This is a genomic window from Nostoc sp. UIC 10607 (assembly GCF_047228265.1).
GTDB lineage: Bacteria > Cyanobacteriota > Cyanobacteriia > Cyanobacteriales > Nostocaceae > Nostoc > Nostoc foliaceum_A.
Window position 1 is genome coordinate 1 of the sequence record NZ_JBIQNW010000008.1, and the last position, 223,723, is coordinate 223,723.

General features: G+C 40.5%; 191 protein-coding genes, 5 tRNA genes, 1 other RNA gene and 4 pseudogenes. 129 read left to right on the plus strand and 72 right to left on the minus strand.

Annotated elements, in window-relative coordinates; all coding sequences use genetic code 11:
• The coding region (locus ACEYW6_RS09710) for an IS66 family transposase (RefSeq protein WP_412979536.1) at positions 1–309 on the plus strand (309 nt) is incomplete at its 5' end.
• Between the two features lie 317 nt (positions 310–626).
• Here the strand turns inward: ACEYW6_RS09710 and ACEYW6_RS09715 are convergent.
• Entirely contained in the window at positions 627–1,286 is a 660-nt protein-coding gene (locus ACEYW6_RS09715) for a hypothetical protein (RefSeq protein ID WP_412979537.1), read from the minus strand.
• 225 nt (positions 1,287–1,511) lie between these two features.
• Between ACEYW6_RS09715 and ACEYW6_RS09720 the strand changes: the two genes are divergently transcribed.
• From ACEYW6_RS09720 to ACEYW6_RS09730, 3 genes are all read left to right on the plus strand, one after another.
• The gene (locus tag ACEYW6_RS09720) at positions 1,512–2,186 is read left to right on the plus strand and encodes a response regulator transcription factor (protein WP_190894928.1); all 675 of its coding nucleotides are present in this window, start codon (positions 1,512–1,514) and stop codon (positions 2,184–2,186) included.
• Positions 2,187–2,252: 66 nt separating this feature from the next.
• Positions 2,253–3,515 (plus strand): sensor histidine kinase, encoded by a 1,263-nt coding sequence (locus ACEYW6_RS09725; protein ID WP_412979538.1) that lies wholly within the window; start codon positions 2,253–2,255, stop codon positions 3,513–3,515.
• 153 nt (positions 3,516–3,668) lie between these two features.
• Positions 3,669–4,205, plus strand: a complete 537-nt coding sequence (locus ACEYW6_RS09730; protein ID WP_412979539.1) for a hypothetical protein — start codon at positions 3,669–3,671, stop codon at positions 4,203–4,205.
• A 1-nt stretch (position 4,206) separates the two neighbouring features.
• Here the strand turns inward: ACEYW6_RS09730 and ACEYW6_RS09735 are convergent, their stop codons facing one another.
• Entirely contained in the window at positions 4,207–6,945 is a 2,739-nt protein-coding gene (locus tag ACEYW6_RS09735; protein WP_412979540.1) for a cation-transporting P-type ATPase, read from the minus strand.
• 270 nt (positions 6,946–7,215) lie between these two features.
• On the opposite strand from ACEYW6_RS09735, the gene ACEYW6_RS09740 reads away from it, so the two are divergent.
• The 4 genes from ACEYW6_RS09740 (at position 7,216) to ACEYW6_RS09755 (ending at position 10,654) form a co-directional block, all read left to right on the plus strand.
• Complete coding sequence (locus ACEYW6_RS09740) at positions 7,216–7,512, plus strand: hypothetical protein (protein ID WP_412979541.1); 297 nt, start codon at positions 7,216–7,218, stop codon at positions 7,510–7,512.
• Complete coding sequence (locus ACEYW6_RS09745) at positions 7,509–8,528, plus strand: AI-2E family transporter (protein ID WP_412979542.1); 1,020 nt, start codon at positions 7,509–7,511, stop codon at positions 8,526–8,528. The genes ACEYW6_RS09740 and ACEYW6_RS09745 overlap by 4 nt, the downstream gene beginning before the upstream one ends.
• A gap of 103 nt (positions 8,529–8,631) precedes the next feature.
• The gene (locus ACEYW6_RS09750) at positions 8,632–9,621 is read left to right on the plus strand and encodes a zinc-dependent alcohol dehydrogenase family protein (RefSeq protein ID WP_412979543.1); all 990 of its coding nucleotides are present in this window, start codon (positions 8,632–8,634) and stop codon (positions 9,619–9,621) included.
• 205 nt (positions 9,622–9,826) lie between these two features.
• Positions 9,827–10,654 (plus strand): GNAT family N-acetyltransferase, encoded by an 828-nt coding sequence (locus tag ACEYW6_RS09755; protein WP_412979544.1) that lies wholly within the window; start codon positions 9,827–9,829, stop codon positions 10,652–10,654.
• A gap of 204 nt (positions 10,655–10,858) precedes the next feature.
• On the opposite strand, the gene ACEYW6_RS09760 is transcribed toward ACEYW6_RS09755, so the two are convergent.
• Both ACEYW6_RS09760 and ACEYW6_RS09765 read right to left on the minus strand, forming a co-directional pair.
• On the minus strand, positions 10,859–11,431 hold the full coding sequence (locus tag ACEYW6_RS09760) for a DUF4386 domain-containing protein (RefSeq protein ID WP_412979545.1): 573 nt from the start codon (positions 11,429–11,431) through the stop codon (positions 10,859–10,861).
• Between the two features lie 76 nt (positions 11,432–11,507).
• Positions 11,508–12,107 carry a cupin domain-containing protein gene (locus tag ACEYW6_RS09765; RefSeq protein WP_412979546.1) on the minus strand — a complete coding sequence of 200 codons (600 nt, stop codon included), beginning with the start codon at positions 12,105–12,107 and terminating at the stop codon, positions 11,508–11,510.
• 125 nt (positions 12,108–12,232) lie between these two features.
• On the opposite strand from ACEYW6_RS09765, the gene ACEYW6_RS09770 reads away from it, so the two are divergent.
• Positions 12,233–13,243 carry an AraC family transcriptional regulator gene (locus tag ACEYW6_RS09770; RefSeq protein ID WP_412979547.1) on the plus strand — a complete coding sequence of 337 codons (1,011 nt, stop codon included), beginning with the start codon at positions 12,233–12,235 and terminating at the stop codon, positions 13,241–13,243.
• A 30-nt stretch (positions 13,244–13,273) separates the two neighbouring features.
• On the opposite strand, the gene ACEYW6_RS09775 is transcribed toward ACEYW6_RS09770, so the two are convergent.
• A complete protein-coding gene (locus ACEYW6_RS09775; protein ID WP_190894938.1) occupies positions 13,274–13,576 on the minus strand; it encodes an acylphosphatase in 303 nt (100 codons plus the stop codon).
• A gap of 84 nt (positions 13,577–13,660) precedes the next feature.
• On the minus strand, positions 13,661–13,900 hold the full coding sequence (locus tag ACEYW6_RS09780) for a polyribonucleotide nucleotidyltransferase (RefSeq protein WP_412979548.1): 240 nt from the start codon (positions 13,898–13,900) through the stop codon (positions 13,661–13,663).
• A gap of 223 nt (positions 13,901–14,123) precedes the next feature.
• Here ACEYW6_RS09780 and ACEYW6_RS09785 point away from each other — a divergent pair, with 223 nt between their 5' ends.
• From ACEYW6_RS09785 to ACEYW6_RS09795, 3 genes are all read left to right on the plus strand, one after another.
• Positions 14,124–14,501: a DUF1823 family protein gene (locus ACEYW6_RS09785; protein ID WP_412979549.1), complete on the plus strand. Its 378-nt coding sequence runs from the start codon at positions 14,124–14,126 to the stop codon at positions 14,499–14,501.
• Positions 14,502–14,814: 313 nt separating this feature from the next.
• Positions 14,815–16,473 (plus strand): alpha-amylase family glycosyl hydrolase, encoded by a 1,659-nt coding sequence (locus ACEYW6_RS09790; protein ID WP_412979550.1) that lies wholly within the window; start codon positions 14,815–14,817, stop codon positions 16,471–16,473.
• A gap of 199 nt (positions 16,474–16,672) precedes the next feature.
• Positions 16,673–17,731, plus strand: a complete 1,059-nt coding sequence (locus ACEYW6_RS09795) for a 3-deoxy-7-phosphoheptulonate synthase (protein ID WP_412979551.1) — start codon at positions 16,673–16,675, stop codon at positions 17,729–17,731.
• Positions 17,732–18,402: 671 nt separating this feature from the next.
• Here ACEYW6_RS09795 and ACEYW6_RS09800 read toward each other — a convergent pair.
• Both ACEYW6_RS09800 and ACEYW6_RS09805 read right to left on the minus strand, forming a co-directional pair.
• Positions 18,403–18,906 carry a 2TM domain-containing protein gene (locus ACEYW6_RS09800; RefSeq protein WP_412979552.1) on the minus strand — a complete coding sequence of 168 codons (504 nt, stop codon included), beginning with the start codon at positions 18,904–18,906 and terminating at the stop codon, positions 18,403–18,405.
• Between the two features lie 133 nt (positions 18,907–19,039).
• Positions 19,040–19,870 carry a creatininase family protein gene (locus tag ACEYW6_RS09805; protein ID WP_412979553.1) on the minus strand — a complete coding sequence of 277 codons (831 nt, stop codon included), beginning with the start codon at positions 19,868–19,870 and terminating at the stop codon, positions 19,040–19,042.
• A 199-nt stretch (positions 19,871–20,069) separates the two neighbouring features.
• On the opposite strand from ACEYW6_RS09805, the gene ACEYW6_RS09810 reads away from it, so the two are divergent.
• Both ACEYW6_RS09810 and ACEYW6_RS09815 read left to right on the plus strand, forming a co-directional pair.
• Positions 20,070–20,786, plus strand: coding sequence for an ROK family protein (locus tag ACEYW6_RS09810; RefSeq protein ID WP_412979554.1), 717 nt, complete (start codon positions 20,070–20,072; stop codon positions 20,784–20,786).
• A 912-nt stretch (positions 20,787–21,698) separates the two neighbouring features.
• Entirely contained in the window at positions 21,699–22,253 is a 555-nt protein-coding gene (locus ACEYW6_RS09815) for a peptidoglycan-binding domain-containing protein (RefSeq protein ID WP_412979555.1), read from the plus strand.
• Between the two features lie 432 nt (positions 22,254–22,685).
• On the opposite strand, the gene ACEYW6_RS09820 is transcribed toward ACEYW6_RS09815, so the two are convergent.
• Entirely contained in the window at positions 22,686–25,106 is a 2,421-nt protein-coding gene (locus ACEYW6_RS09820; RefSeq protein ID WP_412979691.1) for a sucrose synthase, read from the minus strand.
• Between the two features lie 1,468 nt (positions 25,107–26,574).
• A tRNA-His gene (locus tag ACEYW6_RS09825) sits at positions 26,575–26,647 on the minus strand.
• Between the two features lie 124 nt (positions 26,648–26,771).
• Between ACEYW6_RS09825 and ACEYW6_RS09830 the strand changes: the two genes are divergently transcribed.
• The 3 genes from ACEYW6_RS09830 (at position 26,772) to cobA (ACEYW6_RS09840) (ending at position 28,854) form a co-directional block, all read left to right on the plus strand.
• A complete protein-coding gene (locus tag ACEYW6_RS09830) occupies positions 26,772–27,155 on the plus strand; it encodes a DUF4359 domain-containing protein (RefSeq protein ID WP_412979556.1) in 384 nt (127 codons plus the stop codon).
• Between the two features lie 178 nt (positions 27,156–27,333).
• Positions 27,334–28,074: a sirohydrochlorin chelatase gene (locus ACEYW6_RS09835; RefSeq protein ID WP_412979557.1), complete on the plus strand. Its 741-nt coding sequence runs from the start codon at positions 27,334–27,336 to the stop codon at positions 28,072–28,074.
• A complete protein-coding gene (cobA, locus tag ACEYW6_RS09840; RefSeq protein WP_412979558.1) occupies positions 28,075–28,854 on the plus strand; it encodes a uroporphyrinogen-III C-methyltransferase in 780 nt (259 codons plus the stop codon). It begins immediately after the preceding gene.
• A gap of 30 nt (positions 28,855–28,884) precedes the next feature.
• Here the strand turns inward: cobA (ACEYW6_RS09840) and ACEYW6_RS09845 are convergent, their stop codons facing one another.
• The gene (locus ACEYW6_RS09845) at positions 28,885–29,505 is read right to left on the minus strand and encodes a hypothetical protein (RefSeq protein WP_412979559.1); all 621 of its coding nucleotides are present in this window, start codon (positions 29,503–29,505) and stop codon (positions 28,885–28,887) included.
• A 469-nt stretch (positions 29,506–29,974) separates the two neighbouring features.
• On the opposite strand from ACEYW6_RS09845, the gene ACEYW6_RS09850 reads away from it, so the two are divergent.
• The 7 genes from ACEYW6_RS09850 to ACEYW6_RS09880 all read left to right on the plus strand — a co-directional run bounded on the left by ACEYW6_RS09850 (position 29,975) and on the right by ACEYW6_RS09880 (position 38,795).
• On the plus strand, positions 29,975–30,931 hold the full coding sequence (locus tag ACEYW6_RS09850; RefSeq protein WP_412979560.1) for a homogentisate phytyltransferase: 957 nt from the start codon (positions 29,975–29,977) through the stop codon (positions 30,929–30,931).
• Positions 30,932–30,934: 3 nt separating this feature from the next.
• Positions 30,935–31,408: a tetratricopeptide repeat protein gene (locus tag ACEYW6_RS09855; protein ID WP_190894952.1), complete on the plus strand. Its 474-nt coding sequence runs from the start codon at positions 30,935–30,937 to the stop codon at positions 31,406–31,408.
• A 592-nt stretch (positions 31,409–32,000) separates the two neighbouring features.
• Complete coding sequence (locus tag ACEYW6_RS09860) at positions 32,001–34,142, plus strand: ATP-binding protein (protein WP_412979561.1); 2,142 nt, start codon at positions 32,001–32,003, stop codon at positions 34,140–34,142.
• 325 nt (positions 34,143–34,467) lie between these two features.
• Positions 34,468–35,697: a tetratricopeptide repeat protein gene (locus tag ACEYW6_RS09865; protein WP_412979562.1), complete on the plus strand. Its 1,230-nt coding sequence runs from the start codon at positions 34,468–34,470 to the stop codon at positions 35,695–35,697.
• Positions 35,698–35,721: 24 nt separating this feature from the next.
• Positions 35,722–37,326 (plus strand): uroporphyrinogen-III C-methyltransferase, encoded by a 1,605-nt coding sequence (cobA, locus tag ACEYW6_RS09870; protein ID WP_412979563.1) that lies wholly within the window; start codon positions 35,722–35,724, stop codon positions 37,324–37,326.
• Positions 37,327–37,365: 39 nt separating this feature from the next.
• Positions 37,366–37,962, plus strand: coding sequence for a dephospho-CoA kinase (gene coaE / locus ACEYW6_RS09875; RefSeq protein WP_412979564.1), 597 nt, complete (start codon positions 37,366–37,368; stop codon positions 37,960–37,962).
• Positions 37,963–38,468: 506 nt separating this feature from the next.
• Positions 38,469–38,795: a hypothetical protein gene (locus ACEYW6_RS09880; protein ID WP_412979565.1), complete on the plus strand. Its 327-nt coding sequence runs from the start codon at positions 38,469–38,471 to the stop codon at positions 38,793–38,795.
• 80 nt (positions 38,796–38,875) lie between these two features.
• Here ACEYW6_RS09880 and ACEYW6_RS09885 read toward each other — a convergent pair whose 3' ends face one another.
• From ACEYW6_RS09885 to ACEYW6_RS09920, 8 genes and pseudogenes are all read right to left on the minus strand, one after another.
• A complete protein-coding gene (locus ACEYW6_RS09885; protein WP_412979566.1) occupies positions 38,876–40,279 on the minus strand; it encodes a hypothetical protein in 1,404 nt (467 codons plus the stop codon).
• 303 nt (positions 40,280–40,582) lie between these two features.
• The gene (locus tag ACEYW6_RS09890; protein WP_412979692.1) at positions 40,583–41,119 is read right to left on the minus strand and encodes a universal stress protein; all 537 of its coding nucleotides are present in this window, start codon (positions 41,117–41,119) and stop codon (positions 40,583–40,585) included.
• A 711-nt stretch (positions 41,120–41,830) separates the two neighbouring features.
• The gene (locus ACEYW6_RS09895) at positions 41,831–42,250 is read right to left on the minus strand and encodes an endonuclease domain-containing protein (RefSeq protein ID WP_412979567.1); all 420 of its coding nucleotides are present in this window, start codon (positions 42,248–42,250) and stop codon (positions 41,831–41,833) included.
• A gap of 170 nt (positions 42,251–42,420) precedes the next feature.
• The gene (locus tag ACEYW6_RS09900) at positions 42,421–44,154 is read right to left on the minus strand and encodes a DUF262 domain-containing protein (protein WP_412979568.1); all 1,734 of its coding nucleotides are present in this window, start codon (positions 44,152–44,154) and stop codon (positions 42,421–42,423) included.
• Positions 44,155–44,309: 155 nt separating this feature from the next.
• The gene (acnB, locus tag ACEYW6_RS09905; protein ID WP_412979569.1) at positions 44,310–46,970 is read right to left on the minus strand and encodes a bifunctional aconitate hydratase 2/2-methylisocitrate dehydratase; all 2,661 of its coding nucleotides are present in this window, start codon (positions 46,968–46,970) and stop codon (positions 44,310–44,312) included.
• Positions 46,971–47,258: 288 nt separating this feature from the next.
• A pseudogene (locus ACEYW6_RS09910) lies at positions 47,259–47,791 on the minus strand (DUF4351 domain-containing protein).
• Between the two features lie 201 nt (positions 47,792–47,992).
• A complete protein-coding gene (locus ACEYW6_RS09915; protein WP_412979570.1) occupies positions 47,993–48,394 on the minus strand; it encodes a hypothetical protein in 402 nt (133 codons plus the stop codon).
• Between the two features lie 479 nt (positions 48,395–48,873).
• Positions 48,874–49,098: pseudogene (locus ACEYW6_RS09920) on the minus strand (hypothetical protein); the annotation flags it as partial.
• Positions 49,099–49,373: 275 nt separating this feature from the next.
• On the opposite strand from ACEYW6_RS09920, the gene ACEYW6_RS09925 reads away from it, so the two are divergent.
• The 7 genes and pseudogenes from ACEYW6_RS09925 to ACEYW6_RS09955 all read left to right on the plus strand — a co-directional run bounded on the left by ACEYW6_RS09925 (position 49,374) and on the right by ACEYW6_RS09955 (position 56,739).
• Positions 49,374–49,694, plus strand: coding sequence for a 2Fe-2S iron-sulfur cluster-binding protein (locus ACEYW6_RS09925; RefSeq protein WP_196510130.1), 321 nt, complete (start codon positions 49,374–49,376; stop codon positions 49,692–49,694).
• Positions 49,695–49,841: 147 nt separating this feature from the next.
• On the plus strand, positions 49,842–50,021 hold the full coding sequence (locus ACEYW6_RS09930; RefSeq protein ID WP_412979571.1) for a hypothetical protein: 180 nt from the start codon (positions 49,842–49,844) through the stop codon (positions 50,019–50,021).
• Between the two features lie 96 nt (positions 50,022–50,117).
• Positions 50,118–51,188: a DUF3326 domain-containing protein gene (locus ACEYW6_RS09935; protein WP_412979572.1), complete on the plus strand. Its 1,071-nt coding sequence runs from the start codon at positions 50,118–50,120 to the stop codon at positions 51,186–51,188.
• Between the two features lie 85 nt (positions 51,189–51,273).
• Positions 51,274–51,876: a CPBP family intramembrane glutamic endopeptidase gene (locus tag ACEYW6_RS09940; protein WP_412979573.1), complete on the plus strand. Its 603-nt coding sequence runs from the start codon at positions 51,274–51,276 to the stop codon at positions 51,874–51,876.
• Between the two features lie 766 nt (positions 51,877–52,642).
• On the plus strand, positions 52,643–55,213 hold the full coding sequence (locus tag ACEYW6_RS09945) for a GAF domain-containing protein (protein WP_412979574.1): 2,571 nt from the start codon (positions 52,643–52,645) through the stop codon (positions 55,211–55,213).
• 14 nt (positions 55,214–55,227) lie between these two features.
• A pseudogene (locus ACEYW6_RS09950) lies at positions 55,228–55,377 on the plus strand (ABC transporter ATP-binding protein); the annotation flags it as partial.
• A gap of 36 nt (positions 55,378–55,413) precedes the next feature.
• Positions 55,414–56,739 carry a DUF58 domain-containing protein gene (locus tag ACEYW6_RS09955; protein ID WP_412979575.1) on the plus strand — a complete coding sequence of 442 codons (1,326 nt, stop codon included), beginning with the start codon at positions 55,414–55,416 and terminating at the stop codon, positions 56,737–56,739.
• Positions 56,740–56,928: 189 nt separating this feature from the next.
• On the opposite strand, the gene ACEYW6_RS09960 is transcribed toward ACEYW6_RS09955, so the two are convergent.
• Positions 56,929–59,781 (minus strand): beta strand repeat-containing protein, encoded by a 2,853-nt coding sequence (locus ACEYW6_RS09960; protein ID WP_412979576.1) that lies wholly within the window; start codon positions 59,779–59,781, stop codon positions 56,929–56,931.
• A gap of 1,012 nt (positions 59,782–60,793) precedes the next feature.
• Here ACEYW6_RS09960 and ACEYW6_RS09965 point away from each other — a divergent pair.
• From ACEYW6_RS09965 to ACEYW6_RS10000, 8 genes are all read left to right on the plus strand, one after another.
• Positions 60,794–61,252: a Mov34/MPN/PAD-1 family protein gene (locus ACEYW6_RS09965; protein ID WP_412979577.1), complete on the plus strand. Its 459-nt coding sequence runs from the start codon at positions 60,794–60,796 to the stop codon at positions 61,250–61,252.
• A 70-nt stretch (positions 61,253–61,322) separates the two neighbouring features.
• On the plus strand, positions 61,323–62,495 hold the full coding sequence (moeB, locus tag ACEYW6_RS09970) for a molybdopterin-synthase adenylyltransferase MoeB (RefSeq protein ID WP_152590576.1): 1,173 nt from the start codon (positions 61,323–61,325) through the stop codon (positions 62,493–62,495).
• 446 nt (positions 62,496–62,941) lie between these two features.
• On the plus strand, positions 62,942–64,159 hold the full coding sequence (locus tag ACEYW6_RS09975) for an MFS transporter (protein ID WP_412979578.1): 1,218 nt from the start codon (positions 62,942–62,944) through the stop codon (positions 64,157–64,159).
• Positions 64,160–64,321: 162 nt separating this feature from the next.
• A complete protein-coding gene (locus tag ACEYW6_RS09980) occupies positions 64,322–64,843 on the plus strand; it encodes a protein kinase (RefSeq protein WP_412979579.1) in 522 nt (173 codons plus the stop codon).
• Between the two features lie 139 nt (positions 64,844–64,982).
• Complete coding sequence (locus ACEYW6_RS09985; protein WP_412979580.1) at positions 64,983–66,266, plus strand: glycosyltransferase; 1,284 nt, start codon at positions 64,983–64,985, stop codon at positions 66,264–66,266.
• 88 nt (positions 66,267–66,354) lie between these two features.
• On the plus strand, positions 66,355–67,647 hold the full coding sequence (locus ACEYW6_RS09990; protein ID WP_412979581.1) for an AAA family ATPase: 1,293 nt from the start codon (positions 66,355–66,357) through the stop codon (positions 67,645–67,647).
• A complete protein-coding gene (locus ACEYW6_RS09995; protein WP_412979582.1) occupies positions 67,625–68,299 on the plus strand; it encodes a hypothetical protein in 675 nt (224 codons plus the stop codon). Before ACEYW6_RS09990 ends, ACEYW6_RS09995 begins: the two co-directional genes overlap by 23 nt.
• A 24-nt stretch (positions 68,300–68,323) precedes the next feature.
• Positions 68,324–70,030, plus strand: coding sequence for an N-acyl-D-amino-acid deacylase family protein (locus ACEYW6_RS10000; RefSeq protein ID WP_412979583.1), 1,707 nt, complete (start codon positions 68,324–68,326; stop codon positions 70,028–70,030).
• Positions 70,031–70,214: 184 nt separating this feature from the next.
• On the opposite strand, the gene ACEYW6_RS10005 is transcribed toward ACEYW6_RS10000, so the two are convergent.
• Entirely contained in the window at positions 70,215–70,529 is a 315-nt protein-coding gene (locus tag ACEYW6_RS10005) for a helix-turn-helix domain-containing protein (protein ID WP_412979584.1), read from the minus strand.
• Positions 70,530–70,982: 453 nt separating this feature from the next.
• On the opposite strand from ACEYW6_RS10005, the gene ACEYW6_RS10010 reads away from it, so the two are divergent.
• The 7 genes from ACEYW6_RS10010 (at position 70,983) to ACEYW6_RS10040 (ending at position 76,924) form a co-directional block, all read left to right on the plus strand.
• On the plus strand, positions 70,983–71,405 hold the full coding sequence (locus ACEYW6_RS10010; RefSeq protein ID WP_412979585.1) for an Mpo1-like protein: 423 nt from the start codon (positions 70,983–70,985) through the stop codon (positions 71,403–71,405).
• On the plus strand, positions 71,389–72,390 hold the full coding sequence (locus ACEYW6_RS10015) for a Rieske 2Fe-2S domain-containing protein (protein ID WP_412979586.1): 1,002 nt from the start codon (positions 71,389–71,391) through the stop codon (positions 72,388–72,390). Before ACEYW6_RS10010 ends, ACEYW6_RS10015 begins: the two co-directional genes overlap by 17 nt.
• A gap of 258 nt (positions 72,391–72,648) precedes the next feature.
• Positions 72,649–73,389 (plus strand): hypothetical protein, encoded by a 741-nt coding sequence (locus ACEYW6_RS10020; protein ID WP_412979587.1) that lies wholly within the window; start codon positions 72,649–72,651, stop codon positions 73,387–73,389.
• Between the two features lie 5 nt (positions 73,390–73,394).
• Positions 73,395–74,456 (plus strand): Rieske 2Fe-2S domain-containing protein, encoded by a 1,062-nt coding sequence (locus tag ACEYW6_RS10025; RefSeq protein WP_412979588.1) that lies wholly within the window; start codon positions 73,395–73,397, stop codon positions 74,454–74,456.
• Complete coding sequence (locus ACEYW6_RS10030; protein ID WP_412979589.1) at positions 74,440–75,345, plus strand: ferritin-like domain-containing protein; 906 nt, start codon at positions 74,440–74,442, stop codon at positions 75,343–75,345. The genes ACEYW6_RS10025 and ACEYW6_RS10030 overlap by 17 nt, the downstream gene beginning before the upstream one ends.
• 39 nt (positions 75,346–75,384) lie before the next feature.
• Positions 75,385–76,578: a P-aminobenzoate N-oxygenase AurF gene (locus ACEYW6_RS10035; RefSeq protein ID WP_412979590.1), complete on the plus strand. Its 1,194-nt coding sequence runs from the start codon at positions 75,385–75,387 to the stop codon at positions 76,576–76,578.
• Positions 76,579–76,630: 52 nt separating this feature from the next.
• On the plus strand, positions 76,631–76,924 hold the full coding sequence (locus ACEYW6_RS10040; protein ID WP_412979591.1) for a 2Fe-2S iron-sulfur cluster-binding protein: 294 nt from the start codon (positions 76,631–76,633) through the stop codon (positions 76,922–76,924).
• A 118-nt stretch (positions 76,925–77,042) separates the two neighbouring features.
• Here the strand turns inward: ACEYW6_RS10040 and ACEYW6_RS10045 are convergent, their stop codons facing one another.
• The gene (locus ACEYW6_RS10045; RefSeq protein WP_412979592.1) at positions 77,043–78,251 is read right to left on the minus strand and encodes a DGQHR domain-containing protein; all 1,209 of its coding nucleotides are present in this window, start codon (positions 78,249–78,251) and stop codon (positions 77,043–77,045) included.
• Positions 78,252–78,253: 2 nt separating this feature from the next.
• The gene (locus tag ACEYW6_RS10050; protein WP_412979593.1) at positions 78,254–79,078 is read right to left on the minus strand and encodes an HNH endonuclease; all 825 of its coding nucleotides are present in this window, start codon (positions 79,076–79,078) and stop codon (positions 78,254–78,256) included.
• 304 nt (positions 79,079–79,382) lie between these two features.
• Between ACEYW6_RS10050 and ACEYW6_RS10055 the strand changes: the two genes are divergently transcribed.
• Positions 79,383–79,562 carry a Rieske 2Fe-2S domain-containing protein gene (locus tag ACEYW6_RS10055; RefSeq protein ID WP_412979693.1) on the plus strand — a complete coding sequence of 60 codons (180 nt, stop codon included), beginning with the start codon at positions 79,383–79,385 and terminating at the stop codon, positions 79,560–79,562.
• Here ACEYW6_RS10055 and ACEYW6_RS10060 read toward each other — a convergent pair.
• Together ACEYW6_RS10060 and ACEYW6_RS10065 are read right to left on the minus strand one after the other, a co-directional pair.
• Positions 79,501–79,917 (minus strand): type II toxin-antitoxin system VapC family toxin, encoded by a 417-nt coding sequence (locus tag ACEYW6_RS10060; RefSeq protein WP_412979594.1) that lies wholly within the window; start codon positions 79,915–79,917, stop codon positions 79,501–79,503. The genes ACEYW6_RS10055 and ACEYW6_RS10060 overlap by 62 nt on opposite strands.
• The gene (locus ACEYW6_RS10065; RefSeq protein WP_412979595.1) at positions 79,917–80,135 is read right to left on the minus strand and encodes a hypothetical protein; all 219 of its coding nucleotides are present in this window, start codon (positions 80,133–80,135) and stop codon (positions 79,917–79,919) included. Before ACEYW6_RS10065 ends, ACEYW6_RS10060 begins: the two co-directional genes overlap by 1 nt.
• 128 nt (positions 80,136–80,263) lie before the next feature.
• On the opposite strand from ACEYW6_RS10065, the gene ACEYW6_RS10070 reads away from it, so the two are divergent.
• Genes ACEYW6_RS10070 through ACEYW6_RS10085 form a run of 4 tightly spaced genes read left to right on the plus strand, consistent with a single transcriptional unit; the run spans position 80,264 to position 84,215 of the window.
• Positions 80,264–81,286: a Rieske 2Fe-2S domain-containing protein gene (locus tag ACEYW6_RS10070; RefSeq protein WP_412979596.1), complete on the plus strand. Its 1,023-nt coding sequence runs from the start codon at positions 80,264–80,266 to the stop codon at positions 81,284–81,286.
• 57 nt (positions 81,287–81,343) lie between these two features.
• Positions 81,344–82,096, plus strand: a complete 753-nt coding sequence (locus tag ACEYW6_RS10075; RefSeq protein ID WP_412979597.1) for a sterol desaturase family protein — start codon at positions 81,344–81,346, stop codon at positions 82,094–82,096.
• Positions 82,093–82,701, plus strand: coding sequence for an acyl transferase (locus ACEYW6_RS10080; protein ID WP_412979598.1), 609 nt, complete (start codon positions 82,093–82,095; stop codon positions 82,699–82,701). The genes ACEYW6_RS10075 and ACEYW6_RS10080 overlap by 4 nt, the downstream gene beginning before the upstream one ends.
• Entirely contained in the window at positions 82,701–84,215 is a 1,515-nt protein-coding gene (locus ACEYW6_RS10085) for a GH3 auxin-responsive promoter family protein (protein WP_412979599.1), read from the plus strand. Before ACEYW6_RS10080 ends, ACEYW6_RS10085 begins: the two co-directional genes overlap by 1 nt.
• A gap of 280 nt (positions 84,216–84,495) precedes the next feature.
• Here ACEYW6_RS10085 and ACEYW6_RS10090 read toward each other — a convergent pair whose 3' ends face one another.
• Positions 84,496–85,284, minus strand: a complete 789-nt coding sequence (locus ACEYW6_RS10090) for a tryptophan-rich sensory protein (RefSeq protein WP_412979600.1) — start codon at positions 85,282–85,284, stop codon at positions 84,496–84,498.
• Between the two features lie 558 nt (positions 85,285–85,842).
• Between ACEYW6_RS10090 and ACEYW6_RS10095 the strand changes: the two genes are divergently transcribed.
• On the plus strand, positions 85,843–86,097 hold the full coding sequence (locus tag ACEYW6_RS10095) for a hypothetical protein (protein WP_190894997.1): 255 nt from the start codon (positions 85,843–85,845) through the stop codon (positions 86,095–86,097).
• 101 nt (positions 86,098–86,198) lie between these two features.
• Here ACEYW6_RS10095 and ACEYW6_RS10100 read toward each other — a convergent pair whose 3' ends face one another.
• Positions 86,199–86,339 (minus strand): hypothetical protein, encoded by a 141-nt coding sequence (locus ACEYW6_RS10100; protein ID WP_190894998.1) that lies wholly within the window; start codon positions 86,337–86,339, stop codon positions 86,199–86,201.
• 71 nt (positions 86,340–86,410) lie between these two features.
• On the minus strand, positions 86,411–86,602 hold the full coding sequence (locus ACEYW6_RS10105) for a DUF2949 domain-containing protein (protein ID WP_390625486.1): 192 nt from the start codon (positions 86,600–86,602) through the stop codon (positions 86,411–86,413).
• 506 nt (positions 86,603–87,108) lie between these two features.
• Here ACEYW6_RS10105 and ACEYW6_RS10110 point away from each other — a divergent pair.
• From ACEYW6_RS10110 to ACEYW6_RS10125, 4 genes are all read left to right on the plus strand, one after another.
• Positions 87,109–87,537, plus strand: a complete 429-nt coding sequence (locus ACEYW6_RS10110) for a KTSC domain-containing protein (protein ID WP_412979601.1) — start codon at positions 87,109–87,111, stop codon at positions 87,535–87,537.
• Positions 87,538–87,928: 391 nt separating this feature from the next.
• Positions 87,929–88,414 carry a molybdenum cofactor biosynthesis protein MoaE gene (locus ACEYW6_RS10115; RefSeq protein ID WP_242059184.1) on the plus strand — a complete coding sequence of 162 codons (486 nt, stop codon included), beginning with the start codon at positions 87,929–87,931 and terminating at the stop codon, positions 88,412–88,414.
• Positions 88,415–88,785: 371 nt separating this feature from the next.
• Complete coding sequence (locus tag ACEYW6_RS10120) at positions 88,786–90,174, plus strand: DUF2079 domain-containing protein (protein WP_412979602.1); 1,389 nt, start codon at positions 88,786–88,788, stop codon at positions 90,172–90,174.
• Between the two features lie 724 nt (positions 90,175–90,898).
• Complete coding sequence (locus ACEYW6_RS10125; protein WP_190895004.1) at positions 90,899–91,219, plus strand: hypothetical protein; 321 nt, start codon at positions 90,899–90,901, stop codon at positions 91,217–91,219.
• Positions 91,220–91,253: 34 nt separating this feature from the next.
• Here the strand turns inward: ACEYW6_RS10125 and ACEYW6_RS10130 are convergent, their stop codons facing one another.
• The 8 genes from ACEYW6_RS10130 to ACEYW6_RS10165 form a co-directional block, all read right to left on the minus strand.
• Positions 91,254–91,598 (minus strand): DUF2103 domain-containing protein, encoded by a 345-nt coding sequence (locus ACEYW6_RS10130; protein ID WP_412979603.1) that lies wholly within the window; start codon positions 91,596–91,598, stop codon positions 91,254–91,256.
• Between the two features lie 5 nt (positions 91,599–91,603).
• A complete protein-coding gene (clpS, locus tag ACEYW6_RS10135; RefSeq protein ID WP_190895006.1) occupies positions 91,604–91,930 on the minus strand; it encodes an ATP-dependent Clp protease adapter ClpS in 327 nt (108 codons plus the stop codon).
• A 157-nt stretch (positions 91,931–92,087) separates the two neighbouring features.
• The gene (locus ACEYW6_RS10140) at positions 92,088–94,118 is read right to left on the minus strand and encodes an FAD-dependent oxidoreductase (protein ID WP_412979604.1); all 2,031 of its coding nucleotides are present in this window, start codon (positions 94,116–94,118) and stop codon (positions 92,088–92,090) included.
• 212 nt (positions 94,119–94,330) lie between these two features.
• Positions 94,331–96,883 carry an RNaseH domain-containing protein gene (locus tag ACEYW6_RS10145; RefSeq protein WP_412979605.1) on the minus strand — a complete coding sequence of 851 codons (2,553 nt, stop codon included), beginning with the start codon at positions 96,881–96,883 and terminating at the stop codon, positions 94,331–94,333.
• Positions 96,884–96,952: 69 nt separating this feature from the next.
• Entirely contained in the window at positions 96,953–97,309 is a 357-nt protein-coding gene (locus ACEYW6_RS10150; RefSeq protein ID WP_412979606.1) for a hypothetical protein, read from the minus strand.
• A gap of 24 nt (positions 97,310–97,333) precedes the next feature.
• Complete coding sequence (locus tag ACEYW6_RS10155) at positions 97,334–99,184, minus strand: hypothetical protein (RefSeq protein WP_412979607.1); 1,851 nt, start codon at positions 99,182–99,184, stop codon at positions 97,334–97,336.
• Entirely contained in the window at positions 99,162–100,964 is a 1,803-nt protein-coding gene (locus tag ACEYW6_RS10160) for a hypothetical protein (RefSeq protein ID WP_412979608.1), read from the minus strand. Before ACEYW6_RS10160 ends, ACEYW6_RS10155 begins: the two co-directional genes overlap by 23 nt.
• Positions 100,965–100,967: 3 nt before the next feature.
• Positions 100,968–102,104 (minus strand): hypothetical protein, encoded by a 1,137-nt coding sequence (locus ACEYW6_RS10165; RefSeq protein ID WP_412979609.1) that lies wholly within the window; start codon positions 102,102–102,104, stop codon positions 100,968–100,970.
• Between the two features lie 144 nt (positions 102,105–102,248).
• Between ACEYW6_RS10165 and ACEYW6_RS10170 the strand changes: the two genes are divergently transcribed.
• Both ACEYW6_RS10170 and ACEYW6_RS10175 read left to right on the plus strand, forming a co-directional pair.
• Complete coding sequence (locus ACEYW6_RS10170; RefSeq protein ID WP_412979610.1) at positions 102,249–102,596, plus strand: helix-turn-helix domain-containing protein; 348 nt, start codon at positions 102,249–102,251, stop codon at positions 102,594–102,596.
• 22 nt (positions 102,597–102,618) lie between these two features.
• Positions 102,619–103,164, plus strand: coding sequence for an ImmA/IrrE family metallo-endopeptidase (locus tag ACEYW6_RS10175; RefSeq protein WP_412979611.1), 546 nt, complete (start codon positions 102,619–102,621; stop codon positions 103,162–103,164).
• 163 nt (positions 103,165–103,327) lie between these two features.
• On the opposite strand, the gene ACEYW6_RS10180 is transcribed toward ACEYW6_RS10175, so the two are convergent.
• Positions 103,328–103,651 carry a hypothetical protein gene (locus ACEYW6_RS10180; protein ID WP_190895011.1) on the minus strand — a complete coding sequence of 108 codons (324 nt, stop codon included), beginning with the start codon at positions 103,649–103,651 and terminating at the stop codon, positions 103,328–103,330.
• A 714-nt stretch (positions 103,652–104,365) separates the two neighbouring features.
• Here ACEYW6_RS10180 and ACEYW6_RS10185 point away from each other — a divergent pair.
• The 8 genes from ACEYW6_RS10185 to ACEYW6_RS10220 all read left to right on the plus strand — a co-directional run bounded on the left by ACEYW6_RS10185 (position 104,366) and on the right by ACEYW6_RS10220 (position 111,096).
• Entirely contained in the window at positions 104,366–104,890 is a 525-nt protein-coding gene (locus ACEYW6_RS10185) for a pentapeptide repeat-containing protein (protein WP_412979612.1), read from the plus strand.
• Entirely contained in the window at positions 104,887–106,047 is a 1,161-nt protein-coding gene (locus ACEYW6_RS10190; protein ID WP_412979694.1) for a 5-(carboxyamino)imidazole ribonucleotide synthase, read from the plus strand. Before ACEYW6_RS10185 ends, ACEYW6_RS10190 begins: the two co-directional genes overlap by 4 nt.
• 60 nt (positions 106,048–106,107) lie before the next feature.
• Positions 106,108–106,291, plus strand: a non-coding RNA gene (ssrS, locus tag ACEYW6_RS10195) — 6S RNA.
• Between the two features lie 278 nt (positions 106,292–106,569).
• Positions 106,570–107,835: a M16 family metallopeptidase gene (locus tag ACEYW6_RS10200; protein WP_412979613.1), complete on the plus strand. Its 1,266-nt coding sequence runs from the start codon at positions 106,570–106,572 to the stop codon at positions 107,833–107,835.
• 80 nt (positions 107,836–107,915) lie between these two features.
• Complete coding sequence (locus tag ACEYW6_RS10205) at positions 107,916–109,187, plus strand: M16 family metallopeptidase (protein WP_412979614.1); 1,272 nt, start codon at positions 107,916–107,918, stop codon at positions 109,185–109,187.
• A gap of 88 nt (positions 109,188–109,275) precedes the next feature.
• Entirely contained in the window at positions 109,276–110,325 is a 1,050-nt protein-coding gene (locus ACEYW6_RS10210; RefSeq protein WP_412979615.1) for a peptidoglycan-binding protein, read from the plus strand.
• 265 nt (positions 110,326–110,590) lie between these two features.
• On the plus strand, positions 110,591–110,713 hold the full coding sequence (locus ACEYW6_RS10215; protein WP_412979616.1) for a hypothetical protein: 123 nt from the start codon (positions 110,591–110,593) through the stop codon (positions 110,711–110,713).
• A 29-nt stretch (positions 110,714–110,742) separates the two neighbouring features.
• Positions 110,743–111,096 carry a phage holin family protein gene (locus ACEYW6_RS10220; protein WP_190895015.1) on the plus strand — a complete coding sequence of 118 codons (354 nt, stop codon included), beginning with the start codon at positions 110,743–110,745 and terminating at the stop codon, positions 111,094–111,096.
• Positions 111,097–111,244: 148 nt separating this feature from the next.
• On the opposite strand, the gene ACEYW6_RS10225 is transcribed toward ACEYW6_RS10220, so the two are convergent.
• The 3 genes from ACEYW6_RS10225 to argS form a co-directional block, all read right to left on the minus strand.
• Positions 111,245–111,706: a cobalamin biosynthesis protein gene (locus ACEYW6_RS10225; RefSeq protein ID WP_412979617.1), complete on the minus strand. Its 462-nt coding sequence runs from the start codon at positions 111,704–111,706 to the stop codon at positions 111,245–111,247.
• A gap of 37 nt (positions 111,707–111,743) precedes the next feature.
• The gene (locus ACEYW6_RS10230; RefSeq protein ID WP_412979695.1) at positions 111,744–112,307 is read right to left on the minus strand and encodes a Uma2 family endonuclease; all 564 of its coding nucleotides are present in this window, start codon (positions 112,305–112,307) and stop codon (positions 111,744–111,746) included.
• Between the two features lie 364 nt (positions 112,308–112,671).
• Positions 112,672–114,435 (minus strand): arginine--tRNA ligase, encoded by a 1,764-nt coding sequence (gene argS / locus ACEYW6_RS10235; protein ID WP_412979618.1) that lies wholly within the window; start codon positions 114,433–114,435, stop codon positions 112,672–112,674.
• 213 nt (positions 114,436–114,648) lie between these two features.
• Between argS and ACEYW6_RS10240 the strand changes: the two genes are divergently transcribed.
• Together ACEYW6_RS10240 and ACEYW6_RS10245 are read left to right on the plus strand one after the other, a co-directional pair.
• Positions 114,649–114,840, plus strand: coding sequence for a type II toxin-antitoxin system HicA family toxin (locus ACEYW6_RS10240; RefSeq protein ID WP_229468885.1), 192 nt, complete (start codon positions 114,649–114,651; stop codon positions 114,838–114,840).
• Positions 114,840–115,064, plus strand: coding sequence for a type II toxin-antitoxin system HicB family antitoxin (locus tag ACEYW6_RS10245; protein WP_114081897.1), 225 nt, complete (start codon positions 114,840–114,842; stop codon positions 115,062–115,064). Before ACEYW6_RS10240 ends, ACEYW6_RS10245 begins: the two co-directional genes overlap by 1 nt.
• Positions 115,065–115,197: 133 nt before the next feature.
• On the opposite strand, the gene murD is transcribed toward ACEYW6_RS10245, so the two are convergent.
• Together murD and glyS are read right to left on the minus strand one after the other, a co-directional pair.
• Positions 115,198–116,682 carry a UDP-N-acetylmuramoyl-L-alanine--D-glutamate ligase gene (gene murD, locus ACEYW6_RS10250; RefSeq protein ID WP_412979619.1) on the minus strand — a complete coding sequence of 495 codons (1,485 nt, stop codon included), beginning with the start codon at positions 116,680–116,682 and terminating at the stop codon, positions 115,198–115,200.
• An 84-nt stretch (positions 116,683–116,766) separates the two neighbouring features.
• On the minus strand, positions 116,767–118,920 hold the full coding sequence (glyS, locus tag ACEYW6_RS10255) for a glycine--tRNA ligase subunit beta (RefSeq protein ID WP_412979620.1): 2,154 nt from the start codon (positions 118,918–118,920) through the stop codon (positions 116,767–116,769).
• A gap of 1,060 nt (positions 118,921–119,980) precedes the next feature.
• Between glyS and ACEYW6_RS10260 the strand changes: the two genes are divergently transcribed.
• From ACEYW6_RS10260 to ACEYW6_RS10270, 3 genes are all read left to right on the plus strand, one after another.
• Positions 119,981–121,270 carry a glycosyltransferase family 4 protein gene (locus ACEYW6_RS10260; protein ID WP_412979621.1) on the plus strand — a complete coding sequence of 430 codons (1,290 nt, stop codon included), beginning with the start codon at positions 119,981–119,983 and terminating at the stop codon, positions 121,268–121,270.
• A 772-nt stretch (positions 121,271–122,042) separates the two neighbouring features.
• On the plus strand, positions 122,043–123,623 hold the full coding sequence (locus ACEYW6_RS10265) for an efflux RND transporter periplasmic adaptor subunit (RefSeq protein WP_412979622.1): 1,581 nt from the start codon (positions 122,043–122,045) through the stop codon (positions 123,621–123,623).
• A 125-nt stretch (positions 123,624–123,748) separates the two neighbouring features.
• Positions 123,749–126,940 (plus strand): efflux RND transporter permease subunit, encoded by a 3,192-nt coding sequence (locus ACEYW6_RS10270; RefSeq protein ID WP_412979623.1) that lies wholly within the window; start codon positions 123,749–123,751, stop codon positions 126,938–126,940.
• Positions 126,941–127,104: 164 nt separating this feature from the next.
• Here the strand turns inward: ACEYW6_RS10270 and ACEYW6_RS10275 are convergent, their stop codons facing one another.
• Positions 127,105–129,021 (minus strand): heavy metal translocating P-type ATPase, encoded by a 1,917-nt coding sequence (locus ACEYW6_RS10275; protein WP_412979624.1) that lies wholly within the window; start codon positions 129,019–129,021, stop codon positions 127,105–127,107.
• Positions 129,022–129,200: 179 nt separating this feature from the next.
• Between ACEYW6_RS10275 and ACEYW6_RS10280 the strand changes: the two genes are divergently transcribed.
• The 3 genes from ACEYW6_RS10280 to xerC all read left to right on the plus strand — a co-directional run bounded on the left by ACEYW6_RS10280 (position 129,201) and on the right by xerC (position 136,328).
• Positions 129,201–130,331, plus strand: coding sequence for a precorrin-8X methylmutase (locus ACEYW6_RS10280; protein WP_412979625.1), 1,131 nt, complete (start codon positions 129,201–129,203; stop codon positions 130,329–130,331).
• Positions 130,332–130,688: 357 nt separating this feature from the next.
• A complete protein-coding gene (locus tag ACEYW6_RS10285) occupies positions 130,689–134,390 on the plus strand; it encodes a DUF4912 domain-containing protein (protein WP_412979626.1) in 3,702 nt (1,233 codons plus the stop codon).
• 969 nt (positions 134,391–135,359) lie between these two features.
• Positions 135,360–136,328 carry a tyrosine recombinase XerC gene (xerC, locus tag ACEYW6_RS10290; protein ID WP_412979627.1) on the plus strand — a complete coding sequence of 323 codons (969 nt, stop codon included), beginning with the start codon at positions 135,360–135,362 and terminating at the stop codon, positions 136,326–136,328.
• 104 nt (positions 136,329–136,432) lie between these two features.
• On the opposite strand, the gene ACEYW6_RS10295 is transcribed toward xerC, so the two are convergent.
• Positions 136,433–136,675 carry a hypothetical protein gene (locus tag ACEYW6_RS10295; RefSeq protein ID WP_412979628.1) on the minus strand — a complete coding sequence of 81 codons (243 nt, stop codon included), beginning with the start codon at positions 136,673–136,675 and terminating at the stop codon, positions 136,433–136,435.
• A 192-nt stretch (positions 136,676–136,867) separates the two neighbouring features.
• On the opposite strand from ACEYW6_RS10295, the gene ACEYW6_RS10300 reads away from it, so the two are divergent.
• A complete protein-coding gene (locus ACEYW6_RS10300; protein ID WP_412979629.1) occupies positions 136,868–137,509 on the plus strand; it encodes a hypothetical protein in 642 nt (213 codons plus the stop codon).
• Between the two features lie 851 nt (positions 137,510–138,360).
• Here ACEYW6_RS10300 and ACEYW6_RS10305 read toward each other — a convergent pair.
• The 5 genes from ACEYW6_RS10305 to ACEYW6_RS10325 all read right to left on the minus strand — a co-directional run bounded on the left by ACEYW6_RS10305 (position 138,361) and on the right by ACEYW6_RS10325 (position 142,131).
• A complete protein-coding gene (locus tag ACEYW6_RS10305; protein WP_412979630.1) occupies positions 138,361–138,666 on the minus strand; it encodes a hypothetical protein in 306 nt (101 codons plus the stop codon).
• Positions 138,667–139,025: 359 nt separating this feature from the next.
• Complete coding sequence (locus tag ACEYW6_RS10310; RefSeq protein WP_412979631.1) at positions 139,026–139,148, minus strand: hypothetical protein; 123 nt, start codon at positions 139,146–139,148, stop codon at positions 139,026–139,028.
• Positions 139,149–139,525: 377 nt separating this feature from the next.
• Positions 139,526–140,974 (minus strand): hypothetical protein, encoded by a 1,449-nt coding sequence (locus ACEYW6_RS10315; protein WP_412979632.1) that lies wholly within the window; start codon positions 140,972–140,974, stop codon positions 139,526–139,528.
• A 171-nt stretch (positions 140,975–141,145) separates the two neighbouring features.
• Positions 141,146–141,907: a phage antirepressor KilAC domain-containing protein gene (locus ACEYW6_RS10320; RefSeq protein WP_412979633.1), complete on the minus strand. Its 762-nt coding sequence runs from the start codon at positions 141,905–141,907 to the stop codon at positions 141,146–141,148.
• A 77-nt stretch (positions 141,908–141,984) separates the two neighbouring features.
• On the minus strand, positions 141,985–142,131 hold the full coding sequence (locus tag ACEYW6_RS10325) for a CopG family transcriptional regulator (protein WP_412979634.1): 147 nt from the start codon (positions 142,129–142,131) through the stop codon (positions 141,985–141,987).
• A gap of 1,054 nt (positions 142,132–143,185) precedes the next feature.
• On the opposite strand from ACEYW6_RS10325, the gene ACEYW6_RS10330 reads away from it, so the two are divergent.
• The 32 genes from ACEYW6_RS10330 to ACEYW6_RS10485 all read left to right on the plus strand — a co-directional run bounded on the left by ACEYW6_RS10330 (position 143,186) and on the right by ACEYW6_RS10485 (position 174,050).
• Positions 143,186–143,563, plus strand: coding sequence for a hypothetical protein (locus tag ACEYW6_RS10330; protein ID WP_412979635.1), 378 nt, complete (start codon positions 143,186–143,188; stop codon positions 143,561–143,563).
• A gap of 844 nt (positions 143,564–144,407) precedes the next feature.
• Complete coding sequence (locus ACEYW6_RS10335) at positions 144,408–144,578, plus strand: hypothetical protein (RefSeq protein ID WP_412979636.1); 171 nt, start codon at positions 144,408–144,410, stop codon at positions 144,576–144,578.
• A gap of 45 nt (positions 144,579–144,623) precedes the next feature.
• Entirely contained in the window at positions 144,624–145,079 is a 456-nt protein-coding gene (locus ACEYW6_RS10340; RefSeq protein WP_412979637.1) for a hypothetical protein, read from the plus strand.
• Positions 145,080–145,133: 54 nt separating this feature from the next.
• Complete coding sequence (locus tag ACEYW6_RS10345; protein WP_412979638.1) at positions 145,134–145,493, plus strand: hypothetical protein; 360 nt, start codon at positions 145,134–145,136, stop codon at positions 145,491–145,493.
• A 142-nt stretch (positions 145,494–145,635) separates the two neighbouring features.
• Positions 145,636–146,742 (plus strand): hypothetical protein, encoded by a 1,107-nt coding sequence (locus ACEYW6_RS10350; protein ID WP_412979639.1) that lies wholly within the window; start codon positions 145,636–145,638, stop codon positions 146,740–146,742.
• Positions 146,743–146,932: 190 nt separating this feature from the next.
• Positions 146,933–147,325, plus strand: coding sequence for a hypothetical protein (locus tag ACEYW6_RS10355; protein ID WP_412979640.1), 393 nt, complete (start codon positions 146,933–146,935; stop codon positions 147,323–147,325).
• 32 nt (positions 147,326–147,357) lie between these two features.
• Complete coding sequence (locus ACEYW6_RS10360) at positions 147,358–147,729, plus strand: hypothetical protein (RefSeq protein ID WP_412979641.1); 372 nt, start codon at positions 147,358–147,360, stop codon at positions 147,727–147,729.
• 59 nt (positions 147,730–147,788) lie between these two features.
• On the plus strand, positions 147,789–148,292 hold the full coding sequence (locus ACEYW6_RS10365; protein WP_412979642.1) for a hypothetical protein: 504 nt from the start codon (positions 147,789–147,791) through the stop codon (positions 148,290–148,292).
• Positions 148,289–149,554: a hypothetical protein gene (locus tag ACEYW6_RS10370; RefSeq protein WP_412979643.1), complete on the plus strand. Its 1,266-nt coding sequence runs from the start codon at positions 148,289–148,291 to the stop codon at positions 149,552–149,554. Before ACEYW6_RS10365 ends, ACEYW6_RS10370 begins: the two co-directional genes overlap by 4 nt.
• Positions 149,555–149,561: 7 nt before the next feature.
• Positions 149,562–151,055: a hypothetical protein gene (locus tag ACEYW6_RS10375; protein WP_412979644.1), complete on the plus strand. Its 1,494-nt coding sequence runs from the start codon at positions 149,562–149,564 to the stop codon at positions 151,053–151,055.
• A gap of 149 nt (positions 151,056–151,204) precedes the next feature.
• A complete protein-coding gene (locus tag ACEYW6_RS10380) occupies positions 151,205–151,777 on the plus strand; it encodes a hypothetical protein (RefSeq protein WP_412979645.1) in 573 nt (190 codons plus the stop codon).
• A gap of 29 nt (positions 151,778–151,806) precedes the next feature.
• Positions 151,807–152,766, plus strand: coding sequence for a phage major capsid protein (locus ACEYW6_RS10385; RefSeq protein ID WP_412979646.1), 960 nt, complete (start codon positions 151,807–151,809; stop codon positions 152,764–152,766).
• Between the two features lie 2 nt (positions 152,767–152,768).
• The gene (locus tag ACEYW6_RS10390) at positions 152,769–153,122 is read left to right on the plus strand and encodes a hypothetical protein (protein ID WP_412979647.1); all 354 of its coding nucleotides are present in this window, start codon (positions 152,769–152,771) and stop codon (positions 153,120–153,122) included.
• Between the two features lie 5 nt (positions 153,123–153,127).
• Complete coding sequence (locus ACEYW6_RS10395; RefSeq protein WP_412979648.1) at positions 153,128–153,442, plus strand: hypothetical protein; 315 nt, start codon at positions 153,128–153,130, stop codon at positions 153,440–153,442.
• Positions 153,442–153,912 carry a hypothetical protein gene (locus ACEYW6_RS10400; protein ID WP_412979649.1) on the plus strand — a complete coding sequence of 157 codons (471 nt, stop codon included), beginning with the start codon at positions 153,442–153,444 and terminating at the stop codon, positions 153,910–153,912. Before ACEYW6_RS10395 ends, ACEYW6_RS10400 begins: the two co-directional genes overlap by 1 nt.
• Positions 153,912–154,526: a hypothetical protein gene (locus tag ACEYW6_RS10405; protein ID WP_412979650.1), complete on the plus strand. Its 615-nt coding sequence runs from the start codon at positions 153,912–153,914 to the stop codon at positions 154,524–154,526. Before ACEYW6_RS10400 ends, ACEYW6_RS10405 begins: the two co-directional genes overlap by 1 nt.
• A 9-nt stretch (positions 154,527–154,535) precedes the next feature.
• Positions 154,536–156,008 carry a phage tail sheath subtilisin-like domain-containing protein gene (locus ACEYW6_RS10410; protein ID WP_412979651.1) on the plus strand — a complete coding sequence of 491 codons (1,473 nt, stop codon included), beginning with the start codon at positions 154,536–154,538 and terminating at the stop codon, positions 156,006–156,008.
• 92 nt (positions 156,009–156,100) lie between these two features.
• Positions 156,101–156,607: a hypothetical protein gene (locus ACEYW6_RS10415; RefSeq protein ID WP_412979652.1), complete on the plus strand. Its 507-nt coding sequence runs from the start codon at positions 156,101–156,103 to the stop codon at positions 156,605–156,607.
• A gap of 24 nt (positions 156,608–156,631) precedes the next feature.
• Positions 156,632–157,063, plus strand: a complete 432-nt coding sequence (locus ACEYW6_RS10420) for a hypothetical protein (protein WP_412979653.1) — start codon at positions 156,632–156,634, stop codon at positions 157,061–157,063.
• A 240-nt stretch (positions 157,064–157,303) separates the two neighbouring features.
• Positions 157,304–159,340: a hypothetical protein gene (locus ACEYW6_RS10425; protein WP_412979654.1), complete on the plus strand. Its 2,037-nt coding sequence runs from the start codon at positions 157,304–157,306 to the stop codon at positions 159,338–159,340.
• 81 nt (positions 159,341–159,421) lie between these two features.
• The gene (locus ACEYW6_RS10430; protein WP_412979655.1) at positions 159,422–160,261 is read left to right on the plus strand and encodes a hypothetical protein; all 840 of its coding nucleotides are present in this window, start codon (positions 159,422–159,424) and stop codon (positions 160,259–160,261) included.
• A 3-nt stretch (positions 160,262–160,264) separates the two neighbouring features.
• Positions 160,265–160,690 (plus strand): LysM peptidoglycan-binding domain-containing protein, encoded by a 426-nt coding sequence (locus ACEYW6_RS10435; RefSeq protein WP_412979656.1) that lies wholly within the window; start codon positions 160,265–160,267, stop codon positions 160,688–160,690.
• Positions 160,691–160,694: 4 nt separating this feature from the next.
• The gene (locus tag ACEYW6_RS10440; RefSeq protein WP_412979657.1) at positions 160,695–163,631 is read left to right on the plus strand and encodes a peptidoglycan DD-metalloendopeptidase family protein; all 2,937 of its coding nucleotides are present in this window, start codon (positions 160,695–160,697) and stop codon (positions 163,629–163,631) included.
• A gap of 2 nt (positions 163,632–163,633) precedes the next feature.
• Positions 163,634–164,368, plus strand: a complete 735-nt coding sequence (locus tag ACEYW6_RS10445; protein ID WP_412979658.1) for a hypothetical protein — start codon at positions 163,634–163,636, stop codon at positions 164,366–164,368.
• Positions 164,369–164,407: 39 nt separating this feature from the next.
• The gene (locus tag ACEYW6_RS10450) at positions 164,408–164,743 is read left to right on the plus strand and encodes a hypothetical protein (RefSeq protein WP_412979659.1); all 336 of its coding nucleotides are present in this window, start codon (positions 164,408–164,410) and stop codon (positions 164,741–164,743) included.
• A gap of 3 nt (positions 164,744–164,746) precedes the next feature.
• Positions 164,747–165,934 (plus strand): baseplate J/gp47 family protein, encoded by a 1,188-nt coding sequence (locus tag ACEYW6_RS10455; protein ID WP_412979660.1) that lies wholly within the window; start codon positions 164,747–164,749, stop codon positions 165,932–165,934.
• Positions 165,934–166,488 carry a phage tail protein gene (locus ACEYW6_RS10460; protein WP_412979661.1) on the plus strand — a complete coding sequence of 185 codons (555 nt, stop codon included), beginning with the start codon at positions 165,934–165,936 and terminating at the stop codon, positions 166,486–166,488. Before ACEYW6_RS10455 ends, ACEYW6_RS10460 begins: the two co-directional genes overlap by 1 nt.
• Before the next feature lie 36 nt (positions 166,489–166,524).
• Positions 166,525–167,886: a hypothetical protein gene (locus ACEYW6_RS10465; RefSeq protein ID WP_412979662.1), complete on the plus strand. Its 1,362-nt coding sequence runs from the start codon at positions 166,525–166,527 to the stop codon at positions 167,884–167,886.
• Positions 167,887–167,918: 32 nt separating this feature from the next.
• Complete coding sequence (locus ACEYW6_RS10470) at positions 167,919–169,067, plus strand: phage tail protein (RefSeq protein WP_412979663.1); 1,149 nt, start codon at positions 167,919–167,921, stop codon at positions 169,065–169,067.
• 56 nt (positions 169,068–169,123) lie between these two features.
• Positions 169,124–170,140: a hypothetical protein gene (locus tag ACEYW6_RS10475; protein WP_412979664.1), complete on the plus strand. Its 1,017-nt coding sequence runs from the start codon at positions 169,124–169,126 to the stop codon at positions 170,138–170,140.
• A 5-nt stretch (positions 170,141–170,145) separates the two neighbouring features.
• Positions 170,146–173,601 carry a BNR-4 repeat-containing protein gene (locus ACEYW6_RS10480; protein ID WP_412979665.1) on the plus strand — a complete coding sequence of 1,152 codons (3,456 nt, stop codon included), beginning with the start codon at positions 170,146–170,148 and terminating at the stop codon, positions 173,599–173,601.
• Between the two features lie 71 nt (positions 173,602–173,672).
• Complete coding sequence (locus ACEYW6_RS10485; protein WP_412979666.1) at positions 173,673–174,050, plus strand: hypothetical protein; 378 nt, start codon at positions 173,673–173,675, stop codon at positions 174,048–174,050.
• 18 nt (positions 174,051–174,068) lie between these two features.
• Here the strand turns inward: ACEYW6_RS10485 and ACEYW6_RS10490 are convergent, their stop codons facing one another.
• Both ACEYW6_RS10490 and ACEYW6_RS10495 read right to left on the minus strand, forming a co-directional pair.
• Positions 174,069–174,341, minus strand: a complete 273-nt coding sequence (locus ACEYW6_RS10490) for a hypothetical protein (protein WP_412979667.1) — start codon at positions 174,339–174,341, stop codon at positions 174,069–174,071.
• A 174-nt stretch (positions 174,342–174,515) separates the two neighbouring features.
• Positions 174,516–174,587, minus strand: a tRNA-Val gene (locus ACEYW6_RS10495).
• Between the two features lie 289 nt (positions 174,588–174,876).
• Here ACEYW6_RS10495 and fbp point away from each other — a divergent pair.
• The 4 genes from fbp to opcA all read left to right on the plus strand — a co-directional run bounded on the left by fbp (position 174,877) and on the right by opcA (position 180,674).
• Entirely contained in the window at positions 174,877–175,926 is a 1,050-nt protein-coding gene (gene fbp, locus ACEYW6_RS10500; RefSeq protein ID WP_412979668.1) for a class 1 fructose-bisphosphatase, read from the plus strand.
• A 339-nt stretch (positions 175,927–176,265) separates the two neighbouring features.
• Positions 176,266–177,411 carry a transaldolase gene (gene tal / locus ACEYW6_RS10505; protein WP_412979669.1) on the plus strand — a complete coding sequence of 382 codons (1,146 nt, stop codon included), beginning with the start codon at positions 176,266–176,268 and terminating at the stop codon, positions 177,409–177,411.
• A 133-nt stretch (positions 177,412–177,544) separates the two neighbouring features.
• The gene (gene zwf, locus ACEYW6_RS10510) at positions 177,545–179,074 is read left to right on the plus strand and encodes a glucose-6-phosphate dehydrogenase (RefSeq protein ID WP_190899254.1); all 1,530 of its coding nucleotides are present in this window, start codon (positions 177,545–177,547) and stop codon (positions 179,072–179,074) included.
• Positions 179,075–179,306: 232 nt separating this feature from the next.
• On the plus strand, positions 179,307–180,674 hold the full coding sequence (gene opcA, locus ACEYW6_RS10515) for a glucose-6-phosphate dehydrogenase assembly protein OpcA (RefSeq protein ID WP_196509366.1): 1,368 nt from the start codon (positions 179,307–179,309) through the stop codon (positions 180,672–180,674).
• A gap of 264 nt (positions 180,675–180,938) precedes the next feature.
• Here opcA and ACEYW6_RS10520 read toward each other — a convergent pair whose 3' ends face one another.
• The 4 genes from ACEYW6_RS10520 to fraC all read right to left on the minus strand — a co-directional run bounded on the left by ACEYW6_RS10520 (position 180,939) and on the right by fraC (position 184,317).
• Positions 180,939–181,595: a pentapeptide repeat-containing protein gene (locus tag ACEYW6_RS10520; RefSeq protein WP_412979670.1), complete on the minus strand. Its 657-nt coding sequence runs from the start codon at positions 181,593–181,595 to the stop codon at positions 180,939–180,941.
• Positions 181,596–181,863: 268 nt separating this feature from the next.
• Positions 181,864–182,643, minus strand: a complete 780-nt coding sequence (locus ACEYW6_RS10525; protein ID WP_412979671.1) for an ABC transporter permease — start codon at positions 182,641–182,643, stop codon at positions 181,864–181,866.
• 66 nt (positions 182,644–182,709) lie between these two features.
• Positions 182,710–183,717 (minus strand): septal junction protein FraD, encoded by a 1,008-nt coding sequence (gene fraD / locus ACEYW6_RS10530; protein WP_412979672.1) that lies wholly within the window; start codon positions 183,715–183,717, stop codon positions 182,710–182,712.
• A gap of 60 nt (positions 183,718–183,777) precedes the next feature.
• Complete coding sequence (gene fraC, locus ACEYW6_RS10535; RefSeq protein ID WP_412979673.1) at positions 183,778–184,317, minus strand: filament integrity protein FraC; 540 nt, start codon at positions 184,315–184,317, stop codon at positions 183,778–183,780.
• Between the two features lie 352 nt (positions 184,318–184,669).
• On the opposite strand from fraC, the gene ACEYW6_RS10540 reads away from it, so the two are divergent.
• Complete coding sequence (locus tag ACEYW6_RS10540; protein ID WP_069068662.1) at positions 184,670–185,806, plus strand: cob(I)yrinic acid a,c-diamide adenosyltransferase; 1,137 nt, start codon at positions 184,670–184,672, stop codon at positions 185,804–185,806.
• A gap of 59 nt (positions 185,807–185,865) precedes the next feature.
• Here ACEYW6_RS10540 and ACEYW6_RS10545 read toward each other — a convergent pair whose 3' ends face one another.
• The 4 genes from ACEYW6_RS10545 to ACEYW6_RS10560 all read right to left on the minus strand — a co-directional run bounded on the left by ACEYW6_RS10545 (position 185,866) and on the right by ACEYW6_RS10560 (position 193,105).
• A complete protein-coding gene (locus tag ACEYW6_RS10545) occupies positions 185,866–186,834 on the minus strand; it encodes a diguanylate cyclase domain-containing protein (protein ID WP_412979674.1) in 969 nt (322 codons plus the stop codon).
• Positions 186,831–191,243, minus strand: a complete 4,413-nt coding sequence (locus tag ACEYW6_RS10550; protein ID WP_412979675.1) for a PAS domain S-box protein — start codon at positions 191,241–191,243, stop codon at positions 186,831–186,833. The genes ACEYW6_RS10545 and ACEYW6_RS10550 overlap by 4 nt, the downstream gene beginning before the upstream one ends.
• 801 nt (positions 191,244–192,044) lie before the next feature.
• Positions 192,045–192,284 (minus strand): hypothetical protein, encoded by a 240-nt coding sequence (locus ACEYW6_RS10555; RefSeq protein ID WP_190899245.1) that lies wholly within the window; start codon positions 192,282–192,284, stop codon positions 192,045–192,047.
• Between the two features lie 470 nt (positions 192,285–192,754).
• Positions 192,755–193,105: a hypothetical protein gene (locus ACEYW6_RS10560; protein ID WP_412979676.1), complete on the minus strand. Its 351-nt coding sequence runs from the start codon at positions 193,103–193,105 to the stop codon at positions 192,755–192,757.
• A gap of 566 nt (positions 193,106–193,671) precedes the next feature.
• On the opposite strand from ACEYW6_RS10560, the gene gatB reads away from it, so the two are divergent.
• Together gatB and argJ are read left to right on the plus strand one after the other, a co-directional pair.
• On the plus strand, positions 193,672–195,147 hold the full coding sequence (gene gatB, locus ACEYW6_RS10565; RefSeq protein WP_412979677.1) for an Asp-tRNA(Asn)/Glu-tRNA(Gln) amidotransferase subunit GatB: 1,476 nt from the start codon (positions 193,672–193,674) through the stop codon (positions 195,145–195,147).
• Between the two features lie 699 nt (positions 195,148–195,846).
• Positions 195,847–197,088, plus strand: a complete 1,242-nt coding sequence (gene argJ, locus ACEYW6_RS10570) for a bifunctional ornithine acetyltransferase/N-acetylglutamate synthase (RefSeq protein ID WP_412979678.1) — start codon at positions 195,847–195,849, stop codon at positions 197,086–197,088.
• 291 nt (positions 197,089–197,379) lie between these two features.
• On the opposite strand, the gene purN is transcribed toward argJ, so the two are convergent.
• The gene (purN, locus tag ACEYW6_RS10575; RefSeq protein WP_412979679.1) at positions 197,380–198,042 is read right to left on the minus strand and encodes a phosphoribosylglycinamide formyltransferase; all 663 of its coding nucleotides are present in this window, start codon (positions 198,040–198,042) and stop codon (positions 197,380–197,382) included.
• 325 nt (positions 198,043–198,367) lie between these two features.
• Between purN and ACEYW6_RS10580 the strand changes: the two are divergent.
• Together ACEYW6_RS10580 and ACEYW6_RS10585 are read left to right on the plus strand one after the other, a co-directional pair.
• A pseudogene (locus ACEYW6_RS10580) lies at positions 198,368–199,051 on the plus strand (caspase family protein); the annotation flags it as partial.
• A gap of 1,554 nt (positions 199,052–200,605) precedes the next feature.
• On the plus strand, positions 200,606–201,037 hold the full coding sequence (locus tag ACEYW6_RS10585; protein ID WP_412979696.1) for a BON domain-containing protein: 432 nt from the start codon (positions 200,606–200,608) through the stop codon (positions 201,035–201,037).
• 246 nt (positions 201,038–201,283) lie between these two features.
• Here the strand turns inward: ACEYW6_RS10585 and ACEYW6_RS10590 are convergent, their stop codons facing one another.
• Together ACEYW6_RS10590 and ACEYW6_RS10595 are read right to left on the minus strand one after the other, a co-directional pair.
• Positions 201,284–201,559, minus strand: coding sequence for a BrnA antitoxin family protein (locus ACEYW6_RS10590; protein WP_181931507.1), 276 nt, complete (start codon positions 201,557–201,559; stop codon positions 201,284–201,286).
• Positions 201,522–201,797 (minus strand): BrnT family toxin, encoded by a 276-nt coding sequence (locus tag ACEYW6_RS10595; protein WP_412979697.1) that lies wholly within the window; start codon positions 201,795–201,797, stop codon positions 201,522–201,524. Before ACEYW6_RS10595 ends, ACEYW6_RS10590 begins: the two co-directional genes overlap by 38 nt.
• A 136-nt stretch (positions 201,798–201,933) precedes the next feature.
• Here ACEYW6_RS10595 and ACEYW6_RS10600 point away from each other — a divergent pair, with 136 nt between their 5' ends.
• From ACEYW6_RS10600 to ACEYW6_RS10610, 3 genes are all read left to right on the plus strand, one after another.
• A complete protein-coding gene (locus ACEYW6_RS10600) occupies positions 201,934–202,158 on the plus strand; it encodes a type II toxin-antitoxin system ParD family antitoxin (protein ID WP_412979680.1) in 225 nt (74 codons plus the stop codon).
• Positions 202,145–202,483, plus strand: a complete 339-nt coding sequence (locus ACEYW6_RS10605; protein ID WP_412979681.1) for a type II toxin-antitoxin system PemK/MazF family toxin — start codon at positions 202,145–202,147, stop codon at positions 202,481–202,483. Before ACEYW6_RS10600 ends, ACEYW6_RS10605 begins: the two co-directional genes overlap by 14 nt.
• A 256-nt stretch (positions 202,484–202,739) precedes the next feature.
• The gene (locus tag ACEYW6_RS10610) at positions 202,740–203,621 is read left to right on the plus strand and encodes a carbohydrate ABC transporter permease (protein ID WP_190900634.1); all 882 of its coding nucleotides are present in this window, start codon (positions 202,740–202,742) and stop codon (positions 203,619–203,621) included.
• A gap of 92 nt (positions 203,622–203,713) precedes the next feature.
• Here the strand turns inward: ACEYW6_RS10610 and ACEYW6_RS10615 are convergent, their stop codons facing one another.
• A complete protein-coding gene (locus ACEYW6_RS10615) occupies positions 203,714–204,280 on the minus strand; it encodes a thermonuclease family protein (protein ID WP_412979682.1) in 567 nt (188 codons plus the stop codon).
• A gap of 218 nt (positions 204,281–204,498) precedes the next feature.
• Here ACEYW6_RS10615 and ACEYW6_RS10620 point away from each other — a divergent pair, with 218 nt between their 5' ends.
• The 3 genes from ACEYW6_RS10620 (at position 204,499) to ACEYW6_RS10630 (ending at position 205,752) form a co-directional block, all read left to right on the plus strand.
• A complete protein-coding gene (locus tag ACEYW6_RS10620; RefSeq protein ID WP_412979683.1) occupies positions 204,499–204,684 on the plus strand; it encodes a hypothetical protein in 186 nt (61 codons plus the stop codon).
• A gap of 219 nt (positions 204,685–204,903) precedes the next feature.
• Complete coding sequence (locus ACEYW6_RS10625; protein ID WP_412979698.1) at positions 204,904–205,311, plus strand: acyl-CoA thioesterase; 408 nt, start codon at positions 204,904–204,906, stop codon at positions 205,309–205,311.
• A 186-nt stretch (positions 205,312–205,497) separates the two neighbouring features.
• Positions 205,498–205,752, plus strand: coding sequence for a hypothetical protein (locus tag ACEYW6_RS10630; RefSeq protein ID WP_190900644.1), 255 nt, complete (start codon positions 205,498–205,500; stop codon positions 205,750–205,752).
• Between the two features lie 6 nt (positions 205,753–205,758).
• On the opposite strand, the gene ACEYW6_RS10635 is transcribed toward ACEYW6_RS10630, so the two are convergent.
• Positions 205,759–206,580 carry a TrmH family RNA methyltransferase gene (locus ACEYW6_RS10635; RefSeq protein ID WP_412979684.1) on the minus strand — a complete coding sequence of 274 codons (822 nt, stop codon included), beginning with the start codon at positions 206,578–206,580 and terminating at the stop codon, positions 205,759–205,761.
• Between the two features lie 94 nt (positions 206,581–206,674).
• Positions 206,675–206,756: transfer RNA gene (locus ACEYW6_RS10640), tRNA-Leu, on the minus strand.
• Between the two features lie 410 nt (positions 206,757–207,166).
• Between ACEYW6_RS10640 and murA the strand changes: the two genes are divergently transcribed.
• The 6 genes from murA to ACEYW6_RS10670 all read left to right on the plus strand — a co-directional run bounded on the left by murA (position 207,167) and on the right by ACEYW6_RS10670 (position 212,906).
• Positions 207,167–208,534 (plus strand): UDP-N-acetylglucosamine 1-carboxyvinyltransferase, encoded by a 1,368-nt coding sequence (murA, locus tag ACEYW6_RS10645; protein WP_412979699.1) that lies wholly within the window; start codon positions 207,167–207,169, stop codon positions 208,532–208,534.
• A 179-nt stretch (positions 208,535–208,713) separates the two neighbouring features.
• The gene (locus ACEYW6_RS10650; RefSeq protein WP_196509329.1) at positions 208,714–209,589 is read left to right on the plus strand and encodes a M48 family metallopeptidase; all 876 of its coding nucleotides are present in this window, start codon (positions 208,714–208,716) and stop codon (positions 209,587–209,589) included.
• An 87-nt stretch (positions 209,590–209,676) separates the two neighbouring features.
• On the plus strand, positions 209,677–210,798 hold the full coding sequence (locus tag ACEYW6_RS10655; RefSeq protein WP_412979685.1) for an alpha-hydroxy acid oxidase: 1,122 nt from the start codon (positions 209,677–209,679) through the stop codon (positions 210,796–210,798).
• A 108-nt stretch (positions 210,799–210,906) separates the two neighbouring features.
• Positions 210,907–210,990 (plus strand) — tRNA-Leu (locus ACEYW6_RS10660).
• A 786-nt stretch (positions 210,991–211,776) separates the two neighbouring features.
• Positions 211,777–212,574: a WecB/TagA/CpsF family glycosyltransferase gene (locus tag ACEYW6_RS10665; RefSeq protein ID WP_190900654.1), complete on the plus strand. Its 798-nt coding sequence runs from the start codon at positions 211,777–211,779 to the stop codon at positions 212,572–212,574.
• Positions 212,575–212,834: 260 nt separating this feature from the next.
• A tRNA-Gln gene (locus tag ACEYW6_RS10670) sits at positions 212,835–212,906 on the plus strand.
• A gap of 89 nt (positions 212,907–212,995) precedes the next feature.
• Here ACEYW6_RS10670 and ACEYW6_RS10675 read toward each other — a convergent pair.
• Positions 212,996–213,475, minus strand: a complete 480-nt coding sequence (locus ACEYW6_RS10675; RefSeq protein WP_190900656.1) for a hypothetical protein — start codon at positions 213,473–213,475, stop codon at positions 212,996–212,998.
• Positions 213,476–213,714: 239 nt separating this feature from the next.
• Between ACEYW6_RS10675 and ACEYW6_RS10680 the strand changes: the two genes are divergently transcribed.
• The gene (locus ACEYW6_RS10680) at positions 213,715–215,013 is read left to right on the plus strand and encodes a hypothetical protein (RefSeq protein ID WP_412979686.1); all 1,299 of its coding nucleotides are present in this window, start codon (positions 213,715–213,717) and stop codon (positions 215,011–215,013) included.
• An 83-nt stretch (positions 215,014–215,096) separates the two neighbouring features.
• On the opposite strand, the gene ACEYW6_RS10685 is transcribed toward ACEYW6_RS10680, so the two are convergent.
• The 6 genes from ACEYW6_RS10685 to ACEYW6_RS10710 form a co-directional block, all read right to left on the minus strand.
• Positions 215,097–216,242, minus strand: coding sequence for a SpoIID/LytB domain-containing protein (locus ACEYW6_RS10685; protein WP_196513666.1), 1,146 nt, complete (start codon positions 216,240–216,242; stop codon positions 215,097–215,099).
• Between the two features lie 329 nt (positions 216,243–216,571).
• Positions 216,572–218,785, minus strand: a complete 2,214-nt coding sequence (locus ACEYW6_RS10690; RefSeq protein ID WP_412979687.1) for a GumC family protein — start codon at positions 218,783–218,785, stop codon at positions 216,572–216,574.
• A gap of 577 nt (positions 218,786–219,362) precedes the next feature.
• A complete protein-coding gene (locus ACEYW6_RS10695; RefSeq protein WP_190900663.1) occupies positions 219,363–220,322 on the minus strand; it encodes a ribonuclease Z in 960 nt (319 codons plus the stop codon).
• A 490-nt stretch (positions 220,323–220,812) separates the two neighbouring features.
• Positions 220,813–221,991, minus strand: coding sequence for an ATP-binding protein (locus tag ACEYW6_RS10700; RefSeq protein ID WP_412979688.1), 1,179 nt, complete (start codon positions 221,989–221,991; stop codon positions 220,813–220,815).
• Positions 221,992–222,299: 308 nt separating this feature from the next.
• Entirely contained in the window at positions 222,300–222,539 is a 240-nt protein-coding gene (locus ACEYW6_RS10705) for a hypothetical protein (RefSeq protein ID WP_412979689.1), read from the minus strand.
• A gap of 632 nt (positions 222,540–223,171) precedes the next feature.
• Positions 223,172–223,621: a DUF4277 domain-containing protein gene (locus ACEYW6_RS10710; RefSeq protein ID WP_412979690.1), complete on the minus strand. Its 450-nt coding sequence runs from the start codon at positions 223,619–223,621 to the stop codon at positions 223,172–223,174.
• Between the last annotated feature and the right edge of the window lie 102 nt (positions 223,622–223,723).

Below are 223,723 nucleotides of genomic sequence, written 5' to 3' on the forward strand. Positions count from 1 at the left end.
GACAAGGCAGGAGCAAAAGCCGGACAGCTTTTACGTTCTTTACGGGATAAAGCTTCTCAATGGTGGTATTTTCTTGAGAATCCTGAAGTTCCCCCTGATAATAATCAAGCCGAACGATCGCTGCGTTTGGCTGTGACAAGACGTAAGGTGAGTGGTGGTTCCCGTTCGATGGAGCGGTTTCAACACACTGCCAATTTGTTGACTGTGGTACAAACCTGTCGTCGTCAAGGTCGGTCTGTGATTGATTTCTTTGTACAAGCACTACTGGCTGATTCTCAGTCTCGCCCGTCTTTGCTTCCTAAATATTAGGCCTGAATCCTTACGTTTTAACCTTAACTGAACCGTATTGCGCTATAAGTAGGCGTGAATAATTAAAGGTTTGTAGTAAGGGTTGAAGCTTTTACTACTAGCTAATTTAATCAAATTTACATTGCTTAAAATAGTATGATTTATTCTTGGCCACTTACTTAAGTGAATATCTTTATGAGTAGTGTAGTCTTATTATTAATTGGTTTAGGGACTTTTTTCTTGGCTTGGAGGACTAAAGACGAAATTAATCGCATTGCGGCGATGGTAGCTGGGACAATTTCTCTGGTTTGGGGATTTGCTTTAGCTCCTGTGTCATTTCAATTAGTATTTGAAATTATCTCAGTTTTAGCGGCTTTCTTTGTTTGTATGCGTTGTTTGGGTTGTGATTTAAACCAAGATTGATTGCTGACTTGATAACGGATTAGTTTTCTGACTTCTTCAGGAGACAAATTTAGTAATTGAGCAGTCATTGCTTCTACCATATTAATCTCAGTTACTGGGATTACAAAATCCAACTTGATCAAAGCATTGTTGGCGGTTCTAACTTCAACAAAGCTAATTCCTTGCTCTTTTTGAATTTCCGCTTTGATTACTTTCAAGCTTACCGGAATCTGTACCTGTATTTGTTGATTAAGTTCTAGCTTTTTTTCTTGAGGATATAATCCCAATTCTTGTGCGATCGCTACTTCTGAAAAATTTGACTGAGTGAACTCTAACTCTAACCTTTTAAGCACAGAATTATCCGTTTTAATCTTAACTTGAGTAATTTTTTGCTCTTGCTCTATTTTCAGATCAATCACTTTAAAATTCAGTGTGAGCTTCACCTGCGGGAGTGTATCTGCTTGCAACTTATCCAGCGTCCTGTAAGAGAATCCTAATAATTGCTTTGTTAACAAATCACCACCAGTCCAAAAGGAAATTCCTAGTAGTAGCAAAGCTAGAATAAGTAGTAAAATTTGTGGCCGTAAATAAGGCATAAATTTTAAATTATTAATTTACATATAATATAAACTAGTCTGATATTGGCAAATTTATAAACACCGAATACTACCTATTGATGCATACATAATATGTCTTATGGTAGAACAATTTCAACTCTCAACTTGGGATAGTACTAATATAAGATATAAGAAAAAATTAGCTTTATTCTTATTAAGTAGTGCTGGCAATTTTCCTGGAATGACTTGACATCGAAAGGTTTTATGCGGATATTACTAGTAGAAGATGATTTTGAACAATTAGAGCCATTACAAGGTATTCTATCCGAAGCCGGATATATTGTAGATGCTGCGGAAGATGGGGAAATTGCCCAGTGGCTGATTTCCGAAAAAGATTACGATCTCCTGATTATAGACTGGATGTTACCGACAATTAGCGGGTTGAGTCTGTGTCGCCAGTATCGTCTCTCTGGTAAGACTGCACCCGTGTTGATGTTGACTGCTAAAGACACCACGCCTGATAAAGTTATGGGTTTAGATGCGGGAGCAGATGATTATCTCGTTAAACCCGCAGACTTGGTGGAACTCTTGGCGCGGGTACGTGCTTTGGGGCGGAGAGTCCCCAATTGGCAGGGAGATAGCCTGCGGGTAGCGGATTTGCAATTGTATTTAGCTGAATTAAATGTAGAACGAAGTCACGTAAAAGTAGAATTATCTCCTCGTGAAGCAAAACTATTAGAATACTTGATGCGTCACCCTAATCAGGTTTTAAACCGTAACCAGATTGAAGAAGCATTGTGGGAGTGGGGTATGGAACCAGAAAGCAATGCTTTAACCGTGCTAGTACGCAAGTTGCGGCAGCGCTTGCAAGTATTGGGTGCAGCAGACTGGATTAAAACAGTTTACGGCATGGGTTATCGTTTAAATCCACAAGAATAAAGTTAGGAGTTAGGAGCCAGCCAATTTTAGATTTTAAATTTTTTCTTCAATGACCAATGACAATTTATGTTTAATCGTAGCCGTCGCAATCTCGCAAGTTGGTTCACCCTAACAATGGGTGGTATTTTGATTGCTTTTGCGGCGGTAGTTTACTATGTGGAAGTCATCGATGAGTTAGAGGAACTGGATAGATTACTTTATAAAAAAACCAGTGTGATGGCATCGAATGTGAAGTCAGAACTGTACAATGGTCGGCGACAGCTAGACTTGGAACATGTACCATTGTTGGGGAGTATGGTACAACCATTGGCAGATAGTCAACTAGTTTATGCAAGTTGGTATGATGACCAAAAGCAATTAGTACAATTTTTTGGTGCGACTCCAAGCGATCGCCTTTCAGTACTAGGTGGATTTGATACTATCAAGACCGATAATAAAGTATGGCTGCGTCAGGTAACTTTGCCTGTTTACCAGGATGGTTTATTAATTGGTTACATGCAAGCAGCGATGCCAATCACATCTCTTGAAAGTGCTTTAGCTGAATTTCGGCTAGTTTTGGCGATCTCAGTGCCTATTACCTTGGGTGCAATTGCCCTGACTGGTTGGTGGTTGGGAGGACTAGCGATGCAACCAATTCGCCACAGCTACGATCACCTTCAACGGTTTACAGCTGATGCTTCCCATGAATTGCGATCGCCTTTGACAGCAATTATTAGCAATGCTCAGTTTGGCTTTCTGTCTAAATCTACCGATCTTGAGGTGCAGCGTCAACGCTTCCAAAAGATTTTTGATATCGGCCAGTCAATGAGTATTCTGGTGAATAATCTGTTGTTTCTAGCACGTTCTCAAGGTCAATTACCCACCGAATCGCTACAAGAAGTTGACCTCAAGAGTTTACTTGTGCAAATAACAAATGATTATATTGCACACCAAGATGCACAACATCTTAATTTGATTTCCAAATTGCCTAATAACAGTGTAACTGTGTTTGGTGATGTTAACTTGCTCCGGCAAGCAGTTGTAAATTTAGTTAGTAATGCTTGTAAATATACTCCTGCTGGTGGTCAAGTGCAGTTGCAGTTATTTACTCAGTCGCATTCGGCTATAATTCAAGTTATAGATAATGGAATTGGGATTCCCGAAATTGACTTGCCATATATATTTGAGCGATTTTATCGGGTAGATAAGAAACGCTCTCGCAAAACCGGGGGATTTGGTTTAGGGTTAGCTATTGCTCAACAAATAATTCAATCTCACGGCGGTAATATTAGTCTCAAAAGTGTAGTCAAAGAAGGGACAACTTTACAAATCTATCTCCCTTTAAAATAATCTTGATATCCTTTATCATCACATTCTAGTCACATTTATTGTTAACACTGAAGATAAATCAGGCAAAGACGAAAACCCAGTAAGGGATGAGAATAAAATACGAGTGTTATTTAATCCGCAATCCTCAGTTCATTAATACTTTTGAGAGGTAAAATGGCTTCAGATCAACTCCAACATGCAATTGGTATATTTTCTCACAAGCAACGTGCATTACAGGCGCTCGACGAGTTGAGAAATAGTGGCTTTCCCATGAATAAGATTTCTGTAATCACCAAAAATCCCAAGCTAGATGAGCAACTTGATGATACTGACACGAGCGAAAATAATATTACTCCATCTGAAGGTGCAACAATGGGTGCATTAGCAGGTGCTAGGACTGGTGGTTTACTTACTTTGGTGGCTGGTTTAGGTGTGTTACTAATTCCTGGGTTTGGCCCAGCATTAGCTGTAGAGTCTTTTTTAGTAACTCTTTTAGGTAGTGGAGCTAGTGCAGCAGCTGGTGGTCTGGTTGGCGCACTTCGAGGGTGGTTTCTTCCCGAAGAAGCCGCGAAACTTTATAACGACCGAGTATTTCAAGGAAATTATTTGGTAACGATAGAAGGCACAGAAGATGATATCCGTTGTGCCGAACCAGTTCTGAGGCGTTGGGGTATTCAGGAGTGGCGGGTTGTTCAAATTCCTCAGAGTTGAATCAATCAATAGGGTCGAAGCGATTTACTAGACTTGCTACTACAATCATTGGTAAACCGACAAGAAAACAAATTAACCATTGATTTAAATTCAGTGGAGCAGTAGAAAATAAGTTATTCATTAAATTCCACTGACTGAAAATTATCTGCAAAATTATTGTACAAGCTATGCCAATTCCAATTGCTGAGACATCGCTTACTGTCTGTCTAACTCCCCGAAGTTGATTAATTAGGGCAATTCCTAATTGACTAATACTTAAAAGATAAAAAATTCTCCCAGCGACTAAAGCTTGAATTGCCATTGTTCGAGATAAATCTATATTTCCTGTAGTTTGTCGTATCCATTCAAATACACCAAAAATCAAAATCCAGTTAAAGATAGAAATTACCAAAATTCGCTTAACTAAACTTTTAGAAAGTAATGGTTCGCGGGGGCTGCGCGGTGATTTTTGCATCACCCTTTCAGACTTTGGCTCAAAGGCTAAAGGTACAGTCATCGCAATGGAATTAACCATATTTAGCCACAAAACTTGTAAAGATAAAATGGGCAATTCTCTGGCTAGCAATACACTAATTAAAATTGTCATTGATTCGCCACCATTAACAGGTAGGATAAAGGCGATCGCTTTGAGCAAATTTCGGTAAACAGTCCGCCCTTCCTCAACCGCAGCTTCTATAGAGGCAAAGTTATCATCGGTCAAAATCATGTCTGAGGCTTCTTTGGCTACCTCAGTACCCGCGCCCCCCATTGCAATCCCAATATCTGCTTGTTTCAGGGCTGGTGCGTCATTGACACCATCTCCTGTCATTGCCACAACCTCTCCTTTAGATTGAAGGGCTTCCACAATGCGGAGTTTTTGTTCTGGTGCAACACGGGCAAATACTGCCCCATCTTCTATAGCCGTCGCCAGTTCTGATTTATCCATTTGGGCAAGTTCAGCGCCTGTGAAAGCCAGAACTTCACCATTTTTATTGAAGCCCATACGTTCAGCGATCGCTCGTGCAGTGATCGCATGATCGCCTGTAATCATTTTGACTTGGATACCTGCATTTTGACATGCTTCCACCGCTGCGATCGCTTCTGTTCTGGGTGGATCAATCATCCCTTGTAATCCCAAAAAAACCAAATCTTTTTCGATATCTGCATGATCGAGGGAATCTTGAGCCGCCGATGCAGATTTCTTCGCAAAAGCTAGCACCCGTAAACCCTGGTTAGCCATTGCATCAACTTCTTGATGTACAGTTTCTGCATTTATGCGGGCAAGGTTTCCCTCAGCATCCAACATCTGCTGACAACGTTTGAGGATGGACTCTACCGAACCTTTAACATAGATAGTTCTGACTCGTGAAGAATTTTCCCTACTTCCTCCTTCATGCAAAGTTGCCATGTATTGAAACTCAGACTCAAACGGGATAATATCCAGCCTGGGCATTTCTTCTTCTAAGTTGCTACTAGTCATGCCAACTTTATTCGCAACAACTATCAAGCCTCCCTCTGTGGGATCACCAACAACCTGCCATTGCCCGTCTTTTGTCTCCAAATGAGAATCATTGCATAACAATCCAGCTTTCAGGCATTCTTCCAAAACAGGAGAATTCTGCAAATCCACTGGCTGTTCATCGAACAAAATTTCTCCCTCTGGAACATAGCCTCCACCTGTGACTGTATAGTTTTTACCTCCGGTATAAATTGCTTGTACAGTCATCTGATTTTCAGTCAGAGTGCCAGTTTTATCAGAGCAAATGACTGTAGCACCGCCGAGAGTTTCAACTGCTGGCAATTTGCGAACGATCGCATGTCGTCGAGCCATGCGGGAAACACCTATCGCTAGTGTTACCGTAACTACAGCAGGCAAGCCTTCAGGAATTGCACTCACAGCAAAAGCAACAGCAGCTTCAAACATTGCTGCCCATGAGTTGCCATATCCCAGCCCGACTGCAAAAGTCAGCGCAGCTATACCCAAAATGATGTACAGCAAGGTACGGCTAAATTTATCAAATTTCCGAGTTAAGGGAGTTTTCAGGCTGGTTCCTTGCTCGATGAGTTGCGAAATCCGCCCGGTTTCTGTAGCTTCTCCAATCGCCACCACAATCCCTCTAGCAGTACCAAAGGTGACAAAGCTACCCGCATAAGACATGTTAGTACGTTCTGCCAAAGGTGCATCTGCATCCACGGGTTGGGTATTTTTTTCAATAGCGACTGACTCACCTGTAAGTGCTGATTCATTCACTTGCAGATTTTTCGCTCGTACAAGACGCAAATCGGCTGGTACTTTATCTCCAGAAGCTAGTAGCACCAAATCCCCAGGTACTAACTCTGCTGATGGAACCTGTACCTTTTGACCGTTGCGAAGGATAGTTGCGTTAGTTTGTACTGAAGAAGCTAAGGCTGCGATCGCACTTTCTGCTTTCGATTCTTGAATAAAACCAATAATGGCGTTAATCAGGGTTACACCCCAAATTACCCAAGCATTTACCCACTGTCCGATTAAAGCTTTGATTGCACCCGCAATCAGCAAAATGTACAACAAAGGTTGGTTAAATTGCAACAAAAACCTTAATATTGGGCTTGTTCCAGCTTTGCCCTTGAGTTCATTAGAACCAAAACGTTCTCGTCGTTTTGTGACCTCATCTGAAGTCAAACCTGTTTCTAGATTTGTGTTTAAATGCCGAGCCACCTTCGATTCAACTAGATTGTGCCATTGCTGTGGCTGCATGATTTCTTCAGATGTTGCTGTCATATTGTTTGCCTCAAGTTTGGACATTGGGAGAGTAAAGTCGGAGCGTTCCCCATTTGGTCGTTACGTAAACATCAAAATTATAAAAAATAAATGTGATTGAAAAGTGATTAACTACTTCAAGCCTAAAGTATAAAATCTAAAAATTGTTTTTTAGATTTGCTCTCACCTGATATTCACATTTAAGAATTAGGCTATAAATGGCAGGATACTAGTTAAAAAAGATTGGCGTAATTTAGTTGTAATTACGGTATTCAATAACTGTATTGGTATATGTCAAAACAAAAACCCTATACCATTTTCTGGTTTTGGTTAAAAGTCACTTTGTCAGCATTCTTTTTCTTGAGCGCGATGAATTTGTTGCTGCTTGTATTGTTCAGCTTTCTGAGAGTACCTTATTTTGTTATTGGTAATGACACATTTTGGTTATTGCGTTGGCAGTATGAACCAGGTGCTAGTTTTGTAATTGCCTTCAATCCTTTGGTGTTAATTAGCATAGCGGCTGTCATTAGTTTTATTGGACTTTGGTGGAAACAAAAGCCCAAGCAGCATAGGAGAAAGACAAGATGAAATTAGGGCAATACTTGGGGTTGCTGGGACTAATTGTTTCGCTCTACATCTTCTGGCAAATTCGGCAGTTAGTGTTACTGTTGTTTACTGCTGTAGTATTGGCAGTGGCGATTAATCAACTGGTTTTGTGGTTTCAGCAGTTTGGAATCAAACGGATTTGGGCGGTTTGGCTGAGTGTAAGTATTGTCATAACACTGCTAGTTGGCGTTTTCTTCTTGATTGTGCCGCCATTTATCCAACAGTTTCGGGAATTAATAGTGCTTTTACCAACTGGAATAGATCAAATTCAACGGGCTATCAACTGGTTAGAAAAACGCATTCTAGAAATCTATTTACCAGAGATTCCTGACATCAATAATTTTATTGAACAACTACAACCTTGGGCTACAAATCTATTACAACAGGCGATCGCTCTTTTCTCAACCTCTGTAACTGCAATATTAGAACTTTTGTTAGTTATAGTTCTGACTTTGATGCTACTTGCTAACCCGCGGCCTTACCGGAGAGCTTTTGTCCGCTTATTCCCTGCCTTTTACCGTTCGAGAGTTAAAGAGATTCTCTCGCTTTGTGCAGAAGGTTTAGGCGGTTGGACAATCGGTGCTTTGATTGAAATGGTATTTATTGGCCTACTCAGTGGATTAGGGCTATGGATTTTACAAGTACCATTGGTACTAGCTCATGCAGTTTTAGCAGGGTTACTCAACTTTATTCCGAATATTGGCCCAACTTTGAGTGTAGTGTTGCCAATGGCGATCGCTTTTCTCGATGCACCTTGGAAAGCCGGGGCAGTAATAATTTTATACATCGTAATTCAAAATATTGAAAGCTACTGGCTCACCCCTACCGTCATGGCAAGACAGGCGGCACTATTACCTGCTGTCACCCTGACGGCGCAAATTGTCTTCGTAACTCTTTTTGGAGCTTTGGGACTACTAATGGCAATACCACTGGCAGTAGTTACCAAGACCTGGATAGAAGAGGTGTTATTTAAAGATATTTTAGATCAGTGGCAGTAAGTTCCTTTCTCAAGTTCTTACCATATAGTTAACCGCGTATTCTGATATCACCTTGGCAGCCAGGTTAGTTGCCACCACTTAGTTAAAAAAATTTGAATTGCTTATGCGTGCGATGATTTTGGAAGCACCACGCCAACCCCTACGGTTAGCCCAATTGCCACAGCCAAAACCCAATTCTGAGCAAGTACTGATTCGCGTTCATGCTTGTGCTGTCTGCCGCACAGATTTGCATATAGTTGATGGAGAATTGACGCATCCCAAATTACCTTTGGTACTTGGGCATCAAATTGTAGGTACTGTAGAGGCAATGGGGGAAAGCGTTGATAAATTTAGTATAGGTCAACGAGTTGGTGTTCCTTGGCTCGGTTATACTTGTGGCGATCGCTGCCCCTACTGTCTCTCTAATCGGGAAAATCTTTGCGATTATGCCGAATTCACTGGTTACAATCTTGACGGCGGTTTTGCCGAGTACACTGTAGCCGATTACCGCTTTTGTTTTTCCCTAGACCCTAGCTATCCTGATTTGCAAGCTGCACCCCTGTTGTGTGGTGGCTTAATTGGTTATCGCGCTTACAGAATGGCTGGTGATGCACAAAAAATAGGTTTTTATGGCTTTGGTTCAGCTGCTCACATTTTGATACAACTGGCTTGTTATCAGAAACGTCAAGTCTTTGCCTTTACTCGTTCTGGCGATCTTGAGGGACAAGAGTTTGCCCGTCAATTGGGTGCAACTTGGTCAGGTAGCTCAGATGTATTGCCTCCAGAACCTTTGGATGCAGCGATTATTTTTGCTCCTGTAGGAAATTTAGTCCCCACTGCTTTGCGTGCAGTAGCCAAAGGCGGTGTAGTAGTTTGTGCGGGGATTCACATGAGTGATATTCCCTCTTTTCCCTATGACATTCTTTGGGAAGAAAGGGTGTTGCGGTCTGTTGCTAATTTGACTCGCAGAGATGGAGAAGAATTTCTGACTTTAGCTCCCAAAGTTCCGATTCGTACAGAGGTAAATGTTTTTCCCTTAACTCAGGCAAATGAGGCTCTGGATGCCCTTCGTAGTGGGAAAATTTCAGGTTCGGCTGTTTTGGTTGTGGATTAGTATTTAGGGACAAAAATATACCCCCCGTAAGTAAGTCGGCGTAAATAATTATTATTGCAATAAGGCAGGGAGCAGGGAGCAGGGAGAGAAAGAGTTTGAGCTTTATTTACTTTTATTTACATAGTTTGGTTTTATTGCACCGACTTACTTAGTCTAGCTAAAAATGTTAGGCTCACTCGTGTAATTCTGTACTAGGAGTTTGAAGGTGAACCCGATTTTAAAGGATTTATCGACACCTGACTTAGTGAGAGTACTCGAAAACAATATGTTTGCATTCTTGACGAACTATGGCAATGCACCACATCGCCAACTCAACTGTGGCTCTAACCTGATTCGTTTTTCTACCAACATTTCTTTTCCCTTTTTTAACGGTGTTTGCTGTGCCCAACTCCAGCCTGACCAAATCGATGCTACCATCACCGAAACTCTCAACTACTTTACTGCCCAGCAGCTGCCAATGTTTTGGTGGATAGGAACAGCAACTCAGCCACCGGATTTAGGAAAGTATTTAGAAGCCCACGGATTAAGCAATTCAGGTGAATTTCCTGTGATGGCGATTGATTTATCGACTTTACCTGAGGAGTTGTTTGTGGTAGAAGATTTGGCGATCGGACAGGTTAAAGATCAGGAAACCTTGAAGCATTGGGTGCGAGTTGCAATGGTGGGCTTTGAAATTCCTGATTCCGAATATAATCCCTATTATGATTTAGAGTTAAGTTTGGGAATAGATTCCAAAGAATATATCCGTTTTATTGGCTGGTGGAAAGGTTTGCCCGTTGTAATATCAGCATTGTATCTAGATCCACAAGTAGCAGGTATCTACGTTGTTGCAACAATGCCAGAAGCAAGAGGAAAGGGATTCGCAAAAGCACTAGTATTAACTGCACTGTACAGAGCTTATGCCCTTGGATACCATGTAGCAACATTACAAGCCTCGCAAATGGGGGTAAATGTATATCGCCGCATCGGATTTCAGGAGTATTCTAAGATTGGAGCTTACCTTTGGACGGGTCAACTAAATCAAAAGCTGTAGCTTCATGACTGGTTAGCTGTATTTACAGATACCGTAATCAAGCTACTAATAATTAGCTAGTGAGAGCTATTCTTTTAGTAGAAATATTTAACAGAAATACTCCAATTACAATTAGCCAAATCTCCCAAATTATAAAACCAATGGAAGTAAGTTTCCATGTAGGTGTGGTTGGAATAACTGTTGCAAGAAGTTCACTTTGTCCAATCAACCAAAGGGTATTGTTGCTAAACCAAGCCAAGCAACCCAAGGTTTGAAAAGAGAAGACTTCAGCATTGCTATACCTACGCCTAAAGTCCAGAAGACAAGTAGAAATTGCCCTATCTGTTCGCCAAGTGCTACGCCTCCATATTGATGAACAGCTTGGTAAACGACTGCAACAGCTTCACGAGTTGGTTTACTAGCAGATGGGTCAACATATAAGTTTGCGAGAACAGGAATCACAAATACCCAGCGCATCAGCCCAATAGACTGTACCAAACCAGAAAGCACACCCATGAGCGTAGCAGCAGACAGATAGGGAGTATCTTCGCGCCCCAGCACTTTCTGAAATAGAACACTGGTCGGAATGAACAGCAATACTACCAAAGCAAAGCTAAACCAAGTGAGAATTAATCCAGCACCGCCTGCATGAAACTGAGTTAAAACGTAATCGGTTGGTTTGCGTAAAATCTCATCGTACTCAAAGTTTTGAATCAGCAGATAATAGGGTACATTCAGCAGAAGTGAAAACAGGATAAACAAAACACCTGTTGTTCTCACAACTTGCAAACGGGTCATAAATTTTGCCTCGAATTAGCAAAAAGGGGAATGGGGCATTAGGCATAGGAAGATGAGGTGGATAAATGAGTCCTCATTATTTGTATTTAACTAATGACTGATCCACCCTCAAAAATCGGGCAATTCCAGCTAAAACTCCGATCGCCAGTTTTTGCAAAAATACTGGTGGGCCAACGATGATAGTGTCTGCTTTCTTGATCAGCAAGGCAAATTGCAAAAGATTTGTAGGAGTTCCTTCCTTGTTTACCTTACCGTCGATCGCTAGTCCAAACAGCGATCGCAGGAAATGCTCAAATTCACCAGCCGCCCGGACTTCCGAAGTGAAAATCACCCAATTATCAGAGGCATTGCGGAAACTATGATACACATTAGTAGGTATCTGCAAGACTTCTCCCGGCTGCAATACTTTAATATTTCCTTTCTCACCAACTTCCATCTCCAGTGAGCCACTTAAAACCTCAAAGATTTCTGTCTTAGTATCGTGATAGTGCAGCGGGCTACCTTGCGAACCGGGTGGTAGCTCAAACTGGAATTTTACATACTCCCCATTGGTATCATTAGTTGAGCAAAGAATCGTCATGCGATCGCCTGTCACCGGGTTCTCAATTTGTTCTCCATTTGAGTCTGTGGTCAAGGTTGCGTTAGCAGAGTGAGTGCCTAGTTTTGCAGATATCATTTTGAAAAATTCCTTTCGCGTTGTTCATACTCTCAAGGTATGCTGTCTGCGGGATCTGGAATTGACATCCTGCGCCAAAGAATTGACAAAACACGCCGATTTAGAAAACTCCGCCTGAATGCTTTATGAAAGAGGCAACTTTCTCCGTATCCATCGTTCGAGACATTATTCAATACGCAACAACTTATGGGATTGATGCTAAAAAGTTGTGTGCTGCTGCGGGAATTGAACTAGCGCTGATAGAAATGCCCGATCAGCAGATTACCGGAGCGCCCCTGAAAGCCTTGTGGCGTGAAGTGGTTAAATTGACAGGTGACGAAAACTTTGGCTTGCACTTGGGCGAAGCTTTTAATGTCGCTGCGATCGGCATTGTTGGCTATGTGCTGTTGAATTGTAATACATTCGATCAGGTATTAGAAAAACTCTCTCGTTACACCCGTTTATTCAGCCAAGGTGTTTACATTAATTTCACAGTATTTGAAGGACAAGTATTGTGTGATTGTGAAATCGTAGACCATTTAAAAAACTATTTGTTAGAAGAACCTCGACATCCCATCGAGAGTACCTTTGCTGCTTTGATGAGGGCAACAAAAATGCTCACAGGTAAGCAACTCGATCTCCAAACAGTTTGGTTTCAACACCCACGCCCAAATGATATTTCTGAACATGAGCGGATCTTTGGCACAGGCATACGTTTTTTAGCACCGACAAATCGAATGATTTTGGATGCCAATTGTTTGCATTGGCCAGTTTTATCAGCCAACCCCAGCCTCTTGTCTATCTTTGAACAACATGCAAAAGCCATGTTAGATGAGTTGAGCCAAGAAAATACTTATAGCAACCGTGTTGTGCAGGTGATTTCTCAACACTTAAAAGGAGAAGTTCCTGCACTCAAGACCATTGCTCACAGTTTAGCTATTAGCGTTCGTAACTTGCAGAGAGAATTGCAAACAGAGGGTACTTCATACCAACAACTCTTGGATGCAACGCGCAAAGAATTAGCGCTACGACACCTAAAAAAAACAGATACTCCAATACATGATGTTGCTTTTCTGCTCGGCTTTTCTGAACCGAGTGCATTCCACCGCGCTTTCAAACGATGGACAGGAAAAACCCCACGAACCTACAGGGGCTAAAATTACGAATTACGAATTACGAATTACGAATTACTCAACCCGCTTAACTTCAAATCCCCGTAACCCTTCTGGTACCTCATACTCAACCACAACATCTTTAACTACAGCAGCAGGTGGCCCAGAATGACACCAGCGAACCATGTCATCTACAACCTCTCGCGCCCCTTCAAAAACTGCCTCTACTCGATTATCGGGGAGATTCCGCACCCAACCAGTTAATCCCAACTGGCTAGCTGTATCCACAGTGGAATAGCGATAGCCCACTCCTTGGACTCGGCCAGAAATGAATACATGGGCGCGGATGATCTTTGGCAGTGCTGTGGAATTCTGCATAGACTGGTCTAATCTTTACGATTTCCAGTCTACCTAGTTTGTGTATACACAACCTGTTTTTAACTCCAACTCGCGAAATTAATCTCAGTCTTCGTCTTCATCTTCATCGCCGCGATGTCTGTACTCACGGTCTTCGTCTTCATCATCGTCATCACTGCGATGTCTGTACTCACGGTCATTATCATCGTCACCGCCATGTCTGTACTGGCTATCTTCGTCTTCGTCACTGTGATTTCTGTACTGGCGATCGCGATTATCCCATTCTTCATCACGTTGTTTCTGCTTGCCACCGACTATATTTCTGAACATATCTCCTATTCCCATAATTTTCCTCCTGAGTTGGCGAATCTCTTTATTCAGGGTCACTTTAGTAGTTTGTCTAATGCTTGTGGTGGATAAATCTTCCAGCAGGTGTAAATAAAAATAAAATCACCCCTATCTTTGGGAGTGTAGCAGAGTAGTGATAAAGTGTTTTTCACTAGCTACTAACTGTTGTGCATTTAATTAAACAGTAGTCAGTTTTTAAACTTTGAATTATGAATTGCTTATGTCTAACCTGCCACCACTCAATACAGAAACAATTTGGGCAATTCTTGACGATAAACTTGATGATGCTACAGTCAACCAGTTGCTATGGCATTATTTAGGCTATCGCTATGATTCCTCAACTGCACAATGGGACAATAGCCAAGTTGCACCAGAATGGCAAGATGAGTACCCACAACCACCAAATTTCATTGAATCTCGCCCTGCAACAGTCAAGTTGACTCGTTCCATTCCTGCTGAAAACAAACAAATGCTAAAAGAAAAACTGGGTTTCAAAGGTTATAAGATTGGTGAATTTGGGCCTCGGCAAACTCGCAGAGCGACCGCGGCGAATTGGTTGTTAAGTTATCTACAACAAACTAGCGGCGAAATTGAGTAATCTTATACAGCAGGTATTTAGCAATAAATATATTCTTTTACTGAATATCTGCTATTTAATAAATTAATAAAAACCTTTAAATTCTGTTTATTAATACAGGCAGTAAATGCACTAATAAATATAATCTAGATATTAGTTAAAAATCCTATAAACAGTCAAAATTAGCCAAAAACAGTTAATTTTTATAAAATATTTATAAATTCATCCTGAAGATAGAAGCACTGGCTATATAATTCTTTCTCTAGAGCGATTTGCAAATTTAATTGAGCATCAGAGAATACTTCTATCAACCCTTGATATTACAAACACTTCTATGGCAAAGCCAATTGAATTTAATTTATTTGCACCTTACAACAAAGGAGCCGCATTAATTGGTTCTTTTTCTGATTGGCAAGAAATTCCAATGGAAAAAGGTGATGATGGTTATTTTCGCACAAGTGTTGAACTAGAAGATGGCGCTTATAAATATAAATTTCGCGTCCAGTCAAATTCATGGTTTTTTGAACCAGAACAATGGGTTGATGTCACAGATCCCTATGCAACTGATATAGATGAACTTAGTGGAAAAGATGATAGTGTTATCCGGGTCAAAGATGGTGAAAGAATTACAGATACCTATGTTTGGCAAAATGATGATAAACCTTTACCTGCTGACCACGAATTGGTAATTTATGAATTGCACGTCGGTGACTTTTCTGGTGGTGAGGATGATCCTTATGCACGAGGCAAGTACAAACACGTCATTGAAAAGTTAGATTATTTGTGCGAACTAGGAATCAACGCTATTGAGTTGATGCCACTTAAAGAATATCCTGGTGATTATAGTTGGGGTTATAATCCTCGCCACTTTTTTGCAACAGAATCTAGTTATGGTTCTACTGCTGAATTGAAAAAATTGATTGATGAGTGTCATGGCAGAGGTATTCGTGTAATTCTTGATGGTATTTATAACCACTCAGAAGCATCTGCTCCTTTAACACAAATTGACCACGATTACTGGTATCATCACGAACCTCGTGACCCTGATAATAACTGGGGGCCTGAGTTTAATTATGAACATTATGACGAAAAATTAGATATTCATCCAGCGCGGAAATTTACTGGTGAGGCAATCCGTTTCTGGATTCAGGAATATCATCTTGATGGTATTCGCTATGATGCAGCACGGCAAATTGCTAATTACGACTTCATGCACTGGATTGTTCAGGAAGCCAAAAAAACTGCTGGTGCAAAGCCTTTTTATAACGTTGCTGAACACATTCCTGAAACTACCAGCATTACCAATGTAGATGGGCCAATGGATGGTTGCTGGCATGATAGTTTTTATCACTGCATTCTAGAACATATCTGCGGTGATACATTTGATTTAGAGCGTCTAAAAGATGTCATTGACTGCAAGCGCCAAGGCTTCTTGGGTGCCACCAATGTAGTAAATTACCTCACCAACCATGACCATAACCATGTCATGGTTGAATTGGGAAACCGTGAGATTTTTGACGAAGAAGCCTTTAGGCGGGTTAAATTAGGAGTAGCCATCCTAATGACTGCTGTTGGTGTACCTTTGATTTGGATGGGAGAGGAATTTGGAGAGTATAAACCGAAACAACCTGAATCATCCAAAATCGATTGGACACTGTTAGGTAATGATTTAAATCGTAGTTTATTTGAATCATACAAAGGCTTAACTAACCTGCGTAAAAGCAATCATGCCCTTTACACAGAAAATATTGATTTTATCCACGAAAATCCAGAGGCAAAAGTATTAGCTTATACTCGTTGGAATGATGAAGGTTCTCGTGTAGTCGTAATAGCAAATTTCTCCGAAAACTTCCTAGCTGACTATCACGTTCCTAACTTTCCTAGCGCTGGTACATGGCACGAGTGGACAGGTAATTATGATGTCGAAGCCGGTGATGATGGAATTATAACTGACTTAGGGCCATACGAAGCCAAAGTGTTTGTATGGCAGTAATGCTCTACACTACCACTGAAGCATTAGTTCAATAGCAAAGAAAAAGGGGGAATCTTTTCCTCCTTTTTCAGTTATTACCTTATTCAAATACAGTCTAATTAAAAATTTGTCAAGCAAAAAAGAAGCTATTTTAAAATTTCATGGGTTTGTGTTACACTTTTGAGTTGAAGTGCGTATATAAAATTGCCAGAGCATCCCCATGCACAATAAATTATTTAATACTAATATCGACAACGCTAACATTGAGAACGATCGCATTTTATTAACTCCCAATGAAATAAAATCAAAATTACCTTTAACACAATTAGCCGAACAAAGAGTTTTAGCATATAGGCAGGAAATAGAACAGATTCTGGATTTTGAGGATCGCAGAAAATTTATAGTAGTTGGCCCATGCTCAATTCACGACCCAAAAGCAGCGCTCGAATATTCTGAAAAGTTGAAAAGATTAGCCGAGAAAGTCCAGGATAAGCTGCTACTAATTATGCGAGTGTACTTTGAAAAACCAAGAACAACCGTAGGCTGGAAAGGGTTAATTAACGATCCAGATATGGATGATTCTTTCCATGTAGAGAATGGGTTATTAATTGCACGGGATCTATTATTAAAAATTACAGAATTGGGATTACCTGCTGGTACAGAAGCACTAGATCCAATCATACCTCAATACATTAGTGAACTGATTACATGGTCTGCCATTGGAGCACGCACGACCGAATCACAAACTCACCGCGAAATGGCAAGTGGACTTTCGATGCCTGTGGGTTTTAAAAACGGTACTGACGGCAATATTCAAGTAGCTTTGAATGCCCTCCAATCTGCTGGAAACCCGCATAATTTTCTGGGAATTAATCAAAACGGACAAGTTAGCGTCTTTCAAACTAAAGGTAATGGCTACGGTCACGTAATTTTAAGGGGTGGTAGTCAACCCAACTTTGATGCAGCAAATGTCAAACTGGTAGAAGAGAAGTTAAAACAGGCGAATTTACCACCGAGAATTGTTATTGACTGTAGCCACGGCAATACCAATAAAGATTACAAATTACAAGGTGCTGTTTTAGAAAATATTGTTCAGCAAATAGTAGATGGTAATACATCAATAGTTGGCATGATGCTGGAATCTCATTTGTATGAAGGTAGTCAACCAATTACTGGTAAACAAGAAGAATTAAAATATGGTATTTCTGTAACTGATAAATGTATTGGCTGGGAAGAAACTGAAAAAATTATTTTGGCTGCTCACGAAAAACTTAAATAATTACAATAGAGGCGCATAGGTAGCTGTGCGCTTTTACCTCAATACGCTTGGTGTTAGTGATATTTTGCCCTGGAAGATCCCCCAACCCTCCCAATACGGTTCGGTTAAGGGAAGAGACGCGATTTATCGCGTCTTTGTGATCTATAATTTTCATCAAAAAACCTTATCAGAACCGTATTGCCAACCCTCCTTAAAAAGGCTTGCTGTAATTTTCTACTTGTTGCCTTCCTCGGTTTTTCTTATAGATGCTGTTTCATATCTATTGGTATTGTGATATAAGTCTGTTACTATTTGTTCTAAGAATAAATCTCGGTTTTCAAGCCAGGTTATACCTGGCTTCTCTAAATCTTTTACAAATTAAAGACATTATTTGATGTTTCACCTAGTGTTATCTGAAAACTACTCTAGATAAAATCATCTTTCAGGCTATTGATAGACCGTCATATCCGTATAAAGATAGAAAGAATACTTCAGCCAATCAGATAACATCAATGTTACTCCTAATAATTGCTGTGTTTATTCAGATTTTCTTTCAGTGGTATTAGACAACAAATGTTGCGGTAAATGTTACCCCGATTCTCGTGCGGGGTTTTTCTTTGAATTAGTGATGTCTACAACGAGTTTATCTACGAGACGCTACGCCTAGTCAAGATCCCACGCAAGCAAGTTTACTAAGCCTGTAATACCTTAAACCACTTATTCAAAACTGTGCTGATGGTTTTCTTAATCTCATGCTTACGATTCCACTTCTGGAATGCCATTTCATACTCTTCGCCTTTGATTTGAAAGGTATTCCAGACATCCAGCCCTACAGGCAATCCACTGAATAGCAAAATATAAAGCGACCAAGAAATTCCGCCACCAGTGATTAAATTGAGTAGTATAAAAAAGCCATTGAAAATTGTATAATTCCCTAGACGCTTCTGAAATCTTCTGATGCGGTAAGCGTCAAAAGCCTTTCGCTGTTGGACTTCACCCTGTTGTACTAACCAATCGCGTTCTGCTAACTTTAAAGAATCAGGTGAAATTTCTAACTCAGCAGCAATTTCTAATATCTGCTCATAAGAAAATTCTGTATCTTTGTCATTAGCTTGACGAGCGATCGCTAAGTGCAGAATTTGTTGGACATCTTCTTGGCTATAAGAACGGAGGCTCTTGGGTTCAAATGCCGTCATAATTCTTTCTCTTAATATTACTTTTAATAGAAATTTGCTGCCTGATAGATTTTAAGCAGCTACACCACTACTATTTCCACTATTCTTACATTAGCAAATCTAAATGCTTTGCCGCATCTAATGTATTGGATTTTTAACTTTGACTAAAACGCGTCAATCCCTCCTCCACCTTTGCTTGTCGATAAGCATAAATATCTTGAATAACTTGTACCCAACCATTAGCGACAGATTCGAGAATGCGATCGCCTTTTTCTTTAGTTGCGGTTGTCGCATCGCCAATCACTCCACTTTTACTGATATCTCGCGTTACCCAAGCTACAGGTAACTTACCCTCCCAACTCAGTAAACTACTTTCTGATTGTTCTGGTGGATACTCTGCAACAGCTTTCTCTAGCTTCACTTGTTCTGGCAAAATCGATAACATAATGCTAGTTTCAGCATCTCCGGCGTGCATTCCTAGCGCTGCTTCTTTCGGAGTCAATAAATCTTTAGTAATATTAGGCACCCGCCAAGTGAACAACGGGAATACCAAAAAGTCATCATACTTAACGTGCAAATCCCGCGCCGCCATTTGCATCACTTGGGGTTGTCCACCGTGGGAGTTCATTAACACCAGTTTTCTAAACCCAGCCCGGTAAATACTTTCTCCCACTTCCATAATGATTGCCGTGAGAGTTGCCGTGCTTAGGGTAATGGTACCGGGAAAGTGCCAGTGTTCGTTAGATTTGCCATAATAAAGGTTAGGTAAAGCATAAGCAGGAATACTTGCATCCAGCTTTTCCATTGCTTTTCCCAACACTCCCACACCAATCGCAGCATCTACAATCAATGGCAGATGGGGACCATGTTGTTCAATTGCTCCCACTGGCTGGATGATTACCACATTTTCCTTATCTGGCATTGCCTGGATATCAGTCCAGGTGAGGTAGGGAAAAAAGCGTTCTGGTGGAATGAAACTGTGCATATGACTTAATTTGTGACATTTATATTTTAACGGTATTAGGTATTAGTCATTGGGCATTGGGCATTGGGCATTAGTTATTTCTTGCTTGCTCTCCCCAGCAATGTGAAGACTCTCCAAACATCCAGATATTATTTAGATGCAGCAGAGCATAATAACGAAGTAACAAGCACTAACTAAGCAGTAAGAAGGATGTAACTCAATGGTTGAAGAAAATGGATCGATTCGTACCCTATCGGTTGATATTGGCGGTAGTGGCGTTAAGGCTATGGTTTTGGATCTTACGGGGAATCCGGTAACGGAAAGGGCCCGTTTAGATACACCCCAACCTGCTACACCGGAGGTTGTAATTAATGCAATTGTTGTGTTAGCAGCGGCTCAAGGTGAATTTCATCGTGTTTCGGTCGGTTTTCCTGGTGTGGTGCGCTGTGGAGTCACGGAAACAGCGGTAAACTTACATCCAGATTGGATTGGATTTGATTTGGAAACAGCATTATTAAAACACTTAAATAAACCTGTACGGGTGATTAATGATGCAGACATGCAGGGGTTTGGTGCGATCGCAGGTAAAGGTGTAGAACTGGTGATTACTCTGGGCACGGGGTTTGGTTCGGCTTTATTTGTAGATGGTAAGCTGGTGCCGAATATGGAAATGGGACATCATCCGTTTCGTAAAGGAGAGACTTTTGAGCAGCAGTTGGGGCGTGCAGAGTTAGAAAAAATTGGTGATAAAAGATGGAATAGGCGTTTAGAAAAAGCGATCGCATCCTTGCAACATCTGTTCAATTATGATTACCTTTACATTGGCGGCGGTGAAGCTGTAAGAGTGAATTTCCAGCTACCGTTAAATGTAAAACTTATCCCCAATATCACTGGTTTATTAGGCGGTATTGCTTTGTGGCGAGATGAGAAAAAGTAAAAACTTTTTCAGTATCCACAACTGAGGATACTAAGTGCGGGCTATGACGCTAGATGACTCGCTAGCGCTTCTCTACGAGACGCTACGCGAATGCTATCGGTATCGCGCTTTTAATTAAGGTGCTTCTATCTCAATATTTAAAAATGATATAAAAATTAACACAGGTTAGGTAAGAGAATTGCGTAGACATTAAATTCAGTGCCCCTGTGGAATTTTGCCATGCAGTAGTCTAAACTCTAGTTAAAATTCAAGTCTATGTAATAACTTTGTACGATTTCATTTTCTTGAGATTGAACCAAGAATACGGCGAAGTTGCCATACAGATTCAATCACAAAGCAGATATTTAAGAATTATGCCTGAAAACTTCCATAGTCAAGTTGGTAAAACCAAAGAATGCTGCTACGAGCAGAATGTATCCTACAAGATAATAGTGATTGATAAAAAGTTTATAACCCCCTCTAAAGGAGGACAAATTGTTTGAAATCAAGAGCTTATCATTATTTTCAAATGTTGCATTAATCAATACTTAAAAAACTGACTCTATGAATCCAGTAGGATTTTTTTTGGCAGTATAAACATGATAAAAGCAACATCAGCATACCAAGCGTGAGCCAAAGCCAACTAGGCAAATTTGTTTGATAGCATTCCCATATGATCATATAGTATGTTATTGTCTAAACCGTTGATTTAGATCCTATATCTTACAAGTTCGTGGCTTGATTAAAGATAAAAAAAGCACAAAGCTAATCATATTAGTCTGATTAAATGGAAGAGGAGGTGAGTAAATATGAGCATGACAATATTATCTGAAAAAAATAGTACATGACTTTTTTTTGGTCAGTATGCACTATTCCGGACAGCAGCAATGTTGTTGGTTAAAAGAAATATTGGTTGAAGTAAAATGAACTACAATGACTGAAATTGGCCTGATGATGACGGGCGTGTTAGCAATAAGACAAGCATCTGGAGCCAATTTGCCACAGCAGCAATTAGTTCAGATGGAAAATGACCAAAACCAGTCAAAAGAGAGTCAGTTAGAGATAACTGCTCCAGTTACACCACCTGAATTCATGCAGACAGATGGGATTTCCCAGGCTTCTGCCGCAGCGATCGCACCAGATAAAGAACATATACTTAAGAAAATCAGCAAAAATAATCAGTTCCTAGCTTCTTCTAACTTAGGTAAGTCTAAAAAGTATTCTCAATCTGGAGATAAAGTCCGTGCAAAGGCTACAGGACGGTTCCAGAAGTTTAGTAGCCAACCTATGCCGACTCTTTATTTCGGTAGCTCTGGTCTTGCTGTCAGAGTCTTACAACGGCTGTTAGTGTCTAACGGTTATGCAATTAGAGTGGATGGGATTTATGGCGCACTGACAGAGACTGCTGTCAAAGCCTTTCAAAATCAGCGAAATTTAGGAGTGGATGGAATAGCTGGTCAACGAACTTGGCGGGCGTTGACAATTTAGTTAAAAGTTAGGAGTTAGGAGTTAGGAGTTAGGAGGTAGGAGATAGGAGGTAGGAGTTAAGATTAGGAGTTAGGAGTTAGGAGTTAAGAGTTATACCGATTACCTCTGAGGTTGCTCCTGAACAATTTTACTCAAGCTCCAAATCTTGCCAAGCTTGATTTTGTGCAGTTTCATAAAGAATTGGTATTTCCATATCTTGCACCAGACGATTAAAATCGCGGCTACCAGAACAAAGCCTACCTCCGCAGCCTACAAAACCCTTGATGTTCCGTAGTCCGCGCAGGCGGATTTCGTTTGTGTAGCCGCGACTTCCAGTCGTTAGATACTAAGGTGCAAGATGTGAGTATTAGGAGTTACGAAAATTTGTGATTTTTATAATTCCTAACTCCTAACTCCTAACTCCTCACTCCTCACTCTTCACTCCTAGCTTAATTATCGGTACTTATGCTGCTCTAATAGCTGTTGCGCTCTTGGCTTGTAAATTAAATAGAATAAAGCCTCTATATAGCGCAGCAAATCTTCCCGATTCTCCTTCGAGGTAAAGTTCCAGAAGCCATAAATCCTTGCTAATGATAATAGCTTGCTAGTGTGAATTTTCCAAGTATAGGTGCTGTAAACTCGGTCAATTGCTCGCTTGGAAATTTCATCCCAGTAATTAGGATTTTGTTCGCATTTAGTGATGAAGTCCACAATTTTCGTGGCCGTCTCCTCTAAATTTGTTGGGTTAATCAAAAATCCATTAACCTTATCTTGAATAATCTCCAGTGGCCCACCAAATTGTGTGGCAAAAGTCGGTAATCCCGAAACCATCGCCTCTAAAATTGTCAACCCAAAAGCTTCAAATAAAGCTGGTTGTACAAAAATTCCCTGATGATCGGCAATCACTCGATAAATTTCACCAGAATCAGCTTTAGTCAGGCGCACGCCCAGCCAACGAATCTTCCCGTGGAGATTGTACTCCTCAATGATTTGGTAAAGTTTAATAATTTCGTCACGTTCTTCGTTGTCGCCTGATTCTTCAACGCGCAATTTACCCGCCACCAAAATTAAATTGCAATGCTCCTGTAGTTCTTTGCTTTGACCATAACATTCAGCTAAACCTGTGAGGTTTTTGATGTGGTCAAGACGCGCCATTGAGAAGAGAGGACGCTTGTTAGGATCGTCGAGTTTGCCAAAGATTTGTGCGGGGTCTTCCAGAGTAAAAAGTGTTTCTGCAAGGCGTTGGCGATCGCTCTCTACTCGGTCTTTAGTCCGGGTGTAAGGGAAGTAATTATTTTCGTTTACTCCAGGTGGTACGACATTAAATTTGGGACTAAATAATTCAATGCCATTGGTCACATGGTACAACTCCGGCATGGTGAAGCACTTATAAGACTCGTACTGTCCCACACTATCCGGTGTTCCGACAATTTCTTGGTAGGTGCTGCTGATCACAAAATTGGCAGCATTCATTGCAATCAAGTCAGCTGTAAATTGCAATGAAAAATGATATTTCTCCTCTAATTCTTGCCAGTAGAGGTTACTGAACAAGTATTTAGATTTTTCTAAAGCATGGGCAACATTGCATTGGGTAACTTTCAACCGTCGCGCCAGCAAGAAAGCTATTAAGTTCCCATCAGTATAGTTTCCAACTATTAAGTCAGGTGTACCTTGAAATTCTGCCCGTAGTTCTCTTTCTGAATCAATGGCAAAAGTTTCTAGATAAGGCCAAAACTCAAACCGGGAAATCCAGTTTTGAGTCATGTTGGGATTAAATTCTCGTAAAGGGACTCGCAAAATCCAGGCATTTTCGGTACCGTGGACTTTTTCTAGCCGTTGATTACAAAGGGTGCCATCACTATTAGGAATCAAGCGGGTGAGAATAATCACCTTTGGCTCGACATTCAATTTCTCTAAACCAGCTAGCAGGACATCTTCTTGTAGCTGCTTCTCTAGGCTCTTTGCTTGGTCAAGGACGTAAACAACCTGACCGCCGGTATCGGGACGGCCTAACACTCCCTCTTGCCCAAACCAACCGTGAGCTGACACCAAGACGATTCTAAAAATCATCGGAACCCGTGAAATGAAGGCTTCTAGGGTCTGAGGATCGGCAGAATCAATCAATTCATCGAGAATATTTAAAGTTTCCCGTACACGCCCTGCGGTGTTACCCCAACCCGGTTCAAAACCCATTGACTGCAATTGGAACCGGAATTGTTCGTAGGGTTCATCTTCGGGGCGATTATTAACAAAACCGATAGCTTTCTTAACTTGCTCGGAAAGTTGCTGCTGTGATTGAATGCGATCATTAATCAGCAGTTGAACACCGTTGTAGTGGTGCAGGCGTAAGAAATTCAATAAGCTTTCCAGCAATTGTTTGGAATCTTGAAATATTTTGCTGGATAGATAGCGGTTGAGAAATTGTACCCCTTTACCAATATTTTTGGGGTCGCGGATGACTGGGGTGTAGTCATAAAACGGGCCGAAGTCCAATTCTAGCAGGTCGCCCTCGTTGGGATGATATTTATTCACCAAGCGATCGCGCAAATCCAACAAATCCTGCACCGTCATCGGCTCAATGCTCAAGTCTGATGTCAACCAATAAACTTCTTGGCTGGCAATCTTAGAACGGATGATGAAACAGAAGTTTGAGTCCTCCTGAATAATTTCTTGAGTATAGTAAATAAGTTTACCTAACTCGGAGGTAGTATAAAATTCCTCAGGTTTCTGGGATTTTGAGCAATAATCACTATATACATTCAGTATGTCGTTCCGCAGCAAGTATTTCTTTTCTTGTTGGCGTAATTCACTAAGAAAGGAACGCAAATCACTTCTTTCTTCACTATCTAAGACTGCTTGAAGCAATTCAGACATGGCAACTCCACTAGATAACGATGTTTGCATTGTTGACTGTCAAGGCGAGACAAATAAGCCTCCACCTTTTGTTTGACACATATAAACACGAAATAACACAGATAAATATAATTTATCTGTGTACCTACAAGTATCAACTTTTCAGCAGGCACTTAAACCGTGTTCTTCTTTACTTAAAGTATCTATGACTCAGTATTTTTGACTCTAACTAAAGGAATACAATTTTTATTTCTTTTGATAGATGTTAATAAATAACTGCATGGTTCTATGTAGGGCACAATATCTCACGCCCTCAACTGCTTGAGCTAACCTTTACTATATCATTTATGTACGTGTATTTGATTATTCGCACATTGATAATGTCAAGATTTTGCTGTCAAGCTCTGTAAGGCTTATAAATCAATACTTTTTTAAGTATTCTAGAGTGTTAATATTCATTTTCATCTTGGATAGAGATGATATATCCGGCAACTTTGAGCATTACTAATATTTTGGTACTTTGGGTAATCAGTAATTGTCTTGGTATCATCTATTTCCCCAGGTTTGACACAAAATTTAATTGTTTCGCTGAAAGCTAACTATTCAGTTAAATTCAATTAACTAAAATCAATTTTTGTTCCAAGATAGACTAATCTTGATCCACTCTAGTTATAATTTAAGCATAAAGTTGTTTAAGTGGAGTCAATTTATATGGCTACCAATACAGATAAGTTAACAGCTTCTGACCACAGTATAGGCAATATTCTTATTATCTCTTTGCTTGCCTTCTGTGGACTGACTTTGATCATTCTTTTAGGCATTTTTTAAGAGTTAGATGTGTGTTACAAAACTCCTGATGCTCAGATTCCCGATTTCTCTAAGAAATCGGGAATCTTAATATAACGTGAGTTCGACAAACCTCTTAGAGGCCTTTTATTAGGCTGATTAAACGGACACTATATGATAACCCGTCAAACTCACTCTAATATTAAAAGTTAACGCTCCAGAGAAGCCTGAGTAAGAGCTTAGTAAGGTGACGACTCTCAGCGCTAATTGCAAGCAATGTAGAGGGAGCATCTGTGCGATTCGTTATGGGCGCAGCGAGAAAGAGCACCTCATAGCTTTTCTAAACCACGTTTTTGAAATAATTCATATTTAGCTATCAAACTTTCTACACTATCGGCGTTGCGTAGACACGTACTTTTGTAAAGAAGCAAGCTGCGCGTAAGCGTCCCGCAGGGAATGTAGAAAAGTGGCTTGTCATAAGAAAGACATTACACACTTAATTTTCATTTACAAAGTAGATTTGCTTATATACATCAAATTATTTATAAGTTAATCTGATGAATTATTATAGTAGGTTTGCAACCCTTGCAATTCCATGCACTCATAGATGACAGATCCTTGCTAAAGTAATGGTTATAAATGTTCAGAACCACAACCCATTTTTTGTAACAGTATATGGATCAGTCAGTATGAAATTATCTAGGGCGAACGATGGGACTCGAACCCACGAATGGTGGTACCACAAACCACTGCCTTAACCTCTTGGCTACGCTCGCCATTCAACAATTTGAATTATAGCAATAATTTGGCAAGCGATCAAGAGTTTTTCTTCAAGGAACGGACTTAGTTGATTTAGAGTCTCTGGAATCTAACAATTACAATGAATTTTACTTGGCAAACATGAAACCCTTAACCATCATTGCATATACTGGAGCAGCAGCAGGACTCGCCGCCTTGGGTGTGACAATGGCGAAGACCAATCCCAGTCAGGTTGAGTATGAAGAATATGCAGTGCAACGGTTGACAGAATACTTAAAAACCGATGTATGCAAAAAAACCACCAATCTTATAGAAAATTTAATTCGTTTTAATTGTGATAAGTTAGTTGACTCGGCTAGTCCGCAAATCCAAGAAATTATTGCTAGGACTACAGAAAGACAAAATTATATTATTTTTAGCATTTACCGTACAGATTTAAAAATAAACTCTTGGATACCTTCTTACAAATTTGAAACCGTAGGAGCTTTTGATCAATTTTATACTTACACTGCCGAAGAACAATAAGGCAAGCAGCAGGGGGAGAATATAAAAGTGATTAAGAATACTTCTATGGAGTCATGGCGGTCGGTGCAACTACTGTCTCTAAATTGAATAGCACGCTTGTACACCAAAGCACCCATTACCACTAGCTTAATATTAAGTAAGATATGAGAGTTAGTCACTGAGAGTTCAAGCTTTGCCGATGTCATCTGCGTATCTGCTAGTATCTCACGGAAGTCGCGATCGCCGCCCAGAAATTGCTATGCAGCAACTAGCAAAGCTGGTACATAACAAATTGCCAGAAAATCACAACAATAGCGAGCATCTTGTTGGTATAGCTACTTTGGAAATGAGTCCTCAGCCTTTACACGAGCAGATTCAAGAATTTGCCAAGAGGGCTTTTGGCGATTGCAAACTATCTCAAAACGAGAATTGCCTCAAAATTGTACCGCTGTTTCTGCTGCCGGGAGTCCATGTCATGACAGATATTCCAGCCGAAGTAGCACTAGCACAACAGGCTACTGGTCAGGATATCACGATTGAGTTGCAACCACATTTAGGCTCTCACCCCAATTTAGAGAAATTGCTGGCAAAGCAAATAGCTGCTATAAAAGCAGAAGCATGGATTCTCTTAGCTCATGGTAGCCGTCGCCCAGGTTCCAAAGAAACTGTGGAAGCTATGGCTGCGAGTTTGCCAGCCGTAGCTGCTTATTGGTCTGGGCCTCCTAGTTTAGAATCACAGGTGAAAGAATTGGTAGCTGCTGGTTATCGGGAAATTGCAATTTTGCCATACTTTTTATTCGCTGGTGGAATAACTGATGCGATCGCGGCCTCAATAGAGGAGCTAAAATTACAATTTTCTGCGGTGAATTTCCAATTGGCACAGCCACTGGGAGCAAGTGCAGAATTAGCCGAGCTAATTTGGGATTTAACAGATAGATAGATGAACCGCACAGAAAAACAGGAGAACAAGTATTTGGGAAAGGTTTATTTAGTAGGTGCGGGGCCAGGAGATCCAGGACTAATTACCTTGAAGGCAAAAGGTTTATTGGAATGTGCAGATGTAGTTATCTATGATGCCTTAGTGAGTCCGGCAATTCTGGCAATGATTAATCCCCAAGCCGAGCAAATTAACGCTGGTAAGCGGAGGGGAAAACATTCACTGTTCCAAGAAGAAACAACTCAATTGCTGATTGAGAAAGCGCAGGATCATGCAATTGTGGTGCGGCTAAAGGGTGGCGATCCTTTTATTTTTGGTCGCGGTGGCGAAGAGATGGAAGAGTTAGTCAACGCGGGAATATCAACGGAAGTTGTGCCCGGTATCACATCTGGAATTGCTGCGGCGGCCTATGCAGGTATTCCATTGACTCATCGACTGTATAGTTCTTCGGTGACATTTGTTACTGGTCACGAGGCGGCTGGTAAGTATAGACCGAAGGTGGATTGGAATGCGATCGCTCACGGTTCCGAAACAATTGTAATTTATATGGGAATTCATAATCTGCCTTATATTGTGGAGCAATTAAGTGCAGCTGGGTTGAATTTAGAAACGCCCATTGCTTTGGTGCGCTGGGGTACGCGCCCAGAACAAGAAGAATTGATTGGTACTTTAGAGACAATTGTAGAGCAGGTAGAGCAAACTGGATTTGGTGCGCCTGCGATCGCAGTCATTGGACAAGTAGTAAATATGCACAGTATTTTGTCTAGTTGTCGTCCAGTTTGATGGTTGGCGCAAACGTAAAATCCAGTGTATTTAAGTTTCTCGAATCCAAAATGCCAATCCTCCTCCACGACCACGAGCTGCAATGAAATCTTCCGTCACTAAAAAGAAGGCAAAGAAGGGTAATTTAGCTATAGGCTGGTTGTAGAAATCTTCTGTTTGAACTTTACCAGAACGGATTGGTCTGTTGTAAACAACACGATCAAACAAACTGATAAGCATCTGGTTAAAGTCAAATGCCAATAAATTTTTCTTACCTAAATATTGCACTGGCCCCGTGAGCTTCAACAACACTGGCCCAAATTCAACCTGATTACAAATTTCGCCTCTGTTTGAATCCTGTTCTAAAGTGGCATCAAAGGAAACATGGATTCTTATAAACTTTGGTACATACAAACCCTTGCCCAATACAATTCCCCCGCGCTCTCTGACTTTTTTAGTGCCAGTAGCAAAGCAAAGTTGCCATTTACCTAGAAGAGACTCAAACGGATAAGTTAAACGTTGCTGCTTGGCAGATTTTTCTGCTTCTAGCAACGCATTTACTAATATTTCAGCACTAGGACGTGTGCCTCTCTGACCTCGATACCCAGCCGCAGCCTGGGATAGTACGGTCACAAAGTCAAATTTCGCTTTAGATGTCAAATTAGCTGTCATAATTTAACTATTTCTTTGCTTTTCTGATAGATTGTAGCGTTATGGGGAGTAGGGAGTGGAGAATCGGGAAGAGATATTTTCATAGTTGGTTGTCAGATTTTTTCGGCGGGATAAAGTCTCTTCCGTAAGGTATTATGATTCTCTTTCATTAGGTATAGCTGACTTTTGATTAGGGTTACAACGGGCTGTGCTAAAGGCCCAAGCCGCCGCTACCTCAACTACGATACAGTGCGTCCAAAGCTTTGGCTCTTGTTAATGACCAAATTCTGTAACAATGGTTAACAATCTGACAATTCAGGTCATGTGGAAAAGTTAACACGCAACCTAACCCCTCAGACCTCAACCCTTGTAGGGAATGGGGAGAATTCAAAGCCTCTCGATAACAGGAGAGAGGAATGGAAGTGAGGATTTCCAAATATCGTGAAAAGTCAGGGTTAACAATAAGCCGGAATACTAATCTAAGCTACTCATGAGCCAGAGTTCTCAAAACAGCCCTTTGCCACGCAAACCCGTTCAATCATATTTCCATTGGTTATACGCTTTCTGGAAATTCTCTCGCCCTCACACGATTATTGGTACAAGTCTGAGTGTGTTGGGTTTATATTTTATTGCCATTGCTGTTTCCTCAACTGGATTTTCTGGCATTCCACTGAGTCGGGTTTTGGGCGCATGGATTGCTTGTCTGTGTGGCAATGTCTACATTGTGGGGTTAAATCAATTAGAAGATATTGATATTGATAAGATTAATAAGCCTCATTTACCGTTGGCATCAGGTGAGTTTTCTCGACAGACAGGGCAATTTATTGTCGCTTTTACTGGGATTTTGGCGCTAGTTGTGGCGTGGCTAACTGGGCCATTCTTATTTGGGATGGTAGCAATTAGTTTGGCCATCGGTACTGCTTATTCTTTACCGCCAATTCGCTTGAAACAGTTTCCATTTTGGGCAGCGCTGTGTATTTTTTCGGTGCGCGGCACGATTGTTAATTTAGGGTTGTATTTGCACTATAGTTGGGTGCTGAAACAAAGCCAAGGAATTCCGCCTGTGGTGTGGGTGCTGACGTTATTTATCTTGGTGTTTACCTTTGCGATCGCTATATTTAAAGATATACCAGATATGGAAGGCGATCGCCTCTATAATATCTCTACTTTCACTATCAAACTCGGTTCGCAAGCTGTGTTTAATCTAGCCCTTTGGGTGATAACTGTCTGCTATCTGGGGATAATTTTGGTTGGCGTGCTACGTGTGGCCTCAGTTAACCCCATATTTGTGGTAATTACTCATTTGGTACTGCTAGTTTGGATGTGGTTGCGGAGTTTGGCAGTAGACTTACAAGATAAAAGTGCGATCGCTCAATTCTACCAATTTATCTGGAAACTCTTTTTTATCGAATATCTGATTTTTCCTATCGCCTGCCTTTTGGCTTAGACAATGCTAGAAACCTTTCCCACTACTTCTATTATCGCTGCTCTTGTAGTTGTTCTCAGTCTGTCAATTCTTGGCTATTTCGCTTGGAAAACTTTGATTACCTCAAACTTGTTTCAAAAAGGAATCAATCTTGCTCAAGCAAAAGATTACCAAGGTGCAGAAGTAGCGTTTCGTAAGGTGATTTCTCTCAACTCTACTAATGATGTGGTGCGCTTGTTTTTGGGAGATGTTTTAAATCAGCAAGGCCAAGTAGAGGAAGCAACAGAATTATTCCGGGAAGTGATTCGCCGCAGTCCGAAAAATCCTGATGCTTATTTGCGTCTAGCAAATATTCTCATGCAGCAAGAACGAGAAGAGGAAGCCAAAACTAACCTGCTACAAGCTAAAGATTTGTTGCAAAAACAACGCCAACCTGAAAAAGCTAAAAAAATCACTCAACTGTTAGATAAAATGAGTGCTAAGTCAATTCCATCTTAAGTTAATTCAGAATTGCGGAGATCAAATTTTCCTGTTCTGTCTCCTAATTTTTACCATTGTTCCCATGATGGTAAAAATGATTTTTTGTTTGGATTTTACCAGTGTCTGCCGCAATTATATCTGCAATTTTAGCAAGTTTGACCACTCACTTTATCGCCTTAAAAGTGAAATCTGATGCGCTATAAGATCCATAGCCACAATTAATTAATTTAGGGTTTAGAGGAGAAAATTTTGGGGATTTTAAAATCTTATCTTTTTGCAAAACATCTACAGTAACAGTTTTTTGGGTTTGTAAAGACATATTATAGTTTCCTTAAGCAGTAAAGGAACTAGACCACTGCATCATTAATATTTTAATACTAAAATAGTAGAGCGATTCTCATTTTACTAGGTACTGGTGGTTAATTATTTTTTCTGTACCTTTATCTGTGCAGTAACTGCTATATCAGGTGAGGGCAAGAAAGATCAAAAATAACAATTCAATAGCCAAGCCGTCTTTGGTTAGCTCTTAATATCGATGTGCTAACAACTTAGGCTAATTAAAAAAATAAATTTAGTAGTAGATTTTATAGATTCAAAAAACCAAGTGTTTATGTCAGATATAATATCAGAATTATGGACTAATTTTTTTACAACAGGATCATTTATTCCACATGGTCACTGCTATCTATGGCAAACTAATTTAGTTTGGTTACACATATTATCTGATGCGTTCATTGCTCTAGCTTATTACTCGATTCCAGCTACACTCTTCTACTTTGTCCGCAAGCGGCAGGATTTGCCCTTTGATTGGATTTTTCTACTGTTTAGTGCATTTATCGTAGCTTGCGGCACCACTCATTTAATAGAGATTTGGACACTTTGGCATCCAACCTATTGGGTATCGGGGTTTGTCAAAGCAGTAACTGCAATAATATCTGTAGTTACGGCACTAGAACTTATACCCCTAGTTCCACAAGCACTAGCACTTCCTAGCCCTGCTCAATTAGAACAAGCAAATCAAGAACTTCAAACACAAATAGCCGAACGCTTACGGGTAGAGAAGGAACTACGAAAATACCAGAATCATCTGGAAGAAATGGTTGCTGTTCGCACCAATGAAATTACCAAGACCAACGAGCAATTACAACAAGAAATCCTTGAGCGTCAACGCATTTTAGAAATTCTCCGACAAAGCGAAGAACGCTATCGTTACCTAGCTGAGGCAATTCCTCAACTTGTATGGACAACCAATCCTAACGGTGAATGTGATTTTTTTAATCAAAATTGGTGCGAATACACTGGGCTAACATTAGAGCAGTCCTTGGGTTCTGGTTGGTTGGCTGCATTGCATCCAGATGATATCCAAAGTGCTGATGAAGTTTGGTCTAATGCTGTAAAAAATAGCACTATATATAACAATGAATATCGCTTTAAACGGGCTTCTGATGGCTCTTATCGTTGGCAGCTAGCGCGAGGTTTACCACTCAAAGATGAGCAAGGTATTGTAGTGAAGTGGTTTGGGACATGTACAGATATCCACGAACAAAAACAAATACTTGAAGAACGGGCGCACCTGCTGGAATTAGAACAAATTGCACGAGCCAAAGCAGAAACAGCCAATCGAATTAAGGATGAATTTTTAGCCGTCCTTTCTCACGAACTACGCACTCCACTAAACGCAATACTCGGCTGGTCAAAGTTGTTGCAAATGGGCAGGTTAGACAAAGCAAAAACATCTGAAGCACTAGCCACAATTGAGCGGAATGCTACCTTACAGGTTCAACTCATTGAAGACTTGCTGGATATCTCCAGAATTTTACAGGGCAAACTGACGCTGAATATTACGAAGATTAACCTAGAGTCTACGGTATTGTCTGCACTACAGACAATGCGTTTAGCGGCAGAAACAAAGTTGATTGAGGTAAGTACAGTATTTGAAGCCCATGTGGGGCAAGTTATGGGCGACTCGACTCGTTTGCAGCAAGTTGTCTGGAATCTCCTTTCTAACGCTGTCAAGTTTACACCAAAAGGAGGAAAGATAGAAGTACGACTAGAGCAAGCTGATGGCTATGCTCAAATCATAGTTAGCGATACAGGTAAGGGAATTAGTGCTGAGTTTTTGCCATTTGTGTTTGATTACTTTCGCCAAGCAGATAGCACCACTACGAGAAATTTTGGTGGATTAGGACTGGGATTAGCAATTGTGCGTAATATCATCGAGATACATGGTGGACTCGTCAAAGCAAATAGCCACGGTGAAGGCAAAGGGGCAATATTTACTGTTAGCTTGCCACTTTTGCAAGATGAAAGCCCAAGCCTGACGGATGAACAAAACTATGTTCCATTATTAACTCCTAACTCCTTACCTCTCACTGGCGTTCGAGTTTTAGTTGTCGATGATGATGCTGATTCACGAGATTTTGCTGCTTTTGTATTAGAGCAAGATGGGGCTTTTGTTATCGCGGTATCTTCAGCATTTGAAGCATTACAAGCTTTAGCACAGGTAAAGCCAGATGTGTTGGTCAGCGATATTAGTATGCCCGATATGGATGGCTATATGTTAATACATCAAGTGAGAACTTGGACACCAGAACAAGGGGGACAAATTCCAGCAATTGCCTTGACGGCTTTTGCTAGAAACGATGACCAGCAAGAAGCGCTAAAAGCTGGGTTTCAGATGCATGTGCCCAAGCCTTTTAACCCAGAAGAATTAATTGCAGCCATTGCTAAACTTGTCGAAACAAAAGTGTAAGCAATTAGTTAAAAAACAACTTTTTAATTCTAATAAAGCCTCAGCTATTGTGTACAAATAGACACTTGTATGAGAGTAGACTTGTATCAAGTTAGGTTAATCACTTATAATTCCTGCTAGAACTCCGCTGAAGTCCACTTGAGTGGACTTCAGCTATGAGACTCGGAATTTATTCAGAGGCAAGATAGAAACGCAGTGGAAAATTTATTAATAAAGATAGATATGGCTGCGGCAAGACTTGTGTGAGGAGGATCTGGGGTGTTTTTATGATGGCAATTAGCTGCACTCGATATTACATGTAAATCAAGCAGATAAGGTAATAAAAATGCTGAAAAACAAAAATCTACTGGTAGCAGCTATTATCTGCTTGTGCTTGAGTAATGGGAATACTGCCTTTGGTAAAGATGTTGGCATTGTTTTATCAAAAATTCCAGGCTCAAATCAGTCCGCAGTTCCTCAAAACAAAAACGCAGTCGCTAACTTTGAGCAAGGAACCAATCTCTACAAACAAGGAGATTTCAAAGGAGCAGAGGCGGCTTTTCGGAAAGCAATTGAACTAGAACCCAATTTTGCACAAGCTTATATTGCTTTGGCAAATACTCTCGACGATCAAGGGAAACCACAAGAAGCGATCGCACATTACAAAAAAGCCATTAGCCTCGATCCTAAAGACTCTAGAGCATACTTCAATTTGGGTTTGACTTTAGCAAGGCTTAATCAGTTAGAACCTGCGATCGCCCAATATAAGAAAGCTATCAGCCTTGAACCCAAGTATGCAGACGCTCACTATAACTTAGGAAATGCTTTGTACGCTCAAGGCAAGCTAACAGAAGCAGTCACCGAATATACAGCAGCTATTCGCCTCAAACCCAATTATGCCCCAACTTACACGCGTCTGGGAAATGCTCTGTACGATCAAGGTGAGCTAGAACAAGCAGTTACTCAGTACAAAAAATCCATTAGCTTTGATCCCAAGTATGCAGACGCTCACTATTACTTAGGGAACGCCTTGTATGCTCAAGGAAAGCCAGCAGAAGCAATCGCCGAATATACAGCAGCCATTCGTCTCGATCCAAAAAATCCCGCAGGTTATAATGCCCTGGGAAATACTCTGTACGCTCAAGGCAAACTAGAAGAAGCGATCGCCCAGTATAAACAAGCCATTAGCTTGGCTCCTAACTATGCAGACGCTCACTATAATTTAGCAAGCGCTTTTTACGCTCAAGGCAAGCTAGCAGAAGCAATCGCCGACTATACCGAAGCGATTCGCCTTGATCCAAAACATGCACAAGCTTACACAGGCTTGGGAAATGCGATGGATGATCAAGGGAAACCGCAAGAAGCGATCGCACATTACAAAAAAGCCATTAGCCTTGTACCCAACGATGCATTCACTTACTATAATTTGGGAATCACTTTAGGAAGAGAACAACAGCTCGAAGAAGCGATCGTTAATCTCAAAAAAGCCAGAGAGTTATTCCAAGCTGAGGAAAACAAGGAAATGGTTGAGCAAGTTAATCAGCTAATCCAAAAAATTAATACCCGAACGAATTGAATAAAGGACAAGGGGAATTGGGAATTGGGAAAAACGACTCAAGAAAGGGGCAAAGTCTACCTCGTAGGTGCTGGGCCTGGAGATGTGGCATACCTGACGGTAAAAGCTTACAATCTCTTAACTACTGCTCAAGTTTTAATCTACGATGCCCTGGTAGATGCTCAATTATTGCAGTGCGTACCACCTGATTGCTTGCAGTTGGATGTCGGAAAACGCGGTGGTAAACCCAGTACAACCCAAGCAGAGATTAACAAGTTACTTGTAAAGCATTGTCAGCAAGGAAAACAAGTTGTACGGCTCAAATCAGGCGATCCGTTAATTTTTGGGCGTTGTACTTCCGAAATTGAAGCGCTCAAAGCATCTGGTTGTGATTTTGAACTAGTACCAGGAATTTCCTCAGCCCTTGCAGCACCGTTGTTGGCAGGAATTCCCCTTACAGATCCGGTGTTGAGTCGCACTTTTGCAGTGCTTACAGTTCACGAACCAGAGGTTTTAGACTGGGAGGCGCTTTCACGGCTAGAGACATTGGTAATTTTGATGGGAGGGCAACATCTGCCAGAGATTGTACATCAACTGGTGAGATACAGGCGATCGCACTTAACACCCATTGCCATCATCCGTTGGGCAGGAACTCCTCGCCAACAAATCTGGATAGGGCAACTGGGCAATATTTTGGAACAAACTACCGAATTATCTCTTTCTCCAGCAGTAATTGTTATTGGCGAAGTTGTTGGGCTACGCAAGTACTTACAACCTGAGAAAATAGATTGTCAGGATTCAACTACAGCCCAAACTTCTAGCCCCCCTGTTATGTTAAGCAACCTCTTTGCCTCTCCCCAACCACTCACTGGCAAAACAATCTTGGTGACACGTTCAGTTGGACAAGCGGGTACATTTAGCGATCGCCTCATCGCATTAGGCGCAACAGTCATCGAAATGCCTACCTTAGAAATCGGCCCGCCCTCCAGTTGGGAAGCTTTGGATGATGCGATCGCTCATTTATCTGATTTTGACTGGTTAATTCTCACTTCTACCAATGCCATAGATTACTTTTTTGAAAGGCTAATTGCCCAAGGTAAAGATACCCGTGCCTTAGCTGGTATCAAAATTGCCGTCGTTGGCGAGAAAACAGCCCATTGTCTCAAACAACACTCTCTCCAAGCAGATTTTATTCCCCCCAACTTTGTTGCCGATTCTTTAGTAGAAAATTTCCCAGAGGATCTGGATGGTAAAAAAGTATTATTTCCCAGAGTTGAAAGCGGAGGAAGAGAAGTTTTGGTTAAGGAATTAACTCTCAAGGGAGCAAAGGTGATAGAAGTTGCCGCATATCAATCTTGTTGTCCTAGTGGTATCCCACCTGAGGCAAAGTTAGCTCTCCAAAATCGCAAGATAGATGTAATTACTTTTGCCAGTTCTAAAACTGTGCAATTTTTCTGTCAACTTACTAACAACATATTTCCCAGCAACTCTGATGTTAGTCAATTTTTAGAGGGTGTTTGTATTGCCTCTATCGGGCCTCAAACCTCTAAAACTTGTCATTTTTTATTAGGGCATGTGGATGTAGAAGCTGAAGAATATACTTTAGATGGTTTAACCCAAGCATTGATAACATGGGCGACAAATTCCTAAATGAGGGAGCAGGGAAGAGTAACAAATGACAAATGACTAATGACTAAACGTATAATCGGCTTAACTGGAGGTATTGCCACAGGCAAAACCACTGTCACCAATTATTTAGCTAGCGCTTATAAGCTGCCGATTCTGGATGCAGATATTTATGCTAGAGAGGCAGTATCTTTAGGTTCGCCTATTCTTGGTGCGATCGCTCAATGTTACGGCGAACAAATTTTACTACCAGATGGCAGCCTCAACCGCCAAAAACTAGGCGAAATTATCTTTAACCGTCAAGATGAACGCAACTGGATAGATAATTTGATTCATCCTAATGTGCGCGATCGCTTCCTCAAAGCAATTGCCCAGTCCTCCTCAGAAACACTGGTGTTAGTAGTGCCTCTATTATTTGAAGCGGGAATGACTGATTTGGTTACAGAAATATGGGTAGTGCGTTGCTCCCAAGAGCAACAACTACAAAGATTGATACAACGAAACCAGTTAAATAGAGAACAGGCACGAGCCAGGATCAATAGCCAATTATCTCTCGAAGAAAAAGTGGCTCATGCAGATGTCGTTTTAGATAACTCTTCTACCCTAGAAGTACTACTGAAGCAAGTAGATGTCGCTCTAAAAACCACAAGTATGGACTAAATTAGATTTAACTTAAAAAATATACATAGACAACATTCTATAGATATAAAAGGTTTATAAATTGAATATTATCTAGTTAAGTAAAAAATACTTATATATGACCCCATCTTGTTAAATAATTCGGTGATTTTACAGTTGAAGCTGCGGATGATGGTACTGTAAATTTAAATTGTTATTGTACAAAGTACATCATTTGGTAAAAATTAAAAATTAATAAATAAAAATTAAAATTTAACAAAAATTAATTGTAAATTATTGAGCTTATTTTAAAATTATTTTAGAAGTAGCTTTTCAAAAAACTACTTGTAATTTATTTTTTGCTACTGATGGGTGCAGACATTTAATTAAAGATTGAGTGATACATTGCTTTTACTAGCTGTCAATTCGGTTGATTCCTAACTAGATTGTCCACCTGTTCGATTCTGGATTGGTGATTGAAAGGAATTGAGATTTACTTAGAGTCCAGAACTCTTCGTTATAGATTTCTTCTTTGGGAGAACTCACTTATGTCTTTAATCAGGACAGGTATGAACTTAAGTTTTAGTTTTTTAAGTAAGTTAGCCCTAGTTAGCTTTCCAGCAAACGAATTAAAACAAAAGAATAAAATACATGATTACAGCCAACTAGTTTGGGGAAGCGACTATGTATTTGAGCGCCTCAATGAAGGAATGATAGGGTATATGACTGGGATCGGCAGAAATATTAAACCCTGCGATCGCATTATTTTACGAGAAGGTTGTGAATCTTATCAATATCAAGTTGAGGAAGTTGATTATTACTCAGATCCATCTGATATGTGGATAGCTTTACTCAAGCAAGTACCGATTGACTAAATATTAAAGTCAACCAGTTGCTTCAATTCCATAGGTGAAGATTCTCCTTCTCTTCCTAAAGAATAAGATAAATAATCTATCTATTTTAAATTTATCAAAAAGTGAGCTATTAAAGTATTCCTTTCATAGGATAGTAAGTAAAGATGCAAAAGATTTGGGTTATCTTTATCAAGATGCATCACTGAACCATCAACTGCTAAATGGTGATGATCTATCCACCGCTCTTGTGAATCTAGTAAAAGACTGAAGTAGGGACTAACATCTGGATGATTTTTCGTTAATTCATCGTAGCTTTGATAAAAAGGAGGTATCCCAATTCCCATCGGCATATATAAGCCTTTAGGATAATCTTCTACAGGCAATTGGGGAAGCGTTTTCAGATTAATGCCACTAATGAATAATCTATTTTTTTCACCAGTCTTGGTATCTGTGAATCCTAGCTCAATTTCCTGTAAATTTTGTTCAACGCCAATCGGTTTAATATTCCTTAAAATGGCTTTGTCAAATTTGCCTATTCTCCAATATTGATTTCCCCAAGGCTTATTTTGATCATAAAATCCTGGTGGTCGAAAACTGGCAAATTTAATTTCATTTTTAGCGTCGTAAAAATCTTTCCATTTTGTGATATTTGACGCTAGCGTAGTTCTAACTTTTCTACTTTGTTCTCCTGATACAATTATTCTTTCATCAAGGGGAAACTGCGTAACAACTTCTTTTTGATCAATTACATTTCTCAGAAGATTAGTCTTTACTATTGTGCCACTGGGATCTTGCCAGTGTTCTAACTTCCACCAATGCTGCCAATAAGAAATCTTATTAATATTTTCAAAAATATTTTTGTAATGTCCCATTGGAAAGGTAAACCAACTTTGATAATAAAGAGATTTATTACCATCCTCTTTCGTGAAAAGTAAAATTTCCCAAAATCCTGCATTTAAGCAATTATTAGCCAAAGCGACCTCTACGAGGTTTTGCTTTTCAAAACCGTCTCCTCCGACAATTTCTATGTTTTTTGAATTAGCAGGAAAAGTAACCTGTTGTCTGTTCCACTCCCGGTCTGTAAAAGCGATTATTTCTAAACCTTGATCTTTTTTAACCCATTCGGGTGCTTTAGGGACTAATAGCTCTAAATCAACATTTTTTATAACTATTTGTGCCGTTCTGTTATCTGTTGGCTCAAGCACAAAATCGAAATGTGTATCATCTTTCTTAAGAATTATTAATTTTCTATTAGAATATCTTTGAAAATTTTTGCCTAAGGGCGCGGGATTGACTGGATAATCGACATTAGATAATTCTTGTAGCTTGACACTCATCTTATTATCAAATTTATATCTGGATTTAAACCAGAAACCACCCAGTCCTAGTAAACCAAGGCATAGAATAAGGGTACTAAATAAAATCTGTTTCTTAGTGACTCTGAAATTAGCTTTGCCAAATCGGGAAATGCCTGCAATTATTTCCTTCGCAGAAGTATTTTTCATTGGACAAATTGCTTTTTTATGATAATGCTGATTAACAGCATACCTTTCTGTGAAACTGATTCCTCATTTCTATTGGCAAAGGTCACATTAATAAACAATTGTCTGGAATTAGAGAGTTTAATACCCATTTCCTGCGGATGCAGAACGTTAGCTACGTCTCTCTTAGAAAATTGCTCCTCTTGGGGAAACCATAGAGGAGCAATTTTTCATTACACTTAGCTTAAGTTTCGGTTAGAATATCCAACCCTTTACGATTGAGCATTAACCAAGGAACGACTTTATCAAACTGATTTGGTAAAGTCATTAGTTAACGATTAAAGTGCTTGTAGTTTCTTTAACAACTTCATCTTTTTTAGGAGTAACTAAAAGATGCACAACATGCACTGAACAAGGACCATGGTGAAGAACGTAGTTACTCACACTACCGAGAAATAGTTCTGCTAACCCAGAACGACCCCGACGACCCATAACAATTAGGTCAGCGCCATAACTATGAGCTAAATCACAAATGATGCGGCCAGGATTACCAATGTTTTGTGTAAATTCCGTGGTTACACCTGCTGTGTTAGCTTGGGCACAGAAAGATTGCAACATTTTAATTCCTTCATTTTTAAAGGCATCCCACTGCTTTTGATATAACTCGAAGTTTTGACTACTCAATCCCGGATAGTAGTCAAAATTAGACAGCATAGGTAGGTAAGGACTACCCTCTTCTTCGGGAGATAGGACATGCACCAGCATTAAGCTAGCTTGTGTTAACTTTGCTAAATCCAACGCTTCCTCAAAAACTTGTTGCCCTATTTCCGAGCGATCTAATGCAGCTAGAATCTTTTTAAACATCATAATAGACCTCCGATTTCATTGGTAATTGGTCTTTACGGTTTCGGGTTTCCAGATGCTGGATTGTCAAAAATGACTAATCCCTCCACTATGTTTAGCAACTTGTGAATTTTAAATTTCTTAAAGGTTTTCGCCCCATACCCATATTTATGTTTATAGCAAAACAATTTGAGGAACTTGTGAAGAAAGCAAGCGTTTATCTTTAGATTATCGAAGAAGCACTCTCATCGAGATCGAGTAAACCATCGCCAGATAAAAGGCAATCTAAAGTGCCTAAATTACTTTTCAGCGAAGAGTACAAGCGATACCTTCTCTACGAGACGCTATGTTAACGCAACTTATTCTATTATCTAAATTTGATTTTCGTAGAGAACATAGTTTTTGTGAATTTCAAGCATTTTATAACTCCTATGTGTAAAAAGTCTGGTGTTAAGTAATTAGACTTTAACAGTTTATCGCGATCGCATGGATTGACCTCTCCCCCAACCCCTCTCCGAGGCGGAGAGGTGAGCCGGATTTCTCCCCCTTCCCTACAACTACGGTGTACACACAAGTGATCGAATCACTACCAGTCCTCAAATTACCCCACCCTAACCCTCCCCGTATGTATTGGGGAGGGAACTAGATTTTCCAATCTCCCACCTTTCCAAGGGGGATAATTCTACTTGTGTGTACACCGTAGCTTCCCTACAAGGGAAGGGGGCTGGGGGGTTAGGTCTGTTGAGAACAAGCTGTGGAAATAAGCATCAAAACTTTATCAAGTTCGTGTCTCACTTCTTCATTTTTAATTCGCAACAAACGTAGTCCCCTAGCTGACAAAACTTTGTCCCGTTCGGCATCATATTCGGCTTGTTGTTCATGAATTTTGCCATCTACTTCTATCACTAATGCAGTTGCGTGACAGTAGAAATCTGCAATAAAGCCATTGATAATCTGCTGACGGCGAAAGTGCAAACCATTCAGGCGATTAGCACGAAGATGTTGCCAAAGAATTTTTTCTTCTGGTGTCATTTGCTGACGAAGTTCTTTAGCACGTTGCGCTTTTGCTAAGTCTGCTTTGTATCCAATTACAATATTGCGGGTTCCCTCTTTTGTCAGTGGATAGGGTTCTTCGGGTGTTGGATTATTCATTTATAAAGTATGAAATAGGTATTTATCTTTACATTATGATTGACCTCTCCCCCAACCCCTCTCCGAAGCGGAGAGGGGAGCCGGATTTCTCCCCCTTCCCTTGCAGGGAAGGGGGTTGGGGGGTTAGGTCTGTGTGCGAAGTGCAAAGGTGCGATCGCATACAATTTCTTTTATCGAGGCCATACTTTAATCGCAATCTTAGCTAAAGATTCAGCGCGACTTTTGATTTCTTCTTCATTCCAAACATTTACCTTGTGAAAATATTGGTTCAAAGTCACATTACTAGTCCTTAAAATCTTCAATTTCTCCTCAAAAGATTTGTTAGATAATTCAGAGTTATATTGTGTCAACGTGAGATTTCCCAAAGTGTGAAGCAATTCTTTTTGGGTCTTGCTATAATTTGTGCCTAACATTTCTTGCCATTCCTTACGTAAGGGTGACTTTTGGGGCATAATATGTTCAAGACTCATAGGTTGAGTATCAACACGCTCTTTGCTCAGAGATCGTTCTATACTTTCTAATAAAAACTTCACGCGTTCATTTGCTGTCGAGCTTTTAGGATTATATAGAGGTTCATTGGTGATATGCTGACAGAATAAGTTGTCATCAGGAAATACTTGACTTTTATCGAAACTAATTAGAACTTGACGTAACCCATTTACTAAATCTTCAGGATTTGTTTCCTTTACTTGCTTATACAAATTGTTAAATGTTATACCTAAAGCTCTAGTAGGAATCCCAACAATCCAACGGCGTACAAAGTAAGATTCTAAATATTGCAGGATTTTCTCAAAATCTTGAATAGATAAGTGTTGTGCCTCATATTCATAATAAATATTCAGGAGAAATATATGACAAGTAGTGAAATCCAATTTTTTTAATCGCTGAAACCAATGCCTTAGTTTTGGTTCTTGTTCTTCATCATCAAAATTAAGACGTAAATAGTAATTGGTAAATTTTATAAGGTTATGCAACTCAGCCTTGATACCTAATTCTGGTTTTTCAAAGCGTTTAGCCGATTCATCAAAGCGTTGTTTAATTGATTTATAAACGGCTTTTTCATTAATTGCCTCTCCATCTTTACGCAAATAAAACCAAAATGCCTTAGTTAGTTCGTCTGCATATTCTTTTTGCTTCATATTTAATTTAAAACTTTCTTGAAGAGGCAACCACTCGCTGTTATAAACTTCATCTCTCTCTTCAGAAGGTAACTTCATAAATATATAGTTACGAACTAAATCTGCTTGGGTTAATTCTTCTCCTTTGTTGTTTAAACTCTCAAAAATAAGATATGGGTTATCGTTGTTATCAGAAGTAATATTTACTAATACCAAACGTTCTAGAATAATATTTTTAAATTTTGCAAAATCTAACAAAATATCCTCATCTGCAAAAGGCTTTTTTAGCTTCCCATCAAAAAATTTATAAGCTTCATATATTGCTCCTGATTGTGATTCTTTACTTCTAGTCTTAGGTGTCTTATTGTCGATAATACTTTTATATGCGTCGCAGTCATCCTGAGTTGGCAGCACTTTATAAAAATCATCATTTTTTTGATACTTATTTATCAAAAAAAATTCATGTATCTGTTCTGCTATTTGTTTGTCAGATTTCTTGAGATAGTTTCTTAATGCCGCCAAAAGAATGCTAAGAGTTGTAAAACGTTGTTGTCCGTCTATAACAATATATCGACTTATACCATCAGCAGTTCCAAGTTCAGCTTGGGTTACTATAGGCCCAAGAAAATAAAAGCCTTTTTCATCATCATTATAAAGACTCATCAAATCTTCCCACAGAGTCTCCCAGTTCTCTTTTTTCCAAGAGTATGGTCGCTGAAAAAGAGGTATTTGAAACTGTTTACCACCTTCTAGTAAGTTACGGAGAGTTGTTTCTGATGCTTTCATGCTTGTTATTTGCTTTATGTATCATATACGATAATAACTAATTTTTGTATTATCAAAGACTTCAGTATGAGGGATTTACATTAAAAAGCCCGCGTTAGCGGGTTTTTTAATGTAGCCACAGATTAAAACCTGGGGCATTTCATGTCAATTATTACCTACCTTGCCGCCGTAGGCATACCCAAAATATCCTCAAGTCTCGGCATATCTTCCAACGCAATCACTCGCCCTTCATCCTCAAAACCGGCGATTTGATCAAAGTTCAAATAGCGATACAAATCATCTGCAAAAGGATGAATTCTACTCGCCACAATGTCCAAATATTCCTGCACTGTGGGAAGCCGCCCCAGCAGCGCACAAACTGCGGCTAATTCTGCTGAACCAAGATACACTCGCGCATCTTTACCCATGCGATTATTGAAGTTGCGGGTAGAGGTAGAAAAGACTGTTGTGCCATCAGCAACTCGCGCCTGATTACCCATGCACAAACTGCATCCTGGCATTTCTGTTCTAGCACCCGCAGCCCCAAAAACGCTGTATACACCTTCTTCTTTTAATTGGTGTTCATCCATGCGGGTTGGTGGTGCTATCCACAGACGAGTTTTCACTTCACCTGCGCCTTCCAAAACTTTCGCTGTTGCCCGATAATGACCAATATTCGTCATACAAGAACCGACGAATACTTCTTGCACTGGATCATTAGCAACTTCCGATAATAACTTAACATTATCGGGGTCATTGGGAGCAGCAACAATTGGCTCTTTGATTTCGTTCAAATCAATTTCAATTATTTCCGCATACTCGGCATCAGCATCGCTTTCTAACAAGACGGGATTTGCTAACCATTCTTCCATCTTTGCCACACGGCGCAGCATGGTACGGGCATCATGATAGCCTCGTGCTATCATATTTTTCAGCAGCGCTATGTTAGAACGCAGATATTCAGAAATTGTCTCTACACTCAGCTTAATTGTGCATCCGGCACAAGAACGTTCGGCGCTAGCATCGGTGAGTTCAAAGGCTTGTTCAACTTTTAAATCTGGCAAACCTTCTATTTCCAGAATTCGCCCGGAGAAGACATTTTTCTTGTTCTGCTTCTCTACTGTCAGCAAACCTTTTTGAATTGCCACGTAGGGTATGGCATTCACGACATCCCGCAAGGTGATACCTGGTTGCAATTCTCCTTTAAATCTTACCAAAACTGACTCTGGCATATCTAAAGGCATCACACCCAAGGCGGCTGCAAAGGCCACTAATCCCGAACCGGCAGGGAAGGAAATACCCAAGGGGAAGCGGGTGTGAGAGTCGCCGCCAGTTCCCACGGTGTCGGGTAGCAGCATCCGGTTTAACCAAGAGTGGATGATACCATCACCGGGACGAAGGGCGACACCGCCACGAGAAGCAAAGAAATCGGGGAGTTCGTGATGGGTTTTGATGTCTACTGGTTTGGGATAAGCTGCTGTGTGGCAGAAACTTTGTATTACTAAGTCTGCACTGAAACCAAGACAGGCGAGTTCTTTCAATTCGTCGCGGGTCATCGGGCCTGTGGTATCTTGGGAACCAACGGTGGTAATGATGGGTTCGCAAGATGTGCCGGGACGCACGCCAGGTAATCCACAAGCTTTACCTACCATTTTCTGTGCTAGGCTGTAGCCTTTGCCTGTATCAAAGGCTTGCTGAGGACGGGTGAAAACTTTGCTTGGTTCTAAACCAAGTGCAAGACGGGTTTTGTCGGTGAGGGTACGGCCGATAAGTAGGGGGATGCGTCCACCTGCGCGGACTTCATCGAGGATGGTGTCAGGTTTGAGGGCAAAGGTGGAAATGACTTCGCCTGCTTCATTGGTGATTTCGCCTTTGTAGGGATGGATGGTAATTACCATGCCGGTTTCTAGTTTGGTGACATCGCACTGAATAGGCAAAGCACCGGCATCTTCTGCTGTGTTAAAGAAGATAGGCGCGATCGCACCACCTAAAACATAACCCCCAGCGCGTTTGTTTGGCACAAAAGGTATATCATTTCCCATGTGCCACAATACTGAGTTAATGGCAGATTTACGCGAGGAACCTGTACCAACTACATCCCCAACGTAAGCTACAGGATGCCCTTTCTTTTTCAACTCGGCAATGGTTTGTAAGCTTCCCGGTTGCCGTGACTCTAACATCACCAAGGCGTGTAAGGGAATATCCGGGCGAGTTGTGGCGCTTTGGGCGGGTGATAAGTCGTCGGTATTAGTTTCGCCTGGAACTTTAAAAACAGTGACAGTAATCGCTTCTGGGACTGTGGGACGCATAGTAAACCATTCAGCTTCCGCCCAAGAGTCAACCACCCGTTTGGCGAAAGGATTGGTTTTAGACAACTCTAAAACATCGTGGTAAGCGTCATACACCAAGAGAATTTTGCTTAAGGCGTTGGCGGCGTAGGCGGAAATGGGTTCCTTTCCTTGTCCACCCATTACTAGAGGTGTTTCGGATGAGTCGGAGAGGGATACAGTGGGCAATTGCAGCAAATCGATTAGAGATTGCACATTGTAACCACCTATCATTGTGCCCAGCAATTGCACTGCTTCGATGGGCGCAATCAACGGACTGGTAATTTCTTCCTTAGCAATGGCGGTGAGAAATCCAGCTTTGACATAAGCTGCTGGATCAACACCAGGAGAAACGCGATCGCTCAATAAATGTAATAATATCTCCTCTTGACCCTTTGGCGGATTTTTCAGTAATTCACATAATTCTGAGGTTTGCTTCGCATCCAATGGTAAAGGAGGAATACCGAGTGCTGCCCTTTCGGCAACGTGTTTACGATATTGTTCTAGCATTTTTATGTTCTCCATTGGGATGTTCTATCTTCAATTATGAAATATTTTTAGGCAATACTCGGCTATAAGAGTTTAGCTTACTTTTATGATGAAAGCCTTACTGATAATCGGTTATTAGCAGGTTTTTTTATACTGAAAGTTTGAAAAGTATGAGGCGACTAGAATTCGCTACTACACAAACAAAGTTCACCTCCGTGGACTAAGAGTAAATCAAGGATTTTTAACCCAGGTCGGTGGGTTTTGTTTGTATAGCCGCGACTTCTAGTCGCCAGGTGTAGTAATAATAAATTAGATTGATTGTTGGTTTAACCAAGTTTCTAAATCAGCAACACTATAAAAGTCTAGCAACGCTTCTCCTAAATTCTCTAATTGTTCAAGAGATAAACCTTGAATTCGCTCGATTAATGACGTATCAATTTCACCAATACGGCGATTGAGTTGACGTCTAACTAAACGTTGTTCTCCTAACTGTACAGCTTGTTCTCTGTCTTTTTGATAAAGTGGTTCTAGTCGCATAATTAACTCCCTATCATCTGCTTCTAATTCTTGATTTACTCTCAAGTTTTCGCGCAAGTTGTAAACTAATTCGAGAGTTTCTTTTTGGTATGCATAATCTAATGGTAAATTGCAGGCTGTTGGGCAAATCTTCCTAGCAAACCCAGTATTTGTATGTTAGAACTTTGTTGTTTGGCAGGAGTGAATAAAACATCTATTTCTTTAATCTCTCCTGATACTTTTTCTGATGCCTTGACTTATCCGTAATCTTTTAATAATTCTTCTAGATAGTCTTTGGCGAATTTATCATGTATAAACCTAGTCATTCAATTTTAAAATTTCGGAAGTTCTGGGTTAATGCAAAGTCTTATTATATAGCAGTCCTAAATCATTCATTATGAAATAGATCCCCGACTTCTCAAAGAAGTCGGGGATCTGCTAGACACCTTTAATTTTCACAGATACTATTCTAAAAAAGTTAAAAGCAGATTATATAAGACTTTTGACTTTTGACTTTTGACTTCCCGTTAGGGCGTGGCGGTTATTGCATTTTCATCTGATGTTTTATCTGTGTTTGATTTCAAGCGTGTTAATCTGCTTTTACGGATACGTTCGCTGTCTCGAACGCCGCCTGCAAGTTCATATTCGTTGCTGTTTTTGCCGTATTTGAAACCAACCCCCATCAGCATTTTGTCTGAAACTTGACTTAAGGTTTTTTCCGTTTCATCCAGCTTTTTTCTAGAAGAGTCAATTATAGCTATAGCAGCGTTATACTCATCAAGCATATTGTGAAAGTTGTCTATTAATTGAGTCAGGTTTTGCAAGTTGTGAGTATCATCAAAATTGATCTTTGGATCGATAGCTTTCAGCCCAGCAACTCTAAACTCAGCTTTTTCTAAAATCCGAGAACTACGTTTTCTTCGAGTCATAATTTTACGCTTTTAATAGCTTTACAGAGCTATTTTGTCTCAATTAACCTGGATTCTGGTTCAGCAAAAAGCGCATTTTTTTAGTAAAAGTTTTTATTTATGCCCGTGATTTCTCGGAATTTAATCATCAAAGGCTGATTTTCAGCAAAATAATATTATGTTTAAGCAATAGACAATAGGGCACAGCATTGCTGTGCCCCTATAAATGGTCTGTATTCTATGTCAACAGCGATCGCTTTAACTTTAAGCCTTAATGTTGTAACCTTAAGCCTTTATGTTCTAGCTCTAAGGCTTAATGTTGTAACCTTAAGCCTTTATGTTATAACCTGAAGGCTTAATGTTGTAACATTAAGCCTTTATGTTCTAGCTCTAAGGCTTAATGCTGTAACGTTAAGAGTCAACATTGTAACATTGATGACCAAAGTTCCTTGGTGAGTGCAACCATCGCTACAATCGTTACATAGTGTATATTGTTAACTTACAGCGATCGCAATTCCCCCCAGAGAATCACGAGAAGCACCCACATCCGGCCCGGCGGCTTTGAGAACTTCGCGGGTTGTACCAAATAAACTATAAAGAGAGTTCATCGCTTCTCGTACTAAACCCTGGTCAACTTCCAATGGTTGTACAGCAATGCGCGTCACCAATTCTACATAAAGCGACCAAGCCGCTTTCTTTTGTGTGGTGTCAACTTTCCAAGACATCGAACCAATGCCAAAAGGCAGACTTACAGATACAGTCTCTAAAGAAACGCGATGCCTACGGCGGGCTACGCCTACGCGCATATTTATAGTAAGCAAATTTAACTAATTTATTTGTGTATTTTATAGTAAATAATGTTACTAATCTATAAACTGTTCTGGAATTAGTTGCTATAATTATCAATCTTTAACCTAAATTTTTATAGTAACATCTGGATATTTTTAACTAATTCAGATAAACTAATACATTTGTCCGTTGCATCACGCTTCTTTTGTATATGCCCAAAACTTACACCGTAGAAATTGATCACCAAGGCAAAATTCATACCTTGCAAGTTCCTGAAAATGAAACAATCTTATCAGTTGCCGAAGCTGCTGGTTTGGAACTGCCGAGTTCTTGTAATGCAGGTGTCTGCACAACTTGCGCCGGTCAAATAAGCGAGGGAACTGTGGATCAAACTGATGGTATGGGCGTTAGTCCAGATTTACAAAAGCAAGGTTACGTATTGCTTTGTATTGCCAAACCCCTTTCTGATTTGAAAATTCAGACGGAAAAGGAAGATGTACTTTATCAGTTACAATTTGGCAAAGGCAAATAATCAGCGAACAGTTATCAGTATATCGGATGATTCTTCATAACTGAATAACTGTTCACGGAGATTACCAAATCTGATAAATTACGCAAGTATTTCATCGCAGATGAAATCAGCTATTCTAGAAACTACAAATCAACAGGATTTACCAAAATGACGACTCATTTTATTACCGCAGAAATTGATTTACAAGAAACTCCCGCAGAGTTGTTAGAAGTAATTGAAACAGAATTGAAGAAACAAGGCGAACCTCTGCGTTGGGCAGTTACTTCTGTGGATGCTGAGGAACAAAAAGCTACAGTTGAAGCTGTGGTGACTACAGTTCAGAGTTAGGATAGACGCGATTAAGAGAGACGCGATTAATCGCGTCTCTACAAGGGTTAGGATTTGATGGCTTGTGATTTATAAACTCATCACTCTTAACTTAAGATGAATCGTCCGTATACCGCTATCTTAATCGTACCAACTGGCGTTGGGGCTGCCATTGGGGGTTATGCAGGAGATGCTTTACCTGTTGCCAGAGTTATAGCACAGGTTTGCGATCGCCTAATTACTCACCCCAATGTCCTTAATGGCGCAAGTTTGTATTGGAATCTGCCAAATGCTTTCTATGTTGAAGGTTATGGACTTGACAAATTCGCCTCTGGATGCTGGGGTTTGCGCCCAGTTAGAACCAACAAGGTAGGTTTGCTTTTAGACCAAGCCATTGAGCCAGAGTTACGGCTACGACATATACAAGCCGCAGATGCAGTCAGAGCAACTCTGGGATTAACTTTAACAGATTATGTAATTACTGATGCCCCATTAAATGTAGAATTACGGACTACAGCATCGGGAGCTAGCTGGGGAACAATTGGCAACCCGGATAGTTTATTACGAGCAGCTGAAATATTAATTAAAAAAGCGGGGGCTGAAGCGATCGCAGTTGTTGCCCGTTTCCCCGATGATATGGATGAGGAAGCAGTACAGAAATATCGCCAGGGTGAAGGCGTAGATCCTTTAGCGGGTGCAGAAGCCGTAATTAGCCATTTGCTAGTGCGAACCTTTCAAATTCCTTGCGCCCATTCTCCCGCCCTTTTGAGCGAACCTCCACAACCTGATTTATCTCCCCGTTCCGCCGCCGAAGAATTGGGCTATACTTTTTTGCCGTGCGTCCTTGTAGGATTAAGTCGGGCCCCACAATTTATCGTAGAGAGAGGAGCAATAGCATCTCAGCAAGCAGATATTTGGGTAGATGAAGTGGATGCTGCGATCGCACCTGCAACGGCTTGTGGTAGCAGTGCCTTACTGAGTTTAAGCCAAAGAGGATGCCAAATAATTACAGTAGAAGAAAATAAAACTCTGATAAAAGTTCCTCCCCAACCGTTGGGGATCAAATCTATACAGGTAAACTCATATTTAGAAGCAGTGGGCGTATTAGTAGCACACAAAGCAGGCATCGATCCCTTTGCTCTCCGTCCCAAATTATTAGCTTTGCAGTCAATTGTCATTAGTCATTAGTCATTAGTCGTTTGTTATTCTCCCCTGCCCCCTGCCCCCTGCCCCCTACCTCCGCTGCTCCCTGCCCTTCTCCCCTTAAAAACCCGTGGTTGAACAACAAAAGCAAGAGCCAGAAATTCCATACCTGACGCGCATCCAAGTACTTGGAGCGATGGGAGCGACTGCAATCATTTTGTTGATAGTCGCCAAACTGTCGTTATACTTTGGCAACTTTTCCCTATTTTCTTGGGACTTGAACCAAAGAGAGTTGCTGTTGGGTGTAGGGTTGGGATTTGCCATCACCGCGTTAAGTGGCTTAACTTATCGCCTTTGGACTGCCTATCGTAAAAGTGCAGATTATTACCTAGAAGTGGTACTGAAACCTTTAGCTTTACCAGACTTAATTTGGCTGGGGTTATTACCGGGATTGAGTGAAGAATTATTATTTAGAGGTGTAATGTTGCCAGCTTTAGGCTCTGATATTACAGCTGTAATTGTATCTAGTCTTTGCTTTGGCATCTTACACCTTAGCGGTTCCCAACAATGGCCTTATGTGATTTGGGCAACAATTGTCGGGATGATATTCGCATATAGTGCCTTGCTCACTGGCAACTTATTAGTGCCGATTGTCGCTCACATTATTACCAATTGGATTTCTAGCTATTTCTGGAAAATATGGCAATTGCGGCAATTAAAAAAGAAATTTTGAGCTTAATATGAATTACTGCGTAGGCGTAGCCCGCACTTCTCTACGAGACGCTTTGGCTCAGTGGCCTCCTCAGGCATCGTACACTATCAACCATAGAATCAATTACGAGTTTTGAGCGTTCTGGCTAAATGCTTTTTGTGCAGGACTTTTTAAGCGAGTCGATTGCTGGCGGCAGAGCCGCCAGTACCAGCATTTCCAGGCTCTTGCTGGAAACGAGATTTGAAAAGGCTTTTAGCTGAAATTGACACCAATGAGCACTGCCGTGCCCTTACAGGTGTACTTTTGTAAAGCGTGTTTGTGCAATCGTAGATACAGAGTTTTTAGTCAATTAGACTACAATACATAGACCTAAAGTTATTAGTCATTAGTACCAATGACTAATAACTAATGACCAATGACTTTGGAGGCGGGCGGCTATGCCGGACACCCCTTGAAGGGATGAGATTCCCGTTGATTTTCGTGAAAAAAGAATTGTTTGACTGTCTGATCAGAAAACCATAACACCTGATGAGAAAATGAGACATTCAAACAAAGCGATATTATCTACGATGGGCTACGCCTACGCAATTTGATTGTTAACAAGCCCGTTAATCAGACCTGACTTTTTTTGAGGTCAAAGGCAACAAAAGCTTTATGGGGCATCACCTAAAAGACTTAGTGCCTCAAAATACTCCTGAAAGCCAATCCTTATTTAATAAGTTTTGTGTAGAATTTGTTGGTGAGTTTATTTACTTGATTCTCAATTGCAGCAAACCAGGTTTCATTTATGAATCAGTCTTTTTCTCAAAACCAAGCAAGGCGAAATCGTCAACAAAGGCTGTGGCAACAAAAATGGAGTTTAAAGACTAAAGCAGTTGTTTGGGCACTAAGTATTAGCGTCCTTCCTGTAGTTGCAGTTGGAACAGCTACTTACTACTATGGTATTAATTTAATTACCAAACAAATTCCGCAAGTCAAACAAAAGAGTGCAAAAAGTTCAACAGAAACTGAACTTGCTTTACAGAGACAACTCTCACTCTTGTTAACTGGTATGGGAGGAACAGCAATTTTAGCAGGTGCGATCGCTGTTTTTGTGACTAATCGAGCTATTAGTCGAGTCAGCAAAGCTGCTGCAACTTCTAATACTATCAAAAACCAGCTACGTCCAGACAGTGAGTTTACTCAAACTTTCATCGCTAGTGAAGATGAATTAGTGATGTTAGAGAGAAACATCAACTTATTCACAGAGCTGCTTTCAGGTTCGATAAAGGAGAAAGAAGCCGAAGCTGATTACTCCCAATTATTAATTAAAATTACTCGATGGGTTCGAGAAACATTCAATGAAGAAGATGTTCTTAAAACTACCTCAGAAGAAATTCGTAAAGCTTTAAGCATCGATCGCGTAACCATCTTTTGCTTCAACTCCGATTGTAATGGAACCTTTATCGCCGAATCAGTAGCACCTGGTTTACCGAAAATATTAGGGTTTACAGTCTCTGACCCTGGATTCGAGGCAGGTTATATAGAAAAATACCAGAATGGTTCTATCCATGCTATTGATAATATCCATCAAGCCGATCTCAGTGATAGTGATATTGAGTTGCTGGAGCAATTTGCAGTTAAATCTAATTTAGTAGCACCTATTCTCAAAGGCAAACAGCTATTCGGTTTATTGATTGCACATCAGTGTTCTAGAATTCGTTTTTGGCAGCAGTCTGAGATTGATTTGTTCGCTCAGATAGCCATGCAAGTAGGATTCGCCCTTGACTACGCCAAACTTCTAGAACAGGTTGATACAAAGGCAGATAAAGCTCAGGTATTTATCGAAATTACCCGCAGCATTCGCCAATCGCTCAACGAAGAGGATGTCATCAAAACGACCGTAGAAGAGGTTCGCAAAACACTGAGTACTGACCGAGTGCTGGTTTATAGCTTTAGCGCTAATTGGTCTGGAACTGTGATTGCCGAATCAGTGGTTCCAGGTTATCCAAAAGTTTTGCGGTCTGAAATTCAAGACCCATGTTTTGCTCAGGGCTATGTAGAAAAGTATCTGTCTGGTCGCGTTCAAGCCACAAACAACATTTATGAAGCTGGTTTGCGTGATTGTCACATTGACTTACTCGAATCCTTTGCTGTGAAAGCAAATTTGGTCGCACCCATTCTCAAAGATGAACAGCTATTTGGCTTATTGATTGCACATCAATGCTCCAGACCCCGTGATTGGCAACAGCCTGAAATTGATTTCTTTGCCCAGATAGCGATGCAAGTGGGATTTGCTCTCGACCATGCAAGGCTCCTGCAACGAGTCGAGGCTGAGGGTGTGCAAAGTCAGTTGCTGGCGGATACAATCGGCAGCATTCGCCAATCCCTCAACGAAGAGGATGTGCTGAAAACCACTGTAGAAGAAGTTCGTAAAGTACTGGGTACTGACCGAGTGATGGTTTATAGCTTTAATGCTAATTGGTCTGGAACTGTGATTGCCGAATCAGTTGTTCTCACCTACCCAAAAGTTTTGCGAGCTGAAATTGAAGACCCATGTTTCGGTCAAGGTTATGTACAAGAGTATCAGTCTGGTCGCGTTCTAGCAATAAACAACATTTATGAAGCTGGTTTGGCTGATTGTCATATTGAATTACTCGAATCCTTTGCTGTGAAAGCAAATTTGGTCGCCCCCATTCTCAAAGATCAACAGTTATTTGGTTTATTAATTGCACATCAGTGCTCCAGACCCCGTGATTGGAAACAGTCTGAGATTGATTTATTTGGCCAAATAGCGATGCAAGTGGGGTTTGCTCTCGACCATGCAAGACTCCTGCAACGAATCGAAGCTGAAAGTATGCGAAGTCAGTTATTGGTGGATATTACCCGCAGTATTCGCCAATCGCTTAACGAAGAGGATGTCATCAAAACCACTGTCCAAGAGGTTCGCAAAGCACTCAGTATTGACCGAGTTCTGGTTTATAGCTTTTACGCTAATTGGTTTGGAATTATAATTGCTGAATCAGTGGTTCCAGGTTATCCCAAAGTTTTGCGCTCTAAAATCTATGACCCCTGTTTCACTGAAGGCTATATAGAAAAGTACCAGTCTGGTCGCGTTGTTGCAACAAACAACATTTACGAGGCCGGTTTGGCTGATTGTCACATTAACCTGCTCGAATCCTTTGGTGTGAAAGCAAATTTAGTAGCACCCATTATCAAAGATCAGCAGCTATTTGGCTTGTTAATTGCACATCAGTGTTCTGAACCCCGTAATTGGCAACAGCCTGAGATTGATTTATTTGCCCAGATAGCCATGCAAGTAGGATTTACTCTCGATCATGCTAGGCTTCTACAGGCTTATCAAGCTACTGAAACATAGCTTGTGAGAGAGGAGTGGAAATTGCCTTTTCTCGTCCACGCGTTAGCGGAGCTACTCTGCAAGAGGCTCACGCCTGCATCACGGAAGATCCATAATACTACCAACTACGTAATTATGCCTTAGACTTCCTCTTTAATCGCTTGGCCCATGATGACGTAGGTTAAGCTAATCGTCATTCTCCTAATTTCTCACTCTCAAAAATGGTTCCTTCCAAACGAGTTTATTTATTGCTGTTTTTGGGTATAGTCATCGCGCCGATGCTATACCTTTTTCTCAGCATTAAAGCAACGATCGCCATCACTGTGCTATTTGATGCGATCGTTCTCGGATTGATGGTTGTAGATGGTTTGCAGGTGCGGCGTTCTCGCGTGCAAATTACCCGCGAATTACCGTCACGATTATCCATTGGGCGGGATAATCCAGTGGTACTAAAAGTAACATCGCCAAATGCCAACGCCCTAATTGAAATCTGCGATTACTATCCAACAGGGTTTGGCATCTCTGCACCCAAACTTCATGCTATTGTTCCCAGTAACAGCACCCAAGAATTGACGTATACCGTCAACCCAAGACAGCGCGGCGAGTTTCCTTGGGGAAATATTCAAGTTCGACAATTGGGAACTTGGGGATTAGCTTGGGATGATTGGCAAATTCCCCAAAGTCTGCCAGTGAAAGTTTATCCTGATTTAGTGGGGTTGCGATCGCTCACAATTCGTTTGACATTGCAATCATCAGGATCAATCCGCCAATCCCGCAAAACTGGTATTGGTACAGAGTTTGCCGAACTGCGGAACTATCGCACTGGTGACGATTTACGATTTATTGATTGGAAAGCTACCGCCCGTCGGGTTGGGGCTTATGGTAATGCAACGCCACTGGTGAGAGTTCTAGAACCCGAACAAGAACAAACTTTACTGATCTTGCTCGATCGCGGACGGTTGATGACAGCAAAGGTGCAGAATTTGCAGCGATTTGACTGGGGTTTGAATGCAACTTTGTCCTTAGCCTTGGCGGGGTTACATCGAGGCGATCGCGTGGGTGTTGGTGTATTTGACCGCCAAGTGCATACGTGGATTCCCCCAGAACGCGGTCAACATCATTTGAATCAGCTAATTGATCGCCTGACTCCAATTCAACCAGTGTTATTAGAATCTGATTATTTGGGGGCGGTAACAAATGTTGTACAACGACAAACTCGGAGGGCGCTAGTAGTGGTGATTACCGACTTAATTGATGTCACCGCTTCCACTGAACTCCTGGCTGCACTTTCTAAGCTAGCACCCCGCTATCTACCATTTTGCGTAACTCTGCGAGATCCGCAAGTTGATCATCTAGCACACACCTTTACAGATGATGTTACAAATGCTTATGCCCGTGCAGTGGCACTCGATTTATTAATGCAACGACAAGTAGCATTTGCTCAGTTGAAACAAAAAGGTGTATTAGTACTAGATGCACCAGCAAATCAAATTGCCGATCAAGTGGTTGAGCGATATCTGCAACTCAAAGCGCGGAATCAACTTTAACAAATTGCATTGATTCATCAAATGCGAGGTGCAATTTTCTGCACCTCGCAATACTTCCCTACGGAAATGAAACGCTATGGCGGTTCTCGTTTACGTGAGGTACACCCGTAGGGGCACGGCACTGCCGTGCCCCTACACCTAGCAATATAATGTTGTACCGCATCTAAGTGGGAACCGCTATAATCACGATTAAACAACCACAAAATTGTTGTTAGTTAGAGACAATCCAGTAGATAGTTGGGCAAATTTTACCTGAGTAAACCCACCCGCATTGCCATCTGCGTCAAAGTACAGACCACCTGTAGAATTGTCATAGATAAATCGTTGAGCGATCGCACTTGCAGATGTTCCGATGGTAAACTGGCTTGTCTGAAGCGAACCTACTGATAAGTCGCCAGGAAAATTATAAACCGATACCTGAATTAATTCATTAGTGGCATCGAAGTCATAAAGGCTATCAACGCCTTCATTGATACTATTGAAAGCAAAGGTATCATTACCAGCTCCTCCATAGAGGCTATCATTACCACCATAGCCCCCAGAGAGCGTATCGTTGCCATTGCTCCCTACAATCAAGTCATCGTATTGTGTACCTGAGATATTTAATCGTTCGATATTCTTGTAACTAACTCGATTCGTGCCCACTGTAATTGAGCCAATGTTAGTATCAGCATTGAATGTCGAAGTCATTCCCTCAATAGGTTCATAACGATAATAGGGGCCAGCATAACAGGACAATAAATCGTCACCTGTTCCCCCATCAACCGTTTGAGTTACTGAATCAGTCTCGGAAAAATAGGGAACACTATCTGGGGATATGGTGCTTATATAGAAGGAATCATTGCCATCGCCTCCAGAGAGGAAGTTATTGGCTATTGAAATGGTAGCACTCAAGTAATCGTCACCAGCGCCACCGTTGAGGGTGTTATTGCCTGAGGAGGGGACAGCTCCGTATGCGTCGGTGCCAGAGGCATCAAGAGAATCATTGCCATCGCCACCAGAGAGGAAGTTATCGCCTTCTGAAATACCAGCACTCAAGCTATCGTCACCAGCGCCACCGATGAGGGTGTTATTGCCTGGGGAGACAAAAAATCTGAATCTATAATCATTGCCAGAGGCGTCAAGGAAATCATTGCCATCGCCACCAGAGAGTAAGTTATCGCCTGTTGAAGCTTTAGTAGTCAAGTAATCGTCACCAGCACCACCGTTGAGGGTATTATTGCCTGAGGAGTTGATACCTCCGAATCCGCCGTACTTATTATCACGTTCAGAGGCATCAAGAGAATCATTGCCATCACCCCCAGAGAGGAAGTTATTGCCTTCTGAAGCCCCAGCACTCAAGTAATCGTTACCAGTGCTACCTTTGAGAGTGTTATTGCCTGTTGAATAATCAACATTCAAGTTATCGGCACCAGCACCACCATTGAGGGTGTTATTGCCCGATGCCCTGCGATAGACTGCTTCGCCGTAGTCGCCGTACTCGTCGTACTCGTAGCCAGAGGCGGAGAGATAATCATTGCCATTGTCTCCATTCAGCAGATTATCGCCTGATGAATAATCAACATTTAAGTTATCGTCACCAGCGCCACCGTTGAGGGTGTTATTGCCAGTAGTGTTATAAAAGCTTCCTCCGTAGCCGCGGCCGTAGCTAGAGCCGGAGAGAGAATCATTGCCATCGCCACCAGAGAGCAGATTAGCGCCTCGTGAATAATCAACATTTAAGTAATCGTTACCAGCCCCACCCTTGAGGGTGTTATTGCCTGAAGTGTTATCAAACCTGTAGCCCTCGAAGTCAGAGGCAGAGAGGGAATCATTGCCATCGCCACCAGATAGCAGATTATTGCCTGTTGAAATGTTAGCACTCAAGTAATCGTCACCAGCACCACCCTTGAGGGTGTTATTACCATTGGCAAGATTGACGTTAAGATAATCATTGTCATTGCCACCATCCAGTAAGTTATCGCCTGTTGAAAAGAAAGCACTCAAGCTATCGTTACCAGCACCACCCTTGAGGGTGTTATTACCAGACACCTCAGGGTTGTAGTAGCCACCAGAGACAGAGAGAGAATCATTGCCATTGCCACCATCCAGTAGGTTATCGCCTGCTGAACTGTCAGCGTTCAAGCTATCGTTACCAGCGCCACCTTTAAGCGTGTTATTACCAGACACCACATCGTAGTTACCTAAAGCCGAGAGAGTATCATTGCCATCGCCACCATTCAACAGATTATTGCCTGGTGTAGAGTCAACATTCAAGTAATCATCACCAGCGCCACCAATGAGAGTATCATTCCCAGCCTCGCCCCGCAGCAGGTCATTACCAGTACCACCGTCGAGGGAGTCATTGCCCATACCACCAATGAGGGTGTCATCCCCCGCACCACCAATGAGAGTATCTTTTCCCGTACCACCCCGCAGCAAGTCGTTGCCACTTTTGCCATCGATTTTGTCATTACCGCCTTGACCATTAACGACATCATTTGAGTTGTCTAAACCCTTAATGTTGTTGTCGAGGTCATTGAGAAAGGTCACTGTGTTCTTGATGCCCAGACTAGTATCAGTGGAGTTGGCATCCAAGACATTGAAGCTGTCAGTAATGCTAGTTTGCCCATCAAACAGGATATTACCAATAGCTGCTCTTGTTCCAGAAGCTCTCAAATTATCCAAGTTTTCTAGTTTGAAGTCTTTTAGGATAACGATGGTATCAGTTTCCCCTTCAAAGTTGATTTCCAGATTCTTGCCATTTTGGGTGAGTAGTAAATTTCGAGCCGTCAAACCAGCACCCTGAAATTTGATGGTATCTACTTCAGCAATGACTGCTGCTGTCGGGTTAGTTCCTTTACCTACGCCACCGAAACCAGTGATTGTATCAGTACCGTCACCCAATTTGTAAACAAATTTATCCTTGCCGCCACCACCAGTTACAGTGTCGTTACCCTTCTTCGCTGTGATGGTATCGTTGCCCGCTTTGCCGTTAATCGTGTCAGCGTCGTTACTGCCCACTAGAGTATCATTACCGTTGGTTCCAAGGATATTTGTCATAACTTTAACCTACCTAAATTGATGTTTTTTTTCAGTAATTTGAAGTTCTTAGCCCTGAGTTAATACTGTTTTAGAACACAATAACTCGCCGAGAGTTAATACTTTCGGCATACTTTTATGTCACCCTTGAGGGACAGTAATTTTTCTCAAAAATCCACTTTATTGATCAGCTTACAACTAGCATCTATCTAATTAACAAGGCCTCACGCACTGTACAAATTCATGGCCAGATGGATGAAATGAAATAAGTTGTTTCAGGCTTTTTATAACCATTCCTGATTAAATAGCAATCACTGAAAAATGTTGCTAAATCAAGCTTAAATGCCTAAAAATAACACTTCATACTTTAATTTTTTGCCAATGCGTCAGTCCTAGTGACTTGAAAATAGGGAACAGTTGACTCTTGATAGAGAAAGGGATTTTCATACCCTTGTTGTAGGCTATTGCCCGTGGGTATTTAGCTTAAAAATAGGGAACATCTCAATAACTTGATATTAACTAAATACTGAATATTTACTTAGATGTCTATACTTCAAGAACTATCTTTGCATACTCTTCACATTATATGCCGAGAAATGTAAATAAGCTGGCGCAATAAAATCAAACTAAGTGAATAAAAATGAACTAGGTAAAACCCTTATAAATATTGCCTTTTGCCTCTTGCCTCTTACCTCAACCCAGCAACAATTATTTACACCGATTTATTTATTTGCTAGGCAATTCTCTTGGTGTATTCTTCACATTTTTAGAGTTTATAGTCAACAACCTAGTTTGAGCCGTACTCCTTCTCTACGGGATGCTGCGCGAATGTAAAAGCAAGGTAAGGACACCACCACAGGAAAAGACAGGGTTCTAAAGGAGCAAACTTTGGATATGCTTGAAAGACTGACAAAAAAATATATCTTTTTCTTTTTGACCGCAGCGATGCCTGCGGTTCTTTCTAGCCTAAGCCTGGCAATGTCTTATATTTAAGCAAGAATCGCTAGAGGTTACCAAAATTACAAACGCAGAGATGATCCAACTTAGCCAAGAACACTTACAAAACATTTGCACCCATGCCGAAAGCACCTATCCAGAGGAGTGCTGCGGTATAATTTTAGGCTATATGGCTAATGATGGCAAAACTGTGGTGGAAATCATGCCAACAGAAAATGCCTGGAATACAGAAGCGGCGGCTGAGTTCTCAGGGGAACACACAGCAGAAAGTAAAAAACGGCAATATGCGATCGCACCTGAAGTTATGCTAAAAACACAAAAAGAAGCACGAGATCGCTCACTGAACATTATCGGCATTTTTCATTCCCACCCAGATCATCCTGCTATCCCTTCAGAATGCGATCGCCTATACGCTTGGCCAGGATACTCGTATATAATAGTTACCGTCCAAAACGGTAAAGCTGGAGAACTCCGAAGCTGGAGCCTTGACGATCATCATCAGTTCCAAGCAGAGGCAATTGAAAATATAATTTAACGGCTTAATTTCAAGACGGATATCGTTTTTCGATAGGATTAATATTCCGCTCTCCCAGATCATAACTGCTATGCTCAATCCCAATCTGGATGAAATCCAGTTGACCAAAGACGATTACGAACGCTACTCCCGACACCTAATTTTGCCGGAAGTCGGACTAGAAGGACAGAAGCGCCTAAAAGCTGCCAGTGTACAGTGTATCGGTACAGGTGGACTAGGTTCACCACTACTTTTATATCTGGCGGCGGCGGGTATTGGACGCATCGGGATTGTAGATTTCGATGTTGTCGATACTTCCAACTTACAACGCCAAGTAATCCACGGTACATCCTGGGTGGGTAAACCTAAGATCGAATCGGCAAAAAACCGCATTCACGAGATTAACCCCTATTGTCAGGTTGATTTATACGAAACCCGCCTGACTTCCGAAAATGCCCTGGAAATCCTCCAACCTTACGATATCGTCGTGGATGGTACTGATAACTTCCCCACCAGATATCTAGTTAACGATGCCTGCGTATTGCTGAATAAGCCCAACGTCTACGGTTCAATTTTACGCTTTGAAGGGCAAGCTACTGTATTTAACTACCAAGGTGGCCCTAACTATCGTGACCTTTTCCCAGAACCACCACCACCAGGAATGGTTCCCTCTTGTGCAGAAGGAGGCGTATTGGGAATATTGCCAGGAATTATTGGTTTAATCCAGGCAACAGAAACGGTCAAAATCATTCTGGGACAAGGTAACACCTTGAGTGGACGGTTGCTGCTATACAACGCCTTAGATATGAAATTTCGGGAGTTGAAGTTGCGTCCTAACCCGATTCGCCCAGTAATTGAAAAGCTGATAGACTACGAACAATTCTGCGGAATTCCACAAGCTAAGGCAGAGGAGGCGAAACAGCAGATGGAAATGCAAGAAATGACCGTTAAGGATTTGAAGGAATTGCTGGATAGTGGTGCAAAAGATTTCGTACTGCTGGATGTCCGCAACCCTAATGAGTATGATATTGCTAAAATTCCTGGTTCAGTGTTGGTGCCCTTACCAGACATTGAAAATGGGAATGGCGTTGCCAAGGTAAAGGAAATATTGAACGGTCACCGCTTAATTGCTCATTGTAAGATGGGCGGACGATCAGCAAAAGCCCTTGCCATCCTCAAGGAAGCCGGGATTGTTGGGACGAATGTCAAAGGCGGAATTACCGCTTGGAGTCGAGAAATCGATCCTTCAGTTCCAGAGTATTAACAAAAGAGGCAGGAGGCAGGAGGAATACTGCTCCGGAGGCGGAGCAACTCCGTCTCCGCTCTGTTTCCTACCACGACTAGAGTGAGTTTGCGGTTGAAGTCTCCCATTCCCCCATCTCTTGATGACCTTTTTTGAATTAAAAGTTAAAAGTTAAAAGTTAAAAATTAAAAATTAAGAAAAAGAATAATTTTTAATTAATTTTGAGTACAGAGCCAACAATGAATCAAAGATTCAATGGTCTACAAGACGCTCCTACGTCGCTAACGCTACGCTATCATTGGTGGGTACAGAGCCAACACTGATAGCGCAGCGTAAAGCCAACGGCATGACTTCTGTACGAGAGTCCACGTACCCTTACAGGGAAGCAAGCTACGCGCAGCGTCTCGTAGAGAGGGTCTTGGAATTTTTAATTAATAATTTTTAATTTTTAATTGGAGCGAAGCGACTTGACTACCTCGACATCTCGTCTCAATATTTTATGGGTGCAAGTTTGGGTGTTGGCAGCAGTGCAGGGAGCAATTACCCTCACCTGGTTAATTTATAATATATATTTGCCCCAACTTTTGACTCAGTTTGGTTTTTCCGCCTCATTGGCAGTTGGTTTGGTGCTAGTCGAAAATGTTTTGGGTGCAATACTGGAACCCTTAATGGGTGGACTTTCAGATCAAGCTAGGCGCTGGGTAGGAACTCGGTTTCCCTTCATTTCAGTAGGTATGATTTTGTCAGCGACTTTGTTCATTGCCATACCATGCGTTGTCAGCTTGATCCCGCCTACTACCGTGATGCGTTGGCATAGCCCGCCGCAGGCATCGCTCTTACCTATAGTATTGGTAGCCTGGGCATTAGCAATGACAATATTTCGCTCTCCAGTTATGTGCTTATTGGGGATGTATGCAACACCAGCCCAGTTACCTTTAGCAGTAAGTTTCGTTACTTTGGTAGGTGGTGTAATTGGGGCTTTTAGACCAATAAGCCACAAGTTTATTCTTAATTTAGGGCCAGTTTATACCTTTGCGATCGGTTCTTTCGTCATGCTGGGTGCAGCTGCTGTGTTGCGATTAGTCAATCCCCCAGAAGCGCCAGTGGATAGGCACCAAGCAGAAACAGTAAAATTGCCCTTGCAGAAATTGGCTTTGATTTTAGGAACTGGTTTCGGCGTAGCTTGGGGTATCCGATTTCTCATGGATGTCTTGGGAAAAGTACTGAAAAATCAACTGAATACTGATAATATTGATGCGCAAATGGTGTGGATTGGATTAGCGATCGCAATTGCAAGCATACCAGCAGGGATGTTCGCCGTCAAAATTGGTAATAGTCAAGCAATGCTTTGTGGCATCTGTGCAATCATTCCCTCGTTACTGATAATGATATCTGTGGGCGCACAAATTCCGATAATTATATTAATCGTTGCTGGCTTTAGTTTAATTGTCAATGGGGCAATTCCTTTTGCTTTAGGACTGGTACCCCAGCGATGGGCGGGATTAGGAATTGGGATGTATTTTGGTGGGTTCGCTTTAGCGATGAGTTTGTTTGGCGTTCTATTTCCCCAACTGCAAGGGATAACACCTTCTGTTGGTGCAATTGCAGGTGCATTGGCATTTTTGTTAGCTGGTGTTTGCATTGTAGTGAGTAGCATTTCTGAAACGCAAATGAACGCAGAGTAACGCAAACTTATTCTATGCTTACCTCTGCGTTTAAAATTCCAACCTTCTAAATCAGGAGTAAGCTTCCTTGGTACTATGTGTCCGCAAGCTTGAAGCGATAGCTACGCCCGCCGCCAGGCATCGCATAATTTATACTTTAATTCAGTAACGCCAAGTTTTTATATGATGAAACAGAGATGGGCAAGCATATACAAATGCATTAAGCTACTTTGGAGTGTTTTGTTGGTGTTGGTAATTTGGAATCTACCCCAATACGCTCTAGCAGATATCAACCCACAGGAGATAAATGCAATTATTCGCACACGAGATATTGCCCTGCAAGCCCTAAATACTCGCGATTTTGCCAAAATCCAGCCTTACTTGCACCCAAACTTCACAATAACAACAGTTGATAACCAGATTTTCCACAAAGTTCCTGAGTTTGAAAAGTACTGGAATCAGCAGTTTTCCAGTTCCATTAAAGATATCAAAATGCAACTACAGGGAGAAACTCTCAGAAATTTTCTCACTCCAGAGATAGATGTCGCCTCTGGAGAAGCGATGTCTACGACGGGCTATGCCTACGCATCTTTCTCTTTCAAAGATGGCAAAGCGGCTGATATGGCGTTGCGATGGACAGCTGTGCTGCAAAAACTCCAAATGGACTATTCAATCGCTGCATTTCTCCTCCAATCTGTTGAATAACCCAGTGTTGAATGCTGCTCAACAATTGGGGCGGATTCTAGCAGTTGCAGCAGGCGTAGGCGGTTTCCTTCTGGGAGCAGTGACGATGTTACTATTACGTCGCAGGACTAAGCAACGAACAGAAAGGATATAGAAAAAAGTGGCAAAAAGCACTTTTCAGCTAAGAAAAAATACTAACTTTTATCGCCGTCTCAAAGCAACCATAATACTTTTATTAGTTTGGGGTGGCGTGAGTTTGCTGCACTGGCTACCAGAAACACAATGGTTGTTGCTGGGATTAACGGCAATCCTGTCTGTGCAAACGTTACGGATGCTGATAGCAAAACCAGCGGCGGCGGTGATGGAGAGTGAAATTTATTTACCGCCAGTCTCGATTTTAGTTCCGGCTAAAAATGAAAGTTCAGTCTTGGCTGATTTAGTTTACAGCCTATGCCAATTGAATTATCCCGACGATTCCCTAGATATCTGGGTCGTTGATGATGGCAGTACCGATGAAACCCCCCAAGTTTTGAAAGAATTACAAACTCAATTTCCATCTTTACAAGTTCATCAACGGGAATCTAAAGGTGGTAAATCAGGGGCGTTGAATGCGGTGTTTCCCTTTACCAAAGGAGAGATTATCCTAGTCTGTGATGCGGATGCTCAGTTACCTGCCAATTTTCTCCAGCAAACAGTACCTCTGTTTCAGAAGCAAGCGATCGGTGCAGTGCAAGTGCGAAAAGCGATTTCTAATGCTAATACCAATTTCTTAACCCGTTGCCAGCAGATGGAAATGTGCTGTGATAGCTTTCTACAAACCCATCGCATTGCTATTGGTGGAATGTCTGAACTGCGGGGTAATGGGATGTTAGTTCGTCGGGAATTGTTAGAAAAGTGTCAAGGTTGGAATGAGAACACTGTCACCGATGATTTGGATCTTTGCTTCAAACTCTATTTAGCAGGTGCAGAAATTGAGTTTGTTGCAGTTCCATCAATTCAGGAAGAAGGTGTAACTACTTGGGAAAAACTTTGGTATCAACGCTGTCGTTGGGCTGAAGGTGGCTATCAGCGTTACCTAGATTATTTTCCGCAAATTATTACTTTAGATTGGGCAAAAGAAATTGATTTACTATTATTTTTTATATTGCAATTTCTTCTACCAATTGGACTAATCCCCGATTTACTTTGGACAATATTTTATAGCCATCATCCAGTTTTATTACCACTGCAAACACTACTCAGCATCATTTTGACAATTGCCTTTATTGCTGGACTTTACCAATTTCAAAGCTTACGAGGATGGTGTTTGCTTTGGGCAACAATTCAAGGGTCATTATACATGGTGCATTGGATTCCTGTGATGATTGTGACAACTTTAAAGATGTGTGTGCAAAGGGAGCGATCGCACTGGGTGAAAACTGAGCATCGTGGTGGAATGGCATAAATAAAATGAAATATAGTGTTAAATTTATCGAATTGTCAGATAATTGGAGCAACTTGTAGGATTCTTTTAGTTGAGCAAAGGGGCTTAAATGTCTAAAGTAGAAGGCTTTAGGGTAAGAAATTACAGAGTTCTTCGCGATATCACTTTGGGAAAGTTGTGGAACACACAGAATGCCAAGCCATTAACGTCAATGACAGCAGTCATCGGTAAGAACGGTGTTGGAAAAAGCACCATTTTCGACACTTTTGGATTTCTTGCAGACTGCTTGAAAAATGGAGTAGAGGAAGCGTGCGATTCTCGTGGTCGTGGGGGTTTTGAGAGAATTCGTTCCCAAGGACAAGAGGGAAGTATTGAGTTTGATATTTATTATAAAGAGGATCATAATGCCCGGCCAATTACCTATGAGTTGGCAATAGATATTGACTCCTCTGGAAGACCTTATGTAAAAAGGGAGAGACTCAGACAACGAAGAAAAGGACAAAGCAAGGGACAACCTTTTTCTTTTCTAATTCTCAATGAAGGTAGAGGAATTGCATGGAAAGGTGAACAAGAAGGCAAACAAGTTGAGGGAGAAGAAGGTGATTTTGATTTGTCAAAATTAATAGAAAAAATACAGAGAGGTGAAGCCGAAGAAGAGAGTAAAGAAACCGAAGTAGTTGAACTTGACGATAAGCGAAAACTGGGAATTGCAACTTTGGGTTCACTCAAACAACACCCAAGAATTTCTGTATTTAGGAGATTTATTGAAGGATGGTATTTAAGCTATTTTACTCCAGATGCTGCACGAAGTTTGCCTCTGGCTGGGCCACAAAAGCATTTGAATATTCATGGCGATAATCTGGGCAATGTAGTTCAGTTTATGGAGAGAGAACATCCTAAAAAGTTTCAATCCATACTTGAAAAAATATCTAGCAAAATTCCAGGTGTGAACAAGATTAGCACCGAAAGAAGTCCAGACGGAAGACTACTACTGCGTTTCAACGATAAGGGTTTTCAAGACCCATTTTATGCCCAAAATATGTCAGATGGAACACTTAAGGTATTCGCTTATCTGCTCCTGTTAGAAGATCCCTCACCACCACCATTTTTGTGCATTGAAGAACCAGAAAATGGACTTTACCATAAACTTTTAGAAACCCTAGCGCGAGAATTTCGGGAACACGCTACAGGTCAGAAAGGTGGATCACAAATATTTGTAACAACACATCAGCCATATTTTGTAGATGCCCTTGAACCTGACGAGGTTTGGGTCTTAGAAAAGGGCGAGGATGGATTTGCGAAAATTAAGCGAGCTAGTGAAGATCCTCTGATCAATAACCTTGTTTCTGAAGGTTTACCTCTTGGCGGACTTTGGTACAGTGACTATTTGGATGCAAGTTGAGTATATGCACTTTGAGATACTCGTTGAGGATATTTCCGGTAAAATTGCTCTTGAGATTCTTGTCCCAAAAATTATTAACACCGAACAACACACATTTAATATCCATCATTACAAAGGAATAGGGCGTATTCCTAAAAATCTAACATCTACTTCTGACCCCAAAAAACGAATTCTGCTCGACCAGTTACCACGACTTATTCAAGGCTACGGTAAAACATTATCTTATTTCCCTGCTGTCCTCATAATCATTTGCGATCTTGATGACCGATGCCTGAGTGCTTTTCGCAAAGAACTACTTGAACTCGTAAATTCTTGTAATCCTAAACCAAAGACACAATTTTGTATTGCTATTGAGGAAGGAGAAGCATGGTACTTAGGTGATTTAGCAGCAGTGAAGGCAGCTTATCCGAGTGCAAAACAAGTAGTTCTAAATTCATACACCAACGATGAGATTTGTGGCACATGGGAGAAGTTAGCTGACGCAGTATATTCCGGTGGTTGCCAAAAGTTATCTAAACTTGCTTATCAGGCAATTGGTAAAGAGAAAGCAATTTGGGCTGAACGTATATCTCCCCTTATGGACATTGGCAATAATCAATCACCAAGTTTCTGCTATTTTCGAGATCAGCTTCGACGTTTAAGTGGGGAGTAGAGCAAACAAAGGCAACAAACAATCATGTTGGATTTGCTGATTCAAAACGGGTTAATTTTCGATGGCTTAGGCTCTCCACCTGTGCGCGGAGATATCGGCATTCAAAATGGACGGATTGTCACCCTTGCACCCTCCTTAAATATCCCAGCGCGTGAGGTGGTTGATGCTTCTGGGTTATGGGTGACACCGGGATTTATAGATATTCATACTCATTACGATTTAGAGTTAGAAATTGCACCAGGATTGAGCGAATCAGTTCGTCATGGTGTTACTAGCGTGGTTATTGGTAACTGTAGCTTGTCTGTTGCGATCGCAGAACCCCAAATCCTGGCTGATATTTTTCAGAGGGTAGAGACACTTTCCCATCGGCTGATTGCAAAATGGTTTAAAAAGTCGGTTTCCTGGCAGACACCAGCAGAATATTTACAGCATTTGCAACAGTTACCCCTTGGCCCCAATGTTGCCCCAATGTTTGGACACAGTGCTTTACGCGCTCATGTGATGGGATTAGAACGCAGTTTAACTGTTCAGCCGACAAAATTTGAACTAAAACTTATGCAGCGCATAGCCACAGATGCTTTAGACGCTGGCTTTATTGGCATTTCTATTGATATGTTTCCCTGGCATCGAATGAGTGGAGAATGGCAAGGCTGCACAATTCCCTCTCAACACGCCAAATTTAATGAATATGCAATGTTGGCGGATTTATGTCGGCGGTGCGATCGCGTTTTTCAAGTCACACCCAATTTACAACGAATCGCTTCCTTTGTAGATATTCTGCGTATGGGTTCAGGGATTGGACAAAAACCACTGCGGCTAACTGTTCTCTCAGCCTTAGATGCCGTACACGATCGCAAACTATGGCGAATATTTTCCCCCCTACTTTTTATTTGGAATCGGCTTCTAAATGGTAATGTGCGTTTTCAAACCTTAACCGAACCCTTCACCATTTACTCTGATGGATCTGTGACTCCCTTATTTGAAGAATTCTGCACAGGCGCACAACTCAATGGTTGTCAATCACGAGAAGAAAGACAACAACTATGGGCATCGGAAATATTTCGTCGTCAGTTTCGCCAAGAATGGCTCAGTAAACGGCGTAAATCATTCCATCGTCAGTTAGATTTAATGGAAGTTATTCACTGTCCCGAAGCAAGTTGGCAAGGGTTAAGTTTTGCGGAAATTGCTCGTCAAAAGCAACAAGAACCAGTGGATTTATTTATCCACGCATTACAAAAATACGATACAGATTTACGCTGGGTGGCGACAGGAGCGAACGATCGCCTAAAACCCCGTTTAGCGATGATGCAGCATCCTTATATTTTGCCTGGTTTTACCGATGCTGGCGCTCACGTGCGTAATCTGGGCTACTATGATGGAGCTTTGTCTTTGCTCAAACAAGCAGTTGCAACCAAGTTTCTTTCACCGGAAGCTGCGATTTGCCGGGTTACGGGAGAACCTGCTGGTTGGTTTCGTCTGGATACGGGAGTTCTGAAAGTTGGTGCGAAAGCAGATATAGTTTTACTCGATCCCAATGCTTTAAATCAGCCAATTAGCCCACAGGTGCAGATATCAGATCCCGTTTTAGATGGTGAACCTCGGATGGTTAAGCGTGGCTCGGATGATATTGTGCAAGGGGTTTATATTAATGGGGTTCAGGTTGTTTATAGGGGTAAGGTGAGCGATCGCTTAGGGCGTGAAAAGTTGGGAACTGTTTTGTTTCCTGTTTGAATTATCGTCACGCAGAGGCGCAAAGAAAAGTTTGAGAGACTTCCAAGAAGAAATAAATTATCCAAATAAACGAACCACAGAGACACAGAGAACACAGAGAGAGGAGAAATAAAGAGGGTTATTGATCAGTGTTGAGACATATTGTTTATTTGGAAGCCCGTGAGAGTTTAGCATTAAATTGCTTTTACCCCACACCAGCAATCACCTGTCCAATATCTTGAGGAGTTGCACCTGTTGCTAACATTGCCCGGATCAACAATTCAATTGATACTGAAGCATCGCCATTTTCAGCTTTAGCAATCCGAGGTTGGCTAGAACTAATCTTATCAGCGAGTTCACTTTGAGTCATCAGTTTTTGCCGGCGCTCCTTCAAGTTTTGGCTGAGAGCTAGCTTAATTTCAACCAAGATAGTTTCTTCGGGTGTTAAATCCAAAAAATCTGAAACTGTGCCAATTTTCCAGCCTTTAGATTCCAAACGTTCTCTCTTGGCTTGATCCATCACATTACTCCTGTTGATCGGTATCGTATTTGCTCAGACGCTTTTTGCAAACCTCAATTACTTTCGTGATCGCTCTTCCTGTACGCTACACGAAAATATAACGCACGATTTTTATGAGAGTAATACCTACGGCGGGTGGAGCGATCGCTTTATTCAGGACAGGTATGACTTTGCTATATTAGATAGTGCCTCACCAATAATCACTCCTAAATAACTTGTAAAATTTAAACAGCAAAAACTCCTACCATTCTTATGAGTGAAAAACTTCAGACCGAAAAAGACAAGCTACAGACAAGCACTAGTATAGAAATAAATCAAGAAACAGAAAACGAAAAAGTTTTATGTTCTCATTGCCAGCGTACTGCTACAAACGGTATTAAATGTAAAGGTATTTGTGTGGCTGACAATGACTATTAAAGTAAAACTTACTATTGATTTATTATACACTCTATTATGATTAATATCAATTCTAATCCTCAACAAAAACTAAGAAATAGAATTAATAGTCAAATTATAGATCATCCTTTTACAAACTATTGGGATATTTTTATTCTTAAACATCAACATCCAATTAATATTACTCTACACATTCTGGGAATATTCTTTTTTTACGGTTTACTCTTTTATACTTGGAATTTGCAAAACTTTTGGTTGCTCTTGGGCTTACCGTTAACTCAATTGGTGGGATTAACTGGACATTTTTTATTTGAGCGTAGCCATATTGATTTACAAGATGCTGTATTTTCTTGGCGGGCTTCTTATTGTTTAGGTAAAATGTTATTTAGAATTTTGACGGGTAAATATCGAGATGATATTCGCCAACGACAAGAAATATTAAATAATTATCTATCAAACAATTATGCAAATATTCAATAATTGGAATGTAATTGCTCAGGGTTGGTATATTGCCTTTCCTAGTCATGAAATCCCTAAAAAAACAGCAAAATCTGTAGAAGTATGCGGTCATAAAATTGCCATTTTTAGAGGTGAAGATGGGCAAGTACGGGCTTTGGATGCTTACTGCCCTCATTTGGGAACAGATTTAGGAATTGGGAAGGTTGATGGTAATTGGATTCGTTGTGCATTTCATCATTGGGCATTTGATGAAACAGGGATTTGTCAAAATATTCCCTGTCAATCAGAAATTCCTAGTCAAGCTAAATTGCAAGCTTATGCAACAGAGGAAAAGTATGGATTTATCTGGATTTATCCAGATGCTAAAGCACCAGAGGGAGTTGTAGATTTTGATGAATTGAAGGGAAAAGAAATTGTTGCACAAGCTGATATTGCATTTGAAAGAAGTTGTCATCACCATATTTGTATGATGAATGGGATTGATGCTCAACATTTAAAAACAATTCATCATTTAGACATCAAAATGGATCTGTCGCTACATCGCAGCGAATTAGGGACGCAAATTGACTTTACAATGTGGGGACAATTCCCTCAAACTACTTGGAGAGAAAAGTTAGGTCAAAGATTTCTTGGTTCTACATATCAGTATTCAATGCGTTATGCTCATGGTTGCATTGGTCTGTTAACAATGATGAAGGATGTCAGGCTTTTTCCGCCATTGTTTATGATATACGCTTATACTCCCATTGCGCCTGGAAGAACGAGAATTCAACCGATTTATGTAACTGAAAAACGTCAAGGTATTGTGGGATATTTGCTGAGTCAGTTTTTACTATTCTGTACTCGCTTGGCTTACTATATGCTCAGGGATGAAGATGGTAAGATTTACGACAATATTCGCTTTAATCCGAAGTTGCTCCTTAGTATTGATCAGCCATTAGCTGAATATATGGAGTATGTAAATCAGCTAAAACCGTCTCGATGGTCAAAAAACAGAGGTGTATAATAATACATTTGGTTAAGTACAGCTTAACTTAACAAGAACTTTGGTAATCTTGGGTTTCTTAAGCTAACTACATCTTAATTCTTTGTAGAGTGGGCAATTTCTATCAAACCTTATGAGAAGGTGCAAGATGTGAATATGAGATTGTAGCGTAGATAACCATTTTGCAATCTGTCACATTACACCGTAAATTTACCAAATTGGTCGATAAAGTTTTAAATAAATACATCTTACCAATCGATTTTAGGTAATTTCCGAGTAATGAAGAGTTTGCTGATTCCTGTTCAAAATTTGCAGCCAAGCGATCGCATCGCCATGTATGCGTTGCTGCAAAATCACTTCCAAGGTATAACCTGGGATGGGTTTCAAATCGATCTAGAGCGCAAAAACTGGGTTTTGTTGTTGAGAGATGAGACATCCAACGCACTCAAAGGATTTTCAACTCTGATGTTATGTCAAACAACTTTTTTGGGAGAAAAAATTAGTGTGGTATATTCCGGCGACACTATTGTTGATCCTAGTGCTTGGTCGAGTACAACACTACCACGTAGTTGGATTGCCGCCATCAATTTTCTGCGTCAACACTATACAGAAAATAAACTTTACTGGCTGCTAATTTGCTCTGGTTTTCGCACTTATCGTTTTCTCCCTACTTTTTGGCAAGATTTCTATCCGCGTTATGATGTTACAACACCTGCCGATGTTACAAATCTGATGGTGAGTTTAGCACGCGAATACTATGGTAGTTTATACCAAGAAGCAACTGGTATCGTCCATTTCCTGCATCCCCAAATTCTCTGTGAGGGGTTGATTGAAATCCCCACAGGAAGACAGACTAACCCTCATATCCAGTTTTTTGAAGAAATAAACCCCGGCTATCGATTAGGGGATGAATTAGTTTGTTTAACTGAAATTAACTATGACAATCTCACTCGTGCTGGAAAACGGATGTGGGAGTCAGAATCATCGTTACAATTTGTGCAAGATTGTGTTCTTATTTAATTTTTATGGTATCTACAAACCCACAATCAAACTTTAACAACCCGACACAATTTATAGAGGGATGGTACTGGACATTACCATCAAAAAAATTAAAGCTTCGTAAGGTAAAAGCTATAACTTTGCTAGGTAGAAATCTGGCAATTTATCGGGGAGTTAGTGGTCAGGTAGTAGCTATAGATGCTTATTGTCCACACATGGGCGCTCATTTAGCAGAAGGTAAGGTAGAAGGTGATGGAATTCGCTGCTTTTTTCATAATTGGAAGTATGACAGTCGCGGAATTTGTCTAGATGTTCCTTCTCTCGGAAAACCGCTACCTGTGTGTATTAAAACTTGGCACACGGCAGAAAAATACGGCATGGTTTGGGTTTGGGTGGGAGAGGAAAAGCCAAGTTCGTTGCCTTTTGTACCAGAATTAGAACAGGCAGATTGTGATTATATATTGGGGACTCGCTTTGTCAAAAACTGCCATCCTAATGTCTTACTAATCAATGCGATTGATGCTCACCATTTCAATACAGTACACAATTTACCTTTAGAGATTGTATTTGATTCTCAAAACCTCAACCCTAACGCTATTACCTTCTGCAATACTACACGGGGAGGAGATGATTCTTGGTTAATTCGCCTGATTCGTCCTCTATATCGCAACGAAGTTACTTATAGTATGTGTTACTGGTATGGCAGTACTGGCACTGTGACGCTAGGCCCAGATTTTCTGCATTTCTACATTATATTTACACTGAGGATGATAGAAGGTGGTAAAACTGAAGGGCAAACAATTCTTGTCACTCCCAAGCGTCCGGGATTTTGGGGATGGGTTTTAAATCGTGGTTTGTTACGATTAACTAAACAGGTTGGTAATTACTTCGCAAAGGGTGATACACAGGTATTTCAAACAATTCAGTTTGATTTAAAGACTCCTACTAAAGCAGATCAATCTATTCTGGAATTTATTCAGCACGTTAATCACCAGAAAGCTTTAACCTGGGGAAGTTGGAACACTGTTAATTATCCAAATATTCAAACTCTATCAACACCTAACCCTGAACATGGATTCAAAATATAACATTGTCGGTTTTGACCTACCGCATACAGATAATGATGACCGTTTACGACGGATATTAACAGCAGCATTAACTAATCAGAATAATTATCCTAATTACCCACAGTTAAATTATTGGGGTGCTGAGTTTTTCAATTTACATCAAGTCAAAATTTTTCAACAATCTAATATTAATGAGCAATCTACTATTCTGGAATTTTCTAACCGCAGTTTATTAGAAGAATCATATTTCATTGAAAAAGCAGGCGTTGGCTATATGGCAAAAATGGTACTGTTAGCAGAAACAGTTGAAGAACGAATGCTTTATGCATTGTTTACGACTGATGAAGCTATCCACCTTCACCAAATTAGCCATTTTTTACCAGAAATGGAAGTAACTAGCACGGACGATCCATTTTTGCACTTACTATCAGAAGTGGTTGAAAGTGCAGATAAAACAGTTTTATTGTTTGTGCTGCAAGTCGTTTTAGAAGGATGGGGTTTAAGCCATTATCGGCGTTTAGCAAAGGAATGCCGCTATCCAGTTTTAGCAGAACTTTTTGCGAGTTTTTTACAATCTGAATCCCGTCATCACGCTACGGGAACCACCTTGTTTAATCAAATTACTGTTTCAGCATTCAGTCAAACAACAATTCTCGATGTATTGGCACAGTTTTTGTTTATGGTACAGGTGGGCCCACAAAGCGTACTTGCAGCAATCGAACAAGTGAAAGGCCATCTGACGCGATCGCAAAAAATCAAAATTTTAGAAGAACTAGATACAGAGACTCATAGCGGAACGCGATTACAAATATTGCGATCGCTCATGGGAGGAAAATCAGCCCAGTCTATCCTGCAAAATTTAGAAGAACGTGGAGCTTTTCAACCCCTCCCCGCCCATCAATGTGTGTAATAAATATTAATCTTATCTCTGCGTGAAATAAAAACGGATATGGAAAAAACTATTTATCGCAAATTACAAATTAACCACACCCGCAATAAACAGCAAGATCATACTGCTTTAATGGATGAAGCTGCCACCAAGTTTCGCTATGAAGATTGTCAAAACGAGTATTGGAACCCAGAGGAATTTTCCCTGCTATATGGTACACCTTTATGGGAACAGTCTAGCCAACATCAGCGTATAATTTTGAATCAACTTTACTGGGTAGCTTACTACTCACAAATTGTTTCTGCTGAAATTGCAACTATCTTTTTCAATCAAACCAGTGCAGCCGGACTTTACGCCCAAGAAGATTTTCGCTTAATCTGCGATACATTAGATTTGGAATCTGCCCAAGAGCGATCGCACATTCACGCCTTCCGCACAATTGCCAAACAGGTTGAACAAGCGTTATTTGGGGAACTTCTCTTTACCTACCCCATGCGCGGCCCCTTTACAGAAACGATGGTTTATGCTGACACCAATGCGCTAAAAACTTGGTGGAAAAAAATTCAACTTCAATACTTTGGGCTGATTTCTGCGAATAATACTTTTTTGGCTTGTCAGTATTTCACGGTACGGGGAGTGCGGACAATAAACGGCAAGTTAGTACAGCACAAACTCAGCAATTATTATCAAAAACATTTGCATCCTGAAGCTGCTCCAATTCCTGCTAAAGTCTCCTATTATCACTTCATGGATGAAAGTTTTCACTTCAATAGTTCGACAATTATATCTCACGATGTTATCACTTGCCTTAAGCCACCAACTGCTTTTGAGCGACTGGTGGCTAATTTAGGATTGTGGGGATGTCAGCGCGATCATTTCCATTTTTCGGCTGCAATTAACGGAATTTTCTGGTACGATCCGGCGCTGTATAACAAGATTTATCGGGTGTTGCGATCGCCCATTTTTGAGATGAGTGACAAAGATGCTAAAGAAATGATGCGGCGTTGTTTTACGCAGGAGTCGGAAGGATTACAGCGCAGTTTTTCAACTCATCAAGAGGCGATGAAATCTTATCAGGTGTATGTTGAAAAACTCGATTATCTTTGGCAACGTAATCGGGATATGTCACTGATGGCTACTAATTCAATTTATCGATATTTGGCAACTCAAAAAAGGGCTTTTAAAGGTTTTGAACACCAAGAGGATTTGTTTTTATCTCACGCAGAGACGCAGCACTTCGACTACGCTCAGTGACCGGCGCAGAGAGGAATGGAAGAGTGTTGTTTAGGTAAAATTATTGCGTATTATGGCTGAATTATGTAAGATATCCTTTCCGGGAAGTGATTTTGTTGCTATCACTCTGGAATGTCATCAAAGTTTGTCTGAACATCTCACGATTCAGAATTCACCTATTTTATTTGGTTGTCGGACTGGACTTTGTGGCACTTGTTTGGTTGAGGTTATTGGTGATATTCCTCCTCCTCAACCTGATGAGCAGGAAATGTTGGAGACTTTAGCACCTAATAATCCTCATGCGCGGTTAGCTTGTCAAGTTGATGATGTCACAGTTAATATTGAAATTCGCAGATTGGAATGGTAACAAAATATCCGGTTAATAGGGAATTACATTTAAGGGACTTTTAATAATTAAATTATCCCATCCTATAAAGCTTGTCATCGCACCCAGTCTCAGCATTTAGTGGGAAGCCTGACATTCTTTATTCCTCTGTTTGAACCAACTCTAACCCGTCACGCCATTGTTTGCCTAATTTACAATTAGTTATTATAATCTTGAAATCATTTTTTAGTATTTCTCTGAAATTGGGAGTGTCTTGAATTCTAAGCTTCCAGTCCTCTAGCCAAAATTCTTTAGGTAAACGTTTAATAATATCTAACACTTTTTCTGCAATTTCATCACTGTCAAATATATCTAGTAAATCCATCTCCCAAAAATATAGTAAACGATCACTTATGTACTCATTGAAGGCATTAATATTAGCTTTCCTCATAAACTGATTATTTTTTCCAAAAAGTTCCGGGTAATTCCCTTTTACCGCTCTCCAGGTTGCACAAAAAAACTCTATCAAGGAATCTTCATCATTTTCAAGCACTGTAAAACACTTACGTATATATCGCATTGCTTGTTCTATTGCAGTAATTGGCACTAGCTGAGTTTCTTCTGTACTTTCTCTGTTATAAGACCATTCTAATAAATTTTGAAATGGGCTTGTTGGAGAATCGCTGATAAACTTAAGTATCAGTGGTTTATCACCATATTTGACACGCGCTAGTACAAGTCTTTTCTCAAGTTCATCTTCATTAAAATCTGCAACAATAGATTTGACATTTTCAGTTGAAACTCGTACTGCTTTATTATTTACCACAATAAACTGAAAAGCCTGTTCTTGAGGAGTAGCATCTATTAAACTGACAACGGTTATAGGTAAATCCTCTTCGTTGAAATCAGACATACCATACAGACGATGTTGCCCGTCTACAATAAGTGCTGGTTTAAGATATTCCTGCTCACTCTGTTCAAATGAAAATTCAATAATTCCCCAAGTGACTTGATTTTCCCTACAACCATTGAAGATATCTATATTTTTTTCTAAGGAACTATTTGCTTGAATAATATACTCGTTAATTTTTTGTCCTAGAGGTATAAAATTTGCTTTATTTGGGTCAAAAGCTATAAGTATACTGTTAGGAATTATATTAATTGAACTAGCTCCCATAAATTTTTTAACTGCATTAACTCTAGCTTGCCTTAGTACACGCTGCGCTCCTTTTTGGACATCTTTTATTCGTCGAATTCCTAGCCAAGATTTCAAATCTTTTGCTTGTGCATTAAAAACAAAAAAACGAGTTGCCTTCTCATCTGTGCGCTGTGATACTAAACTACCAAAATAACACCTGTGTTCTGTCATAACTATTTCGTTTTACTTGTTTTGGAATGTTTTTCACAAAAAATATCTATATTTAAAAAATGCCAGCTATCATTGGGATTTTTGCGTGCAAATTTTAACTTTCCACCAACGGATGATGTTTTTCCACAAATAGAACATTTAAATTCTCTTTTAGCCCATAATGCCAATTCATATTCCCTCTTCATTTCAGTCGAAAAATATTCATCGTTCTCATCACTTACGAGACATATCTTTTCATAATGAAAATCGCTAGCATCTATATAATCTGACTTTTTACTATTACAAGTTGAGCAAGCGACTTCAAGATTGAAATCATTACTTGCACCACCCATTGCTCTCGGCCATTTATGCTCTACTTGAACTAAGTTGTGTGATCTTTCTTTCTTTAAATCAAACTCTAGTTCGCTACCACATATATAGCAAGGCTTATTGTCATTTTTGGCTTTCTTTCTTATTTTATCTTTAGTACTGGAAGGAACTTCTTTTTTTCGCTTGTCTAAACACTCAAGAATTAAAACACTAATTCGTCCAATATGCTTCTCCTGGAAGTGCATATCATCCTTAAGAAAGGCTCTCAATTTAGTTATGAACACATCATTTTGTCTATTATCTTTTTCACCTTGCCTTTTTAAAAAATCAGCAGTTAATATAAGCCGTCGTAATAGATAATTTATCGTGCTATTGTAAACTAAATCTATCAATTCTCCATCAGCTTGCACAATATAGTCAATTTTTGAAATAAAGGAATTATCTTTTATATCAGCAGGGAAAAGCTCTTTCAGAACTTCTCTTAACTCTTCCCCTGGGTTAATTTCATTTTCATCCATAGTGTTTCGCATAAGCGGATTTTTTGGGTTTTATAGAAAACTCAGATGAACAAATTATTACTATTAATCGTAATACTTTCCTTATTCTGACTCGCTCATTAGCTCCTACATCTAAACTATGTTATTTTACTTTATTATTCATAATTAATCATGCTACTTTTACTACATGACTACATTGTTTTTCAACATTTCTTAACCACCTCATCAATAAAATAAATGTGCTGACCCCTAAACATCCTTAAGCACCTCTTCTAATGTTCTCTCCCCTCCACCACCCACCATGCAATTTGCAGATTTCTAGTACATTGTCGCACTCAGCGAACAGTTACAGCCTAACAAAGTATTGTCATGCACCGTTTTAGGAGAATGGTTAGCGATATTTCGCGGTGAAGATGGACAACCCGTAGCTTTGCGCGATCGCTTCATTTACCACTACCAATATTTTCTAACTCCCCTGGTGCAATTACTAAAATTCCCGCGCTGACAAATCCAGAGGCATCACGAGTTACGATCGCATCAACCCCATGTGCTATTCCACAAGCACACTGCACTGCATCCTCAAAATCTTGAAAATTAAGTGCGATCGCTCGTTCCAAAATTCCTCTATCGACCGCACAAATATGTAAATCTGTCAAAATTTGTGCAATTGCATTTTGAGCAGCGATCGCACCCGCTGCTTTGCGGACAATGTAATAGATGTTAGTAATTGTTGTTGCTGCAATAAACCCCTCGATTTCACCAGCATCAATTTTTGCAAACAGTTTTGCTGCATCCTCTACAAAAGGTTCTCGCTCTTGTAAAAAATCAAGCACAACGTTTGTATCAATTAAAATTCGCATTATTGATATTTTTCAGTCAGATAGTTAACATAATCTACTTCAACATCTTCGCTTGATATTTTTGTACCTTTTGCAATCCCTCGCAGTCGAGATAAGTTACCCTTTTTCAATTCAGAACTAGTTTCTTGCTGTAGCGACTCCAAAAGTATCTGCACTAATGTCCAGCGATCGCTAATTGGTAACTCTAATACCTGCTTTTGCAATTGTTGTAATGTCACGATCCTTTTCCCATCTGAGGTTATCTCATTTTTAATTGTAAATTAGCTCTTTTGGAATTTGATAGATACAGCAATGCAGTTCTAGCCAAGACATTGCCATAATTTAAATACGATCGCTCCTACCCACCATGCAATTTGCAGATTTCTGGTACATTGTCGCACTCAGCGAAGAGTTACAACCTAACAAGGTATTATCACGAACCGTTTTAGGAGAATGGTTAGCGATATTTCGCGGTGAAGATGGACAACCCGTAGCTTTGCGCGATCGCTGTTTACACCGCAATAGCCGTCTATCATCAGGTAAAATCTGTAACGATGCTTTACAATGTCCCTATCATGGTTGGGTATATGACGGCGTTGGAAACGTGATTGCTGTTCCAGCCGAAGGAGATGACTTCAAACCTTCCCCACAGCGTCGAGCCAAGTGTTACGCTACCAAAGAACAGGATGGCTATGTTTATGTGCGGTTAGCAGATACCCCAAGGGTTGATTTTGAACCCTTTTCTATGCCTCACTACGGAGAAATAGGATGGGAGACAGTGCGGGTAATTAACCGTTTTGCTAACAATGTTACTAATTGTGCGGAGAACTTTATTGATATTCCCCATACGGCTTTTGTTCATCCTGGTGTTTTCCGTACTTCCCGCCAACAAAAGTTAGAGATGACTGTTGAACGCTGTCATGGTTCGGTTTTGGTGGAGTATCGCAACGAAAACAATAATTTGGGATGGTACAGCCGTTTTCTGAATTTGCAGGGTGCAGAGATTAAACATAGCGATCGCTTTTATATGCCAAATATCACCTCTGTAGAGTATAAAATGGCACATAATCGCCATTTGTTCATTACCAGTCAATCTGTTCCAGAAACTGATAATTCAACTCTGGTTTACACCGATGTCACCTACAACTATGGTATCTGGAATAAGTTAGCACGTCCTTTTGTGCGGTGGACTGCTCAACACATTATCCGCCAAGACGTGGAAATTTTGGGTATTCAGGGGGAAGCGATCTCTAAATACGGGACACAATTTTATAATACGTCTGCGGACACAATTCATATATTTGTAGAGTCAATTATGGCAGCCATATCTCGTGGTGAAGATCCGCGTTTATTGCCAAATCAATCAGTAAAAGTTACATTTTGGGTTTGAAAATAATTCGTAATTCGTAATTCGTAATTCGTAATTAATCAGTGTGAGCAATTAAAGGTGGAAATAGTTAATTTTGCACACTTGCTAATTTTCGGTTCTTTTATCGGCTTAGTTGGTTGGACTATTAGCAATCAGGTTGGACGAACTCAACTCAAAGTTAAAAGTCGTGAAGATTGGTTGCTAGATAGTACAGGGTTAACGATTCAAGGAATTTTAATTCCCTTACTACAAGCGACTTTAGTTTATTGGCTTTATCAATATTTACTACCCACTCAACAAGGATATTTAAAATTATCATTAATTCCGACTTTTATTATCAGTTTTGTTGTGGTTGATTATTTATATTATTGGAATCATCGTTTATTACATACTAAATTCTTGTGGAAAGTTCATCAAGTACATCATACTGTTACTCAAATGGATGTATTAGGAACTTCTCGCAACACACTTTGGACAAGTTTGTTAATTATTTATTTATGGATACACACTTTGTTTTTGTATCTGTTAGCCGATCCTACAGGTTATGTACTTGGAGTAAGTCTAACTTCTGCCTTAGATTTATGGCGACATAGTAGCTTGATAATTCCTGAAAGTAGCTGGCTTTATCAATTTTTATCTTCTTGGCTAATCTTACCGCAGGATCATGCTTGGCATCATTGCCGCGAAATCCACAATTATAACTATGGGGCTAATCTGAAAATTTGGGATAAGTTACATGGAACATATTATGAAAGCGAAAAATTGCCATCTATAATTGGAATTCCTAGCTCATTAAACTTGTTTCAAAAACTTTTATTCCCATTTTCATGACAGTTCTAAGTAAAATTCTTTCGTTTTTTCCCGCCTTTATATTATTGCTAACTGGGGCAGCAATAGTCTACCTCGCCTATTCACCCAATATCTTCAGCATTCTGGCGGTGTTCCTTTCTATTTATGGGCTACCAGTGGTAGTTTACCGCTTGCATGAATGGTTTTATCCTGTGCGCGAAGGTATTAGTTATCTACAAGGTAAAGAATATAGTCCCTGGTGGGGTAGTCATCAAATCCAAGTAATTTATATTGCAATTCCGGTGTTGGAGGCAGTGCTGCGGTTGATTCCGGGGGCGTTTTCTAGTTGGTTGCGATTGTGGGGTGCTAAAGTGGGGCGAGATGTCTACTGGACAACAAGATTGGAGATTGCCGATCGCAGTTTATTAGAAATTGGCGATCGCGTCGTTATCGGGCATGGTGTCGGTATATATTCTCACATCATTAAACCCCGCAAGCAAAATTTAATGTTGTATGTCAAAAAAGTCAAGATTGGCAGCAATGTCTTTGTGGGAGCCGGATCTAATCTTGCTGCTGGTGTAGTCATTGGCGATGGTTCTTATTTACCAGTAGCCACCAAGCTTTATCCTAATCAAAAGGTGCAATAATGCGTCCGATTATTCAGCTTTTTGGGCAAATACTCGCCCCAACTGCGAGGCGATTTTATCAAGCTTTGGATAACCCAGAGTTAATGCAGACATCTGTACAAAGGGAGATTTGCGATCGCCTAATCAAAAGTGAGTATGGTAAAACTTTGGAGATTCATTCTGTAGACGATTGGCAGCGTGTGCCAATCGTAGATTATGATGCACTCGAACCCTACTTAAATCAGAAACAGCAGCAAATTTCCCTTACACCAGAACCCATTTTGTTCTATGAAAAAACCTCTGGTAGTAGTGGTGCGGTAAAATGGATTCCTTATACTCAATCTTTGCGGCGATCGTTTAATCAAATGTTCTGCGTATGGGCGCATGATTTGATTGTACATGGCCCAAAATTTTCCACAGGCAAAATTTATGCTTGTATCTCGCCGCAATTAAATGTAGCTGATAGCCAAACCTTACAGGATGATTTAGATTATTTAGATGGCTGGTTGCGTTGGTTTTTGCGTCCCTGGTTGGTGATGCCAAATAAACTTAATCGGCTGTATGACGCGAACTTGTTTAAACATCAACTGGCTTTGGCATTATTAGAGGCTGAGAAATTAGAAATTATTTCTATTTGGAGTCCTAGTTTTCTGCAAGTACATTTAAAATATATTCAAGAAAATCAGGATTTATTGCGAAGAGAATTACACAACCGGATTTCACATCATCGGCTGCAACTCCTGTGCGAAAGTAATATTCCCTGGATGCAACTCTGGCCAAATTTGAAGCTGATTTCCTGCTGGGATAGCGCCAATGCAGCAGATCAAGCGCAAGGATTAAGATTAAAATTTCCAGATGCATTAATTCAAGGTAAAGGACTACTAGCAACGGAAGCCCCAATAACGATTCCCTTGATTGTCGCTGGGGGATGTGTGCCAGTTCTGGATGAAGTGTTTTTCGAGTTCGAGGATGAGACTGGTTCCTTGTATGGTTTACACGAACTCAACATTGGCAAGGAATACACGATTATTTTATCCCAGAAAGGCGGATTGTATCGTTATCGAATTGGCGATCGCATCCGGGTAACTCATTACTATCGCCACACTCCCTGTTTAGAATTTCTCGGACGACATCAAGCCGTTAGCGATTTGGTGGGTGAAAAGTTGCAAGAAACCTTTGTAAATAATGCTCTTATTAAGTTGAACTTGCAAGAAACTAATTTTAAAAGCTTGATGCCGATTGCCGATCCTCCACACTATATTTTATTACTAGATTCGGCAAAAGAAAGCCCAGAAATTATCGCTCAAGAACTGGATCTGGCTTTATCGGAATCACATCATTACAAGAGAGCGCGATCGCTCGATCAACTTGCACCACCACAGGTTTTAATCTCTAGTCAAATTCCTCAAGTGTTAGTTTCTCATCGTATCCGCACTGGAAGTATTTGGGGAGGTATTAAGCATCCAATTCTTGCGAAATCACCCATTAGCGCTGAACTTTTACAAGAATTGAAGTTGGAAATTATCCAGAAATAGCTTACCAAGTACTAGAACACCAATTCAGTAATCCTGGAAGAACCTCTCCCCCAACCCCTCGACCTTGGCGTAAGCCTGCCGTTAGGCATAGCAGAGAGGGGAGTTTGGCTCCCCCTTCCCTAGCAGGGAAGGGGGCTGGGGGGTTAAGTTTTTAATTACTGAATCGATGCTCTAGTACAGCACGACGTAAATAAACTACCCATTCGAAATGTCCGAAACCATAGCAAAAACGTAATTACAAATTAATTTACCGTAGCGGTAGCGAGTCCGCCGGGAGCAATTAAATATGTTCTTGTTGGCTGCTCCTGATCTGCATCGTAGCCATCAAAACCAGGACAATTGCCAAAATCAACGCGGCATTTCTGAGCATTGAATTATCAGAGTGCTTGAGTGCGATCGCCACAAGTGCCCAGAGTATTACTCCTGTATAAGCGATATCTCGACGCTGGATGACAATAACTGCTGCAACTGCTGTTGCGATCAATAACATGATGAGAGTCCATATTACAGCAGAAATTCCCCAACCATTCCACCCCTGAAAAGACAAGGCACACGCTACGTTGACAATGGTCGCCACGCTAATCCAGCCTAGATAAATGCTGATAGGAAAGTGAACACACCATTTCTTGAGCCGAGGTACACGCTTGTTGCCAATTTCTAACTGCACATAAACAGCAATCAGGGGCAATAGAATAAAGAGCATTGCAATTACAGAAAGCGCAAAAAGCCGAGACAAAAACAGATAAACCCAGATACTTTGAGCAACACAGGCAATCACCAACAGATAACCTGTCTTACGAAAATCAGGCTCATGTCGTTGTTCAGGTAGAGCTTGGTATACCCCAAAAGCAAACAACCCAAGGTAAATCAGACCCCAGATAGCAAAGGCGTAATTGGCAGGGATAATCAGGACATTTTTAAATAAAGTATTGGAAATTTCCCCTATACTGAGTCCATTGAGCGGAAAAACGTTCGATACTACATTGATAATGAAAGCACCAAAGATTGCAGCCAAAGTAACAAGCTGCCGCCAAAAATCCCGGTAATTGCTAGAGTTGGACTGCTGCATAGGATATTAACTCATATCTTTTATGCTTTTAGCTTACATCTGAAAAAGATCGATGCCTAAGGCACAAGAAGTCAACGAGGATGCGTGACCATATTCTCTGTGTCAACTGGAGCACTCTACCTGTTCTAATGCTGGATCGACCAAAATCACCGTTTTAGTCCCTAAACCTGTAATCAAATGAGTATATGTACTTATTTATGGTTCAAAGAATTGTCGAAATAACATGATGCATAACTCTAGATGAAATTGTTTTATTATCTAGATGTCGATCAAAATAGACTTGTCGCCTAATAAACTTTTTGAGTTTTTCGAGCGAGGCAGAACAAGGGTTTCAGATACTAATTTTTTATAAACCGACAAGTCTAATGAACTTATGTAATATTTGAGCTTTCTCACAAGTTCCTCACAATCTTTACCTAACCTTTGAGTAAAGCTAACTCAATGGTAGAGGTATGACCTTTATCCTCTCAAATACATAATTTACCGATACCAAAGGATTTTGATTAGCTGACTTGTGATTTCTTCGCTCAATTTTATCGAGTTCAAGAGGAATGAAAAATGAGTTTAGAAACTTACCAGAAAGAAGTAGAACACCTGGGAGAATCGCAGGGTCTTAAAGACCACGACCACGATCTGGTTCACGATCTCAGTCGAAGACTCGATGCCCTATGGCGGTATGACCAATATTTTGCCAATGCTGAGGGGTATGATTCAGTACAAGCCTTTTGGAGAAAGGTTAAGGAACAAGAGAAGCAAAACATAGTGGAGTTAAAGAAACTACTCTCGGAACATATTAGGCTTGGTGATTTCTAGGAGTGTTTTCAAAAAGCCTCAATAAAGCTACTTTTCCTCTTATTAACTGAGGAGACAGTTATTTTCAGAGGGGGCTAAAGGCTTTGATCTGTTCAAATTCTTTAGCCCGTTTTTGTATTTGGTTGCCAATGCGATCGCAAATTCCTCCCGTTACGATTAGTTAATTGTTTACTTATTTTGGGGTTTGATAGCGATCGCACTTCCCGGAATTTGGAATGATCGAGTGGGCAAGGAAGAGTCACCTTGCTCCTGGTGGGCTTTCTGCTCTAATTGCTGTAATTTTCTAACTTTGTTGCCAGTTTTAAGTAGCAGCTTATACTGTTTCCAACCAATCAAAAATTTGGGCTAACTGATCCAGTGTTACCAGCCCATATTGCCAGAGGGTCATAGCTAGAAAGTTGGGGGTATGCTCACAATGCCGCAAAGCAAGAGAAATTGCTCCACCAGAAATACCCAACTCTTCTTCTAAAAAATGCACCAATTGATCTGTAGCTTTCATAGCCATGTTAAACAATGTTAATTAAGTTTTATTTTGTCCCGGCAATGCTTTTAGCATTTTCTTATTTATGTAGCTAAACTTAACAATTAAATTAATCTTTGGGAACTAACAAGCAAATACGGTTTACCGTACTCAAAGAATTAACACCACTCGAAAGGAGAAAACTTTAGCCTTGCGGCTCAGTAAATCAGTAGGCATTGGAAAAATCTCTAGTTGATGTAATTAAGTCATTTGTGGAGTTATTACACAACAGTCAGTTGCTATTCCAGATAATTGAGTTGAATTTTTTCAACCTGTAAATCTTATCGGACGTTTACTAGATAGTCGCACTACTCTACTAAAGCCAGACGTTAGTTTGAGAACGTCACCGCGTCTCTACACACCTAAAATTCTCGCTTGGTAAAAAACTTGACAGCGAAGTGTATTTATAGTATATTTGTACTATAAATACACTTAAGTGTTGCATAAAACTTTAACACTCCCGACTACGCCAACAGGAGAGCACAAAATAAATGAAGCTATCTAAGGTAGACTTGAGCAGTTTAATAGCGATCGCTCACTCTGATGGATATTTGCAGTTGTTGCTCGATCGAGGCGACGAACTAGAGTTTTTGGAAATACCGGCACCGATACAAGCTTATGAAGGATTGCAAGAACTGAACGAGGTTATCGCCGAAACGACTGCACTACCTTTTGAAGAGGAACCAATTGTCATGCTACCAGTTGTCTCCTCAATGGCTATGGCTGTAGGCTACGATCGCGACGAACATATTTTGCAAGTTGAGTTTCAAAGTGGGGCTGTTTATCAGTACTTAGGCGTAGATGAGGATACTTGGGAAGATTTACATTCCTGTGACTCAATTGGCAGCTTTTTCAATCAAGAGATTAAAGGCAGATATGACTGCGATCGTCTAGATCAAGCAGATTATACTATTGACTAATAATTGTATGTAGGGTTTTCAATAATTCTTGCGTTGTGTAAGGTTTAGCTAAAAAGGCTGTGTGTTCACCTGTTTTGTCGATTGGAACTTGTTCACTTGTTGCCAGTCCACTTACTTACAACAATAAGTTGTCTAATTACCAAGCGGCTAACAGTTTGCAGTGCTTCCACCTGTTTGGGACTGATTTGGCGGGGTATTAATTATACATTACTTTACATAGTTTAGATTTTCCTTGCCCACTTAATTTATGGAAAGAGATTTTTAAGCCTTGATTGCTTTTATCCTAAGAAATACTTGTTTTGCCTAAAGCATTAACAAGAGCAACTAAACATACACCAGCAGCGTTTTGTTCAGAGACAATAGAAAAAGCCCACATAATATGAACGCAGTTATGACGACTACACTTACCTCTGCTGTTAAACCAAGAGCCGAAGATAGTTTTGCCATTAGCTTTGCACCATTGTCTCTTGAAGAAATCTATGCCAAATCTGACGATCCAGCCAACGGTGCCGTGGTTGTGATGAGTGGCGTGGTTCGTAATCAAACTGATGGTAAACCTGTAATTGCTTTAGAGTATCAAGCTTACGAGCCTATGGCATTACAGATATTTTATCAAATTGCTGCTGATATTCGCTTATCTACGTCTGATGTGAATCGGGTAGTGATTCATCATCGCACCGGACGTTTGCAAGTTGGGGAAATTAGTGTTTTAGTAGCAGTGGGTTGTCCTCATCGGAGTGAGGCGTTTGAAGCTTGCCAGTATGCTATTGATACCCTCAAACACAATGCGCCCATATGGAAGAAAGAACATTGGCAAGATGGTTCGAGCCGTTGGGTAAGTATTGGTGCTTGCGAAACATTAGGAGAAAATTGTTAAGATTCCTGAGCTATTTTCTTCAAAGAAGTGCAATCTCTTGAAAAGGCAGTGATTCATTCAGCAATTAGCAAACTGATGTGTTCATAGATATAGCTCGTGGTAGACATCACTAGTTGCTGGATGACACTTTTTTAACTACAGTTAACAAGTAGAGTCCCATAATATATTTATTATTAAATATTATTTAAATAATGAGTTTTCAAAGTTTATTACCATACACGGATTAATACTACTATAAGTTTATTCTCGGCTACGGTTTATTTCTTCTACTCTCTACCCTGATAAGTATTATTTAATAAGTTTCATTAACCTATTTTTTACTAAGTACTTTTGAATTAAACTAGTAACTTGATTGTTGTTTAATTATTAGTATGCAAAAAAAATTTGGTTATATTAGTTTTTTAATTTTCATAGGAACTTTTATCCTATTTATCTTTAGTAGTTTAAGACATTTTTTATTTAAATCCAACGCTCTTGATTTAGCTCTTTTTGACCAATGGGTATATTTAATCAGTCAGAATCTACCACCAATATCTTCTTTGTTTGGATTTCATGTGATAGGCGATCATGCAGCTTTTATACTATACCCTATAAGTTTACTATACAAAATTTATCCCAGTGTATATTGGTTGCTTTTAATTCAAGCTTTTGCTTTATCGGTTGGATGTCTACCTGTTTATTTGTTAAGCCTACAAGCTGGATTATCTATACCTTATTCAAGAACAATTACTTTTTCTTATCTACTTTATCCTACTTTATTTAATAGTAATTTTTTTACTGATTTTCGTCCAGAAAGCATAGCAGTTCCTGCATTATTGTGGGCAATATGGGCGGCGATAGAGAAGTGTACTTATCAATTATTTTTTGCTATTGGTTTAGTTTTAATTTGTAAGGATAGCTTAAGTTTAACTGTAATAGCTTTTGGTATTTTTTTGTTGTTACAGCATAGAAAAGTCTATGGATTAGCTTGTAGTTTAATAGGGCTATTTTGGTACATTTTCACTATTGGTTATTTAACACCACTTTTAAGAGGTGGTCCAGCAGGGGGAGTTGTTTTTTATGCTTCTCTTGGTAGTACTCCCAAGGAAATAATCTTTAATACTATTAGTAATCCTAACTTAATTTTAGGAAAGTTTTTTTCTCCTAATGCATTATTTTATTATTTCCTTCTTTTATTACCAGTAATTATTGGATTACATTGGAAGCAAATAGTATTTGTAATACCTGCTTTACCAATGTTTTTATTAAATATTATTTCTGATTATGCACCACAACGAGATTTAGTTCACCATTATTCATTACCGATTTTCCCTTTTATTATTGTATGGTTAATACATTCTATCAAAGAGTATAAACAAGAAAATAAAAAGCATTGGTTGAAACCTAAGACATTAATAGTTTCTGCTACTATTTCTTTTTTGGTGTTAGCTAAATATGATTTTTTTATAACACGTTATTTACCAAATATATCTAATCTACCTTCTCTATATAATGCAGTAAGTTTGGTTAAAACTAAGGAGAGTGTTTTAACAACATTTAATATTGCTCCCCATTTAAGTAACCGTCAAAACATTAAGTTAATTAATAAAGATTTGAAATTACAAAATGGTAATGAAATTTTTAATTATATACTTATAGACTTAAATAATAATAATTTTGACTTTAATTCCAATTTAGTACTTCAGCTTAGAAGTAATTCTACTTACAAACTTATATATCAGTCTAACGGCGTTTATTTATTTAAGCTACCTCCAATTTAAGAACACATGCCTAGAAAATTAATGCCACAGTATAGTAGCTTTTTAGTATTAATCAAAATTTCACCTTTTGAACTTTAAATTTCTCAGAAGATAATAATATAGCGGTTCTTGTTTACGTGAGGTACACCCCTAGGGGCACGGTACTGCCCATTGGTGTCAACTTAACGTGAAAGCCAGTCTAGAAGCAGCTTTTAGATATTGTCTCGTTCCCAGTCCGAGACTGGGAATGGCATCTTGCTGGCGGCAGAGCCGCAATTGAAGTGCATTTCCAGCCTCTTGCTGGAAACGAGATTTGAAAAGGCTTTTAGCTTAAGTTGTATGGGCACTGCCGTGCGCCTACACCTGGCGATATAATCTTGTACCGCATCTGAGTGGGAACCGCTATATCAACAACAAAGTGTCTTTGGGCAAATACTGTGATTTACTTTTAGTTCAAAAACGAACTGCGGTAATTTGCAATGTGTTTTTTGATTTGCATGAAAAATTCGCAACTTTTTTATTTGTCCAAAATCTAAACCAAATAGTAATGTCTAATTCCCAAACACCTACTTAACAGAAATGTTTAATTTTTATTAAAAATATTTAAATTTGCAAAACAACAATTTTTGTTGCATTTGTTTACATAAACTCCATGACTCTATTGAGGTTTGTAAATATTTTGTATTTCTACAAGGAATATTCCTTTAGACTGATCTTCAACTGAAAAATGTGGGGATAAACACAAATGCATTCGTTAAATATTTTTTGTCACGAATTTGTAGTTGCTGTTTCCTGTGTAGCTTGCATTATTGGACTGCTGTTACTGTGGGATGGTAAGCAGCAAAAAAATGATGTGGAAGAAACAGAGCGGATTCTATTTAGAATGAGCTTTAGTTACTGGCTAGTTTACTGTCTAGCCTTTGGCATAGAAAAAATAGTTTTACCCGACTGGGAATCTGTGCTCATGACTTTGAGAATAACTACGGCTCTGTCATATTTTTTAACTTTTTCTTGCATTCTCAGTCTGCCACTACACAAATTTGCAGTCCACCGTGTTGAGGAATAGTCGTGGAGCATGAGGCATTGGAAATTGGATATGATTAAGATTTCATAGCGATCGCTAATGCCGTTTCTAGTTCTGACTGCGCCAAAGGGGTTAAAATAAACACTTCCTGTACCGTCTTCCCCTGCCGTGCAATTACTTTATAGCCGCCGCGAATCGGTACTGAAACACGCAATTGCATTTTCGGGCAATGACCTTTTACCCGGCCAATGACTCCCGGCGTCACGGTTTGAATGCAATCCTGCTGACAAAGACGTTCTAAAATGGGGATAAGACCATCAAGGTGTGTCGAGTGATTCCAAACCAGTCTGCCAGCTTTTTGCGTTCGCGTAGCGTCTCGTAGAGAAGCTGCTCGGAGGGAATCTGCGGTGGGTTTGCCCATAATAATTAAGCTGCTTCTAGAGGTGCCATTGTCAAACCTGCTCGGCGCAGCTGCTGATGATAGAGTTCCGCAGGTTCTTGGGGACCAACCCAGACGATCGCTTGACCTTCATAGTGTACCTGATTAGTCAGATCCCACGCGCGATCGCCACTCATCCCTGGAATATATTTCATCAAACATTCAGTCACGTGTTGGAATGTATTAAAATCATCGTTTAATACAATCACTTTGTAATTCGGATAAGTCTTACGGGTAACTTGATCAGACTGTTTCGGAGCTATAGTTGGTGCTGTGGCCATCCCATAGACATCTGCTGAAAATATCGTAACCATAGAACAATTAGTCAAGAGTATTTTACAAAACTACATTACAAATAACTAGTTTAGTCCATTGTCTGGGGACTGGAGATTTGGGAGTTGGGAGTTAGAGATCAGCTATTGTGTATGGGGAAAAATTTAGTCCCCATACCCATGCCCAATACCTAATGCCCTACCGCCAATTATCCCAGTTTTCGTTAAAAATTGATGTATCGGGGAAGGCGGTGGGGTTGCCATTTTTTTGTAAAAGCCGTTTGAGCGCTTCTAATTGTGGCTCTTGTTTGGGTAAGTCATCGACTAGTTGGTAGGGTGCGATCGCATTTTTGATGGCAAAACTAGCAACAGTTCCCGCCGCTGCGCCAGCCGACCATTCAAAAGAATGGACTCGATAGGCAGCAGCGGCAATATGACTGGTACCAATACTTTTGCCTCCTACTAGCAAATTGTCAATTTTCTGGGGAATCATTGCCCTCAGAGCAATTTGGAAGGGATAAGCAAGGCCTGCACCACGCCTTTCACCTGGACGTTCTATATTACCAGGGGCTTCTGGGGGACTATTCACCATGCAAGGATGGAAATCGATAGCGTAGTGACCAATACCCACAGCATCGGGAAAGATGGTAGAACGAGTCCGTCGCATTGCTTTGTCTGGTGAAATCCCACCGCTAATTACAGATGTGGCTTCCAATCCTGATAGTGCGGCTCTTAACTGCCGATACATATCTGCTGGTAGAGTTTTGCGGTAATACTCATCATTGTAATCTCGCCGAGATATATCAATTTCCCAAATAGTAAAACCTCCAGGTTGTCCCCAACTTGGGCGGCCAATGATGCGGCGTCCCTCTCGCATATAGGGATATTTCGATAAGCCATGTGCTGTGCCCATTGGGGAATTTAACCCGGAAACAAAGCGGTTATTAGTTCGCTGCTGCTTTACACCCTCCCCCAGCTGGGAATCTGTAGTTCCAGCTACTAACCAGTAATAGTATGAGAGGGCATTTTCTTCAGCGTTGCGGAGGGTTTCTGTTCGCAGTCCTCCCATCCAGCCCCCTGGTTTTAACTGCCCAGTCCCTTGTAACTGTTGGCGACTGTAAACTAAGTTATCTTTGGCTGTTCCGGGGCGGTAGTCGTTACCCCAAGTCCAGTTTTGCATGGAGATGTCCCCTGGTGTCGCAGCAGTAAAACTTACACCACCGAATTTTGCTGGTTTCCCTTTGTTTGGACTCCAAATGCGACGATAGGTAAAAACTAAATCAAAGTTAGCCAGTCGCGTTAATTCATAGCTGAAATATGGTGCGTATTGTAAATAAAATGGGGGCATCGTCTGCGGTTGCGGTTCCTTGGTTGCCTCCATTGCAAAGGTGTAGGTAAAGCCTTGAGGGCAATAAGGGTCATTGTTGGCGCTGGAAGCCGAAGGTTCCAGGTAGGAACGGGCATCAATGCCTAATCGGTAGGGGACATCAGCAAGGGCGATAATTTCTCCAGTTTCGCTCGCGTCTACAACGTACCACTTAGGAGCATCCCCTTTCGCTGCCTTGGGGAGGAAACGGAGAATAGTTTTGGTAAATCGAGACGAGTTTTCGTAGCGATAAGCATCTTCAATACTTTGAGATAAAGTAAAAGTATTGAGAGGTGGTGCGCCTTTTGGTGGTTGATGTTGGATAGCGATCGCACTATCAATTATTTTGCCATCAGCAGCAATTTCTAAGTCCTTAATTACCGTGTTGGGAAACCATTGCAACTTCCCTTTGCCTTGCTTCTCAGCATCTTTGAGCATCTGGACTAAAATGGTGTGAGCATCGCGGGGAAGAAAGCAGGAGTCACTTACCCAACAGTCACCGGGGTTAAGTTCACCGTATTTGCGCCCAATCCGGTTTCGCAATTCTAGGTAGCCGCGAGAATAGAATTGGAGAGATCGCTGAGTTGGGCGTTCGTCTAACGCAGATGTCCCTTGAGAAGAAATTTGTCCTCCCAGCCAGTCAGTAATTTCCGTGAGACAAACCGTTCGCCCTGCTAGTAAAGCCTCATAAGCTGTAGCTACGCCAGAGAGTCCACCACCCACAACTAAAATCTCGCAATTGACATTTTTATCTGGGGTTCTCGGTGGTGTGGCGTTCGCTCCATCAAATGCAACTAAGGTGGATATGAAATTGAGACTGATCAGCGATGTCAAGCTATAAGCTACTTTGTGTCTGCGCTTCATGGTTAAAAAACCGCTCCAAATCCTGTGTCACCTTGTAGAAGGTAGCATCCAGGAAATGATCATCACAAGTTTATAAGAGTAAATATATTTAAATACAATTTTTACACTTAAAATACTGAGTACGCAGGCTAAATTTACCCTGAAGTTATTAAAGCTGAGTTAAAAGTGCTGATTACTGAGTACTTTTTTCCTCATCTATGAGAAACATTGATTCAGACTTCTACACCAAGGATGCATAAGTGATCTTTGATTAATTGTTTGCCTAAATGCATTGGATATGGTGGATGAATATTACCCATTGACCACGCTGGTGAGATTCGTAAGTAGTGTGGTACTCGGCAAAGTGACTTTAGGCTTTCTTCTGTTTTTTGAAAATCCGAACGGATGAAGAAGGGAAGCATTTCTAACATCTGCTGGTGCTTGAATGCGATATTTGCACCGTATTCGTCATTTTGAGAATCGAGCATATAGAGTTCGCGTGCTGTTGAGGTATCTTGGCCTTTTTGTGTTTGCGGTAATCTTCCAATAGAGAAGTAATGCAGCAACTCAGGTACAGAGGAATCGTGAAAACCACTTAAGTGAATTAAATCTCGTGCTGGAGAATTCTCATTCCAAGCTTGTCGATTGGTGATGTATTGAGTTGTCTCGTTGCCAGTGCGGAAGCGAATTATTCCAAGCAGGTTCCTAAGTTGGTTATGGTCACGAGGATATACACAAGCATGACCTGGGACATGTTGAAAGTCTAAAACATCCCGGTTTGCAAGGAGATATTCATTTTTTAGTTGAAACCAAGCTTGGCCTCCATTTTCCTCACCACGCTCGTTACGCCATACATCGGCTTCGATTAAGACAAGAGTCGGTTTATCACCCACTTGAGTTAGTACATCCGCCGCAAATTTTGCAAGTTCTATTCCCTTCAACTGAATTGTTTTAAGATAATTGCGATCGCACCGTACCCGTGAGAAAATTTGTCCCAGTGCAATCCCTGCCTGTGCATAAGGAATCCAATTGTTAGAATTGGGAAATAATACATCAACTGCACCAGTTGCCCTTAGACGAACAGCAAGGGCATAGTGAATATTATCTTGTCCTTGAGTAGCTTTTCGGCGACAAAGGGCAATTACATCTAAATTTTGGGCGATTTCCTTTGGTATTCCTGCCCGTTCATAGACTTCTGAGGGCAGTCCATAGAGTACCCCAACTTGGCGTAGGGTTATATCGAGTACAGCATTCAAAATACGTCCTTCTGTCTTTTTGCTGTAAGATGGCGATGTATCTGTGCTTTCATCTTCTTTGTCAGATGATTTTGGTCTAACTGTTTGCACCATTTGGGAACCGATTTTTTCTAACACACAAGCTTCACGAACTACTCTATAGATGCTTTGTTTGGGATGAACTCCCTTCTTTTTTGTTTGTCCAATTTCAACGATCGCAAAACAGTAAGGCTTAGTAGTAGGGTCAATTAAAGCAGTAACCTCATGCTTCAAAAAGTCGCGCCATGCATCGAGTTTTATTTGATGCTGCTTGCGTATTTGTTTATCAAACTCTTGACCATCTTTAAGTGCGAGTCCGGCTGTGTCGAGTGGTTTCAAGAGATTTGGATCGTTAATCCACACAGATGATACTTTGATATGCTCTGGAAAATCTTCTCCTTCATTGAGCAGGAAAGCATCACGCAATGTCTGGCAAGTTACATCATAGGTATCTCGTTCGCGCCACAGAATAAAAAGATGTATGGGTTTTCCTTGCAATGCCCGCTCAATAGCATCAGCAATGATCGTTTGTCTTTCTTGACGACGGTTATCTACACGTTGCTTAATTTCTTTTTCAGTCAGCTTTTCTTTTTGTTGTTTTGTAAAACTTGGAGGTTGAGAAATATATTCGTAATCACGCATCGCCAAGGGTGTTTTTTGACCAGATGGAGCAGGAATATCAGATTGCATTGGATTATCTGATATTAAAACACCGTTTAGAAGCTCTAACACTTGAGCAACGATATCACCACGTTCCTGTAAACTAAATCCTGGTTTAATACTATGTCCTCGTCCTCTTTTATGGTTTTCATGTTCATACTTATATCCTTCAGCATGAACTAAATAATATTCATCTCTATTCCAGTTAGAATGATTATCTAAATTGCCGTATATAAAAGGATTGCAACGAATGTTATCGGTTGTTTCAAGGGGACGCGCTTTGAATGCAGCTAGCAGATTTGGTAATTGAAATTTCCACAGATTACTATCTTCTCTTCCATTGTTCTCAATGGTAAGACGTATCAAAGTTGAATCTACTTTGTAACCAGATAAACGTTCCTCATTCATCCCCATCAGGACGGAGATATCACGGCCATAATTAGTTTCAATTAATGGCTCATGAGCATATCGTTGGCAACTTAAATGCAAAAAAATCCACGGTTGAAGCTTGCCATTTTGGTTGAATCGCCCTGCTTGAGTCTGAACGCGAAAATCCAAGCGATAGACAAAATAACCTTCCCTTTCGTTGCCATAGTCATCTGTGTACAGTGCCGGAAATGGTTGACTGACCAAGAATAGCCCAGTACGACCTGAGCCATCGCCTTGTACCTTGCGCCACTGGATTTCTTGCTCTCTTTGCCCGGAGCGAATAACACATTTTTTTTCATGCAGCAATGTTGCTAAGAAACTAGGAATGGCTTGGTATCCCAGTCCTTTTTCAGCATTGATGTTTTGAATGAGCGTTTTTGGAGTAATAGGTTGCCAATCCCAATTAGTGGGAATTATGACCATATTTTCAAGGAAGCGATCGCAAACACTATTTACCTGATCTGTTTTACCCTTACCATCAAATTGCTTTGTTCACTCCTGCGCCCAAATCATCACTAACTCATGTATTTGCTCAGGAGTTGGAACTCGCAACGGATTTTCAACTGTTCCTACAGCTAATGCTCGATAATCACCTGTACCAAAGTATTCAAAACCATGTGTCAACGTTGATGCACAGGCAAGCAATCCATTGTTTAACTGTCGATATGGTATCCAGACCTTTTTCTTGCCATTAGGTGAGAGAACTTCTTCCATACTGTTACGAAAGTCCGCAACAATTTCTGCAAATGGAAACTCAAGTATCGCAATTTCTAAATCTGTAAGAGCATCTTCTGCAAGATTCATTCTGGCAGGTAAGAGAATAGGAGATTGCACGTCTTTTTTAGGCATTATGAATTCCTTTATACAAAAAATTTACCAATGCAGGTCTTCGATTCCTTCCAGTGCATCGGCTAGAGGCTTGTAAAGCGCGTTTCCCACTGTGTTTTCTTCACTGGCGTAGTCGCAGATTCGTAGAAGCATCGCAACCAGAAGACTTGTCTCTTCTGTATCTAGTTCAGATAATTCTGGATCAGCTTTCCTTGCAGCACTCTTGGGTGCCCAAGCTGCATCGACAAAATAACCACGAAATGGGACACCTCCACGCAAAAGACGACCAACGGCTTGAATAACTAATCCAGCAGTAGTTGCAGCAAGATCGAACCGTGGAAAAGCAAGTAATTCCTGATTATCGCGCAGGGTTTTATAGTAAGAACGTTGCTCAACCGATCGCCAGTAACGCGCCGCTAGTTGGCGCACCTTTTCAGCACGTTGTACAATTCCGTCTCCTTGTTGCCATGCTAGAAAGTCTGCTCTATCTGCCCACTCTAAAGCACGACGGTTCATTTCTTGGGCGATCGCTTGTGTATCATGTGGATGTGGATATGGACGAGTCAGAAAGTAAACAGCACCAAATGCAGCCTTACCATTTGCATTCAAAATATTGAAACCACGCCCGATTGCATTCATAGGAGCAACAAGAATCTTTCCTTTAATTTGCCCAAAAGTTTCAATATCTGCACGATTGAGCGCACCCTTATCAGGTGGTTTGACAAATTTCGCTAGCTCATCAAAGTTATCTTCCGTGTATGTATCTACATTGTCACGAACTAGGTGATAAACAACGTCCTGCTTACTTGACCAGCAATTGCGAATTTCGTTTGCTGCCCAACGAGCTTGATCGTATGAGTTGACTAGTAAAAGAAGGCGATCGCGATCCCTCCAATGGTTACTTAAATCATTTTCGCCAAGATGTTTTAATTCTCTGAGTTCTTGCCCCAAATGACCTGTACCGTTACTACCAACAAGCGATCGCGCTATTTCCTGAAACAAGCCCATTTTCTGCCGTTCGGGACTACCAGAAATGCGGAGAGGTTTTTTCTTTTGGTCAAATTGGGGAAGAAATTTGAAGTGGCTTTGAGCGATCGCATCTCTCGCCCCCTGTTCTGGCATTAAAACACCCTGCGGATTACCAACGTGAAAGCTGGTAGAATCTGGTAAGTAGGATGTTCCAGAAAGTGCCAGCACATTGGGGCCACGTTGACCATTAAAATCTGTTAATAAACGATGAAAGTTTAAAATGTAGCAGCGTCCAATATTGGTGTAGGCAAACAACGTTAGCGCATTATTGCTGCCATATCTGGATCTTTTATCGTCATCATTTCCTCTGGAGTAATAAGTGCCAAACTGTCGTCCTGTGGGAGGCAATGGCAAAATATTCAACATTGCAGCAGGCATTCGACCATGCGGTGATTCGTCGTTGATTGATTGAGGTCGGTTGTGCCATTCATAGAAGACAATTCGAGTGTGCCGATCTAAAAGAGCGATTGTTAGCGCAAATTGGAGGCGATAAGCCAAAGTTTCAATAGTATCTACTGGATCTAGCTCATCCCCGTTTGGTGAACGTCGCTGTTGTTGAGAACTTTGATTGCGATTCTCCAATTCTGTTCGCAGTTGCGCTAAACACTGTTCTGTATTTGGGAAAAATTCGATAATCCAGGCTCTGCAATCTCTGTAGATATTCTCATCTGAAGCACTTTCTCCAGTACTATTGATTTCTTGCATAAGACGCGCCAGACGAAAGACTGGATCTCGGTTTGGGTTAGATGAAGGCTGCATCCGCAACGGATCATCCTCGTTGAGTAGTGCATCAAAATAGCGCACAATTGGCTCAACAAGTTGAGTATTTGCTCTTGAAACTGCCTCAGATGTATTCAGAAGGTTCAAATTCTTCTAATCCAGCAAGACGACGCGCAAATTTGAACAGAAGAGAGTTAGGTGTAAAGTAACCTCGCTTGATCCAATTTCGGAGAACTTGATGTCCAACCTGTTTATCGAGTAGGGTTAGTGTTGCTGTAATAGCTTTTTGTGCATCACGTTCTGCGCCAGTCCATCGTTGTGTTGATGGGGGCATAACACGGTTAGTTTTAGAGAATTGTTCTGTTTTCACTCCAATATCATCAAAAACGCCGCTATTACCACCGTCAGTAAGAACCACCTCCTCAGCATAAGTGTCATCAAACCACTTGTTAATTGTTTCTATTTCATCAAAGACCACAAAATCTGATTGTTCATTAACGAGTTCACCGATTTTGATCGGGCGCAAGTCTAAATGACGTGGTAATCCTGCCATTGCCATCGCGCCAGGAGTTGTTATCCAAACACGGGCATTTGGCATATCTCGATAGACTTGTTGGGATGGGCATTTATCAAAGAATGGACACAAATAGGATGAACCGAGGTTTTTACCTCGCTTGCTGCGATCGCTTTTAGGCATCTTTTTTAGAGTATGACAAGGTTCAATTCCCGGTTTAAGAGCTTTGCCGTCTAGAAGTTGAATAAAATCACGCTCTTTTAGCTGACCTTGGAGAGGACAAGCTGTGCCTAGCCAACGTTCACCCCAGTGAGGCTGTCCGCGTTGTCGATGTTCTTGATAATCTTTTGAAGCAGAGAAACTCTGAAGGTGTGCATCGCGTTTACTGCGCCCCAAGATTGGCACTGCTACTGGATCATCATTCTCTGGATCGTTACAAAACCACCAGTTAATTTGGTTTGCTAGTTTAATTGCTGATTGCACATCACTAACGACTAATGTGATCCGGCGATCGCAATGATGCCGCACAACATTAACGCTAAATAACTGCGAAACCGTAGTTTTTCCAGAGGCAACCATGCCTGCAATATTTGTGAAGCCATCTAACTCAAGAATTTGCTCCTCTTGCGGAAACAGTGTTCCGTTCTGCTGAACTTTGTGGAAGTTAATTTTGCGAAAGCGATCAACCCAGTGTCCTCTAGCAGTTTGATCCCAGCCATATTGACGCGCTAAGGCTTCCTCTCGCCGATCAATCCATGCTGCATCTAGCTCTAAATCTGGAATACGAAGCGAAAACGAACTACGAGAACGAGTTGTAGCAAACCAAGCTAACGGCTGTATTTGTGCATTTCGTAACTGTTGCCGTGTAAATCTGACTGGTACTATAACTGTCTCTTTTTCTGTCTTTGCCTCAAACTGATAAGTGGTTTTGGCTTCTACCTGTTTAACTTTGCGAAGCCGGATATGTAAATTAGCAATTAGACACCGTTCGTACAAATCTTGATGAACTTGATGCCGGAGGTTTTTGGCAGCATTAATAATATAGCTATCCCAGTTTTGCGGAGTGAATTCGTGATAGTTACGCCAATCTAGAGGAATCCTTAGATAAGAACGCAGTGCGCCTAACCAAGCAAAACGGGCGGAAAATGGAACTATTTGGCGAGTGTTGGCGATCGCTCGACGTTCCATTTCATTCAAGTTCTGCAAACGTGGATGTCTCAAAGGCATTCCACTCAAGATTGCCCAAGGTGCGGTGACTGGCTCATCATCAAGTTCCAAATACTCTATCAGAGCAAAGCCAAGCTCTACTTGAAGCAACAATTCAGCTTGAATACGATCCAAACCTGCTTCCTTCAACTGTTCGAGGCGGTCTTTAAACTCGGTCGGTACTTCAAATAAGTTCATCTGACTCATGGACTATTTTTCTTCCCGCAACTGCTCAATTTTATGGATAACTCTTTCCTCAAATACAGCATCACTCAGAAGATGGGTACTGCTAGGCAGCTTTGTCGCCTGTTCACGAAGAATTTCGAGGTAGTCCTCTCGTTGTTGCAAGCGTTGGATGGGAATAACATAAAAGCTCTCGTCATAAAGCAGATCGCCCTCACCAAATAGAGGTGTCAGCTTTGGTGCTAAATTGTAGGGGCTTCGGTAATCTTTAATATCCACAGCCCAGGTTGATTGGTCACAGAAGCGTAGTTGTAAGTCATAGCGATCAATGCCTGGATAAAGATGGATGGCACAAAGCTGATCTGAGTATTTGCTTTGAAGTTCTTCCAACGCTTTAAATAAGCGCATCTCAGGTATACCCGGTAAACAAATACGCAAATGGATACCAAACTTCAGACGACGCAGCCCTTGTTTCCAAGTGATTTGTCGAATAAACGGCAAATTTTGGCGATGATCGTTGCAAGCACTGGGTTTTATACCACGTAACTTTCCATACTTTTTAAACAAAGGGCCGCAGCGATCGCAATTCCAGCAAGGCTCATTTTCTTCACACTCATGGTAGAAATCGCCAACTTCTTGAATATCAATATGTCGAGTTTTGGAAAATATTTTGCGAAGCTGTGTTGGAGTTGTGTATGGATTCTCAATCAAAAATAGACGCAGCAAAACATACTCCTGCTGAACGCGCTCAGGATCGCTATCGTTGTTGTAAAGTTCTTGTAACCGTTCCAAAATTTTCTGAAACTGGACATTCTCTATGGCAATTTGTTTGGTTAAAGTGGTGGCAAACTCTGATAACTTGGTTTTTTCAAGTAGTTCCTCATATAAATATCGGCTTGCTTCTTCACTCAACCCCTCTTCATAGAGCAGACCAAAATCAGAGTCAAACTCTTTTGGCAGTAAGCGCCCTGGATACCAAGTTTTTACAGGTTTTTCGAGTAATGCTAAAAGACCAGTTAGAGTCCGTGGGTATGTTACAGCAGTTAGCTCTAAAGCTAGTTTATTAAGAGCATGACGGAGCAGTTCAGGATATGGATACCTGCTATCTGAACGGACAAACTCTGCTAAACCAAGGATGAGATTATCAAATTCATTACTTCCCATTGAAGGTAATCCTTCATTTAGAGGATTTTTTTAACAACACGAGCTTTTTCAAGCGTGATACATTTGTTTCATAAACCGTACAATATTATTTATTTTGTGTCAACTAAGAGACAATTTATTCTTTTGTGAGACAGGAGCAAAGGAATGGGAAGTTATCTAGATATAGAACGGTTAGCAAGCCTAGTCCGCAAAAAACGCGGCAGCAGAGGACTACGGGAAACATCGGCGGAGATTGGTAATGTTAGTCCATCCACTCTTTCACGAGTAGAGAGTGGAAAAATGCCGGATATGGAAACTTTTGTGGCACTTTGTAACTGGCTAGAAGTGCCACCTGCTGAGTTGTTTAGAACCTCAGAGGAGGATCAACTGGATACGCCTGAAGCGATCGCTATTCAACTACGCGCTGACAAAAATCTTGATCCAGCGATCGCGAATGCTTTAGCATCCTTAGTCAAAGCAGCGTATCGTGATCTCTCTCAAAATGATGGCTAATTGAAGCAAGATCCCTAAAGATATGTCATTAATTCAAAGTCTCTCGCCGGAATTTAGGCAACGCTGTGAAGCGATCGCAACTGAACAACGAAGCTTACTTCGAGTGCGATCGTTTGAACCGTTACCCGCAGATATTCTAGCAACCAAGTTAGGAGCAAGACTTTTTACACCTGGTCAGGTTCCGAATTTAGAGCAAGAGCAAGTAGGAGTATTACTTGCTAGCGATGGGTGGTCAGCAGGGATTATACGCTATAACCCACTATGGATTGTATACAACCCGCGTCATTCACCTGCACGGTATGAATCAAGTCTGATGCATGAAATAGCTCATGTGTTGTTCAATCATAAGCCTGTTGGCTTTGATTCGGTAACTGGACTACCAAAACGCAAACAAAACAACGAAGATGAAGCAACTTATCTAGGGGGATGCCTTCAAATTCCCAAACGTGGTTTATTATGGGCGACACAACAAAAGATGCTGTTACCTCAGATTGCAGCACATTTTGGCGCTAGTGAAGCGATGGTAAAGTTTCGCAGCAATGTAACTGAGGTATCTGTCAAATGCTAATATATTACAATATTTGCTCTGCCAAGAAACAGAATTCATTAATGAATAACTAATAATTTTTAGCTGAAACTGTAGTGATTTCGTCTCTTATTCTGAAATTAAAAACTGCTCTTGCTGAAAGTAGACAAGAGCAGTTTTTAATAGCAAAGCCCAAAAAAAGAATTTAGGCATCTTCAAGTTCAAATTGAGCCACCGTAACGGCGTTAAAAGCGAAAGCCATAACTAATGGCATCGGCGACTGGAACCAAAAGGTAAAAAGAACAGCTAGAACTGTACCTATTACTGCGGACATAGACCACAATCGTTCTTCAAAAGTCAATCCCTTCTCGGCTTTAATCACTCTGAGAACGTGAACTGGAATTGGTTCCGGCATTACCCCACCCGGAGGGAAAGCCCAGAAGTTGTTACGTCGCTCTACAAATAAATCTGTCCAGCCATTTTCTTGGCACCATGCCTCAATCCATTGAAGTGAGTAATGATTCATCATCGGGTTTCGGAGTTCGGTTTGTGGAAGTTGTGTACTTGGTGAATGTAAACTCTTGGAGATTCCTGAAGAACTAACTAATCGCTATAAAATTAACGCTAATTATCCAACTTTTAAGCTTTGTTAAGCAATTGAGACGCTTATAATTACGCTCAAACCTTGCTTTCATTACTTAAAAGACTAACAGTTGATAGGGGCTGTTGAATTTAAAAGACAACAAACTTTACTTGAAACATTGAAAGTCAAGAATTGTAAATAACTCAGTGAGTATTACTGCTCTATAAAACTCTTTATATCCTGTAATTAAAATCTAAGAATGTACAATTGTGAACAAATAAACAAGCGTAGGCATAGTCCATTGTAGACATTGCTTTATCCAGCCAAACTATTGCTTTAGAATTAGGGATTTAAATTTTTCCCATCATCAAAAGTGATAGGTTATGCTCCCCGTCTATGTTTTGCTAAAGCTTGCTTGATGTGACAGGTAACTTATACTCAGTCATTATTGCCCTGATATCTAACTTTAGTGGGAACGCTCCTAGATTGCGTTCTCTACCTCAAGTAGCACGGAAAATTTTACTCAAGGTGAGAAGCGGTTGCCCTTTTTGCGTTACAAAATATTAAGCAACGAAAATACACTTCCCCAAGTCCAGTAGCAAGGCTGCGAGTCTCAATTAGGATGATCCAGTCTTGCTAATATTCAAATGTGGTAATTAAATGCAGCGATTAGACCCCAAATTGGCTCTCGATATACTTTGGCGGCAAGGGTTGGCGTTCCTTCTAGGAATAATTATATGGTGTGTGGCTGATCCCGCACTGGCAGTAGACTGGACTCATCCGCTTTCATTTAGCAATGCAGAATTATCAAGACGTGATTTTTCTGGTGAAAGTTTGCAAGCTGCGGAGTTTTCTAACGCCAATATGGAACTGGCTAACTTTACAAACGCTGATTTGCGGGGAGCAGTGATGAGTGCTTCGGTGATGACAAAAGCAAATCTCCACGGGGCAGATTTAACTAATGCAATGGTTGATCAGGTAAACTTGACTAAGGCAGATTTGAGCGATGCAGTTTTCAAAGAAGCTCTTTTGCTCCGCGCCATCTTTAATGATGTGAATATAGACGGTGCAGATTTTACAGATGCAATTTTGGATAGAGCGCAAATCAAAGAACTGTGCGGTAAAGCCAGTGGTGTGAATTCCAAAACAGGTGTGCAAACTCGTGATTCTCTAGGATGTCAATGAAACGTGTTGGTGTAATTGGTGGCGGACAACTTGCTTGGATGATGGCGGATGCAGCACAAAAGCTAGGAGTAGAATTGGTAGTACAAACTCCTAGTGAAAATGACCCGGCTGTGTCAATTGCGAAAGAAACTATTTTCGCCCCAGTTGATGATGCAGCAGCTACGGGAATATTAGCTAACAAATGCGATATTATCACCTTTGAAAATGAATTTGTTAACCTGCAAGCTTTAACTGATTTAGCACAGCAAGGCGTTTGTTTTCGTCCCAAATTAGAAGCTTTAGCTCCTCTTTTAGATAAATATCATCAGCGTTGCTATTTACGCGACTTGGGCTTACCAGTTCCTCGATTTTTCGCCCTTGACGATGTGGAAAATATAAAATCAAAAATAGAATATCTAGGTTTTCCAGTAGTCCTCAAATCCCGCCGCCACGGTTATGATGGTCAAGGTACTTTCATAATTCAGGATTTTGCTAGTTTAGAGGAGAAGTTAAGTTGTGAAAGCACAACACAAACTTCAAATCAATCACTTTTCTTGTTAGAAGAATTTATCCCTTTTGAAAGAGAATTAGCAATAATTGCAGCTCGTTCTGTGGAGGGAGAAATTGTCACTTATCCAGTAGTGGAAACTCAACAAGAACAACAAGTGTGTCGGCGGGTAATTGCGCCAGCCCAGATTACACCCAATCAAGTAGCAGAAATCGAAGCGATCGCACATACTCTATTAAATAGCCTAGAAGTAGTGGGAATTTTTGGAATTGAGCTATTTCTGGGTGCTGATGGCAAAGTCCTGGTAAATGAAATTGCGCCCCGTACTCACAATTCCGGGCATTTTTCCCTTGATGCCTGCGAAACTTCTCAATTTGAGCAGCACCTCAGAGCGGTTTGTGGTTTACCTTTAGGGAATCCGGCTTTGCAGTGCCCTGGCGCTATAATGGTCAACCTACTGGGGTATGAAAATTCTGACAGCGACTACCAAAGTCAGCGTCAAAAAATAGCAGAGATTCCCCAGGCGCACCTTCACTGGTATGGCAAGACAGAATCACGTCCTGGGCGGAAGTTGGGACATGTCACCGTTTTGCTAGATAATCCAAATCGAGAATCAGCGATCGCCAACGACATCGCCCACAGCATAGAATCTATCTGGTATCCCAGGTAAATTGCTCAGAAAGTTTCGATGTTGAACACACAACATCTTTTGAAAAGCTATAATAAGTGAGTTGCACTACGACGTTGGTGACTGCCATCAAGTTTTTTGATCTATGCCTTTAAAGACAAGGGAGTCAAACAGTTCTCGTGGCAGTAGACCGGGCATGTACCCGGAAACTTTAAACGAGGAATTTAGGTTCCCACCTGGTTTAACCAGGTCATAAACTTAGGTAAAACGGCGTCGCGGTGAACTTAAAATTATTAGCTCCTAAAGTCAGTTAGAACTTGGGAGCTTTAATTATTTAAATCAGTATTACTTATAGGACAAATAAGAAATTCCAAACTAAAAATCTGAAACAACGCAGATTAAACATTTTGGCTGTACTAATCAAACAATTTTAATCTTTATTAACTTAGAAATTAGCAATAACTGCTGATAAAAACAAAATCTGTATAACTTGATTCTAAATTAGGTATCGTTCAGAGTTAAGATAACAAAATTATCTAAAATTGTGGTTCAAACTACAAAAAATTGTTAAAACAACTAACTAATACCGTATTTCCAGCCTCCGTCTTCCGACTAGAGAGTGGTTTAACTTTTATTCATCAAGAGATTTCCACGACTCCTGTAGTTGTGGCCGATGTTTGGGTGCGTGCTGGAGCCAGCCTAGAGCCAAAACCGTGGTTCGGCATGGCACACTTTTTAGAACACATGATTTTTAAAGGTACGGCAACGCTACCCCCTGGGATGTTCGATTCCAAAGTTGAAAATCGGGGAGGCGTGAGTAATGCGGCGACAAGCTATGATTATGCTCATTATTCACTCACCACAGCTGCCCCTTATTTAAAGGATACTCTGCCCCATTTGGGAGAACTACTGCTCAATGCGGCAATTCCAGAAGATGAATTTAGCCGCGAACGGGACGTGGTGCTAGAAGAAATTCGCTCTTGTCAGGACGATTCCGACTGGATAGGATTCCAAGCTTTGATTCAAAGCATCTATCCGCATCACCCTTACGGACGTTCGGTGTTGGGTACTGAGCAAGAACTGATGCAGCAATCCCCAGAAGCAATGCGCTGTTTTCATCGCACTCACTATCAGCCGGAAAACATGACGGTGGTAATTGCCGGGGGTATAGCCAAGCAACCAGCTTGGGAACTAGTAAATAGTTCATTTGCTGATTTTGCCGAACGCTCTAATTGTCCGCAGTTTGAGAAAGTGACAAAGCCAGTAATAACAGGAATTCACCGTCAAGAACTGTGTTTGCCACGCATAGAGCAAGCGCGATTGTTGATGGCGTGGCTGGTACCAGGAGTAGAAGAAATCCGCACTGGCTATGGTTTAGATTTGTTGTCGGTGATATTGGCAGAAGGGCGGACTTCACGTTTAGTACGCGATTTGCGAGAAGATTTGCAGTTGGTACAGGGAATTTGCAGTAGTTTTTCTCTACAACGGGAATCGAGTTTATTTACAATTACTGCTTGGTTAGAACCAGAAAACCTGGAGGAAGTTGAGTCCTTGATTTGCGCTCATTTAGATGATTTGCAGACTATAGGAATTAGTGAACAGGAACTTGCTCGTACACGCAGGCTGCTATGTAATGAGTATGCGTTTTCCACCGAAACGCCAAATCAACTTACAGGGCTTTATGGGTATTACAATACCATCGCCCAAGCTGAATTAGCTGTGACATATCCCCAGCAGATTCAGTCTTTTGATGCCAAAGAACTGCAAAAATTAGCTAAACAGTATCTCTCGCCGGAGAATTACGCGGTTACTGTACTTAAACCGTGTTAGTCATTAATCATTAGTCATTAGCAAAAGACAAATGACCAATGACTAATGACCATTGACAAATAACAAAGGACAAAGGACAAATGACAACCTTGCTGCAAAAATCGCCTATCCATCGCACCGTTTTGAACAATGGCATTGTCGTGCTGGTGGCAGAAAATCCGGCTGCGGACATTATTGCGGCGCGAATCTTTGTGCGTGCCGGTAGTTGTAACGAAAACCGAGAGCAAGCAGGGTTGGCACATTTGCTATCAGCAGTGATGACAAAGGGATGCGATGGACTTTCTAGCTTAGAAATTGCAGAAATTGTCGAGTCTGTAGGGGCGAGTTTAAGTGCGGATGCTGGCACTGATTATTTTTTGCTATCTTTCAAGACGGTAACATCTGATTTTGGGGAAATCTTAACATTGGCAGGGCGGATTTTGCGATCGCCTACTTTTCCCGAAACTCAAGTGGAATTAGAACGGCGTTTAGCACTCCAGGATATTCGTTCCCAAAAAGAGCAACCGTTTACCGTTGCCTTTGAACAAATGCGGCAGGTAATGTACCAAAATCATCCCTATTCTATGTCAGTGCTAGGAGATGAAACCACCATGAGCCGCTTAACTCGTGCGGATTTAGTCGAGTATCACCAAACTTATTTCCGTCCAGATAATGTAGTAATTAGTATTGCAGGTAGAGTCACACCCACGGATGCAGCAGCGTTGGTGGAAGAAGTTTTTGCTGATTGGCAAGCGCCAGCCCAAGCACTGCCAATACTCAATTTACCTGAGATTAAGGTGGAACCGCAGGTAAGGGTTAAGCCAGTACAGACACAACAATCAATCGTGATGCTTGGGTATTTGGGAACATCGGTGAGTTCTGTTGACTACGCCGCATTAAAGTTACTGTGTACCTATTTGGGAAATGGGCTTTCTAGCCGCTTGTTTGTGGAATTGCGGGAAAAACGCGGTTTAGCTTACGAAGTATCAGCCTTTTACTCCACAAGGCTATTTCCAGCGTCGTTTGTGGTTTACATGGGTACAGCACCAGAAAATACCAGCATTGCCCTGGAGGGACTGCGTACAGAAGTAGATTTATTGTGTACGACGGAAATATCTGAAAGCGCAATCCAAGCCGCTAAAAACAAAATCCTGGGGCAGTACGCCTTGGGTAAACAAACGAATGGGCAAATTGCTCAGATATACGGTTGGTATGAAATTTTGGGCTTAGGAATTGATTTTGATACCAAGTTCCAAGAATTGATTGCAGCGGTGAGTGCCAAGGATGCGATCGCTTCAGCTTGTAAGTATTTAAAAGAGCCTTACTTGTCTTTAGTTGGTCAAGAAGAAGCAATTAATCGAGCGATCGCGTAACTAAGAATGTGCAATCGTAAATGCAGCAGCTGTTTTTTAGACCAAGCGGCTGTACCATTAGCATGAGAATATTCTGGGAGTAAATTCCATGCAAAGCAGCCTGACAGCAAGTATTTTGAGTTACTTAAAATTACTAGACCCAACTGTAAATCGCTGTAGGATGGAAAAACGGCAAAAGGGTTGGTGGCCAAAGAGGTCTAAATCTTTATCAGCCATTGAAATACTCTTGTTCTCCACTACGCCTCTCTTGATTGCCTCAACATCTGTAGTATCAATAGCAGCACCACAAAAAATTGCCCAAGTAAATCCTGGAGATAGCATCAACCGTCCTACCCTCAAAGTTGGTAGCCAAGGCGAACGCGTTGCTGAACTTCAAGCAGCTCTAAAACTTTTGGGTTTTTATTCTGGTGCCGTAGATGGTACATATAGTGAGAATACGGCCAATGCTGTTGCCCGGTTTAAACAAGCCGCTGGCTTAAATCCAGATGGCATTGTTGATGCCAGCACTTGGCAACGACTTTTCCCTAATCAACCAGTAGCAGCATCAACCATCCCTTCATCCCAGCCAAGATTTAACTCAGCTACCAACTTTCCTGTTCCAACCCAGGCTAGTAACCTCACCAACGTTGCAAATCCCAACCCCCCAAGACAAGCTGTAACCCAAGTTCCGACTAACCCCGAACCAAGACCTACTACCCCAAGACAAGTTGCGACTAACCCTGAACCAAGACCTACTACCCCAAAAAAAGCCGTAACACAAGTTGCAACCAGCCCTGAGCCAAGACCTGCTACCCCAAGAAAAACTACAACTTCAAGCACACAAAAAACGCCGAATCGTACTACATCAACTACTAGAACTCAGTCAACTACTAGAACTCAGCCAAACACAACTACTAAGCGAACCCCTGGTATTCAATACACCTCAGAAGGATTGCCAATTTTGCGTATAGGATTACGTGGTTCTGAAGTTGTTAAGTTGCAACAACAACTGAAAAAGCTTGGTTTCTTAAAAGGCGATGCCGATGGAGACTTTGGTGCGACAACTGAGGCTGCTGTAAAAGCAGCACAAAAGCGCTATGGTTTAGAACCTGACGGTGTAGTTGGTGGCTCTACCTGGGAGGTTCTTTTGCGTCGTTAGCCTTACTAGGGAGCATAGCCAACGCCTCCTTTGCCTATAACCAAAGATAGCGGGCAACTTATTTCTTTTTTGGAAATCCCCAAGGTACAGAGGTTTTTCAACTTCAATAAACCTCTGTAGGGGTTTGGGACTTCACAGCATTTTTTATGAATTTAACTAAATCACCGTAAGTCCCCCACTTAACGTGTACTCAGGCCAGTGTAGGTAGTTCACTGCGGTACATCCTGCAATACGATAAAGATACACCGATTAAAAGTATCTCTCTATGCCAGCACTGAAAAATTACATTGCTTTTGGGCTGACAAATGATGATGGCAACTTGATAAGTCAAGCACAAGGACACCTGATAGTGTTACAGATCACAGATGTCAATAGTGAAATTAATTAAACTTACTGCTAATTCCTCTAAAAAAACTTATGCAACACTTTTTATTAACTTGGCTCGGTACTGCGGTGGCGTTATTTCTGACTGCTAATATCGTTCCAGGATTCTTTATCAAGAATTTTATGGTTGCCTTGGTTGCTGCCCTTGTTATTGGTCTGGTTAATGCATTTATTAGACCAATTTTGCAGATTTTGACCTTTCCGATTACCTTGCTCACCTTTGGTTTATTTACATTGGTGATCAATGCTTTAACCCTTTGGTTGGCAAGTGCCTTAACTCCTGGTTCTGGTTTTGAGATTCAAGGCTTTTTACCTGCTTTGTTGGGTTCAATTGTACTAGCTATTGTTTCTAGCATAATTAACTATTTTTTGAGAGTTGTTGACTAAAAAAATTAGTAAATTACGCAATGTGCTACTTATTCTTAAAACCCCTCTCCAAACCTCTTTGCGAAAGGTCGAGAGGCTTTTATTTTTGCTCCCTTTCCTACCAGGGAAGAGGTTAGGGGTTAGGTTCGAGAGAAAGTTGCACACGGCGTTAAATTGTAATACTCATATTTGAAGCTTGGGCAACAGCTAATGTTACCGCTCCTGGTTGCCCTTTTGGCTGGAAAATCTGTTTAGTAACTAAAAATCTCACTCTCAATGCTTCTATGCTGGTAAAAGGGGAAGCAGTCAACAACGGGGTTTGAGTAGCTGCAAGAATAGCAGCTGCCTCTGCAACGCTAGGTGTACCTACTTTTTGGTCGGTAATTGTAGCGGGGTTGGGAACACAGACACAGCGAAGGATTTGGGCAGAAAAGGTTTTTAAGGGCAAATTCCGTAGGTGGCAAAGTTCTACTAAGCCAACTTCCGAGGCTTTAGTGTCAATAGTAGCAAGACCTGCGATCGCACTTTGAAAAAGTTGATTTTCTCGAAATATTTGCTCAATTGCCTGATCAATCAACTGCCATGAGGTTCCCCGTTTACAACCGATTCCTACCCATAAAACCTGTTGCACTTGGTGTATTTCCTTATTCAATTCTTCAGGGTTTGGTTTACTCCAACAGCCAACCAAATAAATCTCCCACCGTCAGCCTCAACTCACTTGCAAAATCTGGCACAGGTAGTAAAGCTTCTAATTCATCCAACATAACTGGCTGTTGATTGCGGATGTACACAAATACCGTTTGTTCTTCTGGATCAATCAGCCAACCCATTTGTGTTTCATAATTCAGGCAATGCAGAATATTTTTTGTAACTTTCGTTTGTCTTTGGTCAGGTGATAGAATCTCGATAGTCCAATCGGGAGCTGCTTGGAATACGTTGGCAACTTCACCATTTTCATCACGAGGAATTCTTTGCCAAGTAAAAACAGAAATATCTGGCACTATTGACCTTCCACCAAAAGTACATCGCAGTTCTGGAAAAGCACGAGCAATTCGCTTGGGCTTGACCGTTAAGTTGACAGTGCTAACCATTTCACCTTGAATTATACTGTGCTTTCCCTGTGGCATAGGTTTTTGAATAATTTGACCATCGATGTATTCACTAGCGGGCTTCGTTTCTGGTAGCATTAGAAACTCTGCTAAAGTTATGTTTTTAGATGGTGTCCGTACCATTTGCGATCGCCTCCAACAAAACGTTTTCTTCCAACTTTGCCAAGATGTATTCGCGTAGCGTCTGTCCATAACACAATACGGTTCAGTTAAGGGCTACTGGCAAAAATTTTGGGTTTTCGAGACGCGATAAATCGCCGTCTCTACAAGTGTTTTGGTCTTATCTGAACTGTATTGGTCTATAACACGCTACGCTAACGTAGATAAGGACACAAAGAAAAAATTAGCTTGAGCTTAACTCTTATACAAACTTGTTCAACTATCTCTTGTTTCACCCTCACAAGGCAACGGATTGGACACCGCTTTTCTCAAGCATTTTTCGATATGTCCTAATTACGAATTACGAATTACGAATTACGAATTAGTATTACATCCTCTCCAATACCTGAATTCCCAATAAAGACAATCCCAACTTCAGGGTTCTAGCAGTCAAATCACATAAAACCAAACGGGATGTCCGCTGCGGTTCTTCCGCCTCCAAAACCTGAACTCCCTGATTACGATCATAAAACTGATTAAACTTTTTACTCAGTTCGTACAAATACTCACATAAACGATTGGGCAGCAAATCTTGTTCTACACTACTAATAACTTCATCCAGTTGAAGTAAATATTTTGCCAGCGCTAATTCTGTTTCATGCTGCAATAGGACGGCATTGTTTCCCAACTCCTCAAAGTTAATGTCACCCTTGCGGCTAATCCCCTGAATCCGCGCATAAGCATACAGCATATAGGGCGCAGTATTACCTTTAAAATCCAGCATTTTGTCGTAGCTGAAAATGTAATTACTAGTGCGGTTTTGGCTTAAGTCTGCATACTTAACTGCACTGATTCCAACTACCCTAGCAACTTCATTAATGAATTCTTCCGTTTCTTGGCGTTCTTCTTCTTGTAACCTAGTTTTTAGGTCAGCATTGGCACGAGAAACAGCTTCATCTAATAAATCCCTTAACCGCACAGTATCCCCAGAACGAGTTTTGAATTTTTTACCATCTTCTCCTAACACCAACCCAAAGGGCACATGCACTAATTCCACATCATCGGGAATCCATCCAGCTTTACGTGCTACTTGGAAAAATTGGGCAAAGTGGTTTCCTTGTCCAGCATCGGTTACATAAACTATCCGCTTTGCTTCATCCTGCTGAATCCGGTAGCGGAGGGATGCTAAATCTGTTGTGGCGTAGTTATAGCCGCCATCTGATTTCTGCACAATTAAGGGTAAAGGTTCACCTTCTCTATTTGTAAACCCTTCCAAGAAAACGCATTTTGCCCCTTGGTTTTCTACTAGTAACCCCGATTTTTCTAAATCTTCCACAACGCCAGATAGTAAAGGGTTATAAAAAGATTCCCCACGTTCAATTAGCTGAACATCCAACAAGTCATAAATTACTTGAAACTCCCGCCGCGACTGTTCACACAGCAGTTTCCAAGCATGGAGTGTATCCTCCGCACCTGCTTGTAATCTGACGACTTCTTGGCGTGCTGTCTCTTGAAAAGCTGCATCTGTATCAAAGCGTTGTTTGGCTTTGCGGTAAAAAGAGACTAAATCACCAATATCTAAAGCATTAGCGGTGGTAAGTGCGTCTGGGTAAACTTCCCGCAGATAGGCAATTAACATGCCAAACTGCGTACCCCAATCACCCACATGATTTAACCGTAAAACATCGTGTCCTTGAAATTCTAAAATCCGGGCGATGGAATCACCAATAATCGTAGAACGCAAGTGTCCAACGTGCATTTCTTTGGCAATATTCGGACTGGAAAAATCTACAATTTCCCGCTTGGGTGTTTTCGCTGGTGGAACTCCCAACCTGGGATCAGCTTGAATCGCGTTTAGTTGTGCTTCCAGGTATGCCGTTTTCAGTTTCAGATTGATAAATCCTGGCCCAGCGATTTCTGGCGGTTCGCAGATTTCGGATACATCTAGTTTCTCAACGATCGCACCTGCGATCGCTCTTGGTTGCTTGGCTAACTTTTTACTCAGGGATAAAGCCACATTCGCCTGATAATCACCAAATTTAGGATTGCTAGCAGAAACCAATATTGGATCTACTCCCGCGAAGTCAGCGCCAAAAGCTGCGACTAAAGCCTGTTCAAGCTGAACTTTTAGTTTTTCTTGTGTAGCGTTCATATATAAATTTTATCTGGGAGAGAGAGAATGTAGCTCTGCAAAAGCTTGATTATTAACTTTAGCATTTCATTTTGAGCCACTCGATTCATGAGAAATATTTTTGTCCATCTACTTACCAATGCCAAAACCCACGACAAAATGTTGTTTACTTTTCTTTCTCAAGAATGCACTCTATCTGTAATATAAATTTCACCTATACAGATAAGCGCTAGCATGAAAGTACGCGAAGTTATCAAACGGCTAGAAGCTGATGGTTGGTATCTTGCCAGAACTAAAGGTAGTCATCGACAGTTCAAACATCCAGATAAATCCAGTACTGTAACAGTGTCTGGTAAACCAAATGTAGATGTGCCAATTGGTACTCTTAAAAATATCTGGAGACAAGCTCAATTGGAGGAAGACTAATGCGTTATACAGTTGTGATTGAAAAGGGAGAAACTAGTTACGGCGCTTATATCCCTGATTTACCCGGTTGTGTAGCTGTGGGTGAAACTTTAGAAGAAGTCAAGCAGATGATTGCAGAAGCTATTGAATTTCATATAGAAGGAATGCTAGAAGATGGTTTACCTATTCCTAAACCTACAAGCATCGCTCATGAGGTTGAAGTTGCAAACTACAGCAAAACATAATTATAGGAAACCACTAAATTAGCTCTAAACAATCATTCTAGAAATTTAAGTCTATCTGAATAATGCGATCGCACCGCACTTTTAGGTTACATAATGAATTCACTGTGTAGCTGCAAGTCACACAGTGAATGAATTAAGGCAGAGAAGATGAAAGAATCGAGTTGTATTGAAGCTTCTCTCCTTCCGCCCAAGTAAGGCACAACTGACGGAAATGATCGCCCCGCACCTCAAAATTCGGGTACTGATCGAAACTCGCACAAGCCGGAGATAGCAACACTACAGGCGCTTGATACTCCTTGGCTAATTCCGCCGATCTGGAGACTGCCCTTTCCATAGTTTCCACAATATGGTAAGAATAATATCCCACCTCTTGGAGGCGTTGGGCAAATGCAGGAGCAGCAGAACCAATCAATAACACAGCAGCAGCTTTGGTTTGTATTTGTGCTAGCCAGCCAGTATCATCTCCTGCTTTGGCTTCTCCACCAGCAATTAAAATCGCTGGACTTTTCACAGATGCCAAACCAACTTCGGCAGCATCATAGTTGGTGGCTTTGCTGTCGTTAATGAAATCAATACCTTGCCAAGTGCAGATATGCTCCAAACGATGAGCAACACCGGGGAATTCAACAATAGCACGTGCGATCGCATCACGATTAATTCCCGCTAATCGTGCCGTTGCTACTGCCATCAAGAGATTTTGCTGGTTATGTTCTCCCACCATCCGCAAAGTAGATACTTTCACAATCGGTTCTGGTGCAGAGGTTGCAGTCAATTTTTCCACAACCCAGTCGTCTTCGATGTAAAAGCCTTTTTCGCTAATCAGGAAATCTTTTCCTTTGACACTTGTCCAGTAGGCATCAGGCCAAGCACTTAAACCTTGTTGCCTCAAGTAGGCATCATCGCCATTGAACACTTGTAACTCGGACTGACGCAACAGCTTGGCTTTGATGTTGTAATAGTTCTCTAAAGTCTTATGGCGACTAAGATGATCTGGTGTGAAAGTCGTCCAAACACCGATACGGGGTGTAAGAGAACTCGAGGATTCTATTTGATAGCTGCTAACTTCCGCAATCACCCAATCAATACAATTTTGGATTTTAGATTTTGGATTTTGGATTGCATTTTCCTCTCCTCTTTCCCTATTCCCTGTCCCCTGTCCCCTATTAGATAGGGCAACATCACAAGTGGCGTAGCCAATGTTACCGCAGGCAGGTGCATTTAAACCCGCTGCTTGGAAAATGGCAGCAATTAAAGCTGTGGTAGTAGTTTTGCCGTTAGTGCCAGTAATTCCTACCCAAGGTAGCGATCGCAAATTTCGCCAAGCGAGTTCCATTTCCCCAATGGTTTCAATACCTAATTGGCGTGCCTTGATTAATAAGGGAATATCCCAAGGCACGCCAGGACTAACGACTATTAATTGGGGTAAATTAGCACCATTCAATTCTAGGGATTGGCCTAGTTTCACGGTTATTTGATCGGCAGCGAGTTCTTGTTGTTGTTGTAGGAGGGTTTCGGAGGTGTTGCTATCACTTAGCTCCACCTCCCAACCTTCCCGTTTCAACAATCTCGCCGCAGCAACACCGGACTTTCCCAATCCAATTACAGTAGCTCTGGACATAGATTGCAGCAGAGTGTCCCTGGTTAAGCACTCCCTATAGTAGCGTTTATTGGCAAAAATTACACAACTTTTTGTTGACCTACGCTACAGATTTTTGACGATCGCACCAAAGTCAGCTAAAACACGAGCATGATTGCGAACTAATCCAAGTAAGTGTAATCGATTACGTTTGATTTCTGGATCGGAGTCCATAACTAAAACGCTATCTGGGCCATCAAAGAAGTTACTAACTGTAGGGGCAATTTTGGCTAGTGCTGCTACTAACAGTTGATAATTCCGTGTCTGCTGTGCTGCTTGAGTTTGCGGCACTGATTCGATTAAGGCATTATACAAAGCTTCTTCAGAGGGCTTTTGGAATAGTTCTTGACGGACTACGGTTGTTGGTTCTAGCTGTTTTGTATCCAAATCACCTTGGGCGGCTAATCGTGTGGAACGGTTAACGGTTTCGTAGATGTTATCTAGGGTACTGTCGTTGCGGATTTGTTGTAAGTATAAGGCGCGATCGCGGACATCCAATAAATCCTTTAATGTCCGTTCTGTGTATTCTGGGTCATTTTCTCCTAAAACTGCATTTACCAAGTCGTAATCAATCTGCTTTTCTTCTTGTAGTAAAGTGCGGATGCGTTGCAAGAAAAACTCTTGTAATGCTGCTGTTAATGATGCCTGATCTTTGTGGTACTTTGCTGCAAAATCTGTTGCTATTTGTGCCAACAAATCATCTAAGTTTATCGGCAAATTATAAAACCAAGTAATTTTAACTACAGCATTAGCCGCCCGACGCAAGGCGAAAGGATCAGAAGAACCAGAGGGAATTAAACCTAAACCAAAGATACTCACCAAGGTATCTAATCTATCTGCTAAACCGACAATTTGACCTGTAAGGGTTTCGGGGAAATTATCACTGGCTCCTGTAGGCAAATAATGTTGATAAATTGCCTTTGCTACTTCGGCATCTTCACCACTCGCTAATGCGTATTTTTCTCCCATAATGCCTTGCAATTCGGGGAATTCATACACCATTTGGCTGACCAAATCTGCTTTACATAATAAAGCGGCACGTTGGATTTTTTGGCTTTGATTTTCCGCTAATTTTAATTGGGTGGTTATTCGCTCGGCAATCTTGACTACTCTATCTATCTTGGTACGCACCGAACCAAGTTCTTCTTGGAAAGTGACTTTTTCTAACTGTGGTAAAAAGCTATCTATTGGCTTAGTTAAATCAGCTTCGTAGAAAAATCTCCCATCAGCTAATCTGGCACGAATTACCCTTTCATTACCGACGGCAACAATATCTGATTTTTTGGGATCAGCGTTAGAAATGGTGATGAAATTAGGTAATAATTCTTGCTCAGAACTATCTGGTTTGAATACAGGGAAATAACGCTGATGAGTAACCATGACTTCAGTAATTACCTCAGTTGGTAATTCTAAAAATTCTGGTTCGAATTTACCAACAACTGTAGAAGGATATTCTACAAGGTTGGTTACTTCCTCTAATAAATCAGGGTAAATTACTGTATACCCACCTAAATTCTCTGCTACTGCCTTTACTTGCTCTTTGATAATATTTGCCCGTTCTTCTGGGTCAACGGTGACATAGGCAGGCTTGAGAGCGGTAACATAATCAGTAGCTTGAGCAATTGTCACAGGTTCAGGATGCAAGACCCGATGACCTTGAGAAATGCGATCGCTCTGAATCGTTTTAGAACCATTCACTAATTCTAGAGGTAGCACTGTCTCATCTAACAAAGCTACCAGCCAGCGAATCGGTCGGGAAAACCTCGCATCTCCATCACCCCAACGCATCAACCGCTTACCTTCCAAACCCCAAATCCACTCTTGAACAAGTTCTGTCAAAATTTCCGCCACAGGACGGCCGGGAATTCTTTTTTGCACAAAGACAAATTCCCCTTTGTCAGTCGGGCGAAGGAACAGTGTATCTATTTCCACACCTTGCTTTTTGGCAAAGCCGATAGCAGCAGCAGTCGGCTGACCATCTTTAAAGGCAGCTTGGGCAGGGGGCCCTTTAATTTCTTCTTCTCGGTCTGCTTGCTGGGATGGTAGACCTTTAATCACTACCGCCAAACGCCGAGGAGTACCATACACCTGAACACTTTCGCCATTGATGCTGTTTGCTTCCAAACTTTGAGGAATGCGCTCTCGCCACTGTATTAAGGCATCACTGAGAAAGCTTGCAGGTAATTCTTCTGTACCAACTTCTAATAGAAACGCAGGCATAGGTCACTGTTTTCAACTTTGCGTAGCTCAACTTTATCAGTTATTATCAGGCGATCGCTCGTGATTTTTAGCTAATAAACCTTGCTACATACATCAAAATGGATAAAGTTGAGCTTAGATTTGTTAGATAGACTTGGCATTTTCTCTAAAAATTTAAAAAACAAGTTTTTCTCTTAATTGATTTATTACATTTGCTACTACACTTGTACTCAGTATTTATTTATACAAATTGATGTCGTAAACTTCCTACTGTCTGATGTATTTATATTTGCATCATGGCAATAAATTTTGGAGTTATGACAATGAAAAATATTTTCGCCAAAATCGCTGCTACCACAGCAATCAGTCTTGCGTAGGCGTAGCCTTTGCTACGTTGGGTGTAGGTTCAACTTTGAAGACAAAGCAAGCCAATTGCTATAAATTAGGGCTTTCTAGTCAGAGCTTGCCAAATTTACTAAATGTCTATTCTAGCCCTACTAGTTCAGTTAACTGGTGGGGCTATCATTCAACCTCATTGGTTCGCCATCAACACTATACTATGTGCCAGTTTAAAGGGCGGAATGCGGGTTATATGCACGAGCTTAAATATAATGCTACAATCCCCCAAGTGTAAAGTTAGGCATTAGTTCAGAAACAACCAGGGCAAATATTGTCATGATTGCCAGAAACTAAAACCTATGTCTATAAGAGGATGTTTTAAAAGGGTCTTTTACTCTACTGGTGAGCACAGCAAAGCATTTCAGTACATAACTGAAACCTTATGTTTTCGTTGTAGTTAATCCAAGTCAGAACCAGAAAATTATGTCTTCTGGAACTTTTAAAACAACCACTAGAAACCCAAGCTATTTACACAATGTGATATTTTGATTGTTAGGTGATTTAATATAATAGAAAAACTCTCTTTTAAAAATCACTCAAATATTCATAAACAATGTTTAACGCAATGTTAATGAAACAAATTTACAAATTAAAACAAGTAATAAAAGTAGCAGCCCCTACTGACTATTAAGGAATAAATCCGATGATCTCAGGCTGTCTTCAAAAAATTCACAAATAGCTCATGCACATTCTGATTTATTCCTACAACTATCATCCAGAGCCGATTGGAATTGCTCCGTTAATGACTGAATTGGCAGAAGGACTAGTAAAGCGAGGTCATGAAGTGCGGGTGATTACGGGAATGCCCAACTATCCTCAGCGCGAAATTTATGATGAGTATCGCGGTAAGTGGTACCTTACTGAACAAAGAAATGGTGTAACTATTCAACGAAGTTACCTCCGAATTAAGTCTAAACCTAACCTCCTAGATCGGCTGTTACTGGAGTTGAGCTTTGTTTTCACGAGCTTACCCCAAGCCTTTAAAGGCGAACGTCCCGATGTGATTATCTTAACAGTTCCGCCTCTTTTAGGTACATTACCAGCAACAATATTTGGTTGGTTATACAACTGCCCAATAGTTCTAAATGTGCAAGATATTTTACCAGAAGCTGCCGTGCGTATCGGGCTTTTGAAGAACAAATGGATGATCCGAACTCTTGCAGCCCTAGAGAAATTTGCATATCGGACTGCACATACTATTAGTGTAATCGCCGATGGGTTTCGTGAGAATTTAGTGAATAAGGGAGTACCTGTTAATAAAATCGTTTGTATTCCCAATTGGGTGAATGTAAATTTCATCCGCCCTTTACCGAAACAGAACAACTCCTGGATATCTAGCCATCAACTGGATGGGAAATTTGTAGTACTTTATTCGGGCAATATTGCTCTAACGCAAGGTTTAGAAACAGTAATAGAAGCAGCAGTTTTCTTGCGCCATATTAAGGAGATTGTCTTTGTTATCGTTGGCGAATCAATAGCATTGCAAAGGTTGCAAGAATATTGTCTTTTAAATGGAGCAGATAATGTTTTGCTGCTACCGTTGCAGCCACGAGAAAAACTACCCGAAATGCTAGCAGCATCTGATGTAGGGTTGATTGTGCAAAAGCGCAATGTGATTTCGTTCAATATGCCTTCAAAAATACCACTGCTGTTGGCGAGTGGTCGCCCGATTGTGGGTTCAGTTCCCGCCACTGGTACTGCTGCTAAAGCAATCAAACTCAGTGGTGGTGGGATAATTGTTGAGCCAGAATCACCCTCAGCAATGGCTACTGCGCTGCATGATTTATATGCTAATCCTACTCTAGGGGCGAGGCTAGGTAACGCAGGAAGACAGTTTGCCGAAGAAAACTATTCCTTAGAGCAAGCACTTAATCGATATGAAGGGCTGCTTTCTCATATTGTCGCTAACCGAAAATCAACTGTAGGTACTTTGTCGAAATTAAATTCCAAAAAATCAGTTGTGGATGGTTGAAAAGGGCTGGAGACTGGGGATTTTTTGATAATTAGCGAACATTAAGCGACTAGGAAGACAAAGCCATAATTAGAAAAAATTAAATCACCCAAATGGGTGAGTTACAAATCAACCGATCGGGTGACCTAAGTGTAGGAAGTTGAGACTGCTCAAAAATAGGATTCTAGAGAACACTGATTGATTGCACATCGTTCTTAGTGAGGATAACTGTATGAAACTTGCAACCTTGCTTAATAAAGCTGAATTAACAGCGTAGGAAGCCCGCCATTGGCATCGCTCCATAACCTTCTCTTCCCTAAGATCAGTATTCACTACGATTTAAGAGCGATAAACTCATCTGTAACTTGTACTTATCTCCTCTTTTATGTGGTTATAATGCAAGCAAGCGCTTGCAAACACTTGTAGAAAACTTAGGATCAAGGACGGCACAAACTCGTGCACGCTTGATAAATACAGCAACTGAGGTGTTTGCGACAGCAAGATAAACCGTGTTTTCTCTCTGAGCTAAAGTCATGGGTTTCTACTGACTAAAAAAGTTTTATAAATTACACTTTAAAAACCGATAACAGTTAAATAATTTACAAAACAACCATAATGTGCTGAAGACTATTTGTTTGTTTTAGGTGCTAGACAACGTGAGCGATCGCCCAAATACCCAAATACATATTTGTCACCAACATCAAGAAAAAAGGGCTAAAAAATGATCCAAACAAAGCTTTTTTAGCGAAGAGTAGATTGCCCAAGTCTAAATCCACAAGACAAGAAACCGAAGATGTCCCATTCTGAGTTCCCTGATTCTCATCTGCCCGTTGAAATAGAACAGCCTACTGTTAATGATTCTAGTCAAGAGTCGCAACCATTGTTAGAGCGATCGCCTAAGCCACCTCAAAAGCGGCGTTGGCCTCTGCTGTTGGGAATCGTCCTATTAATTACAGGTGTTGGTTTTGGTTGGCGCTGGTGGCAAACTAGTAGCGCTAGCGATGCACCTGCTGGGGCCGCAGCTGGTCAACCGATGGCAATTCCCGTCAAGCTAGCAACTGTGGAAACTGAAACCGTGCAGGAAAGTTCGGAGTTTATTGGCTCCTTAGAGGCTCCACGTTCGGTAATCATCAAGCCACAGGTTGAAGGACGAGTAACGCAGATTTTCATCCAAGAGGGCAACCGTGTTCAACAAGGGCAAGTTATCCTTAGCCTGGAAAGTGATAATGTCCAAGCTCAATTATCACAAGCAAAAGCTGGACTAGAACAAGCTCAAGCACGTCTTGCTGAACTCAAAGCGGGTACGCGACAAGAAGAAATTGCCCAAGCCAGAGCGCAGTTAGCCCAAGCCCAAGCTCGTTATAGAGATGCCCAATCGGGATCGCAACCAGAAGAAATTGCTCAGGCTGAGGCTCAAATTCAGTCAGCTAAATCTGATGTAGAACTAGCACAGTCACGAGCCAAGCGATACGCACAATTGAGAAAAGAGGGTGCAGTTTCCCAAGATACTTTAGAAGGATATGTCAAAGAACAGGAAAGTGCTGAAGCTGCCCTTGTCGTAGCCCAGAAACGCCTAGACCAAGTTCGCAAAAGCAGAAATTCTAGTATCAATGAGCTAGCTGGTGCTCTCGAACAACAGAAACAAAACTTAAGACAACTAGAGAATGGTTCCCGCCCAGAAGAAATTGCCCAGGCGCGATCGCAAGTAAGTCAAGCAGCGGCCCAAGTCCAAGCTGCTCAAGTGCAATTGCAATACACAAAAGTCCTAGCTCCTTTCACTGGCATTGTTGGTGATATTCCAACAAAGGTGGGAGATTATGTAGAAAAAGCAGACCAGCTCACTACATTAACTAGAAACGACTCTTTAGAACTGAATATTTCCGTTCCCCTAGAAGAAGCCAAAAATCTGCGCTTGGGATTACCAGTGCAAATGCTGAACGCCCAAGGTCAACCCACAGCAAGGGGTAAGGTGAGTTTCATCTCTCCAAATGCCAGTTCCGATTCGCAGACAGTTTTAGTTAAAGCCAACTTTGGTAATTCTAGAAGTCAACTGATCAATCGCCAGACAGTGCAAACCAAAGTGATCTGGAACGAACGTCCAGGAATCTTAATTCCAGTTACAGCAGTATCTCGTTTGGGTGGGGAGACTTTTGTGTTTGTGGCTCAAGCGCCAGCAGAAAAGCCTAAACCTGGAGCACCATCTTTAGTGGCTCAACAAAAACCTGTGAAATTGGGAGTTATTGAGGGGAATAATTATCAAGTTATCGACGGACTAAAGACTGGAGACAAAATAGTTGTTTCCGGTATTCTCAACCTAACTAATGGCGCTCCTATCTCTCCTGCACCACAAGAAGTGGGTAGTCTAAAGCCTTAGTTGAAGACGGGAGCAGGGAAGACAAGGGGACAAGGGGACTTGAGTGAGAACTTGCAACAAATCTTTCCCATTGTCCCCAAGTCCTCTTTCCAATGCCAAATACCCAATCCCCAATTTTTTAAACTATGTTTGTTGACTTCTTTATTAAGCGGCCAATCTTTGCGTCGGTCTGTGCGATCGTCATTCTTTTAATAGGATTAATCAGTATTCCCTCACTACCGATCGCTAGGTTCCCAGAAATTAGTCCCACCCAAATCAGTGTGACTTCCAACTACAGCGGAGCTAGTGCAGAAGTCGTAGAAAGCGGAGTGACAAATATCTTAGAAAGGCAAATCAACGGGATTGAAGGACTAAGATATCTTACTTCCAGTAGCAGTAACGATGGTACTAGTACCATTACAGCCACCTTTGATTCATCACGGGATAAAGATATTGCGGCTGTGGATGTGCAAAACCGTGTTTCTGTTGCCCAACCACAACTACCAGACTCTGTGCAGCGCACAGGAGTGCGGGTATCAAAAGAGTCTAACAACATTCTCTTAGCAATTGGTTTATTCGCCGAGAATAAAGAGTACGACAATATATTCTTAAGCAACTATGCCGACCTTTACCTAGCAGATGCTTTAAAAAGAGTCAAAGGGGTGAGCAACGCTCAAATTTTTGGTGAACGCCGCTACGCAATGCGCCTGTGGTTAGATCCAAGTCGCCTTGCCAGTCGAGGACTAACGACTCAGGATGTAGCAAATGCTTTATCTGCACAAAACTTGCAAGTTGGTGCAGGGAGAATTGGACAAGAACCAGCTCCTGAAGGACAAAGATACCAACTTGATGTGCGTGCTGCTAGCCGATTAGAAGAACCATCAGAGTTTGAAGAAATTGTCTTGAAAACTGAAGATGATGGTACTTTAGTCAAGCTTAAAGATGTAGGTAAAGCAGAACTGGGTGCAGAAAATTACAACACATTTCTGCGGTTCCGGGGCAATGATGCTGTAGGTTTAGGGATTTATCAGGTTCCTGGCAGTAATGCCTTGGATGTAGCGAAAGGAGTCAAAGCTGAAATGGAGCGATTGGCTCCGAGTTTTCCACCAGGAATGCAATATCAGGTAGCTTTTGACACAACATCGTTTGTAGAAGAGTCGATGGCAGAAGTCATCAAGACTCTGATTGAAGCGGTGGTGCTGGTTGTAATTGTAATTTTTGTGTTCTTGCAGGATTGGCGAACCACTTTAATTCCAGCATTGACTATTCCTCTAGCACTAATTGGGACATTTGCCTTCATCAAAATTTTTAACTTTTCCATTAATAGTTTGACTTTGTTTGGTCTGACCTTAGCATCGGGGATGGTAGTAGACGATGCGATCGTTGTGGTGGAGCAAATTAGCCGTTTTATTCAGGATAAAGGAATTAATCCTCGCCGAGCCGCTAGTGAATCAATGGCGGAACTATTTGGCGCGGTTATTGCCACTTCACTAGTATTGATGGCGGTGTTTGTGCCAGTGGCGTTTTTTCCGGGAACCACGGGCGCACTTTATCGACAATTTGCGCTGACGATCGCTTTTTCCATTGCGATTTCGACTTTTTTGGCTTTGACCCTAACACCTTCTTTGTGTGGCGTGCTGCTACGTCAAGAACAAAGACCTCCCAGGTGGATTGGCTGGTTGTTTGACCTAATTAATCGATTCCTGGAATGGGTAAGGTCAAGTTATGAGCGATCGCTTACCTGGATGGTACGATTCAAAAGCATCGTCATTGGACTGTTTATCGTTTCTTTGGGTATGACTGCTTGGCTGTACACCACAGTACCGACAGCCTTTCTACCCGATGAAGACGAAGGCTACTTTATCACCATCATCCAAGGGCCCCAAGGCGTATCGCTGCAATACACCAGCGATGTGATTGCACAGGTAGAAAAAGAAATTCTGCAAATTCCAGAAGTACTCGGGACTTTTGCGATCGGTGGATTTGGTTTTAGTGGTAGCACAGCTAACAGCGGCATCATATTTACAACTTTAAAATCTTGGGACGAACGCTCAAAACCCGATCAATCTGTACAGGCGATTATTGGCAGCTTGCAAGGGAAGTTGTTGGCAATCCCAGAAGCCAGGGTCTTTCCTGTGAATCCACCACCAATTCAGGGTTTAGGCAACTTTGGCGGCTTCGTCTTTCAAATGCAAGACCGCAGAGGTAACAGTGGTTTAGCAAATTTAGTAGAGTCGATGGGTAAGTTGCTAGGTCGCGCTAATCAAACACCAGGATTACAAGCTGTATTTAGCACCTTTGCCGCAGATACACCACAATTGCTTGTGGAAGTAAACCGTAATAAAGCCAATGCGTTGCAAGTTTCTATAGATGATATCTTCAGTACTTTACAAACTGCTTTGGGATCACAATATGTGAATGATTTCAATCTCCAGCAGCGCAATTACCGGGTGTATATCCAGGCAGATCAACAGTTTCGTTCCAATCCAAAAGATATTGGCAAATTATACGTTCGTTCTCAAAAGAATCAAATGATTCCTTTGAGTAACTTAGTCACAGTTACTCCGACTGTGGGAGCGCAAACGATAAATCACTACAATCTCTTCCGCTCAATTGAAATTAATGGTGCCGCTGCTCCTGGTTCTAGTTCTGGAGACGCAATTAAAGCAATGGAACAAGTTGCTAAAGAAGTTTTACCAGCAGGTTATGGCTACGAATGGTCAGGGACTGCATTAGAAGAAATAGATTCTGGTGGTTTAGCACCCCTGATATTTGGATTAGGAATAATCTTTGTGTTTTTGGTACTAGCTGCTCAATACGAGAACTACGTTGACCCTTTTATCATTCTGTTATCAGTTCCCTTAGCTATCTTTGGAGCGCTGATAGCTCAATCAATGCGGGGTTTTGCTAATGATGTTTACTGTCAAATTGGTCTAGTAATGTTGATTGGTTTAGCTAGTAAAAACGCAATTTTGATTGTAGAATTTGCAAACCAATTGCGAGAGCAAGGGCTTTCGATTACCAAAGCAGTAATTGAGGCTTCACAAGAAAGGTTACGCCCGATTTTGATGACTGCCTTTTCTACACTTTTAGGGATTTTCCCGTTAGCTATTGCTACAGGTGCTGGTGCGGGAAGTCGGCAATCTTTGGGAACAACAGTATTTGGGGGAATGTTAATTGCGACTTTCTTGAGTTTGTTTGTAGTACCGATTTTGTATATCGTTATTAAGACGACAACAGAGCGCTTTATCAAACCAAATCGGCATCAAGAACTGCAAACAGATACAGTTTCATTGGATGGTAAAACTGCTGCATATTCAACAAAAGCTGAGGATTGAGTATCTCATTTTCATTGAAAGAAACGGTAAAATCAATTCCCTTGAGTGGGTGAACGAGGTTGTTCCTCCCGTCGCTTGGGGCATTGGTCATAGTGGCGGTACGATCTTCCCCATGCCCCATTCCCCATGCCCAAAAACTCCATCCCAAAAGTGGGTGGAGTTTTTCATTTCAGTAATCTTAGACCACTGAGCGTAACTAACACTGTAGAACCTTCATGCCCAATCACGCCGATAGGTAGGTTAATATTTCCTAGAAAGTTGCCCACCAAAAGCAACATAATGAAACCCAACGCTACAAATATATTCTGTTTGACTATGGATTGCGATCGCCTACCCAAATGTATCGCCACGGCAATTTTTTCTAACTTGTCTGCCATCAAGACTATATCTGCGGTTTCCAATGCCACATCGCTACCAGATACTCCCATCGCTATACCTACAGATGCTTGCGCTAGAGCTGGTGCATCATTGATCCCATCACCTACCATTGCAACTGTTTGATATTGTTGCTGTAGACTGCGGATAACATCAAGCTTATCTTCTGGTAGAAGTTGAGCATATACTCGATCAATTCCTACTGCTTTGGCAACACTGTGAGCAGTTTCCTGATTATCCCCGGTTAACATGACAATCTGTTCAACTCCCAGTTTCTTTAACCGAGTAATGGTTGCGGCTGCTTGCGATCTTACTTCATCTGCGATCGCAATTACACCCATCACCTCTGCTCCCCTACTTCCCTGTGCTACCCAAACCACAGTTTTACCTTCTTGCTCTAAAGATTGAGCCATTTCTCGCAATTCTTCAGGGAAATTTGTCACATATTTCTGCACAAAAACTGCATTCCCCACAATTACCTGTTGTTCTTGAGCGATTCCTACAATTCCCTGTCCAGGTATAGCTTGTACTTCAACTGCGCCAACCCAATCCAAATTACCAGCCGCCTGCACAATTGCCTTACCGATGGGATGTTCTGAAGAGGATTCCACACTAGCGGCGGCTTTTAATACATCTGCATGGGTGTATTCACTAACTGAAATTACCTTGTATACCTGCACCTGTCCTGTTGTTAGAGTACCAGTTTTATCAAATGCGATCGCTCTGACTTTACCAATCTTCTCCAACTGCGCCCCATTTTTAAACAAAATCCCCTGTCTTGCACCATTAGCGATTCCTGAAAGTAAAGTGGGCATAATTGCAGCCATCAGCGCACAGGGAGAAGCAACCACCAGGAAAGTAAGAGCGCGATAAATTGTTGTTTCCCAATCCCAACCCCAAAGAAATGGCGGTAAAGTTGCCAGCAATACTCCGGCTACTACAATGACTTTGGCATATCCCTTCTCAAAGCGATCGATAAACTCTTGGGAAGGAGGTGCTTCTGTCTGCGCTTGTTCTACCAAACGAATTACACGCTGAATTAAACTGCTTTGGGCTGGTTTGTGTACCTTAATCTGCAATGCGCCATAACCGTTGAGTGTACCGGCAAATACTTCTGCACCGACTGTTTTCTCTACAGGTAAAGACTCGCCTGTAATCGCAGCTTGATTGAGGGTGCTGTAACCAGATAAAATTATCCCATCAGTAGGAATTAGTTCTCCGGGTTTGACGACAATTTCATCACCCACTTTTAGCTGAGTGATAGGAATTTCCTCTTCCCTTCCCTGAAGTAAAACCCTTGCTGTATCTGGTGTCAGACTCATCAAACTCCTGATACTCCGCTCAGTTCGCGCCATTGCATAGCCTTCTAGTGCGCCACTGATAGCAAAGATCAGAATCAAAATTGCCCCATCAATAATTAGATGATATTCTCTTCGCCATAAGCCGAGACTAGCAGCACCAATGGCCGCCACAATCATCAGCAAATCTACATCAAGTTCTTTTTCTTTGAAGAGAGTTGTCAATCCCTCTCGCGCACTTTCGTAACCACCAATTACATAAGCAGCAGGTAGTAGTAGCAACGCCAATCCCAACCAACCGAGATGCAAAGCGAACCATCCGAGAAATAGTAGTAACCCACACAAAAGTGCGGCTAAGGTATCTGCGTGTTCTCTGGTGAATTGGCCCAAACGTTGGGGGTAGAGCATGAGAGGTGAATTTACAAGGACTCTCTCACGCTAAACCTTGACATCAATGTTAATGTCAAGGTTTATAATGATTTTGAAACGCAGAGGGACGCTGTAGACGCTTTTGCGGCTTGCCGCAGGCTGGGAAGCGCAAAGGTACGCAAAGTTAAATCTTTATCTGTGTTGTTTTGGAGTAAATCATGAATGCTGGTTGCTTAACTATTAAAGAACTCACAGATGCAGTAGGCGGCGGTTTAACTCCGCGGATGGTGCGCCATTACCATCAATTGGGACTGTTACCGCAACCAGTGCGATCGCGTAGCAATTACCGTCTCTACACCAAAAAAGATGTTCTCAGGTTGCAGCGGATTGTAGCACTTAAGCAGCAAGGGTTTCAGCTAAACCATATCCGCAATATTTTGGAAGTGGAACCAGAAGCCGACACAACTATTAACCTAATGGGACAACTTCAACAGCAATATCGCGCGGTGATGCAACAAATTTCTCAACTGCGACAAACAGCATCAGCATTAGAAGGATTATTGGGGCGCGATCGCCATTGTCAAATTATGCAGGCGGAAGTTTTGGCACAACTCAAGTTACTTGATGTCGAAACTCAAGCTGGATTGGGGGGATTGGAAAACCTGTGGAGTGGTTTGGATGCCGAAATTCATACGCACTCGGAAGCATTTTCAGAATCGCTACAACGCTTACTACCTGATTTGTCTCACCGTTCGGAAATTGAACAACACTTAATTTCTCAGTTGGTTTTGGCTTGTGGTGATGTGAGTTTAGTGTCCTTTATCAAGTTGAGTCGAGGTGCGATCGCAGCTAGTCGAGTAGCTTTATCTTCAAGCTGTCAAATTGTTGTCGATACCCAAACGGTTGCTGCGGCTTTGGATCAAACTCGATTACTTCACTTGGGATGTAGCATCGAAACCTTGATTGATAACCCCCATATTACCACCGCCACAGAAGCAGAACTTGCCTTTTGGCAACATCGAGAATGGCGATCAAAATTGCAGCAAGTAAGTAAGGGTTGTGTGCTGGTAGTTGGTTATGCTCCCTCAGTACTTGTAGAAGTTTGTGAGGCAATCACTAATCAGAAAATTCAGCCTGCATTAGTAATTGGAATGCCCATTGGCTTTAGCCATGCCCCCGCAGCCAAGCGACAACTGATGCAGCAAGAGATACCTTTTATTACAGTTGCAGGGACTTTGGGAGGTGGCGCTTTAGCTGCAACTGCCCTGAATGCTTTAGTGGAGTCACTGATTGATAAGCCAGATTGTCATTGTTATCTCAAAAATGTAGTAGATTCTGATGAGTGTTGAACAATAAGTACTCAGTACTCAGTACTACTGAAAATAATATTGTTAAATAATATTGAATTTGCTACACTTTACCAGTTTTAGTAATTCAATAATTCATAATTGTGGCCATAAGCTACCAACTTGGTATAAGTTGCAATCTAAATTAGAACATTTTATAGTAAACAGACTCTGGCAATTAGAGTATAAATTATCATGCTATCCAATCTACATCGAAGTATAAATCAATATAAGTGCGCTGAAGGAACTTAGAAGTAAAGATAACTCAGATGTATAATTAGCGCGTCTCCTCCATAATCCCTAACAAGATTGTGATTTAGGACTGGTAGGCTTTCTATTTTTTACTTTAATAAAGGGCATATGTGGCAACAAGAAAAAAAAGATACTTCGATAATCAGGCTGGTATTATGGGTTGCCTTAGCTACAACCCCTATGGCAGGAAGTTTGGTGGTATCAGCACCGATGCTGGCACAATCTAAACCTGATTCTCCCTCTTTTACACTGCCGCAAACAGTGCAAAATGGGACGATAGTGCGGATTGATGGTTCAAGTAGCTTGGGTGCAATCAACCAAAGCCTGAAAGAAAATTTTGAAAAACAGTTTTCCGGCACAAAGGTTGAAGTTGCTGCTAACGGCACAGATACGGCACTGAAAGATTTGCTAGATGGCAAAATCGACATAGTAGCAATGGGGCGTGGATTGACGCCAGCAGAAAAAGCCCAAGGACTGGAGCAAGTTCGCTTGCGCCGTGAGAAGATTGCGATCGTGGTTGGTGCAGATAATCCATTCAAGCAAAGCTTAACCAGTAGGCAATTCGCCCGCATTTTCCGGGGACAAATTACCAATTGGTCACAACTGGGAGGGCCTTCAGAGAAGATTCGGGTAATCGATCGCCCTAACACGAGTGAAACTCGTGATACTTTTCGTACTTATCCAGCCTTCAAAACTGCTGAATTTACTACAGGGGCCAATGCTACGCAAGTAACTGAGGATAATACCGCAGAAATCATCAAACAACTGGGCAAAGACGGCATCAGCTATGTGTTAGCTAATCAGGTGTCGAAATTGAAAGATGTACGAGTTCTGCAATTACATCAAGCTTTGCCAGATGATGATAAATATCCCTTCTCGCAACCTTTAGTTTACGTTTACAAAAAAAATCCGAGTTTAAGCACAGTAGATTTTCTCGGCTTTACCCTTGCAGCCCCAGGACAGCAGGCTATAGAACAAGCTAGAACTGCTGAAGCAGAGGCGATCGCAGCTAGCGTATTACAACCTGCACTCACCCCTTCCCCTGATGCCCAGACGACACCTGCTGCTACAGCTTCCCCTAGTGCCACTACTTCTGCATTTGGCGAACAGCCTTTTGTAGCTCCTGCTACTGCACAAACCAGTCCAATTGTAAATAGAGAAACACCATTTTGGTTGCTCCTACCTTTGTTTTTTACTACTGTAGGTGGAGCGTTTTTATGGTGGATTTTGGGAAAACGCCCATTACCCACTGAGAAAACAGACAACTTACCAGAATCAGATCCTCATCCACCTAGCACAGATGATGAAACGGCGGTACTCAACACCAGCACAACTTCCTCCCTTAACGGAGCGATGCTTGAAGAACAACCAGTGCCGCACTTTCAAGAGCAAGAAACCCCTGATCGCATTCCTTTCAACATTTATACTCAAACACAATCTGATCTGACGGAGAATTATACTCAGGAGACCTCAAATTTAGTACAAGAGGCAACTAATGGCACCTCTAACTCCTATGAAGGTACAACATCCGGTGTAGCTAATGGTTCAGAAAATAACAACTTGGGAGCCGCAGCTTTAACCAATGGTGCGGTTCTAACAACGGGCATTGGGGCGGCCACCTGGTCTGCCTTTACCAACAAAGAAACAGAAACAAACGCCATTGATGAGACAGTCCCGCCAAGTAACTATACGGAGACAAGCACTCCTGATTCTGATGAAATTGCATGGGACATAGAAGCCCCAGCCGCTGTAGTAAATACTTCATATCCTCACCTAGCTAATATTCCAGAAGAGACATCTGATGTGGAACTACCTTCATCTGAGGTGACAGCCCCACTCCCAGAATTAGCGGATGTGCCAGAAGTAACATCTGATTTTGGATATTGGGACACAGAAGTTGATGAAGATCAGATAGATGAGGAACTTCAGGCAGAATTGAACTGGCTAGAGAGTATTACCTCAACTGAAGATATAGCCTCAGTAGATGAATTACCCTTATTAGAGGATGACGAAGTGGCAGCCGACGTTGAACCGTCAGCGTTACAAACATCCTCACTGCTCGATTTGCCAGAATTGCCAGAAGATGTATTTAATGTGGTAGCGGATGCAGCTGAACCCACTGCCGATTTGCCAGAGGAAGAATCTCAAGCACAGCCTACTGTTGAGGAAGATATTGCTGAAGCTGACTCCACAGATTTTGCCACTGCTACTGCTCTAGCAGCAGGCGTAGGGATTGCAGGCTGGACTACCATTTCTGGGTCAGATGCCGAAAACCAAATTGATACTGCGGATAGCAACGTGCCGATTGTGACCGAAACAACTATTGATTTGGTAGATGCAGAAGAAGAGAACAGTATTTTGCTCACACCGCATACTTCTACATTGGCTCATGTCTCTTGGGAGATATCCGAACTCAAAAAGGCAGCGCTGCGCCAAGAAGGTGGCTCTCAATTGGTAGTGCGGCTCTACGATGTGACTGGAATAGACCTGAGTTATCAAAGTCCGCAGTTTGTACAGCAGTATGAATCTGAAGAAACAGCACACGATCGCTTTGTGGAGATTCCCATCAGCGATCGCGATTACATCGCTGAAATTGGCTATCTCGCTGATGGCGATGCCTACGGCGGTAAACTACGCTGGTTATTCATCGCCCGTTCAGCAATTGTTCGTGTCTTTAGTCCTGTTAATCCAGATCCCATAGTTGATGATGTGGCGATTGCTGATGAAACAGATATTAACTTGGTAGATGTCCAAGAAGAGATCAGTGAAGAAGAGAGCAGTATCGTCCTCACACCCCGCACTCATCAATGGGCTGATGTCTCTTGGGAGATTTCCGAAACCAAGAAAGCAGCGCTGCGCCAACAGGGCGGCTCTCAATTGGTAGTCCGGCTCTATGATGTAACAGGGATAGACTTGAGTTATCAAAGTCCCCAGCTTGTACAGCAGTATGAATGTGACGAGACAGCACACGATCGCTTTGTGGAAATTCCCATCAGCGATCGCGATTACATAGCTGAAATTGGCTATGTCGCTGATGGCGATGCCTACGGCGGTAAACTACGCTGGTTGTCCATCGCCCATTCAGCGATCGTTCGCGTCTTCAGTCCTGTTCATTCAGATCCCATAGTTGATGATGTGGCGTTAACAAGCGAAACAGCTATTGTCCCTACAGATTTCACCGTTGAAGATGTAGCGTTAACAAGCCAAACAGCTATTGACTTGGTAGATGTAGAAGAAGAGAGCAGTATTTTGCTCACACCTCGCACTCCCAAGTGGGCTTATGTTTCTTGGCACATTTCCAAAGCTCAGAACGAAGCACTGCAACAACAAGGCGGCTCTCAACTGGTAGTGCGGCTCTATGATGTAACTGGGATTGATTTGAGTTATCAAAGTCCCCAACTTGTACAGCAGTATGAATGTGAAGAGGTAGCACGCGATCGCTTTGTGGCTATTCCCGTGAGCGATCGCGACTACATGGTTGAAATTGGCTATCTCGCTGATGGCGATGCCTACGGCGGTAAACTACGTTGGTTACTCATAGCCCGTTCACCTAATGTTCGGGTTTTCAATCGTTCCCACGAAGATTTTTGGTTTGTGGCAGATGCTGAGTTGATTATTCACGGAGCAACCCAACCAAATACAAGTGTAAACATTGGTGGCCATTCCATCAAAATCAAACCGGATGGTACTTTCCACCTCCGTCTTCCCTTTTCAGATGGTTTAATGGACTATCTCATAACGGTGGCTGCTGATGGGGAATCCACTAGAACTATCCATAAAAAGTTCTCCCAGGAAACTTCAGAAAGCTAGCAATTACTCTGAGTTATGCCCTCTAACCCTATTCTCCCCTAAAAGTGGGAAATGGGGAGAGGGTTAATTTGCTAAAAACCTTGCTGTATGTAAATCAATACGCTTGGGTTGAACTTTATAAAGCATCATATTGAAGTTGAAGAACAATTCAGAAGTCAGAAATAAATATCAGATTTTTATAGTTGATGAGGCGTTTGAGCAAATTCTAGATTTATTTGGGCGGTATTCTTGGAAGCTCACGTCAAGTTAAATGCGGAACAGCTTATAGCGGTTTTCGTTTACGTGAGGTACACCCGTAGGGGCACGGCATGCCCATTGGTGTCAACTTAAGCTAAAAGCTTTTTCAAATCTCGTTTCCAGCCTCTGGGCTGGAAATGCTGCTCTTGGCGGCTCTGCCGCCAGCAAGAGAGGCAGCAGCCCCAAGGATGGCATTCCCAGTCGGAGACTGGGAACGAGACAATCCTAAAAGCTGGTTATAGACTGGTTTTTACGTTAAGTTGACACCAATGCGGCATGCCGTGCCCCTACTTGCGATATAATGTTGTATCGCATTTAAATAGGAATCGCTATAATGCAACCATTAAAGATGTAGCATTGTGAGCTTACCGCACCTTCGCCCCAATGTTTGGAAACTCAGAAAAGTTAATTGAGTTAAAGCTTTGCTGTATTAAAACATTAATTGCCCCTACAGCGTGTGTTTTGCGTAAGTCTTATATATTAAGTGGGCGATACTGGATTTGAACCAGTGACCCCATCCGTGTGAAGGATGTGCGGTTATATACAGGCTACTACTTACAAGGCTTCTAGAGTCTCTTAACCCTAGCTAGTTGCATAAACTTGCATAAGGATTATATGAGACCAATCAAAGTTAGGCAGAATGGAGATAGCTGTTTACTGCGCTGGAGCTATGAAGGTGACACTTACTCCTTAACCTGGGGTAGATGGACTGACGCAGTAGACAAAGCCAAAATGGAGTATATTGCTAGACTGATATATCAAGATAGCCTGTCAGGAAACTTTGACACCACTTTACATAAATATAAAGCTTGGTTAGAAGGTTTAATTTATACAGGAAATGGGAATGGCTCTAATGGCAACCCTACCTCTAAACCTAAGCAGCCTCCGCTATTAAAGTTATTAGAGCAAAGACTTATAGAGCATTATGCTGCTGCTGATTATTCTCTACTTGGGAACTTAAAGAAATTCAAAAAGGAAATAAAGACTCCTACTCAAGCTAAAGAATTTATGAAATGGCTTGAGGAAAAAGGACTTAAAGTTTCTAGCCAAAAAAGGTACTTGACTACACTTAAAGTTCTGAGGCGTGATTTGTTTGAAAGTATTCAACTGCGTGTTGGAGAGAAACCTAGACCTAAACCTTTTACCCTTGATGAAGTAGATAGAATACTAGACTCCCTCTACAATGACCCACACTACTCCCATTATTATGATTTTGTATTATTCCTCCTGAATACTGGTATGCGTATATCAGAGGTCATAGGAATAAGGTGGCGAGATATTGATTTAGATAAAAGAGAAATCCATGTCTATGAAGTCTTAAATAGGGATAAAGGAAATTCCAGTAAAAGGAAAAGACAGACTACCAAGACAACTAAATTTAGGGTTGTACCTGTCAATAATAAACTTTATCAGTCTCTCTGTAATAGAAGCAGAGGTAATCCTGAAGATTTGGTATTTACTACTCCTAGCGGTTTAGTACTGGATGACCACAATATTAGTCAACGTTGTTGGAAGAAAACTTTAGAAAAGTTGGGTATAGAGCATAGACCTTTATATACTTGTAGGTCTACTTTTATCAGCCACTGCATTAGTAGCGGCATCCCTCCTCATGATGTAGCCGCTATCGTTGGTAATAGTGCTGATGTGATTTTTAAGCACTACCTGGGAAGTATTAGAAAACCTGAGTTACCCGAATTATAATCCTCTTCATAAGTGTTCAGCTTATGAAGGAAGGGGCATATATATTTTATTTAGTTTATATGCCTTTTCCTGGGTCTCCTATTGGAGTTCTGTTATTTGGATCACTATCTATTTCTCTTCTTTTTTTCCTTTTTTAAATCTTTTTCGACTTTAGCTTTTAATTTATGCAGCTCAGAAAGAAACTTTATTTCTAATATGTTTAGAGCAGCTAGAACAAACTCTCTACCTTGTACAGGATCTTCTGCATTATCCTCAAGCATTTTTTCTAAAAGCTTCTGCCAAATACTTAAAAGGTTACTAAAATCTTTGAAGCTTAAATCGATTTCATCTTTAACTGGAAAGGGCATTTAATTAAATATTAAACTACAAACATACTACCATTATTTCAATTCTTAAATACCCGTATTCTGTTAACTTATTTTACTTATAACACCCTAAAATCAAGCTTCTTTAAATATTATGTAAAGGAGATTAAAAATGTCTCATTAAATAGATATAATCAAACTTATTTAAAAAAGCAGCCTGATGCAGCAAAGACAATGTTAGAAGAATTAAACTTTCTAATTGAAAGATATAACCTTCAATGGATTTTATTTGAAGGTCAGGTGAGGTTTGTGGTGGGTCACTTAGCAAAGGCTAAAGGAGTCAATTCAAAAGACTTTGCTAAGAACTTTATAGTAAATGGTAAGTGCATTTTACCTGGAAATTTTGAGTTGTTAACTGGGGACAGGTTAAAGATTTTTAAATATAATTTTAACTATAGATATGAGAAAGCTATATCAAGAGCACGCCAATTATGGGTATCAGATTATTTAGGAGCTTTTTCTTACGTAGATGGATATAATAATTCAGATACATCCAATATACGTTTCTTAGAAACAGATTTAGAAAGAGCCTACCAAAATAGATATGGCGGTAATAGACAACTAGTAATAAAGGGTGGCAGGCTTGATGTTATTGTTGGAGACAAAATTGTTGAATTAAAAAAAGATAAAGTGGACTGCAATAGCATTGGTCAGTTGCTAAGATATTTAGAATTTAGCAAGAGAACTGAAGGCGAGTTAGCAGCTCCTGATATTAGTGATGACGCTATACTTTTACTGAAAATTGTAAATCAATCTGGGTTTAATATTTCATATAAGAAGGTTAAGCTAAATTATAATAAAACTAATCAATTTTAAGTATTCAGTATAATTAAATACATTAACAGAAAGTCTGGTTCTGTTATTAGTCTGATTCTATTTTTAGAGAAGCAGATCTGTAACTCTTACTCACCATAGATTACAGCCATTTTATCTAACTTAAATAAAAGAAGTAATTGAGATGAGTACGTAGATGATTTATCTCAATTATTTTCCCTACAGTATGTTCATTACTGTGTGTGGTGGATTAATAGCTTAATTATTTGTAGAGAAGTAAGCTAACCATTTTTGGTGTGATAAATTATTTTGAGCCACCTCATTAATAATCACATAGAGAGTAACATCAACCCTAAAACATAAATATCCCCACCTTTCTAATGCTAAGTATAGAGAGAGGTAACATAACTGATTAATTAACTACACCCTAGTTGCCCTACAAGCAGCCTGTATTTTCCACCACACAAATATACCTGAAACGTAGCAGCAGTACCCTGTTGACCCTTGTGGTGGCCTGTGTAGAGATAGCTGATTTAGTAGCCAATTGAGTGAAGAAAGCTGGAGTTTAGGAAGTCTACTTGCTGGAAATAGGTTTCTACTCAAGTTAACTTAACAAAAGTGTTCTTATGCTTAAGGGGTATTCAATCACTTTTCTTTATGGATACTATTGTTAGTAATTTAAAATAGAAAGCTGAAACTGAAGTTATCTGTCCCTGTGTTTTCTTATGGGCTTGAGAGTAGGTGAAATATATTCAGTTATCTATTGGTGGTTACTCCCTTATGGTTTCCCTTGTAGGTGTCTTCTCTCTTCTCTCTATATATGTAAGTGCCGCCCAAAGTTCACTAAGTATAAATACTTCTTAGTTAGCGATCGCACCCTAAAGTAATTTAGTTTATGATTCTGTTTCAGTAAATGGATATCTTCTTCGTTTGCTTCTACTCTGAGCAAAAACTTTTACTTTCTCAATATCAAGCTCTAGTTTATGAGATTCTTCATTAAGGGTTTCTAAATCAAAATCATCAACTCTAGCTATTTCACTTATGATATTTAAAAGGTTCTCTTTTGACTTATCACTACATTTAAATCCTGATTCAATCTCCGGCCATAAAACATACCCACAGGCTATATCCTCTACTTCCCTAATTAGTTCATAAGCCTTATATAGCTTCTTAATAGCCTCTCTTCTCATTTTCAACATAACAACACCCCAGTATAATTAATCAACTATAATGGGGATTCTATAGTGGTTCCATTGGTAAGGCTACTGAATTAAGGCATCTTGGTTTCAGGTCTCCTGTAGGGCAGAATACTACAGGCTGGGGTGGCTGTTACTGTGGTGGCTTAATGCCTACGGCGTATGAGAGGAATAAATATTACCTGCTGATTTTAGTTTTCTTAGGGTGCGATCGCAGTACAGATTACTTGATTTATGATGCCTGAACTGGAGGCAATTTAATGGGTCTTAATGGTAGAACCTACCAATTTACTTTAGTGTTCACCCACTGAAGATTCCTCCCCTAAGTTTTACTGGGCTTGATTTATTTATAGTGAAACTTACTATAATTGATTAACTACTTTGAGGTGCGATCGCAGCACAGATACCTTGATTTGTGGAGACTGAACTAAGTCTGCTGATTTAGATTTCTTTGGGTGCGATCGCTTATGTAGGGGCTGAGACAAAATCCTCAGCTCATTTTACTAAAATCTGACAGTTTTTCCGCATTTCTATTTGAGATTTAAAATGGCTGAAACCTATATTAGACAATAGTTTCAGCCTCCTTTAGATTACTTTACTATAGGTATCTAAGAAGGGAGACAGAAGAAAAAGGAAAGAAGAAAGAAAGAAGAAGAAGGAAAAAAAACGCCCAACCTAATGTAAATAAAACTATTTTAGTTTACTTAATTTATAGATTACTTAAGCAAATTTATACTGAAGATTACTTAAGCAATTTAATTCATTTAATTTTCCTAAATGCCGCCCATTAAAAAAGAGGGGTCAGATTAAGCTATCCTTCCCTCTCAAATGTCCTGCAGGGACTGTTAAGCAAACTTCAGCTTTAAAGCAGGCCACCCTCAAGCTTGGTTATAATACCTAACTCATTAGCCCTATCAGCAACCACCTGATTAATTTTATTGATCCACCTATCTTTTCTACCTTCACTGTTAAAGTTGACACTGAAGCCATCATGTTGCCATAAGGTGATTGCAAAGTCCTTAGTTGTCTTAGCAAGGTCAAGCACTGGTAGTAGAAGGTAAAGTTCCACTGCTTGAGCCTGCTGTGCCATGATGCCTCTTATGCATTCCTTTCTAGCAGCAGTAGGCTTACCATCCTTTGTCTTATCCCCAGCTACCTTGATGACTTTATTAAAGATAGTTCCTGCGGTATCAGCCTCATTTAATTCAGCAATCTTTGCTTCCCTTGCTTCAAACAAAGATTTCATTAAAGGGTGAGTTAAAAACTTTTTACCTGCATCCTTAACACCAAAAGGAAGTAAACCTTCATTTAGAAAAGCTATCAGGTTATTTTTACACATTCCATAAATCAGTGAGTACAGTGAATCTTTTAGTACTCCTTTGATATCTTCATACTTAGCTTCATCAGTCTTCTTTAGGTTAGCAGCATCAATTCCATAATGGTTTATTAATTCTGCCCAAATCTTACCACCACTTTTTAAGAACTCTTGAACTTCAGGAATCTCCCAAGTTTTACCTACTATTGCAAGCTGACTTGAAGCTAAATCAAATTCATACCAACCTTTAGTAATTGATTTCCTTAGGTCTTTCTGAAGCATTGGGATGCTGTAATTTAGAGGGAAGATCCTTACAGTATTTCCCTTATCAGAAGGCTTATAGAAGGGTTGCAACTCATCTCTAATTGTGCTTAGAACTTCTAATTGAACATGTCTTTTTTCAGGGTTTTCAATCTTAAGAGCTTGAAGGAAAGTGGCATCAAGGTTAGCTGCAACCACCTTACTAAAACTATTAACTGGTACGTTGTTCATATACTCAAGTAAATCTTGAGCTTCAGGGCTAGAAAAGTTGAAGTAAGTATAAGCTTCTTTTTTAATTAATTCCCTGTCAACTTTTTGAAGTTTATCACTGAACTTATTTCCTGTATCAAAATACACTCGATCTTTTAACATAATTTTATAGCTTTCAGATTCAATAGCATCTATCACTTCTTGAGGAAATTCTACCAAAGCTACTCTTGATTCACCATCTTTAAAGTTCCAACCAGACCAAGAGAATGTTTCCTCTGACATTACTTCTGATTGAAACTTAACTAGAAACTTGGAGGCATTATAAGCATTTGAATTCTCTAGAATATTTAATTTATCTTCAGCCTTAGCTATACAACGCTGACTAATCATAGGTAAACCTGTTACCTTATCTCTCCTACCAAATAGGAGGTGTCTCATGAATTTCCAGTAGCTAATATTTTTACCTAGACCTGGGAAGTTAGCTTTAATAATATCTCTGAATTTTAAGGATACTGTCTTTCTCATAATATTAAAATCTTAAAAATAAAAGTTAAATATAATTTGTTTCTTATACTATCCATTATAACAATTTGTAGCACAAACGGCCACAGTGTTAACTACATTAATTAGGCGTTGATTGAACATTAAAAAAGAGGACTTATTAAAGTCCCCTTTAGTTAGATTATTTAGTTAGTTTTATGCTGCCTTAGAAGGTACTGTATAGCCTTCTTTTATTAAGAGTCTGATAAGGAAACTCAGACCTTTTTGTGTCACCTTGCAGGTAGTTTTCAAACCTGCATGAGTGTCTACCTCCACCACTTCAAACTGACCCTGAGAAACATACTTTTGATAAGGTAGGTTGGAGATTTGAAGTACCCCTTTATCCCTCAAAAGGCTCATCAAATTGTTACGCCCTAAACCAGGACTATTAATAATTTTTGCTGCATCAGAAAAACTTAATAGTTTGTCACTAGCAACTACCACATCATAAACCTCAGCTTTAGGAGCCAGTAAAGCCACCTTCTCTTCAGCGATCGCAGCTTGTGATCTAGCTTCTCTGATAGCTGCTGCTGACTGTTCTAGTAAGTAAAGAATATCAGCAGGTTCCTTAGGAGCAGCTTTAATAGCCTTCAACTCACGCTCACACTGTAAATAGTACAGTCTAACTTCTTTAGCTTTAGGTGTACCTGAAACCATTGCAAACTGTTTAAGGCAATCTCCTGTTAAGTATATATCCTCACGACGGCTGGAACCCTTATATGATGAGCACTCCACAGGGTTGAGGACAACTAAATAATCCACATTCTCTTCAAAGTTAGCTAGTAAAGTTCTTTTAGCTGCATCTTTTCTAGAGTATTCTAACCATTCAATTGCTTCTTCAAAGTAAACTGAGAATTCTTTATCTGATTGAACTGTGGCTTTGATTTGAGATTGGATTGAGATATTTAAGTTTGTCATTATTTTTATGATTTATTTATTAAAAGTTTATTAGTTAATTTGAGAGTACTAGGTGGGGCTTAGGTGCCCCTTGAAAGTTAAACTGATTGTTTAGATTGGTAGTAGAATAATAATGCCCTGCGGATAATATCAGCTCTGGATAGTAACTCTTTATCAGCTTCAGTATCTATCTGATTACAAAGGTCTTCTGGCATTCTAATGGAAACATATTTAGTGTGAATCATAATCTTCTAATAAGTAACTTATCTTCTTTCCTCTCCTTTCATTATAACACTAAATAATACTAAGTGCCATAAATAGTAAGTATTTAATAGTAATAATTAGGCACTTAATAAACTTAATTAATAATCATTATTTTCTAAAGCAAAGTTAACCTCATTCATTATCTCTTGCTCAATCATCCTTTGTTTATTAGTTAATCTTCTACCCTTAATTTTAACCTTAGTAGGGTTTAATTCTATTGAAGGTATATTTGTACTCTTATCATGTAAAGAGCTGCTATAGACAATATTAGAGGAGTTGTTGGTTGTCATTTTAATTAGGTATACTTTATGTTTTACTATACTATAATTGTAACAAAATTAATACTGAAATAACTGGGATAATTGATATTGATTTAGAGAGCAGGACGAAGGATAAAATGCTGGAAACTATTACTATATATTACTTGTAGAAATATATTTGCATACTATCCCTAGTAGTCTTTATCTCTCCTTTCCTTCCCTTTCTCTACCCTTATTTCCTACCTCCTCCCTTTCATTCTCTTTCCCTTGGTTTGCTGTCTACTTTTTTTTTAGATTACTTAAGCAAAAAACCTTAACCCTGCTGCCCAAAGTTAAGGCTCAACTCCTCATTCTCTCTCAAGCGCCGCAGGCTATAAGTCAACCAAGTATTCATCACCATTTAACGGCTTCCTCATCACCAATAGGTAACTGAATCTACTAGACAGATGGATGCGATCGCTGTTGCTTACCCTAGCTTTATTAATTACTTATACAACTTAATACTTTCAATATATAGAACTCTGTATTTTTACAAGAAGGGTTTACACTGGTGCGCTTATTTATAAGTCCAGTTATATTAGGTTCAAGCAGTCAAAAGCTGCTTAAAAATGCTGCGCTTTGAGTAACTAAATTGTAAAGGAGTTACATGTTAAACAAACAACCTCTTTGTGACCCAAGACCCCCAACTAGGCAAATAGTACAGATGAAGCATCTACTTCAACATCTTTAGTTGGGGGCTTGGTAGCAGAGTTCTTTACCCCTACCAAAGCCTCTTATGTACGAACCCCAACACCTTAACTGCAGACTTCACCTGATCATTGAGTACCAACAGGTTGCTCCAGAGGATTTGCACAGCGCACCTTCTAAAATACAAGAAGAGTGCAAGGATGAAATGGTTGTGATACATATCCCACCTAGCAATAGGGAGTATATATTTGATGGAGTAACTTTGCCATTAAAGTCTTCTAGTAGCTATACCCACTACTCGGTTCATTTGGTAGCTCCCAAAGCTATTGTGAGCAATGATAAAAAGAAGACTGCCTTAAATAGTATAGTAAGGCGTATTAAGACTTGGGAAGAACTAACAACGATGTTGAAAATAGTCTTAAATCTGGCTGGTATTATCCTAGCTATTTTTGGGTTTTTTATGTGATAGCAAGCAAATAATAACATTGATTTTGAAGTAGGGGAAAGCCCCTCTTTTTTTATGGCTTTCATTAACTGAAGTATTGTGAGTATAGAAATCTAAAAATATGCAGTTCACTTCAGCTTCCTGCACTCTATTTACCTTGAGTAACTAATACACCAGCAGGCATCCTAATGGATCTCCTGAGTGCAGATATATACATACTACAAAACCCCTGGAGTGAACTGTTACCAGTTGTCGCAGGGGTAGTGTTTGTCAAACTATTTTAAGAGGAGTAGTTGAAATCTCTGGCAGTAGCGTACACTGCTAAACGCCTGTTTTACTTAAGGTGGTGTACAGGAAAGTGACCAGGTGAACTTGTTTTAGCAGAATCCCTATTAGCTGCATAAGGTTAATATGTTGTGACCTCATCGTTGCTAGATCATTTTGAGGCGCATCTAGCTGGAGTTTATGTATTCCCTCCCTCACCCTTATATATATAGTATAGCAAATATTCACCCAATTGTCAATAGTTTTATAGGTAAAATATGGGCATTTATAAATTATTTTTAAATTAATTTTACAAGTATTTGCTAATAGATACTGCCTACATTCTTCGCATACTTAACAGTTATAGTAGGTACATAAGATTAAAAAAGGGATTTAAATTTATGTCTATCAAATTAGCTAACTTATTCAGATTTATAACAGGTGAACCCAAGATTACCAGTCGTTCAGTTTCCTATATGTTACAGACAAATGGTAAGGCTATTAGAAATGTTACATACAGTTACGAAGCTGAATAATTAACCACCAAGGTTCCTTGAGTGCAGGAACCTTTTACATTACAAAATATATAGGAAAGATTATTATGATTGCTATTATTACCTTGATTATCTTTACTTTGATTCTGTTCAGTTTTGTGCTTGGTTTATTGGTAGGTAAACTACTTTTGCAACCTAAACTAGAAGAAGGTGTTCTAGCCTCCTATGATGACTTTGAGCGTGACTTTATAGATTTCTCTCAATATACAGGTTTTTAACAGATCCACTACAGCACTAATTAATAATAAATAAAGGATTCTATTATGTTTAATTTTATTCCAGTTCATAGAGAGCCTGAAGTAAATCAGATTCCCCCACAATACAAATATAGATTAGCTCATGTTTACTTCCCTACTGCTCTTGATGAACCTAGATTATATTTTCGTATAGTGGTTGGATTTAAAGAATACTTCAGCCTTTTAGGTTCTATATTTACTAATAAAGTTAATGAGAAAATTAATAATTGGAGAATATATCCTAATACTAGCCAAATAGGTAAATGGATAAAGGAAAATAATATAGAAGTTCCTGTAGATAAAGATGGGTATATGGATTATGAGGATATGTTTGCAGCCTTTATAACAGCTAACCCTGATTATAACTTTAATGTAGCTCCTACTAAATATCTCAAAGGTAAATTACTTCTAATAGCTAGATTAAGCTTACTAGTAGATACAGTAAAACTTGGTTGGTTAATATTAACTAATCAAGAAAGATAGACTTAATTCAACTGACACCACAACGCAAATTAATAATAAATAAAGGAATGTATTATGTTTAATTTATTACCCGCTTCTAAGGCTCCACACTTTACTACTGAATGGGATGGACTTAATGCCAAAGTCTATTTAACAGAAAGAATTATATTTAGTCTAAGGTCTAAGAATTTTAATGATTACTTAGTATTAGTGCAATCTTTACTATTTAATGATAGTAAGATAAAAATCTTAGTAGCTAGTTCTCTTAAAGCACATTCAATTTCTGTGAAAGTTATAGAGGACCATCCTCACCAGGATTATCATTATAATAGTTTAGACTCAGGCTACTCTGAAGGTTTACTATTTCAACTAATCAAAATAAGAGCATTAATAGATGTAATCAAAGTTGGGTTTAGGGATTTCACTAGTAAGTAATCACTCAATTAAATTTAATTCAGCTAATAGCCTCCTACTACCAAATAGGGGGCTGTTGTGTTGCCTACCTATTACCTACGTGTAGTGAGTATCATATTTATAGAAGGTTGAAAGAGACCTTAAATAATAATACTTAAAAAATATGACACTTATTAATTCTCCTTTAAATTCCGCTACTAAATTGAAATCAGCTATTGAAGCAATCTCACCTGAAGTTGACTCTAGTATTCTTGATGAGTTATGTGAATGGACCCGCACTAAGAATCTTAAATGGGTATCAGATATAAATGGTAAGAATGCTTACTACGTAATGAGTGACCTAAGTATAGCTAAAAACTTAAATGCTAGTGACTATAGGGATAATTGGGTGGAAGTGACGACAAGTGGAAAAAACGTGTCGTCAGAAAGGTTAGCTGGCAAGGGTTTGAAATTAGAAGGTGATAAGTTAGCTAACTTCAAAAAGTTGTATGAACAGCAAAATGGAATATCATTAGGTAGAATTAATTCACTTTGGGTTGGTAACTTTTTACACGCTTATAGTTACTTAGTTCAAGGTTCTTCCCAAGTTGCTAAAGGTTTCCAAGAGTTAGGAGCTAAAGCAATTGAGGTAGCTTCAACTAATGAAATCCAACATACTGTTGAACCAGAGTTACAGAAGCAGCTTATTGAGCTTGTAGCTTATAGCAATGTTGGTTTCAAGTTTGAGGTTGCTATCCTTGATTCCTTCAACCCTGGTAGTCACCGCAGATGGGATTTTGTAGAGAGATTACCACGAGTAATTAAAATTTATGAACTTAAAGCTCGTACACTTTCAGAACAGGATGTAAAAGCTACTTTAGTTGATAAGAAATATGTTGAACTTGCTCTTGAAAAGTACCCTAACAAATCAATTGAATTTATCTTTACCTCACCAAAAGGAATTAACTGGGAAGCTAAGAGTTACATTGAGGAGGTCAATGAGAACGCTAAGAAACTGTATCCCAATGCAAAGGTCAAAGTAAGTTTTATTGACCTACAAAGCATCACAGAAAGGGTGGTAAACAACATTATAGATAACTCACCAATTGAATCTCACTTCTTCTTTATGAAGAAACTAAGAGAAGAGTTTACAGCTTCAGTAGGTCAACGAACAATTACTAAATTAAATGACTCTATTGCAGAAGCTTACAAAACTGGTAGATTAATTAAGAAAGCTAAGACGAATAATGTTGTTCCAATCCTTAAATTAAAGAGTGCTCAAGCAGCATAATCTAAATAGACATTAACAGAAACCTCCTGTAACAGGGAGGTTTTTTAGTATCTAAATTTAAGCCGGAATTCCTCATTCTATTGTGGGCCTAGCGCAGCGTTTAAGGTGCTTTCAGATAATAGATATATCCTACCTTTTGATAGCACATAAAAGCTATTCTATTAGAAGATAAAGGAGCTAGAGAATTTAAATGAGTAATGTATTTAGTAGAGCTTATAAACTATTTTTAAAAGGGTATTCTTTAAGGGCATTAGAAAAGATATTTAAGATTCCTAAGTCAACATTAAGCTACAAATTCAGAAAGATTTATGGAACAGATTATGCAGAGCAAAGGAATCACTGGGGTGTCTTAGCAGTAATTAATGAGTACACAAATGATAAATCTTTATCACCCAAAGATAGGCAACAGATAAAGGATTGGATGAATCAAAACTTCAATCAGATTATTGAAAGTGAGAGAGCTAATTTAGATAGACCTCTATATACAAACCGCAAAATCCAGCAGATAACTGAGTTGGAGTGCAGCTACAAAAAAGGTGATTGGAAATCGTTATTTGAGAATACATTAACTTCAACTTACTAATATTAAATTTACTAAATAAAAGGATATATATTATGACTACTCAAATCACCAGCTATATTGATACAGCAAATTTGGAAGAATGTTTAGATTTATTTTTCCAAGGAGAGTTTGATAACGTTGACCAATATCTACCCCGCATCTACAAAGATTCTTCTGAGCTAAAACCAGGTAATAGTTTATTTGGTCAAATTGATTCTGATGAACTTTCTCAAGCTATTTGGGGACTAAGTAAATTACATCGAGCTATCCTTGAATACCACTTTCTAGCCAGTGAGAAATCTTGGTTAATTGTGAGGCATGAGTACTTCCAGGATGGGCAACAGACCAGCTTAGATTCCTGGATTGGTGAAACATACCTTGATGCTTTAGTCCTACTCTCCTCTGAGGTTATGGGGCTAATTTAGGACAGATTAATTAAATAGATATCTAAATATTATGGGTGCTTTAAGAGGCACCTTTTTTTATGCCAACTAATAAAGCATTCATGCTGACACAGACTCAGCGTGATTTTTTAATATTACTTTTATCAATTCAACCTCATCTAAGTCAACCTCAGATGACTGCCCTATTTAAGGATAAGTTTGAGATTGAACTAACAGCACAGCAATTAAAAACATTAATTAAAAATAGCAAAAGCAAAGTTGAAGAACTTCAGAAGAATGAAGCTTTAACTATGGCACTAGCTGTCAAAGTTGGGTTGATTAGTTTAAGTTCTAAAATCAACCGTACCTTAGCTTTAGAAGAGATTGTAAGGATGGGTAAAGATGGTTATCTAGCTCAAACACAATCTTCTAGAGGAGAAGTAGTTAGTTATTTAAAACATGATTTAAAGACAGCTACTGAGGCTATCAAAGCTATCAAAGCTGAATGGTCTGAGGAAGTTCAACAGCAATCAAATTACACAATTGTTATAGGAGATGCTGTAGCTCCTCAAGAAGAAACACTTGAAGGGGATGATGAATTGTGACCTTCAAGATTAACTTACATGAAAAACAAAAGGAGATATTTACAGACCCAAGGAGATTTAAATTATTAGTTTGTGGGAGAAGATTTGGTAAGTCACACCTACTCAGAACACAAATTATAGTAGCAGCATTAAGTTGTAACCTCCCTTATGATCCTAACTTCCCAACTGTTGTAGCTTTAATAATGCCAACATTAAAGCAAGCTAAAGCAGTGCATTGGAAAAGTTTAGTTTCCCTATTAAAAGATGCTCCTTTTGTAGAGAGTATTAACAATTCTGAATATCGAATAGTTCTAAAGGGTAATAAGCCTGACATTATTCTGAGAGGGGCAAATGATGATGAAGGTAATGGATTACGGGGACTTAAGTTTTTCTTTGCAGCAATAGATGAAGTTCAAGATGTTAAATCTATAGTTTGGGAAGATGTAATTCTTCCAGCCCTTTCAGATACTGAAGGTTCCACAGCAACATTAGTAGGAACACCAAAAGGTAAATCTCATCCTTTATATAGGTTCTATCAAAAGATTAAAGACTTACCTGAGTGGGCTTACTATCACTTTAAAACACGAGACAATCCTTTCTTCCCTATACAGAGATTAAGGTTAGCTAAAGCTCAGATGCCACCTAAAACATATAGGCAAGAGTTTCAAGCCTCTTTTGAAGATTTTGATGGACAATTATTTGACCAAATAAACTCTGATAAACATTATATAAAGGATATACCTAATAACCTCAGCTATTATCTAGGGTCAGATTGGGGGGATAGAAATCCTGCTTTAGTTGTCGTTGGGGTAAGTAGAGATGGAACTAAATTTTATATAATTGACTTCTGGTTAAATAAATCTGGTGAGACTATACCAGAGGAAATATTCTTAAGGGAGATGGCTAGACTTTGTACCAAATATAATGTGTACAAAAGCTTCTTACCAGATGACAGAGGTGGTAGTGTTAAGTCAGCAAGAATATTAGGTAAGCGTGAGAATATACCTGGTATGAGCAGGGCTGTAAAGGTCAGTAGAACTGAGTTGGGACTAATGCCAAGTGTAGACATTATGAATAATTTATTCTACCAAGACAACCTTTTTATTAAAGCTAGTTTAACTGAATTGATATCCCAATTTGAAGACTACCATCGGGCAACTGATTCAGAAGGTGAGTTGGTAAATAAACCAGCAGACAATCAAGAAGATCACACAATTGATGCTGCCCGTTATTGCATTGGTAGCTTGTATAACACTCTTCAAAATAAACAACTTAGAAATTAAATAATATATGTACCCTAATCAATTACTTCTAGAGACTCTAGAGGCAAAGAATGTTGAGTATGAGCAGATGTTACCCGCCCTAAATGAAATTGATTTATTAGTTTCAGGGGGTTATAAATTAAAGAATGCTATTAGACATTTTATTCCAAGACGGCCAGGTGAGGAAGTTGAGCTTTATGAAACTAGAATTAAGAAACATACCTACCTAAATATTCTTTCTACAAATATCAATGAGCAGGTTTCCAAGCTTGCTAACTCCCCTATGACAATTGAGGGGTTAGAGCTTAACCCTAAGTTTTGGTCAGCCTTCAGGGAAGACACAGACTTATCTGGACGTTCAGAAAAGAATCTAATTACATTAATCTTTAGAGAACTTTTAAAGTTTAAAAAGATATTTGTTCACGTTGATAAACCTAAGTCAGAAGTTGCCCCTATTAATAAAGCGCAAGAGGAATCGCTAGGTTTAAGACCTTATATTGTGAGCTACAGTCCACTTCAAGTTATTAACTGGAGTGAGAGTAAAGGTAAACTTAATTGGCTAAAGATTAGACAAATATCAGAAGATAACTCTAACCCTATTGCTGCTCCTAGAAAGGTGTGTACTTGGACAATTATTGATGGTACTTACATTGCTAAGTATTCTGCATTTGTGGAGCTTGATGGTAAAGGCAACATCACTAAAATTAATAGTGAGATGACTAATGCTGATACCACTATTAGTTTACAGTCACCTCCTATAGAACATGGGTTTGGTACAGTACCAGTTTTTAAAATAGAGTTACCTGACCAACTTTGGGTTGCTGATCAAGCAGCTTCTAAAGCATTAGAACATTTGCGAACAGATTGTGCAAAATATGATTTGTTAACAATGGCTTACTTCCAGAGAACATTCAAAAGAATTCAAACTCCTGATGGAGATTTAGAGAATTCTTATGAAAATCAGGAACCTTTACCAACAGGTTTGGCACATGTGCTTGAGCTAGATAAATTTGAATGGTCTGAACCTCACGGTTACATGATTGAGCACATGTCTAAGTCTTTACAATCTATAGAAACTCAAGTAAGAGATTTGGTAGCTGCTGGTGGTGTAAGTAGTAGTAATGCTGCTCTAAGCCAATCTGGAATATCTAAGCAGATGGATTTTGTTAAACAGGAAGCTATGTTGAAATCTTATGGTGAAATCATTACTGACTTCTATCAGGATTTACTTCAACTAGTAGCCAAAGCAGCAGGTATAGATGGAAGTAAAATATCTGTCACTGGTTTGAATAGTTTTGAGAATGACACCTTAGATTCTGTACTAATGAAGCTTGATTCTGTCAGTAAATTGAATATACAGGCACTCAAAGATAATCTACCTCCTTCTGCCTTAAAGGTAATTTATGAACAGATGGTGGCGCTATTAGCAGGTAATTTATCCGCCTCTCAAAAAGAGGAAGTAAACAAAGAGATAGAGATATTACTAGCATCTATTAAGACTTTGGACACTTCAATAGTATAGAGACCCTCAACAATCCTTAAGACATAACAGACATATTCCTTGCTGTAGAGTTTTGGACTGAGGGTAAACCCACTGGGTAAGGTTTATAAACCAGACAAGTTTACTATTAACTTTAAAGATAGATACCTATAAATACAGGATTATTTAAAATGACAGAACCAGAAATTCAAGCTTTGATTGATGCTTCACTAAATTCTTTTAAAACTGAAATTAGTACAGAGTTTACAAAAGCTAATCAAGGACTTGCAGCGTCAGTTACTAAAGAGATTAAGAAACTTCAAGCACCTCAGCCTACAGTTACAGAATCTAGTGAAACTATCCAAGAGAAGTTAACCCTTAAGGCTCTAGAACAGCAGTTAACAGACCTTAAGACTCAGTTAGCTGATAAGGATAAAGAGGCAATTACAGCTAAACGTAGCAGTGCAGTTTCTCAGGTTATTGCTAACTCAAAGGCATTAAGCCCAAGCACATTACAGAAAGTTTTCCTACTTGATCATGCAGATAGAATCATAGAAGAAAATGGTAAGTGGTTTGTAAATCAAGGTGACTCAGTTTCAACTTTAGAAAATGCGTTGACTTCTTATTTGTCAAGTGAAGATGGAAAAGCATTTCTACCTGCTTCAGGAGTTCAAGGTTCCAGTGCTCAAGAAACAAAAGTAACTCCAGTTGACCCTAATCAAAAACTTAAGGCAGAAGATGCCTTATTTGAATCATTCAATTAATTAATATAAATTACAAAATAATAAATTAAATGGCTAATATTATTTCTCCCGTTAACTCCTTACAGTTGCTTGTACAGGAAGAAGTTGCTTCACTTCAGTTAACTCAATACCCAATGGTTAACCGTTTGGCTAAGAAAGTTACAAGCCAACAAGTTATCAAGTGGAATGCGAATGTTGGTGGAGCAGGTGCTACTGGTGAACTTACCACAGCTTCAGTTTCTACTTTCAGTGATGATGATTATGTATCAGCTATCCTACCTATTGGTGGAGCTAGAACACGTAGTTCTTTCCAACTACAAAAAGAAGACATTGCACAAGCTAAAGTAGCTGGTAAAGGTGTACTTCGTGATTTGTTTGCTGCTGATATTAACAGTGGCATCCGCACCATCCTAGAAGCTTTAAGCGCCAAAGTTTACTCAGGTTCAGGTGTTGCTGCTGATGGTGGAGTAATTGGTTTGGTAACGGCTGCTGCGGCTGCTGGAATTTATGCAAACATTGACCCAGCTACCTACACTGCTTGGGCTTCTTATGTAAATACCAATGGCACCAATCGTGCTTTGACCGCTAGCTTACTGTATGCAACAGAAGTAGGAATTACCCGTAAAGGTGGAAACTACACAGCTATCTATTGCAGTCCTGAAATTGCAGTTAAATACAAAGAATTGTTTGCTGCTCAACTTAGTATTACAAATCAATTGGCACCTGGTCAAGCTGATATTTCTTACACAGGTTTGACTTTCTCAGGTCGTCCAATTATCCAAGATATCTACTGCCCTGCTAACACTCTGTACTTTGTTGATGAGAATGAAGTAGCTCTTTACAGCTTTGGTCAAAACAACAGCCAAGATCGTCAAGGTCTCCAATTTAGTATTGGTGAACTACCTTCTGATAATCCTGATGCAGAAAAATATGTAATCTACACCAAGGCTCAACTTCAACTGAAGAATCGTGCTAAAGGTGTTGCAGTATTGGATAAAATCACACAGTAATTATGACACAATTCACCATTCCTCAAATTGAAGAGTTTGAGAGAATATTAGGGTTCTTTGTATTTGATACCACAGTTAGAAATGGTCTAGCTTCAGAGTATTCTGATACCACAATTGATAGAACTTTAACTATTCTTGATGAGTTGGTGAGTATTGATAATCTACTAAAAGAATCCCTTGACACTTCTTATGTAAGAGGTTCAGGGGGTTTAAAATTATCATATAACAGCCATGTAGCTCATTTGAAATCAGAAGGTACTAGACTGCTAAATGAGTTGGGACAATTATTAAGAGTAGGAGTTAATTTTAATAAATACTCACCTAATAGTAGACGTAACACAATAGCTTACTGGTAACTCTAATGTACTCTTATAATGTTAAAACAAATGGCCCTTTGTTCAAACAGGGCAATGATATAAAAGATTTAATGAAAGAGGCATTAGAGGATACTGCTAGCTGGGGGCAGAATAGGTTAAAAGATAGAAGTCCTGTTAAGACAGGTGCTCTAAAAGCAGGTTGGTATACTTCACTTACTAAGTCATCTATTAGAATTGAAAACCCAGTTTTCTACACTCAGTATGTAGAGAAAAAGGTTGAGATGGTTTATAGAACTGTACCTGAGATGGAGTCTAGGTTAAAAGGTAATGTAAATAAAATAATTGGTAAATTAAAGTAATGAACCTTTATGAAAAACTTGCTGTCATAGAGTCAAAGGTAGGGGCAATTGAAGTGAAGCTGGGAGTGCCACAGAGGAGACATTTTCTAGTAAGAACTTATTCCCTTAATCCTTCTTTAAAAACAAGAATTATTACAGATACTTTAATTACCCCTAGACCTAGTATCAACTCTGTATCTCCAAGGTATGCTAACCTTCAAGTTTCTATAGAAGGTGCTGATTCAATATATATATCTTTAAATGATATTGAAGTTACCATACCTAGAATCTACCCTAAGACACTATTTATTCCTAACGGAGATGACACTACAGAATTCATAATCGATCCTCCTGTAAATAACTTCAATCAGATTATATATTCTAACCCTACTACAAAGACCTTGGTAGGGGTTTCAAAGTATCAACTGATATATCTATCAGAAAATGATTCAACTGTGTGGAAGCTTATTTTAAGGAGGGATAAGGATTAATGAATATCCAAATAGCTAGAGAACTAGTGGATGAATTCTTAGTAAAAGTATTAAAAATAGATGTCTTTGATTTAGATGAACCAAAGGAAGTATATAAGTATCAAGGAGATAAATTACTACCTACTAATACAGCTATAAAATTACCTGTACAGAATTTACTTCATACTAAACAAAATCTTAACTCAGTTAAAACTACAGCTAGATTACCTTATAGAATTAGCTTTAGATTTCCTGGTCAATTACCTTATCATGAACTACCTCTAAAAGCATTAGAAGGTATGAGTGCTTATATACAAATCAATGCTTTATTGGTTGGGCCAGACCCAATTATAGAATCATTCATTCCTGTAGATGTGGAAGATTCTGTAACAGCAGAAAGGGTAAATGGGGCTAAAGGTGATTGGTTATGTCATTTAAACTTCTCCTTTGATATTAGGTTTAATACTACCACTCTTCCAGATATTTCAGACTTACAAGACCCAGGATATTTTAACCCCGCTAATCCTCCTGCTTTAAATGAAATCAAGATTAGGGTTAATAGAGCTAAACCCCAATTTAGTATTACTGAAGCTGATACTTATATTGAAGATTCAGAAATAATTATTCAAAAATAAATATAAAATATGACAAGTTTGTTTGCAAATTTTAGTGCTCCTGGAGTTAGGATTCAAGAATCCACTCAGGGGTTCAGAACCTTACCTATTGCTAGTTTTCAAGCAGTATATATGGTTGGTTCTTCTTCTGTTGGTGATTATTTAGTTCCTACACAAGTTACCAGTTTAGAAGATTTTACTAATCAATTTGGTGCTTCTCCTTCTGAAGCTTCAGTTAAATTATTCTTCAGAAATGACCGCAGAGGAATCCTTTACTTTGTAAGAACACCTATCGCTGTTCAACGTAGTATTGTTGTTTCTACTGCTGCTAATGCTACCTATGTAGTGACTGTTGCTGGTACTGTAGTAAGTTATGTTAGTGCTGGTGGAGAAACCAAGGCTGCTATTGCTTCAGGTATTTTGGCTGCTATTAATAATAGTCCAGTTGCTAACTTAGTAACAGCTTCTGCTGGTGATATTACAGATTCAGTTATTGTTAGAGTAGATAATCCTCTTGGTGCGGAAGTTACCTTGACAGTTGGGACAAATCTAACAGTAGAAGTAACAACTCCTGTTACCCCTGCTGCTGCTGATTATGTTTATGCAATTGAGAATTCTTTTGATTCAGAAGATGACTATAATCAAGGGTTCATTATTGCTCCTCAAGCTTTCCAACTATTAACTTCAGGTGTAGATCGTTTAGCAGTTGCTAATTCTCTACATGCTTTGGCTTCTGATGCTGCTTTTGATTGGATTGCTTTGGTTGATGCAGGTGCTAACTTAACCGTAGCTCAAGCTCAAGCTGAAGGTATTTTACTTGTAGCTCCCCAAGGACACGCTAGCTTTTACTACCCTTACCTCAAAGATTTAGAGGGTGGAATTGTACCTCCTTCTGCTGCTGTAGCTGGTGTTGCTACACGTAGATTCAAAGCTGAAGGTTTACAACAACCTCCTGCTGGAGCTAAGTTTCCTGTGCTTGGCGTAACTGATGTAACTGTCAAAGTTAACACTCAACAACAAGAAGTACTTAATCCTTTAGGTATCAATATTATCAGAAACCTACGTAACAAGGGTGTTGTAGTTTGGGCTATGAGAACACGCTCTAGTAGCACCTTCTATAGCTTCTTACCTGTGCGTGTGATCATGAGTGTTTTGAATGGCACTTTACGTCGTGGGTTTGATAATGAACTATTCTCCAGTATTGACGGTTTAGGTATCTTGCTGTCTGATATTGCTGCTTCTGCTCGTTCAGTTTGTAGTAGATTTTGGAGAGCTAAATTATTGTTTGGGGCTTCTGAAGCTGATGCTTTTGAAGTTCAATGTGACTTTGAAAATAACACAGCAGAAGACCTAGAACTAGGTAATGTTTTGCTAGAAGTTTATGTAGTTCCTGCTCCTTCAATGGAGCGTTTACTTATCTCTAGTATTAGGGTTGCAATTGGTACTTTACCCTTGAACCAAACTAACCTAGAAGCTCAACTTCTTCCTACAACTCAGGCTTAGTTAAATAGTTAATAATTTCAGTCAGAGTTTAATTACTTTGGCTGAAATTTATAGTACCTACATTTAAAAATATTTAATAGAAATAATAAATTATGGCTATCGCTTTAAACAATATTAATCCTATCAGCAACTCTGATTATGTCATCAAAGTAACTGAAATCTCTGGTTCAGTGTATTGGACTGAGTTTTCTGGTATCAAAGCTGCTTACACACGTGCTGAATACAATGATGGTTTATCTCAACTTACCCGCACTGCTTCAGGTGGTAATAAGAAGTATGAAAATGTAACCATCGCCAAACCGTATGACCCTGACAAAGACACCGTTGTAGATCAATTTATTAGAGATTATGAGGGTGGAGAATTCTTCAACCTTAACCTAACTCCAGTACGTTTTGCTAAAGGAAATACTTCTGGTAGAAGTGAACTTGCAGCTACTTCTAATAAAGGTTGGAACTTATCAGGTTGTCGCATTATGAATTGGTCTTGTGCTGAGGGTGTTGACACTGCTGATGGTAGTAAGACACTTATGTACAAAATTGAGTTTTCTGTAGAGCAGGCTACTCCTACGGGTACTAGTTCAGCTTCTACCGCTATTTAATAAACTAAAATAATATAAAGTATCATGAGACAGAAAAGAGTAATTGAAGAAGTAAAAGAGTTAATAGCCCAGGAAGATACCACAATAGAAGCTGAAGTACTTCAATCTGAAACAGTAGAAGAATCCTCTGAGTTCAAAGCAGAGTATGATGCTGATACTGGGATTGTTACTTTTGAGCTTACTGATGGTACTCCTGTTTCTATGAAGTCACCAAAGACCCGACAGTTTTTATTGTTAGAAAGTTTTCTTAATTCTGCTGAACCAGAGTATAAGACTGAATCATTTTTAGCTTTAAAATTGTCGGCACTTTGTATTATCAAATATGGGAAGAATACTAGTATCTCCTTTGATAATTTAATAGATAACCTTGAGTTACAAGATATGGAGAGGTTAGCAGCAGGCTTAGCCTTTTTTCAAGATAAGCTTGAATATTTATCAAAAGCAGCTATTCATTAGTGTTCAAGACCAACCAGCTTTCACTGTAAAATCTCTATATCAAAATCTAATCCAAGCATGTGGGGGTAAATTATCCTCTGATGTGCAGGTTTATTTAGATATGGAGATTAGTGAAACACTATATTTCTTATACTTAATAATTGATATTAAGACCCAAGAGAAGAATAAAAATAGTGAATCTAAATTACAAGGTTGGGGATTCTCAGAAGATGATTTTGAGTAATATAAATTATGAAATAAATGGCTAATAATAATAGCGTTACTATAGTTTTAAATGCTAACGCTGGGCAAGCTAGTGCAGTAATAAGTGGATTATCCAATCAGATAAATAGAGACCTATCAGGGTCATTAGGTAGAGCTACAATTGGTGCTAACCTAATGACTTCTGCTATTAGTTTAGGTTTACAGTCTGTAGGTAAATTGGCATCTAAAGCTATAGGGTTATTTAACAGTGCTGCTTCTACACAATCTAGTATAATTTCCACTGCTGGCAACGTCATGAAGATTGCTGGCTATAACTTTAAAGAAGCCACTTCGTTTGTAGAAGACTTTCAAACTCAGATGGCTAAGGTAGCTGCTGTGTTACCAGGAATGACCTCTGATTTTACATCCTTTGGTAGAGGAATAGCTGATGATGTACTTCCTTACTTTGCTGGGTTAGATGGTAAATTAGATAGTATTGAAAGAAAAGCAGCTCTAGATAGATTAGGTAAATTAACTACATACGGTACATTGTTGGGTAGGACTGCTGAACAAACCAGTGATGCTGCCTCAATGCAAGCCTCATACTTTCTATCTGGTACTAGAAGTTGGGCAAGATTAAAAACTTTAGATTTTTATAGCAAAAATACTACATTCAGAAACGGGGTTGAAAAGGATTTAGCAGGTAGAGATTTACAAAAATTATCAGCTAAAGAAAGGCAGGAGATATTTCTTAAAAATGCTCAGTTAGACCCAGCCGTATTAGATGCCTTAGCTGAGTCTGTGGAGGGCGTATTTGGTTTAGTAACTGATAAATTTGTTGGTCTAGAGACTGGAATCTTTGGGCTAATGAGAGATTTAAATGAGAACACTAATGGTAAGCAAACTGCTTTTGGTTCTATAAATAAATCTCTATTAGCATTATTTGGTACTGATGGTTTAACTGACCAAGTATCTAAAGCTTTAGGTGGATTAGGTATAGTATTTGCAGACCCTATGGTAAGTCTTAGGGATGCTGCTGATGACTTCACTGAATCTATTAAACAAATTACTTCTTTCTTTAGTCAGTTTAATAATAGAAGACCTGGGCAAACATTAGATGATGCCAAGGAAACTTTAATAGAAGATTTGAGATATTATTTCAGCAATCTATTTGATTTTACTACAGTTGGTAAATCATTAGCACAAGCCGTTAATGGGATGTTTAATGGTATCTTCGCCTTCATTAATGCTGGGGGTTTACAATCATTAATAGGTGGACTTGCTAAAGGTTTAGGGGCATTCCTAACTAACTTAAATTGGTCAACTTACGCCACTCTTTTAAGTGGGATATTAGTTAAGAAATACTTAACTTATGCCTTCATTGAAATGGGTAAGCTTATAGCTACCAGGATGTTAGCAAGTGGAGCTTGGACTTTTGCACTAGGGTTTATGGGGCCAATAGGGGCAGGTCTGATACAATTAGGTACTCTTATAGGGGGAACTATTGGTACAGGGGGAGCTTTATTAATAGCGGCTCTATTAGGTGTTCTAGCCTATGGTATCTGGAAGAACAGAAACTTTATAGGTCAAAAACTACAAGAGCTTGGTGACAGTATAAATAACTTATTTAGCACAATATTTAACTGGGTTAAAGAGCAGATTGCAAAAGTTCCGGGTGGAGAGACAGCTAATAAAGGATTAGATGCTGGAGCTAGTGCTATAGATGGGGCAAAGAAAGTTGTTTCATTCTTTTTTAATCCAGAAGATGAAAATAGGAAGAAGTTATTTAAAGACCCTAATGCTTACAATGGATTAAATAATTCATCATTAATGTCTGCTGCTAACAGGGAGTTATTAAATGCTCCTCCAGGTGCAGGGTTAGTAATGGCTAATTCATCTGAGACTATTCTTAACTCCTCTCAACAGGCTAGGATAATGTCAGCAATGAATACTAAGCCTAGTATTAGTATTGGCTCTATTGTCATCCAAACTGCTGCTACTAATGCTCAAGATATTGCCAAGGATGTTGTAGCTTGTATTGAAAAAGAGTTACAAAGCTTTGGACAAAACTATGTAGCAGCTCCTGTTGTTTAACTACTATAAATTTACCCTTACTTTATCTCATTTAATTTGAGGTTAGTAAGGGTTATTTTTTTTAATTATTATTCATAAAATATGTCAAATCCTAATGTGATAAAAGGGTTAAATGCTGCTGAAAAAGTTGTAGACATTTATGCCACTTTAACAGATAAAGAAGGGAAACCTTTATTTACTTTTCTATTTAATCCAGAGTCTAAAAGATATTCTAGAAGGGCTGATTATACTGAAGCTCCTACTGCATTAACATCAACTCCCTCTCAACAATATAAGTACACTACAGGTTTAACTTTATTGTTAAATAATTTACTAATGCAATCCTATGCTGAAGGTAAAACTTGTAAATTACTTTTACAAAAACTTCAAGGGTTGATGGTAGCTGACCCTACTAATTCTAAACTTACTCCTGCCCTTGTTTATTTTACTTGGGGTTCTGATAAGTTTGGCCCCGCAGTTATTACTTCATTAGATTGGAGTGAATCATCTTGGTTAAATGGTGAGGTAGCTGCTGCTAGAGTAAACCTTACTCTACTAGAAGTACCAATACTTAAATTAGCTTCCACTCCCACTGTAAAAGACCTAGAGGCTGCTTCTACTAAGACGGTCGTCCTTACACCTAGACAAGTAAATGAGGCTGCTGATGCGGCTACTAAGTGGCTTAAAGCTAACGTTAAAAAGTTACCTGAAAAGATTACTGCTTTAGTGAAAGTTAATAAGTATAAATTATCAACTGACCCTCAAGGTAATGTAACTATATTTAGTAGTAAAAATGAAAATCTAGGAATTGTTGGTAATTACAAAAATGGTAAATTTACTACCACTAATAATTCTTTAAAACCAAGTACCTCAGGTTTAGTTAACGGACTTATTAATAGTTCTACTCCAGTTCCCCCACCTTTAGTTAATGGACTTATTTAAATCATGAGTACTCAACCAATTGTATTTTCAAGTGGTGACACTTTGACTAGTGTTGCTTATAAAGTGTTAGGTGAATCTTCAGGCTGGAGAGAGATAGCTGATATTAATGACTTGGACATTTTCTCATTGATAGAAGTAGGTCAATCATTAACAGTACCTACTAAATCTGCTGCTGAAAGAAGAATTAAGAATATTGCAGTAGATAATATTAACTCAGTTAACGCTAGAGTTCAATCAATCGTAAATAGTAGGGAAGTTAAAACTATTACCAAACTACTTGGTGTAGATACTACCCAACTATTAAAAGACTTAGACTTGTCTTCATTAGCTGGTAAGTTAAGTGCGCCTACTAAAGAAGAAAGATTGAGAAAAGCTTTGAAGATGGAAACTGATACTCCTATTTACCGCCTAAGCTCCTGGGTGTTTTGATAATATGACTGAAGAAATTAATTTATTTAATAATAATAATCCTAATAGTTCATTTGATCTATTATCTCCTTACGTAAAAGTCACTATAGGGGCAATAGGAAATGTTGGGTCTGAAGTATTCACTACAGGGGATGGTAAGCTCCTTAGTGCCTCTGTAACCCTCAGTGAAGGTAAAGCTCAATCAAATTGTAAGTTCACTGTTTATGACCCACAGAAAAGGTTAGTAGATAAGTTTGGTAGCTACATAGAAAGTGTAGGTGGTTTAGACCCAATTGAGGCACCTGAGTCTGAAACACCAGAGGAGTCAAAGAATGAAGTTGTAGAAGGTTCTACCCCTGGTGAAAGTGAAGCTACCATTGGTAAAGTTTTATATGAGAAAACAATAGCTTCTACCTTTGGTTATGGGGAGTCTACTCAGGGAGGAACAAAGGGAGCTTATGGAGACATAATAAACTTCAATGGTCTATATGCTGCAATGATTCACCCTAATTTTGTGGGAGGGGCTGTTGACCAACAGAAGTGGATTGATGCCTATAAGTATGCCAAGATGAGGGTTACTAATTTAGCTAACAATAAAAGCATAGTAGTTACTATTGTGTCTACAGGACCTTTTGCGTTAGATGGTAATAAAGCAGCAAGACCCCTTAGACCAAACCCTGATAGGAAGATTGACCTAACCCCAGGAGCCTTTTATGCATTAACCAGCCCTAGCACTACCCCAGGACTTCTTGATGTCAAAATTGAATGGTTAGAAGGAGGAACTGCTACAGCAGTTATTTCACCAAAAGATAAATCTCAAAGCAAAGAGCAATCTGCTAATAATATTAAAAAGGGTAATATATCTAAAACTAAAATAGGTAATTGGCCCACTGCAAAAGTAGCAGCTACTAAATCTATTATTGTATTCCCAGGACACCTTGCTGATACTTCTAGTGGTGGGGGAACTTCAGGTTCAGGTGACACTAACTCAGTTTTATATAAAGGTGAACAAAGGGTTAGAGAATTTGTAGCTAATGATATTTCAACAACCTTATTTATAAGTGAATTGAAGAAAGCTGGATACAACGTTATCTCTGCTCCTCCTACTCCAGTTGGTAGAGGTGATGCTGCTAGGACTGCTTACTATGTGGCTGTACAGCAGTTGAAAGAAGCTAACTCAGCTTATACCTTAGAACTTCATTTTGATGCACCTCCTAATGGTAGACCAGGTGTTATACCAGGTGGAAAGTATGACCAAAGTGGTGCTTCACTTAATGTAATGGATGTTGCCTTAGCTAAAGAATTTGGTAACTTTTCATTTAACCATAGGCAATCATTAGGTGGACCATCTAGAGGTATTACCTTATTAGAATTAGATGCACTAGGAACTACTCTTACTGGCTTAATAAATAGTGGTATATCATCAGGCAACTTTGCCCCTCTTGAAAGTGCTTTATTACCCTACGCTCAGAGAGCAGTCAGGGCACTTAATAACGTTACAGATGGGATTCTATCTAAAACTAATGAGGCTGCTGATTCTGTCAATAATAGCAAAGGTGCCCAACAAGAAAAGATAGCAGAATCAAAAACATTAGCAGGCGCTCAAATTACTATTGAACTTGGTTATAACGGGAAAACTTTGGCAGCTTCTAGCTTCATTCATACAGGTTTAAGTTACTCATTATTTGCCCCTGACCATTTAGAGTTTAGTGGGACATCTGCTGGTTGGGTTCTCACTCAGAGAATTAAAAATAACGTTTACACTAATTTAACTTTTAAAAAGATTGCTACTAAAGTTGCCTCAGCTTATGGTTTGAAATTGGATATGCCAATAGACGGCCCTAAATATGAATACTTCCCTCAAAGAGGACAATCAGACTATGAGATGTTACTTATTGAGGCAAGAAGAATTGGGCTGAGAATGTACGTTAAAGGTAATGTACTTCACATCAAACCAAGGGCAAATATATTAGCTAACAAAGATACTTTTGTGTTGACCTATGGTGAAAACATGGGTATCAATTTCACTTGTGATCATACTGCTCAAAAGGATACTAAAGGTGGTGCTAGATCAAGTGACCCAGGTGAGTCTACTTCTACAGGTGTGCGTAAGTTTGAAGTTAATGCTGACACAGGAAAACTAGAGCAAAAAGTTAAAGAGAATATTGAAGCCACAGGTGGGGATACAGGTGATGTATCTACTACAGGTTCATCTACTCCTACACCTGCCCCTAAGACTGACGGCACCACTGCTAAAGAGGACGCTGATAGAAAAGCTAGTGAAACTAGAATCAAAGGTATAGGAGCCAAATGTGATTTTCCTACCACTCCTGAAGCTCTAAGTCTTGACCCTGATACCCTGCTACTAACTAAAGGAATATCAACTTTCTTGGATAGAACTTGGGTTATAGATAATGTCACCCACTCCTACAATTTAGGAGATTTTTCTACCAGTTTAGAATTCTACAGTCCTCTTAAAAATAAGAATGGTAGTGCTGAAACTACTTCAAGTAATACTTCTTCTTCTAATAGTTCAACAACTAGCACTGCTACTGATTTTGACCCTAACGCTCCTAAATTTATTAGACCTGCTACAGGTACTTTAACTAGTAGACATAGAACAGAAAACCCTTCTAGACCTAATCACAAAGGAGTTGATTTTAGCTCTACTGGTGGAAATGGGAAAGGAGAAAACATTGTAGCTGCTGCTTCTGGTACTGCCACTATTTATCCTAACAGTACTAGTGGATATGGCAATTATATTGACATTGATCATGGTGGTGGTTGGTTAACCCGCTATGGGCATTTACATTCAATATCTATTAGTAATGGTCCAGTAAAACAAGGGCAGATTATTGGTATAGAAGGTAACTCAGGAGCGTCACGCGGAACACATCTACATTGGGAAGTAAGAAAAAATGGTGCTGATTTGAATCCACTTAAATATGTTTCAGCTAAATAAATATGACTAACTTAATTGAATTATTACATAATAGTCAACGGGCTACACAGATTGCTTTAGATTCCCAAGGTCGCTCATCCTACCCCACTTTGGGAATTGTGGTACAGAATGTTGATCCTGAAAAGAAACGTAGAATCAAGGTAGCCCTGGCTTCCTCACCTCAACTTGAATCTGACTGGTTAAGAAGATTATCTACTACACCTTTTGTTGATGAGCCAATGCCAATTATAGGACAAACTGTTTTAGTTCTCTGGGCAGATGGGCTTGAAACTAATGGCTACTACTTATCAGTTAATAATCTAACAAATCCACCTAGAGATAAAGAAGATATTGTCAAAGATTATTCAGCAGAAATTCCTGGTAATAAATCTGTTTTAGTAAATGGCAATGATGACCTAACTGTAAAAGGTGAAGTAGAAGTTACTTCTGAAAATAGTGTTACCACTAAAGCTAATTTAGATTGCAAGGTTGAAGTTAAAAGAAACTTTATTGCCCAAGCTTTACAGGCAATTACTTTAACTGCTGCTCAGTATGTTTTGTTGCAAGCAGGTACTTGGTTTATTAAGTTATATAGTAATGGGACAAGTGAGATGGGTGGTGGTGTACTTACAGTTAACTGTGGGGGTTTTGGTATCAACTTTGTTAACGTAGGTACTATGACAATCAACGGTAAATCTGTGGCTACTGTAGGGGCTGTTGATGATGATGGAGACCCCTTGGTAACAAAAGGTTGGTAAGTTTAATTGGACATTTATAAAAGATGAAGGAACATAATTATGGTTAAAGGTATAGCTTTCCCGCTAACTATAGAAAAGGGTAATTTAAAAGTTTCAGAAGATGCTGACCTATATAAAGGACATATTCTCTCATGGTTAAAAACTGAGAACTTTGAGAGAGTGATGAGACCTGAGTATGGGTTAAAAGATTATCTATTTGAAAGTATTCAAGATATCTCATTTATTGCTTCAAGTATTCAATCAGGTTTAGAAACTTATATACCTGAAGTTAATTTTGAAGTAGAAGGAAACATTAATGATTTAGGTGAATCTGAAATAAATGTTTACTGGACATACGATGATTCAGACCCAGCACAATTAAGATTTATTTTATAATATATGGCAGAAAATACTATACCTCTCGACTCAGTGATAATTGATGAGAGGTCAGAAGAAATAATTGCACAACAAGCTAGAGTTAGAGTTTTCAATGAGTCAGGTAGTACATTAAATGACTTTAGTGAAAACTCCCCTCTAGCTGCCCTTATACAGGGTCAAGCTTTTGCTGCTGCTGAATTACTCTATTATGTCAACAAACTACCTCTAGCGCTTGTTATAGACTTCTTAAAAGTGACAGGTGTTGAGAGAAACCTTGGCACTAAAGCAAAAGTAACTCTAACATTTACTATAGCTGCACCCCAATCTGTTCCCTTCAATATTCCTCAAGGATTTGAAGTAGTAGATGACTCTGGCGTATATAGCTTTTTAACAGACAACTTATTACAAATTCCTGTAGGGTTAATTTCAGGTTCAATTACCGCTACTGCTGAAGAAGTAGGTAGTGTTTATAATACCCCTGCTTATTCAATAACAAATATTACTCAACCACTGGCATTTTTAACTGGTGTTACTAATACTGAAGCCGCTAGTGGTGGTACAGATTTAGAAGAAGTAGCCGACACCATTACTAGAGCACTTAATCAAATTAGAATTAGAAACTTAGTTTCAGCTAACGATTATGAACAGGCTGCTGAGGCTTTATTAGGTAATGGTTCAGTTGCTAAAGCCATTGGGCTACTTGGTAAAGATAAGACTACTAGAGAACTTGGGGCGGTTCATTTATTCCTCTTAAACGCAGATGGTCAACCTGCTAATGAAGCTCAACTTTCTTATATTAAATCTCAACTATCTGATAGTTTACAGTTAGGTACTAGTCTATATACTAGCCCTATAGAACAGATTTTTATCAGCGCAGAATTCACAGCTAAATTAACCATAGGTGTAAATCCTGAAGAAGCTTTTGATAGCTTATGGGAAGCTTTTCAAGAATATCTGAGTCCTAATAACTATCCTCTGGGTCAAGATTTAATTTTTTATGAAGTAGGTTTTGCTTTACGAAATACAGGGGTAATAAAAGAGGCTGGAAATCTTACATTAAATGGTTCCCCTTCAAATATCCCTGTACCTAATACTTACACCCTACCCACACCTTATTCTCTATTTATACAATTAGTAAATGAAGATGGAATTGTATTTGAAGGTCTACGGGGGGCAGGTGAGTCAGTTGAATTCGGAGGCTTTGTATAGTGCAGACAGCTTTAGCTTGGAGTTCAGGTAAACCTATTTGGGAAAGATTACCTGAATGCTACAAAGAAAATGATGTAGCAGAATGGTTGACAGCTTACTTTGATGAACTATTAATTGAAACTAAATTAAAGATTGATGACCTCCCTAAACAACTTAATCCCTTGGAGTGTGATGAGGTTTGGTTAGATGTTTTAGCCCCCCTCTGTGGCTTCACAGGAGACTATTGGGATAAAACTTGGTCAACTTCATCTAAACGATTATTAATATATAATTCCTACATTAATATTTGGCCAAATAAAGGTACCAAAGATGTATTAAGTTTGGTGCTAAATTGCTTTGATATTCAGCATTTAATAACTAGTAGGGGAGATTTCATATTAGGTACTTCTGTTGCTGGTGACTTTCTGGGTACTAGTGCTTGGGAATATATTATTTACCTACCTACTATATATAAAAATAGGTCACAGCAAAAACTAACTGAAAAGCTAAATACTCTTTATGGTCCTTGCTGGTGTAGCACTGAAATTATATTTAATGATAACTATTTTTCTTAAAAAACTTTATTAATCTAATTTAAATAATATAAATAAATGAGCCAAATTGTAGGAACACTAGTTGATTCTGCGAGTAATCCTCTTACAGGTAAACTTGTAGTAGTATTAGCAGGAAGTTTGATTGATGACACCACTACCCCAGATACTATCTATCTCCCTCAGTCTTATACTTTTGATATCACAGCAGGGGCACTTGATATAGATTTACAAGAATCTGAAACTTCAAGAATTACTTACAACTTTCAATTCTTTAAAACTGATACTGAGGGTGAATTAATTGAACCTGCATTAATTAATTTTGATGCTTTAGTACCTAACATTAGCCCAGTTCAATTTGCGTCATTAGTCCCTACTGGTCTTGTAAATGATGTACTTGATACTGGGGCTTTACGTGTAGCTAGAATTATTTCAACTACCCCAGCACTTGCTCAAAATATTGGTGGTCCTTTTCCCAGAGGTGAATATAGTCCTACTACAACTTATAAATATAGAGACTTAGTTTCTTATTTAAGTAGAACCTATATATCTAAAGACCTAAACCCAATTACAGGAGTATTACCAACTAATACAGCTAGTTGGATGAATATACCCGTGGAGCCATCAGGCTCATTAATTTTAGGGGATGCCACACCTTATGGTTCCTCTTGGAATACTTCAGGTTTATCCCCTTCTCAAGATGCAGTTTATGACCAAGTTGAAGATGTTAAGTCTAATATTTCTTTAAAAGCCAACCTGATTAGTCCTATTTTTTCAGGTGACGTAATTGTACCAAATCAAACATTAGGAGATGCTTCTACAAAGGCAGCTAACACTAATTTTGTTGCAGCAGGTTTAGCAGATAATGTTGCTACTACAAATACTGCTTTAGCCTTAAAAGCCCCTTTAGCTTCACCAACTTTTACTGGTACACCTTTAGCTCCAACAGCAGCAACAGCTACTAACACTACACAAATTGCCACCACTGCTTATGTGAAATCTAATTTAGCAGATTATGCAACATTAGTTAGTCCAACATTAACAGGTGATCCTAAAGCCCCAACTCCTGCAACTAGTGATAACGATACTTCCATAGCCACTACTGCTTTTGCAGTATCAATGCTGTTAGATCGAGTAAAACAAGTTGCTGCTGGAGGTAACAATGTATTAGTTCTACCTAATAATTTACGCCTTGTTTATCAGACAACAGTAATAACCACCAATGCCGCAGGAGTAGCAACAATTAACTTTGGTATAACTTTTGCGTCTCCTCCTGTAGTTGTATTGGTTAATGGTGATTCTAATCAAACAAGTAATGCTTTCAGATTAGAGACACTTCCTACAGTAAACTCTTTCATTCTTTCTACTAGTGCTGCAAGTATCGCAGTTAGGGTTAATTGGGTAGCTATTGGAACAGTTTAAAAATTAAATATATAAATATTAACTAATAATATATGGCAAGAATTATATTTCAAAATGGGGATAGGTTTACTGCTGAGCATGCTAATGCTATAGCTTACCCCCTGGTAGATGGTGCTGACTTTATTGGTCATGGTCCCAAGGTTTTAGATGACTACCTAGATGACACCCCAGGCCAAATTAAATCAAACTTTTATACTTTTTATGACCGCTTAAAAGTTAGCCATCAATCAGGTTTAACTTTCTCTTATTTAGGTGGAGCAGTTTTACTAGCTGATGGTTCAGAAGTTAGTATTAGCCCTAGCACTATCAACCTCCCTGATAATGTTACCAGATACCTTTTTCTAGGGAGTGATGGTACTGTTCAAGCTGCCTCTTCCTTACCTAATGAATGCTTCCCTTTAGCTAAATTAACAACAGCTTCTGGTACACTTTCTGGCAACATAATTGACCTTAGGGATAAGGTAGTTGATAGAATTTCTCCTAGTACTATTCCTGTTACTCAACTAATCCCTCCTGGGGCATCAATGGAGTTTTCTGGTTCAGTATTACCTTCAGGTTGGTTATGGGAAGATGGTAGCTTCTATGCCCCTTCTCTATACCCTGCACTATTTGCAGCAATTGGCTACACTCATGGTCAGTCTGGTTCTGATTTTAGAGTGCCAGATAGTAGAGGCCGTGTAAGTGTTGGAGCTGGTACAGGTTCAGGTTTAACTAATAGAGTACTTGGACAAACAGGAGGATTAGAAGGTGTTATTTTAAACCTAGCTCAAACTCCTAGCCACATTCATGGAATAAATGACCCAGGTCACTCTCACTCTGTTAGTGAAAATCCTCACTCCCATAATCTAAATGACCCTGGTCATGGGCACTCTATAACTGACCCAGGTCACGCTCATGTCTTAAATTTACCTGCCACCACTAATGATCAAACTTTAGGTAATTCTCCTGCCACTGGTAATCCTAATACCAACCCTGACCAACCTTTACTAGGTGTTACTGCAAATAATAATACAGGTATAAATATTAACGCAGCACTTACCAATCTAAGTGTGGGTGGAACAAAAACTAATGTTAGTTTGAACTCTGCCACTTCAGGTATTACTATTAATGCCCAAGGTGGTAATGGCTCACATGAAAATATGCAACCCTGGTTAGCAAAAAATAAGATTATTAAATATTAAAAATTTGAAGTTCACTTTATTAATTTAGAGTGAACTTTTTTATTTAGAAAATAAATATGCCAACTCAAAGAATTATTAAATCTACATTTATTGGTTTAAATAATGAACCTTTAAGAAATGCTACAGTTCAAGTAATTCACATGCAGGGTAATACTATTGACAACATAGAATACCCTCAAGTTACTAAAAATTTTATCACCAATAGAGAAGGACAAATTAAATTTACTCTATGGTGTAATGAAGAAGGGGAACGCTCATCTTTTTATAGGTTTATATTACCAGGTGGAGAAGTTTTTGATGCTGTTGTGCCTCTAGGAACCTCTGACTTAGAACTATCTGTACTACGTGATGGTGGGGTTAACTCTGCTGACCCTCAATATCAATCTTTAATATCCTACATATTATCTGAAGTAGGTTCTGGGGTTACATTAGCATCCTCAACTGTTGCAGGTACTGTTAAAACTAATTCTAATTCTGCTGACCCAGTTGTTTATCTTAAATCTGAAGTAGATAGTTTGTTAGCTGATGTTACTGGTTTTGATTTAACAAATTATTATAATAAATCTGAAACTGATACTGCATTAAATACTAAAGCTAATCAATCTACTACCTATACAAAAGCTCAAACAGATGCCCTTATAGGAGGCGTGACAGTTGACCTTAGTGGTTATTATACTAATACTCAAACTGATGGTTTAGTAGCTCCTAAAGCTAATTCTGCTGATGTATATACTAAAAGTCAAACTGATACTTTAGTTAACGCTAAACCTGACACATTAGTTGAATTAACTGATGTTACTATTTCTTCCCCAACTAACGGGCAATCTTTAACTTACAACGCTTCAATTAGTAAATGGATTAATTCCACAATATCTAGTGGGGTGACAGGTATTGCGTCTAATATTAGCTCCATTACCTATGACTTACAAAATAGAGTAAGTAGCTACAACGTAGATGGTAATAATTTTACAGTTACTTACAATACCTTAACTACTGTAATTACTGGTGGGGGAAAGATGCGTACAGTTACCTATAACTCCAGTGGTCAATTAGTAAGTGATATAACAATTTAAATATAATGACTAAAAGATTTATTAATACTTTTATTGGTAGCAATGGCACTACCTTTGAAGCTTACAATACTAATGTAATATCAGATACTGACTGGGCACCTGGCTCTAATGTGGTGGCGAGTATTATATATAATAATACTTTAAGACGACCAAATACCCAAGGGACAATTAATCAGAGAGTAAACTTTTTTAACTCAGGTTTAACTTCAGGGCAAACCAATAATGTAAACAGCTACGAAGTAACTGTTGATTTTAGCTTAGTTGGTTACACTACAGTAGCTTCAAATGTGGGCGTTATTGCTAGGGGAGATGAAAGTGCAAATAATGGCTACTTTGTCAGGTATAGACCTAACACAGGTTATCAACTCTTTAGGCAGACAGCAGGGGCATCAAACCAATTAGGTACTACTAATACAACAGATTTAAACCCTTCTGGGATGTCTTTTGGTAATCCATTAAGAAGACGTTTAAGGCTTTCAGTTATTGGTTCAAGTATCAATGTTTATGTTGATAGTTATAATAACACTACAACTGTTTGGACAATTGGTAGTACTCCCTTAATTACTACTACTGACACATCATTCTCTACTGGTAAATTTGGGTTGTGGTTTGTATCTGCTGCTACTGATACCACAACCCCTACTGATGGTTTTATTGTTAATGAATATTATATTAATGATTTAATAACTACCTCTAATGCCCCAACATTATTAACAGGGACTAACCAAACTGGTTCTACTATAGATTTATCATGGACTGCTCCCTCCAATTTAGGTGGTGCTCCTTTAACAAACTACATTGTAGAGAAAACAAATATAGGGGACAGTATTTGGGCATCTGTTGGTACTCCCTCAACTACCTCATTAACTGCTGCCCCTTTAGACCCTTCAGGTAATGATTTTAGGGTTAGAGCTATTACAGGTACAGATAATGTTGGGGCTAACTCAACTATTTTAACTGTAGCCAATTCAGATATACCTAGTGCTGTATCTTCCTTCACTGCTAGCTCAGTTACAGCCACTACTGCGACCTTGAATTGGACTGCCCCTGTTAGTGGAACAGTAGTAAATTATAAGATTGAAAAAAGTACCCTAACTGGAGCTAATAACACATTAGTAAATGACTGGGTACAGATTGCTGGAAGTCCTTTATCAAGTGCTACTTTATCAGCTTCTATCACTCTAGACACTGGGGTAGGTAATGCTTTTAGAATTACACCAGTAGGTAGCGGAGGAGATGGTCCTTCAACTACTATTAAGATTGCTAGACCTGATCAAGTAATAGGTTTTGGTAATTCTGGTGTTACTTTAACTAGCACTAACCTATCATGGACTGCTGCAACTTCTAATAATGCAAGCATTACTTATATAGTTGAGTCTACTACTATTAGTGGCTCAAGTTGGAGTGCGATCGCTGGTAGTCCTTTTGCAGTTACTAGTGTTACTGGTACTGCTTTAAGTGGTTCAGGTAATGATTTTAGAGTCAGGGCAACTAATATTATTGGAGAGGGTGCTAACTCTAATACTTTATCAATTACCCCAACTACAGGGACTCCTGAGGCTCCTACATCTTTAGCTATTAGATCTTTTACTCCTGCTAGAACTGACTCACCACTTAACTTAGCTTACTTTACTTTCACTGATACAGTAAACAATAAGTGTCATCTACAATGGTCGGCACCTGCTTCTTCTGGTACAGGTGGTGCAATCACAAGCTATCTAATAGAAAGTAGTCTTAATGGTTCTAGTGGATGGACTACAGTTATCAATACAGGAAATACTAATTTAGTAGCTTACAATATTACTAAACCTTTAGGTACTGTATATTTTAGAGTAAGTGCTATAAATCCTTCAGGTACTGGGACACCTTCTAATGTCTTAACAGTTGCAGGTTCTACTTCAACTTGTGAGGGTACTATGGTAAGGCAAAATGGAGTATGGACATTTTTTACTCATCCTAGAGCAGTTTGTTATAGAGGGAATACTTATATTGGATGGGTTAGTAATGCAGGTATCGTTGGAGTTACAAAAGTAAATAACATAACTAAAGAAGCTACTCACTTTGATTTAGAAGATGTATCTACTTATGTAGTTCAAGTGGGTGGGGCAGAGATAGATGATCATGATAATGCAGCAATCTTTATTAGACAAGACGGCAGGATTACTTGTTATTATGGTGCTCACAATGACCTTGGGGGTATTAGGTCCAGGACTACTGTTTACCCTGAAGATATTACACAATGGTCAACTGCGATCGCAGATAGTCCAACTAATGCTATCTCTTCACCTAATGTTAATTTACCAACTTGTTATAGTAATCCTAGATTATTAGAAGATGCAGGGATGCTGCTCTATCATTTCAGAACAGGTTCTCCTCCTAATGCTCCACACGCTGTTCTTTTTTCTAATACACTGAATACTCCAAATTCTACAGCTTCTTATACTGACGGATTACCTTTAATACAAAGTACTCTTGCACCTTGGGCAACTCAAAGACCTTATGTACAATCTGTAGTAAATGGTAGAAATCGTGTAGACTTTTTCTTTACAGATGGACACCCAGGAGACCCAGGTACAAATGGTAATGGAAATGGTACTAGTTTATATCACTTCTATGTGCAGTGGGATAAAGCTTTAGGTAAGGCTAGATATTATACTTCTGCAGGAGCAGAAATAGTTAATCCTTCTGCTACAGGAGCACAATCACCAAGTTTACCTATTCGTCCTAAACATAGCGGAGGAAGTGACCCTACTATGGTTTGGAATGGGGTAAACATTAGGTCTTGGGGTTGGGATATTGTAATAGGTTTTGATGGACACCCGCGTGTACTATTTACTACTTATGATAATGGTTCAGGTAGCTTTGGTTATACAAATCAACGCTATATGTTTTCTAGGTGGAATGGTACTGCATGGACTACACCTGTAGATATTACTGGAGCAACTGTTGTCCCTGCTATTCAAACCACAGTTAGAGGTGTAGCTGTTTCTGCTCCTGGTATGGGCACTAGTGGAGTAAATGGTTTTACTTTAGAGGAGCCTTGCTACACAGGTGGATGCTGTTTTGATGCTAATAACCCAAATATTGTTTATTTAGTTAATACTGTAGTTCAGAATCCTACTAATAATTCTGCGTTATCTACTACAGATCCTACTGGTATAAGAGAGCTACAAGAATGGCGTTCAAATGATAATGGTTTAACTTGGTTAAAGGTTAGGGATATTACTACAAACTCCTTACCTAATATTGTAAATGGTAGACCATATAGTCCTAAGAATCATGATGGTAAGGTTGCTGTTGTATGGTGGAGAGGACCTTACTCTGGTTGGGTAAGAACTTTTAATACTAATCTTTGGTGTGCCCCTGCTTCAGAAAGCCTAACCAATCCTTCTGATTTAGCTCCTTTGGGTGCAAGGATTGCTATTAGCCGTACAGGTCAACTTGTACCTTTTGCATTCTAAAATAGTCAACTTTCAGCCTCCTTAATTGGGGGCTTTCTTTTTTTGTAAATTTATAAAATTATCACAATATTATGACTCAACAGACAGATAAACCCCAGACTCCTAAACAAGTTAATTATATTAATGTATCTCCTGATACTGAATCTAAAATAGTTGACCAGATATTAACACAGAGCGCAGGTGTGGGGCTGGGAATTATTGCAACCCTTCTCAGTTTAGTAGTGTTAGCTAGATGGCTAGGTTTAAACAACCTTATTATAAAATGGGTAGAGAAGTTAGAATCTGATTCACAATCCTTTAGGTCGCTTGCTAATAGTGTACAAAATATGTCTGTTGACTCAAAGACTCATCATAATAAATATGTGGAAGACCATAATAAAATTGTTGAGGAAGTTAGAGAAGTAAGAGAAATTACTAAAGAAATTTTATATAAAGTTGATAAAGTATAAATTAAATTTACAGTGATTTTAAGGTAAAGGTGCGGCACAATCCTCAGGGGTCATTACGCCTATTTGCAAAGCAGCAGATGCTTCTAAAGGGGATATCTGCTGTCCAGATTGCATTCTTCTAACTATTTCAGTTCTAAGCGATCTTAACTTTTCACAATTTTGTCTTGCTTGTTCTCTTTGCTTATACTGATCATAACTATTCCATGCAAAAGGAATACTAATTATTAAACCTAATACTGCAAGCCCTACAGCCATAGCTTTAGCATTTTTAGTTTCTATATCATTTTCCACTGTAGTTTGTTACCTATAGAATGTATCAAGCTTACCCAGTGAAAACTTTAATGTCAATAATTACTCAGTAATTTACATAACTTAATAATTATCTTGATCCAAACTTGCATAAACTTGCATAAGTTAGGTTTAAGAGACTAGAGCTAGTTAGCTGAAACCCTTATATATATTAAGTGGGCGATACTGGATTTGAACCAGTGACCCCATCCGTGTGAAGGATGTGCGCTACCCCTGTGCTAATCGCCCAAGACTTCTTATATTATCATGACTTACTTAGATTTACGGTTGCAAAAATACATTTAAACAAGGTGTAAGCTCGATGCTACTTATTACTGGCTTAATCTTGGTGATAACTTAGACGACTTACTACGTATCTAGGCTCTGAGTGCAGGGGCCAATGAAGATTCATTTCTTTAGTTTATCTAAAGTCACATCTAAGTTATCAAATTACCTTTCTAAGATAGAAGCAGCAACCATAAGTTGCCATACACGACTAAAACCCAATTAACAGCTAGTGGCTGCGGAGAATATAAAAATGGCTAAAGCGCCAGATTATTTAGATTCGTCTATCAATGAAGTTACAGACAGAGCTTTAGATCGTGATTGTACAACCTTATCCCGTCACGTCTTACAGCAACTTCAGAGTTTTTCGCCAGATGCACAAGATTTAAGTGCGCTGATGAATCGCATCGCCCTGGCCGGCAAACTAGTTGCTCGCCGCATGAGCCGCGCTGGTTTAATGGAAGGCGTTCTCGGATTTACTGGGGAAGTTAATGTGCAAGGAGAATCCGTCAAAAAGATGGATGTCTATGCCAATGATGTATTTATCTCAGTTTTTAAGCAAAGCGGCTTAGTCTGTCGCCTAGCTTCTGAAGAAATGGAAAAACCCTACTATATTCCGGAAAATTGCCCCATTGGTCGCTATACCCTGCTGTATGACCCAATTGATGGCTCATCTAACACTGATAACAATCTCAGCTTGGGTTCTATTTTCGCCATTCGCCAACAAGAAGGAACTGATAGCGATGGTAAGGCAACTGACCTCCTCACCAACGGACGTAACCAGCTTGCTGCCGGATACATCCTGTATGGGCCCTGCACGATGCTGGTTTATACTATAGGTAAGGGCGTTCATTCTTTTGTCCTTGATCCCAGCTTAGGAGAATTTATTCTCACAGAAGAAAATATCCGGATTCCTAACCACGGTTCTGTTTACAGCGTGAACGAGGGTAACTTCTGGCAGTGGGAAGAATCAATTCGAGAATACATCCGCTACGTTCATCGCACAGAAGGCTACAGCGCTCGTTATAGCGGCGCAATGGTGAGCGACATTCATAGAATTTTGGTTCAAGGCGGCGTGTTTCTCTACCCAGGCACAATTCAAAACCCAGATGGTAAATTGCGCTTGCTTTATGAAACCGCTCCTCTAGCCTTTTTGATTGAGCAAGCAGGCGGTCGTGCTACTACAGGGCTGATGGATATCTTGGATGTGGTACCGAAAAAACTGCATCAACGCACACCCTTAATTATTGGCAGCAAAGAGGATGTAGCAAAGGTAGAGTCTTTTATTCAAAACGGACACTAGTGTAAAAAGGCACGATTTAGGAGAAAATAAAGTTTCTAAATAAGGCCTTTTAACTTTTTTCAACTGGATAGTTATTTTTGCCATCTGCATTAGAAGAAGACGGTGACAAAAGCATCAAGGATGCGTCTAGCCTATGGCATTAATTAAAAGTTAATCATGGTGATTTACGATTGGGAATGCAGAATAGCACTTCTTAAAGATGTATTAAAGATTATCTCAGCTGGCCGATGCGATAAGTGATTGGCAACGCCACAATTCAAAAGTAACCATCAACATTTGATGGGTTTTGCCAACTTTACTTAGAAACATCACTATACAGGAGTGAAACAAATTAGAGCTATGTCTACCAATCATCTACTAGAAATTAACCAATACGGTCAAAGTATCTGGATGGATAATTTGAGCCGTGACATTATTCAATCAGGCGAACTTAAAGACCTGGTTGAAAATCAAGGTATCTCTGGGATTACCTCTAACCCAGCTATCTTTGAGAAAGCGATCGCAGGTAACGTCATTTATGATGCCGATATAGAAGCCGGAGTTCGCGCTAACTTACCGACATACAAAATTTACGAATCCCTAGTTTTTGCAGATATCCGTAATGCTTGTGATATTTTACGCCCTGTTTATGAAGCCTCGAATAGACTAGATGGTTATGTGAGTATCGAAGTCCCACCAACTATCGCCCATGATACTGAAGCAACAATAACCGAAGCCCGGCGATATTTCCAAGAGATTGGTCGGGAAAATCTGATGATTAAAATTCCCGGCACAGAACCTGGTTTGCCAGCAGTGGAGCAGGTAATAGCCGAAGGGATGAATGTTAATATCACGTTGCTGTTTTCTGTAGAAAGCTACGTAAACACAGCTTGGGCTTATATTCGTGGCTTAGAAAAACGGTTGGCTGAAGGTAAAGACATTAATAGAATTGCTTCAGTCGCTAGCTTCTTCCTCAGCCGGATCGATAGCAACATTGATGCCAAAATTGATGCTAAGTTGAAAAAAGGCGTTGATGATATTTCTGTGGAAGCAAAGCTAAGAGCTGTTAAAGGAAAAGTAGCGATCGCTAACGCTAAGATTGCGTACCAGGAATACAAGAAAATTGTCGAGAGCGATCGCTGGCAAGCCTTGGCAGCAAAAGGAGCCACAGTACAACGGCTACTTTGGGCTAGTACCAGCACCAAAGACCCCAACTACAACGACGTGATGTATATCGAAGAGTTGGTTGGCCGAGATACCGTTAACACCGTACCACCAGCGACGATTAAAGCTTGTGCCGATCATTGTAACGTAGGCGATCGCTTAGAAACAGATGTAGATAAAGCTTACACGCTGATTGAAAACCTCAAAGATCCCGACATCAACATCGATCTCGATACCGTAATGGATGAACTGTTAGTTGACGGTATTGACAAGTTCATTCAGCCCTTCCAGTCCTTGATGAACTCTTTAGAAGACAAGATCAAGGTATTGTCACCAGTGTAGGGACTGGGGATTGGAGAAGGGAATAGGGTACAGGTTACAGGGTACAGATTATCACCTGTCACCTGTCACCTGTCACCTGTTACCTCTCCCCCATACCTAATCCAAAATCCAAAATCCAAAATCCAAAATTCCTATGGTTAGTCTGCTAGAAAATCCCTTGCGCGTTGGTCTGCAACAACAAGGGATGCCTGAACCCCAGATTATAGTTATCTTTGGCGCTTCTGGTGATCTCACCTGGCGCAAACTAGTGCCAGCACTTTACAAATTGCGGCGAGAACGGCGTATTCCGCCAGAAACTACCATTGTCGGTGTAGCACGACGAGAATGGAGCCATGAATACTTCCGTGAACAAATGCAGAAGGGCATGGAAGAGGCACATCCTGATGTCGATTTAGGGGAACTCTGGCAAGACTTTTCTCAAGGTCTGTTCTACAGTCCTGGGGATATAGACAACCCCGAAAGCTACCAGAAACTAAAAACCTTATTGAGTGAATTAGACGAAAAACGGGGCACGCGAGGTAATCGCATGTTCTACCTCTCAGTAGCCCCTTCATTCTTTCCCGAAGCTATTAAGCAGCTAGGAAGCGGCGGGATGCTAGAAGATCCCTACAAACATCGTCTAGTAATTGAGAAACCCTTTGGTCGGGACTTGGCTTCTGCCCAAAGTCTTAACCAAGTGGTACAGAAATATTGCAAAGAACATCAAGTATACCGTATTGACCACTACTTAGGTAAAGAAACAGTCCAGAATTTGCTGGTGTTTCGCTTTGCCAATGCGATTTTTGAACCCTTGTGGAATCGTCAATTTGTTGACCACGTGCAAATTACCGTGGCAGAAACCGTGGGAGTGGAAGACCGGGCTGGCTACTATGAAAGCGCTGGCGCACTACGGGATATGTTGCAAAATCACCTCATGCAACTTTACTGCCTAACGGCGATGGAAGCACCCAACGCAATGGATGCCGATAGTATCCGCACAGAAAAAGTGAAGGTACTCCAAGCTACTCGTTTAGCTGATGTTCACAATTTGTCGCGGTCAGCAGTCCGTGGTCAGTACAGTGCTGGCTGGATGAAAGGTCAAGCAGTGCCAGGGTATCGGACAGAACCAGGCGTTGACCCCAACTCCACCACACCAACCTATGTAGCGATGAAGTTTTTGGTGGATAACTGGCGCTGGAAAGGTGTTCCTTTCTACTTGCGTACCGGAAAGCGGATGCCGAAAAAAGTGAGTGAGATTTCGATTCACTTCCGCGAAGTTCCATCTCGGATGTTCCAATCTGCCGCCCAACAGACAAACGCCAATATTTTGACGATGCGAATTCAGCCCAATGAAGGTATTTCCCTACGTTTTGATGTCAAAATGCCTGGCGCAGAATTCCGTACTCGTTCCGTTGACATGGACTTTAGTTATGGTTCCTTTGGCATCCAAGCAACATCTGATGCCTACGATCGCTTATTCCTTGATTGTATGATGGGCGATCAAACATTGTTTACACGGGCGGATGAAGTAGAAGCAGCCTGGCAGGTAGTAACACCAGCTCTTTCCGTTTGGGATGCACCCGCCGATCCTACTACTATTCCTCAGTATGAAGCCGGTACTTGGGAACCAGCAGAAGCAGAATTCTTAATTAACCAGGATGGTCGTCGCTGGCGCAGACTCTAGAAAGTTAGGAGTGATGAGTTAGGAGTGATGAGTTATCGGTGATAAATTATGAGTAATAAGTTATAAATTATGAGTTTTTGAGTTAAGAATTTCAGTTCTTTTAACTCCAAACTCTTAACTTTCACTCCTAACTTTTAACTCTTGTACAGACGCGATTCATCGCGTCTCTCCTAACTCCTAATTTCTAATTTCTAAATTATTCAACAAACAAAGCTGACAACTCAAAACTACTATGGCTCTCCAAGCTTCTACAATTTTTTCACTCCAGGCACCGAAAGATATTTCGCTGAACGAAATAGATGCGGAACTGAACCAAATTTGGCAAAGTTACGGCATTACTGGCGATGACGGTGGGCTTCCGAGTGCTACTAGGGCAACAACATTTACTTTAGTGGTCTACGAACCAGAAGAAACTCAGTATTTGTTGGCTGCTTTGGGATTTTACAACGGCCCAATTGATGGGATTTTAGGGCCACAAATGGCAGCAGCATTGCGAGAAGTGCAAAAGAAACATAGTCTGCCAGAAACTGGAACAGCAACACTAGAAACTCTCACCATATTACGAGAAGAATTCGCTAAAGGTCAGCGAAGTGGTTCTGTAGGAGAACATCCTGCTGGTGGGTTAAATAGTGGTAGCCCCAGAATTGCCGATGAAATCGCTCTCCGCAACCCCTGCCGCATCATTGCGTTATTTCCTATTGCTGGCGAAGATGAAGGGGTTAAAGCTCAAGTTTCTGCCTATTGCCCCATCCAAAAGCAATCGTCAAGCACACTTATCTGCTGCGAATACATTACTCTCAGTGGAACTGCTGCTGCCTTAGAACGCATCGGTGGCATGATTCCAGCATTGTTGATTGGCGGGTTGCCGAAGTTTCTCTGGTGGAAGGCAACACCAGACCCTAACAACAGTTTATTCAAGCGTCTAGCAGCAGTCTGCAATAATGTCATTGTAGATTCTTGCAACTTTAACGAGCCAGAAAGTGATTTACTCCGCCTACAAGAGTTGGTAGAAACGGGTGTACCTTTAGCTGACTTGAACTGGCGTCGCCTCGCATCATGGCAGGAATTGACAGCTGAAGCTTACGACTCACCTAAGCGTCGCGCCGCCCTCAAAGAGATTGACCGGGTTACGATTGATTACGAAAAAGGCAACCCTGCTCAAGCTTTGCTGTTTTTGGGTTGGCTGGCAAGTCGGTTGGAATGGCAGCCAGTCTCTTATCAAAAGGAAAGCGGTGATTATGACATTACTCGCATCCGTTTTATAGCTCAAGACCAGCGACAAGTAGAAGCGGAGTTAGCAGGAGTTCCGGTTGCTGATGTGGGCGATATTGTTGGTGACTTGATTGCCTTACGCCTCAGTTCAACAAATCCGAAGGCAGACTGTGGTACAGTTATTTGCTCGGAAACTGGTGGTTGTATGCGGATGGAAACCCACGGTGGTGCCCAATCTGCCGGTCTGTTTCAACAGGTGACTTCACTTTCGGAACAAAAGGCGGAAGCATTGCTGAGTCAGCAGGTGCAACGCTGGGGCCGCGAGTCACTTTTTGAAGAAAGCCTGGGAGTGACAGCAAATATTTTCAAATTGGCAACTAATAGTTAGCTTCGCCTACAAAGAATAAAAGTTACCAAAATCAAATACAACCCCTCAAAATTTTTGGAATATCCAGAAACTTTGAGGGGTTTTGTATACAGAATTTTTTCAAAAATCAAATTGAATTCCTATATTAAGGTGGTAGAACTCACGTTTGCTCAACAAACTAGTTAATATCATGTTCAGATGATATTAATCTGGCAATTTGGGATTTTAGATTTTAGATTTCTCCTTTAATCCAAAATTCAAAATCTACAATTGCATAGCTCCTGACTAATAAATCACTATCTGAGGTTGCTCAATTGTGCCATCAGGCATGATAGTATCCCGAAACTTCGCATAAATCAGCTTTGTCTCCCAAAGGTTTGCCTTACTCAAGTTTGACTTGGTTAAATTTGCCCATGTCAAATCTGCACCAGTTAAGTTGGCCTCAGTCAAATTAGCTTCTAGTAATTTTGCTCCACATAACTTTGCTCCTGTGAGATTTGCAAAACTTAAGTTAGCTTCAATCAGCGATGCTTCAATTAAATTGGCTTTACTTAGGTCTGCTTCTCTCAAATCCACATCACACAAAGAAGCACCCCAAAGATTACTACCTGTGAATTTCACCCGCCATAAAAATGTTCCGCACAAATTTGCTCTTTTTAAATCAGCATTAATCAAATTAGCTTCACACAAAGATGCTTCATACAAATTAGCATCACGTAAGCTAGCTTGCATCAAATTTGCGCCACTTAAATTAGCACGAGTGAGGACACAGCCACACAGATTTGCATCACGCAAATCCGCGCCTATGAAGTTAACACCACTTAAATCAATTCCTTTTAAGTCGATTCCACTCAAGTCACATCCACTGAAATCTCGGCGCTGAAAATATTTATTTGTGATTTGACTTAATACAAATTCTTGTTTATCAGCATAATTTTTCATGGTATTCACCTCTGGGTTTAATGTATCTCAAAGGTCGAGTGTGGTAGTTACCGTATATTGAGAGTACACCCCAAATGGAGATCAGCTGAGTAAATAATCAACAATAAATTCCCAAAAAATCGCCAATCGCTTGAAAATACGCTTTTTAAGTGGTTTTTAAAACAAAAAATGCTGACATAAGTCAGGAAATATTCATACAACAGGAGTCATTCAATTTTAGATTTTGAATTTTGATGAAGCAGCATGGTAGCTTCCCCATGTCTAATTACTAAAATTCGCGTTGTGAGAAGATAAAAATAGCGATCGCTAACAACATGGCACTATAAACTAAGCCATAGGCAGCATTTGTAATCAGTGCAGTTGTGTCAGGTAGTGCTTGCAGACCATAAACGGCATCATTTTTAAAATCTAATCGAGATAAATCTGGCAAGATGAGAAACAAACCTTGGGTTAAACGTTCCATACCAGGGTTACGGCTAAGACGGCCAAGTTGTACTAAATCTTGAGTAATATTTCCGATTAGATATACCGCAAAGGTTAAAACAGTCGCTAGCAGTGAACCAGTAAAAACACCGAAGGTAATAGCCATAGCGGTGATTAATGACAACTGTAATAATAAGAAAATTGCCGCAATTAAAATGCTCGTCGTTGGATGAGGGATATTACCAAATTGCAGAAATACCAGATAAATTGCTGTCATCGTGGCGATAAGTACAGCTAGTACTGCGGATAAACCCAAGTATTTGCCGATAATAATTTCGCTGCGGCTAACAGGTTTAGCAATTAACACCAAAATAGTGCGTTTTTCAATTTCTTTATTAACTAGTCCCGTACCAATAAATATCGTTACAATTAACCCGATGGCATTCATCGCCGCCATCCCAAAGTCTAAAAACATTTTGTCTTCAGCCGTTGCTGCAAATTCAGGAAGGACGCGGAAGGCAGTGGCGAGTATTAGCGCATAAAAACCAATAATATATAGGATGCGATCGCGTACCACTTCCTGAAACACATTCTTTGCCAATACAAAAATTCTGTTATTAGTCATTTGTCATTAGTCACTTGTACTGAGCGTAGTCGAAGTATTGGTAATTAGTTTTTTTACCCTGCTCCCTTACTGCTGCGGAGGCGGTGATCCTGCAATAAGTTTACTGGCGCGATCGCATTCTATTTCTGCAACTGTAATCTTATTGTCTGAATTGCTAGTTGCTGCAACTGGTTCAATCCGACAAGATTTTTTCAAGTAATAGCCCCGTGGGTTAGAACTCGGGCCTATCCAAATACTTAATAAATCTAATATGTATCCAGACTTAGTATTAGCTACACGCGGTTCAACGCGCCATAGTTCCTTTTCTTCATATTTCCCCAGGTTCTTTTGAATTACTCCCCTACCCAGAGTTCCTACCCGCTGTCTTGCATCTAGTAACCATTTTTCTACTTCCGACCAAGGTGTTGCGGCTATTTGTTCTACTACTATTGGTTGAAGTCTTTCTAGAATTACAACACCGTTTCGTGGAATTTTTACTCGTTCTTCTGTTCTGACAACAATAGTACTACTTTTAAAAGTATCTGCCTGCAAACTGGGATATTGTCGTAACCAATTATCCATCACAAAGTAAAACTGAATCCAGCAACTTAGCAGCATACTACTAGCAACTAAAACTATGATTCTTTGGCGATCTTGTGGTTTAGGGATTCGAGCCTTAGCGTCAGTATCACTTCCTTCAATAAATTCTGGTATTGCCGTAATTAGCGCTGAAATTGTCGGCCAAAAAATGATTGTTCTTGGCGTAATTACATCCTCTTGACTTCCAAATGCAAAAACACTCACTAAGAATCCAGTGATCACTGCCCCGACTGGCATAAAAGTACCAGGAACCCTCAGAGGATCTTCAGTTGTATACCAAGCTGTGCCGGCAATTAAAAATAACCAACCAAAAAAAGCGATTATATCTTTGATATAACCTGTAGCAAAATATGAAGTTACCCAAGAAAAAACACTCAGATAAATAAATGTTTGCCAAGAATAAGCTTTGGGTGGAACTAATACCTTTCTAATTCCCGCGTAAAGCCCTTCCGCAAATTTAAAAACTCCAAATACATCTTTCAGTAGCGTATTCATTGTATTCCCTCCCGATAATTAATTAATCACTAGTCTTCCTTTGAATTAAGTAAGATTTTGTTACTTTGAGCGAAACAATAAAATAATGGTTATAGCACTATAACTCAGAGAATTCGCTATTAATGTAGTAATTACTAAATTACTACTTTGTAATTTAGCACTGCTAAAAGTACGCCATCGCCGCCGTTGAGATGTTTGAGGCTCCTCTTCTTTTTTAGCAACTGGTTCACTCAATGATAGTAGTAACACCCTTAAAATGAAAAATTTCATTATAAAAGTAGCAAAAAAAATTATAGAAGCGATTAAAATTATTAAAGTTTGTGTATTCGCTGATTTAAAATTATTAAAAAACATATAGTTAATCAATTCTGATTTCACCTGTATCGGCAACATTGGTTCTGTTACAAAAAATATGATCCAACCAATTACACTAGAAAATAGATTGATAGAAATCGCATAAAAAGTGCTAGTTTTTTTGTCAAATTTTAGTCGTTTGTGCAAAACATATGCTTCGATGGGGATGGCAATCAGTACAAATAAAAAGTCAAACAGAATTCCACCAATAGGAAAAATCCTGGGAAGCATCCAATTTTCAGGCATAAATGGTCAAGGGTAAGGGTTAACTGTAGAGAGTATAACTGGGATAATGAGGGTGATGGGGGAAATTATAAAAAGGCATCGGGAAAACCCAATATTCTAAAGATGGGATGATAGACACCCCGATGCCGTTGACGGTTAACAGTTAACAGTCAACAGTCAATGTGAAATCCCCTTTTAGGCGTGGGAGTAGCTCAACTGATTGTTTTTGTCCTTTGCTATGCTAGTGTGCCAGTATTACCTTATTGATATTATTAATACATCATACGGACGCACTAGTGGGGCAGTTTCTCTACCTAAGAGTACAAGACGTTAGGTAAGATTAAAGACTGCCATAGTTATAGCTTTTCGAGAAATGACAAGGAACGGTATTGGTATTCGCACGGCGCAAGTGCGTCAGGAACGGCTCATTGGTCAAATTCACGTCTACGATGGTCTGGGTAAAGGTAAATCTCAAGCGGCTTTGGGAGTGGTTTTGCGCTCTATTGGCTTGGGGATAAATACGCCTAGCAATTCTAACCGGGTTTTACTGCTGCGGTTTTTAAAAGGGCCGGAACGTGATTATGACGAAGATGGCGCGATCGCAGCTTTACAGCGTGGATTTCCCCATTTAATTGACCAAGTTCGCACCGGGAGAGCCGAATTTTTTGGCCCAGAAGAAATTACCACTTTTGACCGAGATGAAGCGATGCGGGGTTGGGATGTAGCCAAAGGTGCGATCGCTAGTGGTTTATATTCAGTTGTCGTTTTGGATGAAATTAACCCCGTTCTGGATTTAGGTTTGCTACCAGTGGATGAAGTGGTAAAAACATTAAAATCCAAACCCCAAGAGTTGGAAATCATCGCCACCGGACGCGCCGCACCGCAAAAGTTGCTTGATATTGCAGATTTACACTCAGAAATGAAACCTCATCATCACCCAACAGCCAAAGCCCTCTTCCTTGAAGGGATTGAAATTTATACTGGTGCTGGTAAAGGTAAGTCTACTAGTGCTTTGGGCAAAGCCTTACAGGCAATTGGTAGGGGAATCAATCATCCAGGGTCTACCCGTGTGTTGATTATGCAGTGGCTTAAAGGTGGTAGTGGCTACACAGAAGATGCTGCGATCGCTGCCTTGCAGCAGTCATATCCAGAAGTGGTGGATCATCAGCGCTGCGGTGGAGATGCGATCGTCTGGCGAAATTCTCGGCAAGAATTAGATTATGTAGAAGCCGAACGGGGTTGGGAAATTGCGAAAGTTGCGATCGCCTCTGGTCTGTATAAAACAATTATTCTCGATGAACTAAATCCCACCGTTGACTTAGAATTACTCCCCGTTGAACCCATTGTTCAAGCTTTACTCCGCAAACCCCGCGACACCGAAATCATTATTACTGGTCGCTGCCAAAATCCACCCGCGTACTTTGACTTGGCTAGCGTCCACTCAGAGGTTTATTGCCACAAACACTATGCAAATCAAGGTGTAGAACTTAAACGAGGGGTAGATTTTTAAAATAGTCATTAGTCATTAGCTATGGACTTTTGATACTAATGATTGTCACAGATGAAGCCCTAGCGGGAATTTTTACTTTTGGGTAGTAGAATATTTTGCACAAAGCGATCGCGTCCTGCTGCCTTTGCTTGATACAACGCCCGATCTGCGGCGGCAATCATTTCTTCTATGTCAGAATCTGGCTGAGGAATTTCTGTCGTAAAGCCGGCACTCAGGGTTACATAAAGACTAACTTGGGAATTTTTATGAGGAATTGCTAATGTGCGGACAGCATGGCAAATTTTATCGGCAACATGAGTTGCCCCTTCGGTGTCTGTGTTAGGTAAAATCACAGCAAATTCTTCCCCACCATAACGGGCAATTAAGTCTCCGGGACGTTTAATAATATCTTTGATGGCTTTAGCAATTTCTTGCAGACAGCGATCGCCTACCCGATGACCATAGGTATCGTTATATAATTTGAAGAAATCAACATCGCAAAGGATCAGAGAAAGAGACTGTTGATCCCGTTTCATCCGCTGCCATTCTTGGTGAAAATACTCTTCAAACCGTCGGCGGTTAGCTACTTGAGTTAATCCATCGATAGTAACTAATCGCTGCAATTCCAGATTAACGGCTTCCAGTTTTTGCTGTAACTGAGATTGCTCAATCAAGCGTTTTACCCGTTGTCGCAAAACTGCCCAGTGGATCGGTTTGGTAACATAATCCATTGCCCCCACTTCAAATGCACGGTCAACTGATTCTTGATCTTCAAGTCCTGTAACCATTAAAACTGGAGTGTACTTGCTACAATCAAGACGTTGTAACTGAGTGCAACACTCAAACCCATCCATATCTGGCATTAGGGCATCAAGAAGTACTATATCAGGGTGTAGTTTGTTAAAAGCAGTTACAGCCTCTATGCCATTTTGAGCTTCCGCTATTTGATAGCCTTCCCGCTCCAAGAAATGCCGCAGTATCATGCGGATAAAGGGTTCATCATCAACAATTAGAACTAAAGATTGACTTCCTTGAGCAGTGGCATTCATGTTGCTTCCTTCGCAAGTTCTATTTCTAAGGCAGTTTTAACTTGTTCATATTCCTGATATAGTTTTGACAGTAATTCTACGCTGTTTTCTAATTTACTGCTGCGTCCTTGTGCTTCTAACACTTTGCAAAGCTGCGCCAAGGCGATCGCTCCAACAGAAGCACTGCTTGACTTGAGTCGGTGGGCTGTGTTCCATACAGTCTTGGTATCCTGAGTTGCGATCGCTGTGCTGATATCTTCCAGCAATCTCAGTGTTTCTGTAAGATAACACTCAATCAGTTCAGCGAATGCCACATGATCGTCTCTGACCATATCCCGCAAGGATTGGAGAATTTTGGGATCAATATTGGCGCTTTTTAATGTCTGGTTTTGCCCTAACTGGAGGATATTTGGCGAAGGTTGCAATTCTAAGCACATCACTCTACCTTGTTTTCCTATGGAAGTGAATTTAGAATTTCTTTGGAGTGGACATTTGCTGAGGGCTTGAGCTAACTCATGAAGATGAATCGGTTTACTAATGTAGTCATCCATACCAGCAGCAAGACAGATTTCGCGATCGCCTTGCATTGCATTGGCAGTTATCGCAATGATATGGGGACGGGAACCCACTTCCCATTCTTGACAGATTCTCCGAGTTGCTTCTAACCCATCCATTTCGGGCATATGGATATCCATCAACACTAGGTCATAGGGCTGTTTTTGCAAAGCCTTGAGCACTTCTACCCCATTGGTTACGACATCCGCCCCATAACCCATTTTCTGTAGCATCAGTAGGGCAACTTTCTGATTTACAACCGTGTCTTCTGCCAGGAGAATTTGCAGTGGTAGTCGATGGGCCAAATGCCGATCAACCAAGGAAAAATGAGAAATATTGGCTTGGGTTGGCTGATTTCCCAAAACACGGGTAATAACATCATAGAGTTGAGACTGTTTAATGGGTTTACTCAAAGAGGCAGCAAACTGGACATCATTAAAGTCAGAGGAAGTTTCTAGTCTACCCAAAGGGGTCAGAATCACCAGAGGTAGGTTTTGACAACCAGATTGCTTGTGGATTTGACGAGCTAGGGTTATGCCATCCATTTCCGGCATCTGCATATCTAAAATGGCAATATCAAACTGCATTCCCTTAGCTAGTTGAGCTAAAGCTTCTTTACCAGATTTGGCGGCATAAGTGTCCATTTTCCAAGACTCTGCTTGCAAGCGGATAATTTTGCGGTTAATTAGATGATCATCCACAATCAACAGGCGTTTTTTGGCAAGCTGCACTGGCGAATTACTAAATTCAGCTTGTTCTGACTGAGCAGCCACTTTGGTAGTAATGGTGAAGTAGAATGTCGAACCTTGGGAAAATTTTCCACTTTTCCATCTAGGGCTAGGATTGCCACCGACAAACCCTTGGCTTTCCACCCAAAGAGTGCCGCCCATCAACTTACTGAGTCGCTTGCTGATGGCCAGCCCCAATCCTGTGCCGCCATATCGCCGAGTCATGGAGACATCAGCCTGAGTGAAGGGTTGAAATAACCGCTCTATTTTCTCTGGTTCGATGCCAATACCTGTATCTTTGATGGCAAATTGAATTTCGTAGAGAAATTGTGGCTCCTTAATAGGTATCGAGGACTGGAAAGAATTTTCTTTATCCAAATCAAGAGAACAGGCACATGCTGCGCGATCTGGCTCCTGCCGCGACCAGAGTGAGTTGAGGTTTAAATCCCCCACTTCTTCATTCTCCCAATCCCAAGGAGCCTCTTCAAGTGTTGGGGAGACTTCCGCCGTAAGATGCCCGAAGGGCTGTAGGACGATGGCATCTTCCCAAGTAGAGTAACTCGCTGGTAAGGTTGAATCCCCATCTGAGTGGAACCTCATGCCTCCTGCCGACGCTCCAGGATGAGCTACTGCTGCGCTATCTATCCTGCCTTTTTCAAGAGTCCCTAGTTCAACAGAAAGTACCACTTCTCCATTTTCAGTAAACTTAATCGCATTGTTGAGGAGATTCATCAAAACTTGGCGTAGACGAGTCATATCGCCGATGATCTGAGTGGGAACTTGCGGCTGGATCAGGTAAGCTAATTCAATATCCTTTTGAGCAGCTTTAGGGGCTAATAGAGAAATAGCCTGTTCCACACAAGCCCTCAAATCAAAAGGCTGTTCTTCTAATTCCAGTTTGCCCGACTCAATTTTGGAGAAATCTAGAATGTCGTTGATGATGGTGAGCAAAGCATCTCCGCTACTGCGAACTGTTTCCACAAAGTCTTGCTGTTGAGGGGTAAGGTCAGTATCCAGCAGGAGATCAGTCATGCCAATAACAGCATTCATTGGGGTACGGATTTCGTGACTCATCATCGCTAAAAACTCACTTTTTGCCCGATTTGCGGCTTCTGCCTGACGTTTTGCCCGTTCCAGGGCAAAGTTTTTCAAGGTAAGTTCTTCTCGTTGGCGGGTTTCTTGTTCCAGTAAGTGAGCCTGCGCTAGAGCAATACCCAGTTGAGCCGCTACTGCTTCTAGTAATTCGATTTCGTCTTGTGTCCACTGGCGAAAATAGCTGCACTGATGTAAGCCGATCGCACCGTTGGGTTCTCCTTGATAGGAGGTGCGGATTGACAGCATAGATTTCAGCCCAATTTGTCGGCAGATAGGTTCAGCCGCCTGGAGTAAAGGATCAACGTACACATCACAAGAAGCGATCGCTATTTCTTGCGCCATCATCTGCTCGGCATGAGGATTGTTGGTCATGGGAACTTCCAATTTCAACATGGAGCAGTAAACAGGGAGTGTATTATACTCTGCTACTAAGGGAATTCGGGGTGTGGGGTCGCTAATGTAAGAATGAATCAGACAGCGTTCAGCTCCAAATGCTTTTCCAATTTGGGTAGCAGCCGTCTCAAATATTTTTCTGCTATCAAGACTTTGACGAATTTCCTGAGTAATTTGTTCAAGTAGTAGGGTTCGATGCAATTGCCGTTGTAGCGCTTCTTTGGCTCGTTTATTTTCGGTAATGTCGTGATTGATGCCAACAATGGCAACAGTTTTCCCCTGTTCATCCTGTAAACAGACGACAGTTGTTTCGCAAATTCCCTCACTGCCGTCTTTACGAATAAAGTTTATTTCCCCTGACCAGCGTCCTTCCTGGTTGATTACTTCAAAAATTTTGGCGCTTAATGTGGCGGCTGCTTCCGGTTTATACAAAATAGTGGGAGTCTTAGCTAAAATCTCTGCTTTGCTATAGCCAAACATGTTTTCGGCAGCAGGATTCCAGTCAATAATATTTCCGTTTAAATCTGTGATAATTACGCCATCATGCATGTTTTCAAAGGTGAGGGCTTGACGACGCAGACTGGCTTCGGCAAGTTTGCGTAAGCAAAGCTCGTTGTAGACATCGCTAATATCTGTCTGAATTCCAATAAAGTGGCTTAACTTGCCATTTTCGTCATGGATAGGAGAAATACTCAATTCATTCCAGAACAAGGTACCATCTTTGCGATAGTTGCGGAGAACAACTTTGCAACTTGTTCCAGCTTGAATAGATGAACGCAGGTCATTGAGCGCTGGTTGCTGGGTATCTGTGCGTTGCAAAAATCGACAGTTTTGCCCAATCACATCAGTAGCACTGTAGCCTGTTATTTTCTCAAAGGCGCGGTTGACGTATATAACCGGATTGTAAGCGAGTCTAGCATCGGCAATAATAACTCCATTACTGCTAGCAGCCAGTGCCCTCTCCCTCAGTCTCAAGGTTTCTTCAACCAGCTTCAAATCAGTAATGTCAAACATAAACCCTCTCAGCATAGTAGGGGTTCCTGCTTGCTTAACTACGCTAATAACGTCTCGCAGCCAAACAACCCGCCCATCGGCTGCGAACATCCGGTATTCCAATTCGTGATCCTCGCACCTAGCAGTTGCTTCTTGGCAAAAACGAACAGACTTTTCCAAGTCATGTGGATGTAGATGATTGACCCAAAAGTTTTCTTCGTACCACTCTGCGATCGGATAATTTAGCAAGTCTACCGCTTGTGGCCCAACGTAAATAAATTGCCAAGTCTTCAAGTCTAATTCCCAAGGAATGACTTTGACAGTTTCCAGCAACTGTCGCCAACGATTTTCGCTGGTGCGGAGGGCAATTTCTACCTGTTTCTGTTCAAAAATCCTGTAAGTTAACTCCTGATTTCTTGCAGTTATCTCTTGGTTACTTGCTTTGATCTCCAAGGCAAAATAGTTTGATAATGTCAGTGTGACAATAACCAATGACCCTGCAATCAATACTACTTGTGTTAATAACCCCGGAGTTTGAATTAAAAGTCTCTGCCAGAGTAGGACTACAGAGATTGTGAAGAAAATCCCCAGCAACAGCGCTAGTAATTTTCGTTTGCGGAAAAATGTCACAGCGTTGAACCAGTCATATCGGTGCTGTTTGATCACTGATTAACCCTCAAGCACTTTCAGGGCTTATTGCACTAACTTTTACTTTTAAGTAATCTAAAATAGCAATAGCAAGGGGGCAATTACGGAATTTATTTATAAGTAAAATATATTCATATATAGCGGTTCCTGCATAGGTACTGTGGTGGGAGTTTGCCTACCTTTTACAAGAAGCAAAATCCCCTTGTTAAGCCCCAAGTCTTGTTCATTGAGATTGGTAGATGGATTTCTGCCTTGCTGTACTAGGCTTGTCTACGAGACGCGATCGCGATCGCTAATGTGTAGCTAACGCAAACAAACTTAAAGTTACTGGCTCACCAACATAGACGCGTAAAGGCTTACTGTTTGGTGAATTGGCAAGTGTGGCTCGGAAACTCAGATTTGAAAAGGTACAATACAAAGGTCAATATGCTCGTTGGCAACATCCAGAATTTTTAAGTGAAGCGTGAATTGCAATCTGGAGTGTAAGCAATGTCTAAGGGCGGGCTATTTGGTATCGGATTTTTAATTTTTTGATCGCAAGTGCATAGATACTTAGAGGCGAGCTTCCTGTACCCCTACTTTAAGCAAGCTACGTCCATGAGCAAAAGAAAAGGGATTAAGAAGGGTTAAAGGGATTGAATTTTCTTTTTCCCCTTAACCCTTCCCTTTTCACATCAAGAGTGCAAAATGTCATGAACAGAGTGAGCATAAAGCGCCCGCCATGCAAGCACAATTCCAAACGAAAATCTCTTTCCCTGTTCCCTATCACTGTAAGCTGTTCCCTATTTTCAAGATAGGTCTATTGCCTATACTTGTACTTTAAATCACAGCTTCTTCTTGGCGTTGACAATCAAAAACAACCATGTAGGAAGCATTTGGTATTTCCTGGGGGAGGTGCCGCATATAGCCATCGGCATCAGAACGACTGCGGAAGCGAGCAACAATCTCCCGTTGCGTATTAGGAAGTAAACGAGCGATCGCCCAAGAATTGAGGCGTTCTTTATAGGCAATAGCTTGATTGTCTGATTTGGAAGCTTTGTAATCCGTATTATCTGGCATAATTATGTTATCCGTATGAAGTTTAATGAAAGGCGTTAATTAGTTTCTAAGTAGGAATGCACCAACACTTTTTTTAATGCTGCTGCCACCTTGTTATTCGATTATTTAAAAATTGTCAACACTTAGCGCTCTATTTTAGACCCCCTAAGTTGTAATTTTCAGGTACCTATGAATCTCAAAGCCTTAATTTGCAATTGTTTCCAGGACACAATAATGCTCAAGCAGAAAGTTTGGCAAATATTGGGTTTGCATGATTTGTATGCATACACATAAGTAAAATCTGTATCAGTGCTAAAAGAAATGCCAATGTATTAAAATCTCAGTTGAGAATGAATAATAACCTGCGTAGAATTAATGGGCGCAGACACACTCTTAATTTTTCTATAGTGCAAGCAGTAAAGATATATTGCGGGCATTGCGGAGCAACTCGTGCTCCGCTCCTGAATTCTTTTTCAATTCTACCTATCTCTTCACCATTCCTTATCTAGTAGGGATTCAAATTCAGCTTGTAAGGCGCTTATATCCGCCAATCTTGCAACTAGTAAATTATCCTTACCAGCATCAGTTAAACGGACTTTCCAATAACGAATACTGTCTGAGTTGTTCAACCAAAACTGAATCACGGTATCTACCACTTGATCTAGATTCCAACCCCACTTTGCTGGAACTGATTCCACCGATTCTAGAAACGTATCTAGTCTACATGTATGCATTCCCAAGTATTCCACGCCTTGGTGGGGCGGTTTTTGCCCATTTTGCTGTTGGTGATTAAAAAACTGCAAAAGTGGAGATACTCCTACAATATCAAAAGTGTATTTCATCCTAGTACTCCTAGTTTTAAATTTCTTGCAGGAAAGCTTTATTTTTGTTCTAACATAATGTCTAAAAAGTAGCGAAAGCATCTAGAAAAAGTCTAGTTCTGGTCTATATCATAGGCATTAATTTTCAGTCATAAATTAGCACTAACAAGTCTTGAGTGCTAATATTTTTGAATTGTTTAATTTATTATTAAAGTTAATTATGTCAACTTCTACGCTCGGAAGATAAATTGCTAATTTGAGGTCATCAGTTAGTACAAGATACTTCCCTTTAGATAAAGTCATGATTCCACTGTCAGTCTGAATTTGACACTCAACCCCGTTAGGATTCCAGTACCAAGCATCCGAGTGAATGACTTCTAAGCCTAAAATGGTTCCCAGTTCGCGGGCTAGGGTAGATTTACCAGCACCCCAAAACCAATAATCTAGATTTTCTTCACCTTAGGTTTGCATCTCCCTTTTCAAGCTCATGAAGGTAAGCATTACTCACCCAAATAACCGTCTTCAGGGCAACTCAATACACCGCTACAATAGTACCCTAAGAAGGATTATGCCCAAATATTGATATTATGACCACTGCTACAACCGTAAAAACTGAGTATGAAGCGATTATTGGTCTAGAAACCCATTGTCAGCTGAGTACCAATACCAAGATTTTCTCTAATAGCTCTACGGCATTTGGTGCTGACCCCAATACTAACATTGACCCAGTTTGTATGGGTTTACCTGGGGTCTTACCTGTACTCAATCAAAAAGTATTAGAATACGCCGTCAAGGCTGGTTTGGCACTAAATTGTCAAATCGCTAGGTATAGCAAATTTGACCGTAAACAGTATTTTTATCCAGATTTACCCAAAAATTACCAAATTTCTCAATATGATCTACCGATCGCAGAACATGGTTGGTTAGAAATTGAGTTGGTAGATGCTGAGGGGAATCCGACTCGTAAGCGGATTGGTATTACGCGTCTGCACATGGAGGAAGATGCTGGAAAATTGGTACACGCCGGCAGCGATCGCCTTTCTGGTTCTTCCTATTCTTTGGTAGATTACAATCGCGCAGGTATACCGTTAGTGGAAATTGTCTCGGAACCTGATTTGCGTTCTGGATTAGAAGCTGCTGAATATGCTGAAGAATTACGCCGAATTGTCCGGTATCTCGGCGTGAGTGATGGCAATATGCAAGAAGGATCTCTGCGCTGCGATGTCAACATTTCCGTGCGTCCTGTGGGACGAGAGGAATTTGGCACCAAGGTAGAAATTAAAAACATGAACTCCTTCAGCGCCATCCAACGGGCGATTGACTACGAAATTGAGCGCCAAATTGCCGCCATCGAAGCAGGCGATCGTATTATCCAAGAAACTCGTCTATGGGAAGAAGGTGCTCAACGTACAAGTAGTATGCGAGTGAAAGAAGGTTCTAGCGATTACCGCTACTTCCCCGAACCAGATTTAGCACCAATTGAGGTAACAGATGCCGAATTAGAGCAATGGCGCAGTGAACTACCAGAATTACCAGCCCAAAAACGCCATCATTATGAAAGTGAGTTGGGGCTTTCGGCTTACGATGCGCGAGTGTTGACAGAAGATCGTTCAATAGCGGAATATTTTGAAACTGCGATCGCAGCTGGAGCAAATCCGAAAGCTGCTGCAAACTGGATTACTCAAGATATCGCAGCCCACCTCAATAAGCAAAAACTCAGTATTAGTGAAATCGGCTTGACTCCCACCAATTTAGCTGAGATCATCACTCGGATTGAAACTGGCAAAATTAGCAATGCTCAAGCTAAAGAAAAGTTACCAGATTTGCTCAGTGGTATTTCTCCTGAAAAAGCCTTTGCCGGTCAAGAGTTAATCACCGATCCTAGTGTACTGGAACCCATAGTTGATGAAGTCATAGCCGCCAATCCCAAAGAACTAGAAAAGTATCGCAACGGTAATACCAACCTCAAGGGCTTCTTTGTCGGACAAGTTCTGAAAAAGACAGGTAAACGTGCTGATCCTAAGCTGACTAACGAATTGGTGGAGAAAAAACTAAATGCCTAGTATAGCTTTCCGTCATTCGTGATTACTGTTCGGTAAGGGTTTTAGACATTTCAAATGGATGGCTTATTTACACAACGTTGTACTAGTAGTCTGTGAAGTCAACTTTGTTAGGTGAGGGGCAGAGGGGCATCTTCTCCCCTGCCCAATTCCCAACTAAGTATTTTCCCGGTTATTCTTCACAAAATCTTCATATAAAAACTGGTGACAACCCGCATACCTAAAATGCTATGCTGTGCTAAGTAGATGCACCCTGATGATCTGGAGAGCTGCCTAAGTGGCTCTCTTTTTTATTTGATTTCTGTGGTATTTACGAGGGAGCTTCATCAGATTTTTAGAAATAATCTTAATCAATAAGTATTAACCCTTACATCATAAATGATATGGTGTGAGAAAAAGATGCACCGTAATGATCTGGAGAGCGACCCAAGTGGCTTTCCTTTTTCGCTTTTATGTTTCTTCATAAGAAAGGTAAAAACAATTATGCTAATCGCCAACTGGTGCATTATTATTGCCATCAGCAAATAAACTCACAATAAAAGAAACTAGGGACTGGGCAGTGGAATCAAGGGGAGAATAATAGCTCCTAACTCTTAATTCCCAACTCCTAACTCAACACGGGCTAAACACCCCGCTAGCGCTAACAGAACTTTTTCAAAGCACAAATTGACCTATCCAACCTGATAGTTGTAAGGAAGAATAATGGCAGATTGGCAAAAAATCACAGGTGGCATCACAGCACCAAGGGGGTATCAGGCGGCGGGAATTACCGCAGGTTTGAAACCTTCAGGGTTGCCAGATTTAGCTTTGATATTTTCAGAGGTGGAAGCGATCGCAGCAGGTGTATTTACCACCAGTCAAGTAAAAGCTGCTTGCGTAGAATATTGTCGCCAACGCTTGCAAGCTAAACAAAGTGCTCGTGCCATCCTCTGTAACGCTGGACAAGCAAACGCTGCTACAGGGACTCAAGGCTATCTTGATACTTTAGAATCTGCTATGGCAATAGGCCAAGCACTAAACATCCCATCTGAATCTGTATTACTGGCTTCCACTGGTGTGATTGGCCAAAGAATGAAGATGGATGCTTTGCGAAGTGGAATTCCCAAAGTAGTAGCAGCACTATCAGAAACAGGCTCAGATGCAGCCGCTGGGGCAATTATCACTACAGACTTGGTAACAAAATCCATTGCCTTAGAGACAACTATAAGCGAACGCCCGGTACGAATTGGCGGCATTGCCAAAGGTTCCGGCATGATTCACCCCAACATGGCAACCATGCTGGCATTTGTTACTTGTGATGCCGTGGTTTCGCCTCACCTTTGGCAGCAGATGTTAGCAAGGGCAGCAGATAGAAGCTTTAATTCCATTACCGTGGATGGTGATACTAGCACCAACGACAGCTTAATCGCCTTGGCAAACGGTCAATCTCGTACCCCAGCAATTACAGGATGGGGTGCAGAAGCAGAGAAATTAGAGGCCATGTTAACAGCAGTTTGTCAGCATTTAGCCAAAGCGATCGCTCGTGATGGTGAAGGCGCAACCTGTCTAATTGAAGTGGAAGTAACAGGGGCCCATGATGAAATCTCAGCCCGACAAATAGCCAAAACTATCGCTGGTTCATCTTTAGTTAAATCTGCAATCTTTGGGCGAGATCCAAATTGGGGACGCATCGCCGCCGCCGCCGGACGTGCAGGTGTGCCTTTTGAGCAAGAAAACCTGCAAATTAAGCTAGGGAATTTCTTAATGTTGGAAAACGGCCAACCTCTGCAATTTGACCGTGCAGCAGCGAGTGCTTATTTGAAAAAAGCAGCGACGGGTGCTTATCTCCAAGAAGATACAGTATTAATCTCTGTTAACATTGGCAATGGTCATGGTTCAGGTAAAGCTTGGGGTTGTGATTTGAGTTATGACTACGTGAGGATTAACGCTGAATACACTACGTAAACTAATCACAACTATTTGCTAGGTTGAAACATTAAAATCTCGTTTACAGATATATAGCGGTTCTCATTCAGATCCGGTACAACATTAGATCACGATCTGTAGGGGCACGGCAGTGCCCATTGGTGTCAACTTAAGCTAAAAGCTTTTTCAAATCTCGTTTCCAGCCTCTGGGCTGGAAATGCTGCTCTTGGCGGCTCTGCCGCCAGCAAGAGAGGCAGCAGCCCCAAGGACGGCATTCCCAGTCGGAGACTGGGAACGAGACAATCCTAAAAGCTGGTTATAGACTGGTTTTTACGTTAGGCTGAGTGTGGTTTTTGACGAAGAACCTGCAAGAGCGATCGCTAATGGTAAAATTCGATGTTCCTGAATTTGAATCCTGGCGTGGAGTGTTTCTGCTGTATCATCCGGCAAAACTGGTACTGCGGCTTGCATCAAGATTGGGCCACTGTCCATTTCTAAACGAGCTATATGCGCTGTACAACCAGTGATTTTTACCCCAGATGCCAAGGCTTGTTCTACAGCATGGATTCCTTTGAAACTAGGTAACAAACTAGGATGGATATTAATAATTTTGTCAGGAAAGGCATCCATGAAAACTGACGTTAATAATCGCATCCAACCAGCCAAAATCACCCATTCCACATCGTAGCGCCGTAATGTCTGCACAATTTGATCATCAAATTCTTCTCGGCTTTGATAGTTGCGGTGATTTAATAAAACAGCTTCTACACCTCTATTAGCTGCTCTTACAGCTGCTTTCGCCGAGGGGTTATTGTAAATTAAAACTTGAATTTGGGCATTTAGCTGTCCATCTTGGATAGCTTGAGCAACTACATCAAAATTGCTGCCATTCCCAGAAGCCATAATTCCCAGTTTTAAAGGGGCGACTTGTTGGCAAACATCGCTAATGCTAGGAGAAACCAAGCTAAGGGTAGAATCAGGGCGGAGGGTCATAACAGCTAAGAGGGAAAATTATAGATGCCAAAAAAATATACTAAATCGTGGTTGGATAATGATACAGTAGCAGCCTAGATTTTTATGACATAAATAGGTAGAATTTGATCCTTTGAATTAGCGATGTCTAGGACGGGCTACGCCTACGCTTGATGAAGTTAGAGAGACGCGATAAATCGCCGTCTTTACAGGGAATTTATCCGTAAATTAGTTCTTGACAGACTACTATTCCGGTTAATAGAGATGATATTCTAAAGCTTGGTATAAGGGAAACAACACAGAAATTAAAGCCGCATCGGATTTGATCGCAGCATAGGTGAGTTAAATGGCAAAGGTAGCGTTGCTGATTGGGGTCAGTGAGTATGAGCCAGGGCTGAATCCTTTGCCCAGTGCAGTTAGAGATGTGGAAGCAGTGTGCGAGGTACTGCTGCATCCAGAGATGGGCGGATTTGCTGCGTCAGATATTACCCTGCTAAAAAATCGTGAGCGACAAGTTGTAGAAATTGCGATCGAAACGCTATTCTCTGGACGGCATAAAGATGATTTGCTGCTGCTGTACTTTTCAGGACACGGCATCAAAGACGATCGCGGTAGGCTTTATTTGGCGACTCGCAACACCAGTAAAACGCCGCAAGGCGAATTGATTCGCTCAACAACGGTGTCTGCCAATTTTATTCACGATCGCATGAGCGAAAGCCGCTCCCGGCGGCAGGTGATAATCCTAGATAGCTGCTTTAGTGGCGCGTTTGCTGAAGGGATGTCTGCCAAAGATGACGGCACGATTGACATCCGAGATCAGTTGGGCGGTGAAGGACGAGCCGTATTGACTTCTTCTACTTCGACTGAATATTCCTTTGAGCAAGAGGGACAAGATTTATCGATTTACACTCGTTTCTTGGTTGAAGGTATTAAGTCGGGAGAAGCCGATCGCGATCAAGATGAGTTTATCTCTATCGATGAACTCCATGAATACGCCAGTCAGAAGGTGCGAGAACTCCAACCTGCGATGAAGCCGGAAATCTATGCAATTCGAGAAGGCTTTAAAATTCGACTCGCAAAGGTAGCTCCGGGTGATCCCAGACAGCGATACCGTAAAGAGGTAGCGCGATTTATTCATCGAGGCGAAATTTCTCTTGTTGGTCGTCGGACATTAGATTATCAGAGGACTCGCTTAGGATTGGAGACAACTGAAGCGAAGGCGATCGAAGATGAGGTGTTGGAACCGTACCGCAATGAGTTCCGCGACAAACTTCAGCAGTATCAGCAGGTGTTCACCGAGCTATTGGAGCGGGACGAAACGATTACAGATAGCGATCGCCATGATCTGCAAAATCTCCAGCAAATTTTGGGGCTGCGGAATGAGGACACGATGCCGATTGAGGCACTAGTGACTGCACGGTTTAAGACACATCAGCAAAACCTGCAAACATATCAGCAAGCGTTTACAACGGCATTGCGACAGGAGTTTCCCCTGAGTGCAGCAAGCCGCGATCGCTTACGGCAAACTCAGCAGCAATTAGAGCTTGCGAATGGGGATATTGCCACGATTGAATCTCAGATTACGGCTGAGGTAGAGGCATATCGCCAGAAACTCCAGGACTACCAACGGCTGTTTTTTACTGCCACGCAGCGGGAATATCCTCTCAGCGAAGCAACCCGGAATAATTTACGTCAACAGCAGCAGCGCTTGGGATTGATTGATGTAGATGTTGCACCAATTGAAGCGCAAATCACAACGCAGATTGAAAGCTATCATCAAAAACTCCAGCAGTACGAACAGGCATTTGTGAAGGCGACGCAGCGCCAGCATTATCCAGATGAGGTGACGCGGAAACAGTTGCAGCAAACCTGGCAGACGTTGGGGTTGAGTGAAGGAGATGTGGGTGCGATCGAGAGGCGGATTAATGCGGAGATTGAAACACATCAAGCAAACTTGCGGCAATATGAGCAAGAGTTTACAGAGGCTATTCAGCAAGAATATCCGCTCAGTGCTTTCAAACGCTCTCAACTTACGCAACGTCATCAAGCGTTGAATCTGACTGCTGAGGACGTAACTGCAATTGAAAATCCAATTGTTGCTGCGATCGAGGAACATCGGCAAAAGCTGCAACAGTATGAAGAGGTGTTTAGAGAGTCGATGCAGTTTGAATATCCTCTCAGTGACGTTACTCGTGAAGAACTTCAACGTTTTCAACGAATTTTAGAACTAAATGATGCGGAAATAGCTACGGTCGAAGCAATTATTATTCAATCATCTTCAGAAGCAGAATACCGGAAACAGCAAGAGAGAATCAGACAGCAGCAAGAGGAAACAGTACGACTAAAGCAGCAGGAGGCAGAGAAACAACGACAGCGAGAGGAAGCAGAATATCGTCAAGAATTGATTAAATCTCCGATTCAGCAGCCAAGCACTGCTCAACCCACTCAACCGACTCAACAGCGAATAACCCGACAAAAGTTTTTATGGGTAGGTCTAGGAGGAGCAGGCTTAGTGATAGCAGTGCTAGCGGGTGCAATTTTTAATAGTAACAGTCCACCTACTCCCTTGTCCAGCCCAGAGGTTATTTCTTCACAAGCACCTACTGTTCAAACAACAGAAAGTCCACAGTCTACTCCCTTGTCCAGCCCAGAGGTTATTTCTTCACAAGCACCTAATGTTCAAACAACAGAAGCTTCTCAAAAAGATGCACAAAGTGAAGTCCGTAGAAGACAACTCGATGAAGATATTCGCGCTCGCGAACAACGTAATAATACTACTGGTGGCGATACACAGAGAGACCCAAAAGACCTAGCAAGTGAAGTTCGCTCCAAATTAGAAGCTAATATACCTAATGGTCAAATAACAGTTAATGCAGCAAAAGATGGGACTGTTACTGTAGGCGGAACCGTAAACAATCAAGATCAACTTGCTAAAATTGAACCTTTGTCGAAGGAAATTAAAGGTGTCAAAGCTGTTATAGTGAAAGTCTATGTTGATCGACCAACAAATCGATAAAGCTAACAACAATCAAAATGAGTAGGCAGCTATAAATAGACTTACAGCAGTGGGAAAGAATTTGTGTAGGTTGGGTTGAACGAAGTGAAACCCAACATCATCAAGGCTTGAAGAAGAATTCAGAAGCAAAGCCAAAGATGCTCCACCTACGGGGAGAATTAAGCTAACTAGAGATAATTATGAACCAAGAGCTTACCCAAGCGATCGCCTCAGAAGTTCAGCTATTCCACAGTATCAATTTACTGACTATCGATGAGCTTCCATATATGCTCGCAGTAAGGTATTGATGTGCGTTTGATAACCCTGTCCTTGCGATTTAAACCACTCTAATACATCACTGTCAATGCGTAACGTCACCTGTGCTTTCTTTTTTGCCGCAGGTAAACCCCGTCTAACTGTAGCCTTGGCAAACAGTTCTGGTGTAATTTCCGGGCAATCTGATAAATCAATGTCTTCATCGCTCATAGCATCAAGCCGTTGCCAATCAGTCTGAGAATTGCTCGAAATAGATTCGTTGCTCATATTTGGTTGCCTTTCTTGCAGAAATAATCCGCGTTAAATCATCACGATCTGTATGGACAACAGCAACGACTCGCCCTTGCAACAAGCCAAACGTGACGAAACGCTGCTCTGCGTAGCTGTAGCGCTCGTCTTCAACCGTCACCGTATCTCCATAAAATACTGCTGGGATATCGATAAAATCGATTCCGTGCTTGCGAAGATTGCTAAGACGTTTTGCTTCATCCCATTCAAACTGCATCACCAAAACACAGCTACGCTTACCTAATTGTAACTACAATTTGTAATTACAGCAACTTAGCCAAACGCACCTGTTGGGCTACGAGATTAAGCTAGAATATGAGTACGAATTATTTTTGCTACTAATTGGTAGGAAGATGAATGTAGAAAAACTCTCTATTTCCTTGCCACCGTCTTTAGTGGAGTTTGTCGAAAACTACAAGCGGAATAAAGGATGTAAATCTCGTTCTCAAGTAATTGAAGAAGCATTAGAATTGCTGCGAAACCGCGAATTAGAGGCAGCTTACCGAGAAGCTTCTGCTGAAGTTGATAACGATTGGGATATGACAGTGGCAGATGGTTTAACAGATGAAACGTGGTGATATTTATTACGCAAATCTTAGTCTGGTGATGGGTTCAGAAATGGGTAAACGTCGTCCAGTGTTAATTGTCAGTAATGATATAAGTAATAATGCTGCTACCACTATGACAATTTTACCGCTTACTTCTAACGTGAACCGTGTTTATCCCTTTGAAGTTTTGCTTAATCCAGAGGTTAGTGGTTTAACGAACCCTTCTAAAGTACAAGCGCAGCAAGTGCGAACAATTTCTAAGCAACGAATTACTGGTGAAGTATTAGGTAGTTTAAACGAAGAGATGATGGTACTAATTGATGCGGCGTTAAAATTGCATTTGGGATTGGTTTGAGTTTGCAGAAAAATAGCGATGTTTAAGTAAAGACTCCAAGTAGTGGTCTATCGCATTAATTTTGCTGGGCTACGAGATCCCCGACTTCTTGAAGAAGTCGGGGATCTGACCACCGCTAACCACTGAGATAATTATGAACCAAGAACTTACCCAAGCGTAGGCGTAGCCCGTCGTAGACATCGCTAATCCTGAGAGAAATCAAGCTCAGGGTAAAATCAGGGCGGAGGGTCATAACAGCTAAGAGGAAAAATTATAGATGCCAAAAAAATATACTAATTCGTGGTTGGATACTGATACAGTAGCTGCCTGGATTTTTCTCACACCAGCACTAATTTTACTGGGCGTTTTTATTATTTGGCCGATCGCCTATTTGTTTTACCTCAGTTTCACTGCTGGTAGTTTCACTTTAAAAGGCACTTATTGGATAGGCTTAAAAAACTATTGGCGCTTGCTACTCGATCCCGACTTCTGGCAAGTTCTGGGCAACACCTTTTATTTTACTGTTGCCACCATCATTCCCAGTTTAGTTATCTCCTTGGGATTAGCAGTGCTATTAAACCGCTCCATTCCTTTGCGGGGCATCTTGCGGAGTGCCTATTTTTTGCCTTCAATTATCTCACTTGTGGCAGCCGGTTTGGGATTTCGCTGGCTGTTTCAAACATCAGGGCCAGTTAACGGATTGTTAGATTTTTTTGGCATTCCAACTATACCTTGGCTAGGAGATACATTTTGGGCAATGCCAGTAATTATTTTAATGAGTATTTGGAAACAACTCGGTTTCAATATGGTGGTTTTTTTAGCAGGGTTGCAAGCAATTCCTCCCAGTCGTTATGAAGCAGCAGATTTAGACGGAGCAAATGCTTGGCAACAATTTTGGTATATTACTCTCCCCGGATTGCGCCCTACTGTCATATTTGCAATCATCACTACCGCAATTTTTACATTGCGGAGTTTTGAGCAAGTTTATGTGATGACTGGCGGTGGCCCGCTGAATTCGACTAATTTGCTGGTTTACTACATTTACCAAGAGGCTTTTGCTCAATTTGATTTTGGTTATGCAGCAGCAGCAGCGACGGTGTTACTAGCAGTGACGCTGGTACTAGTTTATTTGCAACTGCAAACTTGGGGAGAGGAGTAGGGGAGGCAGGGGGGAATTTTGGAAGTTGCTAAATCCTGCAAATATGTAATGGCAAGAAATGTAGTGCATTTAATTAGAAATAGCTAGAGTTTTTACTTTTTATATAAGCTGCGATATTCCCAAGGATTAACAAATTTAGTATCACTCCAAACACCAAGCCGTTGTTCCTTCGCTTTAGCTTCGGCTTGTTGAACTAAGTCTTTGCTAGGACACTTGTTTAAATAGGGACGATACACTTTTGCCAATCCTTCTTGCAACAACACCTGTTGTACAAAAGTGCCATTTTTTAAACGGACTTCGGCGACTTTGCGTCCATAGCGATCGCTATCTGTGATATTCAAAGTCACGCGATCGCCTCCTTGTTGCACCAGTTCTTGCACCCGTTCTTGAGCTTTTACACCCCAAGTAAATTGATTGCGATCGCTAGTCCGTTTACTCTGCTTTTCTTTGTTAGTATGGGCTATCTCTGGCGCATCTACACAAGCAAAGCGCACTGTCAAATTTTTGCCATTGGTATCTTTCACTACTAACGTATCACCATCACTCACTCGCTCAACTGGTTCTCCAGAATTACCGATAAAGCGATTGCAGCCGAATAAACCCAAAATTATGATAGTTGCACAAAGCCAAAATCGCACTGGTTTAATTAATTTCTCCATCCAAAACTTACCAAATTATCTCTGTGGAATCGGACACTATAGCGGTTCTCGTTTACGTTAAAGATATAGAGAATACCTTACACTAACTTAATTACTCAAAATTCCTATGGTGCTAAATACAGAAAATTCTAATAATCAAGAGTTCGTTGGTTTTATTTGGAGCATTGCCGACAAACTCCGAGGCCCTTACCGTCCACCCCAGTACCGCCGGGTAATGAATGTTGCCTCTGATTGTGTTACATCGTTTGGATGCTGTCTTAGATCCGACTAAGAAAGCTGTCCTTGAGGCGAAGGCGAAATATGAGGCGATGGGCTTAGAGGGGGATGCTTTTGAGAAAGCGATCGCTAAAGTTGCAATTGGAGGCGATCGCCAACAGCCGTTGTATAACCTCACATGGATCTGACTGCTGAAGCAGTTGAAGAGATTTATTATAATCGCGATCGCCTCCGCGGACTCAAAATGATTTACGAGCCAAAGTATCTTCGCTTCTTTCAAGCAAGATTTGAATTGGTTTAGAGGTAGTAAAAACACTGAAATGGAAAAACTAATATAGAGAAGTGTAAAAAACAGCGCCGCAGTACCAACTAAACTATGCTACCGTTCAAAGCTACCGTTCAAAACTCTGCTACGCGTCCGACACTATGAGATGGACGCCCTTGGGCATGTAAATAACGCCGTCTACCAAAATTATCTAGAACAAGCAGCTATTGAGCACTCAGAATACCTGGGCTTAACCTTGGATGTATATCGGCAAGTAGGTGGTGTATTTGTGATGCGGCGGGTAGAAATTGACTATTTACGCCCAGCAGTGGCAGGCGATACCCTAGAAGTCACTACCTGGTTGAAGGAAATGCGCGGGACTCGTGCTTTGCGATGCTACGAAATTCGTAAACAAAACCAAGATAATTTGTTAGTAACGGCAGAGGCGCTATGGGTTTGGGTAGATGCACAGACAATGCGCCCACGACCAATTCCCAGTGTCATGTTAGACAAATTTTTGCAAATCCAAAACCCAGGTGTTACAAGCTAAAAATGGTTTGTTATTCGCCATTTAATGAATCTTAATTCTTCTAATGAAAAACAAATGATTGATTTTTTACCCCGGTAATGCTGACGATTAAGAATACACAACTATGATGTTATAAGTGCAAAATTTAAATTTGTAGGAACTGGAATCAAAATTAGCTTAGTAAATCAGGATTTTTAAGTCAATATTATGGAGCAAAGTCAACCACAACAGCGCCGCGTCGCGGATCAAGTGTTTCAAGAATCCCTCGATCAGTTGGAAGATATCTTACAAGAAAGTTCAACTGAGGATGAAGAAATCCCCCAACTCGCACAACTGCATACTAGTAGTCTCAGTGAAGTTGAACTCGATCAAGACTTGACAGATATTGATTTAGCGGCTCTTGAGGACGCAGTTGCTGATATTGAACAATATCTCGAAGAAATAACAAAAAGTCATGAGTAATAAGTTTTAACTCCTAAATCCTAACTCTTGACTTATTTGCCGCCGAGCTTCGTACAACATTAAAGCAGCTGCGATCGCCACATTCAAAGATTCCACCCCAGGACTCAAAGGAATTCTTACTTGCTTGTCTGCGATCGCTGCTAAATCTGCCGACAATCCAGCACCCTCATTTCCCAGTAAAATCAGACTAGGTTTGCGCCAGTCCACCTCCCAATAAGTTAAAGTCGCACTGGGTAAGGTTGCCACTACCTGCATTCCTGCCTGCTGACTTTGTTGAACTGTAGCTTTTAAATCTTCGGTTACGGCTGTTGGTAGGCGAAACCATTGCCCTGCTGAAGCCCGGAGAACTTTGGGACTGTCTAAATCTACACTATCTCCACTTACCCACAATCCTGATGCTCCAGCAGCAGCAGCAGCGCGGATCATCGTACCCAGGTTGCCGGGATCTTGTACCGTTTCTAAAGCTACCACTAAACCAGTGAATGGTAGTTGAGTTTGGCCTACACCTCCGGTGTACGAAGCGCCAACGCTTCGTTTTGCCGTTGCAACCACACCATCCGGTTGGACTGTAGTAGCGATCGTATCCAAGATTTCTTTACTGACAATTTCAGCGCGATCGCTTTTACTACAAGCTTCTTCCCAGAGTAAGGAGTGGGCTGCTTGCCATTCTGGGGTACAACACACTGTTTCTAGTGGGTAATTCACCGCACAAGCTTCCTCTAACAGGTGTGTTCCTTCCAGTAAAAATAACTGCTGCTTGTGCCGCTCCTTGGTGGAGTGGAGTTTGCGGATTTGCTTGACTAGGGAATTTTGTAAACTGGTCAACATCAAAAAGTTACGAGTTGGGAGTTAGGAGTTAGGAGTTAATTTAGTTTTCTTTCAACTCATAACTCTTCACTTTTAACTCCTAACTTAAATAATATGCGGAACCCGGGACTTGAACCCGGAAGCCTTGCGGCACTAGAACCTGAATCTAGCGCGTCTGCCAATTCCGCCAGTTCCGCTGGCACTTGTCTTTATCGACAATTTCTTATTATTGCGTTATGTTTTACCTTTGTCAAGTGTAAACATAATGCCTCGTTTAAGAGGCTCAGAGTGGAAACAAGTTTTTCAGGGGATTAGGTCGAATCAAAATATTAACTGAACAGTACAGCATTGATTTTTAGAGAACACTTAAGTTATTTTACTGAGTATTTAATTTTGCTTAAAACTACTACTTCTTCCTTCGTTTTTATTAAATTTTTTAAAAGCTCAAAACACTTGCTATTACGTCTTTTCAGCCCGCATTTTTCACCAAAAAACAATTTTTTTTATGCAAGATGTTGCCCTAAAACGTGGACAATTTGAATCTTTACTGTAGAATCAAAACCAACTTCAAACATATAAAATACGTATTACTTTTGGAGGTAGGCTTATCAATCCTTCTACCAGCTTACCAGATGCTAAAATTGCTCCAGAAGCAGACTCCTCAGTCTTGCAAATTTGGGGTGGGCATCCTTTGCGAGGTCATGTGAAAATTAGCGGGGCAAAAAATTCAGCACTGGTAATCATGGCTGGAGCCTTGCTGTGTCCGGGCGATTGTCGTATCCGTAATGTCCCCTTATTAGCGGACGTAGAGCGGATGGGTCAGGTGTTATCGGCTTTGGGTGTAAGCTTAACGCGGCAAGGTGATATTTTAGACATCAACGCCAGCGAAATTAAAACATCAAAAGCTCCCTACGAACTAGTTACCCAACTGAGGGCAAGTTTCTTTGCCATTGGTGCCATTCTGGCAAGATTAGGAGTAGCGCAGATGCCCTTACCAGGTGGTTGTGCTATTGGGGCAAGACCAGTTGACTTGCATGTTCGGGGACTGCAAGCAATGGGGGCTGAGGTACAGATTGAGCATGGCATTTGTAATGCCTATGTTCCTGGCAGCAGCAAAAGATTAAAAGGTGCGAAGATTTACTTAGACATCGCCAGTGTTGGAGCAACAGAAAACTTGATGATGGCGGCTACCCTGGCTGAGGGTGAAACGATCATCGAAAATGCTGCCAGAGAACCGGAAGTAGTTGATTTAGCTAACTTCTGTAACGCGATGGGAGCGAAGATTAAGGGGGCGGGGACTAGCAGGATTATTGTCGAAGGAGTGCCCAAGTTGCATTCTGTTGACTACAGTATAATTCCCGATCGCATTGAGGCCGGGACGTTTTTGCTGGCAGCAGCAATTACCCGTTCCGAACTTCTTCTCTCGCCAGTGGCTCCAGAACATCTCATACCAGTGATTGCCAAGCTGCGGGATATTGGGGTGACAATAATTGAGGAAAAGCCTGAACACTTACGCATTCTGCCAGCGGAAACCCTCAAGGCAACGGATATTGAAACTCAATACCATCCAGGTTTTCCCACAGATATGCAAGCGCCGTTCATGTCTTTGCTGACATTGGCCGAAGGCGATAGCGTGATTAACGAATCCGTCTTTGAAAATCGCTTGCGTCATGCCTCAGAGTTGAATCGCTTGGGAGCAGACATTCGTGTCAAAGGCAACGCTGCTTTTGTTCGGGGAGTACCGAAATTGTCTGGCGCACCAGTATTAGGCACAGACTTGCGAGCATCGGCAGCGCTAGTTATAGCAGGACTGGCGGCAGAAGGAAAAACCACAATTCAAGGATTACAGCACCTCGATCGCGGCTATGATCGACTCGATATGAAGTTGCAACAATTGGGAGCTAAAATCCTCCGTGTGGGCGAAGCATCAGCAGATGCAGAAATCGCTCCTAGCATTAGTAGCCTTTCAAGTTGAAATTGATAGGTTTAGACTGACGCGAGAACAAAGGGAATGAGGGAAACAAGGGAGAAAATTTTCTCCCTTGTTTCCCTGCTTCCCCTGCCCACCCTAGTTAAATCGTTATACTAACTGTGGGTGGCTGTTTTTTTAATCAGCCAGATTCCATAGTTGTGTTTTTTATAGCTTGCTGCACTATGTCCTTCTTCAAAACCCCGCTGATTGGTTTAAAAGCTGACTCCTTTCGTCATCCATTAGACCTGGAAGCTACCAAGACGCTTAAGCAAATACCAGGCATAGATATGTTAGTGCGAAATTGGCTTGGACCAATGGCAGAGCAGGTTTTCTATGTAGAAAATATTGCCTCTAGCGTTCTGGTGGGTGAAAAGCAACTCCCTGATTTATACAAGCTGTTGTTAGATGCCTGTAAAATCCTGGATATAGAGCCTCCCCAGTTGTACGTCCGGCAACACCCGGCTCCCAACGCCTATACTTTTGCTGTGCGGGGTAAGCAGCCGTTTGTTGTGCTACACACATCCCTAATTGATATCCTCACACCTGAGGAAATACAGGCAGTAATTGCCCACGAGTTGGGGCATCTCAAGTGCGACCATAGCGTTTATTTGACTCCTGTAAATTTATTAATATTAGCTGCGGCGATTGTGCCCAATGTTGGAACTTTCGTTGCTCAAGCGATACAAGCACAGCTTTTAGAATGGGTACGCTGTGCTGAGTTTACCTGCGATCGCGCTGCATTACTAGCAACCCAAGACCCCAAAGTTGTCATGTCAGTGTTGATGAAGTTGGCGGGTGGTTCCCCCACTTTAGCGCCACAACTGAATCTCGATGCCTTTGTTGCCCAAGCCCGCGCTTACGATGATATCAGCAAAACCGAACTAGGTGAAATGGTTAAAGCTGCTCGCACAGCCCAATTAACCCATCCAGTGCCAGTACTACGGGCGCGAGAAATTGATCGTTGGGCAAGCAGTACAGAATATCAATCTTTAATCCAAAGTCATGGACTTAAGTATACTAATGAAGTTACACCTCAGGGCGGGTGGCGCAACTGGTAGATTCACTAGATCACAACTGGTAATCAGCAGCGCTAAAAAAAGCTTGGCGTGAGATGTTCAAAATGTGCTTAACCCACAGCCGGTACCATGACAGTTGTAATCAAAGACGATCGCTTTCAACCTATAAATCTTTTTGAGTATGAAAAGCTAGCAAAAGAGCATCTGTCTCAAATGGCGCTTGATTACTATAGCAGTGGTGCTTGGGACGAAATCACATTGCGAGATAATCGTGCTGCCTTTGAGAGACTCAAGTTGCGACCTCGTGTATTAGTCGATGTTAGCGATCGCAATCTCACTACCTCTATTTTAGGGCAACCTCTGCAACTACCTTTGTTAATTGCGCCGATGGCTTTTCAATGTCTAGCCCATCCAGACGGAGAAGTTGCTACCGCTCTAGCTGCGGCATCAGCCGGTGTGGGCATGGTGTTAAGTACAATGGCCACAAAGAGTATTGAAGAAGTGGCGACTGCATGTGATAAATTTCCTGATTCTCTACAATGGTTCCAGCTTTACATCCATAAAGATCGGGGATTAACTCGTGCTTTAGTAGAAAAAGCCTATAAAGCAGGCTACAAAGCACTTTGTCTGACTGTAGATGCACCTGTTCTCGGACAGCGAGAAAGAGATAAACGTAACGAGTTTGCCTTACCCCTAGATTTACATCTGGCTAATCTCGCTACTATCTCAGGGCTAGATATTTCCCATGAAAAAGGCGAATCTGGTTTATTTACCTATTTTGCCCAACAGCTAAACCCAGCAGTAACTTGGGGCGATTTGGAATGGTTGCAATCTTTATCTCCATTGCCTTTAGTCATCAAAGGAATTTTACGGGGAGATGATGCCGTTCGCGCTGTAGAATATGGAGCCAAAGCAATTATTGTTTCCAATCATGGTGGCAGACAACTCGATGGTGCGATCGCTTCTTTAGATGCCCTAGCTGAAATAGTAGCAGCAGTGGATGGTAAAGTAGAAGTACTATTGGATGGAGGCATTCGTAGAGGTACAGACATTCTCAAAGCTCTGGCATTAGGAGCAAAAGCAGTACTGATCGGACGACCCATTTTGTGGGGACTAGCAGTAGCAGGACAAGTGGGTGTATCTCATGTAATCTCACTGCTACAAGATGAGTTAAATCTGGGAATGGCACTTAGCGGCTGTGCAAAACTACCAGATATTGACCCTAGTTTATTAACCCTGCCACGCCTGTAAGCCAGAAAATTCTTAGACCTACATTATTCCTACAAAACTTTGAAAATTAATTTTCAGACTTGTTACAAAATCACTTAATTAGAGTATACTAGTTAAGGTTGGATATATGGGCGGGTGGCGAAATTGGTAGACGCACCACACTCAAAATGTGGCGGCCTTGCGGTCATAGGAGTTCGATTCTCCTCCTGCCCACTACCAAGCAAATAGTAAAGAGGTTAGATAGTTATGCGCCTAAAAAGATGGGAATCTCCCCGTAAAGAAGGCAGGAATGACAAGGGTAGAGGTGGTTCTGCGAGGAAGCGGCAACTTAAAAAACAAAGGCAAATGTTACGACAAAGACTCAAAGAAGCTAACAAGCCAGACAATAACAAAAACAATAGAGCAGGGGAAGATGAACTTATCTTCCCCTTATTTTTTGGGCTTTTATTTCAGAAAAAATCAAATTCAGGGATTTTTTAATTAATAATTAGACTAAATTAAATTTATAATAAATTTGGCAAATAATAAGATAAGAAAATCTTATTATTTATTTTTTAAAATCTACTAATTTGAATTAAATCTCTTAAGCGCATACTTACGTATCAAAATTGGCAGACTGAGTGTCTGATGTTTTGCTTTTATGCGTAACTAAGTTACGTTATAAATGTTACTCATTTAAATGCATGTCTATAGGAATTTCTCGCAATTGTAATGCTTGGATGAACAAATCAAAAATTAATTATGAAGTAAGTATGAATTTTGTCAAACAGCGTCTAAAACCCCTAGCTTAAAACAGTAAGCTAGGACACAGCAGGAAATAATTCTAATATTACCGATTAAGTCAAAAGTATATTAAGAAGGCAATTGCATCTCCATGTGTTAACTTCCAACGATGACACAAGCCTACAAAAAGTCAGGAGTCATCCAATCTGAATTTTCCAATATTCAGAATGGTCTAGGTAATCTTATGGATTTTTTTCTTGGACACAGGAGTTATTGATGGTGGCAAGAGTGCTTCTACCTACTAAAAAAGTACTGGATTTCCCTATTACTGCTTTACGCTTTGATGACCAAGTACAAACAATACTGAAGTGGGCAAGGAGGCGTGAGAGTAAAACTGTATACGTAGCCAATGTACACATGCTCATTGAAGCTCATTGGAATCCAGAATTTGCCACCGTATTACGAAATGCAGATATAGTTACTCCTGATGGTATGCCTCTAGTATGGATGATGCGAAAAATGGGAGCACTGTACCAAGACCGTGTGGCAGGGATGGATATTTTCCTAGCCTTGTGTCAGCTAACTCAAACACAAAATCTTAGTATTTTCTTTTTAGGTTCCCAAACAGAAATTCTTTCTAGGATGCGAAAAAGGTTAGAGCAAGAATTTCCGCAGATGAAGATTGCGGCGATGGAACCTCTACCCTTTCGTCCACTCACTGAAACTGAAGACGAAGCTTTAGTTCAAAAGATTAATTCTAGTGGTGCCAGCGCCGTCTTAGTGTCTCTGGGATGTCCCAAACAAGAAAATTGGATCGCTCAACATAAGGGTAAAATACAAGCTGTAATGATTGGACTGGGTGGAGTTTTCCCAGTTTATGCAGGAATTCATAAGCGGGCACCCCGCATAGTTCGAGATTTAGGACTTGAATGGCTGTATCGATGGATTCAAGAACCGCGCCGGCTTTGCGGTCGCTATGCTAAAACCATTCCACTCTTTATATGGCTGGCTACAAAGCAACTACTATCATCAAGTCGTATTGCAGCTGTCTTCCTTCAACAAACTGGGGATTAAAGAAAAGGAATATGTGTTCTGTTCTATGGAACATTGCAGAATTTTGTAACCCTCTTTCATCACTATCGGATCAATTAATGTGGGTTCGACGATACAGCCAACCAAGATTCAAGGGTTCAGCCAAAAGTAGTGAAAAAGTCTAAGTGCAATCATTCCGATAAATCAATGTCCTGCTATAAAAACCCGTTATTTGAAATAAAATATTAAAGTACTTGACATTAACCCATGACTAACTGCTATATTAAGTAGAGTAAATTCGTTGGGGCGTAGCCAAGTGGTAAGGCAGCGGGTTTTGGTCCCGCCATCCCTAGGTTCGAATCCTAGCGCCCCAGTAAAAAGAAAGACAGGCTGTTATACCTGTCTTTTAAAGTATCTAATTACATTTTTAATATGCGTCTCAATGCATCCGGTTGTGTAAATGTTACTTGTCAGGAGATTTGAGAGCTTGATCCAGAGTCTGCCGAGCCTGTTCTGCTTTAGATCGCGCTTCCTGATAACGCACATTAGCTTGGGCGAAATTTTTGAGAACTTTAAAACCTTCCTTGAGCCGAGTAATTTCCTCTTCTGTTACCGACTCATCGGTGAATAGAACATCAACCGCTTTGCGAATTTCCAATGCTTCAGATCGTGACTCTTGAACCTTCAGCTTGAGCGTGGCTAGGTTACTCAGAACCTGGACAGCTTGTGTAATGGTATCCTCACCGCTAGCAGTATCAATCGTTGACTCTTTAACCTCAATTAATTGTTGAGGCCCAAATCCTTCTTCCAGTTCCGTGGGTAGCTTACCTGCATCCATCAGTTCCATCAGCTGATCCATTGCTTTATCACGGGCTTTGGCTGAATCTTTTCCAGAAACAGTAAGGATAATTTCTGGGCTTTGAGCGAGAGTGTACTGAACCATATTTGAGCAGAAAATTTGCTGATTAACCAAGCTGAGGGAAACAATTATAACATGCTGCGTGTCAGGTAATTTCTTGGTTTATAGACTTGAGCTTCAAAGTATGGACTGACAATGGCTTTCATCGGTACGAATTTCTATTTTTATTGATTTCATGCTTTATCCCTACCTTTGCCAAGTCGCTCAAAATAAAACTTTATACTTAAGAAAAGGGAAATAAGTTTCAACAGGAGGGGAGAGCAATGGCTCCCAGTCCCACCATCATGCAAGCTGTGGAAAAACTGGGCTACCGTGTCACCGTTGGTGATGTGGCAACTCAGGCAGGATTGAACGTCGCTGAAGCTAATCAAAGCTTGTTAGCCCTGGCATCTGATGCTGGAGGGCATTTGCAGGTAGCGGATTCAGGTGATATAGTTTTCCTTTTTCCACAAAATTTCCGAGCAATTTTGCGTAATAAATACTTCCAGTTAAGATTGCAGGAATGGTGGAAAAAAGTCTGGAGTGTTCTGTTTTACCTGATTCGTATTTCTTTTGGAATTTTCTTAACTGTTTCCATCGCCCTGATAACTGTTACTATCTTCATTATCATTACCGCTGCGAATTCAGACCGTGACGGCGACAATCAGGGTAGTAATTCTGGCGGTGGGGGGTTCTTCTATTTTCCAAATTTATTTTGGTATCTTAGCCCAAATTATGACACCCACTATCAGGAACGGCGACGTGGAAGCCGGGAAGAAAGCAATCTGAATTTTTTTGAAGCTGTGTTTTCGTTTTTGTTTGGCGATGGTAATCCTAACGCCAACTTAGAAGAACGTCGCTGGCAAGAAATTGCTACAGTGATTCGGAGTAACCGTGGTGCAGTGGTAGCAGAACAAATTGCTCCATATTTGGATGACATTGGCGAGGGATATACAAGAGAGTACGAAGATTATATGTTGCCCGTTCTGACGCGATTTAATGGGCAACCAACGGTAAGCCCAGAAGGGCAAATTGTTTATTACTTCCCAGAGTTGCAGGTGAGTGCAGTTAAAAAGCGCCGTCATGCAATATCAGCTTACTTGGAGGAATTTCCCTGGCGTTTTAGTGCTGCAAGTTCTGGGCAAATTATGCTGAGTGCTGGGTTGGGTATACTAAATTTCGTTGGTGCTTTAGTACTGGGAAGTTTGTTGAGAGATGGCACAGTTGCCGCTCAATTAGGTGGAGTTGTAGCTTTTGTTCAAGGAATTTATTGGCTGCTATTGGCTTACGGAGTAGGTTTCTTAGGCATACCGTTATTGCGTTATTTCTGGATTCGGTGGCGTAATCGCAAAATAGGCGATCGCGGTTGCGATCGCCTTTCCAGATCAAGGCTATTGGCAAGTCCTGATGCACCTTTGCAACAAAAAATCGACTATGCCCAACAATTTGCCACAGAAAAAGTCATTGGCAACGAAGATTTAGTGTATTCCAGCGAAACTGACTTACTAGATCAGGAAGTTGAACGTTCTGCACAAATTGATGCTGAATGGCAACGGCGCTTGGAAAGTGGGAGTGGGGAATAGAGTTAAGAGTTGAGAGTGAGGAGTGAATAATTAAGATTTATCTAAAACTCCTAACTCCTAACTCCTAACTCCTAACTTTCTTCTTACTTCGCCTGAATTGGTGTTAAGGCTACACCCTGATAATAATGCCCTAAAATTTGCAAGTGGTTCACTCCTTGCCGAGCCAGATTGTACGCCCCCCACTGACTCATGCCCAAACCATGACCGAAGCCAAGCCCTTGCAGCACAAAACTACCATCCGCTCCCTTGGTAACGCTAAAGCGGGTACTTTTTAGCTTCAGCGCTGTCCGCACTTCCTCGCGTTGTAGCACCTTCGTACCCTTGTTACCGACAATTTTCAAGACTTTAACACTGCGGAAAGGCGAGAATGTTTCTGGAATCATCGCCGTCACACTGCCCACCTCAGGGAATTTAGCGCTAATCTCACTGGAAGAGAAGGTTTTTACCCAATTACACGCGCTAATATTTTGATCATAGTCTTGAACAGCTCGCAGGTACGGCAAGGCATTTCCCCAAACGTCTTCTACGTTTTCCGTGTGTCCTCCAGAACAAGCATGGAAAACTGAGAGAATAATTTTGTTTTTATAAGTTAGTACTTGCCCTGCTGTTTCGTCCACTGCTTTGTAAGTCGCAGGAGATTCACTGATTACACCTTTGTAAATTTGCCAGCGATCAGGGGTATTCCCTAAGTCGTAAATGGGATTATTTCGTTGTTTTTCTCGTTCGTATAGGGCGTAGGTGCGAGCTGCGATCGCCTGGGCTTTTAGTGCTTCTTGGGGCCAGCTAGCATTCATTTCGCCACCGAGAACGCTGTAGAGATATTCTTGGTCATCAACCCAGTTAACAGCGGTTAAGCCTTTTTCTGTGGGGACAACCAGAGTTCTACCCCGATACCAGCGATCGCCAATATAAACGAATCCTTTACCGGTTGGCTCAATCCAAAATAAACCAGACTGCCACTTATCTAAAGCCACACCGCCAGGAACAGCTTGGGCATAATATGCACTCATCGCCGGCAACTGTCCCAGAGTCCGGCCGGTACTATCCTTAATGACTCCAGTAGTGGAACTGCCCACTTTTACCTGATTAACTCCCTTCTCAATTGCCACGCGCAGGATTACAGATGCTTGAGCGGGAGCAACCAAAGCTATCCACAAGAAGACACTGACCCACCAATGACGTACTTTAATCTGGGAAAATAAAGAGCCTAAGTAAAGTTGGAATTTCATGCTGATCATCTAATCACACTAGTATCTAATTGACGCTCTAGACTATGGCGTCTACTACTTAAGATGAGACACTTCTCCAACGCAGGAGGTTGCCACCTCCTATTAATTATGCATTTTGCTTTAGCTATAAGGTAGAAATCAGTTAATCTTGACAGTTGCTCTTGGCAAAAGTTTCTACCTGTGGTAATAGCAATCGCGCATACCAGTAGTTCTCACCCGTGCTTTATTCTACAAATAACAGTGCGATCGCATTTAAAAACCGTCCAAAAGATGACGCGGTAAAGTGGGGACACAGAGAGTTTCAAGAGGGTCGCCGCGTCTTCTTCGGTCTACGATGCCAATACCTTTTGAGAATTGCTCACTTCATTAGCGATAATTCCAATTAAATTCAACTTACTCAAAATTTCTGTTGCTTGAGTTAGTTCAGTTCGGGTGACTTTACCCATGCGCTCTACCATCACAATACCATTGCAAAAAGATGCCACAATCCTGGCATCAACCGTGCCTAAAATAGCTGGAGCATCTATTAGTACTAGGTCATAACTTTGCTCGAACAACTCTATTAGTTCTTTCATCCGTTGAGAACTGAGCAACTTCACCGTGTCTTCAGGTTCCGGCCCAGCAGTCAAAATATCAATGGAGGGGTGAATGGGCTGGATGTAATCTTGAAAATGAGTAGTCGTCTCATCAACTAATAACAGAGATAGTCCCCAGTCGTTGGATAGTTCCAGAATTTTATGCAGGCTAGGATTATGTAGATTAGCATCAATTACTAATACCCGTCGATGCATCCGGGTAGCACTAGCCACAAGCCCTAATACTAAGGTTGTCTTCCCTTCTCCTGGTAGTGCTGAAGTAAACATCAGCGACTTGAAGGGTAAGGGATATTTTAATATTTGAATATTTTGGTAGATCATATCCAAGGTTTCATGGATAGGCAATTTAGTACTGGCTTCTATTACAGAGGGATCTGAGCTTCGCCGCCCATTCCAAGGCAGGCCCAGCCGCCGCTTGTTGACACCACGCGACGGTAGTTTTGGCACTGACCCCAATAAACGTAGGTTCGTCAGTTTCTTTAAATCTCCCGCACAATAAATAGCGTCATTAAACGTTTCCAAAATCAGGGCTGCTAAGATACCTAAAATCGGCCCAATTACCGCTCCTCCAACCAAAAGTAATAATCTGTTGCTCCCCATATAAGTACCCAGAGCAGGTTCTGTCAAAATTTGCCAGTTATATCCTTCCTGAGCAATTTTAAGTCCCAAAGACTGTTGCGCCTGGAGTAGTTGTTCAAGGGTTTTACGACTAGTTTCTACCTTTGGCAGCAGACGGTTATACTCTGCTATTAAACTTGGGTATTTGTTTAGCTCAGAGCGAAGTCGCTGTTCTGACTCGGCTAGATTCTTTTCATTGGCAGTTAGTCCTAAAACAGTTGTCTGCACCAGAATTAACTCGTCTACTAGCTTTGGCTCAACCCCTACTATTTGAGTTTTGAAGAGCGGTTCTCCCTTACTGCCAGTAGTAATAGCTTTCACTTCTTGTCGTAATAACGACAGTTGACTTTGGCGTTGCTGTTTTAGTTTTTGTACCGATGGATAATCATCTGTATAGCGCAGCCGCTCCTTAGCCAAGGCTAGTTCAGTTTTTTGAATTTCACTCAATAGTGTTTGATAGCGGCTTGACTGATTTAAACGAGAAGATATTAGTGCATTTTGCTGGGATGAGGAGGCTATTTGTTGCTCTAGATTATCGTAGCGAACGTTTACATCTTGAAGGTGGGCACGAGTGGTTTGTAGCTGTTTTTGAATATCGGCTAAAGATTCTAGCAGGATTTTACTTTGGACTTCGGGATCGAGTAATTTATGTTTCTTGCGAAACTGTTCCAAATTCTTATCAGCTTTATCCACCTCTTTTTTTATCTCAGGTAGGCGAGTATTGACAAAAGCCAGTCCCTGATTTAGGCGTTCTTTTTGTTGCTCTTTGTTGTAGCTTTTATAGACTTTCTGTAGAGCTTGAAGTACTCTTTGTGTTTTGACTGGATCGTCATCATTGAAGGAAACTTTAAATAATTGACTAAAAACTTTATTAGTTCCTATGCCACCCTCTTCTGGAGTCACTTCTAGAGGTGATTTTTTATTCTGTTCTGTTTGACCATTAATATCCTCTAAGGTAATATCAGGATAATCAGAATGAAGTAAATCTACGGCTTTCTGAAGTAACTTAGAACTCAGCATGAGTTTAATCTGAGTAGTGGAATCAACAATTTGAGAATTGGGATCGCTAACCTTGATGTCTGCTCTTTGTGGGATATTATTTGACTGTGTGCCTTCAGATAAATTTGAATTTACCAATATCTGCATATTGCTCTGGTAAGTAGGTTTGGCAATGAAAGCTAGGAGGCTAGCAGCTGACATAACTACACAGGAAACCCCCAATATCAGCAAACGTCGGCGAAGCAAAATAGTAGATAGTTGTCTGATGTCAACTGCGCCTTGTGCTGAAGTAGTAACCTGTTGCTCTTGGTTCAGACTAGTCTTAGCCACTATCAAACTCCTTTAATATCGAAACACTATATTTATTTGGAAGATTTATGAGAAATGTAAAATGTTTTTTACACCTATAACCGCAATAGCATACTTAATTATTCTTCCGGCAATGACAAGCTCACTTGGCATAATATTATGCCAACTATTACTTTCATGTTCATCAATTCATGCATATAAATTCTTAATCAGTGTTGTGAGAATAAAATTTTAATAAATATTTTATTTAAGGAAGGAAAATCTTGACGAAAAATTAATGATTTTTCCTAAATATTTCAGTAGAAAAATCTCTGATTTATAATATTACTATAGTATTAAAGTTATTTTGAGAACTTGTAATATAAAAAACACGTTGAGAAAAATATTTAAACCATACTGTTTTTATATTATTGATACACTTAGTGAACCGTAAATTATTGGTTAACTAGTTAACTTACTCATCAAACTAAACTGCTGTCTATTTGCTGGGCATTATAAGTTCGACTACCAAACTCCAAAATAGAGCCTGGTTAATTTTAGATTCTAGATTAGAAAGGTTCGATAGGAAATCTAAAATCTAAAATCTAAAATCTAAAATTTAAACGCTTACCTTGGTTAACTCTACTTCTCGCCGCCTGGGTACTTCATGAATCATGAAATCATAAGCCATGTCAGTACGGGGAAAAATAGCACGGGCTTCCTTGAGGAGATCCTTCAATTCCAACGTATTTCCGGGAGCATAGCGGGGACTGAAATGACTCATAATCAGTCTATGCGCCCCAGCCGCTAAAGCCGTTTGTGCTGCCATTGTGGTTGTGGAATGCAACCGCTGAAAAGCCATGTCTGCATCTTGATGAGCGAAGGTTGCTTCGTGAATTAATACATCTGTATCATGAGCTAATTCCACTGCACCATCACAATAAATTGTGTCTGTACAATAGGCAATCTTTCGACCAATTTCTGTAGGGCCGCATAATTGAGTGCCATCAATCACCCGTCCGTCGGCAAGGGTCACTGTTTCACCACGCTTGAGTTGACCATAAATGCGACCAGGAGGGATTTGCAAGGCCTTGGCTTTTTCCACATCAAAGCGTCCTGTCCGGTCTTTTTCGGCTACGCGGTAGCCGAAAGCTGTAATGCGGTGATGCAAATTACCGCAGCTAACAGTGAAGTCATCATCTTCATAAATCACGCCTGGACGGATGGCATGGACTTTAATGGGGTAGGAAAAGTGTGTGTAGGAGTAACGGGAGGCGGCTTGAATGTAATCATTTAATCCAGGTGGGCCATATATATCAATTCGTTCCACGTTGCCAGCCAAGCCGCAAGTAGCAAGAAGTCCCATCAAGCCAAAGATGTGGTCGCCATGCATATGAGTAATAAAAATTCGGGAAAGTTGACTGATTTTCAGTTCACTCCGCATAATTTGATGCTGGGTGCCTTCGCCACAGTCGAATAACCATAGTTCTGCCCTTTGGGGTAATCTCAGGGCGACACTGGAAACATTGCGCGATCGCGTGGGTACACCGGAACTCGTGCCTAAGAATGTTATCTGCACAGCGTTCTTTAGTCTTCCTATTGCTCAATTTGCAGCTCTATTTTCTATAGTGACACGGTTAATGAGCAAAATACTTTTAAAGGGAAGTTGCCTTTTTGAATCCATCACCCAACAAGGATTAGTTGAAAAATGGTGTTTAACAGAGTACAATCACCTGATTGTCTATCTTATTACCAGCTTTTTTAGCTCAACTTTATCCAAAATAAGCAACTAAATAAATCTTAAGTAGTAGTATGGCAAGACTAAAATGGTGTTAGAGCTAATGACTCTTATAGCGCTTTAGACCTAAAATTTATAAATATAAAGGACAAATTTAGTCTTGCCATACAATGGGGTATTTTAAGCATTATAATCATGGTTTTTGTTAAATATTATATTGAAATATAGGACTAACACACCTGATATATTATGATTGAATGATTTACTTTTTGATAGTCACTAAATCAACAAAATTCTCTAAGAAATAGTAACAATTACTTGAGCCGCATAGTCATTGCAGTGGCAAAGTTACAATTACTGTTGTGCCAACACCCTCCTCACTTTCTAATTGAATATGACCACCATGTAGCTCCACACATTTTTTAACTATAGTGAGTCCCAGTCCTGTTCCCTGAATTACACCCACATTACTGGCACGATAGAAGGTTTGAAACAGACGAGTTTGGTCTTTGAAGGGAATGCCCATGCCCTGATCTCTTACCAGAAAAGTGGCGAAGTGATCTTTACAAATCAAATCAAACCAGATAGTGCCATTTTCAAGGGAGTATTTGATAGCATTGGAGATCAAATTGGTAAAGATACAATTTAATAGGTCTTCATCCATTTGGGCTTGGGTGGATTCCCCTTGAAAAGTAAAGATAATACTGTGCTGACTACCTGCATTGAGTTGCAGAATATGTGTGAGTTCTGTACAGAAATTTTCTAAATCCACAAGTGTAGGTTTGTATTCGAGTTTAGCTGCTTCAGTTTTACTCAAGAACAATATCTCATCCAATAGATGGAGCATCTGATTGATAGCATTTTGAATTCGAGCAAAGTATTTAGTTCTCCGCTCATAAGTTAGTTTTCCGCTGTTATATTCAAGGATATCTACAGCCGTCCGAATCGTGGTCATGGGGGTGCGGAACTCGTGGGAAACCATTGCTACAAAATTCGACTTTAACTCGTTGAGTTCCTGTTCTTTTACCAGCGCCTGACGGGTGCGTTCTTCACTATCCCGTAGTTGGTTGAGAATTTCACTCCTTTCAATGGCATAGCGAATGGCACGGACTAACCGTTGTATCGTTATTTGATCTTTAACGAGATAGTCTTGTGCGCCTTCTGCTAATGCTTGCATTGCTAAATCTTCATCATCAAGCCCTGTTAACACCACAACCGGGATATCGGATACTGCAGCCCGAAATTTTTTCAAGGTGTCCAGTCCAATAGAGTCTGGGAGGCTGAGGTCTAACAAAACCAAGTCAAATCTCGGTTGCCTTTGACTCTCTATCTGAAAATCATCAAGGTTAGGCGCAGAGTTTTCCCTGGTAGCATCTATTGCTTGAGATAGCCGTTCAACATGTAACATCTGCCATTGTTCTTGATCTGCATGAAAAAATATCCGGCGTAGCAAATGGGCATCGCTGGGGCTATCTTCTACTAATAGAATGTGAATTATGAGCTTTTCCATAGTACAGGGTTATATCAATTTGTTAGATAATCACCTGATTTCCTATTTGTTGAACAGGGTTTTATTCTCTGCTGTTTTAAGCAACAATTTAAATTCCCAACCCCATTACTTTCGTGGTAGTGTTACTGCTATCAGCCAGAAATCTTAGATCAAATGCACAATCTGAATAAACTGGTAGACATCAATAGTTTTTGTTACATAGCAATTAGCACTAAGATTATAAGAACGTAGTATAGACTGTTCATTATTTTAGGTAGTAATTATAACAATAGCAATACAGTTAAAATTCGGTTCTAATTTGATTTTTGTTAACACTTAGCGCCCATTCCTGGGAGATTCAGGTCGAGTAAGATTAAATCTGGACGGGGAACATTAGTGAATTCTTGTTGCTCCCGTAAATAGTTCATAGCACTTTCAGTATCTTCAACCCGGTGTAAGTTGTTGGCAATTTGGGCATTTAAAAAGCTTTTGATGTTTAGGTTAGCATCACTAGGAGAGCCTTCAACTAGCAAAACTTCAATGGGTCGCAATGCTTGATTAGGAAACATGCAGTTCTTAGGAAGTTATTAGGCAGGTGTAATGTACATATATTCAAAGATACCTTAGTTTGCGTTGAAGGTAACATAAAGTAATGTTCCTATGACTGTTTTAGACTCAGCCCAGATCCGATCCCCATGCCCTCGACAATTTTTTTACAAATAGCTAGACCTATGTATCAGCAATTTCTCAACGATAATGAAAACGGTGGAAAACTTTAAAAATCTGCTCATGTCATGTAATTGAGCCACAAACTACGGTAACCTATACATGAAGTAATTGTTTGATTAGATGGCAGTATCTTACTCAGACTTAGAGGATTTGCGTCGGTCGCGCCATTCAGGTTGGTTAGCAAAGGAAGGTTCTTAATGGCAAGTGACGCAAAATTCAAGGTTCAAGGTCAGCTTGTGGTTTCTACGAAAACTGCTGCGTCATTATCGTGAAAGTGGACAAATTGAACCTACATTCCGCACCTGAAACTGTCACAAAAGAAATGATAGGGAATTTGGGAGCTAGTTTTTGATTCAAAACCAAAGTCATAAGGGATGGAAAGTTAAAAATCAAGCTGGAGTTGGGAAAAAGAAGGATAGTTATAAAAAATACTGCATGAAAAAGTAGAGTTACTGAAAATAGAGTGAGTAACTCAAAAAAGTTGATAAAAGGAAAGCTTGAGTAAAATGACAATGTGCAGGTGCAATAAAGAAGAATTTAAGTGTAGCGATGATAAATTCACTCCAGATTTTTTTACTGCTGCTAACGCTATCAAAGTGAAGATTCCACTTAATCCTTTTAAATATAATTGGTCTAATACTCTTCCTAGTCTGTCGTCATTTAAATGTTCTGGTAATACTCCTTCTCCTATCAAGTGTTCACAGGCATAGCTATCCATATATTTAGGAAACATATATAATGTTCCCGATACAAACCCTAACCCGTTTACTATCATTGCTTTGACCACCTGACCCCCACTCACCTTTTCTTGCGGGTGCTGTCCAAGTATTTTTTTGTATGCAAGTTTTAGGTGCGGAATGTGGGATTGAAGCAGTGCGACTCGTTTTTGAGAAAAAAATACAAATAATTGTATATAACTCAAAGTGAGAACGACAAGGATAAAAAAACCTTGAAAATTCCATAACTAATTCTTGGATGTAGGTGTAAATCCTACCTTGGAAAGGAAACAATGACTCCCAATCTA

Coding starts and splice junctions, on each gene's coding strand:
- ACEYW6_RS10180 (WP_190895011.1), bottom strand. CDS start 103,651: ATGATGAATCATTACTCACTTCAATGGATTGAGGCATGGTGCCAAGAA.
- ACEYW6_RS10120 (WP_412979602.1), top strand. CDS start 88,786: ATGCAAAAAAAATTTGGTTATATTAGTTTTTTAATTTTCATAGGAACT.
- moeB (WP_152590576.1), top strand. CDS start 61,323: ATGCTCAATCCCAATCTGGATGAAATCCAGTTGACCAAAGACGATTAC.
- ACEYW6_RS09895 (WP_412979567.1), bottom strand. CDS start 42,250: ATGAATAATCCAACACCCGAAGAACCCTATCCACTGACAAAAGAGGGA.
- ACEYW6_RS09820 (WP_412979691.1), bottom strand. CDS start 25,106: ATGTCTGAATTGCTTCAAGCAGTCTTAGATAGTGAAGAAAGAAGTGAT.
- ACEYW6_RS09790 (WP_412979550.1), top strand. CDS start 14,815: ATGGCAAAGCCAATTGAATTTAATTTATTTGCACCTTACAACAAAGGA.
- ACEYW6_RS10080 (WP_412979598.1), top strand. CDS start 82,093: ATGACAGTTCTAAGTAAAATTCTTTCGTTTTTTCCCGCCTTTATATTA.
- ACEYW6_RS09765 (WP_412979546.1), bottom strand. CDS start 12,107: ATGATATCTGCAAAACTAGGCACTCACTCTGCTAACGCAACCTTGACC.
- ACEYW6_RS10465 (WP_412979662.1), top strand. CDS start 166,525: ATGAGCCAAATTGTAGGAACACTAGTTGATTCTGCGAGTAATCCTCTT.
- coaE (WP_412979564.1), top strand. CDS start 37,366: ATGACTAAACGTATAATCGGCTTAACTGGAGGTATTGCCACAGGCAAA.
- ACEYW6_RS10190 (WP_412979694.1), top strand. CDS start 104,887: ATGAAACGTGTTGGTGTAATTGGTGGCGGACAACTTGCTTGGATGATG.
- ACEYW6_RS10330 (WP_412979635.1), top strand. CDS start 143,186: ATGTACGAACCCCAACACCTTAACTGCAGACTTCACCTGATCATTGAG.
- ACEYW6_RS10405 (WP_412979650.1), top strand. CDS start 153,912: ATGAATATCCAAATAGCTAGAGAACTAGTGGATGAATTCTTAGTAAAA.
- fraC (WP_412979673.1), bottom strand. CDS start 184,317: ATGCCTGAAAATTGGATGCTTCCCAGGATTTTTCCTATTGGTGGAATT.
- ACEYW6_RS10430 (WP_412979655.1), top strand. CDS start 159,422: ATGTCAAATCCTAATGTGATAAAAGGGTTAAATGCTGCTGAAAAAGTT.
- ACEYW6_RS10680 (WP_412979686.1), top strand. CDS start 213,715: ATGGCTCCCAGTCCCACCATCATGCAAGCTGTGGAAAAACTGGGCTAC.
- ACEYW6_RS09800 (WP_412979552.1), bottom strand. CDS start 18,906: ATGACGGCATTTGAACCCAAGAGCCTCCGTTCTTATAGCCAAGAAGAT.
- ACEYW6_RS10335 (WP_412979636.1), top strand. CDS start 144,408: ATGATTGCTATTATTACCTTGATTATCTTTACTTTGATTCTGTTCAGT.
- ACEYW6_RS10130 (WP_412979603.1), bottom strand. CDS start 91,598: ATGGGCAAACCCACCGCAGATTCCCTCCGAGCAGCTTCTCTACGAGAC.
- cobA (WP_412979558.1), top strand. CDS start 28,075: ATGAACCGCACAGAAAAACAGGAGAACAAGTATTTGGGAAAGGTTTAT.
- ACEYW6_RS09760 (WP_412979545.1), bottom strand. CDS start 11,431: ATGACCCGTTTGCAAGTTGTGAGAACAACAGGTGTTTTGTTTATCCTG.
- ACEYW6_RS10115 (WP_242059184.1), top strand. CDS start 87,929: ATGACGACTACACTTACCTCTGCTGTTAAACCAAGAGCCGAAGATAGT.
- ACEYW6_RS09815 (WP_412979555.1), top strand. CDS start 21,699: ATGACTGAAATTGGCCTGATGATGACGGGCGTGTTAGCAATAAGACAA.
- gatB (WP_412979677.1), top strand. CDS start 193,672: ATGACCACTGCTACAACCGTAAAAACTGAGTATGAAGCGATTATTGGT.
- ACEYW6_RS10000 (WP_412979583.1), top strand. CDS start 68,324: ATGTTGGATTTGCTGATTCAAAACGGGTTAATTTTCGATGGCTTAGGC.
- ACEYW6_RS10705 (WP_412979689.1), bottom strand. CDS start 222,539: ATGTTTCCTAATCAAGCATTGCGACCCATTGAAGTTTTGCTAGTTGAA.
- ACEYW6_RS10140 (WP_412979604.1), bottom strand. CDS start 94,118: ATGAAGCGCAGACACAAAGTAGCTTATAGCTTGACATCGCTGATCAGT.
- ACEYW6_RS10285 (WP_412979626.1), top strand. CDS start 130,689: ATGTGGCAACAAGAAAAAAAAGATACTTCGATAATCAGGCTGGTATTA.
- ACEYW6_RS10700 (WP_412979688.1), bottom strand. CDS start 221,991: ATGGAAAAGCTCATAATTCACATTCTATTAGTAGAAGATAGCCCCAGC.
- ACEYW6_RS10185 (WP_412979612.1), top strand. CDS start 104,366: ATGCAGCGATTAGACCCCAAATTGGCTCTCGATATACTTTGGCGGCAA.
- ACEYW6_RS10390 (WP_412979647.1), top strand. CDS start 152,769: ATGACACAATTCACCATTCCTCAAATTGAAGAGTTTGAGAGAATATTA.
- ACEYW6_RS10375 (WP_412979644.1), top strand. CDS start 149,562: ATGTACCCTAATCAATTACTTCTAGAGACTCTAGAGGCAAAGAATGTT.
- ACEYW6_RS09850 (WP_412979560.1), top strand. CDS start 29,975: ATGAGCCAGAGTTCTCAAAACAGCCCTTTGCCACGCAAACCCGTTCAA.
- ACEYW6_RS10440 (WP_412979657.1), top strand. CDS start 160,695: ATGACTGAAGAAATTAATTTATTTAATAATAATAATCCTAATAGTTCA.
- ACEYW6_RS09865 (WP_412979562.1), top strand. CDS start 34,468: ATGCTGAAAAACAAAAATCTACTGGTAGCAGCTATTATCTGCTTGTGC.
- ACEYW6_RS09890 (WP_412979692.1), bottom strand. CDS start 41,119: ATGTTTAAAAAGATTCTAGCTGCATTAGATCGCTCGGAAATAGGGCAA.
- ACEYW6_RS09785 (WP_412979549.1), top strand. CDS start 14,124: ATGTCTAACCTGCCACCACTCAATACAGAAACAATTTGGGCAATTCTT.
- ACEYW6_RS10365 (WP_412979642.1), top strand. CDS start 147,789: ATGCCAACTAATAAAGCATTCATGCTGACACAGACTCAGCGTGATTTT.
- ACEYW6_RS10215 (WP_412979616.1), top strand. CDS start 110,591: ATGCCAGCACTGAAAAATTACATTGCTTTTGGGCTGACAAATGATGAT.
- ACEYW6_RS10630 (WP_190900644.1), top strand. CDS start 205,498: ATGGAGCAAAGTCAACCACAACAGCGCCGCGTCGCGGATCAAGTGTTT.
- ACEYW6_RS10675 (WP_190900656.1), bottom strand. CDS start 213,475: ATGGTTCAGTACACTCTCGCTCAAAGCCCAGAAATTATCCTTACTGTT.
- ACEYW6_RS10545 (WP_412979674.1), bottom strand. CDS start 186,834: ATGAATGCCACTGCTCAAGGAAGTCAATCTTTAGTTCTAATTGTTGAT.
- ACEYW6_RS10595 (WP_412979697.1), bottom strand. CDS start 201,797: ATGCAGTTTGAATGGGATGAAGCAAAACGTCTTAGCAATCTTCGCAAG.
- ACEYW6_RS10030 (WP_412979589.1), top strand. CDS start 74,440: ATGGATTCAAAATATAACATTGTCGGTTTTGACCTACCGCATACAGAT.
- ACEYW6_RS10355 (WP_412979640.1), top strand. CDS start 146,933: ATGAGTAATGTATTTAGTAGAGCTTATAAACTATTTTTAAAAGGGTAT.
- ACEYW6_RS10300 (WP_412979629.1), top strand. CDS start 136,868: ATGTTAGAAGAATTAAACTTTCTAATTGAAAGATATAACCTTCAATGG.
- ACEYW6_RS09745 (WP_412979542.1), top strand. CDS start 7,509: ATGAAATTAGGGCAATACTTGGGGTTGCTGGGACTAATTGTTTCGCTC.
- ACEYW6_RS10165 (WP_412979609.1), bottom strand. CDS start 102,104: ATGGGAAGTAATGAATTTGATAATCTCATCCTTGGTTTAGCAGAGTTT.
- ACEYW6_RS10400 (WP_412979649.1), top strand. CDS start 153,442: ATGAACCTTTATGAAAAACTTGCTGTCATAGAGTCAAAGGTAGGGGCA.
- ACEYW6_RS10455 (WP_412979660.1), top strand. CDS start 164,747: ATGGCAGAAAATACTATACCTCTCGACTCAGTGATAATTGATGAGAGG.
- ACEYW6_RS10395 (WP_412979648.1), top strand. CDS start 153,128: ATGTACTCTTATAATGTTAAAACAAATGGCCCTTTGTTCAAACAGGGC.
- glyS (WP_412979620.1), bottom strand. CDS start 118,920: ATGCCTGCGTTTCTATTAGAAGTTGGTACAGAAGAATTACCTGCAAGC.
- ACEYW6_RS10230 (WP_412979695.1), bottom strand. CDS start 112,307: ATGGTACGGACACCATCTAAAAACATAACTTTAGCAGAGTTTCTAATG.
- ACEYW6_RS09945 (WP_412979574.1), top strand. CDS start 52,643: ATGAATCAGTCTTTTTCTCAAAACCAAGCAAGGCGAAATCGTCAACAA.
- tal (WP_412979669.1), top strand. CDS start 176,266: ATGTCTACCAATCATCTACTAGAAATTAACCAATACGGTCAAAGTATC.
- ACEYW6_RS09955 (WP_412979575.1), top strand. CDS start 55,414: ATGGTTCCTTCCAAACGAGTTTATTTATTGCTGTTTTTGGGTATAGTC.
- ACEYW6_RS09965 (WP_412979577.1), top strand. CDS start 60,794: ATGATCCAACTTAGCCAAGAACACTTACAAAACATTTGCACCCATGCC.
- ACEYW6_RS10555 (WP_190899245.1), bottom strand. CDS start 192,284: ATGCCAGATAATACGGATTACAAAGCTTCCAAATCAGACAATCAAGCT.
- ACEYW6_RS09725 (WP_412979538.1), top strand. CDS start 2,253: ATGTTTAATCGTAGCCGTCGCAATCTCGCAAGTTGGTTCACCCTAACA.
- ACEYW6_RS10010 (WP_412979585.1), top strand. CDS start 70,983: ATGATTAATATCAATTCTAATCCTCAACAAAAACTAAGAAATAGAATT.
- argJ (WP_412979678.1), top strand. CDS start 195,847: ATGGCAGATTGGCAAAAAATCACAGGTGGCATCACAGCACCAAGGGGG.
- ACEYW6_RS10240 (WP_229468885.1), top strand. CDS start 114,649: ATGAAAGTACGCGAAGTTATCAAACGGCTAGAAGCTGATGGTTGGTAT.
- ACEYW6_RS10125 (WP_190895004.1), top strand. CDS start 90,899: ATGCATTCGTTAAATATTTTTTGTCACGAATTTGTAGTTGCTGTTTCC.
- ACEYW6_RS10050 (WP_412979593.1), bottom strand. CDS start 79,078: ATGGATGAAAATGAAATTAACCCAGGGGAAGAGTTAAGAGAAGTTCTG.
- ACEYW6_RS10340 (WP_412979637.1), top strand. CDS start 144,624: ATGTTTAATTTTATTCCAGTTCATAGAGAGCCTGAAGTAAATCAGATT.
- clpS (WP_190895006.1), bottom strand. CDS start 91,930: ATGGTTACGATATTTTCAGCAGATGTCTATGGGATGGCCACAGCACCA.
- ACEYW6_RS10085 (WP_412979599.1), top strand. CDS start 82,701: ATGCGTCCGATTATTCAGCTTTTTGGGCAAATACTCGCCCCAACTGCG.
- ACEYW6_RS10655 (WP_412979685.1), top strand. CDS start 209,677: ATGACAGTTGTAATCAAAGACGATCGCTTTCAACCTATAAATCTTTTT.
- ACEYW6_RS10025 (WP_412979588.1), top strand. CDS start 73,395: ATGGTATCTACAAACCCACAATCAAACTTTAACAACCCGACACAATTT.
- ACEYW6_RS10160 (WP_412979608.1), bottom strand. CDS start 100,964: ATGAGTCAGATGAACTTATTTGAAGTACCGACCGAGTTTAAAGACCGC.
- ACEYW6_RS09750 (WP_412979543.1), top strand. CDS start 8,632: ATGCGTGCGATGATTTTGGAAGCACCACGCCAACCCCTACGGTTAGCC.
- ACEYW6_RS09715 (WP_412979537.1), bottom strand. CDS start 1,286: ATGCCTTATTTACGGCCACAAATTTTACTACTTATTCTAGCTTTGCTA.
- ACEYW6_RS09855 (WP_190894952.1), top strand. CDS start 30,935: ATGCTAGAAACCTTTCCCACTACTTCTATTATCGCTGCTCTTGTAGTT.
- ACEYW6_RS10150 (WP_412979606.1), bottom strand. CDS start 97,309: ATGCCTAAAAAAGACGTGCAATCTCCTATTCTCTTACCTGCCAGAATG.
- ACEYW6_RS10605 (WP_412979681.1), top strand. CDS start 202,145: ATGAAACGTGGTGATATTTATTACGCAAATCTTAGTCTGGTGATGGGT.
- ACEYW6_RS10420 (WP_412979653.1), top strand. CDS start 156,632: ATGAGACAGAAAAGAGTAATTGAAGAAGTAAAAGAGTTAATAGCCCAG.
- ACEYW6_RS10615 (WP_412979682.1), bottom strand. CDS start 204,280: ATGGAGAAATTAATTAAACCAGTGCGATTTTGGCTTTGTGCAACTATC.
- murD (WP_412979619.1), bottom strand. CDS start 116,682: ATGTCCAGAGCTACTGTAATTGGATTGGGAAAGTCCGGTGTTGCTGCG.
- ACEYW6_RS10220 (WP_190895015.1), top strand. CDS start 110,743: ATGCAACACTTTTTATTAACTTGGCTCGGTACTGCGGTGGCGTTATTT.
- ACEYW6_RS09720 (WP_190894928.1), top strand. CDS start 1,512: ATGCGGATATTACTAGTAGAAGATGATTTTGAACAATTAGAGCCATTA.
- ACEYW6_RS09830 (WP_412979556.1), top strand. CDS start 26,772: ATGAAACCCTTAACCATCATTGCATATACTGGAGCAGCAGCAGGACTC.
- ACEYW6_RS10685 (WP_196513666.1), bottom strand. CDS start 216,242: ATGAAATTCCAACTTTACTTAGGCTCTTTATTTTCCCAGATTAAAGTA.
- ACEYW6_RS09740 (WP_412979541.1), top strand. CDS start 7,216: ATGTCAAAACAAAAACCCTATACCATTTTCTGGTTTTGGTTAAAAGTC.
- opcA (WP_196509366.1), top strand. CDS start 179,307: ATGGCTCTCCAAGCTTCTACAATTTTTTCACTCCAGGCACCGAAAGAT.
- ACEYW6_RS10650 (WP_196509329.1), top strand. CDS start 208,714: ATGTCCTTCTTCAAAACCCCGCTGATTGGTTTAAAAGCTGACTCCTTT.
- ACEYW6_RS09885 (WP_412979566.1), bottom strand. CDS start 40,279: ATGAAAAATACTTCTGCGAAGGAAATAATTGCAGGCATTTCCCGATTT.
- ACEYW6_RS10425 (WP_412979654.1), top strand. CDS start 157,304: ATGGCTAATAATAATAGCGTTACTATAGTTTTAAATGCTAACGCTGGG.
- ACEYW6_RS10205 (WP_412979614.1), top strand. CDS start 107,916: ATGACAACCTTGCTGCAAAAATCGCCTATCCATCGCACCGTTTTGAAC.
- ACEYW6_RS10015 (WP_412979586.1), top strand. CDS start 71,389: ATGCAAATATTCAATAATTGGAATGTAATTGCTCAGGGTTGGTATATT.
- ACEYW6_RS10275 (WP_412979624.1), bottom strand. CDS start 129,021: ATGCTCTACCCCCAACGTTTGGGCCAATTCACCAGAGAACACGCAGAT.
- ACEYW6_RS10070 (WP_412979596.1), top strand. CDS start 80,264: ATGCAATTTGCAGATTTCTGGTACATTGTCGCACTCAGCGAAGAGTTA.
- ACEYW6_RS10280 (WP_412979625.1), top strand. CDS start 129,201: ATGAATGCTGGTTGCTTAACTATTAAAGAACTCACAGATGCAGTAGGC.
- ACEYW6_RS10045 (WP_412979592.1), bottom strand. CDS start 78,251: ATGACAGAACACAGGTGTTATTTTGGTAGTTTAGTATCACAGCGCACA.
- ACEYW6_RS10525 (WP_412979671.1), bottom strand. CDS start 182,643: ATGACTAATAACAGAATTTTTGTATTGGCAAAGAATGTGTTTCAGGAA.
- ACEYW6_RS10480 (WP_412979665.1), top strand. CDS start 170,146: ATGACTAAAAGATTTATTAATACTTTTATTGGTAGCAATGGCACTACC.
- ACEYW6_RS10540 (WP_069068662.1), top strand. CDS start 184,670: ATGACAAGGAACGGTATTGGTATTCGCACGGCGCAAGTGCGTCAGGAA.
- ACEYW6_RS09805 (WP_412979553.1), bottom strand. CDS start 19,870: ATGCACAGTTTCATTCCACCAGAACGCTTTTTTCCCTACCTCACCTGG.
- ACEYW6_RS09735 (WP_412979540.1), bottom strand. CDS start 6,945: ATGACAGCAACATCTGAAGAAATCATGCAGCCACAGCAATGGCACAAT.
- ACEYW6_RS10245 (WP_114081897.1), top strand. CDS start 114,840: ATGCGTTATACAGTTGTGATTGAAAAGGGAGAAACTAGTTACGGCGCT.
- ACEYW6_RS10345 (WP_412979638.1), top strand. CDS start 145,134: ATGTTTAATTTATTACCCGCTTCTAAGGCTCCACACTTTACTACTGAA.
- ACEYW6_RS10380 (WP_412979645.1), top strand. CDS start 151,205: ATGACAGAACCAGAAATTCAAGCTTTGATTGATGCTTCACTAAATTCT.
- ACEYW6_RS09880 (WP_412979565.1), top strand. CDS start 38,469: ATGTCTTTAATCAGGACAGGTATGAACTTAAGTTTTAGTTTTTTAAGT.
- fraD (WP_412979672.1), bottom strand. CDS start 183,717: ATGAATACGCTACTGAAAGATGTATTTGGAGTTTTTAAATTTGCGGAA.
- ACEYW6_RS10110 (WP_412979601.1), top strand. CDS start 87,109: ATGAAGCTATCTAAGGTAGACTTGAGCAGTTTAATAGCGATCGCTCAC.
- ACEYW6_RS09960 (WP_412979576.1), bottom strand. CDS start 59,781: ATGACAAATATCCTTGGAACCAACGGTAATGATACTCTAGTGGGCAGT.
- ACEYW6_RS09845 (WP_412979559.1), bottom strand. CDS start 29,505: ATGACAGCTAATTTGACATCTAAAGCGAAATTTGACTTTGTGACCGTA.
- ACEYW6_RS10475 (WP_412979664.1), top strand. CDS start 169,124: ATGCCAACTCAAAGAATTATTAAATCTACATTTATTGGTTTAAATAAT.
- ACEYW6_RS10665 (WP_190900654.1), top strand. CDS start 211,777: ATGGTGGCAAGAGTGCTTCTACCTACTAAAAAAGTACTGGATTTCCCT.
- ACEYW6_RS10145 (WP_412979605.1), bottom strand. CDS start 96,883: ATGGTCATAATTCCCACTAATTGGGATTGGCAACCTATTACTCCAAAA.
- ACEYW6_RS10470 (WP_412979663.1), top strand. CDS start 167,919: ATGGCAAGAATTATATTTCAAAATGGGGATAGGTTTACTGCTGAGCAT.
- ACEYW6_RS10270 (WP_412979623.1), top strand. CDS start 123,749: ATGTTTGTTGACTTCTTTATTAAGCGGCCAATCTTTGCGTCGGTCTGT.
- fbp (WP_412979668.1), top strand. CDS start 174,877: ATGGCTAAAGCGCCAGATTATTTAGATTCGTCTATCAATGAAGTTACA.
- ACEYW6_RS10635 (WP_412979684.1), bottom strand. CDS start 206,580: ATGTTGACCAGTTTACAAAATTCCCTAGTCAAGCAAATCCGCAAACTC.
- ACEYW6_RS10090 (WP_412979600.1), bottom strand. CDS start 85,284: ATGCAGCAGTCCAACTCTAGCAATTACCGGGATTTTTGGCGGCAGCTT.
- ACEYW6_RS10620 (WP_412979683.1), top strand. CDS start 204,499: ATGTTGCCTCTGATTGTGTTACATCGTTTGGATGCTGTCTTAGATCCG.
- ACEYW6_RS09775 (WP_190894938.1), bottom strand. CDS start 13,576: ATGCAGAATTCCACAGCACTGCCAAAGATCATCCGCGCCCATGTATTC.
- ACEYW6_RS10560 (WP_412979676.1), bottom strand. CDS start 193,105: ATGAAATACACTTTTGATATTGTAGGAGTATCTCCACTTTTGCAGTTT.
- xerC (WP_412979627.1), top strand. CDS start 135,360: ATGGAGTATATTGCTAGACTGATATATCAAGATAGCCTGTCAGGAAAC.
- ACEYW6_RS10410 (WP_412979651.1), top strand. CDS start 154,536: ATGACAAGTTTGTTTGCAAATTTTAGTGCTCCTGGAGTTAGGATTCAA.
- ACEYW6_RS10350 (WP_412979639.1), top strand. CDS start 145,636: ATGACACTTATTAATTCTCCTTTAAATTCCGCTACTAAATTGAAATCA.
- ACEYW6_RS09925 (WP_196510130.1), top strand. CDS start 49,374: ATGCCCAAAACTTACACCGTAGAAATTGATCACCAAGGCAAAATTCAT.
- ACEYW6_RS10315 (WP_412979632.1), bottom strand. CDS start 140,974: ATGAGAAAGACAGTATCCTTAAAATTCAGAGATATTATTAAAGCTAAC.
- ACEYW6_RS10105 (WP_390625486.1), bottom strand. CDS start 86,602: ATGGCTATGAAAGCTACAGATCAATTGGTGCATTTTTTAGAAGAAGAG.
- ACEYW6_RS10360 (WP_412979641.1), top strand. CDS start 147,358: ATGACTACTCAAATCACCAGCTATATTGATACAGCAAATTTGGAAGAA.
- ACEYW6_RS10325 (WP_412979634.1), bottom strand. CDS start 142,131: ATGATTCACACTAAATATGTTTCCATTAGAATGCCAGAAGACCTTTGT.
- ACEYW6_RS10485 (WP_412979666.1), top strand. CDS start 173,673: ATGACTCAACAGACAGATAAACCCCAGACTCCTAAACAAGTTAATTAT.
- ACEYW6_RS09930 (WP_412979571.1), top strand. CDS start 49,842: ATGACGACTCATTTTATTACCGCAGAAATTGATTTACAAGAAACTCCC.
- ACEYW6_RS09780 (WP_412979548.1), bottom strand. CDS start 13,900: ATGGGAATAGGAGATATGTTCAGAAATATAGTCGGTGGCAAGCAGAAA.
- ACEYW6_RS10610 (WP_190900634.1), top strand. CDS start 202,740: ATGCCAAAAAAATATACTAATTCGTGGTTGGATACTGATACAGTAGCT.
- ACEYW6_RS10320 (WP_412979633.1), bottom strand. CDS start 141,907: ATGACAAACTTAAATATCTCAATCCAATCTCAAATCAAAGCCACAGTT.
- ACEYW6_RS10590 (WP_181931507.1), bottom strand. CDS start 201,559: ATGAGCAACGAATCTATTTCGAGCAATTCTCAGACTGATTGGCAACGG.
- ACEYW6_RS10600 (WP_412979680.1), top strand. CDS start 201,934: ATGAATGTAGAAAAACTCTCTATTTCCTTGCCACCGTCTTTAGTGGAG.
- ACEYW6_RS10170 (WP_412979610.1), top strand. CDS start 102,249: ATGGGAAGTTATCTAGATATAGAACGGTTAGCAAGCCTAGTCCGCAAA.
- ACEYW6_RS10265 (WP_412979622.1), top strand. CDS start 122,043: ATGTCCCATTCTGAGTTCCCTGATTCTCATCTGCCCGTTGAAATAGAA.
- ACEYW6_RS09860 (WP_412979561.1), top strand. CDS start 32,001: ATGTCAGATATAATATCAGAATTATGGACTAATTTTTTTACAACAGGA.
- ACEYW6_RS10060 (WP_412979594.1), bottom strand. CDS start 79,917: ATGCGAATTTTAATTGATACAAACGTTGTGCTTGATTTTTTACAAGAG.
- ACEYW6_RS10305 (WP_412979630.1), bottom strand. CDS start 138,666: ATGTTGAAAATGAGAAGAGAGGCTATTAAGAAGCTATATAAGGCTTAT.
- ACEYW6_RS10435 (WP_412979656.1), top strand. CDS start 160,265: ATGAGTACTCAACCAATTGTATTTTCAAGTGGTGACACTTTGACTAGT.
- acnB (WP_412979569.1), bottom strand. CDS start 46,970: ATGCTAGAACAATATCGTAAACACGTTGCCGAAAGGGCAGCACTCGGT.
- ACEYW6_RS10415 (WP_412979652.1), top strand. CDS start 156,101: ATGGCTATCGCTTTAAACAATATTAATCCTATCAGCAACTCTGATTAT.
- ACEYW6_RS10095 (WP_190894997.1), top strand. CDS start 85,843: ATGAGTTTAGAAACTTACCAGAAAGAAGTAGAACACCTGGGAGAATCG.
- ACEYW6_RS09915 (WP_412979570.1), bottom strand. CDS start 48,394: ATGACTCGAAGAAAACGTAGTTCTCGGATTTTAGAAAAAGCTGAGTTT.
- ACEYW6_RS09835 (WP_412979557.1), top strand. CDS start 27,334: ATGTCATCTGCGTATCTGCTAGTATCTCACGGAAGTCGCGATCGCCGC.
- ACEYW6_RS09990 (WP_412979581.1), top strand. CDS start 66,355: ATGTCTAAAGTAGAAGGCTTTAGGGTAAGAAATTACAGAGTTCTTCGC.
- ACEYW6_RS09795 (WP_412979551.1), top strand. CDS start 16,673: ATGCACAATAAATTATTTAATACTAATATCGACAACGCTAACATTGAG.
- ACEYW6_RS09810 (WP_412979554.1), top strand. CDS start 20,070: ATGGTTGAAGAAAATGGATCGATTCGTACCCTATCGGTTGATATTGGC.
- argS (WP_412979618.1), bottom strand. CDS start 114,435: ATGAACGCTACACAAGAAAAACTAAAAGTTCAGCTTGAACAGGCTTTA.
- ACEYW6_RS10175 (WP_412979611.1), top strand. CDS start 102,619: ATGTCATTAATTCAAAGTCTCTCGCCGGAATTTAGGCAACGCTGTGAA.
- ACEYW6_RS09980 (WP_412979579.1), top strand. CDS start 64,322: ATGATGAAACAGAGATGGGCAAGCATATACAAATGCATTAAGCTACTT.
- zwf (WP_190899254.1), top strand. CDS start 177,545: ATGGTTAGTCTGCTAGAAAATCCCTTGCGCGTTGGTCTGCAACAACAA.
- ACEYW6_RS10445 (WP_412979658.1), top strand. CDS start 163,634: ATGACTAACTTAATTGAATTATTACATAATAGTCAACGGGCTACACAG.
- ACEYW6_RS10020 (WP_412979587.1), top strand. CDS start 72,649: ATGAAGAGTTTGCTGATTCCTGTTCAAAATTTGCAGCCAAGCGATCGC.
- ACEYW6_RS10295 (WP_412979628.1), bottom strand. CDS start 136,675: ATGCCCTTTCCAGTTAAAGATGAAATCGATTTAAGCTTCAAAGATTTT.
- ACEYW6_RS10210 (WP_412979615.1), top strand. CDS start 109,276: ATGCAAAGCAGCCTGACAGCAAGTATTTTGAGTTACTTAAAATTACTA.
- ACEYW6_RS10040 (WP_412979591.1), top strand. CDS start 76,631: ATGGCTGAATTATGTAAGATATCCTTTCCGGGAAGTGATTTTGTTGCT.
- ACEYW6_RS10260 (WP_412979621.1), top strand. CDS start 119,981: ATGCACATTCTGATTTATTCCTACAACTATCATCCAGAGCCGATTGGA.
- ACEYW6_RS09900 (WP_412979568.1), bottom strand. CDS start 44,154: ATGAAAGCATCAGAAACAACTCTCCGTAACTTACTAGAAGGTGGTAAA.
- ACEYW6_RS10385 (WP_412979646.1), top strand. CDS start 151,807: ATGGCTAATATTATTTCTCCCGTTAACTCCTTACAGTTGCTTGTACAG.
- ACEYW6_RS09935 (WP_412979572.1), top strand. CDS start 50,118: ATGAATCGTCCGTATACCGCTATCTTAATCGTACCAACTGGCGTTGGG.
- ACEYW6_RS09730 (WP_412979539.1), top strand. CDS start 3,669: ATGGCTTCAGATCAACTCCAACATGCAATTGGTATATTTTCTCACAAG.
- ACEYW6_RS10450 (WP_412979659.1), top strand. CDS start 164,408: ATGGTTAAAGGTATAGCTTTCCCGCTAACTATAGAAAAGGGTAATTTA.
- ACEYW6_RS09770 (WP_412979547.1), top strand. CDS start 12,233: ATGAAAGAGGCAACTTTCTCCGTATCCATCGTTCGAGACATTATTCAA.
- purN (WP_412979679.1), bottom strand. CDS start 198,042: ATGACCCTCCGCCCTGATTCTACCCTTAGCTTGGTTTCTCCTAGCATT.
- ACEYW6_RS10035 (WP_412979590.1), top strand. CDS start 75,385: ATGGAAAAAACTATTTATCGCAAATTACAAATTAACCACACCCGCAAT.
- ACEYW6_RS10520 (WP_412979670.1), bottom strand. CDS start 181,595: ATGAAAAATTATGCTGATAAACAAGAATTTGTATTAAGTCAAATCACA.
- ACEYW6_RS10005 (WP_412979584.1), bottom strand. CDS start 70,529: ATGGATCAAGCCAAGAGAGAACGTTTGGAATCTAAAGGCTGGAAAATT.